We start from the raw sequence: 230,686 nt of genomic DNA on the forward strand, positions 1-230,686 counted from the left end.
CCTTCGGCGACGAATCGTTCGCTGGCGTCCTTGAGTTCCTGGCGGACTTGGGCGGGCATGTGGGTCTTGAAGACGTCCATGGTCCAGCCGAGGTTGTAGCGTTGATTGGCCCAGGAGACGAGGTGTTGTGCGCCCTCCTGCGGGTTCTGGCGCATCTGCATCGCCGTGATCTCCATCGCGAAGTCCACGGGATACTCGATCTCACGCTTGTTGTAGAGTTCCTCGGCCTTCTGGAGGATGACGTCGACGGGGGACTTCTCCGGGTTCTCGATGCTCGCCTTCTGAGCCGCAAGGATCTCGTCGGGCGTGATCTTAATCATAAACTTGCGATCGGCCCACTCGGCGAGCTGGCTCGCGCCATAGTTCGGCTCGAGGTACTTGCGGATGCCCGAGAGATCGGCGGTCTCAATCTTCTGGTATGCGGCGTTGACGAGAGTCTCGCGGACGCGCTTGCGTTCCTCCATGCCGCCTTCGCGGAGTTCCTGGGGGTGGATCTCGACACCGAAGCGTGACTTAGCCCAGTTGACGAGGCCCTGGGAGTCGAAATCGACGGCGACCTCGGACCCGGCCATGGGCATGTACTCGCCCAGCGTCACATCGATGGACTGGCGCGCGTCGTACTTAGCCTCGGCGACGATCGTCTTCTCGATCTCGTCGGGCTCCTTGTTGCGGAACTTCTCGGGCGGGATGCTGCACTCGAGAACGCTCTTTGCGTGCTCGGCGATGCTCTGACGCGGGAAGTCGCGGTCGAGATACTCGTCTACCGCATCGGCTGTGGTCTTCTTGATGAAGTCGAAGAGCAGGCCACGCACGTCGCGACCCTCGAGGACTCGCTGGCGCAGGCCATAGAACGTCTGACGCTGGTGCTCCATGACCTCGTCGTACTCGAGGATCATCTTGCGTCGCTCGAAGTTCATCTGCTCGACCTTGCGCTGGGCGCGCTCGACGTTCTTGCTGACCATCGGGTGCTCGATGGCGTCGCCCTCTTTCATGCCCAGGCGCGCGAGGATTGCCTGGACGCGCTCGCCTGCGAACAACTTCATGAGGTCGTCCTCGAAGGAGACGAAGAAGCGTGACGAGCCCTTGTCACCCTGGCGGCCCGAGCGCCCTCGCAACTGGTTGTCGATGCGGCGGGACTCGTGGCGTTCGGTGCCGACGACGTGCAGGCCGCCCATGTCCTCGATGGACTCGAACCAGCGGATGCGGTGGAGTAGGAATCGACCGTGGGTGTCGAGGGACTCGCGCAGGGCTTCGGCGGGCATGCGCTCGATCTCGCGATCGGTGAGCCACGTGTGGTTCATCGCCCAGCGGCGGAGGAGCCGCAGTTCGAGGTCGGCGAAGTCGGCTTCCTCGGCTTCCTTCTTCTGGATGTCGAGGACCTTGGGGGCGAGCCGGCGATAGGCCGCCTCGCGGAGTTGCTCGTCGGTGGAGTCGACGGTGATGGTCCGTGGGATGATGCCACGCTTGAGCCAGTGCTCGAGGAGCGTCTCTCGGGAGATGGCGCCGAGTTTGATGTCGGTGCCTCGCCCGGCCATGTTGGTGGCGATCATGACCGCGCCGAGGTAGCCGGCGTTCTCGACGATGTGGGCCTCGCGCTCGTGCTGCTTCGCGTTGAGCACCTCGTGCTGGATGGCGTGCTTGCTCATGAGCATCGAGCTGAGTTTCTCGCTCTTCTCGACGCTGGTCGTGCCGACGAGGACGGGGCGACCGACGTCGTGGAAGGCCTTGATCTCCTCAACGATGAAGGACCACTTGTCCTTGCCGGTCATGAAGACGAGGTCGTCGAAGTCGCGGCGGACGACCTCCTTGTTGGTCGGGATCGAGACGACGTCGAGTTTGTAGATGTCGTGGAACTCCTGGGCCTCGGTGTCGGCGGTGCCGGTCATGCCCGCGAGGCGCTTATACATCTTGAAGAAGTTCTGGATCGTGATCGTCGCGACGGTCTGCGTCTCCTGCTTGATCGGGACGCGCTCCTTGCACTCGACTGCCTGGTGCAGCCCGTCGGACCATTGGCGACCGATCATCGGGCGGCCCGTGTTCACGTCCACGATCACGACCGACGGCTGGGGGCGGCCCGTCATCGGGTCGGGGACCGTCATGATGACATAGTCCTTGTCACGCTCGTAGACCGCGTGGGCGCGCAGCGACTGCTCGAGCAGGTGGGGCATGTCGATGTTCTGATCGACGTAGAACGAGCCGATCTGGGCGGCGCGCTGGGCCTCGGCGACGCCGTCGTGCGTCAGGTGGACCTGCTTGCGCTCCATCTTCGTCTCGAAATACTGGATGTGCCTGGTGCGGGCCTCTTCGAGGGCGGGGAGTTCGGCCTTGGCGGCTTTCAACTGCTCCTGGATCGCGGGGATCTTGTCCTTCTCACGGGCCTGGCGGATGTCGCCCTCGTATCCCTTGATCTTGAGTTTGCAGCGCTCCACGAGGTCGTCGGCCTGGGAGAAGGGGCGGTTCTTCTCGACGAGGTGGCGTGCGAGGCGGTCGGCGAGTTCGTAGCGGGGCTGGTCCTCGTGGGCCGGCCCGGAGATGATGAGCGGCGTGCGGGCCTCGTCGATCAGGATCGAGTCCACTTCGTCCACGATCGCAAACTGGCGGCGTCGCTGGACCTGCTCCTCCTCGCGACGCTTCATGTTGTCGCGGAGATAGTCGAAGCCGAACTCGGCCGTCGTGCCATAGACCACGTCGCAGTGGTACATGCGGCGTTTCTCGGCCTCGTCCTGCATGTGCTGGGGATGGATCGCGCCGACGGTGAGGCCGAGCGCATGGAAGTAGGGGAAAGTCCAATCGCGATCGCGCTGGACGAGATAGTCGTTGACGGTGACGACGTGGATGCGGAGTCGCTCGATGCAGGCGAGATAACACGCGAGCGGGCCGACGATGGTCTTGCCTTCGCCGGTCTTCATCTCGGCGATCTTGCCCTGCGTGAGGACCATGCCACCGATCAACTGGACGTCGAAGGGGCGAGCACGGAAGGGCGGGCGGCTCTCGGGGTACAACTCACGCACCGCCGCGTAGATCTCGTTGGGAACATCGACCTGCATCCAACCCGGGACCGGGGCGGCACAGCCGAGGAACTCGCCTGTGGGCATGGCCGGCTCGCGCGCGTCCATCTGGGCTTTGGTTTCTGCATACAACTCTCGCGCTGGCGAGGGGAGACGCGAAGGATCGAAGCCCTTCTGGGAGTTGAAGATCTGGCGGATGCCGACGGCGCGATCCATTGCCTCGCGGGCGACGGCGAAGGCCTCGACCATGAGGTCCTCGGCGTTGGCGCCCTTGTCGAAGCGCTCGCGGAACTCGGCGAGTTTGCCTCGGATCTGGGCGTCGGTGAGTTCGCTCGTCTGCGATTCGAGAGCGGTGATCGCGTTGACGCGCTGGGTGTACTTCTTGACGAATCGATCGTTGCGGGTGCCGATGATGCGGTGCAGGATTGGGCCCAGGATCGGAATATCGCGTTCGGCCATGGTTCGTTCGCTTTCGTGAGTCGACCGTTCTCGGCGAACCGAGAACGGGTATCGGTCATGCCGTTGAGTCGGTCTGACGTGGGAGATTCCAACGGCGACCGGCAAGACGGCGAGTTTGTGTTTCGTGACGTGTGGTGACGGCAACATCACCGAAAAGGAAGCGGCAAGCCCGATGAGGATCGCCGCGAGTGGCATCGACTGACTGGAAGCCGTCGAGCGGCCGGCGTCATGTGAGAAGAGGCCAAGGCCGCGTGGTATGCTCAGCACCAAGGCGGAGGGAGCGCGAGGAGCGACTCGCGGACGAGGCAAATCGCCATCGGCTCGGCATCGATCGACACACCGAGCGAAGCATCAAGTTCGGCCACCTTGAACCCGGTGGGCGACGTGTGTGCGACGGGAACCGACGGACGCGTGGCGTGGAAGGCGTCTTCGCCAAGGACCGATCGGATGTGGGCGACGCCCTGGGTGAACGCCTGGCTCGAAGGCTCGGCCAAGGCCGCGACACCGCCCATGAACGCCACGAGCAGGACGATCGAGAGACCGGCGAGGTTGACTCGGGGCATGGAACGAGCCGCACCCTTGGGGGCGGTGGGCTGCTCAGGAGTTGTGGCTGATCGATAATCCATACAAGTCCCGGCCAAGGCACCGGTGTTGTCAGCAATTATCGATCGACAACCTTGCCAAGACAAGCCCCAGACTCCAAGGAGATTCAATCGAACCACTGCACACCGATCAGCCCGTCAGTGAAGCGATCTCCCGTCGGTTTGGACGGGGTCCGATAGGGTTATTCGGTTTTCTGGCCTCGGGATTGCGGAGTCGCCGATACGCACTGGCCCAAAGGGCTGCTCGCGGGCACGGCTGCCTCCGATACAGTCCCGGCCCATGGCCGACCACACGGGCTCACGTCAGGACGACGACATGATCGCCACGCGACAAGCACTCCCAGTCACTCGCGAGTCCGTCACGCACAAGTTCTCGATCGCCAGCCATGAGGGGTACCTCACGATCGGGCTGTATCCGGATGGTCGGGCGGGCGAGATCTTCATCAAGATGGCGAAGGAAGGCTCGACCTTGTCGGGGATGTGCCAGGCGTTCTGCCGGGCGTTCTCGCTGTGCCTGCAGCATGGGCTTCCCATCCGCGAGGCGGTGTCGCGATTTGCCGGGATGCGATTCGAGCCGATGGGGATGACCTCCAACCCGGACATTCCCGAGGCGAACTCGATTATTGATTATGTGGCACGGTATCTCGAGTTGCACTACGCCGAGCCGCCGACGCGCTGAGCCAAACTCCGCCCACGTCCCCACCCACCCGACTTGGACCAGAGATTGAGGCCACGTCACGAGACCGGTTACTTGGTCTCGATGTCGGCGTTGTTCTGCGACGCACGCTTTGCCATCTCGGCGTCGAGCCACACGCGGAACTGGTCCTGGTCCTCGGGCCTTGGAAATATGTCTTCAACCGTGCGCGCCTTGAGCCCTTTGGCGGTCTCGGCCTTGGCGGTCTGCTCGATCTCCTGGCCGAAGATCTGCGGGATCGCGACGTAGGCATAGTGGCGAAGTTCGTCCGGCGCCCGAGCATAGACGCTCTCGGCATCGTCCAGCGGGATCGACGAGAGGAACTGGGCGAAGAGCGTCCCGGCGAGGAAGCCGAAGTCGCGGTCCATGAGTTCCATGCGCCACACGCCTCCGTTCGCGTTGGCGCGGCGGACCTGTTCTTCGAGGTAATAGCGATGGGCCTGCTTGGCGAACTCCATCTGGGATCGGAAGCGATTGCCATCCCCGGAGAGCAGGCCCTTCACGTATGCCCCGAAGATCGAGGCCGTGACCTGCTGGATCGCGACCGCGGGAGAATCGAAGCGTGTCTCGGTCTCCTTCTGGACGAACTCGGCGATGGGGATGGAGAGTTCCTCCTTTCGCCCGAAGGTATCGTTGAGGTTCCACCACGGGTCGGTGCGGAGGCGTGTGTACCACTCGTCGGCCTGGGCGCGGTCGCCGAGCCGGTAGAGGTAGCAGACGGCGTCTCGCAGGAAGTTCTCGTAGCCAGCGGAGAGCGGGGAATAGCCGCGCGAGAGTTGGTCCACGCGGGAGCGGTCGCGCATTTCCTGAAGGACGTCGCCATAACTGCGGATGAAATACTCGTTGGGGGCGACGATGTACATGGGCACGGGCTGCTCGAGGGAGGAGAGGAAGGAGAAGTAGACATCGCCCGTGCGGAAGAGGTCCTGGAGCGACTGGGCGACCTGGCGATCGGTGTTGATGAAGTCGAAGTCCTTGGCGTTGAGGAAGGTCGCGCGATCGTACGCGTTTTCGACGCCACGCTGGGCCCAGTAGAGGGCGTGGGCCGCGGGGTGCCGCCAGTCGATGGGCCCGTGCTTTCGCGTGTAGCGGACCATGACGTACGGGTCCATGTGGTAGTGGTCGATGAGGATCCGCTTGCGTGTGTGAGCGAGCAGTGTCCGCCAGGCTGTGGCGTATTCTGGCCTGTCGGCGAGCATGAAGAAGGCCCGCTCCCTATCACCGAGGGATGAGCGGAGCAGGTCATTGCGGCCCGACCTGGTGATCGCGGTGTAGATCTGGAACGGACGGAGCAGGCGCTGATCGGGCTTGAAGTCCGTGAAGAGCCGGGTCAGTTCATTGACGAGGTCCTGGATCTTTGGCTCTTTGGCGATGGCGTCCTCGAGCGTGTCGGGAGCGTCGGCGACCTCATTCAGCCATGTGGCGTACTGCTCGATGACCTGTTCACGCGTGGTGTTGAGGAAGGCCTTTGCTGGCGGCTCACCCAGGACAACGGTCCACTCGATGGCGAGGCGACGCTTGTAGTAGCCATTGGAATCGTCGGTGTATCCCTGGATTTTGTGGAGGAAGATCCAGGAGAGCTCCTTGTGGAGGAGCATGTCGTTGGGGTTCGCGGGGATGCCGCGATCGCGGAGGAGAGCGATCCCGGCGTTGACCCATTGCCAACGTTCCTCGGGGGTCTGCGTGGCGACGGAGATGTTGTACGCCATGTTCCAGGCGTGGAAGGCCCACACGCGCGGGAAGCGGGGTTGGAGTTTGGTGATGGCGTCGGAGAGTTGGATGGCCTCGTAAAACTTGCCGTCTTCCTTGAGTTGGTTGGCGCGGATCCAGAGGTAGTTGACGAAGAGTCCTCGGAAGGCGCCCATCGCGATCCCCGCGGAGACTTCCCAACTCTGGGCGTCCTCGGCACGATCGGTGTAGACGAGTTTGTAGCGGCCGGCGACGCCCGAGAGTCGAGCCGAAAGGAAGACGGAACAGACCATCGCGCCGATCATGACGGCGGTGGCGATGGTCTGGATGAGCGAGTCGCGTTTCATGAATGGAGCATGGGATCAGGCATCGGGCATCCGGCAACAGGCTTAGTGGCCTGAATAGGTGGCGAGTTCGCGGCGGCTGAGGGCGAAGGATCCGATGGCAAAGAGAAGGAATGTCCACACCAGGAGCACACCCGAGCCCCACGCGAGCGACGACCAGGAGAGTTCGATCCCATCGACCAGTCTTCGCGTGGGCGAGAGATCGGCATAGGTCCGTACCGCCCATTCGACGGCCTGGGCGATCTTGGCCACGATTGTGTTGAAGACCAGCGTCTTGCCCTCGTTCGTGGTCGTGGAGAAGTTGTCGAGAGACTGTCGGAGATACTGCCCGGACTGCGCGGTGAGGAACGTGCCGAAGGAGATCAGGCTGGCCACGGGGAAGGAGAGGAACGTCGCCGTCGCGATCCCGAGCATCGCGAGGAATCCGATCTTGATCCACAGCACGAGCATCACACGGACGAAGTTCGCCTGGAACGTGCCGACGGAATAGGTGATCTCAAGTCCGTCTTTCGGGAACGTGATGGCCTCGGGGTTCGCGACGCCGGTCTCGGTGTTGCCGTTGACGATCTGTATGGTGAGCGAGCCATCGTCGTCGATGGCGGTTGGATACAGCTGGAGGACCTGGGTCTGGGCGAGGGCGGCCTGCTTGGTGACCAGGGCCGGGCCCTTGAGAACGAACGTGACGTTGTAAAGAGCATCCGGCGAGTTCGCACCCGAGTTGATCTTGTAGCGAAGCGTGATGAGTTTGTGCCTCGCCTTGGCGTCGGCGAGCCCCTCAAAGCGATAGGTCTGGACGCCGGTCGGAGGGATGTAACGGAAGGCCGAGTTGATGCTCTTCTGGGCCTCGTCCTTGAACGCGTCGTACATCGCCTGCCTGTCGGTATCGGAGATGCTGTCAACGGCAAGGGCGGCGGTACTCGCCTGGATTTCTTCCTGCACGCGGCGTTGGATATTGTCCTCGAGTTGCTTCGGGTCGATCTCGGGCACAACCGGCTCGATGCTGCGACGCGCGGTCAGGATCTGGTTCTCGAGGACGAGTCGATCGGCGGTCGCCCGGTCGCCGTTGAGCGGGACGTACGGCGCATCGGCTCGCTCGCCCCACGCCGGCTGGGCCCGCAGGTACTCGGTAAAGAGAAACACGGCCGACCCCGAGACCGCGAGAAGGACCGCCGCGAGGGTCATCACGCCGACCCACTTGCCCAGGACATACTTCCACGCGGCAACGGGCTTGGTCATCGTCTGCCAGATGGTCTTGTCGCGCTGCTCGAAGGCGACCGACGCCACGCAGAACACAAGGACGAGCAGGGCGATGAGCCAGAACGAGGACCCGATGGCGTACTGGATGAAGGCCTGGACTCGGTATCGCAGCGGTTGATCGGCCTCAAGGAGCCAGGGGAGCAGAGCGAGGCCGACGATGAGAAGGAACATCGCGACGAGCGAGAGTTTGAGACGAACCGACTCGGCGAGGACGTTCCGCGCGATGGCGCGAACGGGGCCTGTCCCCGAAAGCAGGAGACGGGCCGCCTGCATGAGTGCGGTGAACATCGCCGTCAGGAAGACGATCCCACCGACGATGGGCGCGGCGCCCTTGGTCGCGGGTATGACTCGTAGCAGAAGAGCCAGCCCTCCCCCCACCACCACAAGCGCGAGGTAGGTGAGTCCCAGGCCGATCCAGATCACGACCAGCGATACGCCCGTGAGAACGAGCACGAGCGCAGCAAAGCCGACGCTTGAAGTCCGCTGTGAAGTAATGCCTTCCCAGACTGCGGCAATCTCGGCGTCGGCGCGATGGTCGGACTCGCGAGCGTGCCGGGCCTCTTCGGTTTCGTTGGCCGGTGCGGTCGTGTCGGCGGGCGAAGACGGGGCGATGGCAGCGGGCGCATCTGGGCCACCTTCACCCGACACTGGCGCGTTGTTCTGTACGGCGTACCACACGATGGCGACCACGGCGAGAATGACCACCACAGCCGAGGCCGCGATCTTGAATCGCGTGCCCGATTGGATGCGGTTGATCGTGCTCGCCACGTCGCCCAGTCTCACCCGTCACGCCTCCTGCCGCGGCTCTCGTCTTCTCCGGAGTCGAGAAGCGAATCGATCACGGAGCGATCGATGTCGTCCTTGGGCTTTGGCGTGGGCTTGGACGAGTGGGGCGTGGGCGATGGAGTCGGGGCGGCTTTGGACGCGGACGGTTCCTCGTAGGCGTCGAGGAGCGCGTCGATCGCCTTGTCCATCTCGGCCTCGGGCGCAACTGGTGCCGGCGCGTCGACGACAGTCCTGACTGGTTCCGTCGGCTCCTCGCTGACGAGTTTCTCGATGAGACTCTCGCCCTCGGGCGCGTCGCCCTTGAGGAACGCCGCGGTCTGACCGCCGGATTGGGCGCCGGAAGTTGAGAGTTGCTCCTGGCGGGCGCGTTCGACGATGTCGAGGAAGAGTTCCTCGAGGCGTTGGCGTGGGCGTGAGACGCGGAGGATCGATCGCTCGCCGTGTGAGCGATTGCGGACGACACGGTCGATCTCCGAGACGGTGTCATCATCGAGTGGCTCGGTCTCGATGGACATCCGCGTGCGGCTGGCGAGAAGATCTTCGCACGTGCCCTCGGCACGCTTCTGCCCGCCATACAGGATGCTCATGCGATCGACGCAATCCTCGACATCCGCGAGGAGGTGGCTGCAGAGGAGAATCGTCTTGCCGCGGCGCCCGAGGTCGACGATTAGATCCTTCACCTGCTTCGTGCCCAAGGGATCCAGCCCGGTCGTCGGCTCGTCGAGGATGAGGAACTCGGGATCGTTGATGAGCGCCTGGGCGATGCCGATGCGGCGCTGCATGCCCTTGGAGTACTCACGAACGGCTCGGAACTGGGCGCCCGCCAGCCCGATCATGTCGAGGAGTTCGTCGATGCGTCGCCGACGCGTCGCGTGGTCGAGTTCGAAGAGTTTGCCGTAGTAATCGAGCGTCTCGCGGGCGTTGAGGAAGCCGTAGAGATACGACTCTTCGGGGAGGTACCCGATGCGGCGCTTGATGGAGACCTCGGTGGGCGGCTTGCCGAAGACCGCAACGCGGCCCGAGGTTGGGCGGAGCAGCCCGAGGATCATTTTGATCGTGGTGCTCTTGCCCGAGCCGTTGGGCCCGAGCAGGCCGAAGATCTCGCCGCGTCGGATCTCGAAGGTGAGCGAGTCCACCGCCCGGGCACGATCACGAAGCCAGAAGTCCTTGAAGACCTTGGTGAGTCGCTGGCACACGACGACCGGCTCCCCCGAACGGGTCGGCTCAGACTTGGCGTCGTGCGCGGCGTGTGGCTGGCTCTCGGGCATGGGTGTAGTCCGTCGTGTGGATCGCGTGTCGTTCCTGGCTTGGCTACTGCGGCGCGGTGAGGGCGGACGTGTCCGTCTTGAAGCGGGCGTCGTTCAGCTCGCGGAGGCGTTCCTTCTCTGAATCGGCATTCTGACGCTGGTTCCGGGCGATCTCGGCGGCTCGCGTGATCTGCGGATCGCGATTGAGACGCAAGACCATCGTGTCGGTCGATGGCGGGAGCATGAACATCTGCACGGTGTCGCGTGCGAGGAACTCGCGTAGGCCCGACGACCACTCTCGCTGGATCATGAGCGACGGGTTGGCCTTGAACTGCTCGACCTTCGCATTGAAGAGTTCGAGATCGGCGCGGCGCTTCGAGGTGATCTCGGTCCGATACTGCTCGGCATCGACGAGCGTCTTGGAGACCTCGCCGCCGATCGAGGCGTTCACGGTGCTGCCGTTGAGTTCCACGGGCGTGCCATCGAAGATCGAGAAGATGGTCGCGAGGGCGGCGTCGGCGACTTTGTCACCCTTGGGAAGGGCCTGCTCATAGTTCTCGATAGCGGCGATGATGGGCGAGTTGGTCGTCGTGCCGTTCTCGTTGATGCGCGGGAGCGCGATCTCGCCCGCGACCGCAGAGAGCGTGCGTGTCGCCTCACCCCGCGCGGTGACAATCGCCCGCTCGGAATCGGCTTCGGCCTTGAGCGACTTCGCGAAGTCGTCTTTCAGCGTTGCAGGAGCGGCCGGATCGATCACTTGCACCGCATCGATGGTGATGCCCGTCTCCATGTCGCGGAGCATGTCGTTGGCGAGTTCGCGCGCGCGGAGCGCGACCGTCCCGACGGAACCATCACCCGGGCGGAGCAGGTCATCGATCGTGACCTCGGCCACCGCGTGGACCGCGCCGCGTCGGATCGCGAGTTCCACCAGGTTCGTCGCTTCGCTGTCGCTGAGCACCGTTCGAGAGTACTCGGCCGCGCCCACGCGGCGATACGTCGCATTGAGTTTCGCGTGCACGATGCTCCCATCGCCCGTCAGCAGGAACCCCGACTCGTTTGTCGGCTTGATCATTCCCGAGGAGGCACCGTTGGCATCAGGCCAAAAGACCCTGTCCACCGAAACGGACTCGGATTTTCCCGAAGGAACCGTGACCATCTCGCCGAAGGGGAAGGGGTAGTTCGCATAGAACCCTGGCCCAAGATTCGCGTCGCTGATTTTGCCGAAGACGAGTCGCACGGCCTGCTGCCCCTCGCTCACGGTCTTGAAGCCGCTCGCGAGGTACAGCACAAAGAGCACAACCATCGCGACCTGGAGTAGGACGTACGTGATGTTGAGGGCCTCGGCGAGCGACTTGTTCGCCGGGTCCAGGAGAGATGCGTCGGTCGCCGCAGTTTCGACAGGCTGACCGTCGCGAAGCGTGACCGAGGCGGCGCGGCGGGCGGGCACGCCACCCCCACCACTGTCATCAGCGTCCGCCTGACGAATCGGGCCGAGCAACCAGAAACTCATCGGCTGCTCTCCGTGTTCAAGGGTTGCGACTCCGGCGAGGCGGACGCGACGCGGCCTGGATCGCGGCCAAAGACCTCCTCACGCAACCAGCGGCCGGTCGAAGAGTCGGACGACTTCCCACCGTTGCGAATGCGCGACATAGCGTCAGGTGCGATGAGTTCCAACCCGGGCATGGACGAGGGGAGCACGAGCGTGGTGCGGGCGCTCACCATCTCACGCATGATGCGGATGTTCTCCAGAAAGGCCGCGAGATCGGCATTCTCATTCATCCGCGCGAGGAAGGGTGCGGACTCCTCGTCGCCACGCTTGCGGATCGTCTGGGCGTACAACTCGGCGAAGTCGCGGATGCGCTTGGCATCGCTCTCGGCCCGAGAGCGGATCGCCTGGGCCTGGGCCTCGCCCCGGCTCTGGATCTCCTGAGCACGACGCGCCCGCTCGGCCTTCATCGCCTCGAGCACGCCCGGCGTCACGCTCTCGGGGAGCACGATGCGGCTGATGCCCACGGCGACGGCCTCGATGCCGTAGTCATCCATGGAGAGGTCGCTTTTGTCCGACGCCGCGCGGAAGGCCTGCAGGATTTCCGCCTCGAGTTCGGGGAGTTTCGATGCGCCGGGGGTCGCGGCGAAGAGTTCATTCATGCGATACTTCGAGACCCGAGCCATCGCGGCCCGGAGGCTTGACTCGAGCACACGCTGGGCCGCGGCGTACTGCTCGGCCGCGATGCCGCCCGCATTGCTGAAGCGCTGGAAGAACTTGAGCGGATCGGCGACGCGCCAGGTGCAGAATCCCTCGACGGTGATCTGGCGGCTGTCGGCGGTCTGCTGTGTCTCGAGTTTCACCGAGAGCGGGCGCAGTCGCGTGTCGTACGTCGTCACCGCCTGGATCGGGTAGGGCCACTTCAGGTGAAGTCCCGCATCGCGCTTGACGGCATGGTCCCCGGCCTTGCCGAACGTTGTCAGCACCGCGGCCTCGGTGAAGCGCACCTGGTACGTGGTCGTGAAGAGCAGAAGCGCCCCGAGGAAGACCAGGGCCACAATCATCATGAGCAGTCGTCGCACCGATTCGTCTCCTGCAATTCCGGCGTCTGTGGGCCGGTCCAAAGTCATTCGTTTCGTGTTCCGTGTGTTCGTTCGAGAGTGACGAGGCGTCATTCCTTCTTGGGTTTGAAGATCTCGGCTCCGGTGTCGATGTCCTCGAGTCCGACATCGATGCGAAGGTCCGAAACCCGATCGTCCACGATGTAGAGCCTCACATTCTTGAGCGAGTCGCGGAGCGTGTCGGCGTACATCGAGGCGCGGAAGACGGTGGGCGAGGCGTTGTACGCGAGCAACTGCCCGGCGTATCGCTCGGCCCGGCCACGAAGGTCCATGTAGCGCGTCCAACGCGTGGCCTTCGCCTCGGCGATCGTCACCGCGGCGTTCCCCCCCGCGGCGTCGAGAAGGCGGTTCATCTCCGATTCGAGTTCCATGGTCCGAGCGTTGGGCTTATCGGCGCTCGCCGAAGATCGAAGGCCCTTGAGCTGGTCGGCGATCTTCACGATCGACTCGGCCTGCTCCACCGAACCCGCGGCATCGGTGAGTTCCTTCACATGGTCCGCCCGAGCCGTCGTGAGCAACGCCTGGGTCTTCTGGTCCGCTTCGACGACCTTCTCGAAACTGGCGGCCACGTCGGACTGCTTGGGCGGGTGCACACCGGTGATCGAGCACATGACGACTTTCACGCCGGCGCCGCGGGGTTTGCCCGTGGAATCGGGATTGAGTTGATCGAAGGCGGCCGAGATCCGCGACTTGAGCTCGTTGGAGATCGTGGCCCGTCCATCGCCGAGCACCTCGTCGAGCGTGGCGGTGTGGAGATACTGGAGCACCTCGCGCTGGGCGACATACCGGAGGAGTTGCTCGCGCTGCTCGGGCGGAGCGAGTTCATCAAAGAGCGAGACGTTTTCGACGACATATTTGAGCGGGATCTCGACGGAGACGAGGGACATGCCTGCCATGCCGTCGCGTCCGAACGTGACCTCACCGGAAGAACGGACGATCTGGAGCACCTCGACGCCGAGATGGTCGTTGGTCCAGAGGATCGGCTCTCCCTTGTTCGCCGGCGGGTCCGATCCAAGTTGCGTCTGGCGGATTCCCGTGACGGTCCGGTCTCGGAGGAGCATCGCGTCTGAGGACGAGGATTTCTCGAAGAACTCGGGGACGTAGACACGATCGATCGGCCAGGGCATCTTGACGTGCAGGCCGGGCGTGACGTTCTCCTGCACCACGCGTCCGAACCTCAGGATCGTGGCTCGCTGGTGAGGCTGGATGACCACGAGCGAGGAGAGCAGCCACATCGTGAGCAAGCCCACTACCACGAGCGGCGCGAGCGACTTCACCAGCAACTGGTAGAACCACCCCGACGTGACGTCGAAACCGAGTTGATAGTTGATCGCGTCGCTGATGGACTGGGCGATGCGATCCGGGGCCGCGACGAATCCGAGCACGCGCGACCCGAAGGCGGGCATCGCGACATCGCCGACCTTCCGCGGGCGATACACATCCAGGAGGACATTGAGGAAGACCTCGATGCCCAGGATTCCCACGACGACGGCGAAACCCACGACCACAATCTTCAGCCATGCGTCCTCGGTCGACGTGATCAGATCGATGAACTGCGAGATGGCAAGGACCAGCGCGAGAACCGACGCCCCGGCAGTGAACGCCGCACCGGCACGAAGGTTCGCCCAGAACTCCTGCTTGGCCATCCCGGAGGCGTATCGAGCGAAGACGAATCCGATGCCCGAGACCGCAAGCCCAAGACCAAGCCCCCACTCCTTGTGACGAGATGTTGTGAACGTGATCGTGCCCGTCTCCGAGAAGACGCCGAGCGACGAGAGCCGCCACCAGGCGACCCCGAGCAAGGCCACGCCAATAACGACGCTGATCGTGGGCGAGAACACTTTGTAGAGGCTCTTCAGCCGCTTCTGGGCCACCCTGAACTCGGACGCCCCGCCAAAGATCGTTGACGATTCCTCGGCGGCGGCGAGGGCGTCGGCCTCGATCGACTCGATCCGCTCGCGCCGGTGCTGGTCATACAGGATCGTGAGGGCCAGCCAGCCAACGGCACCCAGGAGCATGTACAGGGCGAGCGTCATCGCCGCGTGGTCGGCGCTCAGACGCGCATAGATCAACATCGCGCCGCCCATCACGACATGGAGCACCAGGCCCATGACGCTGACGTTGGCGGCACGCTTGTATGTGAGATAGTCTGCCCGCATCAGGAATCCTGTTGATTGAGACCGTGAGGCCGCATTGGGCGCCACGGGCCGAGCGCCCGCGAGAAGTGGTTGAACTCACCGGTCGCGCGACCGAGTGAGGCGCCCGAACGGTTGGGTGGTTCTGGACTCCACCGAAGATTCCGCTTCGGACGCACGAGAGACGCCTCCATCGGCCCGGAACGGTCCCAAGCCGTACTTGTGGTGTTGCTCACCCCGAGCATCACCCGATCGACAGGGTAAACCACCGCGCGGGAGCCGCTCTCGCGTCCTGCTCGCCGGTTCACCATCCCTCCCCATGATCCCGCGCCCCACGAGAACCGTGGGCTGGTATTGTGCCGGGTTCATCCCCGGCTTTCCACACCTGACCCGTACTACTCGAATCAACCGTATTCAGGACAATCACGACACAAGCCAGCATCCCCATGTCAACACCAGCCCGAATGGGCGTGGAAATCGTTGATGTGCGCGCACATTCCGCGCGATTTCCCCCGAAGGGCCCTTGGTGTACGGTCGAGCCAGTCCCGGGTTCGCATCCCCGTACAATTTTTTGACCACGCTCCAGAGTGCCGCCCCCTGTCGCCAGCCGCATCGTGCTGTGATCAGCGCTGGACATTGCTACCCTTGGCCTTCACATGCTCCTCCAACCCCTCACGATCGCCCGCAACACGATGATCGAGAGCCTCCGCCAGCCGGTGGTGCTCCTCATCGTCCTCGCCTCGGGCATCCTCCAACTCTTCAACACCTGGAACACCGGCTACACCATGGGTCTAGAACAAACCGGCGAGGTCAAGGGGGACGACAAACTCCTCTTTGACCTCGGGCTGGCCACGGTCTTTGTGTGCGGGACGCTCCTCGCGGGGTTCATCGCGACCGCCGTCATGAGCCGAGAGATTGAGAACAAGACTGTTCTCACCATCGTCTCCAAGCCCGTCTCGCGCGTCTCCCTCATCCTGGGCAAGTTCCTGGGCGTCGCCGGGTCGCTCCTGCTCTCGTCGGTCGTCATGATCCTCTTCATGCTCTTCGCCATTCGCCACGGTGTCATGAGCACGGCGGCGGACGAGATCGACGGGCCTGTCGTCACCTTCGTCTTCGGGGCCGTGCTGCTTTCCCTCGCGATCGCCGCGTGGTGCAACTTCTACTACTCGTGGAGTTTCCCGCAGACGGCCGTCCTGCTCATGCTTCCCCTGGTGCTGATCGGCTACATCCTCACGCTCTCACTGAGCAAGCACTGGGAATGGCAGTCGCTCCTGAAGGACCTCAAGCCCCAGGTCACGCTCGCGAGCGCGACTCTTCTCCTCGCGCTCATCGTGCTGGCGGCCGTGGCGACGGCGGCCTCAACACGCCTGAACCAGGTGGCCACGATCGTGGCGTGCATGCTCGTCTTCGTCGCCGCGATGATGAGTAACTCCATCGTCGGCTCGCGCGTCTTTCACAACACCATCGCCGGAACCGTCGGTGACTATGTCCCCGTGGATCTCAACACGCCCGAACTGGCGACCCTGGGCACGCAGGGGAAACTCGAACTGGCCGGGCCTCCCGAGAGCCCCATCCGCGTGGGTGATTCGCTCTTCGTCTCGCCGACGCCGAATGGCTTTCCCATGCTCTGGGCTGGATTCGATCGGTTCACGGGATCACTCGACGACGCGAACCAGATGCTGGGACCCGGCACGCCGCCCGCGGTCGTGGTGACGGGGGTCTCGGCAAAGACGATCACCATCCGGCATATCGGCGGCAAGCCGTTGTCGATCGTGCGGAACCCGTTTCCCGGCGACTACGTCTTCACCAAGCCCACAGAAATTCGGCTGCACTGGATGGTCGTCTGGGGCGTCGTGCCGAATCTACAGTTCTACTGGCTCCTCGACGCGGTCTCGCAGAGCCGGCCGATTCCGCCCTCGTATCTCATCACGATCTTCGTGTACACTCTGGTGCAGGTGGTCTTCTTCCTCTCCCTCGCCGTCGTGCTCTTCCAGAAGCGCGACGTGGGGTGAGTCGAACCCGGGGCTAGCCAATCGCGGAGTTTCACATGCCGACGAAGCGTTCCAGCCTGAGCGATTTGGCCCACGAGGGCAAGCCCTCGAAGGGCGCCGCCAGGGACCCGAAGATGATGGTCCTCGTCGCGGTGCTCGTCGCCATCGTCGCGGGTGTCTGGGTCTGGGCGGCCTCCTTCATGGGGTGGATCGGGAACACCCAGCGTGGCAACGCCAACGCTCCGGCACCGACGTCGTACATGACGGACGCGGAGCGGAAGGAAGCCGAGCGGAACACGCCGATTATCGCCGACCCCAACAACCCCAAACAAGTGCCGGGCACGACCATCGACGGACGTCCGGTCGTCGCGCCCGAGGAAGTCTCGGGGTCTTGATCCGGTTTTGAACAGGTCGCGCGAACCCGATACTCAACTACGGATCACGACGCTGCCACGCTCGGTCCGGTCGTTCCCATCGCCTTGGAATATGACGCGACACACCGCTCGGCGGCCCCATCCCACGTCAGGCGGTGCAACTCGAACGAGCCGTGCTGGCGCAGCGTCTGCGACAGGGGCGGGTGACGCAGCACGGCGAGGATCTTGTTCGCCATCTCGTCGATGTCCCAGAAATCGACCTTGAGGACGTGCGTGAGGACCTCGCTCGCGCCGCTGGTCTTGGAGAGGATGACGGGCACGTCGTGCTTGATCGCCTCGAGGGCCGCGATCCCGAACGGCTCGCTCACGCTGGGCATGACATAGCAGTCGGCCATCTGGTACACGCGATCAACGTCGCGCCCGCGGAGAAACCCCGTGAAGAGCACCTTGTGCCCGATGCCCATGCTCGCGGCGAGTTCGATCATGCGGACGGCCATGTCGCCGCTCCCCGCGAGCACGAACTTGACGTTGGACATTTTCTCCAGCACGCGCTTGGCGGCGGCGATGAAGTACTCCGGCCCTTTCTGCATCGTGATGCGACCGACAAAGAGCACGATGCGATCCCCGGACTCGATGCGATCGCCCTCGCGCGGCTGAACGTGGTCGCGCTCGATGCCGTTGTACACGACATCCACCTTTGCGGGAGAGACGCCGTAGCGTCGGACGCAGATCGCCTTGGTGAACTGGCTGACGGCGATGACGCGTGAGGCGTGGTGCATCCCGGCGCGCTCGATCTCATACACACGCTGGTTCACGTTGGTCCCGGCGCGGTCGAACTCGGTCGAGTGGACGTGGACAATGAGGGGCTTGCGTGAGAGGCTGGAGAGGGCCACCCCCGCGGGAAAGGTCAGCCAGTCGTGGGCGTGGACGACATCGAACGACTCGCCCCGCGCGAGGGCGACGACGAGTCGGGCGTACCGCTCGGAATCGCCCACGAGGTCTGACCCATACCCAACGCCGGGTCCGCCGGCGGCGAGGCCGGCCGAAGTCGATCCACCGCCAAGCCCACCACCGAAACTCTGGGCGAGCAAGGCCGCGGTCTCGTCGCTGGCCTGGATGGCACTGAGGTCCACGCCACCGATGCCCGCGGTAGCCCCAACGCCCGCGATCTTCGCGGGATCAAAGCCTGGGTACGAGTGGCTGAATGAGGCCTGGACACCCCGGAATATGGCATTCTGGAACCCGTGGAGGGGCATCCCCTCGACATCCATCACATTGGTGCGCGTAGTTCCGGCCGCGGGAGCGGGGGAGTCGGAGCCGAGCATCTTGACGTGGGAGGCGTTGCCGGCGCGATCGACGGGCTTGGGAAGGATGAACAGAATCTTGTGTCCATGGCGATCCAGGGCCTTGGTCAGCCCATAGCACGCCACTCCCAGCCCTCCGGCGATGAATGGCGGAAACTCCCAGCCCAGCATGAGGATGCGCATTCCTTGCTCCGTCGCGCCGTGGCGCTCGTTAGTCGTCCTGTCCCGCTTCCATGTCCCCGAGCCTTCGGAAGCAGGCCTCATACGCCAGCATCCATCGGGCGCATTCCTCGGGCGTCGCCGAGTCACGGAGCGGCGTGCGGAAGGTGAAGAGTTTGTCCTCGGACCGGAAGTGCTCGACGCGGATGGTGCCGGCCCGGTCACTGGCCCCGAGTTCGGCGAGTTCCTCTTCCAGAAGTTCGTTCAGCTTGTCGCCGGTGTGGACGAGGTCCTGTTCGATGGACTGGCTCAGCCAGCGGTCCGGGGTGACCAAGGCCACCCAGGTCACGCCCCCATCGCGTTCCAAGCGATACCACGCAGGCGCGGCCGACGACCGGGCCTGGCAATCCAGGCGGTCCGATTCCGAGGCGATCTCGGCAAAGACCCCGGCCTCCTCGGCTGACTGGGCGACTTTCGAGAGGTATTGCGACCACGTCGCGTCGGACAACGCCATTTCCACGTCCACTCCTTTGGATCTTGCGGAGGCGACCCCTCCGTCTGTGAGTTTAGGCTGTCGTTCCCAGACCTTGGCTCGACGTTTGGGCCTGTGGTGCTATATTTGTTCCCTTCACATCGTCCGGGGCCGGAAGGTCTCGCGATGGATAACTAGCCCAGGTGGCGAAATTGGCAGACGCACTACCTTGAGGTGGTAGCGCCCGCAAGGGCATGGAGGTTCAAGTCCTCTCCTGGGCATTTCTGAGACGCGGGTCGATTCCGATTCGCCAGCACACCCAAATTTCTGGATTTCCCGGCAAAGCCCGGCCCCCAAGGCGGATGCCCTGGCCTCAAGTCGTGATGAACTCGCGCTCGGATCTGGCCGATAGGCGAATGGATGTCTCCAGCGCCAAACCAGATCACTGTGCTCATCGTTGACGACTCCGTGGTAATGCGGAAGATGCTCTCGCAGATCGCGTCGAGCGATCCCGAGATTTGCGTCGTGGGCACCGCCAGGGACGGCGAGGACGGGCTCAAGCAGATCGAGGCCCTCAAGCCCGACGTCGTCACCATGGACATCGAGATGCCCAACCTCGATGGGCTGGGTGCGCTCTCGAAACTCAAGGCCGATCCCCAGGCTCACAAGCCGGCGGTGATCGTCTGTTCCACGCTCTCGAGCGCTGGAAGCCACGCGGCGCTCAAGGCGATGCGGCTCGGGGCGGCGGACGTGATCGGGAAGGATCCCTCGGCCCTGATCAACGGCGTCGAGGACGTTCGCACCGAGTTGATCGCGAAGATCAAGGCCGTCGCGAAGCGCCCCGGACGGCAGACGAACACGAAGGCCGAGTCATCGATACGAGTCCCGTCGAAGCCGGTCGCCCTGGGTGATCGGTCGATCGACGGCGTGTTCATCGGGTCGTCGACGGGCGGGCCACCGGTGCTGGAACTGATCCTCACGGCACTCCCGGCGGAGTTTCCGTGTCCGGTCTTCATCGCGCAGCACATGCCTCGGCTCTTCACGACGAGCATGGCGGAGCGGTTGAACGAGTTGTGCAGGGTCAAGGTGGTGCACGCAGAAGACGGGATGACCGTTGAACGTGGAACGGTGTATCTGTGCCCGGGCGGGATGCACCTTCGCGTGAGGCCTTCGGCGTCTCGTGCGGGAACATGGCAGACCTCGGTGACGCTTGAGCCGGCGTCGGCGCTCTACAAGCCGAGCGTGAACGAGTTGCTCGCGTCGGCGGCACAGACCATGGGCCCGCGCGCACTCGGCGTGGTGCTCACGGGAATGGGTGACGACGGGCTTGTGGGCGCGAAGGCGCTGCACGGCGCAGGCGGGGTCATTCTGACGCAGGACGAGGCCTCGTGCGTGGTGTATGGCATGCCGCGGGCGGTGGCGGAGGCGGGGTTGTCGGCGTCGGCGCTCCCCCCGGTGGGCCTGATCCAGACCTTGCGATCGATCCGTGGCCGTGGAATCTCGAGCGCATCGACGGCGGCGTAATGAGCGACGGTCGGGGGATACGCCGTTCGAGCCGGCGCTGAGGGGCATATCGACGGACTTCGCGTCAAGGAGAGGCCTGTACCAGCCGATGCAATCCGGTGCCGTCCGCCACGCCTTGGGCCTGGTGGTGATCGCACGGGCAATGCTGAGCAAAGACAGGAGCGACCATGAGCACGAGCCTGAAGACCAACGGTACCGCCGGCACGACCAAGGGCGCCGTCGGTGTAGAACTCCAGTTGGTGACGTTCGACGTGGCGGGCGAGGAGTATGCCGTCAACATCCTGTCGGTGCAAGAGATCAACCGGATGATGGAGTTGACCCGCGTTCCCCAAAGCCCACCCGAGGTCGAGGGCGTGATCAACCTCCGCGGTCAGATTATCCCGGTGGTGGACCTTCGCAAGACGTTCAACCTGCCGCAAGCGGCCCACAGCGAGTCGTCGCGGATCGTGGTCGTCGAGGTCCACTCCAAGATGGTGGGCCTGATCGTGGACCGCGTGCACGAGGTGCGCCGGATCGACCAGAGCATCGTCGAGCCGCCGCCGGCGATGGTGTGCTCGCTCCGCTCGGAGTTCATCGACGGCGTGGGCAAGTTGGAGGATCGCCTCATCATCCTGCTCAACCTTTCGAAACTCTTCCCCGAGTCGTCGATGACCAAGATGTCGAACGCGGCCTGATCCCACGAGAGTCGCGGCGTTCTATGGGCCGCAGCAAGGAAGACGTCCATGTCGATCGCCGGCACCATTTCCATGAATGACAAGCAGTTCGGCGAACTGCGAAAGATCATCTACGACCGTGCCGGGATCCACTTCCCCGACACGAAGAAGTACATTCTGGAATCACGTCTCTCGCACCGACTGCACGAGTTGGAGATGGAGTCGTTCAGCGACTACATCGCGTTCCTCTCGATCGGGCCGTACCAGAACGACGAGTTCCAGGAGATGTTCAACCGCATCACCATCAACGAGACGTCGTTCTTCCGCAACGAGCCGCAGTTGGACGTCTTCGAGAAGAAGGTCCTCCCTGAGATCCTCGACGCACGCCGAGGGACCAAGCGGCTGCGGATCTGGTCGGCGGCCTGCTCGACAGGCGACGAGCCGTACACGATCGCGATCATGCTGCACCGCTCGCTCGGGGCGCGCCTGAGTGACTGGCGGATCGAGATCCTGGGGACGGACATCTCGGAGAAGGCGCTGGAGACAGCGAACTCGGGAGTCTTCCACGACTACTCGGTGCGCTCGACGCCCACGCTCGTGAAGCAGCGGTACTTCCGCCAGCAGGGGAGCCAGTGGACGATCGACCCGTTGATCAAGCAGATGGTCTCGTTCGACCTGCACAACCTGAAGGACCGGTTCGCGGCCCGTCGGTACGGGACGTGGGACGTGATTTTCTGCCGCAACGTGCTGATCTATTTCGACGACGCGATGAAGGGGCAGGTCTTCAAGACGTTCGCGGATCAGTTGGCCGACGACGGGACACTCTTCATCGGGCACTCGGAGACGATCCGGCCCGGGGAAGCGCCCTTCGAGGCGTTGCAGATCCCGCAGGGATTCTGCTACCGAAAAACCAAGGGGACGCGCGCCGGCTCGGCCGCCGCCTGATCGACTCACCAGAAGGAAAGACTCGTGTCCACCAACGGCTTTGATCCCGAGATTCTGCAGGACTTCCTCACCGAATCGGGCGAGTTGCTCGAGCAACTCGAGTCCGACCTCGTGGAACTGGAGGACCACGCGCAGGACACCGACCTCCTCAACAAGGTCTTCCGCGCGCTGCACACGATCAAGGGGAGTGCATCGTTCCTGGCGCTGACGAACCTGGTCACGATCGCCCACGCCGCCGAGAGCGCGCTCAACGCCGCTCGCAACGGGACCGTCATTGTTGATCGCCCCGTCATGGATCGGCTACTGCAGGCCGTCGACCTCATCAAACGCCAGATGGGTCAGATCCAGCGCGGACAACAGACCCTCGAGATCCCGCCCGCCAAACTCGTCGCCGACCTCGCTGGGATCGGCGAGGGTAAGCCGATCTCGGCGTCGAAGCCGACGACCGCAAAGTCAACCACAGCCGCCAAATCCATGACAGGCGTGAAGTCCACGTCGAGCGCCAAGGTAGGGATCACGAAGGCCACATCAAAGTCCGCGACGAAGACCGCTTCGAAGGCGCCCTCAAAGGCAGCCCTCAAGCAAAGGAAGTCGAGATCGTCCAAGGCCGGCACAACGGACGAAGTCGCGGTCGCGACGATTGAACTCACCTCCCCCACCACCGGTGAAAGCACTCGCGATGTTTCCGGCATCACATCGGAGCTCCCGGCCGACCTTTCCTGGTCCGTCTCGCCTTTGGAGTTGGACTCGGGAAAGGCGGACCTCTTGGAGTATCTCGTTGCGGACATCGAGGAAACGCTCACGAAACTCGACACGCTCGTGAGCGAGTTGGGGGCAAGAAGCAAGGCCGACGAGTGCGGCGAGCACCTTGGAGAGTTGGCGCTGGGCCTGGCCAAGGCCGTCGATTTCTTCAACTTCGAGTCGATGCAACACGTCGCGTACCAGTTGAACGAACTGGGGCGGACGATGGCAACCACGCACGAAGTCGAGGAGAACACGCCTCGCGCGAGGCTGATGTCGGAGATCCTCCGTCATCAGTGCCGTGGCCTGAAGGACAAGGAGATGCGTGTGTGCGACCCGGCGTCGTATGCAAACGCAGGAATCGAGACGATCGATGAGATCGCAGACGAGTCGGTGACGGGCCCGATCGATGAGTCGGCCTCGACCCCAGAGGCCGCGAGTGTGGCCCCAACGGCGGCCCGTTCCGATGAGGAACGAAAGATCGTGATTCAGGAGAGCACGATCCGCGTCGAGGTCGGGCGGCTCGAGTCCCTGATGAATCTCGTGGGCGAGTTGGTGCTGCAGAAAAATCGCCTATCGTCGCTCTCGCGCCGCCTCGCTGGCGAGACCCTGCAGGACGCGGAACTTGCCGAGTCGATCTCGCTGGCGTCGGGGAACCTCGATCGTGTGACGGGCGACATCCAGATGGCGGTGATGCGCACGCGCATGCAGCCGCTCGACAAACTCTTTGGAAAATATCCACGGCTTATCCGCGACCTCGCGTCGAAGACCGGAAAGAAGATGCGCCTGGTGATCGAGGGCGGCGAGACCGAGGTGGACAAGTCCGTCATCGAAGAACTCGGCGATCCCCTGATCCACTTGCTTCGCAACTCGGCCGACCACGGGATCGAGATGCCGCTGGATCGTGTGAAGGCTGGCAAGAGCGATGAAGGCACGATCACCATCCGCGCCTCGCACGAGGGCGGGCACGTACGCCTTCAGATCCTCGACGACGGGCGCGGGCTTCACCGTGATCGAATCGGCAAGAAGGCCATCGAGCGAGGGCTGTGCACCGAGGCGGAACTCGCCTCGCTCCCAGACCGCGAGGTGTACAAGTTCATCTTTGGCGCGGGATTTTCCACGGCCGAGCAGGTCAGCGACCTCTCGGGGCGCGGCGTGGGGATGGACGTCGTCCGGACCAACATCGAGAAAATCAAGGGGTCGATCGACCTGGCAAGCGAGCCTGGACAGGGGACGACGCTCACGATCACGATCCCGCTGACGGTGGCGATCATGCCCGCCATGATGGTTGCTGTCTCGAACGAGATCTACGCGGTGCCGCTGGGCAACATCCTGGAGATCGTGAAGCCCGAGGCGTCGTCAATCTCGAGCATCGGGGAACACCCAGTGATCAGGATGCGGGACGGGGTGCTGCCGCTGCTGAGCGCGGTGGACGCGTTCAACGTGCCGATGGAAGCGGACGGGAGCCGTCCGAAAACGCCGTTCGTCGTGGTGCTCGCGCTCAACGATCGCCGGATCGGCCTGACGGTGTCGCGATTGATCGGTCAGCAGGAGATTGTGGTCAAGCCGCTGGATTCGGTGGTCGATCACAAGGGAGGCCCCGTCTCCGGCGCGACGGTTCGCGACGACGGCGGGGTCAGCCTGATCGTGGACGTGACGCAACTGATGGCGATGTCGCAGTCGCTCGCGGTCCGTGCCGCCTGAGTCGTGGAGAAGTATCAATGGATCCGACGGTCATTAAACCATTCATCGCGAGTATCCAGAACGTCTTCTCGACCATGATGCAGTTGCAGGTCAGCATCGGCGAGCCGCGCATCAAATCGTCCAACACGGGCGAGCACGACGTGTCGGGCATCATCGGGTTGTCCGGTGATGTCGTCGGGTCGGTGGTCCTGAGTTTCCCGACGGAGACGGCGACGAATGTCGTGGCGCTCTTCTGCGGGATGAAAGTCGATCCGACATCCCCCGACTTTGCAGACGCAATCGGCGAACTGGGGAATATGGTCTCGGGAGGCGCCAAGGCCATGTTCCATGGTCGCAAGGCGTCGATCTCCTGCCCCAGCGTGGTCCTGGGCAAAAACCACGTCATCGCGCGACCCAGCGGCGTGCCCTGCATCGTGATCCCCTGCATGACCGATTGCGGCGACTTCGTGATCGAGGTCGCGATCAAGAACAACGACAGCACCGTGGCTGAATCAAAGACCGCCACCGCGAAGGCCTGAGACGACTCACACCCCTTGAATCCCACACGAGACGCGACATGAAAATCCTCCTGGTCGATGACAGCAAGACGATGCGGAATATCCAGAAGTCAGTGCTCTCCCAACTCGGACACACCGAGGTGATCGAGGCGTGCGACGGCGTGGACGCGCTCTCGAAAGTGCAGGGGTTCAAGCCCGAGCTGCTCCTCGTGGACTGGAACATGCCCAACATGGACGGGCTGACGTTCGTGAAGACGTATCGCGCCAAGATCTCCAAGTCCACGCCGATCATCATGGTGACGACCGAGGCCGAGAAGGCCCGCGTCATCGAGGCGATCAAGGCCGGCGTGAACAACTACGTCGTCAAGCCCTTCACCCCGGACCTGCTCAGCCAGCGGATCAACGAGACGATGGCGAAGGCATCGGCGGCGGCGTAACACCGGGCGGGATGCGGCTGTGTCACAAGCAGGTTTCTGGCGACCGGGAGGGGTGGATTCCCTTCTCCGGCTTGCCACAATTCATGGATGAAACCACTCACCTGGCTGTGGACGCTGGCGGGCGGGCTTGGCGCCGCGGGAACATTGACCGCGCCGGCATCGCCTCGCTCTGAATCGCCCGTACCTCCCACGACCGCCGCACCGGGCTCACCGGAAAAGACCACACCCGCCGATCTCAGCCCCACCGACGAGCCTGTCCGGGTGCAGTTGGTGCTCAGTGATGGACGCCTGGTCGAGGGGCGATTGATCGGACAGGACGATCGCTCGGTGACCGTCGAGGTGAACGGGATCGCCACGCCGTTCCAGCGCGGGTTGGTCGATCGACTGCGGACGCTCCCGAGCGTGTCGTCGGAGTACGCGAGGTTGAAGGCGGCGATCGACCCGCGTGACATCGAGGCGCGGCTGCGACTGGCGGAGTGGCTGCGGGCGAACGAGCGGTATGACCTCGCGCTCGTGGAGATCAGCGAGGCGATGAGGATCGACCCGCTGCATCCCGAGGCGCTGGAAATGAAGACGCTGGTCGAGCAGCAGAAAATGCTGGCCGACGCGACCAAGGCCCGCGACGACGAACCCGGAACGGACACGTCGAAGCCCCACCGCGTGGTGAGGCGGCCGGAGAAACCGAAGTTTCCGGTGCTCTCGCCAGAACAGGTCAACGTGATGCGGGTGTACGAGGTGGACCTGCGTCGCCCGCCTCGCATGATGATCGATCGCTCGACGGTTGTTGAGTTGATGAAGACCTACTCGAGCAACGAGTTGATCCCGCAGACGCCCGAGGGCCGCGACGCGTTCCTGAGGAAGGACGCGGTGGAGATCCTTGAAGTGATGTTTCGGCTGCGCGCGCGCGAGTTCTATGGCGATGTGCGTGTCATCGAGAACCCTCTTCCGTTCCGCCTCTTCCGCGAGGAGGTGCATCGCGGGTGGTTGATGAACAGTTGCGCCACGTCGCGCTGCCACGGCGGAGAGGACGCGGGGGCGTTGTACCTCAACCGCAACATGGCGAACTCGGACGCGGCGGTGTACACGAACTTTCTGATTCTGGATCGTTTCAAGTCCAGCGACGATCTCCCATTGATCGATTACGTGGAGCCGGCAAACTCGCTGCTGCTCCAGTATGGCTTGCCCCGGGCCCTCGCGAAGCGGAAGCACCCGGAGATCGGGCAGTTGCGTGGTCGTCAGGCGTGGAAGCCGGTCTTTGAATCGGATCGCGACCCCAAGTTCAAGGCTGCGGTGGAATGGATCAACACCCTGTATCGACCGAGACCGAAGTATCCGGTGGAGTACACGCCACCGTTGGCTCGGCCCGAGCACGGGGACGAGGATCGCACGCCGAGATAGGCCGTTCCTTTGTCCGGTTCGCAGAGATCAGATCCCCAACAGGCCCCCAATGGATGGGCATGCTGGCTCGCGTCGGCGGGGGCGATCGGCTAAAGTCTCAACCACACGCCGATGCGGGGCGTATGGGGACAGCGCCGATGGGCGTGCCGAGGGTGTGGACGCGCTTTGTTCGTGTCCAGAGCCGACTGGCTTTGTCCCCACCGCCGCCAAAGTTGGCCCAACCTTGATGGGATCACCATGACTCGACGCCTGAGTGGAACGACCATGACAACCGGCCTGTTGACGGCGGCCTCGCTGCTGCTGGTGGCGGGCGGGTGCAAGAAGGAAGACGCGAACGCGCGGACGTTCGAGGACTCGGCGCGAAACGTTCACGCGGCGGCGTCGGCAGGCCCGGCAAGCGCAGACCACAGCGCGATGGTCTATAAGAAAGCCATCACCGATCTCGCCCCGATCGTGGCGGAAGGCGGCGGGACGGGCGCCGCTGCGGCGTCGCTCGCGGCACAGTCGGGGCTGGGCGTCGCCGAGCGGGCTGTGGCGAAAGTGCACGAGGCCTCGGCAGAGGTCCGCACGTCGCTGGCGTCGGCGCGGTTGAACCTGAACTCATGGATCACGAGGAGCACGGCGGCGTCGGTGACGGGCGCGTTCGATCCGGCGCCACAGATCGCGGAGTTGGAGCAGAGCCGGGGGGAGATCGAGAATCGCATCCGCACGCTCACCGACGAGAAGCGGAATGTGTCGGGGCAGATCGAGTCACTCCGCCAGCAGGCGCGGGCGAAAACGGACGAGGCGACACGATACTTCGCGCAGGCCGCGGATCTGCAGTCGCACGCGAGCACGATGTCGGCCTCGTCCGGGCTGACGCTCGTCGAGCAGGCGCGGGAAGCCAAGCGGCGCGGGGACGCCGAGGCGATGGCAGCGACGACGCTGAACTCCCAGGCCGACGTGCTCCAGCCCAAGTTGCAGAACGCGACGCTGGAGTTGGACCTGGCGCAGAATCGACTGACCAACCTGAACGACAGCGCCGCGGACCTCGAGGCACAGCGTTCGGCGGCCCAGCGGGCGGCGAGCGAGGCGAGGAACAATGCCGTCCAGTACTCGCAACAGGTTGACTTTTTCGTGGAGGGGGCGAGGAAGGCGATGACCGAGTCGTTCGAGTCGTCGGTCGCGGAGGCGGAGCGGCTGGTGAACTCGGCGATGAAGGACGCGTCGAGCGCGGCCTCGACCCTGCCGTTGCAGGGGAAACTGGTGCAGGCCTCGGGCCGCATGACGCTGGCGGACGTGAAGGCGATGGCGGCGGCGCTCACGAACGACTACGCGAGGCTGCTGGAGGCCGTGGCGGCGGCGGCGCCCGCGGTCCCGAACCAGTCGGAGTATGGAGCGAAGGCGCGCGAGGCGCGGTCACAGGCGGAGGCGGCGTATGCCGCGAGCGTCGAGGCGATCGAGTCGGCGCGGGCGGCCGTGTCGAGCGTCCCGGCGAAAGGTCCGGCGAAGGAGAAACTCGACGCGCTGGCGGCCATGCTGGAACGAAGGGCCTCGGGCGCGGCGGGGAATGCGGCGGATTCCGGCGCGGCGTCCGCGGCGGCGCCCGGCGATCCCTCACCGGCAAACGGAACCGCGGACGACGAGCGGGCGATCCGGGAGGTGCTCTCGCGTCTGAAGTCGCTGGCGGAAGCGGGGAAATCGGCCGAGGTGCTGGCGATGCTGAACGCCAGGACCGACGCCGAGCGGACGCTGCTCGGGAACGTCCGCTCGCTGGTCGAGGCGCAGGGTCGCCTGGACGCGGCGTGCACGTTGAAACTCGGGACTTCGTTCACGGACCTCATGAAGAACGCCGGGCCGGCGGGCGCGATGCTGGGCGCGACGGACTTCACAAAGTCCCTGGCGGAGTTCGACCCCCAGTCGATGTCGATCCTCGTGAACGGGAACGACGCGATGGTGACGGACCCCTCGGACCAGACGACGACGCCGTTCTTCAAGGATGGGGGCGAGTGGAAGATGGGATTGCCCTCGGCCCAGGGGATGGAGGCGATGACCCCGATGCTGGGCGCGCTCGCGACGGCCTTCGGCGACATGGCGAAGGACGTTGAGGACGGAAAACTCACCGACGCCCAGTCCTTGCTCATGGCGCTCGGGCAGAAGATGCAGGGGGTGATGGGCGGCATGGGTGGCATGTCGCCGGGGATGGGCGGCGGGAACTAGGGATCACGGGTCGGCCTCCAAGCGTGCGGCCTGTAGTAGTGTCATGGCTGCAGGCATCACGCTCTTTCGTGTAGCGTGGCAATGTGCACACTCGCCCCACGCGGATCGTGGGGGTACCCAAGGCGAGGGTTTGATGGCGCGAACGGAATCGAGCGGAGAGTCGGCGGGCGCCGGGCCGGTGCTGGCCGAGGCGGTGATGCACCTGCACCTTCCCGCTTCGGCGGCGACGGCGGTGGTCGTCGAGAATCGCCTGTGCACCAAGGGCCCCAAGGCGACGGGGTTCGTGCGGCACGTCGTGCTCGACGTCTCCAACTCGAAACTCCCGGGGAACTTCATCGCGGGCCAGTCGTTCGGCGTCCTCCCGCCCGGCGAGACGACGCTGGGCCAGCCCCACAAGTTGCGCCTCTACTCGATCTCGTCGGCCTCCTTCGGCGAGGGCGGCAACCCCAACCACCTCGCGACGACCGTGAAGCGACTGCTCGACGAGCACCACGAGACCAAAAAACTATTCGTGGGCGTGGCGTCGAACTACTTGTGCGACCTCTCGCCCGGGGACACGGTTCGCGTCACAGGCCCCAGCGGGAAGCGGTTCGTGCTCCCCGCGGACCCGTCGGCCCACGACTATGTGTTCGTCGCGACGGGGACGGGGATCGCGCCGTTCCGCGGGATGCTGCACGAGTTGCTGTCGCACCCGACGCGGCGGGCCCACGGGTCGAAGGTGGCGCTGGTGATGGGCGTGCCGTACGCGCCGGATCTCTTGTACCACGACGAGTTGATGGCCTTGGCGGCGTCGCACCCGGAGTTTCTGTACGTGCCGGTCCTGAGCCGCCAGGCCCAGGTGGACGGGTCGTCGCTCGGGCCGATGTACGTCGACGCGCGCCTGTCGTCGCACCCCGGGCTGCAGGAGATTTTGCGAGCCCCTCGGACGCTGGTATATGTCTGCGGGATCGCGGGGATGGAGTTGGGCGTGCTGCGGTCGTTGGCGACGAGCCTGCCGGATGAGGCGGCGGCGCAATACGTCTTCGTCGACGCCACGGCCGGCTCGCCGGGAACGTGGACGCGGGCGATGGTGCACAAGGCGGTGAAGCCGACGCGTCGGGTGTTCTTGGAGGTGTACTAACGCCTCGGGCGTGTTTCCCTGATCGATTTCAATGACCATTGGGAGATGTCGCCTTGGTCCATGAGTTCCGGCCCAAATTCCGTGTGTATGTCAATGAGACGTGGCCCATTTCGATAGTCCTTGTCTTGATTTGTTGCGTTGCAGGTTACTTCAGGTATGGCTGGTCCAGGATGCCGCTCGTGGTCGTGGTCGCCATAGGTCTGACGCTCCTGCTCGATTGTTTCTATCTGTGGAGGTTCCGCCGGACGGCACCCGTTGTCGCCCAACTCTCCGACGAGGGCATTGGACTTGTGTATCGCACGGGCGAGGAGTGGATCGCGTGGGACGAAGTGACCATGGCGCGTCACGAGTATTCCGGCGGGCTCCGATGGCGCGTTCGTCACGATCACGGCGAGTTTCTCCTCCGGGACGACGGATTCACGACGATCCAATGGGAAAGAATCTGTGCGACCATGCGAAGGCTGCTCGAACAACACGAGGTACCGTTCGTCGAGGGTGCCTTTGCGAAGTTTGCGAGCAGTTGAATCTCACCGGGTGCCACCAGTCGGTCTCACCTGCGGTGGGCGGTTAGGACCGAGGGTGCCCGGCGCGGTGACGTGCGGCACATGTCTCCAAGCCCGCAGGGCTTGAATGAAGTAGCCGGGGGCAACGCCCCGGTCGCGTGGAATGAGTGAACACGACCATCCCATCGGGATGGCACACGATTGTCGCGCGTCACGCCTTGCCCTTTGCGACCATTGCGTTGCTCCTGGTTCGATCCCTGCGGGATCGTGCGTCGTGTCGTGGGGTTGTGTCCGGGGGCGTTGCCCCCGACTACTGGCTTGCACCCCTTCGGGGTGTCTTCCTCACCGCACCGCAGCCGTGGCTCGATACACTTCTTCACGATTGGCGTGCCCTCGTCGAAGTATCTTGCGGCTCGCGATCCTATCTAATACATCGAAGTGCGATATGGCGGTGGCGGCAGCCTTGGCGGAGGCGGCGTCACTGGGTCGTCTTCACCGTATCGCGCGCCACGTGACTGGAGATACTCGTAGAACTCCGATTGCAGCCGTTTCGCGCGTTCCTCGTTCGACTCCCACCGCGGCGGTGCCTCGTCGCCGAGTTTCGCACGGCAGTTCCGATCCACCATCCACGGCTGCAAGTGCGTCAAGCGTACAAGATCGTTGCGCGTGCGAATCGCATCGAGCACGGGCACGAACACCTTGTACCAGCGATGCTCAAGCGCACGCCACACCGCGTCGAAATTGTCATCGCCGAGATCGAATCCGTCGCGGTCGTCGGGGTGGAGTTCGCCGGAACGGAAGCGGACATCGCCGTATGACGCTCGGAGTTTGGACGCTTTGGGAATGTGGTACCACGGCTTGGTTCCATCGTCGTCCTCGGAGGCAGGCCGTGCAGGGTCAAAGGGGAGATACGCGCTGAGGTTGATGTAGAACGAGAGCAGGTGATCGCGTTGGACGCTCCACATGCTCTTCTGAAAGTTGACGACCTGCCAGACTTCGCCGCAGTCACGGGTGTAGTTCTGACCGGATCCCTTGAACCCATGAGCCCGCAGGATCGCCGCCGATCGCTTCAGGAGTTCCTTGAACGCCACGTCCGGGTGATTGATCTCACCGGGTCGAAAGTCTGCGGCTGGGTCGGGACTGGTAGGCATCCGTGGGACCGATGTTGGAATGGTAACCACGATGCGTTTCGGTCGGATGCGTCCCTCGGCCACACCTCACACTTCGTCGCGTGTTCGATCCCTGCGGGATCGTGCGGCGTGTCGTGGGGTTGTGTCCGGGGGCGTTGCCCCCGGCTACTGCCTTGCACCCCTGCGGGGTGCGTACTTCACCGCGCCGCCGCCGTCACGCGGTCGACCTCTTCGAGGCTTGACGTGCCCTCGGCCACGAGCCTCCACCCCGACTGCACCAGCGTCGTGAAGAGGCCGGTCTCGATGGTCTTCTTCATCGCCGCGATCGAGGGCGTGGAGAGGACGATGTCGCGGAGTTCGTCGGTGAAGTCGAGCAACTCGAAGAGCGCCCGCCTTCCGACATAGCCCGTGCGGAGGCATCGCAGGCATCCCGTGGGGACGAAAACCTCGGTTTTCCCCTGCAAATACCGGCCCATCCGCGTCGCCTGCCCCGGCGTCACCGGGATCAGCCGCTTGCAGTTGTCGCACAGCACGCGCACCAGCCGCTGCGCCAGCACGAGATCCAACGCGTTGGCGACGAGATACGGCTCCACGCGCAGGTCCAGCAGCCGGAAAACCGCCGAGATCGAGTCCTTCGCGTGGATCGTGCTGAAGACGACGTGCCCGGTCATCGCGGCCTGCATCGCCGTGCGGGCCGTCTCCTCGTCGCGGATCTCGCCGACGAGGATCACGTCGGGGTCCTGACGCAGGACCGATCGCAGGAGGCTCCCGAAGGTGTTGCCGCGATTCTCGTCGATGGGGATCTGCGTCACGCCATCGAGTTGGTACTCGACGGGGTCCTCGATGGTGACGACGTTGCGTGCCGTGCGGTCGATGACGCGGAGGCAGTTGTAGAGCGTCGTGGTCTTGCCGCTCCCCGTCGGCCCGCACACGAGCAAGAGCCCCGCGTCCTGCTCGCACGTCCTCTTGATGCGATCGACCATGTACGACTGCATCCCGATCTCGGCGATGGACTGCGGGACGCCGCGCTCGTCGAGGACGCGCACCACGAGTTTCTGTCCGTGCACGCTGGGCGTGAACGAGACGCGATACTCCACGCGCCGGTCGGGGAAGACGGCGGAGAAGTGCCCCTCCTGCACGGCGTCGCGCCCCACGATGGGCATGTTGCACGCGTTCTTGATGAGCCCGTATGACAACTCGCCCACGCGCTTGGGGACGTCCTGGATCGGGACCATGTCCCCATCGACGCGCATGCGGATGTGGTACAGGTCGTGCCTGGGCTCGACGTGGATGTCGGTCGCGCGACCCTTCGACGCGAGTTGCAGGAGCAGCCGCACCGCGTTCGGGCCGTCGGCCTTCCCCGCGAGGACGTCCGTCGGGCGCCCGGCGCTGTCGATGACGCTGACCTCCTCCGTGGGCATCCCCTTGGGCGGGACGTTCTCGACGAGCGCGCCCAGATCCAGCAGCCAGTTCACGCCGCTGAGCGACGCCGAGAGTTCCTCCGCCTCGGGGAGGGCGTCGTCGACGTGGAACGACATCGAGGGGAGATCGGTCGAGAGGCTTTCGACGCCGGGAAGCGGACGCTCGCGCTCGAAGATCCACTCGTGCTTCCCGACGCGGAGGACGTCGCCGGGCCTGAGGATGGCCCGCTGGATCTTCACCTCGTTGACGCGCGTGCCGTTGCGCGAGCCGAGATCCTCGACGATCCACCCTTCCGACGACGGGCTGACCGTGCAGTGCTGTCGGCTGGCGACCTCGTCGAGGAGCGGGATCGTGTTGTCCGTGCCGCGCCCGATGCTGACGCTCGACACGAGGTCGATCGGCTTGGTCTGCCCGCGGATGGGAGTGAGTTTGAACTCGGCCACGGGGGGGGGTCCTTGTGGTGGGATGGGGCTCGACTCGAGCGAAGGTTGGGATCAACGTGGAGTGTACGGGGAGGACGCGGGGGGGTTGCGGGGGGGCGGGGGGGCGGGGGGGTGACGAGGTGAGCAGGTGAGCAGGTGACGAAGATCGCAGACCGGCGATTGGTGCCGAGCACACAGCGGTGCCCGACACCCGAATCACGAATGCCGAACCACGATTCACGAATGCCGAATGCCGATGGCCCCCGTCCGCCCAGCCCACAGCGGCCGCCTCTCTCGAGGCGGGTTCGGACTTCTCTCACGTCATCACTGGGAATGGGCGCAACAGGGCTCGAACCTGTGACCTCGGCTATGTGACAGCCGCGCTCTAGCCAACTGAGCTATGCGCCCTATGGGAAGCGACTATAGCCCGAATGGCTCGGAGGTCATGGACTCCCCCCCCACCCTCCCCCACCCTCCCCCACCACTCCCCCCACCACCCTCACGCCACCGCGAGCACCTGATACGCCCCCCCACCCCGCTGGCCGTCGCCGGCGGGGAACAGACCGTGGCCGTCCACCGTCGATCCGAGATTCACCGCCAGCACGCTCGACTCTGGCCCCTGCTCTCCGCCCGTGCGGGCCGTCACGCGATACTGCGCGACGCGCGTCCCCTGCGGCACGGTCGCGTCGGTGTACGACCTGCCCCCACGATTCCCGCCCAGGCCGAGGATGTCCCACTCGCTCCAGCCGAGTTCACCCTGCACGCGGCGCTCGACGATCCACGTCACGCTCCGCACGCCGCGCGGCTGGCGTGACTTCCAGGAAATCGTGATCGCGCCGGTCGCGGCGTGGAGGCGGGCCGAGAGCGAGTGCGCGGCGTTGGGCGCGCCCGCGCTGCGGCGGGCCGGGAGTCGCCCGGGGATCTGCGCGGTGGTGAGAATCTCGCCGTCGCCGGTGAGCGTCGCGTGGGCGCGGATCATGAAGATCGTCGCGCCGAGGATGTCGGCGAGGTCCTGCCGCGCCGACTCCATGGCGTTGGTCGCGGCGCGATAGGTCTCCATCGCGGCGTACTGCTCGTTGCGCTTGGCGATGAGTTCCGCCGTCGCGTCGGCGACGCGGGCGGCCTGCTCGGGGCTGAGCCCGATCGCGCCGGCATGCTGTGTGAACGTCTCGCTGTGGACCTTCGCGAAGGAGATGAGACCGTTGATCGTCTTGGGGAGGGTTCGTGCCATGGTAGAAGGAAGGATCGGCCGCCCAACCCGGCATCTTTATCGGAAGGACCGAGAAATCAGTTGTCCCGGGCCCACGAACGCCCAATCCATCAATCCCGTCACTCCGCCGCGTCCTGTGCACCATACATAAGGCTTCGGTGCCGCAGCATCCGGCCAATCCTGCGCGTCAATCCGTCCCTGCGACGCCCCACGCGGGCTTTCAAACGCTTCGAACTGGTCCTCAAGCGCTCCGAACTGGCCCTCAATCGCTCCGCTCGGTTGGCCGAGCGCTCCGCTCCATCGACCGAGCGCTCCGCTCGGTCGACCGAGCGCTCCGCTCCAGGTCTGCGGCGCTCCGAAACATTGCCCGAGCGCTCCGCTCCGTGCGCCCGCCCGCCGACGGACAACCGCCGGACCCGATCGTCCAACCGCCCGCCCGCGCGCGGCGGCTGCCCGACGCGACCGGACACGCGCCGTGCCACATCCGGCCGCCGCCGGAATCACCCACACCTCCGCCCGCCAAACCCCACCCGCCGCCAACCCACGGGCGAGCGCAGGAAAAATGGCGTCCCATCCCCCGGTGGCACCGCTCTCTTTTAGCGTGTTGTCTGTCTATCCCCCGGTGGCACCGCTCTCCAGAGCGGTGTCCTTTGCGCGACGATCCGCCATAGCGCCCGCTCGAGTGGTCATGACGACCGGCCAACGGTGCGCGTCCTCGGCTGGACGGAGCGTTCGTCTGAGTCGGGCGGCTCCATCACCGCTCTGGAGAGCGGTGCCACCAAAGGCACGGCGCGCGATCGTGACGCGGAAACATGGGGTCACCCGTCTCACCGATATGGGCCTCTCTCGCCCCAACGGGGCGACGGGCTGTAGCCACGGGTGGAGCGAGGCCGCTCTGGGCCCTCGCGGAACCCGTGGACGCCCCCCACCCCCCTCCCACCCCCCTCCCACCCCCCCCGGCCGAAGGCCGGAGTGCCTCACCGCCCCTTTCCGAAGGAAATGGCCGCTAGGTGGTTCCGTACATCCGGTCGCCCGCGTCGCCCAGGCCCGGGATGATGAAGCCGCGGGCGTTGAGTTCGCGGTCCAGGGCGGCGGCGTACACCACGACGTCCGGGTGGTCATCGAGCAGGCGCTTCACGCCCTCGCGCGCCGCGACGAGGCACAGCAGGCGCAGGTCGCTCGCGCCGGCCTCCTTCAGCATCGCGATCGCGGCGCTCGCGCTCCCGCCGGTGGCGAGCATGGGATCGACGAGGACGACGGGGCCGTCGCCGAGGGCGCGCGGGAGTTTGCGCAAGTAGGTCTTGGGGCGGAGGGTCTCTTCATCGCGCGCGAGGCCGAGGTGCCCCACGCGGGCCTCGGGCATGACGCCGAGGACGCCCTCGGCCATGCCAAGCCCCGAGCGCAGGACGGGGACGACGGTGATGGTGCCTTTCAAGACCTTGCCGACGGTCGGCTCCATCGGCGTCTGCACGGTGATGTCCTGTGTCGGGAAGTTTCGCGTCGCCTCGAAGACCATGAGGCCGGCGATCTCGGCGAGCAGGGCGCGGAAGGACTGGTAGCCGGTGCGCTCGTCGCGGATCTGCGTGAGTTTGTGCTGGATGAGCGGGTGATCGAAGAGGCGGAGATTGGGAAGGCCGGCGATGGTGCGCGTGTCTGGGGGGGCGGGGGCGGGGGAAGAGGATTGTGGGGGGTAAGTCGTGTCCGACATAGCCGAGCGTAGGCCGAACGTTGCGTGTGATGTCCGCGAGCGTGTGTTCCTCGTGTGGTTGGATTCGAGCCACTACGATCGGGCCGCGAACTGGGTTTTCCTCGTGTGTTTCCCGCTTTCCACCATCGAAAGGACCGCCATGGCTTCTCGTCACTGTGCTCGCACGCTCGTTCTTGCCGCCGCCGGTGTTGGCGTGGGGCTTGGTGGACTTCTGGTGGGGGCGTCGATGCTGGGGCTGGCGCCGAGGGCCACGATCACGGCCCAGGCCGAGTCGTCCATGGCCGTCGTGGACACGCTGGCCGTCGTCGAGGCGATCGTCCTGAGCACGCCCTACCAGACCGCGCGCGACGCGCGGAGCAAGGCCGCGGGCGATGTCATCACGGCGCTGCAGGTCCAGATGCAGGAGATCGAGCAGCGCGCCCAGAACGCCACCCCGCCCATCACGCAGGGTTCCCCCGAGTACGACGCGATGGCCAAGGACTACAACGACAAGCGCACCGCCGCCAACAAGGAGGCCCAGGCCCTCGAGGACTTCCAGACGAACCAGATCAAGGAGGCGTACGCCCTCGCCGTCGGCGCGATCAACACCCTCGCCGAGGATCGCGGGATCGCCTTCGTGATGACCTCGCGCCTCGACACGACGAAGTTCCGCTCGATGGACTCCAACGGCGTGGGGCAGGAGGTCCTGGCGCGGACCGTCGTCCGCTGGCCCAAGGCCCTCGATCTCACCGACGACGTGCTCAAGGCGCTGAGCGTCACGCGGGCGCCCGAGGAGTTGCCCAACGCGGAGCCGGTGTACCCGCCGAACTCGGGTCTTGCGCCTCAACCCGCACCCACCACGCCGTAAGCGGCGGTCGACTATGACAGCACGGGCCACAGAAGCATGGCGGCGGCCATGAGCGCCATGCCCACGTCCTCGACGATGGTGACCGTCGTCATGGGCAGGTTGAGCGCCGTCCCCAGGCACGCGCAGCGGATGCGGCTCCGGTTCAGAACCGCGCGCCCGACGCCGAGCGTCCCCACCACCATCACCACGAGCGTGACCGCGTTGGTGATGGCGAGTTGGAAGCGCGTGAGGTACGCGACGCCGAGGGCCAACTCGAGGAAGGGATAGACGAAGGCGTACCCCCGGCTCCTCGCCGCGATGAGGTCGTACATCCGGTAGGCAAAGACGAACCCGCGGAGGTCGAGGAACTTGAAGAAGGAGAAGACGACGAAGAACCCGGCCATGAAGTCGAGCATGGACTCGTGCCACGACCACGCGAGGCGGCGAAGGCCCACGATCGCGACGACGCCGACGATGAACGAGACGATGAGGAAAAGGGGATAGAGGGACTCGTTGTCCGGCTCGCCGTCGGTGGCGGTTTGAGCGGCCGTGGGTGCCGTGTGAGGCTCGATGACGCCGTACGACCTTCCCTGGTCGCTTGCGGAACGCACGGCGTGACGCAGCGACTCGAGGGAGATCTCACGATCGGAGACGACGGTCGCGTGCGGTCCTGCGGCGTCCGTTGAGGCCGTGCGTGAGACGTGGACATTGGTCACGCCGGGGATCGTCTTGATGGCGGCGGCGACGCGCCCCTCGCACGCGGCACAGTGCATCCCCGTGATCGCGATCGTCACTCGTGCTGGCGTCTGCATACCCCTTTGGATTCACTTCGTGACGGCGGCGCACACTTTTTTCGCCGCGTCCGTCAGGTCGGTCGCCGCCTGCAGCGTGGGGAGTTTCGTGCTCGCGTCCGCGAGGAGTCTGCGCCCTGCCTCGACGTTGGTCCCCTCGAGGCGGACGACGAGCGGGACCTTGAAACCCACACTGCCGTCGGCGTTCTTGTGCTTGGTCGCGGCGTTGACGATCCCCTGCGCGATGACATCGCAGCGCATGATCCCGCCGAAGATGTTGACGAGCACGCCCTGCACCTTGGCGTCCGACAGGATAATGGAGAACGCCTCGGTGACGGCCTCCTCGGTCGCGCCGCCGCCCACGTCGAGGAAGTTAGCGGGCTCGCCGCCGTGCAGTTTGATGATGTCCATGGTCGCCATCGCCAGCCCCGCGCCGTTGACGAGGCAGCCGATGGTGCCGTCGAGGGCGATGTACGTCAGGCCGAACTTCTGGGCGCGGGCCTCGGCCGGGTTTTCCTCCGAGGCGTCGTGGAGTTGGGTGATCTCCTTGTGGCGGAAGAGGGCGTTGTCGTCGAAGTTGAACTTGGCGTCGATGGCGAGGACCATCGGGTCGGCGCCCTTCGACGGGTCCGTCGCGACGACCAGCGGATTGATCTCGGCGAGAGTGCAGTCTTTCTCCACATACAACCTCGCGAGATTCAGCATGATGCCCGCGGCCTGGTTGGCGAGTTTGCCGGTGAGGCCGATGGCAAAGGCTGCCTGGCGCGCCTGGAACGCCTGCAGCCCGAGCACGGGGTGGAGCGGGAACTTGTGGATCGCGCCGGGGTTCTTCTTGGCGACCTCTTCGATCTCAACGCCGCCCTCGCGCGAGGCGATGAGCACGTTGCGTCGCGTCTTGCGGTCGGTGGTGATGGCGAGGTAGAACTCCTCCTTGCCGCCGCCCCCCACTCCGCCCTTCCGATCGGCAATGTCCACGCCCGCCGCGATCAACAGTCGCTTCACGTCGAGACCTTCCGGCGGCGTCTGCGGCGACTTCATCCTCGTCGTCAGCATGAACCGCGCGGCCTTCTCGGCGTCCTCAGCGGTCTTGACGAGTTGCACAAAGCCCGCCTTACCGCGGCCGCCGGCGTGAACCTGGGCCTTCACGACCGCGAGCGGCGTGGGCTGCCCGGCCGTCGCCGCCTTGAACGCGCCCGACGCCTGGTCGATGCTGGTGATCATCTGCCCCGACGGCACAGGAATGCCGAACGACTTCAGGAGGTCCCTCGCCTGATACTCGTGGATTTTCATGCCTCCATTCTACGAAGCGAGAGGGGATGTTTCCGCCCTGAGGCGACGCACACTTCGTGGCCCAACCACCTACAATGCACCCGCATGCCCACTCGACGGACGAAGGACCAGACCGCCGACGCCGAGCCGCGCCAGGCGGAGACATCGGCCCGCGCCGAGGCCACCCAACTCGCGCCCTCGGCGACCGCCCCCATCGTGGCTTCAGACCCCGCCGTCGCCCGGGAGTTTGCGATCGAGGCCGCCCGCATGGTGAAGGACGACAAGTGCGACGACGTCGTGCTCCTCGACGTCCGCGCCCTGAGCCAAGTGACGGATTACATCGTGGTGGCCTCGGGCACCAGCGCCCGCCAGATGAAGTCGATCCTCGAGCACGTCGAGGAACTCGGGCAGAAGTACGGCTATCGCGCCTTCGCTTCCAGCGTGGACGAGAACGCGTCGTGGATCCTCGTCGATTTCATCGACCTGGTCGTCCACCTCTTCGAGCCGAATACCCGGGCCCACTACGACCTGGAGATGCTGTGGGGCGACGCCGACCGAGTCGAATGGGAACGCCCCGACCAGCAGACCCGCGATCGCGCCGGGTTGGGCGCCGACAAGAAATCCCGGTGATACGACATGCCCGAGGCCCGCACGATCCGTGTCGAACACCCATCGACGCTCGCGGGCGAGGTCGTCGCCTACGACGTCGTGGTCGGCACCGATCTTTACGACTCCATCGCGCGGCGTGTGGGCGCGTCCGCGCACGCCGTCCTCGTCGCCGATCGCGCCGTCGAGCCGTTTGCCCGCGAGATCGCCCGATCGCTCGGCCTCGACGCCGACACCCGCCTCCTCTCCCTCGACGCGGGCGAATCGTGCAAGACTCCCGACTCACTGACGACACTCCTGACATCACTGGCTTCGCTTGACCCGTCTCTGACTCGCGACGGGCGCGTGATTGCCGTTGGCGGCGGCGCGCTCCTCGACCTCGCCGGGCTTGCCGCCTCGCTCCATAAGCGAGGCGTCGCGTGGGTGGCGATCCCAACCACGCTCCTCGGCATGGTCGATGCCAGCGTCGGCGGGAAGACCGGCGTCAATCTTCGGCACGCGAGCGATGGCGCCCTCCTCAAGAACGCAATCGGCACCTTCCATCAGCCGACGCTCGTGCTCGCCGACGTGGCGGCGCTACGCACGCTGCCAGCGCGTGAGTTCCGCTCCGGCCTTGCCGAGTGTATCAAGCACGCCATGATCGCCGCTCCGGACACGCGACTCAATCGCCTCCTCAGCGGATCGATCCCCGACGATCCCCTCGATTGGCTCGAGTCCAACGCCAAGGGAATCCTCTCGCTCGATTCTCCAACTCTGATCGAACTCATTGCGTGGAACGTCTCGATCAAGGCCGCTGTCGTCGCGCGCGATCCCCAGGAGCGGCTCGACACATCGCGACCAAAACTCGAATCACACGCCGCGCCCAGCCGCATGTGGCTCAACCTCGGGCACACCTTTGCTCATGTCCTTGAGGCGTCCGGGGAGTTGCTCCATGGCGAGGCCGTCGGTTTGGGATTGATCGCGGCGTGTTCCACTCGCAACGAGACAGTCGAACTTGCCGAGCGTGTCCGGTCGCTCCTCCAACAGTTTCGGCTTCCGACACGGCATGCCACCGTGCCCGAGGCGATCGAGTTCGTCCGGATCATGGCCAGGGACAAGAAGAACACCTCTGCGGCCCACGAGCGGCTCGTCCTTCCGTCGTGCGGCGGAGGCGTCGAGGTCTGTGACCACGTCGACGTTGCGGCCATCGCCCGTGGATTGGACGCCATTCGCGCCTCGTACGCCCACGGTTGATACGAGACTCAGCGAACGATATCAACCGCGCGTGAGATTCTCGCGCTCGATCATGACTTCCAGGGTCTGGGCCACGAGGTCGATCTCTCGAGACGTGAGCGAGTTGTAGAACGGCAGCGCCAGCGTCCGCTGGCTCACGCTCTCGGCGATTGGGAACATCCCGGGGCGGAACCCGAACCGCTCGCGATAGAACTGCTGCAAATGGATGCACGGGAAGTAGTCCGCCGCACCCACGTCGTGGTTCCGCAGGCCCCGCACGATCCGGTTCCGCTCTTCGCTCGTGTACGTTGGCGCGAGCCGAACGACAAACACGAACCAACTCATCACCGATCCCTCTTCGATCGTCGGCATCACCAGGTGCGGGTGCCCGCAGAGGCGGTCGATATAGGCGCGAGCCACGGCGCTGCGCTTCTCCAGGATCGAGTCCAGACGCTGCATCTGCGCCACGCCGATCGCCGCGTTGATCTCGCTGAGGCGATAGTTGTACCCCAGGCGCTCGTGACGCAGCCATGATCCCGCGGGCACGCCCCCGAACGACCCTTCGGTTCCGTGCGAAGGACTCTGCGGGCCAAGCCCCGTCGTCGCCATCGGGCGGCCCTGATTCCGCAACGAGCGGCACATCTCCGCGAGTCGCTCGTCGTCGGTCACAACCATCCCGCCTTCACCCGTGGTGATCTGCTTGTTGGGATAGAAACCGAAGACACCGATTCGCCCAAAGTGCCCCGCGGGGCGACCCTTGTGCTGCGTCCCCAGCGCCTCGCAGCAGTCTTCGATCAATGGGATCTCGTGCTTCGCCGCGATCTGCGCATAGGCGTCCATGTGCGCGGGGTTCCCGAACGTTTCCACCGCGAGAATCGCCTTCGTCCTGGGCGTGATCGCCGCCTCAACCAGCGATGGATCCATGTTCAGGGTTTTCGGACAGATGTCCACAAACACCGGCTTCGCCCCGACGAACAGGATGCAGTTGGACGATGCGATGAACGAAAACGGCGTCGTGATCACCTCATCCCCGGGACCGATGCCCAGCGCCAGGAGCGCCATGTGAAGGCCCGCCGTCCCCGACGAGCACGACACCCCATACCGGCACCCCGCCCGGTCCGCCACCAACGCCTCGAACTGTTCCGATACAGGCCCAAGCGCGAGCCGCCCGGACCGCAACACCTGCAACACCGCACGCTCTTCGAGTTCCGAGATGTCGGGTTTGGAGAGGGGAATTTCCTGATCGACGCGTCGGGCCATGCTGGATTATCGGCCTCCCAACCCCGCGACATAAACCCCACCACCCGGAAATGAAACAGGCCCCGCCATCGCGACGGGGCCCGCACGAATCCTGACCGTGGAAACGCTCAGACCTTGAACTTGCCGACGATGGCCCGGAGTTGCTCGGCGTTCTGGGAGAGGTTCTGGGCCGCCTGCGCCGCCTGGTTCGCCCCCTGGTTGCTCTCACGCGTCACCGCCGAGATCTGCTGCACCGAGCGGGCGATCTCCTCCGTCGCCGCCGACTGCTCCGTCGCCGCTGCCGCGATCGAGGACACCATCTCCACCACATTCCTTGACCCATCCAGGATCTTCGCCAGGGCTCCACCGGCGGAGTTCACGAGGTCCACGCCCTTGGAGACGCGGCCGCTCCCCGCCTGGATCTGCTGGACCGCCTCGCCCGTCCCATTCTGGATCTCCTTGATGCTCTGCGCCACTTCCTCGGTCGCCTTGGTCGTCCGCTCGGCGAGTTTGCGGACCTCATCGGCGACGACCGCGAACCCGCGTCCGTGCTCGCCCGCCCGCGCCGCCTCGATCGCCGCGTTGAGCGCGAGAAGGTTCGTCTGGTCGGCGATCTCGTTGATGACGCCGATGATCGCGCCGATCTGCTCGCTCTTCTTCCCCAGGTCCAGCACGCTGTCGGCCGACGACGTGACCTCGCCCGAGATCATCTTCATCTCTTCCACCGTGTCCTGCACGATGCGTCCGCCCTCCTCGGCCTGGTGGCGGGAGTCCCCCGCCGCCTTCGACGTGGCCTCGGACTTCTGCGCGACCTCCGTCGCCGACGCCGCCATCTCCTCGACGGCCGCCGAGACCTGCGACGTCTGACGCTCCTGCTCGGTCAACCCAGCCGCCATCTCCTCCGCCGACGCGGCGATCTCCGTCGCCGCCGCCGCCACGGAGTTCGACGAGTCCACCACGGTTCGGATAAGACCCTGGAAAGTCTCAACAAAGCCATCGAAGGTCTTCGCCACGACGCCGATCTCGTCCGTGCTACTCAGATTCACCCGCTGCGTCAGGTCACCCGTTGCGACGGTCTTGATGCGCTCCACCAGCATGGAGAGCGGCTTGGTCACCATATTCCGGATTGCCAGGATGAACCCAAACGCCACAACGCTGATGGTCGGCATGCTGACAAACAAGCCGTTCTTGACGAACCCCGCGACCTGCGCGTCGGCCCGCTCCAGCGGCATCGAGACCTCGTACGCCCCGTGCATGTCCCCGGGCTTCCACCCTTCCATGGCAAAGCCGAGCGGGTCCTTGCCATCGAACTTTCCACTCGCATCACGCTCGTCGTACCGCGCCGGATCGCCGTGGCACAGCATGCACGACTCATCCAACTTGATCGCCCGCATGTAGTGCAGCGTGTTCGTCTTCTCGTCGATGCGTCCCAGCGACATCTCCCCCCCGCTCTTGGCCTGAGCCTCGAGATCCCGCAGCATCTCGGCCCGGAAGGTCCCGCTCGCCGGCTCGTTCTTGGGGTTGCGGGCCTCGAACGCCGCCACCTTGAAGTCGATGTGCTCGCGTTCCGCGGCCTTCCCCGCCGCCGTCCAACCGACGACCACGGGGATCGTCTCATAGAACCGCGTCTGGTCATACCCCTTGCCGTGCGAGACCTCCTCGAGCGCCTCAGCCAGGAGCGACTCGCCATCGAAGGCCTTTTCGCTCTGCAGACGCGACGCGTGATTCTTCGTCTCGTCAGCCACTGCCGTGAACGCCGCCGCCTTCTCCATCAGCGACGCCCGGGCGTCCTTCGCGTACCCGCGAACGAACACCACATAGTTCACCGCCACCGCGGCCACGATCGCCAGGACCGCCGGCACAACAATCTTGGCCGAGAGTCCGAGAACACGACGAGGGGTTCCATCCGTAGTTGCCATGCGAGTCTCCGAGTAAATGGGGCGATGTGCTCGATCGCCTGCAATCTCGGACGGATACTCGTGTCGCTTTCCCAACCACCCGACCGACTCGATCACAATACCCCCTTCGGAGGGGCACAGACGGTACAAACCGACTCTTCGAGCATCTCCCACGCAACAAAACCACGCCACGCTCTCGAAGAGCATGACGTGGCGCGTGGCACACGGTGCCGAACGGGTCCTATACCTTGAACTTGCCGACGATGGCCCGGAGTTGCTCGGCGTTCTGGGAGAGGTTCTGGGCCGCCTGCGCCGCCTGGTTCGCCCCCTGGTTGCTCTCACGCGTCACCGCCGAGATCTGCTGCACCGAGCGGGCGATCTCCTCCGTCGCCGCCGACTGCTCCGTCGCCGCCGCCGCGATCGAGGACACCATCTCCACCACGTTCCTTGATCCGTCCAGGATCTTCGCGAGGGCTCCGCCCGCCGAGTTCACGAGGTCCACGCCCTTGGAGACGCGGCCGCTCCCCGCCTGGATCTGCTGCACCGCCTCGCCCGTGCCGTTCTGGATCTCCTTGATGCTCTGAGCGACCTCCTCGGTCGCCTTGGTCGTCCGCTCGGCGAGTTTGCGGACCTCATCGGCGACGACCGCAAACCCGCGACCGTGCTCGCCCGCCCGCGCCGCCTCGATCGCCGCGTTGAGCGCGAGAAGGTTCGTCTGGTCGGCGATCTCGTTGATGACCCCGATGATCGCGCCGATCTGCTCGCTCTTCTTCCCCAGGTCCAGCACGCTGTCGGCCGACGACGTGACCTCGCCCGAGATCATCTTCATCTCCTCCACCGTGTCCTGCACGATGCGCCCGCCCTCCTCGGCCTGGTGGCGGGAGTCCCCCGCCGCCTTCGACGTGGCCTCGGACTTCTGCGCGACCTCCGTCGCCGACGCCGCCATCTCCTCGACGGCCGCCGACACCTGCGACGTCTGACGCTCCTGCTCGGTCAACCCAGCCGCCATCTCCTCCGCCGACGCGGCAATCTCCGTCGCCGCCGCCGCCACGGAGTTGGTTGAGTCGGCGACGGATCGGATTAGGCCGTGGAGTGTGCCCACGAACGTGTCGAACCAGTGGGCGAGTCGTCCGATCTCGTCGCCGCGATTCAGATTGATGCGTTGCGTGAGATCGCCATCACCCGTCGCGACATCCTTGATGCGCTCGATCAATCCATTGAGCGGGCGCGTCACCATGCGACGCAGCGCGAACACGAACCCGAACGCCGCCACCGCGATCGTGGGGACCGTCACCCACAACCCGTTGGTGATGAACCCGGCGACATGCGCGTCCGCCGTCGCGAGCGGCATCGAGACCTCGTACGCCCCGTGCGTGTCTCCGGGCTTCCACCCTTCCATAGCGAACCCCAACGGATCCTTCCCATCGAACTTCCCATTGGCGTCACGTTCGTCGTATCGCGCGGGATCGCCGTGGCACAGCATGCACGACTCGTCCAGCTTGATCGCCCGCATGTAGTGCAGCGTGTTCGTCTTTTCATCAATTCGGCCCAGCGACATCTCCCCCCCGCTCCTGGCCTGAGCCTCGAGATCCCGCAGCATCTCGGCCCGGAAGGTCCCGCTCGCCGGCTCGTTCTTGGGGTTGCGGGCCTCGAACGCCGCCACCTTGAAGTCGATGTGCTCGCGTTCCGCGGCCTTCCCCGCCGCCGTCCAACCGACGACCACGGGGATCGTCTCATAGAACCGCGTCTGGTCATACCCCTTGCCGTGCGAGACCTCCTCGAGCGCCTCAGCCAGGAGCGACTCGCCATCGAAGGCCTTTTCGCTCTGCAGACGCGACGCGTGATTCTTCGTCTCGTCAGCCACTGCCGTGAACGCCGCCGCCTTCTCCATCAGCGACGCCCGGGCGTCCTTCGCGTACCCGCGAACGAACACCACATAGTTCACCGCCACCGCGGCCACGATCGCCAGGACCGCCGGCGCCACGATCTTGATCGAGAGACCCATCGCCTTTTTTTCGTTGCTCTTTGAGATCGACATGGACCATCTCCAGGATTCGAGAGGAAGAGATCAGGATGCTCCCATTTCGACGAGACGCCGTCGGCTCTGAGCAGGAAGGATGGACAAGGCGGTGGTGGTGCCGAACGGACCCGCGGCCGGGGGATCGTGTCCGGCTCGAGAGACCACCCCCCACTCCTACTGTGGTCCGTGGCGACCAAGACCTTGCACACCAGATCGAAAGCGGCGCGCCCCGGGGATGAGAACGACTCAAGCGTGCCGCACGCCGGCGACGACGCGTCGTCCGCCATCCCCCGGCTTGTTGAGAGCCACGGCCCGCGCCTCTACGCGCTCGCCACACGCCTCTGCGGCCACGCCGCCGACGCCGAGGACATGGTCCAGGATGTCTTCCTCCAGGCCTACCGAAAGTGGCACACCTTCAAGGGCAACTCCAGCCCGGGGACATGGCTCTACGCGATCGCCGCACGCTCGTGCAAGGCCAGAATGCGTCGCAAAGGCGGCATCGATCGTCGCGTCCCGGCCATGTCGCAACTCTTGCCCTGGGGCGAGTCGCAGAATCTGACCTTCCCATCGAGCGACTCCGGCCAACCCGTCGAGGCCGCCATCGGGCGCGAGTCCGAAACCGCCGTCCATCAGGCGATCGTCTCCCTCCCCGAGCACTTCCGCGTGCCGCTGGTCCTCAAGGAGATGCTCGAACTCTCGATCGACGAGGTCGCCGAGGCACTTCGTGTCAAGCCCGAAACGATCAAGACCCGCGTGCACCGCGCGCGGCTGCTTCTTCGCAAGGCAATCATGAATCGCCAGCGGGTCCCCAAGCACGAGGCCGTCGAGCCGGTCTATGAGCGACAGGTCTGCCTCGATCTCCTCAAAGCAAAACTAGAGGCAATGGACCAGGGCCGCGGCTTTCCCATAGGCCAGTCGGTCGTTTGCGAACGCTGCCGATCGGTCTTTGCAGAACTGGACCTCGCCCAGAACACCTGCGCCCACCTCGCAGAAGGAACAATGCCCGCACGTGTGCGTGAGTCGATCCTTCGTGCCATCCACGATTCAGGCTCCAACTCGAAGAAATCGCACGAGACCAAAGCACGCTCGACTCGTACACCGCCGCGGCGGACGAACACGCGATCAGCATCCAATGGACGCTCCAAGAACCCGGCATCCACAGCCAAACGTGCCGCCCACTAACGTGTTGGACTACTTGGCCGCCGACTCTTTCGTGCGGCACGTATTGATCTTGAACGGGATGTATGCTGGGCAGATGGACAAGGCCGCCGTCAGTAGCATGACCACGCCCACGACGATCGCCACAATCCCGGCAATGCCGCCGCTCATGGCGTCGAAGTAAGTGAACGCGAGGACGAGGGCCACGATCCCCACGCCGAGACGCATCCCACGATCCATCGCCCCGACATTCTTGCACAGCGCCATATCGGCTCCTTTCGGGCGTAGGCCTTCGCCTCGCTCCCAAGATTGCATCGGCCAGAGGTGCTTGACGCCTCCACTCGCGGCCGTACACAATGCACCAACGCAGACAGGACTTTGAGTCTCCCCGGGGTCGTTCCGTTCCAGTCTTCTCGTGAATTTACCACGGGAGATCCAAGGTCCGCAATCATCGGAACCCCCCGGTTCCTTCCAGCCTCAAACACCCGAGCACCACCCCAATCACGGAGCACTCCTTGCCGATACCACCCCGTACGAAACGCTCATCTCGATGGCTGGTCCTGGGCTGCACCTCGCTGGCCTTCATCGCCGGCGTCGCCTTGCTCATGCTCTGGCTGATGGGCGCTTTCAAGCCAAAGGTGCCCAGCGACGGGCACGCCGGAGCCCGCGACCGATCTGTTCCCAAGGATGCCCAAATCGTCCAGATTGCCCGGGTCACAAGGCCACTCCTCGAGAGCGCTTCCGGCACGATCCAGCCCGTGCATCGTGTCGAGGTCGCCTCCCGAATCCTCGCACGCACCACGGCTGTGGACGCGATCGCTGGCATGAAAGTCAGCGTTGGACAGGTCCTTGTCCGCCTCGACGACGCCGACCTGAAACTCCGCCTCGCGCAAGCACAGTCCGCTGTGGAACAGGCCCGCACCACGCTCGACATGGCCACGTCGGAAGAGTCCAGACTCCAGGCGGCCTTCGACCGCGGTGCGATCGCCGACCTCGACATGGAACGCGCGCGCAACGCGAAGAAGTCCGCCGAGGCCTCCCTCGCTCGCGCCTCAGACGCCGAGCATGAAGCCACCACCGTGCTCGGCTACGCCACCATTACCAGCCCCATCGACGGCGTCATCGTGGACAAACGCGTCAACCTCGGCGACACGGTCGCGCCAGGCCAGGTCGTCGTCACCCTCCTCGACCCGACCCGCATGCAACTCGTCGCCAGCGTCCGTGAGTCGCTCACGAGCAACCTGAGCGTCGGCGGGAGCGTGACCGTCGCGCTCGACGCCCTTGGACACTCGTGCTCGGGACTGGTCAGCGAGATCGTCCCCGAATCCGACGAGACCAGCCGCACCTTCCAGGTGAAAGTAACTGGGCCTTGCCCCGAGGGGATCCGCGCGGGGATGTTCGGGCGATTGCTCATACCCGTTGGCGAAGAGTCGGTACTCCTGATTCCAAGGAGCGCTGTGCGATCCGTGGGACAACTCGATCTGGTGGACGCCATTGTGAGCGAGCGAGTGGAACGCCGGGCCGTCCGGCTCGGCCGCGTGTTCGAGGAGAGCGTGGAAGTCCTCGCCGGGCTTCGCGAGGGCGACGCGGTGCTCGCGCACTCCACGGAAGGAAAATAGGCCGCCATGACGACCACTCCGACGAGCACCACAACCGATGAACCCTCGCCCGCGCCCTCCGGCTGGATCAACGGCATCGTCCACGCCTTTCTCCACTCCAATCTCTCTCTGATCCTGCTGGTGATCTCGGTGGCGGTCGGGGCGGCGGCCCTGGTTATCACGCCTCGTGAGGAAGACCCGCAGATCGTCGTCCCGCTAGCGGATGTCTACGTAAGCGCCCCTGGCCTCTCCGCCCAGGAGGTTGAGCGGCTCGTCACAACACCCCTCGAACGGGTCCTCTACCAGATCGATGGCGTCGAGTACGTCTATTCAATGTCGCGAACGGACTCGGCGATCGTGACGGTGCGGTTTTACGTCGGACAGGACCGCGAGCGATCGCTCGTGCGACTCTTCAAGACACTGGAAGAGAGCAAGGACCTCGTCCCCCCCGGCGTAGCGGGCTGGGTGATGAAGCCCGTCGAGATCGACGACGTGCCTATCGTCACGCTCACCCTCCGCGCCCGCGATGGTGCCTCCGCCGACAGTTCGACGAGAGCCGATGAGCACACGCTGCGCCGCGTCGCCGAGGAGTTTGCGGCCAGACTCGCCTCGGTCGAGAACACCTCGCGTGTCACGATCGTCGGCGGACAGCCCCGGGTGATGACAGCATACATTGATCGCGAGGCTATCGCATCACGCGGCCTCTCGCTGCTCGAGGTCCAGGACGCACTCCGACTGTCGAACGCCTCGGTCCCTTCGGGCGATATCCAGCGTGACGACCTCGCGCTCACGATCCGCGCTGGACGAGTGATCCAGAATCGGACCGAACTGGAGAGCCTCGTCGTCGGCGTCGCGAACGACGCCCCGATCCTCCTCCGCGATGTCGCAAGGATCGAGGACGGCCCCGCCGAGCGATCGACATACGTCCGCCACGCCTGGGGACCGGCTCGTGGATTCGAAAGCCACTCCAGACACGCCGGCACAATCGTGGGCGAGTCGCACGAGAATGCCACCACCCCCGCCACATCACCGCACACCACGAGCGCCTCCGAATCCGTCCCCGCGGTCACCATTGCGATTGCCAAGAAGAAAGGGACCAACGCCGTCCATGTCGCCGACGCCGTGCTCAAAGAGGCCGAGCGTCTCCGCGCCGAGATCGTCCCCGACGTGATCGATCTGGTCGTCACTCGCAATAGCGGACAAACGGCGAACGAGAAGGTCTCCGAACTCGTCGAAGGACTCTGGGTCGCGATCCTGATCGTCGTCGCGCTCCTCACGCTGGGCCTGGGATGGCGAGAGTCGCTCGTCGTCGCCGTCGCCGTCCCCGTGGTCTTTGGTCTGACCCTCGCCGTGAACCTGCTCGCGGGATACACGATCAATCGCGTCACGCTCTTCGCGCTCATCCTGTCGCTCGGCCTGCTCGTGGACGATCCGATCGTGGACGTTGAGAATATCGCTCGCCACTTCGCGCTTCGTAAGAAAGCGACACGAGCCATCACGCTCGAGGCCGTCAGCGAGATCCGCCCGCCCCTGATCTCCGCGACGCTCGCCGTCATCGCCAGTTTCCTCCCGCTCTTCTTCATCACGGGGATGATGGGCCCCTACATGCGCCCGATGGCGCTCAACGTGCCCGTGACGATGCTGATGTCGATGGTCGTCGCCTTCACGATCACACCATGGCTCGCCTTCCATCTGCTCCGCAAGCGCCGCTGGGACCACGGCGCCCACGGCGCCAACCACGCCGACGAGTTCGCCATGGCGCGGGAGAGCACGGCGTATCGCCTCCTCTCGGCACTCCTTCGCCCGCTCCTCGAGTCCCGCCGACTGGGCTGGACGTTCCTCGCTGCGGTCGCTGTGCTCACCGCGGCTGCCGCCATGCTCGCTGCCTTCCGCCAGGTCCCGCTCAAAATGCTCCCCTTCGATAACAAGGCCGAGATCCTCGTGCAGATCGACGCGGACGAGGGCACACCGCTCGAAACTACCGACGCCGCCACGCGCCGCATCGAGTCCTTGCTCACCGCGCTCCCCGAGGTCACCGACACCACCGCCTACGTCGGCACGGCATCACCCATGGACTTCAACGGACTCGTACGACACTACTACCTGCGCTCCATGCCCCATCAGGCCGAGATCCGCGTCAACCTCGTCGGCAAGAAGTCACGCTCGACCGCCAGCCACACGCTGGGCTTGCGCGAGCGCGACGCGATCACCGCGATCGCCCACGACGCCGGCGTCAGCGTCAAGATCGTCGAACTCCCTCCGGGTCCGCCCGTCATCGACACCATCGCCGCCGAGGTCTATGGACGCGACGGCATGGACTACGCCTCGCTCTGCGATGCGGCCCTGCTCGTGCGCGATCGCCTCGCCCTGGAGCCCGGAGTCGTCGAACCGGATAGCACCGTCGAGGCGGCCAGCCAGGAACTCACCTTCATCCCGGACCAGGAAAAGGCCGCGCTCAGCGGGGTCTCTGTCATGGACATCGCGCAGACCGTTCGCGGCGCGATCTCGGGCCTCGAAGTCGGCGTCGTGCACGACCAAAGCGAGCGCCAGCCCTTCGCGATCCTGGCGCGATTACCGATGCACGAGCGCTCCAGCATCGAGGATCTCTCGCGGATCCAGGTTCGTTCGAGCGCAAACCCCAAGGCACCACTCGTCCCGCTCGCCGAGATCGGGCGCTGGGAGCGACGCCCCGCCGAGCAGACGATCTACCACAAGAACCTCCAGCGTGTGGCGTACGTGTTCGCCGAGACCGCCGGGCGTCCGCCCGCGGATGTCATCGTCGATGTGATGGCCGATCATGCCAAGACAGCCGCGCCAACCAAGGCCGCGTTGCAAACCGGAGGCTGGCTCGACAGCACACAGCCACGCTCGCTCACCGGTCGATCGCACCTGATTCGTGGCGGCGGGATCCCGTGGAGCACGACCTCTGGCACACATGTCGTCTGGTCCGGCGAGGGCGAGTGGAAGATCACGCTCGATGTCTTCCGCGACCTTGGCCTCGCCTTCGCCGCCGCCCTCGTCATGATCTACGTCATCCTCGTCGCCCAGACGAAGTCCTTCGTCATCCCTGTCGTCGTCATGCTTTCCATCCCTCTCACGATGGTCGGCATCATGCCTGGGTTCTGGCTGCTCGGCCTGCTCACGGGCAAGACCGTCGGCGGATTCGCCGATCCCGTCTTCTTCACCGCCACCGCCATGATCGGCATGATCGCCCTCTCGGGGATCGTCACGCGACAGTCCATCATCCTCGTGGACTTCATCCATCTCTCGATCCGGCGCGGCAGGCCGTTCCTCGATGCCGTCCTCGAGGCCGGAGCCGTGCGCCTTCGCCCCATCCTCCTCGTCGTGGCGGCGGCGATGCTCTCGGCGATCCCGATCACGATCGATCCGATCTTCTCGGGTCTCGCGTGGTCGCTCATCTTCGGCCTCATCGCTTCCACAATCTTCACGCTCTTTGTGATACCACTGGTCTACTGGATGCTCTACAAGAACGTCCAGGGGCATGGTGCAGGCGTCGAGGCCGATTGATATTGAGACACGTGCCCAGTACACAGATCGAACGACTTCATCGGGAACCACGCGGACGCCCTTCGCCTCCAAGAGTGTGACACCACACAGGAGAACCCAGATGAAGTCCACGCTCATGACCATCGTGTCCGTCCCCCTCGTTCTCGCGGCATGCGCCAGCCACAAGCCGGCCCCCACCGCGACGATGACCGAGACTCGCGGTTGCTGCATGGTCGCCATGCCCGCGGGTGAATCCAGCGCGGTCAGCCCCGCCATCGCCGACGCCCTGCGTGCCGCTCTCGAGGACGAACGACGCTCCGAGGCGTTCTACACCGCGGTGATGGAAGTCCACGGCCAAGTCCGCCCCTTCTCGAACATCGTCCGCGCCGAACGCCAGCACCAGAGCGTTGTCGTCGCACTCATGGAACGCCATGGCGTGCCCGTGCCCCAGGCCGGTGCGCTTGACATCCCCGATGTCGCCTCGACGCTCCGCGAGTGCAAGCGAGCCGCGGCCCAGGCCGAGCGCGACAACATCGCCCTCTATGACACACTCATCCCCACGATCAAGGAGCCCGACATCCGCCAGGCGTTCCTGGGTCTCCAGGCCGCGTCACGCGACCACCACCTCCCGGCCTTTGAACGTGGCCTGTAACTCACGCCACGCACACCGATCCACGGAGACGAACATGAATACCACAGACCACGCCATCCTCACACCGACTCCAGATACCTTTGAGCAGGACGTCTTGAACTCCAGCGTGCCCGTGCTCGTGGACTTCTGGGCCGAGTGGTGCCCGCCCTGCAAGATGCTCAAGCCAGAGTTGCAGCGTCTCGCGCCCGAACTCGCCGGGAAAGCGCGGATCGCCATGGTGAACGTGGACGAGCACCCAAGCCTCGCCGCTGCCTTCCGGGTCTCGAGCATCCCCGCCCTGGCGATCGTCTCGGGCGGACGAGTCGTGGACGCGTGGGCCGGGTTCGTCCCCAAGGCAGTCATCCTGCAACGACTCCAGCCGCACTTTGCCGCGTGAGAATGCGGCCGAGTCACGCGATGTTCCGCACCGGGAACCCCGCGGGCACTGACCGCCTCTCACTCTTAGGGCGCATCTGTTTCAGACCGCCGTACGCATGGAGAATCAAGACATGTCCACCGTCACGTCCCGTCCGTCCGCCTTGGAAACCCCGAACAAGCCCAAGCCAGCCACCGTTAGCCACTCTGCCGGCGTGATGCGACAGACCCAAGCCTTCATCGGCGTCGTCGTGCTAGTCGGGCTCGCGCTTGGATACCTCGTCCACGAAGCCTTCTTGGTCCTTCCCGCCATCATCGGCGCGGGCTTGGTCTTCGCCGGGTCTAGCGGCATGTGCCCCATGGCGTCTCTCATCGGCACGATGCCCTGGAACCGTGGCGCGTCCGCGTCGTGCAACGGCGCCAGCGAGTGCTGCGGCTCGTGCCACAACTGACCGCACCGAGTCTTCTCGTCGCCACTCACCATCACACCATCACGGAGACGCCATGATCCCCGACCCCGCCCACTTCTACGAGAACTGGCCCAAGGCCAACGGAGCGTTGAAGACCCGCGCCCCGGACATCAGTAAATCGTTCGCGCCGCTCTTCATAGGGCTCATGAAGGAGGGGACGCTCAGCGTGAAGCACAAGGAACTGATCGCCGTGGCCATCGGAGTCGCCGTCCGCTGCGAGCCGTGCATCTATCTGCACGTCGAGAAGTCGCTGCACGCGGGGGCATCCCCCGAGGAAATCATGGAAGCCGTCGGCGTCGCCGTGATGATGGGCGGCGGCCCGGCCTCGGTCTATGCCCCCGTGGCCTCGGCGGCGCTTGACTATCTCCAGTCGAAGTCGAGCACCTGATCGCAGACCTCAGACGGTGACGGCACGCGCTCCGCTCGCCACACCATTCGATGGCGCCTCGGGATGCGCATTGGCTGACTCAAACGTATTCGCCGCGTGCTTGTGCGAGCCCGCAAGAATTGTGTAGATGCAGGGCACGACAAAGAGCGTGAAGAGCGTCGAGATCGTCATGCCCGTCACGAGCACCGTGCCGATGCTGTTCCTCGCCTCGGCGCCCGCGCCCGAGACGATCACCAGCGGGAAGTGCCCGAAGACCGTCGCCGCCGAGGTCATCAGGATCGGGCGGAGTCGCGTCGCGGCTGCCTGCTTGACGGCGGCGTACTTGTCGAGACCCATCGATTGCAGGTGATTCGCGAACTCGACGATGAGGATGCCGTTCTTCGCGACCAGCCCCACGAGCGTGATCAGCCCGACCTGCGAATAGATGTTGATTGTGGTGAGGCCCATGTAGGTGAAGATGAGCGCCCCCGTGATCGCGAGCGGCACCGAGCCGAGAAGCACGATCAACGGATCGCGGAAACTCCCGAACTGGGCCGCGAGAACAAGGTAGATAAGGGCGAGCGCCAGCCCCAGCGTCCCAACGAGCGAGGACGATTCCTTGCGGATCTGCCGGCTCTCACCGGCGTAGTCGATCGAGTAACCTGCCGGAAGAATGCCCCTCGCGGCGTTCTCGAGCGCGGTGAGTGCTTCGGCTTTGGTGACGCCCGGGGCGGCTCCGCCGAAGACCTTGAAACTGTTTCGCTGCTGGAACCGAGTGAGCGCTCGAGGCGCGGCCACCGTCTCCAGCGTGACGAACGACGACGCGCGGACCAAGCCGCCGTCGGGCGTGCGAATCTTGAGGTCGAGAATCTGATCAGGTGTCGCGCGGGCGGCATCCTCAACCTGCGGAATCACCTTGTAACTGCGCCCCTGGTAGTTGAACCGATTCGTGTATCCACCGGAGAGCAGGACCGCGAGATCACGCCCCACACTCGCGAGGTCAAGCCCCGCGTCGGCGACCTTCTCGCGATCGATGATGATGCGTGTCTGCGGCAGATCAATCTTCAGATCGCTGTCCGCGTACTGGAACTTCCCCGAGCCGAACGCCGCCCCGACCAGTTGCCCCGCGTACGCCGCCATCTCTTCGGCCGAACTCGTGCTCGTCACGACCAACTCGACGTCGAACTGGCCCGCCCCCGGGAGCGGCGGCGGGCGTTGAGGGAACGCCTGAATCCCCGCAACACTGAAGACTTTCGCGAAAAGACCGTCGCCGCCATGCATAGCCGGGTCGCCGTTGATGATCTCCTCGGTCGTGCGATCGCGATTCTCCCAGTCCTGCACCTGGATACCGGCGAAGCCCATCGAGGGATTCATGAGCACCTGGAACGAGAACTTCTTCTCGGGAACGGTGTCGAATGCGTCGGCGACCTGCTTGATCCCCTTCAACGAGTACTTCAGCGAGGCATCAGGAGCCGACTGGATGAAACAGAAGATCACTCCCTCGTCCTCGGTCGGCGCGAGTTCGGTCTTGGAGCCCGCGTACAGCACCGGGGCCGCAGCCGTCACAAGCACGGCACTCGCGACCACGAACCAGCGGAACGTCATCACGAACTCGAGCACGTGCCCATAGAATCGCCGGATTCCGTCGAACTGCCCGTTGATGAACCGTTGGAAGCGACTCTGCCGACCTTCCGCCGGGACCATCCAAGCGCTCATCACCGGCGAGAGCGTGACCGCGACGATCCCCGAGATGATCACGGCGGCCGCGAGCGTGAACGCGAACTCGCGAAAGAGCATCCCGGTGAGCCCGCCCTGGAACCCGATCGGGGCGTACACCGTCGCGAGCGTGATCGTCATGGAGACAATCGGCGCGAAGAGTTCCCGCGCCCCGATGAGCGCCGACTCCATCGCCGACTTGCCCTCGTGCATGTGACGCTCGACGTTCTCCACGACGACGATCGCGTCGTCCACCACCAGCCCCACGGCCAGCACGATCGCGAGGATCGTCAGGAGGTTTAGCGAGAACCCCATGAGCATCATCGCGAGGCACGCGCCGATGAGCGAAACGGGCATCGCGACCATCGGCACGAGCACCGTCCGTACCGAGCCCATGAACAGGAAGACCACCAGCCCCACGATCGCCACCGTCTCGATCAGCGTCTGGATGATCCCATCGATCGCGTGGTCCATGTAGTACGTGCCGTCGAACGCGAGCGTCATGTTCACGCCCTTGGCGAGCGTGGGCTTGATCTGCGCGATCTTCTCCTTGAGCGCTGCTGCGACGTCGAGTTCGTTCGCGCTGGGGAGCGGCCACACACTGAACCAGATCGCGGGCGAGCCATTGAACCCGGCTTGTCCTGTAGCCTCTTCGCTCCCCAGTTCCACGCGTGCCACGTCACCCAGACGGACGAACGTGCCCTCTCGCTCGCGAACGATCAGATCGCGGAAGGCCTGCTCGCCGCGAAGATCGGTATCGGTCATCAGGTCGATCTGCGTCTCGGGGCCCTTGCTTCGCCCGACCGTGGCGACAAAGTTGTTCCGCTGCAGGGCGAGCGCGACCTCCGACGGCGTCACGTCGAAGGCGTCGAGTTTGTTCGAGTCCAGCCAGATGCGCATCGCGAGCGTGCGCGGGCCCTCGATCCCCACGCGCTGCACGCCGGGAATCGACTGCAACTCGGGCTGCAACTCGCGCACCATGTAGTCGTTCATCTGCGACAGCGTCAGCGTGTCGGTCGTCATGCTGATGTAGAACGTCGCGTAGGGCTTGTCCGTCCTCTGGATCTGGATCGCGGGCGACTCGGACTCCGCGGGGAGTTCGCTCCGCACCTGATTGAGCCGGGCCGAGATCTCCGCGAGCGCGTCGGTGCTCGAGTGGTTGAGGCGAAGGTGCACCGTGATCATGCTGATCCCCGCGGTGCTGCTCGACTCGATGTAGTCGATCCCGTCGATCGCCGAGACGGCATTCTCGATTGGGGTCGTGAGGAATCCGCGGACCGTCTCGGCGCTCGCGCCGATGTACGCCGTCGTGATGATGATGGCGCTGGATTCGAGGCGTGGATACTGACGGACCGGAAGGCTCGAGATCGCTCGCCACCCCATCCCCAGGATGATCAGGTTCACGACGATCGCGAGCACCGGCTTCTTGATGAAAATGTCGGTGAATGACTTCATGGTGTGCTGCGTGGCCTGGCCACTCAAGATTGCGGGTGTTCGTACGATCGACGCGTGTCTGGATTAGCCCGCGTTTGCGTCGGACTCATCCTTCTTTGGTGCGGGAGTCTCGACCGGTCCATCGGATGTTCCTGGTGCGCCATGGTCTGGTGCCTCGCCGGATGTGCCGCCATCTGGTCCGCCACTAGGACCTCCACCGGGTGCTGGTGGCATGGCGGACATGTCCAAGGCTGTGGCCCCGTCGTACAACTTGAACGACCCCTCCGCCGCGATCCTTTCCCCGGCCTTCAATCCCGATTCGATAATGTAACGATCGCCGAGATTCGTCCCCACCTTCACCATCCGCATGGTCGCCTTCATGCTTATGGGCATGCCCGGCGGCGCGTCCCCACCAGGACCGCCCACAGGCGGCGGCGACTCGAGCACGAACACATGATCGCCGAACGCCCCATGTCGCAACGCCGTCGCGGGGATCGTCACGCTAGGCTGCGCCGGCCCAATGGGCACCTCGACATCAACCGCCATGCCCGGCTTGAGCACAAAGCCCGGGTTGGGCACACTCGTGCGCACTCGCACGTTCCGCGTCGTCGGGTTCACGGTCGCGTTCATCGCGAGGACCTCGATCTGGGCCGTGTTCCTGTCGCCGGCACCGATGATGTTCGATCGAGCCGTCACCGTCGTCCCCGGCTTCACCAGCCCGACATACTCCTGGGGCACGGCGAAATCGATATAGATCGTGTCCGACAGTTCCGTGAGGTCCACGATCTGCGTCCCCTCGGCGAGATACTGCCCCTCGTCCATCGAGCGCATGCCCACGCGAGCCTTGAACGGCGCCCGGATCGTCTTCTTCGCAATGATCGTCTCAATCTGGTGCACTCGGGCCTGCGCCTGATCGCTCTCGGCACGCGCCTGCTCCACCACCGAGCGCTGCCTCGCCAGCGTGGCGAGAGCACGCTCCAGATCCGTTCGGGCACGATCGACATCCGTCTGCGGCACCGAATCCGCCTTCGCGTCCCGATACCGGTCATAGTTGGACTGCGCGAACTCCACGTCGGCCTGGGCAACGACGACGTTCGCCTGAGCGACCTCGATCGCCGCGTCAGAGAGCCGCTTCGCCGCCACCGCTGCCGCCAGGTCTGCTCGCTCGGTCGTGTCGTCGAGCGTCAGCAGCACCTGCCCGGCGTCAACACTCTCCCCCGACTCATATCCAACGTGGGTGATCACGCCGACGACCTCGTTGGCGAGCATGACCGTCCGCTTGCCGACGACCGTGCCCACCAGGCGTCCCTGGGGCTGGTACATCTCTTCCCTGGATTCCTCCACCCCCACCGCGACCGGTGGCGGGCCCGAGGCCTCGGCCTTCGGCGTCCGCGCCTGCTTCACCAGGTACAACACGCCGCCGACCAGGAGGACGGCGCAGACCAACGCGACGCCCGCAATGACGGATTTCGCTTTCATGGACACTCCTTCGAACCTTCGCCGCAGGCCGCACTCGCCGCCGGGCGCGGCAAGCGTACACCGAATAGTTGATGCAATCAAGTATCTCGCCTACGCTCGCCCGTGCGTGTTTCAAACACACCATCCCGCCGCACCAACACACGCCCCGCGCCACAACGCGAACGTGTCGTCACGCTCCTCTTTGAGTATCTGGAACGACTAAGGATTCACTTTTTCACGGCCGCCGAACGCCACGAACTCACCGCCGTGCAGGCCAAGGCGATCATGTCCCTCGAGGTCCCGACACCGATGCGAGGCATGGCCCAGTGCCTCTCCTGCGATCCGTCCAACATCACGGGCGTCGTCAATCGACTCGAAGAGCGGGGCCTCGTCGCCCGCGTCGAGGGGACCACCGATCGTAGGGTAAAGCATCTCACGCTCACCCACGAGGGCGCCCGAATCCGTCGGTCGCTCCTCAAATCCTTGCGTGTGCATGTCCCAGGCATCAATGAGTTGAACGCCGAGGAACTCTCGTGCCTGGAGCGAGCCTTGGCGGCGCTCTGCAAGGCCCAAGAGTCGAGGTCAGGCCACGAGTAACGGCCGTCTCAATATGTCGAGGATGCCTCCACCGGCAAGGAAACCGCCATGCTGAAAGAAATCCTGCTCGCTGCACATCTCGTCCTCTTCGTTATCGCGGCCTTCGAAATCCTGACTTCATCAAAGCCCCTCGGCTCGAAGTTCCTTTGGCTTCTCCTCATCCTCCTCTTGCCCGTGGCTGGACTTGTCATCTACTTCTTTCTTGGCCGAAAGTGAGTCTCGTTCGAACTACGATCGAGTCTCGGTCATTCGGTCTAACCTTCTCCAGCCACGACCCACCCCCGGAGAGCCAACGGAATGGCCCGCAAACCTGCAAAAACTCCAACAACAAAGAACACCCGTTCAGGACAGATCAAGGACCGGGACGCCAAGACCCTCTCGAAGATCGTCTCTTTCGCTGACGACGTCGCCGGCCGCACGTTCAAGGGCAAAGACCCTACGCTCGAGATCCCCCTGCGAACTCGCTCGAACACCAACTGGAACCGGAAGAAGCGAATCCTGGAGATGGGCGACGCCACCGCCCAGCGTGAACTCTTCAACCTCAACCAGGCCAAGCAGTTCATGCAGACCCTGCTCCACGCGAGCAATATCAAGGACCTCATCGAGACCGACAAGACCTCCAGCCTTCGATCGCTCTTCTATGCCGCCAAGCACACCGTGGCCGGCACCAGAGAGAACACCTTCGACACCCAGGAGGAGAGCGACCCGATCCTCGAAGATCTCGAGGTCTCACTCGGCGCCTTGCGCGAAGAACTCCACATCTTCGCCGAGAATCGCGGCGTCATGGCGGGAAACATCACCATCATCGACGGCGGCGATCGCATCGACTGCCGCGCTTCCGGCCGAGGCGGCCACGGCATCCCCAGCATCGTCGAGCCAGACGTCTTCGAGTTCCAAAAGTGCGAAGCCAAGTTCGTCCTCCACGTCGAGAAGGGCACAGTCTGGAATCGTTTCAACGAAGATCGCTTCTGGGAGAAGAACAACTGCATCCTGACCCATGGCGGCGGGCAACCACCTCGAGGCGTCCGTCGGCTCCTCCAGAGGTTCAATCAGGAACTCAAACTTCCCATCATCTGCGTCCTCGATTGCGACCCCTGGGGGCACTACATCTACTCGGTTATCAAGCAAGGCTCCATCTCCCTCGCCTTCGAGTCCACGCGCCTCGCCATCCCCGACGCCAAGTTCCTGGGCATCCGCGCCAAGGACTACAAAGAGTGCAACCTCCCCGACGCCGTCAAGATCGACCTCTCCGACAACGACATCAAGAGGGCGAAAGAAATCGCCGCCTATCCCTGGTTCCAGGAGCACAAGGGATGGCAGAAAGAAATCGACCTCATGCTCCGAAACGGGTTCAAGATGGAAGTCGAATCCCTCGTGCAGCGGGGCATCTCCTTCGTCACTGAGGAATATGTCCCCCAGCGCCTCAAGGCCAAGGACTGGCTCGAATAGGCGTCGCGCGAGGACTCCCTGAACCCGGCACGCCCTTCTACGCGAACAATGTCCGCGGCACGCCCGCCTATCGAGTGCGAGGCGTCGACCGGAGTGCCCCGTGCGAACCACACACCGCCCAGGTCTTGCGATCCCCGTCGCCCGGCGGTATCTCCCCAGACCCGCCGGCGTCCTCTACGTCGGCATCACGTTCCTCCTCCTCCTCGGCGCCATTAACTCTCAGAATAACCTCCTCTTCTGGGCATTCGGCATCGCCGTCGCCGGCATCCTTGTTTCAGGGATCGTGAGCGGCGGCGGGCTCATGGGCCTCGAACTCTCCGTTGAGCCGATCGATCCCGTCCACGCCGGCCAGCCGCTCCACGTTCGCGCCTCGCTCACCAATCGGAGCCGACTCTTCCCTTGTTTCGCCCTCGTTGTCGAGGCCGAAGGCTCAACGCCGACGAACCTGATCGCCCCAAAGCCCACGCTCGTCGAACACCTCGGCCCGAGACGATCGGCTCGCGTCACCGTCCTCGCCGACACGTGGATCGCCGGCTCCTCCACGCTCCATCGCGTTCGAGTCGCCTCCACCTTCCCCTTCGGCCTGATGCGCAAGAGCATCGTCTTCGAGCAGCACGTCGGCATCGTCATCCGCCCCTGGATCGCGCCCGTCCGTGCCGACATTCTCGACGATGCAGGCGCCCCAAGGCCCATCGGCCAACAACCCATGCGACGCCGAGGACAGGGCGACGAGTTCTTCTCCCTCCGAGACCTCCGCCCCGGCGAGGGCACACGCCGCATCGCCTGGCGCGCCACCGCACGACTCGATCGCCCCGTCGTCCGCGAGACTCTCGCCGACCGCACGCCGATCCTCTGGATAGGTCTTGACCCCACCGGCGAATCGCCCGACACACAACGCTCGCTCAGCCTCGCCGCAGGCGTCATCGATCGCGCCTCGAAACAAGGCTACCGCGTGGGACTGACCGTCCCCGTTGGCCCACACGGCGCGATCGTTCCGCCCAACACCGGTGTGCCCCACGCCGAACGCCTCTACGACGTCCTCGCCCGATACGAGTCACTCAAAGACAATCAAACCGTAACCCGAATCCACCCCGCGCCAACCGATCACGTCCTCTGGATCTCACCAACGCGCCACACGAGATTCCCGACCATCGACCCCACCTCGAACGACGCCCTCGAGGTGCCTGGTTGGGCCAACGCCCCATCGCCTCCACCCACGCATCCCGTGCGATCAATGCGTTCATTCCCCGCGTGGCTCCGAGGCATCACGCGCCGATTCCGATTCGGGAGGTCCGCGTGATGGCAACCGCCGCGCACTCCATGACCGCCCGATTCAAGTTCGCCGTGCTCGCGGTGGTAATCCTCAGCCTCCTCACCTACGCCGCCGCCGAGGCCTCGATGGTCCGCGGGTTTCTCGCCGTGACCCTCGCCGTTGCCGGATGGTTCTTCACCGAATCCCGTCCAGGTCGCGGCCTCCCACGATGGGCCGTCGGCGTCATCCTCTCGCTCATCGTCCTCTGGGCCGCCTTCAGCATGTGGCAGTTGCAGGCGATCCGAGTCTCTCCCTTCTCCGGCTTCCTCGCCGCCATCATCGTCCTCAAGTGCTGGGACCGACGCCAGCCCGTGGACTTCGCCCAGATCCTCAGCATCTCCCTCTTCCTCGACATCGGCTCGATGGTCAACAGCGTCGCGTTCGCCGTCTGGGGCCTCATGGTCCTCTCCGTCCCCGCATTCGTGTACTCCGTCATCCTGCTCCAGGTCTACACCGCGACCGTGCAGTGCCGCCTCACCGAGACACACCCAACGGCACACACCACAACCGGCACGCCCCGTCGAGACCTCCACGCCATCGCCTGGACCATCATCCTCGCCAGCCTTCTCATCAGTCTCGCGGTCTTTGTCACGCTCCCTCGAGGACTGGGCATGAGCGGCCTCGGCGCCCTCTCACGCGGACGAGTCTCACGATTCACCGACACCGTGAAACTCGGCCAGGCGGGGCTCATCTCCCAGAGCCAGAGCATCGTCATGGAGGCCAACGTCCGCGCCGACGGCATCATCGAGGACCTCAGCGGCGCACTGGGAGAGATCTACCTCCGCGGGGCCGTCCTCGACACGTACTCCTGCGGAGCCTGGCGCGCCTCCAACCAGCCCTCACTCCCCGTCCCGCTCATTCCCAACGTCGTCTCGCGACTCCGCGATGCGTCATTTCTCGGCGAGCACGAGCCGCCACCCTTCGCTCGACACGCGACCGTCGAGATCCTCGCGCGCGCCTCCACCCAGGAGTCCCGCGCGGCCTTCTCTCTCTGGCGTCCCCTGAGCCTCAGCACGCCTCAGCCCGGCCTCAATGCCCACCTCGACGCACGCACCGGCGCCCTCACCATCGCCGGCGACGCCGGGAGCATCCGCTACAGCGTCGAGTGCGAGATCGCCCAGCCATTCTCGTCAGGCGATTGGAGCCGCCGCGTCCTTCCCGACCAGTTCGCTCGTCTTTATGACACGGCAAGTAGCATGCTCGCTCGCGCCGCCCTCGACCCGAACCCGCTCACCCGCCACGTCGATCAGGATCTGGCAGCCGCCCGCGCCATCGAATCCGAACTCAAGGCCTCTGGCTCATACACCCTCAACATTCTCGCCCCGCCCTCGGGCGTTGACCCGATCGAGTGGTTCGTGCTCGGCGATCGCACAGGCCATTGCGAGTACTTCGCCTCCGCCCTCGCGGCACTCTGCCGGAGCGCCGGGATCGAATCACGCGTCATCGCGGGCTATCTCGTCTCCGAGCGCAACCCCGCGAACAACGCCTTCGTCGTCCGCGAGTCCAACGCCCACGCCTGGGTCGAGGTCCGCATTGGTCAGGACACCTGGGCCACCCTCGACGCCACGCCCACAACCACCCTCGCCGACATCCTCCAACCCAAGGGACGCGTCCTCGCCGCCTTCGATCGCTGGCTCGACGGGCTCAACACCTGGTGGGCCACAGGATTCGTCGGCTTCGACCAGACCACACGCCAGCGCCTCCTCACCCGCGGCGGCTTCCTCGGCCGATGGCTCACGTCGATCTCCGATTATCTCTCCAGCCTGGGCTCATGGGGCCTCGGCATCGTTCTTGGTGTTGCCACGCTCCTCGCCGGCGTGATCGCATGGTGGCTCTGGCGCACAATGGTCCGGCGGCTCCAAGGCCGGCGCCGCCGCCTCGCCCCTGCTGGCCATGGTCCCGAAGCACGCCTCTACACCCGCCTCCTGCGACTGCTCGAACGCCGAGGATTCATGAAGGAATCCTGGGACTCCGCCTGGAGTCTCACACGACGACTCGGGACCACCGACCAGACACTCGCCCTCGAGGCCGGGCGAGTCCTCGACGTCTGTGCCAAAGCCTGGTTCGGCCATGGCGCCACGCGCGACGACCACGCGCTCGCCGAGCAAGCCCTTATCCGCATCGACGCCATGACCTCGTCGCCTCGCGGCTCGTGACGCCGGTTATCGGCCACAGAACCTCGATTTCCAACCATGCCCCCTGAAGGGGACTTCACGATCCGTCGATACCTCCCCTCGGCTCACGCACACTTTCTAGAGCCGGAGGAGGCTCCATGCCCGCGAATCGATCGCGCACCGAACGTTGGCGCGACTGTCTCGACCAGATCAAGGAACGAGGCGGTGGCATCGAGATCTCCGTCGACCGCACCGCCGAGTCCTCGCGCAAAGGCTCAGACCTCGTCCTGCGCGTCCGCATCTTCGACGTCACCACCAACAGCATCATCGTCGAGCGCCCCACCGCCGCCGGCCAGCCACTCTCCTTCGCCGCGGGCACGCCGCTCATCGGCGTCATGTCCATCGGGCAGAACCGCTGGATGTTCCGGACCAAGATCGTCAACGACAACCTCCGCCTCCCGCAGGCCGCGATGGCGCTCCAGATGCCCGAGACCGTCGAGCGATGCCGACGACGCGACTTCTACCGCGTCTCCACCGTCGAACTCAGCCTCCCCAAGGTCACCTGCTGGCCTCTGCTCGATCCCACAAGCATCGTCGCCGCCGAGGTCGCCAACAAGGCCATGATCCTCGACATGGAGTCGGGCCGAGTCTCCCCCGAGACCCAGCCGCGCGAACTCGTCCTCCCCGAGGTCGCCCCGCCCTATACCGCGCACCTCATCAACCTCGGTGGCGGCGGCGTCGGTCTCCTCGTCGACAAGTCCGAGACCTCCGCCGTCGACCGCAGCAAACTCATCTGGATGCGCGTCGATCTCACCCCGACGATCCCCGCGCCCCTGGGTATCACCGTTCGCATCGCCCACACCCACCTCGACAGCGAGCAGAACGTCTACATCGGCGGAGCCTTCGACTTCAGTTTCCACACCGCCCACCGCGACTTCGTCGTCAGCCAGATCATGCGATACGCCATGCTCATCCAGCACGGCGACTCGCTCGCGGCCTAAACAACTCCTTCATCGCAGCATCGGCTGTGGCATTCGAACCTCGCGCAGGAGCGAGACCCGCGCCTCGCCACGCGTCGTCCGGATCAGCGCGTTCGCCTCACCCAGATGCGTCACGCCGTGCCACGAGTTGCCCGTCGAGACCACGCGCGAAGGTTTTATCTCCGAGTTGACCTCGACCCGCCCCTCGAGCGTCTCGACATCAAACGCCAGCGAAGACGACGACGGAAGCGTCAGGCTCACGTCGCCCACGCCGTTCAAGATCGAGATGTCACCGACGACGCCGCGCGTGAGATACACCCGCACGTCGCCCCCGGTCCCACCCGATCCATCCGCCCGGATCGTGCCATAGACATCATTCGTCACGGCGATCGGTCCAGCCCCGCCATAGACATACACGCTCCCACCGGAGTTCACCACGCGGACGCCCTGGACCTTGGGAATCTCGACGAGAATCTGCGTCGGCGTGGGGTCAAGCGGCGAGCCCCGTGCCTCGATGTTCAGAGTGGGCCGCCCCTCGCGCAGTAGGATCACCGCCTCGCCAGGCCTGGACTCGCCCGTCCGACCATACCCTCGCACCCGCACCAGAGCCTCGACCGACCCAGGAACTTCAACCACCTGCACGATCCCGCGCAGGTTCCGGACTTCCACATCCAGCCCGATCCGAGCGTCGATCCCCTCGGTGAGTGGAACGATCCGTAGCAGCGTCGGATCCACTCGAGGTTGCGACTGGCACGCGCCCAGGGTGCTCGCCAAGACCACCATGGCGATCAACAGCAGCGTCCGAATGTTTGGTGTATGCAAGGTGAAGTCCTCGGGCTGCGGGGCACCAGCATCGGCGAACCCCGGCAATCTGGGGCGTGTACCATAGCCTGCGAATCGCGGTTCGCAAGCCGTGGATCTTCCTCGGCCTGCGAAACGCATTCGTCGCAAGGAAGGTCCCCGGCACGACTCGCACGCACGAGCAGGCCGGACAAGGACAGAACCGTTCGAACGTGACGCACGTCTCGGCAAGGCCATGAAAGGCCGACAGTCGAGGCATGAGCCACGAGTCTTCGTCTCAGGAGTTCCGCATGGCCCGCGAAACGGCGCCTCCGCCGCGCCACACGCTTGCCACAGCCGGTCCGGATCCGACGGACGTTCGCCTCACACGCGATCACGTCCGCCGTGGAGGCGTTGCGCGCACGGTCTAGTCCCCAGGTCCTCCCCTTGCGGCCGTTCCTTCCCGCTCGCGGCGGCTCATGCCACGCGTCGGGACATCACGCCGTTTGACCCCGGGAGCCTGGCATGCCCTACACCACCCTTGCCGTCGCCGACATCGTGATCGCCATTGTCGCGCTGGTCTGTCTCGTGATCGGCGTCCTCGCCGGCAGCGTCTTCGCCAAGAAGGCCGCCGCCGGGAAACTCGCCAAGGCCGAGCAGGACGCCAAGTCCATCGTCGAGAAGGCCGAGTCCGAGGCCAAGGTCCAGGCCGAACGCATCCGCGTCGACGCCGAGCGTGACGCCCTGGACCGCAAGGAAAAACTCGACGCCGAGGCCGAGACAAAGAGGGCCGAGATCCGCGAGAACGAGAAGCGTCTCGCCAAACGCGAGGACCTCCTCGACCGGCGCGACGACCAACTCGCCTCGCGCGAGCAGGCCAACACCAAGGCCGCCGACGCCCTCAAGGCCAGGGAAACACGCCTCGCCGAACGCGACGAGGAACTCGACGCCATCATCAAGCAGCAGACCCAGAAACTCCACGAGGTCAGCGGCCTCTCCCGCGACCAGGCCCGCGAGCAACTCATGGCCCGCGTCGAGGAAGAAAACCGCCACGAGGTCGCCAAGGTCGTCCGCAAGATCACCGAGGACGCCGAGCACGAGGCCAAGGACAAGGCCCGCGAGATCACCCTCATGGCGATCCAGCGCTTCGCCACCGAGCACACAAGCGAGAGCACCGTCCGCAGCGTCGCCATCCCCAGCGACGACATGAAGGGCCGAATCATCGGGCGCGAGGGCCGAAACATCCGCGCCATCGAGAAGGCCACAGGCGTCGACATCATCGTCGACGACACCCCCGGCGTCATCGTCGTCTCCTGCTTCGACAAGGTCCGCCAGGCCATCGCCGTCGAGTCCCTCGAGAAACTCATCGCCGACGGCCGCATGCACCCGGCCCGCATCGAGGAGGTCGTCGAGAAGACCAGGAGCGAGATCAACGACCGCATCCTGAAAGCCGGCAAGGACGCCGCCCTCGAGGTCAACCTCCGCGGCCTCCACCCCAAGGTCATCGAGGCCATGGGCAAACTCCACTTCCGCACCAGTTACGCCCAGAATGTCCTCCGCCACTCCATCGAGGTCGCCTTCCTCAGCCAGATCATCGCCGACCAACTCGGGCTCGACGGCACCATCGCCCGCCGCGCCGGATTCCTCCACGACATCGGCAAGGCCATGGACCACGAGATGGAGGGGGGCCACCCCAAGATCGGCATGGACTTCGCCCGCCAGTACGGCGAGAAGGAACCCATCCTCAACGTCATCGGCGGGCACCACGCCGACATCCCCTCCACCAGTTTCTACACCCCCATCATCATGGCCGCCGACGCCATCAGTTCCGCCCGCCCCGGAGCCCGCCGCGAGAGCATGGAGAAGTACGTCCAACGCCTCAACGAACTCCAGGACATCGCCCTCTCCCACAAGGGCGTCACCGAGGCCTATGCGATCCAGGCCGGCCGAGAAGTCCGCGTCATGGTCGACGCCGCGAAAGTCCCCGACGACGAGGCCTTCCTCATCGCCCACTCCATCGCCAAGCGCGTCAGCGAGGAACTCACCTTCCCCGGCGAGATCCGCGTCACCGTCCTCCGCGAGACAAGGGCCATCGAGTACGCCCGCTAAAGCGGGAAATGGCCAAATGGCCAAATGACCAAAGAGAACGAGGCCCCGGTTCCTCCGGAGCGCCATGCACTCAGTTCTCAACTTGGCCTTTTGGACATGTGTCCATCTGGCCATTGTTCACCCCGCGTGCTCCTCCTCGATCGTGTACATCATCGAGTTGAAGTCGAGGTCCTCGATCCGCACCCCCGGCACGTTGAGCAGTCGCACCATCGCCATCACCTGCGCCCGGTGATGGACCTCGTGTAGAACCAGTTGCGACGCGATGTCCCCCGCCGTGGCCGTGACACGCTTCCGCACGCCCTTCTCGTCGGGGACCGTGACATACGACACCACGCCCGTCCAGTCGCGCGGCGCGGCCAGCGCCGTCCTCGTCGTTTCCGCCCGCCGCCCCCACTCCGTCTCAATCACGTCCAATCCCGGCGGCGTCTCGTCCTGGATCGGCCACGCCGAGTACGGCGGCGTCTCCCGCCCCTCGAGCCGCTCGATGTAGTACCACTCCGAGTTCATCATGTGCGCCAGCGTCGTCCCAATCGTCCCCAGCCCGATCGGATGCACGCGTCCATACTGCTCGGGCGTGAGCCGATGCAGCATCTCAAACATGCGCCCTCGCGACTTCGTGAGATACTCATAGATCCGTGACGGTTTCATGCCGTGATGATACCAAGAGTTGCCGAAACTCCGTCGCGGTCACCCCCCGCTCACCAGCCCAATCAACGCCACCTCATCTCCTTCGTCAGGACGGGTCATCCCTTCGTCCACGATAAACGCATGATTCAAGGCGAATCGGCACGCAGCCAGCAACGACGCCAACTCGGGCCGGGCCTGGGTCAACCTCGCCCGCGCCTCGGCGAGCGAAGCCCCCTTCGCCACGTCAACCAGGATGCTCGATGCCCCCGCCGCTCTCGCCAAGGGTCCAAAGACCAGTATCCGCATCTCCCAAGGTATGGCCAAATCCTCGCGCCAACCACGAACCCGAACCCCGCCCGCCTACCCTCCTCCATGCCCCAGAACGCCGTCTCCTCCTACCTCCCGGTCATCATCATCGTCATGATGGCCGTCGGCTTCGCCGTCATGAATCTCGTCCTCACCAACGTCCTTGGCCCCAAGCGCCCCGGCGCCCTCAAGGGCCAGACCTACGAGAGCGGCATGAACCCCGTCGGCACCGCCCGCAAGCGCTTCAACGTCCGCTTCTACCTGATCGCCATGGTCTTCCTCGTCTTCGACGTCGAGATCATCTTCCTCTATCCCTGGGCCACCACCTTCCCCAACCTCGCCCCCCACACCACCGAGGGCCTCACCTGGCTCGTCCGCATCTTCTTCTTCCTCTTCACCACCGTCGTCGCCTACCTCTATGGCTATCGCAAGGGCGTCTTCAAGTTCGACTAGGGGCCGGGCGAACGCTAGATCAGAACACAGAGGACACGGAGGGATCACAGAGGCCCGAGTGTGGGCGTGTGTGGCCTGCACCTCGCGGACGGGTAAGACGGGCTCTTTGACACTGTTCTCAGTCCTCGTGCCCCGACCGCACGCCCAGATTTCCGCGTCATCCCACCGCCACCCACCAAAGCACCCTCTCCATCTCATCCTCCGTCTTCCTCTGTGATCCCTCCGTTTCCTCTGTGTTCGTTTCCATGACGGACCCCACCCACACCAAGCCCGACGCAAAGACGAGAGCGATCTGCGCCCTCGTCGCCCTCGCCTTCCTCGCCCCCCTCGTCGTCGCGGCCTTCCTCCCTCCTGACCCCGCCGGCCACGGCACCCACCGTGCCCTGGGCCTCTCCCAATGCTCGTGGGCCGCGGCCTTTGACGCGCCGTGCGCCACCTGCGGCATGACCACCGCCTTCAGCGAGGCTACCCACGGGCACCTCTGGCGGTCCTTCGTCGTCCAGCCATTTGGGGCCGTCCTCGCCATCCTCGCCTGCAGCGGTTTCTGGGTCTGCGCCTACTCGGCCGCCGCTGGGTCGCGCGTCTACCGCGTCGGGCGTACACTCGTCACGACCCGGGTGCTGACGCTCGGGCTGGTGATGCTGCTCGCCGCGTGGGGATACAAGTGGGCGACGTGGCCCTAGGGCGCGCAAGCGCCCATCACCCACACGCCCCCAATGCCAGACCGAGGCGAGCCCAAGCCGGGCCGCCCAACGAGGCCCAGATGAACCACACTCTCCGTGCCCAAGGCGTTCGCGTGCACCACGCTCGATGGACACGATCGCTCGCCCTTACCGCCCTCGTGACACTATGCCTCTCTCTTCCCGGGTGCGGCGCGGGGGCACTCTTTGGCGGGATGCTCAGCAACTGGGAACGCACCGGCTCGCACACCGTTGAGCCCAAGTACAGCGGACTCGAGGGCAAGTCCTTCGCCATCCTCGCCTCGGCCCCACGCATGGTCGAGGCCGAGTACCCCGACCTCGCCAACGAACTCCTCGGCCGAGTCGCCGAGCGACTCTATCACGACGCGGGCGCCTCGGGCTTCATCCCGCCGCCCCAGAGCCTCAAGTACATGTACGACAACCCCAACTGGATCGCCGCCGCCTATGGCCAGACCGCCCAGGACCTCGGCGGCGTCCAACGCCTCATCGTCATCGAGATCATCGACTACCGCCTCCGCGAGCCGGGGAACAACTACGAGTGGTCGGGCATGGCCTCGGCCAACGTCTCGGTCGTCGAGGCCGACTCTGTCGCCCCCGACGCCGTCGCCTGGCAGCAACTCGTCCAGATCCGCTTCCCCACCAAGCCCGGCTATGGCCCCGACCAGTTCGACGCCCGATTCGTCAGCAGCGCCCTCCTCGCCCGCCTCACCGATCGCTGCGCCTGGCTCTTCTACAAGCACAAGGAACCCAACGTGATCGACTACTAGCCCATGGCTCAAAGGAGTCGCCCGTAACGACGCCGCCGACGCGAAAACCCCATGATCCACCCCCCCGCAACATCCAAAGCACGCACGGCCCGAGCCCTCGCCGCCGCCCTCGCCGGCTCGGTGCTCGCCCTCTCGGGGTGCAACATCGTCGCGCCCATCGCGATGATCGTCTCGCCTCCACCAACCTATCCCGCCCAGCACACCCTCGACGCCAACCTCCCCACGCTCATCTTCGTCGATGATCGTTCCAGCCGCCTCCCGCGCGCCGCCCTGCGCCAGGCGATCGCCGAGGAGGCCCAGAACCTCCTCCTCAAGGAGGCCAATCTCAAGAATGTCATCGACTGCCGGGCGGCCTACGTCGTCACCTCGCGCGACCGCGTCGACGACGTCACACCGCTCGTCGATCTCGGCAAGGCCGTCCAGGCCCGCATCATCGTCTATGTCAGCATCGACCGGTTCACCCTCTCCGAGGACGGGCAACAACTCGCCCCCATCGTCGCCATGCGCGCCAAAGTGCTCGACGTCGAGAAGGAGTCCGACCCGCGCGTCTGGCCGCCCGACCAGAGGGGCGTGCCCGTGACCGCGACCATCAAGGTCTCCACGCGCGAGGTCCCCAAGGCCGGCGCCGACCTGTACGCCGCCCAGAACGCCGCCGCCAAGCAGGCCGGCAAGGCCATCGCCCAACTCTTCTTCACGCACCGCGTCGACCAGTCCGCCGCCGAGGGGCGATAATCCCCCGTGCGAGTCCTGCACGTCGTCCATCCCGAGCCGTCGCTCCCCGTCGATCGCGGCGTCCTCGCGCCACGAGCGCGCGACGACGACACCACCGCCGAGATCACCCTCACCCTCGTCGAGAACATCATCCGTACCGTCCCCGCCGATCACGAGTGCCTCGTCCTCGGCGGCAGCTCGAGTGTCGAGACCGCCCAACGCTGCGGCCTGAGCATCACGGCGTGCATTCCCACGCCCGCCGGATCCACGGCCATGGCGCGACGAGCCCTCGCCCGCTGGCTGCGAGCGCAGGATACATACGACATCATCCAGTTCTACGGGCGTTCCAGCGCGCGCGTCCTCACCGGCTGGTCGATCCCTCCGATCGATCTCCGAGGCGCGCTCGTCACGCTCTACGACGAGGAGAACGCCGAGATCCACGCGCTCGTCACGGGCCCCAGAACCCACAACACCGAGACGATCACCGCCGTCCTCGCCGATACGACCGCCCTCGACCTCACACGCCACCACGCGATCCGCCGTCCGCGCGATCACACACGTGCGAACCACGCCAACGACCCCATCCGGATCGGTATCCTCGCCGGGCGTCAGGACCGCCTCCATGGCGTGAGTTTCCTGTTTCTGGGCGCGGTTCTCTCCAGTTCGGGCGTTCGCGCGACGCTCGTCATGCCCAAGGCCGCCCCCGATCTCGACCGAGCGCTCTCCCTCCGCGAGAACAGCCCCGTGATCGAGAGTGGGCTGCACCTCACCGATGGTCTCGTCGAGACCATCGGTGAGAGCGACATCCTCGTCCACGCCCTGGGATCTCGATTCCGTGCCGGCACGATCGAAGACGACGCGATAGCCGGGCTGTGTGTCCGCGCCGCGCTCGCCTGCGGCAAACCCGTTCTCTCTGCCAACCCCGACGGCCTCCCCCAGCCGCTCCGCGAGTCGCTCCACATCACCAGCACGCACCCCTCGGCCTTCGCCCGCCGCATCGCCTCGCTGATTGCCGATCGTTCCGCGATTCAGACGCTCGCCGAGTCGTGCGCACAACACACACGACCAGACGCCGCGGGGCTTGATCGCGTCATCCGCCTCTTCTGGCACGCCGCCCGCGTCGCCACGCTCGAGCCAGGCCTCGCTGCCGGGGGTACTCACGCAGAAAGAACCACGCCATGAGCATGTCTGGAACACACCCATCGAAGGAGCCCGTCGGCGTGCTCTTCGTCTGCCTGGGAAATATCTGCCGCTCCCCACTCGCCAAGGCTCTCTTCATCCACCACGCCAACGAGGAGGGCACGATCGACCGCTTCGACATCGACTCCTGCGGCACGGGCGACTGGCACGTCGGGCAAGACGCCGACCCACGCACCATCTCCGTCGCGATCAAGAACGCGCTCCCTTTCTCGCACATCGCGCGAACGCTCGATCACGCCGACTTTGATCGCTTCCATCTCATCCTCGCGATGGACCACGCCAACCGGCGAACGCTCCTCTCACGCGGCGCCCCCAAGGATCGCGTCCACCTCATGCGTTCCTTCGATCCCAGACTCAAGGATGTGACCGGCCCGGAACTCGACGTCCCCGACCCGTACTACGGCGGCGAGAGCGGCTTCGACCTCATGTACGACATGCTCCGCGCCGCGACGCGTGGGCTCCACGCCCATCTCATGCGCTAGAACGATTTCCAGTTCGCGTGACCTGTACGAGAGGCTCAGATCTCGAGCAAGAGCCGCTGCGGATCCTCGATCGCCTGCTTCACGCGCACCAGGAACTGCACGGCCTGCGCCCCGTCGATGATTCTGTGGTCATACGACAACGCGAGGTACATCATCGGGCGGATCGCCACCTGACCCGATCCGGCCGGGTGCTCGACCGCCCGGTTCTTGATCGCGTGCATGCCCAGGATGCCCGACTGCGGCGGATTGAGGATTGGCGTGCTCATGAGCGAGCCGAAGATCCCGCCATTGGTGATCGTGAATGTTCCGCCCTGCATCTCGTCGATGCCCAGTTTGCCGTCCTTCGCTCGCGTCGCCAGGTCCTTGATCGCGAGTTCGATCTCGGCAAGCGACTTGCGCTCGCAGTTGCGGATCACGGGCACGACCAGGCCCTTGGGCGTCGAGACGGCGACCGCGATGTCGCAGTAGTTTCGCGTCTCGACCGCCGGGGCGCCGCTCTCGTCGGTCACGATCGACGCGTTCACGAGCGGGAACGCCTTCAGCCCGGCGACGCACGCCCGCACGAAGAAGCCCATGAACCCAAGGCCGATCGAGTGCTTCTTCTCGAACTCTTCCTTGTACGACTTGCGGAGGTCCATCACCGCGGTCATGTCGCACTCGTTGAAGGTCGTGAGCATCGCCGCGGTGTGCTGCGCCTCGACGAGTCGCTGCGCGATGCGCTGACGCAGGGGCGACATCCGCTCGCGGCTCGTGGCCCGATCGCCGGTCATACCCGCGAGTGATCCGGCCGCAGAAGCCGTCGCCTGCTTCGCGTGCCCATTCGTCGTCGCCGACGATCGTTTCGCTTCCACAAAGGCGAGCACGTCCTGCTCGCGAACGCGATGCCCCGCCCCCGTGCCGATGACTCGGGCGAGATCGACGCCATGCTCCTGCGCCAGCTTCTTCGCGAGCGGCGTCGCGCGGATGTCGTCGTCACCGGCGGGTGCGCCAACAGCCGTCGCGCCCGATGATCCACCACGCGCCGCGGCGCCCCCGCCCGCGGCCTTGGACTCTGCCGCCGCGCTCTTCGCCGGGGCCTTCGATTCCGCCTGGACCTCGGCCTTCGCTGGTGCCGCTGCCTTTTCGGGCTTCACCGCCGACTCGTCCACCTTCCCCACCACTTCGCCGACCTTCACCGTCTGCCCGACCTTGGCGACCTGGGTGATCGCGCCTGCCGCGGGGGCAGGGATCTCCATCATCACTTTGTCGGTCTCGAGTTCGATGACGGTCTCGTCGCGATCGGCATACTCGCCGTCCTTCTTGGTCCAGCGCGCGATCACGCCCGTGGTCACGGAGTCGGCGATTGTGGGGATGACGATGTCCATGTCTTTCCTCGTGTGCTCACACTGTCAATGTTCAACACCTAGCGCTGCTTCACAGGCTGGGCCGCGGGCTTCGCGGGCGCCTGCCCGTTCGCAGGCGCCTTGGCGTCTGCCTTGCCACCCGGGGCCGCGCCAACCGCGGACCGCAGGATGTCCTCCTGCTGATACTTGTGCGCCCGCTTCGATCCAACCGCCGGCGTCGAACTCGCCTCACGACCAATGTACTTGAGTTCCACGCCAAAGAGCGTCCGGAATCGATCCGCGATGTGCAGGTACGCCCCGGCGTTCCGCGGCTCTTCCTGCACCCACACGCGTTCAGCGGTATTCGGATACAGCGCCAGGATGGACTCGATCGCCTTCGCGTGCAGCGGGTACAACTGCTCGACCCGCACGAACGCGATGTCCTTGCGCCCCGTGGCCTCGCGCCGCGCCACCAGTTCGTGATAGATCTTGCCCGAGCAGAAGACGAGACGCTTCACGCCGCGCCGCGAGTCCGCCGCGCCGAAAGTCGCATCATCGATCACGTCGCGGAAGGAGCCTTTGGTGAACTCCTCGATCGTGCTCGTCGGCTCACGCAGCATGCTCTTGGGCGTCATCACCACGAGCGGCTTGCGGAAGGCCCGACGCACCTGCCGACGCAGGAGGTGGAACATCTGCGCCCCCGTCGACGGGTACACCACCTGGATGTTGTCGTTCGCGCACAACTCCAGGAACCGCTCCATCCGCGCCGACGAGTGCTCCGGCCCGGCGCCCTCGTAGCCATGCGGCAGCAGCAGCGTGAACCCGCTCCAACGCTCCCACTTGATCTCCGCGGACGCTATGTACTGATCGATGATGACCTGCGCCCCGTTGGCGAAGTCGCCAAACTGCGCCTCCCACATCACCAGCATGTTCGGGTCCGCCAGGCTATAGCCATAGTCGAACCCCATCACGCTAACCTCGCTCAGAGGGCTATCCCACACGCAGAACTGCGCCTGACGCGCACGCCCGTCGCTCCCGGTCGTGCCAGGCTCCTTCCCCACGCCATACTCGCCCAACTCCCGCATCGCGTTCAGCGAGACATGCGGCCTGGCGTTCACAAAGTCCCGGATCACCGCGTGACGCTGCGTGAACGTCCCGCGACGACTGTCCTGCCCGGACAACCGCACCGGCGTCCCCTCGAGCAGCAGCGACCCGATCGCGATCAACTCCGCGTCGGCGTGCGAGACCCGGCCCGTCTCGATCAGCGACTTGCGATCGGCCAGCAACTTCTCCAGCCGCGGGTGGACTGTGAACCCCTCGGGCACGCTCCCCATCGCGGTGCAGATCTCGCGCAGCGTCTCCAGAGGAATACCCGTCTCCACCGGCTCATGCGAGTACTCCGAGTTCATCCCCACCCAGCGGAAACTCCCGGGGTCAATCGTCGGATCCTTGGCCTTCTTCTTCGCCGCCTCCTGCGCCGAATCGAGCGCCGCGTTGATCTTCGCGTCAATCGACGCGCTCTTCTCCTGATCGATCACACCCTCGGCGAGCAGCCGCTCCTTGTAGAGCGTCAGCGTGGTAGGGCGTTCTTTGATGATGGCCGCGAGCAGCGGCTGCGTGAACGCCTGCTCATCCTGCTCGTTGTGCCCGTACTTGCGATAGCAATACAGATCGATGAAGACATCCTTGCGGAATCGCTGGCGATAATCGATCGCCAGCCGCGCGACGGCCACACACGCCTCGGGGTCCTCCCCGCTCACGTGGAAGATCGGCGCGTCGATCATCTTCGCCACGTCCGTGCAATACGTCGTGCTCCGCGCGTCCTCGGGGACGGTCGTGAACCCGATCATGTTGTTGACCACGATGTGCACGCACCCGCCAGCCGTGTACCCCTCGAGCCGCGAGAAGTTCAGGCACTCGGCGACCGCGCCCTGTCCCGCAACCGCAGCATCGCCATGGATGAGCAGCGGCACAACGCGACGACGCTCGTGATCGCCACGCACGCGCTGCTTCGCCCGGCAACGCCCCAGCACCACCGCGTTCACCGATTCAAGGTGGCTCGGGTTGCTCGCCATCGCCAGACGCATCTCGCGCCCGTTGCGCAGCGATCGAGTCCCCGAATAGCCGCGGTGGTACTTCACGTCACCACCACCGTCGGCAAACCCTTCCTCCCAGTTGTCCTCGAACTCCGTGAAGATCTGCTCCCACGACTTGCCCAGCGTGTTGTTGAGCACGTTGAGCCGCCCACGGTGCGGCATGCCCAGCACCATCTCGTCCACGCCCAGGTCGCTCGCCCGCTCGATCACGCGGTCCAGCATGGGAATCAACGAAATTCCGCCCTCAAGGCTGAATCGCTTCTCGCCCGCGTACCGCTTCTGGCAGAACGCCTCGAACGTCTCCGCGCGCGCCAACTGCTCCAGCACGTGCGTTCGGTCGTTCGCCGACAACGGCATCATCCCGCCGTGACGCTCGTACTGGTCCAGGAACCAGTCACGCTCCTCCTGGTTGCGGATGTGCATGAACTCCAGAGCGATCGAGCCGCAGTACGTTTTCTCGAGATGGTCGACAATCTCACGGAGCGTGCGGCTCTCTGGCTTATTCACCACCGTCACCGACGCCCGACGATCCAGGTCCGCCTCGGTCAACCCCCAGTACGAGATCGACAGCATCTCCGGGCGATCACGCTCGCGCCCGAACGGATCGACCTTCGCACACAGGTGCCCCGACTCGCGATACGCGTTGATCAGTTTGTTGACCGACGACTGGAACGGCGAGGCCTCGCCCGTGGCCGGCGCCGTCCCCCCGCTCGCGAGCGCCAGATCGAAACCCTGGAAGAACCGTCGCGAGTCCTCGGGCACCGAGTTCGGATCGGCCTTGAATCGCGCGTACTCCCCGTCGAGAAACTCGGCGCTCCACGAGTTCACCGCAGCGCCAACGCTCCACGTCGCTCCACCATCGGACGATCGTTTCGCCGACGGCTGTGGATTGTCCTTCGAGTGGCCCGCCCCTGCTTGTGCATCGCCAGACATAACGGTTTCCGTCGCTGACTCTCGATGCATCCATATCGACGCACCGAACGTAGACCAATCAACGCCCCGACCAAAGGGACATCCTAGTCTCACTATCGGGCCATCCGCGATACATCAATGGTGAATGTCAGAAAACTAGACCGACCATTCTACACGCAGTGCCGTGCCATCCAAACATCAACCAAAACGACCTCGCACATAGTCCTCGGTTTCGGGCAGAGTGGGACGCTGAAACACCTCACTCGTGGGGCCAAACTCCACAAGTCGCCCCAGATACATGAACGCCGTGAAGTCGCTCACGCGGGCCGCCTGCTGCATGTTGTGCGTCACGATGAGCACCGTGTACCGGCTGCTGATCTCATGAATCAACTCCTCGATCCGGAGCGTCGCGATCGGATCAAGAGCCGAACATGGCTCATCGAGCAGCAGCACCTCCGGCTCGGCGACCACGGCCCGCGCGATGCACAGCCGCTGCTGCTGCCCGCCCGACATGCCCAGCGCCGACTCACCGAGCCGATCCTTCACCTCGTCCCAGATCGCCGCCGACCGCAACGCCCGCTCGCACGCCTCCTCGAGCACGCGCTTGCGATTCTCGCCATCGATCCGCAGCGGATAGACCACGTTCTCGAAGATCGACATCGGGAAAGGATTGGGCTTCTGAAAGACCATGCCCAGGCGTTTTCGCAGATCGATGACGTCCACCGCCGGGTCATAGACCGACGAGCCATTGAGCGACATTGTCCCGGTGATCCGCACGCCATCGATCAGATCATTCAGCCGATTGACCGATCGCAGCAGCGTGGACTTGCCACACCCCGAGGGCCCGATGAGTGCCGTGACTTTGCCCCGAGGCACGGGCATCGTCACCGAGTGAAGCGCCTGCGACTTTGTGTACCAGAGACTAAAAGACGCGATCTCGAGCACCGGCTCCTGCTTGTGGATCGACGCGTGGACCGCCGGCTGGAACTCTCGCCCGTCCTTGATCGCCTCGATGACCCGATACCGCTTCACCCCCGAGCCACTCCGAGTGACGTCCACCGCCTGCATGGGCACGTCATTCGTTGATGCTGTCGAGATCGGCTTCGTCATTGGCGAAAGAGTCTCCATCACACACTAGCCCCTCGCGCCCCGGCGCGGAGCCGCGCCCGAAGCAGGATCGCCGACAGATTCAGGATCATCACGATGACCAGCAGCACCAGCGTCGTCGTCCACACCATCGGCCGCGCTGCCTCGGAGTCCGGGCTCTGGAACCCAAGGTCATAGATGTGGAACCCCAGGTGCATGAAACTCCGCTCCATGTGCACGTACGGAAACTCCGCGTTGATCGGCGGCTCGGGTGCCAACTTCATCGCCCCCACCAGCATCAGCGGCGCCACCTCGCCCGCACCGCGCGCCATCGCCAGGATAGCTCCCGTCAGAATCCCCGGCATCGCCTGCGGCAGCACCACGCGATGGATCGTCTGCCACTTGCTCGCCCCGCATCCGTAACTCCCCTCGCGCACACTCCGGGGCACCGCCGCAATGGCCTCTTCCGTCGCCACGATCACCACCGGAAGCGTCAGGAGCGCCAGCGTCAGCGCCGCCCACAACAGACCCTTGCTCCCGAACGTCGGTGCGGGCAGTCGCTCGGCGAACAACCCCGTGAAATACGGCGTCCGCGCCACGAGCAACACCACCCCCACCGCTGCCGCCGTCCATGCTCCTCCCGCCACCAGTCGCATGACACGCTTGCTCTTCGCATCGCCTCCCGAGAGCACCGAAGCCCGGGCGGCATTCAACAGCCACGTCCCCACGCCCAGTATCGCCACGATCGCCACCACCAGCACCCACCACGGCGCCCGGGGCATCGCCGTCAATCCGCTCCCCGCGGGCCCCGCGTCCACATATCCGCCAACCAGATAGCAGAAGAATCCAAGCCCGAAGACGCCATACACGATGCTCGGCACGCCCGCAAGGTTGTTGATCCCGATCCGCACCAGGCTCACGAGCGGCCCCTGTTTCGCATACTCCCGAAGATACAACGCCGCGATCACTCCCAGCGGCACCACCACAATGCACAACAGCACCGTCAGCAGCACCGTCCCGACGATCACCGGAAAGATGCCCCCCTCCTGATTCGCAAACCGCGGCTCCGACGACACATACTCCCACCACCGCGACACATACAAACCCAATCGCTCACCCAGAGTCATCGAGTTCGCCGGGACAATCCGCACGACCTGCGACAGGAGCATCGGCTCGGTCGAACCCTGTCTCATGGGCGCGATCTGCCCCGACGCGACATCGCGGATCGAGATCCGGACCTTCGCGTCCTCGCCGCGGATCGTCTCGATCTCGCCGAGAACTCTCGAATACTCCGCGTTCAGCCGCTCCATATCCCTCGTGGACTCCTGTCGGATCTCGTCAAGCCGAGTCAAGGACATCGCCGTACCAGACCACGGACTCTCCAGCAACACCGCAAGCCCAAGCCCAACAGCCGCGAGCACGACAACGACATGCCCCGCGCGAGCCACGGCTCCCGACACAGGCCGTCGCACCGCCCTCCACGCGATCACACCCGCACTCAACGCCGCGACAACAAGCGCGATCCAGACCGGCAACGCCAGCCCGACCGCACCTCCCGATCGCGATCGTTCGAGATCGAGTTCCGCCCGTCGCACACGCAGACGCTCCCGCTCGATCCCGCGATTCACGCGCGAGAGTTCTTCTTTCTCCAGTCGCTTGATCGCCTCGCGACGCCCCTGCGCCTCGCGGAGAAGCGATGGCGATTTCTCCAGCAGAGACGCCCCAGACGCCAACGTCTCTGACTCAGACGTGATCGACTCGGGCGTCCCGATGAAGACGCCCCAGTCCATCCGCTCGACCAGCACCGCGTCCGCGGGCCGAGACACCTTCGCCACGTCCCCATCATCAATCCAGCGGAAGGGCGTCCCGCTCACATCCCGATTCCCCACGCGATAGAGCGTGCGCGTGCGAGCCTCGCCCTCGCGCCCAGGGACCGATTCGCGCGCCGTCTCGATCCCCAGAAACGCCGAGCCGTTCGTGAGTTCCACGCGGTCGATCCGATCGGGCCAGAATGTCCGCGTCCCCTGCACCACGACCAGCGCCACAAGCCCCACGATCATCACGAGGCACAGCACCTGCGCCCCGCCCATGAGCCACATCACCGGCTCACCATGCGCGCTCAGCGGCGTCGAGGCACGTCGATGCACCGATCGCGCCCCCGCGATTCCCTTCTCAACCGTGCTCGTCGATGCCACGCTCACTCGATTCATCCACTCCATAATGTCACGATCACTCGATTCTCACGCTACAACGCCGCCAATCGCTTGCGAACCCGCTGGCGCACCACCTCCGCCGACGTGTTGATGATGAACGTCATCGCGAAGAGCACCAGCCCGCACGCCACGAGCACTCGATAGTGCGTGCTCCCCGGCGGCGCCTCGGGCAACTCCACCGCAATGTTCGCCGCCAGCGTCCGAAGCCCCGAGAAGATGTTCATGGACATCTCGGGCGTGTTCCCCGTCGCCATCAGCACGATCATCGTCTCCCCCACCGCGCGCCCAAGCCCGATCATGCACGCCGAAAAGACGCCCGACCCCGCCGCGGGAAGGATCACGCGAACCGCCGTCTGCCACGGCGTCGCCCCCGCGCCCAGTGACGCTGTCCGGAGTTGCGACGGCACGCTCCGAAGCGAATCCTCGCTGATGGTGTAGATGATCGGCACCACCGCGAATCCCATGATCACGCCGACCACCAGCGTGTTGCGCTGTGTGAACGTCCCCAGGATCGACTCACGAGGATCCAGACCGAGCACCTGCAGCACATACGCCACGCCAAAGGCACTCACGAGTCCCGCCCCCACGACCGCGAGGAATCGAACAAGTTCACGCGCGGCCGTTGAGGGCGTCGTTCCGGCTCGCCCTGATCGACGCCGTTGCATCTCATGGCGATGCATCCCATACCACACCGCGACGATCATCGGCAGCGCGAGCAGCACCCACCACCCAGGCCACGCCGTCCCGCGCTGCCCGTCCAGCCACAACCGCATGTCCCCACCGAAGAGCGCTCGCTCCAACGCCGGCCCAAGCCCCCACGCCAGCGCCACCCCGAGCACGATCACCAGCGCCATCGCCGCCATCTTCCGCGTCGGCCCGATCAATCCGGTCGATGAACGCGGGATCAACTGCCACACGTGCCCCCCGACCACCACCAACACCGGCACCGTCACCATCGCCACCAGCACGCGCACCAGATGTTCCGAAACCCACGGCGAGACCACCATCGCCGCGATGAATCCCAACACCACGGACGGCAGCGACGCCATCATCTCCAGCGTTGGCTTCACCACGCGACGCGTCGATGGATGCATGAACTCGCTCGTATACACGGCACACAACACCGCGAGCGGGATCGCGATCAGCATCGCGACGACCGTCGCCTTCAGCGTGCCATAGATCAGCGGCACCATGCTGTACTTCGGCTCGACCTCGTCCCCAGCCGCCGAAGACTGATACACCCACTCGGGATTGGCCTGCCCCTCATACTGCACCTTGCCGAAGAGCGTGCCCAGGCTCACCTCGGGGTGCTTGAGATCCGTGCGCCAGAGCGCCGAGTCGTAGGCCGCGTCCATCGCCCAAATGGCATCGCTCTTCGGTGTAAGAATCGCCGCCGTGATGCCCGTTGGTGCAACTCCTTCATTCCCGCTCGGAATCTCGAGATCCGCGAGGCGCTTGTCGCTTGTCATGTGATGGACCACCACCCGACCCGCCGCCGTCCCCACCACCACCGCCCGCACGCGACGGCTCGTCGAAAGCGTCCGCACCTCGCTCCCCACGTCAAACGTCGCCGTTCGAACGAGATGAACGCCATCCGCACTTGGCGCCGGCGTGAACGCCTGAACAACACCCGTCGAATCCCCCACGACCAGCGATTGACCACCCAGCAGCATGATCGCGGCCGTCACCGAACGCCTCCCGTCACCCACGAATAGCGGCACACGTTCCACGCTCTCGATCGTCCTGGCGTCGCCCGATTCACTCTTCGTCCTCGCGAACCGCTCGCATGTCCCGTCCTTCCACACCGCGACCACGTTCACGCCGTCGGTCGTCACGAACAACCAGTCCGGTGCCGCGCTCCTCGTCGAGTCCGGCACAAACACACGGAACGACTCGCTGCTCAGCGTCGTTCTATGCGTTCCACCGCCGAGCGGCCTGATTGTCCGTGCTGTGCTCAATGTCGCCAACCCGTCCGCCGCAAGCGCCAGGACAAACTTTTCCCCCGTCGGCAGCGACCGCACGTCAACACGGATCACCGCGCGGTCGCTCGCGCCCTCCGGCAACGTCGGCGGCGACAACTCCACCACCGGCTCGATGAACCGCACCTGAGCCTCGCCCGATCGCTCGACAACGCCCGCAACCGAAACCGTCTCGCCATCGTCATTCTCGCGAATGACCTTCGCGGGCGCCGCATCCCCGATCGCCAGCCCATTCGCCTCCACAGGTGCCTGCTCGAGCGTCAGCACCGTCGTTGTGAACCCGATCGTCCCGACACGCACGCGCCCGTCCGAAAGGCCCACGCCCACGTTGCCCACAAAGTCCACGCCGCTGATCGAGGTCACGTTCGGTGCGATCTCACCTTCATCGGCCTCGGGTGCAAGGCCCACACGGAAGAACTCTGGGGAGAGTGATGCGTTTCCGTCGTCCTCGCTCGATCGCCCGGCACTCGCCATCACCCCACGAACCACGGACTCCCCACCCACACCCGGCGTCGGCAGCAGCAACACCGCTCGCGCGTACTCATCGCCCACGGCATGCGAGACGCCGATTTTCCCATCTGCTCCCGCATCGCGAGCCGAGAGGCCCGACCACACACGCTCCGTCGTCGCCCCACGCACCAACGGCAACGCCGCCGCGAAGAGGTACACACAGATGCCCAACGCCGCCGCCAGCACGGCAAACCCGCCCACCATGATCACCGCACGGGCCGTCGTGTCGGCCACATACACCGATCGACGTGTCGCCGGTCGCCCGCGCCGCCCCGCATCGCCCTTGTTCGGCGTTGGACGTACCGACGAACTGTCCATCTCTGGCTTGGTCACGCGTGCGGTCCTTGCGTGGAAACCTGGTTCGAGTCCGGCCCGTTCGGCCAACGACAGGGTCCAACCCAACCGCCGGCACCAATTGTGCCCGATCACGCCCCACCAAGCACCGACCCTTTGTCAAGGTTGCGCTAAGTTGGCCCACTCGGGTGTCATGCAGGTCCGCGCCAGAACTGCCGTGATTCACGCCGCCACCTCGGCTTGCGCCAGAAGCCCCAGCCACGCTCCATGATCTGGTGACCGAAAAATTGGATCGTCAACAACAACGGAAACAACGCTGCAAAGGTCAACCCCACCAGCCAGGATGGCTGCAACACAGAATGCCCTTGACTCGCCAGCCACGACGCCACAAATGTTGCGGCAACCCCTCCAAGCACGCTGTAGATCCCGCATCGGACGAGCGCGTTTCTGTATTGGGCTTGGTCTCGCGCCTCGCCATTGATGTCGAGATGTTCCCGAGCAACTCGAATCGCCATGCGCACACGACCCGTGCCGCCAACCGGCACTTTGTGGCCACGCGCATCCTTGAACACGAACCCTTCCCTCGCGGATTCCGTCCACGATTGCGAGATCCGTCCGCCGCCTTTGAGTTCAAGCGTGATGATCTCCGAGGTGCATTCGATGAGCACACATTGGGCTCGTCGCGATTGGATCCAGTATCCGAGAGCACCCACGGCAATGCCAGCACCCATGGAAATCACCATGGCTCGATTGGGATCGACACCAAGCACCGCCAGTGTGGGAGTCCCGATCAGCAAACATGCCAAAGCACAAACCACACATGTCATGCCCGCGCGGAGATCCCGATGTGGGCCCGCAACATGGAGTGATCCCTCACGCCATGCCCGCCGAACCTGACGCACGATAAGCCGCCGAGCCATCGAGATCTGACGGCTGTCCCGCAAGAGTGTCGCAAGCCGTTTCTTCGGAAAGATCCGAGTCCCCGTCAGGTCGCACGCGAACGTATGGCTCCCCTCAAACCCCACCCGCTCCCAAGGCACCACCCCGTCCGCATACACCGACAGGACCTCAGCCGGCGGCTCCTCAAACCACACCCCACGAATGGACACATGGGCTTTCATCGCGATCACCCCGCCCTGATATCCATTCTTCCGCCTTCCCCTACGGCAGTTTCTCCAACCGCTCCACGATCGCCTTCGCGTGATCGTCCCCCAGCATCATCGCCCGCTTGGCAAACGCGATCGCCCCGTCGTTGCCCTTGATCTTCCCGGCCTTCTCCAGCCACACCGCCGCCTCGAGCGCCAGGGGCGCGTTCGTCGGGTCGGCCAGCGAGTGCTTCGAGTACAACCCCGCCGCCTCCACAGGCCGGCGCAATAGCCCATAGCACTGCCCCATCAGGTCCAGGACCCCGGGCTCGCGCTGCTGCGCCTCCGAGAGCGCCGTCAGCAGCGACAACGCCTCCTCGGCCTTGTTCTGACGCACTCCGATCCGCGCCTCGAGGATCCGCCACACCAGGCTCTGCGGGTCCAGCGTCCGCGCCCGCGCCACGTGCTGGCTCGCCAGCCCGAACTGCCCGCCCCGATACTCCAGTTCCGCGAGCGTTCCCCATGCGATCGCGTTGTCCGGATCAAGATTCAGCACGATGAGCAGGTTGGTCTTCGCGTCGTCGATCTTGTTCTGCTTGATGAGCGTCTGCGCGAGATACAGCGGATACCGCGCATCGGTCTTGTCCTGCGACTGCGCCGCCGCATAATGCATCGTCGCTCGCTCGGCGTTGCCCATCATGCTCGCGACGTTCCCCGCCGTGAACTCGATCGACGCCTCATGCGTCGCCGGCGGCGGGCACGCGATCGCTTTCTCCAACTGGTCGTACGCGTCCTGGAGCCGATGCTGCCCGATCAGAACCTCCGCCAGCATCACGTACATCCGTTGATCCTCGGGATACGTCTCCAGAGCCTTCCGCAGAATCACCTCGGCCTTCCCCGGCTCGCCCTGCTTGATGTACGTGTCCGCGGCATTCAGCGCCTGATCCGCCACATTCCCGCTCGCCGAACCGTTCGCCCCCGCGGCGTTCGCGTCCCCGGGCTTGAGCGCCTCGCGCAACACCAGCGTCAGCACCACCCCCGCCGCGATCGCCAGACCCGCGACCACGATCGCCGACATCGATCGCCGACCCGACCCCGCCGATCCCGAACTGCCTTCAGACTTGCCCATGTTGCTCGCTTCCATGCCCAAGAGTGCGGCGGACGATTCGACCGCCCATTTGTTCCGCACCGCATCTGTTCCATCGGCAAGGCCCTCGCCCCGCCATCGCTTACACTAGCACTCCACACACTCTCTGACAGAACAGATCCAGAACCACACCCCCCCAACGCCCTCCACCATGTCCAACGAATCCACTCCAACCACCGAACTCCCCAAGCAGTACCGCCCCATCGACCACGAGGACCGCATCTGGTCAAAGTGGGAGTCAGCCAACGCCTTCCACGCCGACCCCGCGCGCGTCCTTCGCGGCGAGGCCAGGCCCTACGCCATCGTCATCCCGCCGCCCAACGTCACCGCCGCCCTCCACCTCGGGCACGCCCTCAACAACTCCCTCCAGGACATCCTCGTCCGCGCCAAGCGCATGCAGGGCTTCGAGACCCTCTGGATGCCCGGCACCGACCACGCCGGCATCGCCACCCAGGCCGTCGTCGAGAAGCGCCTCCGCAAAGAGGGCGCCCTCAAAGGCCCCCTTCGCGACGCCTTCACGCGCGACCAGTTCGTCGAAAAGATCCAGGCCTTCAAGGACGAGTACGAGGCCATCATCACCTCGCAACTCAAGAAGATGGGCTGCTCCTGCGACTGGGCCCGCCAGCGCTTCACCATGGACGACCAGTGCGCCCGCGCCGTGCGCGAGGCCTTCTTCCGCCTCTTCCGTGACGGCCTCATCTACCGCGGCAAGCGCCTCGTCAACTGGGACCCCGCCCTCCAGACCGCCGTCGCCGACGACGAGTGCTACGACGAGGAGATCGACGGCGCGTTCTACTACCTCCGCTACCCGCTCGTGCATCTGGGCAACTTCGAACGCACCATCGAGGAGGGAAACCGCCGCGCCGACGCCCAGCCCATGACCTGGGGCGAACTCGCCCGCCGCGGCTACGAGGGCGCGAGCGCTCATCCTCCAGAGTCCCAGGCCTGGATCACCGTCGCCACGACTCGCCCCGAGACCTACCTCGGCGACACCGCCGTCGCCGTGAATCCGCACGACCCGCGTGCCGGCGCGCTCAAGGGGTTGCACGTCGAACTCCCCCTCGTGGGCCGCCTGATCCCGATCGTCGAGGATTCCTACGTCGTCCTCCCCGAGCGCTTCGCGCGCACCGACGAGGAGAAGAACGATCCCAAGGCCAGGATGGCCACCGGCTTCCTCAAGGTCACGCCCGCGCACGACCCCAACGACTACGAGATCGGCCAGCGCCACAAGCAGGCGATCGAGGCGCTCGGCAACCCCATCCTCATCAACGTCATGGCCCCCGACGCCACCATCAGCGACAAGCATGGATGGGAAGACACCGGCGACGCCAGACTCTTCCTCGGCCTCTCGCGCGAGCAGGCCCGCAAGAAGACCATCGAAGAGTTCAAGGCCAGAACCGTCGGCTACGAACCCCTCTTCGAAGGCAGCAAGCCCCACCGCCACAGCGTCAAGCACAGCGACCGCAGCAAGGCCATCGTCGAGCCATACCTCAGCGACCAGTGGTACGTGAAGGTCACCGACCCCCGAATGGCCAAGGCGGCCAACGACGCGCTGCAAGAGCACTCACAAGGTGGCCCTGCCTTAGGTGGCACCGCTCTCCAGAGCGGTGTCCGGGCCATAGGTGGCACCGCTCTCCAGAGCGGTGTCCGAACTCAAACCACACCCCACCCCTCTCCCTCCATCTCCACCCTCCTCCACCACCTCAACTCCCTCAACTTCGCCCACCTCCGCAGCGCCGGCTTCACCTCGATGGATCCCTACCCCCCGGGCAAGCCCTCGCCCGACTTCATGAATCACATCCGAAACCTCCCGCACATCGAGATGCGCGGAGCAACCTACTTCGTGACGTGGCGGGTCGCCTCGGACGACTTCAAACTCACGCCCAAGGACCAGAGCGTCATCCTCGAATCGCTCTTCCACGATTCCCAGCGGGCAACCGTCTTCGCCGCGACCGTGATGCCCGACCATGTCCACTGCATCGTCAAACCCACCGAAGCACTCGGCGATTGGGTCGGATCCATCAAGAAGTACACGGCCCGGCGGATCAACGCCGACCACAACCGCACCGGCCACCTCTGGCAGGACGAGCGATTCGACCACATCGTCCGAGACGAGGCCTGGTTCCGGAGTTTCCTGGAATACATGCTCCTGAACCCCGTCGAAGAGGGGTTGTGCGCGCGGGGCGATGTCTATCCGGGGTTGAGGGTTGGAGATGAGGTACTGGGGGCGATGGGTGTTCAGGACACCGCTCTGGAGAGCGGTGCCACCAGGAGCGGTGCCACCAGAGACAACACCCTCACCTTCCACCCCGACCGCTACGCCAAAACCTACGAGCAGTGGCACGACAACATCCGAGACTGGTGCATCAGCCGCCAACTCTGGTGGGGGCATCGGATCCCGGTGTGGAGCAAGACCTGTCAAGCAGGAACTGTTGATGAATCATTTCTCGAACTCGATCAGCTTCTGCCAGACACCCTCGAAGATGTGCTCGAGGACAAAGGGGCCGAATGTTCCGTTCAGTTCATTGATCCCGCAAGCGGTCAACGCATCCGACCAAGTGTTTTAGAATTCAATCATGGCTTTACGCACCCAGTGCATGTCTATGTCGCTCTGCTCGCAGATGTATTATCAACAAACAAGAAACTTGATATTGCGGCCGCACTAGAACGAAATGGCTGGAACAGAGACCCCGACGTCCTCGACACCTGGTTCTCCTCCGCCCTCTGGCCCATGTCCACCATGGGCTGGCCCGACGCCACCGATCTCTTGAGAGCCTTCAACCCCACCTCCACCCTCTGCACCGCCCGCGAGATCATCACTCTTTGGGTCAGCCGCATGGTGATGTTCAACCGCTACCTCATGCCCGAGGGCTGGCCGAACGCCACCGACAACACCAACACCGAGATCGCCACCGGCGGCCACGGCCTCGGCCCCGTCCCCTTCTTCGACGTCTTCATCCACGCCGTCATCCAGGACGGCGACGGCCGCAAGATGTCCAAGTCCCTGGGCAACGGCGTCGATCCCCTCGACATCATCGCCACCCACGGCGCCGACGCCATGCGCTTCACCCTCTGCCAGATGACCACCCAGACCCAGGACGTCCGCATGCCCGTCGCCAGGGACCCGGCCACGGGCAAGAACACCAGCCCCAAGTTCGACCTCGGGCGAAACTTCGCCACCAAACTCTGGAACGCGACCCGCTTCGCCCTCACCTTCCTCTCCACCACCGACACGAGCACCGCCGCGCTCACGCCCGCCTCTCTCTCCCTCACCGACCGCTGGATGCTCTCGCGCCTCGCCCGCGCGACCGCCGAGATCGACCGCGCGCTCGACGCCTACGAGTTCAGCACCTACGCCCAGTCCTGCTACGCCCTCCTCTGGAACGACCTCTGCGACTGGTACCTCGAAGCGATCAAGCCCACGATCGCCGACAGCCCATCGCAAAGGGCCGTCCTCGCCCACGCCCTCGAGACCATCGTGCGCCTCCTCCACCCCATCATGCCCTTCGTCACCGAGACGATCTGGGAGAAACTCAAGGACGTCACCACCGCGCCGATCGAGGGCGTCATGCTCGGTCCTTCCCGCACGGGCCTCCTCGTTACCGCCGGCTGGCCGATCCTCGATATGTCCCTCATCGACGACGCCGCCGAGGCACGGTTCGCGCGCGTGCAGTCGCTCATCACCCTCGTCCGCGAGGTCCGCGCCCAGCACAAGGTCCCGCCGAAGCAGCCGCTCACGCTCCACGCTCCAACCGCCGCCGCGCTCCACGACCTCACCGACGAGGAGCAGCGCCTGGTGATGAACCTCACGAACATGGAGCGCATCTCATCCGACCCCGCGCCCGCCGGCGTCCCATCATTCAACTTTGAAGGGGCGGCGTGGTGCCTCACCGGCATCGCCACCGCCGCCGACGATCCCGCCCTCGCCGCCGCCGAGGCCGAGCGCCACGCCAAGCGCCTCGCCGATCTCACCAAGACCATCGCCACCCTCGAGGGCCGCCTCGCCAACCCCGGCTACGCCCAGAAGGCCCCGCCCCACATGGTCCAGCAGACGAAGGACCAACTCGCCGCCGCCCTCGCGGAGCGCGCGTCTCTCGGAGGGTGAGTCGTGAGCGCCGAGTGGTCCGTGGAGCGCGGCCTTGAAGAGGTGAAGAGGTGAGCAGGTGAAGAGGTGAGGCGATGATGGTCTTGGGTGCCACCCGTCGGCGGCTCTGCGACGACTGGTGCCGATCACACGTTGACGCCCATCGCGCCGACGAATGCCGAATCACGAATCACGAAGGCCGATCCGTCCGTCCCGCCCTTCGGCCTCGGTCTCACGTGTTTCGTGATTCGGCATTCGTGACTCGGCATTCGTGGGGGCACGCGTGAGGTTTTCGGACCCGCGATCGTGTCCATCCCGCCCGCGAGCGCACTTCTTGCGGGCACGGCGAGCGTCTTCCTCGGCACGAATACGACGTTCCTCGGCAGGAAGAGAGTTTTCCACGGCAGGAAAACTCCAATCCTGCCCACGAAGATCGTTTTCCTTGGCACGACGAGAGTGTTCCTCGCGAGGAAAATCGTTTTCCTGCCGACGAAGACTCCAATCTTGCCACGTTTGGAGTTTTCCTCGCGACAATTATCATAATTGTCGCGACAAAGACTCCGATTCTGCCACAACGACGATCAATGTCGGCACATCGACGATCATTCTGACGACATCGGCCGCCATTCATGCCCCATCGATCACCGATGTGGCCCCATCCAACGGCAACAGGCCCACCTTCTCCCTCACCTCCCCACCCCCCACCCCGTCCCCCCCACCCCCCACCCCGTCCCGCCCGTACCCTCTCCCCATGCCCCGCCTCACCACCCTCGCCGCCCTCCTCCTCGCGTGCACCGGGCTCGCCCTCGCCGCCTGCACATCGTCCCCTTCCTCATCTCCCTCTCCCCCCGCCCCCGGCGTCGTCGCGACGACTCCAACCTCCGACGCCTCATCCAGTACCGATCCCACCGAGGGCACCTGGACCTTCGAGGACGGCACCACCGGTCGCCTCATCGCCACGCCCAGTTACCGAATCTTCACCACCATGGACCACGGGCCCACCACCGATCGCGTCCCGCGATTCCTGGAGCAGGCCCTCGAGTGGTACACGACGGCGCTGGGCGAACTCCCCAGGCCCTCGCGCCGCATGGACACCTTCCTCATGGAGACGCGCTCCCAGTGGGAACGACTCACGCGCCGCTCCATGGGCGACGACGCCGAGATCTACCTCCGCATCCAGCGCGGCGGGTTCGCCGCCGGCGGCCGCGCCATGTACTTCTACATCGGGCAGCGCGACACCCTCGTCATCGCCGCCCACGAGGGGTGGCACCAGTACACCCAGTCCACCTTCCGCAGCCCCCTTCCCATCTGGCTCGAAGAGGGCATCGCGACCTACATGGAGGGCTTCCGCTGGGGCCGCCGCGGCGACTCGCTCCCGAGATTCTCGCCCTGGTCCAACCCCGAACGCTTCGACACGCTGCGCGCCGCCGCACGCGCAGGAAGGCTCATGTCCTTGGAGCAACTCCTCCACACCGCGCCCCAGGATCTCATGACTGGGGGGGGCGGGGGGGCGGGGGGGGAGGGGGGGCCGACGGCGCGCTCGACTACTACGCCCAGGTCTGGGCCCTCATCCACTTCCTCAACGAGGCCGAGGATGGGACGTACCAGGTCGCGCTCACGAACATGGTCCGCGATGCCGCCAACGGCACACTCATGAAACACTTCAAGGACGCGTACGGCTCGCGCGCCCTCTCGATCTACGCCTCGCGCCGCCGGGGGCCCGAACTCCTGCTGCTATACACCAAGAAGCCCCTCCCCGTCCTCGAGCGCGAGTACGCCGACTTCGTCGCCAAGGCCACGTCGCTCGGCGCACGAACCAGGATCATCGCCGGCGAATCGCCCCTGACGCCCGTCGCCCCAGCGCCCTGAGTGTGCATCCGGCATGCGATCAGATCCATCGCCGAGTTCGATGTTCACCAGGCTCATCCTGGCTCATCACTGAAACAAACACGCCCGGAGCCGTGAGACTCCGGGCGTGTGCTGTGTGTGGTGAAAACTCGAACAAAGACGCGAGTCGTCACTCGGCCTTAGCGCCGGCGACGAACACCCGCGAGCAGCCCGCCGACACCCACGAGCGCCAGAGCGCCCGGCGTGGGAATCGAGTTTGCCTGCCAGCGACCGTTGGGAAGGTCCAGGTACAACTCCAGGGCGTTGTCACCGGGGTTCACCGTGCCGTACGCGTTCGCGCCGTTGTTCTCAAACGTGCGACCGATCGCATAGCCCCAGTCGTTCTCCTTGCGGAACTTGAAGTCATAACTCCCCGGAGCCGCCGAGACGATCGCCTTGTAGAGCCCGTTGCCCAGATCCGTCATGACCGCCTGGGGATTCGTCCAGCCATCGAAACTCCCCATGATGTCCCAGCCGTGCGCGTGGGGATCTTCGAAGCCCATGCGGAGCGTGGCGCTCGGGCTCCACCCGTCGGACCACGACGTCTGCGGGAAGAAGTTGATCGTCATCGATCCCGAAGCGCCAACCTGCTGCAGGAAGTTGTTGCCAACTGAGCCCGCGGGAAGATCAAACTCATTGCTCGGCCCGGCGAACGACCAGTCGTCCACCGTCGCCTTCACCTCAAAGCCGCTCCCGACCGTCAGGCCACCGACCGTCGCCGAGAACTTGCCCCCGCCCTGATCGATCAGTTGCGTTCCAGTTCCAGACCAGCCATTGAACGGCCCGCGCAGGTAATACGGCTGCGCAACTACCGTCCCCGCAAGCGTGCACACCGCAACCACACCAATGGAAACACCCAGTTTCATGGACTCTCTCCTATGTGTCTCCCCACGCCGATGGACCAATCAGTTCCACCGGGTCAGGGCTTGTCTCTACCTGAAGAATACACGAATATGCCCCCTGCGCCAAGGGCATACACCGGGTCTACGACATAATTCCTGGCGGTCTAGGGAACTTCAGGCTGCACAGGCGACGGGGGAATCCCCAGATACGTCAGCGTCCGGTCCATCATCCGCCGGACCACCGGCCCCGCCACCGCCGAGCCATAGTGTTCCTTCCTCGCAACTCGTTTGGGTCCAGGATCATCGATCACGCACACCATGACCACTCGCGGCTGCTCGCTCGGCCCCCCGGCGATGAACGACGAGTTGTACTGCCCGTCGAAATACCCCGCCGTCCCCGCCGGCGCCCGCATCCCCTCGGGGGCCTTCCCCAGCGGGATCTCAGCCGTCCCCGACTTCCCGAACATCCGGTAACGCCACCCCTCCTCGGCGACGCCCCCGAGCGGCTTCGTTTTCATCTTCTTCTCGACACCGTCGACGACCCGCCCCATCGTCTCGCGGGCCAGTCTCGCGACCGGCGCCGGGAGCACACGGTACACCACCCCGGACTGCAGTTCCGTCGCCCCGATCTCGCGATGTCCCGCCGTCGGCACCGATGCCGTCAACCGAATCTGGGGCAGCGTCCCCGCGAGTTCGCCAGGCCGGCAAAAAACACTAAACGCGCGCACCATCTGCACCGGCGTCACCGCCACCTCATGCCCATAGGCGTACGACGTCTGCGAGTATTTCGTCCACTTGAGCAGCGGCGTCACGATCCCGCTCGCCTCCCCCGGCAACCCGATGTTCGTCGGCTTCCCAAACCCGAATCGCACGGGAACCTCGTGGAGTTGCCCCCACGACAGGCGCTCGGCCGCCTTGATCATCCCGATGTTCGACGAGTTGACGAGCACGTCACACCACGTCATCTCGTCACGCTGGGTCACATCCTCGATGTACCGCCCATACGACGTGTGCCACGTCCCGCCCTCGGTGTCGAAGACCTCGTCGGGACGCGCCAGCCCAAGTTCTGTGATCACCGACCACACGAACGGCTTGAACGTTGAGCCCGGCTCGTACACGTCCTCGACGCAGCGATTCCGACCCATCGCCGGGTGTGTGTGCCGTCCGTCGTCGGCTTTCAGCGTGCGATAGCGCACGCCTGCGGGCTTATGGTGCTCTGTTCGATCGGTTTTGGGAATCCACGGAAACTCCGTCAGCCCGGGCAAATCGCGGATGATGTCCACCATCGCGAGAACCTCGCCGCTGATCGGATCGACCACGACCAGCCGCCCGCCCGCGGCGTCGGCCTCCTCGATCCCCCGCGTCAGTTCCTCGTGCGCCATCCGCTGGATCTCGAGATCGATCGACAGCCGCACGTCGCCCCCGACCTCGCCATGCGCCACCTGCCCGGGCTCGATCCACAAGGGACGCCCGAACTTGTCACGCACGTACGAGATCTTCCCCGGCTCTCCCGAGAGTTCGTCGTCCAAACGCAACTCGGCGCCCATCAGCCCCTTGTCCTCGAAGCCCACCAGCCCGACGATCGACGCCGCCGCATCACCCGCGGCATACTCACGCACCGGACGCTGCTCCAGCATCACGCCCAGTACACGCTGGGCGCGAACCCGCTCCACGATCGCCCCGGGAAGCACATCGGACATCACGAGATAGCGGATCGGCTTCTTCGCGTCGTCGGGCGTCGCCTCCCCCTCGGCCCCTGCCGCGCCAGCAAGGATCGCCGAGAGCAAACCCGCCGCCCGTGGTTTCGCGGCCGGTCCCGACGCGGCGGCCGCCTTTGCCTTCGATTCGAATCGCTCGGCGTTGATCGCCAGCACCCGATGCACGCGCTCCGCAATCGCCTCGGGGTCCTCGCCGAGTGTCTGCGCCATCCACGCGATCGCCACGTTCGGATCCTTCAGCAGCGTCGGATCGATCACCAGGCGATACCCATACCGCGTCCCCGCGATCAATCGACCGCGGCGATCGAGCATGTCGCCCCGCAGCGGCGTCTCACGCACGCTCGACACCCGCGACTTGTTCTGCGCATCAAGACGCTCGCTCGGCCTCAACTGCAACTGCGCCACACGCCCCAGAAGCGCGACAAGCACGACCGACATCGCGATCAAGGTCGCGCGCGCGGGCCAGCGTGGTGATACCGGTGTCGCCATCGTCCCCCCTACCGTGCCGCCGTCCTCGTCGTTTCTTCCGGCTGGTCCGGGATCATCGGCGTCAGCCCGGCCTGCAGCGACGAATCATCACGCAAGGACGCCGGCGAGACCCGCCCCGCGATCTCCGTGCGGATCAGCCAGAGCCGCTCGTCGAGTTGCCCGATCCGCAACTGCGCCTGCGTCAACTCGCTCCCCGCCTGAAGCCGAGACTGACGCTGCGCCAGCAGCCCGCACGCGATCAGCCCCAGCCCCGCGATCAGCACGATCCCCTTGGCAAAGACCGACCGCGCCTGCGCCCGCCGCGCTCGATCCACCCGCCGAGTGACGTGTGTTCCCATGGCACCCACTCCAACGCGAGTCCCGCCGAAAACCTTCCGCACGCTACTTCACCGACGGAATCTTCAGGACCGTGCCGACCGCCATGGTCTCGGCATCCACGCTCGGATTCGCGTCGAGAATCGCGTCGGTGTACCGCACACTCCCGAGCACCGCCTTGGCGATCCCCGAGATCGTGTCCCCAGCCTTCACCGTGTACCGATCGGGAGACGCAGCCTTCACAAGTGCCGTGGGCGCAGTCTTCGCCACGGCCTCCTTCGCGCGGGGCGTCGCACCCGGCGTCGACGCGCTCTTCACGCCCGACTCCGCAGCCTTCGCCGGAATCCGCAACTTCTGCCCGGGCCTGATCGGCGACTCCTCCGTCAACCCGGGATTCGCCGCGATGATTTTTCGGAACTCGTTCCCGTTCCCCAAATACTGCTTCGCGATCTTGTACAGGCTGTCGCCCTCGGCCACCGTGTGGAACACCAACGCCTCGGGCACGATCTTCGGCTCGGGCATGACCACTGGCTTCGGCTCCGGCAGAATCACAACCTCCGGTTTCGAAGGTTGCGGCGTGGGCAACGGGTCGATCCCCGATCCCTCGCCGGAGCCGTTCTGCTTTCGCCCCACAGCCTCAGGTTCGACGCCTCCCATGCCCATCTTGTGAGTGTCCGCGAGCGGGAGCCCGATCACTCCATCCCTGATCGTTCCCCCAAGATCACGAACCACATCCTCGATACTCGACCCCTCGCCTTGGGTCAACCGCATGACCCGAGGCGCGTTCTGATCACCAGGCTCGACTCGAGCAATCGTCGGCTCGGGCGTCGGCGCCGGCGTCTCCATCAAAGGTCCCGGCGACGGCGGCACACGCCCGGCGAACACGGGGTCGGGCCTCGTCTCTGCGGGCTGGATCAACGCCGGAGCCTGCACGTCGTTGGCCGCGAGTTTCGTCGTGTTCGCCTGCGACAGGTGATCGCTGATGAGCACCGTCACCAGGATCACGACCACGAAGCCCACGATGAGCGCCAGTTTCAGTTCTCTCGTCACGCTGTGCCATCCATCCCTGGACGGGCCGAGACTCGGCCGGATCCAAAAGTGACCACGAACACGCCGGCAGGTGTCCATACCCACAGGTCGCGCCCTGAAATCCGGCATGCGAGCCTTTCGACCCGCCGCCCACTCTACCCCCACTCTACACCGCCAACCGCACCGACCGGAGTTTCGCCGATCGCGAGCGTGGATTCCGTTCAACCTCGGCCTCGCCCGGCGTCACGACCGCCGGATCATGCACTTCCCACAACCCGGCCGCCTCTCCCTCCTGGAACGCCCGCTTCACCATCCGATCCTCCAACGAGTGGAACGTGATGATCGCGATTCTCGCACCCGGTTTGAGCCACGCTCCTTCTGAACCCGCCTTCCTCGCCCCACGCGTCACCGCGCTGAGCAACGCGTCGAGCACACCCAACTCGTCGTTGACCGCGATGCGGAGCGCCTGGAACGTCCTGGTCGCCGGATGGATCCTGCATCCAAATCCGCCGCCACGATGTCCCACCGCCGCACGCACGATCTCCGCCAGTTGAGTGGTCTTTTCTATCGGCCCGCGGGCCCGTTCCACGGCCAGTTTTCGCGCGATCCCTCGGGCGAGCGGCTCCTCGCCATACTCGCGCAGAATTCGCTCCAGTTCCCGCTCCGGAAGGCTCGCCACAAGGTCCTTCGCGGTTATCGACAGCGTCGGGTCCATCCGCATGTCCAATGGCCCATCTCGCATGAAACTAAACCCCCGCGAGCCATCGTCCATCTGGTCCGACGAGAAACCCAGATCCGCGAGCACGCCATCCGCCAAGAGCCCCCTCGCCGCGATCGACTCGCCGCCCCGCGCAAAGTTCCCCTGGATCGTCACGACGCTGATACCTTCAACTTCACGCCGCACCCTCGCCTCGGCCTGACCCAGCGTGGTCGAATCCACGTCATTGAGGATCACCGTCCCGCCCGGAGCGACCGCGCGGGCCGCCCTCGACGCGTGCCCGCCAAGCCCCGCCGTCAGATCCGCAAAGACCTCGCCCGGCTTCAAGTCCAGCGCCGCAAGGGTCTCCTCAATCAACACCGGCACATGCCGCGGCGTCCTCTCCCCCGCATCACTCGGCCCATGCTCCTCGTTCACGCCGTACCCTCTCGCATGAGCCGAAATCTCCCGTGCATCGCCCACGCCACGCTCGCCAACGCCGTCCTCATCCTCACGGTATCGGCCACCCTCGCCGCCTGCTATCCCAAAGTCAGCGTCAACGTCGGACTCGGCCAGAGCCGCCAACTCCAGGAGGCCCGAGTCCTCCCCGGCGGCGGCCCCGACAAGGTCGCCATCATCGAACTCCGGGGCACCATCATCGACTCGCCCCAGTCCGGCCTCCTCGGCCCAGGCCCCAATCCCATCGACCAGTTCGTCGCCGCCCTCACCCTCGCCGAGAAGGATCCGCGCGTCAAGGCCGTCATCATCCGCATCAACTCCCCCGGCGGGAGCGTCACCGCCAGCGACACGCTCTACAGCGAGATCACCCGCTTCCGCGAAGAGACGCACAAGCCCGTCATCGCCTCCATGGGCGAGATCGCCGCCAGCGGCGGGTACTACACCGCCCTCGCCGCCGACACCATCTTCGCCCAGCCCACCACCATCACCGGCTCCATCGGCGTCATCTTCCCCACCGTCAATGTCTACGACGCCCTCACCTCCATAGGCGTCTCCGCCCACGCCTACACCTCGGGCGAGAACAAGGACCTCGCCAATCCCCTCACGCCGCCGCGACAATCTCACGCCCAGATCATCCAGTCCACCGTCGATGAGTACTTCGCCAAGTTCAAGGCCCTCGTGATCGAACGCCGACCCACACTCGCCAAAGAGAACATCGCCACCGCCACCGATGGACGCGTTTTCTCAGGCGACTCCGCGTTCGCCCTTGGCCTTGTCGATCGCGTCGGCACCCTCCGCGACGCCTTCGCCGTCGCCAAACTCGCCGCCAACACGCCCAACGCCCAACTCGTCAAATACGTCGCAGAAGGAACCCCAGTCCAAAGCCCCTATGCCGGAGCCTCCACATCCCCCGGCACAGGCGTCGCCCTCCTCGACCTCCCCCACGCCATAGGCCTCCCCGACCTCGCCAAACCCATGGCCTACTACCTCTGGACCCCAGGCTGGTAGCCAATGGTCGGATGCCCACTGTGGCACGCCTCTTCGAGGCGTGTCTCAATCATCTCGCACCAACACCTACCAACCCTCGTGGCACAGGCGTCCCGCCTGTGTCTACTGCTTCTACACCTCTCACATGTACACCATGTCCGTGAATCCGTCTGAAATCACTCCAACACTCTCCAATCCATGCCCACCCCCACCACCATCCTCGTCCTAGGCCTCGGCCGCGTCGGCTCACTCCTCGCCGCCGAACTCGCACGCGGTTGCCCCCACACCACACGTATCCACGCCGTCGACGCCAGCGAGCACGCCGGCACACGAACCCTCGCCCTCGCCAAAAGCCTCGGCCACAGCGTCGAATCCCGACTCACTGTCGCCACCGACAACCTCGCCGACCCCGCCCGCGTCCGAGCGCTCGCCTCGAAGGCCGACTTCGTCGTCGGCGCCCTCCCCAGCACGCTCGGCCTCGCCGCGATGCACGCCGTCATGGACGCCGGCAAGAACGCCGTGGACATCTCCTTCGCCCCCGAGGACCCCATCGCTCTCCACGAGCACGCGAAGTCCAAAGGCGTCACGCTCGTCCCCGACATGGGCGTCGCCCCGGGCATGTCGCACCTCCTAAGCGCCCACCTCGCCTCGAGACTCGACCGCTGCGACGAGATCACCATCATGGTCGGTGGCTTGCCCATCGTCCGATCGCTCCCCTTCGAGTACAAGGCCGCCTTCTCGCCCCTCGACGTCATCGAGGAATACACCCGACCCGCACGCCTCCGCCGCCTCGCCCACGACACCACTCTCGAGGCCCTCACCGACGTCGAACTCGTCGACTTCCACGACGTCGGCACACTCGAAGCCTTCAACACCGATGGCCTGCGCACCCTCCTCCGCACCAACACCACACCAACCATGGTCGAAAAGACCCTGCGCTACCCGGGCCACGCCGATCAGATGCGCCTCCTCCGATCCCTCGGCCTCTTCTCCAAGTCCCCCATCCGCGTCCGCGACACATCAGGCGTCGAGCGCGACATCGCCCCCATCGAGATCGCCGCGAAACTCCTTCTCCCGCACTGGGCCTATCCCCATGAGCACGCGACCTGCGCCGATCGCGAGATCACCAGCGACCTCGACCTCACCGTCATGCGCATCGAGGCCAAAGGCGTATTGAACGACAAGCCCGCAACGTTCCGCGCCGATCTCAGCGACCGCGCCATCGCCGTGGACGTCGGCCACACTCGCGTCGTCCACACCAGCATGGCGCGCACCACCGCCTATCCCGCCGCCGTCGTCGCCCGCGCCATAATGCAGGGACTCATCACCAAGACAGGCGTTGTCGAGCCAGAACGCCTCGCCGAGATTCCCGGCCTCGTCGATCGCGTCCTCGCCGAACTCGCCAACCTCGGCGTGCGCTACACGATTTCCCAGTCATGACGCTCCTCTGCGCGTCCATCCCCGTTGAGAGCGCCGAGGCCGCCCTCCGCCACGCCCACGCTGCGAAGAGACGCGGCGCCGACCTCGTCGAGTTCCGCTTCGACGCGTGGCACCTCCTCTCTGAGGTCCTCGCGACCGATTCCGCCAAGGCCGCCACGCTCGCCCGAAATCTCATCTCCGATTCGCCCCTCCCAGTCATCGCCACCTTCCGCAGCCAGGACGAGGGTGGCATCTCCCTCGCCGAATATAGCGAGCCGGTCTACGACGAGGACGCCCGGATCGAGTTTCTCGCCAACCTCGCCTTCGCCGACTATCCCCGCGGCACACACCCGCCCCGATTCGTGGACATCGAGCACGCCGCCATGCCACGCGTGCTCGCCCTGGCTCCGAGCCGGAACAACTCGGAGGCGCAACACGAGACGACCCGCCCGGGCCTGATCCTTTCGCACCACAATCTTGCCCATCCCCCCAGGAATATCTCGCGTCTGCTCCTCGAAATGCGTGACCAATCGGTCACCTGTTCGCCACACTTCTCGAGCGTCATGCTCAAGTTCGCCTTCCGCGCGCGCAACCTGCACGACGCGCTCGAGGCCCTCGCGATTCCCGCCTCGCTCGACCTCCCCACCACCGCTCTGGCCATGGGCGATCTGGGCACCCTCTCCCGAGTCCTTGCCCCGAAGTTCGGCGTCGCCATCGCCTACGCCGGCCTCACCGACCAGACCCTGACCGCCCACGGGCAACTCGCTCTCGACGCCCTCATCCACACCCACGCCTTCCGAACCATCGACGCGCGCACACGCGTCTTCGGCATCGTCGGCGATCCCGTCGCCCACTCTCGCTCACCGGCCTTCCACAACGACGCGTTCGCGCGCGCAAACCTGAACGCACGACTCGTCCCCATCCGCATCGCCGGCGACGCCGATGCCGATGCCGAAACGTCGTACATCAGTTTCAAGGCCGGCACTCTGGAACTCCTCGCGCATCCAACCCTCGACTTCCGGGGCATGGCCGTCACCGCGCCGCACAAGGAGAATTTGGTTCGCCTGGCGATCGAGGAGGGATGGACGATCGACGATTCTGCGCGCGCGATCGGGGCCGCCAACACGATGTGGCGGCACTCGAACGATGGGTGCCCATCGGTCACGAACACCGACGCGCGCGCGATCGTGTCGTTGCTCGGGCTTGAGCCGGGCACCTGGCAGGGCCGGCGGATCGGCGTGATCGGAGCCGGGGGGTTCGCCCGGGCGGCGGTCTGGGCTGGAACGGCGGCCGAGGCGGAGGTGCTTGTCGTCAACCGCAGCCGCACACGAGCCGAGCGGTTGGTCGGCGAGGTCGGCAATGGGTTGGCACGGGTCGGCACGATTGCCGATCTTGCCGGAGTTTCGGCGTTGGTTCAGGCCACATCGGCCGACTCGCTCAACCTCCCCGGGCTTGGAAGTGCTGGCGTAGCCGAGATCGTCAGCCGGCTCGGGCCCGAGACTGTGATGCTGGAGTCGATCTATGACCCGGAGCGGACAGAGTTTGTGCTCGCGGGCGAATCCCGGGGCTTGCAGGTGATCACCGGTTCAATGTTGTTCGAGGCCCAGGCGCGCGTGCAGTTTTCTGAGTGTTTCCGACCCTCGGCGGGGTGATCGCGGGAATGTTCCGCCCAGTCTGCCAAACGATGCTGGAATCGGGACTTGCGGCCACCAAACCATGGGCCTTGGAGAGGGCGGCGCGGCTACGCTTGGGGGCATGGATTTGTGATCCTGGATTGTCCGGCCCGCCGGAGGCGGGTGAGGAGTTGCCGTGTTCCTAGTCGATCGCTTGATGGGATTGTTCAGTGTCGACATGGGCATCGACCTTGGCACGTGCAACACGCTCGTGTCGGTCCGTGGCCAGGGGATCGTGCTCAACGAGCCGAGCGTCGTGGCGGTCCGCAAGGGAACGAACGAGGTGCTCAAGGGCGGCGAGGCCGTCGGCTGGGTCGCGAAGGAGATGCTCGGAAAAACTCCCGGCACGATCACGGCGATCCGCCCTTTGAAGGACGGCGTGATCTCGGACTTCGTCATCACCGAGGCGATGCTGAACTACTTCATCCGGAAGGTGAACGGCAAGAGCCGCATGTTCCCGCCGCGCGTCGTCATCAGCGTCCCGAGCGGGATCACGGCGGTGGAGAAGCACGCGGTCTATGAGTCGGCGGCGAAGGCCGGGGCTCGTCAGACGTTCCTGATCGCCGAGCCTGTGGCGGCGGCGATCGGCGCGGGGCTTCCCTTCACCGAGGCGACGGCGTCGATGATCGTGGATATCGGCGGCGGGACGACCGAGGTCGCGATCATGTCGCTGGGTGACATCGCCACGTGCGAGTCCATCCGCGTCGCGGGCGACGACATGGACGAGGCGATCATCAATCACATGAAGCGCACGTACAACATGATGATCGGCGAGCAGACCGCTGAGCGCGTGAAGATCGAGATCGGCTCGGCCTCGCCCCTGGAGCGTGAGGCGACGATGGAGGTTCGCGGGCGCGACATGATCTCGGGCCTGCCCCGCAAGACGAGCGTGACGAGCGACGAGATCCGCGAGGCGCTGATGGAGCCGGTGCAGGCGATCATCGAGGCGATCACGCGGACCCTCGAGCGGGCCGAGCCAGAACTCGCGGCGGACCTTGTGGACAATGGCATCGTGATGGCGGGCGGCGGGTCGCTGCTCCGGGGCCTTCCCGAGATGGTGCAGAAAGCGACGGGTCTCGCGACGGGTCTGGCCGACGATCCGCTCACGTGCGTCGCGCGGGGGACGTCCACGTTTCTCGAGAACTTCGACGAGTGGAAGGACACGCTGGAGAGCGGCCTGACCACGTAACGGTTGATTTCAATAGAGGCGGCGGCGTATCCGCCCATGAACATCTCTTGAACGTGTAGCGCGGATCCGCATGACGCGATGACGCCGGCACAAGACCAGCACGACGCAACGAGCCGCCTGATCTGGCCTGTGGTGGGTCTGCTCGTGATTCTGGCGCTCCTGCCGATCCGATGGACGGCGTGGGCGGCCTCGACGCGGGCGATCCTGGAGCCGATGGTGGCCCCGGCGATGTGGCCCTTTACAAAGATCGCGCACGTCCTCCGTCCGCCGCCGGGGCGCGAGACGAGCGAGCAGTTGCGGCAGGCGGAGGAAGAGGCCGCCCGCTGGCAGGCGCGGGCGCTGCAACTCGAACTGGAACGAGACAACTTGCTGAAGGTTCTGGAGGACGCGAAGTTCTTCTCCGGGCTTGACGCCGGGCTGAACGTCCGGAGCATCCGCGCGTCGGTGTATGGGTCAGCGTTGGACGTGCCCGGAGGCGGGCTTCGCGTGCGCGCGGGGACGACGCTTGGCGTCGACCGTGACACGGTGGCCGTGGGCCCGAGGCTGCAGATCATCGGGCGCGTCGTCGAGTTGCAGGCGCGAACGTGCGTCGTTCGACCGATCACGGCGAAATCAAGCGAGAAGATCGGGGGCGAGGTTATCGTCGAGATCGATGGCACCAAGACCGAGAGCCTCCGGTGCGCGCTCGTTGCGGTTGGGAACAACCGCCTCCGCGGCGACATCGTGGACACCAAGGCCGACGCCTCGGGGAAGACGCTCGAGCCGAAGGTTGGGCAGACGGTTCGACTGATGGACTTTGGCTGGCCCCGGAGCGCCCAGCGGCTGGTGCTGGGGACGATCGTGTCAGTGGAGCCCTCGCCGAACCAGTTGGGTCGGGTGAGCGTGGTGGTCGAGCCGTTGGTCGTGCCGCTGGATCGCGTGAGCGAGGTGACGCTGCGCGTGATCCCTCGTGAGTCAGACAACGCGGGGATCGGCGGAAGGCGGGGGACTGAGTGAAGATCCTTCCCTTCCTCGTGCTGGCGTGGTTGTTCCTTGGGGCTCAGGGCGGGCTTGCCGAAGCGTTCTCGATTTCCGTGGGCCGGATGGCGGTCGTTCCGGGATTGGTGTTCGCGCTGGTCGCGTGGATCGGCGTGTGGGCGACGGTGCCGGCGGCACTGTGGAGCGCGATCCTGCTTGGGCTGGCGTGCGACCTTCTGTGGGGCTATCCGAAAGTCGGCGGCGTCGGCGGGACGGCGTACATCGTCGGGCCGAACGCGCTCGGGTTCTTCCTGGCCATGCAGTTGATCCTGTCGCTCCGGGGCGTCATGAACCGCAAGAACCCGATGGCGTACGGCGTGCTGGCGATCCTCGGCAGCGTCACGGCCCAGGCGATCGTGATCGCGGTCCTCAGCGTGCACAGAATCTACGGCGACGCGATCGACTGGCAGGCGTCGCACGAGGTGGGCACGCGGCTCGCGGGATCGGTCTACACGGGCGTGGTGGCCCTGGTCGTGTCGTATCTCCTCCTGCCACTGCACGGCGTGATGGGGTTCCCGGCGATGGCGTACCGACCCGGGTCGCGCCGGTTCTAGCGGATTGCGACAAAGTGGGTCCGCGGCGGCCCGTACACTGTGGGCCTCATGACCGCCACGATCGTGTATGACGACGCCCGGGGACTGCTCGCACCGCTCACGGACCTCCGCGCGGCGTTCGACGTGCGCACTGGCGCGCTCACCACGCTCGAGCGCTTCTCGCGGATGCACGATATCGACGTGGTGGGTGTGCGCGTGGGCACGCGGCTGGAGGCGATCACGAGGGAGCGGCATGGGGACCTGGTGAACGCGCCGGCTCGCGGTGCTGGTGATTCCGCGAGCGGTGTGGTGCGCGTGATCAACGGGCGGTGCCCGGTGCCGCCGGGGACGCTCGCGGCTCTTTCCCCTGGGCAAGCACTCGTGGAAGAGATCGACGGCGTGGAGGGGGATCTGATCGGGGCGCTCGTGCCTTGGGATCGCGTGGAGCGTGTGATCGAGGGGCTGATGAGACCTCGGGATGAGGATGAATCGGCGCGGGGCGTGCTGGAGGGGCTGGAGATCGTGCGTGAGCCGGGGCGGTGGCTGATGTCGCGCCCGTGGCATGTGCGGACGTTTCGGGATCGGGCGCTGGCGATGGACATCGACCTGCTGCTCCAGGGTCGGACGATGGAGCCGCCGTTCGGGACGCTGGGCCTGGGCGAGGCGCCGATGTGGGTGGAATCCACGGGGATTGTGTATCCGGGCGTGACGCTGGACATGGAGCACGGGCCGATCGTGATCCGCGATCACGCGGTGGTGAGGCCGGGGGCGATGCTGATCGGGCCGTGCGTCGTGGGCGAGCACTCGACGGTGCTCGAGCGGGCGACGATCCGCGCGGGGACGGCGATCGGGCCGTGGTGCAAGGTGAACGGCGAGGTCGGCGGGACGATCTTCCAGGGGTTCGCGAACAAGGCCCACGATGGGTATCTTGGTGATTCGCATGTCGGCGAGTGGGTGAACCTGGGCGCGGGGACGACCAACAGCAACCTGCTCAACACGTATGGCGAGGTGATCGGCCGGGCGACGCCCGATGGGCGCAACGAGCGGACGGGGGAGCAGTTTCTGGGAGCGATCCTGGGCGATCACGTGAAGACGGCGATCTGCTCGCGGCTGATGACGGGGTGCATCGTCGGGACGGGGTCGATGCTCGCGACAACAAGCCCAACGAGCGGGTGTGTGCCGGAGTTCACGTGGGCAACCGATGCCGCGGGAACGACGCAGGCGCAGCACCGCCCGTACCGGTTCGAGAAGTTCCTGGAGGTCGCGCGGGCGGCGATGGCGCGGCGGAAGGTGGAGCCGAGCGCGGCGTACATCGAGGCGATGCGCGGGCTTGCGGATCGTGGGTGACCGCGAGAGCGCCTTGAACTGTTGATCATGTGCTGCGGAAGCATGTCGTTGAGGAAGCCCCATGCGGAGTGTGGGGGTACCCGGAGGGGCAATGCCGAGGCCAATTATAAAAACCGGCGGACCCTGTGGGGCCCGCCGGTTGAAGAGTCATGTTGTCATCGCCGAGTGATCGGCGAGATGGTGTTGATTACTGGGGGACGGCGTTGAACTGCTCGTCGTTGCGGACGGTCCGCTTGAACTCGTTGCAGCTCGTGGTGGTCTCGATGCCGTGCTCACCGGCGGCGGTGGCCTTGACGAAGATGTCGAAGGACTTCTCTTCGCCGACGGCGAGGGTGCCGATGTTCCAGGTGATGGAGTTGCCGGCGGCCTGCTGCCCGCCCGCCCAGGTGGAGCGGATGAACTGCGAGCCCTCGTCGAGGTTGCCGACGACCTTGATGTTGGTGAGGTTGGTCTGGCCCTGGTTCTTGATGACGAAGGTGTACTTGTGCTCCTCGCCGATGTTGCGGACGCCGTCGAAGTCCTGGATGCCGGTGCCGATGTCCGGGACGCCCTGGAGGGTCGTCACGCAGTTGGCGGTGGCGCGATCGGAGCAGCCGCACTCGGCCATAGCGTCGACGGCGAGTGTGCCGGCGGTCGCTTGGCGGAGGACGAGGGTGACGGACTTGGTTTCCGCCGGGGCGAAGTTGGCGAAGGTCCACTCGGCGCGGTTGCCGGAAACGCGGGCGCCGTCGCTGCTGCCGACGACCTGGGCGCCGGCGGGAACGTTGGCGACGAGGCGGGTCTGGCCGCAGGCGCCGTCACCGGTGTTGCTCAGGGTGAGCTTGTAGGTGGAGTCACGCCCGATGAAGTTGGCCTTGGGGCAGTCCATGGCGAGGGCGAGGGTGGGCTTCTTGGCGACGGTGGCGACGGTCTCGCTGGCGGCGGAGAGGCTGCCATCGGCCGAAGCGGTGGCGCTGTTCGAGCAGGCGCCGGCCTTGGTGGGCTTGACGGTGAAGGTCATCTCGCGGGACTCGCCGGCGCGGAGGTCGCCGATGGCGAAGTTGGGGGCCTTGCCGTCGCACCAGTCGAGGCACTCGGGCTTGTTGTAGTTGACCTTGACGTTGCTGGCGGTGCCCGTGCCGGGGTTGGTCACGACGATCTTGACCGGGTAGCAGTCACAGGCGGACGTGACCGGGGGCGCGGAGATCGCGACCTTGAGGTCGGGGGAGACAACGTTGGTGGCGAGGCAGAGGGAGGAGTTGTAGGAGACGGTGGCGCAGCTGGTGAGCTGGCCCTGGCCGGTGGCCTTGCCGTCGACGGTGATGGTCTTGACCTCGCCGGGGCCGAAGGAGCCGAGGGCCCAGGTCATCTGCTCCGGGGGCTTGCCGACGGCGCCGGGGTTGGAGCCGGTCATCTGGAAGTTGGAGGCGCACTGATCGCGAACGACGACGTCGTTGAGCGAGTTGCGGGTGAGGTTGGTGACCTTCATCGTGTAGGAGAAGGGCTGGTTGAGGCGGACTTCATTGGGGAAGTCGCGCTCGAGGAGGAGAACGCTGGTGGTTCGATCGCCGGTGGGGAAGGCCATGGCGCTGGTGACCATGCCGCGACCGCCGAGGCTCGAGGCCGTGGTGGTGCTGGTGTTGGTCGCGGCCGGGGGCTTCGCCGTGGTGGTCGTGGTGGTCGACGATGTCGACGCCGTGGTGATGGCGGCGGGCTTGGTCGAGGCGGTGCTCGTGGTCGCCGGCTTGGCGGCGGTCGAGGTACTCGCCGTGGCGGGCTTCGCGGCGCTGGTCGAGGCGCTGCTCGACGAGACGGCGGTCGACGTCGCGTATTTGTTGTGGTTGAAGGTCTTGGTCGTGCTGGACGCCGTTGACCCCGTGTCAGTACATCCCGCGGCGGCGGCGATCACAATCGCCGTCAACCCCAGGCCGATAGAACGCAGACTCCTCATGTCGGACTCCTTGAAAAACGTTGAAACGTGTAACAAACGCACTTTTTTTGACCCCGCCACGATGGCTATTCGCAGCCTCTCTCGACGACCAATCAGCGATTCCGACTGGGCGAGCGGGTCCATCCGCTGGAATACGGACCAAAAGGTTAGTCATTCCCCCAAGAGGTTGCCACTTCTCGGGCATCAGAAAATTCACATTCCTGTGTCAAATTCTACAGAGATAAGGTTCTCGGACGGGTTTGTCCTAAGTTGTCGCGCAGATCTCGCGCGAACATCGGGGCACGGTGCGGGTGTCCGTTACTCCCACTCGATGGTCGCGGGTGGCTTGCTGGAGATGTCGTAGACGACGCGGTTCACGCCGTTGACCTCGTTGATGATCCGCGTGCTGACCCTGGCGAGGAGTTCGTGGGGAAGTCGCGACCAATCCGCCGTCATGAAGTCCTGGGTCTCGACGGCTCGCAAGGCGACGACGCTGTCGTAACTCCGACCATCGCCCATCACGCCGACGCTTCGCACCGGGAGCAGGACGGCGAAGGCCTGGCTGATGGACTGGTAGAGTCGATCCGCGACGATCTCCTCGATGAAGATCTCATCGACCTCGCGGAGGATGTCGAGTCGCTCGCGGGTGACCTCGCCGAGGACGCGAACGGCGAGGCCGGGACCCGGGAAAGGGTGCCTCCAGACGATTGTTGAGGGAAGGCCCAGCACCTCACCGAGACGGCGTGCCTCATCCTTGAAGAGTTCGCGGAGCGGCTCGACGAGTGTGAAGCCGAGATCGGCGGGGAGGCCGCCGACGTTGTGGTGGAGTTTGATGCCAGCGGCCTGTCCCGAGTGCCCGTGACCGGATTCGATCACGTCGGGGTAGAGCGTGCCCTGGGCGAGGCAGGTCGCGTTGGGGATCTCTCGCGCGGCGTGCTTGAAGACCTTGACGAATCGCGCGCCGATGCGGCGGCGTTTTTCCTGTGGATCGGTGACGCCGGCGAGATCGCCGAGAAAATCGTCGGCGGCGTCGGCGACATGCAGATCGATCTTGAAGTGATCGCGGAAGGTCGTCTCGACGGACTCGCGTTCGGCCTTGCGGAGAAGGCCTGTGTCCACAAAGACGCAGTGGAGTTGCTCGCCGATGGCCTTGTGGAGGAGGGCGGCGGTGACGGCGGAATCCACGCCGCCGGAGAGCCCGCAGACGACGTGGCTGTCGCCGACGGTCTCGCGAATGCGCTGGGCGGCGGACTCGGCGAAGTCGGCCATGCGCCAGGTGGCCTGGCACTGGCAGACGTCGTGGAGGAAGGCTCGGATCATGTCCGTGCCGTGGGGCGTGTGGGTGACCTCGGGGTGGAACTGCACGCCGAGGAACCTGGTCGTGGGCGTGGTGAGACGGACGGCGGCGTTGGGACAGTTGTGGGTGGTCGCGAGGACATCGACCTTTCCATCGCCGATGGATTCGACGATGTCGCCATGCGACATCCAGACGGTGGTCTTATCTGGGACGGCGACGAAGAGATCGGAGCGATCGTGGATCGTGATCGCGGCGCGGCCGAACTCTCGGGCGTGTCCCTTGCGGACCTTGCCTCCCAGGAGGTGGCAGGCGAGTTGCATGCCGTAGCAGATGCCCAGAACGGGAATGCCGAGTTTGAAGATCTGCGGGTCGCACGTGGGCGCACCGGGGTCGTAGACACTGGAGGGCCCGCCTGAGAGGATGATGCCCTTGGGCTTCATGGCCTTGAGTTCGGCGGCGGAGATAGAGGGGGCGACGAGCCAACTAAAGACGCCGGCCTCGCGAACGCGGCGCGCGATGAGTTGGGCGGTCTGTCCGCCGAAATCGAGGATGGGGACCACTTCGGAATGTGCGGCCTGGGCTGGGGTCATGCGGAAGGGTGTCCGATAGAGGAAGGGAGAAGATTAGAGGGGAGACGGCCCAAAGGCGCGGGGTAGCATTGATCGTGTCGCAGACTTTCACAGTTTCATGGCGCCGCATCGTGTTGGGCGCCGGTTTCGGAGCGATGTCGATCGCGTTGGGATCGTGCCGACCGACGGCGGAGGCGAGCTTTGATTCGGCCGAGCCAGCCGCACGGAACGCGGCAATCGTGGAGGCGGCGGCGAAGCAGGATCGGAGCGCGATCCCCGATCTTGTGCGGATGCTCGAGAGCGACGACCCGGCGACTCGGTTGCTGGCGATCCAGACACTGACGCGACTGACGGGAAATGATCTCGGATACGATGCTCGTGATTCTCGCGTCGTCCGTTCCGAGGCCGTGGAACGTTGGCGGGCGTGGGTCGAGGCGGAGGGTCTGGGAAAGTCTCGATAGTGTGGCCATGAGTCTCAACCCACTCATTCCGACGTCACGAAGCGCCACGCCCGAGGTGCGGCTTGAGGTGACGAGCAATCCGATCTTCCTGAGCGGAATCCGTGAGTTGGTGCATGGCGTCTGCCGGCGTTTGGGATTTCATGAGGCGAACTGCTCGCAGGTGGCGCTCGCGGTGGACGAGGCGCTGTGCAACGTGATCCGCCACGGGTACGACAAACGGACCGACGGGCATATCTGGATGTCGCTGTATCCGTATCAAGTAACCGCGGCGGGGCAGAGTGAGCCGGATCTACACCTCCAGATCGTGCTCGAGGACGAGGCGAGGCAGGTCGATCCGGCGACGATCAAGAGCCGGGATCTGAGCGACATCCGCCCGGGGGGGCTGGGCGTGCACATCATCAAGGAAGTGATGGACGAGGTGCGGTATCAGCAGCGCTCGCCGGCGGGGATGCGGCTGGAGATGCTGAAGAAGCAGGGGCCGACGGCGAAGCGACTCGAATGCTGCCCCGATCCGGAGTGTGGCGACAAGTCGAGCGGCTCACCGGCAACGAAGAACCAATCGATGAAGTCTGGAGGGTGCCATGGCGAGCGGTGATGCATTGTCGGTGAAGGTGTTCAATCGCGATGGCGCCGCCGTGCTCGCCCCGACGGGGGAGATCGGGTACCAGGAGGCGCCGGCCTTCAAGAACCACATCAAGCAGGCGTACGAGACCAAGCCCTCGAAGATGGTCGTGGACCTGACGGGGGTGAGTTACATGGGCACGCCGGGTGTGGCGACGCTGGTCGAGGCGTTGCAGGTCTCGCGGAAGACTCGGACACCTTTGATCCTGTGCTCGTTGAATGAACGCGTGCGGGCGATCTTCGACATTGCGCGGCTGACGACCGTCTTCACGATCACGGACACGCTGGACGAGGCGATGGCGCAGTAGGCGGGCCTTGGGTCGTCAACAGGCGTCGTGTCTCGTGAGAATCGGTCGCGGCATCGTGCAGAAACAACGCCGGTATCGTCGATGAACTCGGGCAGGTATGCCGAGCGATTCGCCACATCCTGAGCACGACAGGGCCATTAGGGCCGCGTTGATTGTTCGACCAGTCGAGCGGGTCGGGGGTTTGTTCCTGCGCTTGCTCGATCACATTGGCCGGGTCGTGATGCTCGTGCTCGAGGCGGCCCGGTGGCTGTGGCGGGGGCTGGTCCGCAAGCGCGTCCGTATGGGGCGCGACGCGATCGTTGCCCAGATTGTGCGCGTCGGTGTCCGGTCGATCTTCATCGTGGCGCTCGTGTCGGGGTGCGTGGGGCTGATCCTGGCATTCCAACTCGCCCCGCCGCTCGATGAGTTCGGGCAGCGCGATGCGGTGGCGAACATCATCGCGGTCGCGGTGCTGCGAGAACTAGGTCCGTTGATCGGGGCGATCGTGCTGACGGGGTTCGCCGGGGCGTCGATCGCGGCGGAGATCGGGACGATGGTCGTCTCGGAGGAGATCGAGGCGCTCGAGGCGCACGCGCTCAACCCGGTGCGATTCCTCGTGGTGCCGCGCGTGGTCGCGACGATCCTGAGCATGACGGCGCTGGGCGTGGTGGCGAGCTTTGTCGCGATTGTCGCCTCGCTCTTCATCTCGGTGACCGTGCTGGACATCCCGCTCACGACGTATATCGACAACACGCTGCGCCAGGCGAAACTCGTGGACTTCTACACGGGCGTGGGGAAGGCGACGGTCTTCGGGCTGCTCATCGGCGCGATCGCGTGCGCGAACGGGCTGAAGGTCTCGGGCGGGGCCGCGGGCGTGGGCAAGGCGACGACGGGGACGGTCGTACAGAGCGTCGTGTCGATCGTGATCGCCGACCTGCTCTTCACGGCGATCTTCTACGCCCTCAAGTTGACGTGATCACATGGTGGGCTCGTCGCGGTGAGCGATGGCGTCGGCGTACACCCGCTCGATTTCCGGGGCGTGATCGCTCATGCTCTTTGGAGGTGTCACGTTTGCTCGGAGCGTGGCGAGCGTTGAGGGATTGGCCACGAGATCTCGGAGCGTTTCGGCGAGGGCGGCCACGTCGTTCGCCCGGAAGAGCAGGCCATTGTGGTTGTGGGTGATCACGTCGGGGATGCCGCCGGCGTTGGAGGCGAGGACGGGGACGCCGCAGGCGAGGAACTCGAGGACGGTCTGCGGGCCGTTGTCCCACCAGGCGCTGGGAACGACGCCGAGGTCGATGTCCTTGACGAGGATCGGGATGTCCGTGTGGGCGTATTCCCCTTCGACGACGACCCGCGCGAGTTTCGAGGCCAAGCGGCGGAGTCGCGGTGTGATGCTCGCGACATCTTTGGCGTGCACGCTGAGGTCGAAGGCCCGGGCGATAGAAGGCTCGAGCGACTCGAGCGCGGCGACGAGCACGGGGAGGCCCTTGGCGACGTTGTGGTAGCCAAGGAACGCGAGACGGATCGGACGGGAGAAGCCCGTGTTCGAGGCTTCGGGTGGTTTGTAGATCTTCCCGCGAGAATCGAGCATGGCGGTGGCATGGCCGGTCATGGTCGTGCCGATGGCGAGCGTCTCGATTCGATCTGAGGCAACGCCCAGGCTCTCGAACTTGTCGGCGACGAATCGGGAGACGGCATGGACCCGATCGCAGGCATTCAAGGCACGGACCATCGCGAAGCGGCGTCTGGCGTACTCGTTGGGCTCACGCGTCGACTTTGGTTCGGGATGGATGGTGTTGTCGAAAGGTGTGCCGACAGATTCGTCGATGGCGTTGCTCGACGCGGGTGCCTCGAATCGCTCTGGAACGGGGCGAGCGGCCTCTGGAGTTGACGCAAACCCCGCGAGCCATTTCCTGGCCCCGGTCTCGAGCACGGGGAGCGCGATGTCCTGGCCCTCCACCTTCGGATCGGCGAAGACGACTCGCGCGAGGGAGCGATCGACTCGGGTCCTGATCTCGGCGACGTGGCTCGGGGCGTTGACGCATGCGACACAGGCGTGCCCATTCTCGAAGTTCTCGCAGACGCGTGCGGCGTTCTGGATGAGATAGATCTGGGGGCACACGGTGTGGTAGTTGTGGAGGCTGTAGACGATCGCGGGGCGTTTGCCCGCGGCGCCCATGGCCTTGATCGCGGGGATGACCCCGGCCGTCAGCCCCTCGATGTTGTGCAGATGGACGACATCGAGATACAGCGAGCGGAGAAGGTCAAGGATCTTGGATTCGAGTTCGAGGTTGGCGACCTCGCCCAAAGGATTTCTGAACTGGAACCACGACGGCGCGACGACGGGGGAGTTCACGACGTCGTAGGTCTCGATGCCCTCGACGCTTTCGAGTCGGCGGATGTGGGTGGGCCCGGGGCGTCTGAGCCAGGCGTCGGGGGAGTAGGTGAGCCCTGAGGAAAGCGCAAAGAGCGTGTGCCCACGGCCCATGAGTTCATGGGCGAGGGCGTAGGCATAGCCGTTGACGCCGCCTCCCATCGAGGCGCCGAGGGCGATGGGGGCCCAGTTCACCATGAGGACGCGCATAGCGGAAGCAGCGTAGTCGATCTTGAGGGGCGCACGCGGGTGGCACGCCCGATTCAGCCACGGATGATGCCATGCAACAGCGACGGCGAGCCTCCCAACAATCACCGGGACGTCACCGGATTCGAAAGGACCCATGGGAGCGACGCGTGCTTGCTGTTCGATGCGACAACTGCGATGTTCTCTTTGAGGTCGAGGGCGACAAGGCGGGGCAGAAGGTCTCGTGCCCGGAGTGTGGCGATGTGACCTTTGCGCCCCTGTCAGGCCGACCCGACACACCCAAGGCACACTCGGCTGGATCGAAGTCTCGTCATCGTGGGAGCGACAACGAGACGCGAGAGTCGGTGGATGAGCGTGCATCGGCCGAGGACCGGGCGGTGAAGGCCGGCTTGCCGCCAGCACGCGGGCCCGAGGTCGAGGTATGCGTGATCCGTCCCTCGATCATCCGATCCAAGCCCGGGACGTTTGCCGCGTTGTGCGCGACGCTTGTGATCGGGCTGATCGGCGGCGTGATGGCTCTCTCGGCCGGCCTGATTCCCCTCGGCGCGATCGCGATCACGCTCGCCGGTCTGGCCGGCGCGTGGATGGCGGTCTGGCGATTCTCCATCATCGGGTCGTATCTCCAGATCACGACGAAGCGCACGGTCGAGCATGTCGGGATCTTCAGCAAGCGCACCACCGAGGTCCTGCACCGCGACATCCGCAACTTTCGCACGAGCCAGACCTTCTGGCAGCGTGTCTTCGGTGTGGGGACGGTCGAGATCGACTCGGCCGCCGACGCGAACACCGAGATCGTGATGGAGAACGTCCCCAACCCCCGGCGGATCCACCAGATGATCGATGTCTATCGCCCGCTTTGAGTCGCGTTTGATGTTCGACGCAAGGAGGTAGAGGTGGGAAGCAACAGGCGGGACGCCTGTTCCACGAGATTGGGTAGGCCGCGGGGGCGGGCAGTGGCATGGGTCGCTACGCCCGGCTCTGTTGATTCTAGTTTTGGTGAATTCCTCGCCTGGGCTTGATCCGAGATTGGCAGCGGACCGATATCAGGCCTACAACCCGAGGCAGTGGGCCGACGCGTGGGCGTTCGACCCCTTGACGAGGATCGCCGATGACCTGGTTCTCCAAGACACGCCTGAAGGTGCTGACGTATGTCGTGGGGATTCTTTTGGCCGCGCTCGGCGTGCTGTCCATGACGGCGCTCCCGGCGTGGGTCGTGCTGGCGCCGATTGTGGCCGCGGTGGCGATGGTGATCAACACGACGGCGTCTCGGCTGGCCAGCCCCACGTGCCTGCACTGCGGGCATGACGTGAAGGACACGCCGCACGGGCACTATGGCGCGATCTGCCCGGAGTGCGGCTCGTTGGCGTTCTCGGGACGAAACGACGATGCGGCTCGGGCTGGGACGAGTGACATTCTTGAGGATGCCGGCGACGACGTGAGCGACGACACGGTCGCCTGACTCTGCTCGAAGGTCTACACAGTGCAAGTCCTGGTCACCTCGGCCTCGACATTCGGCGTAACCGAACTTTCAAAGAAACATGGCCTGTCCGCTGGGGAACAGGCCATGTCGTTATGGCTTGATGTCTGACGCGAGCGTCAGGACTTCTTCTTGGACTTGGCGCCCTTGGCCTCGGCGTCGCCTTCTTTGTCGCTGAACTTCTTGTTGAACTCGTCGAGGGAGACGTCCTTGGTCTTGGCCTTGGTGAGGATCGCGTCCATGGTCTTGTGGTCGCGAATCTGCTGGAAGACGGCCCCGACCTGATTGGTCTGGATGAGTTCCTGGCGGAGCTTCTCCGGGCGGACGCCACGCTCGCGGGCCATCATGAAGATGCGGTGGTTGACCTCGGCGTCGTCCACACGGACCTTGAGGTCCTCGGCGGCCTTGGAGAGCACGAAGAAGAGTTTCAGATCGCGGACGGCGACGGCGGCGGAGGCGTTGCGCAACTCCGCCATGTGCTCCTCGATCTCCGCGGGCTTCACGCCGCGATACATGAGTTCCATGCGCCGGCGCTCGAGCGTGCGGACGGCCTGCTGGGCGGTGAGGCGCTGGGGGAGGTCCATCTTGATTTCTTCGACGAGGTGCTTGGCGACCTGCTGCCGCATGAGCGACTGCTGCTCGACCGTGGCACGCTCGCTGAGGCGCTCACGGATGGCATCACGCAGGGCCTTTTCGTCGGCGACGCCGAACAACTCGGCCATCTTCTCGGGGGCCGCCTGCACGATGCGGTCCACTCGATCGACCTTGAAGGTGATGGTGAGGTCGTTGTTGCGGATCCCCTCGACCTCGTGGTTCTCAGGGCCTTTGACCTTGACGGTGAGGTCGGCGCCGGGCTTGGGCGAGCCGATCTGCTTGGTGAAATCGTCCACGACGACGCCCAGGATCATGCCCTTGCCGTTCTTGTCCTTGGGCGGGACCTGGATGACAGCGCCGGGGATGTTGTAGAACTCGGTCCCGTCCTTGCCCTTCATGATGGCGTGCCCGGTGCAGTAGTCGCCGGCCTCGGCGGACTCGCGCGACTCGAGTTCGCCCTCGTTGATGCAGAGATTCGTGAGTTCCTTCTGCACCATCTCGTCGGTGACCTCGATCGCGGGCTTCAAGATCTCCAGCCCGTCGAACGCGGGCATCTCGAACTCGGGCATCACCTCGACCTCGAGTTCGAAAGAGAGCGCTTTGCCCGGCTGGAGATCGATCTTCGCGAGCGACTCGCTCGTCGGGTCCCCCACCACCGCGAGTTTGTGGTCCTCGACGGCCTTGGAGAAGGCGGCGGCGACGAGTTGGTTCTTGGCCTCACCACGCACGCTCTGCCCGAAGCGCTTCTCGACGAGCGCCCGGGGGGCCTTGCCGGGGCGGAAACCGGGGAGGGCGGCGGCGGCGACGAGCGTGCCCATCGAATCCTCGAGTTTCTCATCCACCGTGGCGGCGGGGATCTCGATGTGGATCTTCTTGCGGCTTGGGCCGGCGTCAGAGATCTTGACGGTGTTGGGACGCTCCTGGGTCGCGCTGCTCGACATGACTATTCGCTCCGTGTCGCACGTTGGGCATGGCGGACGCCGGAGCGTCAAGCCATGGGTCGGGGCCATGGTTCAGGTACATGTGGAGGGACCGGCGTCGGGCCCGACTTTGCCCGGAACCGTCCCATTCACAAGGGGGTTAGTCTAGCCTTCACACACCACGATCGCCGCCCGTTTGGTACACTCCGCCATGGCGAAACCGTGGCCGTCGCCATGGCCCGGGCCTGTCCACTGCCAAGGGCCGTCTTCGCCGACTCGACTCCCCGTTTTCGCCATACTCGTCCAGGAGCCAACATGCGTCAGGGAACTTTGATCGTTGGTGCGAGGTTGTGCTCGGCCGCCCTTGCGATCGTCAGCATGTCGTTTTCTGCCGTCGCCGGCGGGGACGCGGCGTCGTGGGCCCCGGTCATCGAGGGCAAGCCCGCCGGCATGCCCGACATCGGCCACTCCATGGGCGACGCGGCGATCGTCGAGGCCATCCTCGACGAGGGTCTCCACCGCAACCAGGTCATGGACCACCTGTCGTATCTCTGCGAGCACATCGGCCCGCGGTTGACGGGATCGCCGAATGCGCTCGCCGCCAACCGGTGGACACACGACAAGTACGTCGAGTGGGGCCTTTCCAACGTGCACCTCGAGGAATGGGGGACGATCGGCGCATCGTTCGAGCGCGTCGCCAACACGGGGAAGGTGCTCCTCGTCAAGCCGCCGCGGCGTGAGTCGAAAGAGGGCGATCTGCCGGCCGAGGATTCCGTCGAGGCTGTGCGCGATCTCACCATCACCACGCTCGCGTGGACCGCGGGCACGCCGGGGAGCGTTCGTGGCCCGATTGTCAAGGAACCGAAGGACGAGGCCGAGTTCGAGAAGGTGAAGGACTCGCTCGCCGGGGCGTGGGTGCTCATCCAGGCGCCGCCCTCGGTCGGGCAACGCGGCATTCGCAACATGGTGCGCACGCGATACGAGATGCGTGCGGCGGCACGGAAGACGGTCGCCGAGGGAAAGACGATCGAGGAACTCGCCATCCCCGATCGCGTGGCGTTCGCGGGTGTCGCCGGGTGGATCTCGACGAGCCGTGATGAACGCATCTGGACGGGGGCGCCGAGCAACTGGCGTGATGTGGACGCGAGTGCTGTTGTTCCCGAGCCGCACGCCATCATCAGCGGCGAGGACTACGACTTCATCAACTCGCGACTCGCGGACGGCGAGGTCCTCCAGGCCGAGATCACGCTCGACAACCGGTTCCTCCCCGGTCCCGCTCCGGTATACAACACGATCGCGGAGATCCCCGGGACGGACCTTGCCGACGAGGTCGTGATTATCTCGGCCCATCTCGATTCCTGGGACACGACCGGTTCGCAGGGGTGCACGGACAACGGCACAGGCTCGGCTGTCACGCTCGAGGCCGCCCGCATCCTCGCGACCGTCGGCGCCAAGCCGCGGCGCACGATCCGGTTCATCAACTGGACGGGCGAGGAGCAGGGCCTTCTCGGATCGCTCGCCTACGCGGAGAAGCACGCCGACGAACTGGATCGTGTCTCCGCGGTCTTTGTCGACGACGGCGGGACCAACAGCGAGGGCGGGTTGCAATGCCTGCCGGAGATGGTCGAGACGCTCGCCGCGGCGACCGCGCCGGTCAACAACCTTTTCTATGACGACGTCTCGGGCGAGGCGTTGAACGTGAACATCAAGAGCGTCGAGACGATGCGCAGCGGCGGGAGCGACCACGCCTCATTCCTCAAGCGAGGCGTTCCCGGATTCTTCTGGGAAGAGGTCGGGCGCGCCGACTACGCCTTCGGCTGGCACACCCAGCACGACCGGTTCGAACTGGCGATTCCCGTCTACCTCCGCCAATCCGCGACATGCGCCGCGGTGACGGCGTACCGCCTCGCGTGCGCGCCGGCGCTGCTCCCGCGCGTTCCACTGAAGGAAGAGACCAAGGACGAGACGAAGGACGGTTCGAAGACCGACGCCAAGCCCGACGTGAAATCCGATGCCGCCACTCGAGACGCTGCAACGTCCGATGAGCCGAAGACGGCCGTGCCGAATGCCGACGCCCCCAAGTCCGACACTCCCGTCGCGCCCGACACGTCATCCTCAACCTGATCGCCTGACCCGCGTCGAAGTTCCTTCGCGACGACCACTCACTCCATGCCGCCGCCAACCACGAGATTCCTGGGTCGATCCGATCGCGTGGTGGGTCTGGACCTCTTCCGTGGCTTGACGATCGCGGCGATGATCCTGGTGAACAACCCGGGCGATGTCGATCGGGCATTCCTGCCCCTCAAACACGCCGTCTGGCATGGGTGCACCTTTGCCGACATCATCTTTCCGTTCTTCCTCTTCATCGTCGGCGTCTCGATGAATCTCTCCTTCGCGTCGCGCCGCGAGAAGCGGACGCCGAACGCCGTGATCGCGATGGGCGTGCTGAAGCGTGCGACCATCCTGATCCTCATCGGCATGCTCCTGGAACTTCTCCCGGGGTTCCACTTCTCGACGTGGCGTCTGCCCGGTGTGCTCCAACGCATCGGCCTCGCCTACGCCCTCGCGGGCGTCTTCGGCGTGTATCTTCCGCGAAGCCCGCAGATCTTCTGGATCGCGGTCTCGCTCCTGGGTTGGTGGGCACTCTTGCGGTTCGTCCCCGTGCCCGGCTTCGAGAGTCAGGGCCCGCCGTGGTGGAACGAGCCGGCGGCGACGATCGCGGGACACATCGATCGCCTCCTCCTCGGACGGAACCACCTCCTCATGCCCCACGACGGATTCGATCCCGAGGGACTCCTTGCCACCATCCCCGCGGCGGCGGGCGTCACAATCGGTTCCGTGCTGGGCGACATCGTGCGTCGTGAGCGTGACCGGTTTCGTGCCGCGGTTGTCTTGCTCGTTGTGGGCGTGACCATGGTGCTCGCGGGGCGATTCCTCGGGCCGATCATGCCTCGCAACAAGCAACTCTGGACCTCGACCTTTGTGCTCTACACCTCGGGCCTCGGCTCGTGCGTGCTGGGCCTGTGCCTTGTGGCGGGCGAGCGGGTCCGCGCGGGATTCGGCGCGTGGACCAGACCCTGGACCGCGCTCGGGAGGAACGCGATCCTGCTCTATATCGCAAGCGTGTTGCTGGGCAAGGTCGTGAACCACATCCATCTCGGTGATGCGACTCTGCCCGTCAGTGCCTCTGATGTATTGCAATCCTTGGTCCAATCGCCCGGCATGGCTTCGCTCCTGGTCTCATCGATCCACGTCGCGATCTGGGTCATTGTGGCGATGGCCCTCGACAAACGCCGCCTCTACTGGAAGATCTAACCTCCATGCACCATTCCTTGAACGAATCACGACTCATCTTGCTTCGTGGCTCGTGTATCGCGACAGCCATTGTCTCAGCGATCGTGATCACGCTCACCCTTGGGGCCTGCGCCCGCACGCGATCGACTCTCGCCACCGAACTCCCGCGCACCGGCGACGAGATCGTCATCGCCGGGCGATACTTCCACACCGGCGCCCCCGTCGTCCTCTGGACCGATCCAGGCGGCTACGACGCCTATCGGGTCGAACGTCGATTCGTCCCGATCGACGCCGCAGACTACTCGCCAGACGCGAAGTTCACGCCCAATCGATATGGACTACGCAAGGCCGGACTCGATGCCGGCACGCTCGAACGCGTTCGCGGCGGCGGATGGGATCTCCCCACGCTCCAGAACACCATCGACCAGTTCGTGATCCACTACGACGTCTGTGGCACAAGCCGACAATGCTTCCGCGTCCTCCACGACGTCCGCGGCCTCTCCGTCCACTTCATGCTCGACCTCGACGGCACGATCTATCAGACACTCGACGTCAAGGAGCGCGCCTGGCACGCGACGACCTCGAACGATCGCAGCGTCGGCATCGAGATCGCGAATATCGGCGCGTATCCACCCGCAAAGGCCGAGATCCTCGAGAAGTGGTACGCGCCGGTCGAGTCGAAGAACGGCTCCCCGCCATCGTCGACACCTCGTTCATCCACGCCGGAGGATCCCGCCGTCTGCCGCGTCACGCTCCCCGCGTCGTACGGCGATGGCGGCATCCGCACGCCAAACTTCGTGGCCATCACCGCACGCTCCGGCCCGATTCAGGGCGAGATCCAAGGCTCGTCGTACGTCATGCACGACCTGACCGAGGCCCAGTACGAGTCACTCTCCCGTCTCACGGCGGCGCTCTGTGCCGTGCTTCCGCAAATCGTGTGCGACTATCCACGCGACGAGAGCGGCCGCCTCATCACCCACGCGCTCAACGCCGAAGCCCTCGCGTCGTATCGCGGCCTCATCGGGCACTTCCACATCCAATCCAACAAGATCGACCCCGGCCCGGCCTTCGACTGGGACCGCGTCATCAATAGGGCACGACAACTCAACCCCGCGCTCGATCACGCTCGCAACTCGAGTTCCGCGGGCAAAGTCCGGCCGCAGTCCCGATAACCGCGGCTCTTCGCCCCAATCGTGTCCAAATCCGCTCACCTATGCCGCGAGGCATGAACCACGCTTGCGTTGTCGCCATCCAATGGATTATCATGCCTTGTTCCTGTTCGCCGCAACGCCCGTGTCGATCGCCGCGAATGGGATGGGTGTGCCGAGTCGCGTGTGGAACCTGTCGTGGTCTGGACCATTCCGCGTGACGCCAACGCTTGAGGTGCCGGCCTGATGTCACAGCCCGAGCCAACTACATCACCAACCGAGAGCCACTCCCGCTGGCTCGCCGCGGCCCGCGCACTGGGCATGATCGCCCTGACGATCCTCGCGTTCGTGCTGTGGACCGCCAAGGCCGAGGCCGGATTCTGATCGCCTTCGCTCTTGGGCGATCGCACCATCTCCACACCAGCATCGCTCGCATACGCTGAGCCATGAGCACCACCGTGCGACCGATCGCTGCGGGGCTTGTCCCGCCGACGTGGCCAGACTCCATCCCTGCCGCGCGCTTTGCGGCGGCCATCGAGCACCGATCACCCACCGGGTGCGACGTTGCGCTCATCGGTCTCCCCGACGATCTGGGCGTGCGACTCAATAGCGGACGGCCCGGCGCGAGCGAAGGCCCGCGAGAGTTTCGGGCCGCCCTTTCTCGCTACGGCGTCGCGGACCCGCCCGACATCACCTGGCCCAAGGTCTTCGACGCGGGCGACATCGAGCCAGACAAGGGCACCGACGCCGACGCCCTCGCGAGGATCCACGACAAAGTCACCGCGGTCGTCACCGAGATCCTCAACCTTGGCCTCTTCCCCATCGCTATCGGCGGTGGGCACGACCTCACCTTTCCCTTCGTTCGTGCCGTAGCCCAGAAGCACGGCACGCTCGACGGCGTGTATCTCGACGCCCACCTCGACGTCCGCCCCGAGCCAGGCTCGGGCATGCCCTTCCGAAAACTCATCGAGGACGGGCACGCGCGACGCCTCCAGGTCTTCGGCCTCAACCGCGTCGTCACCACCGAGGCCCACGCGAGATGGTTCACCGATCACGACGGCGTCATCCACACACCCGAGTCTCGCCCGCGCTCGCCCGAGGACTTCCCCGTCTGGCCCTGCTTCGTGAGCCTCGATCTCGACGTGATCGATTCGGCCCATGCGCCGGGTGTGAGCGCGATCAACCCAGCGGGCTGGAGCGCCGCCGATGCCCAGGCCGCCGCCGTCGCCGCGGGTCGCACGCCCTCGGTCCGCTGCTTCGATCTCATGGAACTCTCGCCGCAGCACGACCAGGACGGACGGACCGCGCGTCTCGCGGCCCATCTCTTCCTCTCGTTCCTCCACGGCTTTGCCCAGCGCCCCCGCTAGAGTCGCCCGATGTCGATCCTCATCACGAACGCGCGCGTCCTCACGATGGGCCAGGGCCCAAACCCACGCACGCGCGAGCGCCTCGCGGACGTGGGGGCGATTCCGCGTGCCGACGTGCTCATCGATCAGGGTGTGATCGTGCGCATCACGCCGCATACGCCGCACAATCCTGCACCCGCACCGCCCGCCGGTGCCACCATCATCGACGCGAAGGGCCGCGTCCTTATGCCGGCGTTCATCGATCCCCACACTCACCTCTGCTGGGCGGGCGACCGCCTCGACGAGTGGCAGATGAAGCTCGCGGGCACGCCCTATCTCGACATCCTAAAGGCCGGCGGCGGGATCATGTCCACCGTCCGGGCCGTGCGCGAGGCGAGCGAGAGCGCCCTACTCGATCTGCTCCTCGAACGCCTCGATCGCGTCCTCCGCGCGGGCACCACCACGATCGAGATCAAGTCCGGCTACGGACTCTCGACGCGCGATGAACTCAAGATGCTCCGCGTGATCCATGAGGCCCGATCCCGCTGGCCGGGCACGGTCGTCGCGACGGCCTTGCTCGGGCACGCGATCGACCCCGACGTTCCCGACTTTGTCCAGCGCACGATCGATGAGACGCTCCCCGCTGTTCATGCCGAGTTCCCCGGCGTCGCGATCGACGCGTTTTGTGAGAAGGGCGCATGGTCGCGTGAGCAGTGCGTGCAACTCTTCGCCCAGGCGCGGTCGCTCGGGCACCCCATCCGCGTCCACGCCGACCAGTTCAACAGCCTTGGCATAATCGACGACGCTATTCGCCTCGGTGCTGCCAGCGTCGATCACCTCGAGGCCAGCACGCGCGACGATCTCCAGCAACTCTCTGAGTCGTCCACCTTCGGTGTCGGCCTCCCCTGCACCGGCCTGCACATGGCGACCCGCGCCGGCGGCGACTTCGCCGATCTCCGCGCCCTCGCCGACCTCGGCGGACGCGTCGCCATCGCCACCAACAGCAACCCCGGCTCGGCCACCACGTTCGCCATGCCCATCGCGATGGCCGCCGCCGTGCGGTTCTGCGGGCTGACTCCCCAGGAATCGATCGTCGCCTCGACGGCCAACGCCGGCGCACTGCTGACAAACGTCGATCCAACCCTTGCCGATCGCGGCCGCCTCGAGCCGGGCCTTCGCGCCGATCTGGTCCTGCTCCGTCACACCGACGAGCGCTCCCTTGCCTACGAATGGGCCTCGGACCATATCGCCTTGACCATCTGCCACGGTCGCGTCGTCTTCTCCGCATGATCGGGGAGCATGCCCGCGACACTGGCCCGACCGGAGGACGCCTCCCTGGACGCCGACACGCTACGCCGCGTTGAAGACGCCGTGATACGCCTGCTCACCCTCTCGCCGAGCGAGCGTGAGTCGGCCCTCGTCGCGCTCGGGCGCGACGAACCCGATGTCGAGCGCGAGGCCCGTTCGCTCCTGAAGCACGCCGCAAACGTGACTCAGTTTCTCGCGACGCCCGCCCTGGGCACCAATCTCGATTCACTCGGCTTCGACACGCCGCAACTCGCCGAGGATCTCTCCGGCCTCGTCATCGGCGCGTACAAACTCACCTCCAAGATCGCCACCGGCGGCATGGGCGCCGTCTATCGCGCCTCACGAATCGACGGGCAGTTCGAGCAGGACGTCGCCGTCAAGATCGTGAAACGCGGCATGGACTCCGACGAGATCCTCCGCCGATTCGTCCACGAGCGCCAGACCCTTGCCAATCTCAATCACCCCAACATCGCCCGCCTGATCGACGGCGGTGTCACCGGCTCCGGCCGCCCGTACCTCGTCATGGAACTCATCGCGGGCGAGCCGATCGATGAGTACGTCTCCACACGCGCGCTCGACATCCCCTCACGGCTCACGCTCTTCCGCACTGTCTGCGACGCCGTCCGTTTCGCCCACCAGAACCTCGTCATCCACCGCGATCTCAAACCCAGCAACATCCTCGTCACCGCCGACGGCGTGCCGAAACTTCTCGACTTCGGCATCGCCAAGGTGCTCAAGGAAGGCCCTCGCCTGGACCAGACCTACACCTCGCCCGCCGACCGACTGCTCACCCCCGAGTACGCCAGCCCCGAGCAGATCCGGGGCGAGATCGTCACGACCGCGAGCGATGTCTACGCCCTTGGCGTCATCCTCTACGAACTCCTGACGAGTGCTCGCCCGTACACCTTCGCCTCGCGCACGACGGCGGACCTCGAGCGTGTGGTCTGCGAGCAGAATCCGCCCCTTCCCAGCGTCGCCTCGCCCGCCCATACTCGCGCCCTCCGCGGCGATCTCGACACGATCACGTTGACCGCCATGCGCAAGGAGCCGTTCCGCCGGTACGCCTCGGTCGAGGCCCTCATCGCCGACCTCGATCGCTACAGCCGCGGCCTGCCCATCCTCGCGCGCCCCGACACGCTCTCGTATCGCGCCTCGAAGTTCATCCGACGCAACACGCTCGCCTGCGTCCTCGCGTCCATCGCGGTCGTGCTCGGCGCGGTCGGCGTTGGGATCTACATCGCCCAGTCTATCCGCGTGACGCACCAGCGTGATGAGGCCTATTCCGCGCGCGACCAGTCCGAGGCGATCACGGCATTCCTCTCCCAGATGCTCCGCCCACCCGCGCCCATCGCCCGCGGTCGCGAGACGCGCGTCGCCGACGTCCTCGACCACGCGCTCATCCAGGCCGATGCCGAGTTGAGCGACCGCCCGCTCGTTCATGCCGCGGTCGGGAGCAGCATCGGGCGAACCTGGCTCGAACTCGGAGAGATCACCCAGGCCGAGGCCTCCGTCCGCGACGCGCTCGCACGCCGCGAGGCGATCCTCCCGCCCGGGCACCACGACATCGCCGAGAGCAAACTCGACCTCGCCGAGGTCCTCTTCCGCAAGGAGGACTACGACGGCGCCGCTCGACTCGCGAACGAGGCGCTCGAGGCCCATCGCCGACTCCGCGGCGACGCCAACCTCGACACCGCGCGCTGCTACAACACCCTCGGCGCGATCCATCGCGCCACGGCCCAACTCGACGAGGCCGAGAGCGACCACCGGACCGCACTTCAGATCCGTCAGGAGATCATGAAACGATCGAGGGGCGCCGAGCACGCCCAGGCCGAACTCGACGCCGCCGAGAGTCTCAACAACCTCGCGGTTGTGCGCCGACTCAAGGGCGACGCGCTCGAGGCCATCGAACGCTTCGAGCAGGCCCTCGAACTCCGTCTGAAGAACCTTCCCGCCGACCATCCGCTCGTCATCCAGAGCGAGACGAACCTCGGGCTGATGTACCTCCAACGCGACCGATTCGAGGAGGCCAAGCGGCTCTACGCTCAGGCCATGCCCGGAGCCGAGCGCGTCTATGGCTCCACCTCGGCGTTCTTCGGCACGACGCTCCGCAACTACGCCCAACTCCAACTCGAGACCGGCGACCCCGAAAACGCCATCCCCAATCTCAACCGCGCCATCACCATCCTCTCGCCTCAACTCGGCGATGACTCCATGGGCGTCGTCCTCGCCAAAGCGCACCTCCTTCGCGCGTTTCGAATGACCCGCGAGTTCTCACAGGGAGAATCGACGGCCGCGTCGCTCGACGCCCTTCTCTCGACCGTCGCGTCGCTCCAGGGCCAACTCCGCGCCGTCGCGACGCACCTCTATGAGTTCTACGATGCCGCGGGCCGCCCCGCGGATGCGGATCGCTGGCGTCAGAGGCTTGCCGACTCGCCTCCCTAGGCGATCGCGGGTTCTTCCTTGGTCGCCAGGCGCAGGATGTTCGTCTGCGTCATCGCGTCGCCCGTCAACTCGCCCGTGATGCGCCCGCTCGCCATCACGAGCACGCGATCCGAGAGCGCCAGCAACTCGGGCATCTCGCTCGACACGAGCAAAACCGCCGTCCCTCGGTTGGCCTCCTCGCGAACAAGACGATAGATCTCGGCCTTGGTCCCCACGTCGATGCCGCGCGTCGGCTCATCGAGCAGCAGCACCCGCGTGCGTGCGCCCATCCAGCGCGCGATGAGCACCTTCTGCTGGTTGCCGCCCGAGAGCGTCCCGGGGACGTTCGTCGCCGCCGCGGTCTTCACGTGGAACCCGAGGATCTTCTCGCGAACGACGCCCCGCTCGCTCGATGAACGCCGAACGAGTCGCCCGCGAGCCAACCGTGGCATCTCCGGCATCACGATGTTCTCGTCGATCCCCAGGAGAAAGAACAACCCGAGATTCCGCCGATCTTCGGGGACATAGCCGACCCCAGCCGCGATCGCTGCCCTCGGGTTCCCGAGCGCGACGGGCGTCCCATCGATCCGCACCGTTCCCGTCGCCCGAGAATCCAACCCGAAGATCGCGTCCAGCACCTCCGACCGCCCCGCGCCGACCAAGCCGCCGATCCCCACGATCTCCCCCGCGCGGACCTCGAGCGAGACATCCGACAACTTGCCGGGCGACGACACTCCACGAACCTCGAGCAACACGCTTCCCGGCGGCGCGTGCCCCACATCACCATCAGCCATCGCCCGGAGCGCCCCGGCCTCGCTCGCCGCGCCGTTCGTGCCGACTGATCCGGCGCTCGATGTGCGTGAACCAAACTCCCCTGCTCTCGCCGTCTCGATCCGCCGCCCGATCATCTGCTCCACTAGCGTCGGCTCATCGATCGCCTTGATGTCGTTGGTCGCGACGAATCGGCCATCTCGAAGAACCGTGACCCGGTCGCACACCTGGAAGATCTCGCCCATGCGATGGCTGACATACAGGATCGTCAGCCCTTCGCCCGCGAGCGAGCGCACGATCTCCATCAGCCGATCCGCCTCGCCCATCGAGAGCGAACTCGTCGGCTCATCGAAGACGATGACCCGCGCACGAGACGAGTGCCCGGCGCTCGCCGAATCGCCTCCATCATCGAGCGCGCTGGCGATCTGCACGATCTGCCTTCGCCCGGGACTGAGCACGCCCAGCGGCGCCTCGACATCGATCGTGGGATCGAGCCGTGCGAGCAGCCGCGACGCCCGCTCCCGCATCCGACGCCGGTCTACAAGCCCGAATCGCGATGGCATCGCGTGCAGGCTCAGATTCTCCGCCACACTCAGGTTGGGGCACTGCGCCAGTTCCTGGTGCACGATCCGCACGCCCGCCCCGAACGCGTCCTCGATCGAACCTGGCGAGAGTTCCCGCCCATCGATCACGACCGCACCCGAATCCTGCTTATACAGCCCGGCGATCGTCTTCCCGAGCGTGCTCTTGCCCGCGCCGTTCTCCCCCATGAGCGCGTGCACCTCGCCCGCCTCGAACGACACGCTCACGTCGTCCAACGCCTGCGTGATGCCGAACCGCTTCGAAATGTGCCGTGCCTCAAGAAACATGCACCATCACCTAAAGCCCGGCACACCCCTTCGAGTGCGCCGGTGATTGATCACTTCTGCTCCAACCACTTATCCCAGATCCCCTCAAACTCCTTCACATTGTCCTTCGTGACGATCTGGAGATCAAAGTGGACGACCGGGCTCGCCGGGTCCTTTCCCTCGAGCAACTTCTCGACAGCGATTCGCACCGACTCATGCCCCCAGCCATAGCAGTCCTGCCCGATGAGCGCCTGCACCTCGCCCTTGGCCACATACGCGAGTTCCTCACGCAGCGTGTCCACCGACACCACCTTCGCCCGTCCCGCAACACCCGTCAGCGCGTCCTTGGTGAACAGCGGCCACCCCCCCACCATCGCCCAACCGGCGATGTCCGGATTCGCCGTCTGCACCTGCTGCACCGTCGCCGCCGCATCCGGCGCGGTCTCCTTGTGGTAGTACACGTCCTTGAGCGTGAACCCTTTGGCCTTGAGCGAGTCCAGTTCCTGCTTCACGCCGCGGATGCGAGCCTGGAGGTTCGGCGCCGTCTGATTCCCGCCAAGGATCGCGATCGGCCCGCCCGTGTCGCCCATCGCCTTGGCGAGTTGCTTCATGACCTCGCGTCCGCACGCCTCGTCGTCGATGCCGTAGTACGCGAACCGCTTGGACTTGGGGCTGTCCGAATCGAAGGTCACCACGAGCACGCCGCGATCCACAGCGCTGTCGATCGGCAGTTTCAGCACATCGCCATCGGTGCACGAGACCGAGATCGCGTCGACACCCTGCCCGACGAGTTGCTCGATGTACTGCCCCTGCTTCTGCGCATCCTCATTCGTCGGCGTCTGCCAGATCACATCGATCTTCACGCCATACTTCTTCGAGAGTTCCGCGCCCGCGGCCAGCGCCCCCGTCCGCGCCGCCTGGAAGACCGGATTCGACTGCGACTTCGCGATCACGCCGATCCGCAAGGGACGAACCTTTGGCGCGTCGCCCTTCACCGAGTCCGCCGTCACGGCAGGCTTCGCCTCGCCCGGATTCGTCGCGGCGCCATGGCTCGGCGCCGACTCGCTCGTCTTGGGCGCAGAATCCACAGGCGGGTTCTTCTGCTCGCACCCCTGCATTCCCAAAGACGCGAGCACGCCAAACGCCATCGCCGCGCCCACGCGCAACCAAGAGCCCACGCCACCCGATCGATTCACATGATGCTTCATGACTTGCTCCTTGTTCTGGTTTCTCTGAGTAGTCTTCCCGATCTCAGTTTCGTTCGAACACTCAACGTCGGACATTCTCGCACAACCAGCCCGAATCACAACGCTCTCTCGCGGCTACCGCCCCGTGGGCATCAGCCGCGTCTTCAACTGATCCAGCACCACCGCGATCACGATCGCCGCACCCATCACCACCTGCGTGTAGTTCGTGTCAATACTCAGTATGATCATCGCGTTGGTGATGAGTTGGATGAGCACCGCGCCCAGCACCGCCCCGAGCGCGCTCCCGCGCCCGCCCGAGAGCGACGCCCCGCCGATCACGCTCGCCGCGATGACCGTCAACTCGTCCCCCGTCCCCGCGGCCGAGGTCGCCGCCCCGTAATACCCGATGTACACCGCCGCCGACAGACCCGCGAGCGCCCCCATCACCGCGAAGACCAGGACCTTGACATACCCCACGCCGATCCCGGCATACTTCGCCGCCGTCTCGTTCCCGCCGATCGCGAACGTCTGCCGCCCGGGAACCGTCCGCGTCAGCACAAAGTGTCCCGCCATCGCGACTAATCCCATGATCACCACCGGCACGGGATACACCGCGAGCGATCCCTTCGCTCCGATCGTCAGCGGCAACTTCATGAACCCCGCAACAAACGACGTGGGCAGCCCGCTCACCGACTGCCCCTTGGTCATGATGAACGCCACGCCGCGCAACGCCGCCATCGTCCCCAGCGTGATGATGAACGGATGCACGCGCAGCCCCACCACCATCGCCCCGTTCGCCACGCCGCACGCCATCCCCGTCAGCACGCACACGCCAAGTCCCACGGCGATCGACACCGCCGCACCGGCCCCGGCGTCACCAGCCCCCTGTTCCAACGCTCGCAACGCGATCGCCCCCACGATCGCGCTCACGGCATAGATCGACCCCACCGACAGATCGATCCCGCCCAGCACGATGATCGCCGTCATGCCCACGGCCATGATCGCCGTGTAACTCGCCTGCGTCGCCACCAGCACCAGATTCTGCGTGTTGAAGAACGCGTTGACGGTCGTCGTCACCCATTGCCCCGTCTCGGGATCCAGATGACGCGAGGGAATCGGGTGCGAGAAGATCGAGAGCGCAATCATCATCAGAACGATCACGAGGATCAGACCCGACTCCTGGGCCAGAAGCAGGCGACGCCACACTGGGTGCCCCCCGCTCTCAATCGCTCGTGTACCGCCGCCGCTCGATGACACGCCTACCTCCCAAAGTCACACGAAAGGTCCAAAGAATCCCACAGGTTCGGCGACTGCACCTCACAAGGCGCAGCAACCACCAATCCCCATGAAAACCTTGGGATTGACGGACCGTAGGTTAGTCGCTGTATTCGGTTCGTGCGACCCGGCCTGGCCTGCCGGTCAGCCGCCGACCTCGTGCTCGACCCGCCCCGATTCCTTGAAGATCCGAACGATTCGCACCACCTCGAGGGCGACCGCCATCTGGGCCTGGTCCGTGCTCGCCCCGCAGTGATGCGTCGAAACCACCCCCGGCAGTTTCACCGTCGCGTTCGACCACGCCCCTTCCGTCGCCGAGGGCTGGTCCTCGTACACATCCAGCCCCGCCCGGATCCCCTTCGATTGGATCGCCGACCGGAGTGCGGCCTCATCCACGATCGGCCCGCGGCTCGTGTTCACAAAGATCGCCCCGGGCTTCATGCACCCGAAGAACTCCGTGCCGAACAGGTGCTTCGTCGAATCCGCCAGCGGCAGATGCACACTCACCACGTCCGCCTGCTTCGCCAGCGCGTGCAGCGCCGGCGTGTCCGTCCCGCCAAACTCACACCCCAGCGCCCGCGCGTGCTGCTCGGTGATGCTCCGGCTCCACGCGATCACGCGCATGCCGAACGCCACGCCGCGCGTGATGACCTCCTGCCCGATCGCGCCCACGCCGACGACCGCGAGCGTCGTCCCCTTGAGCCCCCGCGCCTTGGAGAACTCCTTCTTGTTCCATTTCCCCTCGCGGGCCGCCACGCACTGGTCCGGAATCCGCCGATCGCACGCGAGAATCAGCCCGAACGCCAACTCGGCGACGGCGACCGCGTTCATCCCCGGGCAGTTGCAGACCTTGATCCCGCGAGACCGGGCCGCGGCGACATCGATGTTGTCCACGCCGCTCCCCGCGCGGACGATGACCCTCAGCCCCTTCGCCTCGGCCGTTACCCCCGCGGGGACTTTGGTCGAGCGGACCACGAGGATCTCGGGCGCGTGCTCGGTGATCGCTCCGGGGAGTTTCTCCGTCCCAAGGCCCGGGTGGTACTCGACCGTGGCGCCCAGCGCCTTGAGCCCCTCCAATCCCGCCGCCTCGAACTTGTCCGCTACCAAGACCTTCATGCGCACGCTCCTTGTGCCCACGCGCCATCTCCAGATCGCGAGGCACACAGAGCGTACGAACGCCCGAGGACGTTCTCAAACCTCTGAAGTCATGAGAGACGCATGGAGACACAACGATTCGGGGGATCGCGCCGGCGTTACCAGTTCGACGTGTTGATCTCCGCCGCCTGCACGTCGATGCCCTTCAGCCCGCCGCGCGTCCAGCGGAGATAGCCAATGACGGACTCCCCGCCCACGCGAGTGCCATTGCGGAGTGGCGGCTCCCAGGCCTGCGGTTGATACGAGTAGACCGTCGGAGCCGTGCTCCGTGGCGATCGCACATTGAACCCGGGATTGATCGAGTTGCCGACGCGATCGCCCGCGGGGCCCGTTGGAGTTCCCGTCTGGAAGATCGCCACGTGCCCGTCGAAGAAAAGCAGGGGCTGCTTCGCCTCGGGATACTCCATCGCCCACTCGCGCTTCCCGAAGTGCCGTGCCACAGCGTCGTACAGCACGACCTTCTGCGACGGATAGGCGACATCGCCCAGCCGGCGCCGCCCGAGCGTGTTCTGCCGATTCGGATCCGGCTGCGTGAGTTGGTACTGATAGTGTGTCGCCGCCTGAGCGAACGTGTTGCTCGTGCCGTCGCCTCGATCCGGCGACATCGCCGCGGGCACAAACTGATACGACGAGGAATACGGCCATCGCCAGTTCTGAGAGTTTGTCCCTGCCGGCTGTGGTTGCGCCGTGTTCGTCCGAAACGCCGGCACGTTCCACCATCGCATCCGAGTCGAATCCTCCGGACACACCACCCACGGCGAGGGTAGATTGAAGTCCATGAAGTCCTGGAGCGCCAGGTGGTTGTACAGAATGTACGGGATCCAGTTCGTCGGCCACGGAATGTCGCTCCGTCCCGAGCGCCGACGCATGATGTCCGTCGCTTGCGCCGCCGCCGCGCGAAGGTCCTCGGCAAACAACCCCCCAGCAGGCCTCAGGTCGGCATACTGGCTCGTCGCATAGACCTTGCGGGTCCAACTGAACGACACGATCTTGTCCAGATACGTCGCCGCGTATCCCGATATGCCCGTCCCCAACTGATTCAAGTTGTTCTGGCACTTGAGCAATCGCGCCGACCGCTTCGCCTGCGCGAGCGCGGGCAACAGCAGCCCGATCAAAAGCGCGATAATCGCGATCACCACCAGCAACTCAATGAGCGTAAAGCCCCGACCGTGTCGTGCTCGCATACAACCCCTGTTTCCGCGCCCCGACAGGCCATGAAAGCCCGTCGATAGAATCACCCCGGCGCATAGTCCAAACACACGATGACTCAATCGTACCAGACCGTTTCCGACACCGCAACCCCAATCCAGACATGAACCACTTTCCGATCCAGAACCTCAGTCTGCCTCGATCTCGACTCCTTCTTTCCCTCGCGGCTTTGTGCTCGCTTCTCTTGCTCGCCTCGTGTGCAACCCAGCGCCCTATTCCCGGAACAGCACACGAAGCCATCCGCGGCACACAACCCGAATCGACACTCAACGCTCAAGGCCCGCGAATCCAGCCTTCGGTCACTTCCAGCAAGACCCCACTCGCCACCACGTCAAGCGGCGGCGTCATCACCCTCGCCGATATCCAGACCCAACTCCTCGAAGCCCAGGGCCGGGCCATCGCCGAAGAAGTCGCCCTCGATCGCGCCCTCGCCCGTGAACTCAAGGCCAAATCACTCACTATCCACGACCAGGACCTCGACCGCGAGGAGCAGGAACTCCTCCAGAACGTCGCGAGGGGCGCCCGCACCGACGCCGACGAGGCCCAGCGCCTCATCCTCCAGATCCGGCGCGAGAGAGGCCTCGGCCCCGCACGCTACCGCGCGCTCCTCCTCCGAAACGCCGCCCTCCGCGCCCTCGTCGCCCCCGAGATCGACATCACTCCCGCGGAAATCGAGCGAGAACAATCGCTCCGGGCCTCCCCACGTGTCCGTGCGCGCGTCATCATCACCCGGACCCGTGAGCAGGCGAGTGACCTCCGTCGCCGTCTCGAATCCACGCCCACCGAGGAACGCGCAACTCGCTTTGCCGAACTCGCCGCCGCCTACTCCACCGACGCCTCGGCCACCAACGCCGGGCAACTCGAGCCCTTCGCCCTCGAAGACCCTGCCGTCCCTGCCGTGCTCCGCAATCTTCTCCAAGGCCTGAACCCGGGCGATCTGACACCTCTTTTCATCCTCGACTCGACCGTGGGATTTGCCCTCTTCGAGGGAACCAACCCCGCTCCAGCGGCCGCCCCTTCAACTGAGGACATCATCCGTGAGTTACGTACTAAATACGAACGGATCGCTATGGATCGATTGGCAAAGGATCTCTTGGCGGGCGAATACCTAAAATTTACCGATCTATCTATCCGGTGGTAGTCGGTCGGGGGAGACAGGGAATTCCTGATCAATACACAACTTGCCCCTGACGTAATCCTTGTAGTTTCGGCAACCTGCTTCTCTCGAACGTTCTTCACTGTGATGAGCCCCAACGAAGTGGGGACATGAGGCCCACTCCTCGGCGTCGCGGGCGGAATCACCGGACGCCGTAGCCGACAAGTCCTGCGGCATAAACACATGGCTCCTATGCCTTCCGCCTCGCACGACGCGGGTTATATCTATTCGAGCTTTGGCGATGCAAGAACCCCCGGTCACGCGGTCGTATTCACGCGGCCCGTTGTGCCGTCGATCTTCGGAATCGTCAACGCGACGATGAATCCCACGACCGACAACGCCGACCCAACGAAGAACGGCGCACCGGGGACCATGACATTACGTCCCGGGGTCGTGAAGTGCGCAAAAACCAGCCCGCCCAGGATCGGACCAAAGACCGAGGCCAGTCCGATGACGCTGACAAACGCGCCCTGCACGCGTCCTTGTTCGCGCGGCCCAACCTGCCGGGTGATGAGCGCCTGCGAGGCCGGTTGCGAGACCGCCCCGATCGACGCGATCGCCACGAGGATGTAGATCATCCATCCTTGCGGCGCGAGGCCATAGCACAAGTACGCGAGGCTGGCGATCGCGACGCCCAGGAGCAGACTCCGCCGCTCGCCAAGGGCCGGGATGATCTTCCGGGCGAGCCCACCCTGCACCACCACGGCCCCGATCCCGACGACAAAGAGCGACAGCCCCACCTGCGTCGTGCTCCAGCCATACCGGAACTTGGTGTAGAGCACCCACGTCGCGTGCAGCCCGAACTGTGCGAGGTTGAGCAGCAGCGAGACCAAGGCGATCCGTCGCACGCCGGGAAAGTCACGCAGATTCCGGATCGCCCCAAAGGGGTTGAGCCGCGAGAACGTGAGCGGGTGTTTGGCGCGATGCTCGGTCGCCAGCGACTCGGGGAGCACGAAGACGCCATAGACCACGCTCGCGAGCGTGACGATGCCCGCGACGACAAACGGAAGACGGATGCTGATATCGCCCAGTAAGCCGCCCGCGACCGGCCCGATCACGAATCCCAGGCCGAACGCCGCCCCGATCATCCCAAACGCCGCCGGGCGCTTCTCAATCGGCGTGACATCGGCGATATAGGCGTTGGCCACGGTGATGTTGGCCCCCGAGATCCCATTGAGCGTCCGCGCGATGAACAGGAACCACAGCGAAGGCGAGAGCGCCTGGACGAAGAAATCGATCGCCGAGCCGGCCAGCGAGAGCAGGATCACCGGCCGGCGACCGAACCGATCCGACAACGTCCCGAGCAACGGCCCAAAGATCAACTGCATTGCCGCATACGACGCGCCGAGAAGCCCGACATACGGCGCGGCCCTGGACTCACGCGAGATCGCCTTGGGATCTCGCTCGTTCGAAGTCTCGGACGCGGCGGCCGTGGCAGGCTCGGACGATGGCTTGGAGTTCGCGCCCGAGCCAGGCGCGGCCGCCTCGACCCGCGACTTCACGTCGTCCTGGAGCATCGCGGCCTCGGCGATGAACGCGAGATCCTTCTCGGGCAGGAGCGCTTCCACAAGCCGCGGGGCCACGGGGATAATCAGCCCGATGCCGAGAGCGTCCAGCAGGATCGTCACAAAGATAAAGATGGCCGCCGCTCGCCGATTCCGACCGGTCGGCGCGGACGCGCCACTCGCCGGCGTCTCCCCGGACGATGTCTCCGATGTTGGCTCCTGGCTCGACACGCACGCAGAAGGTAGGACGCCGAATCTCGATTCGTCCTGCGTGCATCCCCCGCGCATGGGCATTCGTCGCTATGCCGACGCCCCGTCCTTGAGTTCCGGACGGTTCTTGAGTTCCCGCCGCATGATCTTCCCCGTCGGGTTCTTGGGGAGTTCATCGAGTCTGATGACTCGGTCGGGCACCTTGTACCCCGCGAGCGACTGGCGGCACCACGATTGCAACTCACGCTCGTCGAACTCGCCCCCCTCGCGGATCTCGACAAAGGCGACGGGCAACTCGCCCCGCACGGGATCGTGCACACCGATCACGCCCGACGCGGCGACCGAGGCGTGCCTGTTGAGGACCTCCTCGATCTCGCGAGGGAAGACGTTCTCGCCGCCAACGATCATCATCTCCTTGAGGCGCCCGGTGATGTACAGGTGCCCGTCGAGATCGAATCGTCCGATGTCCCCCGTGCGGAAGAACCCATCGCTCGTGAAGGCGCCCGCCGATTCCGTCGGGAGTTTGTAATACCCCCGCATCACGTTCGGACCCATGATCTGCACCTCGCCGTCCTCGTTGGGGCCCAGCGGCTTCCCGGTGTTCACATCGACGATCCGTTCCGTCACGCCCGGCAGCGCCATCCCCACGCTCCCGCGCTTGAAATCCTGGGGCCTGCACCAGTTCGAGACCGGGGCCGTTTCCGTCAACCCATACCCCTCGTTGAGCGTCACGCCGAACCGATCGCGCAGCCGTTCGAAGACACTCTGCGGGAGCGGCTCGCCACCCGAGACCACAAACCGCAGAGAGGCCCAGTCCTCGGGCGTGGCGTCCTTGGCGTTGGCGAGTGCCGCGTACATCGATGGGATCGCGATCAGCAGCGTGGGGCGATGCTCCCGTAGCGCCTTCACGATCTTCCCGGGCATGAACCGCGCGAGGTACACCACCTTGAACCCCAGCGAGAGGGGCAGGATCGTCAGCGCGGTCAGCCCGAACGTGTGGAACTGCGGCAGCACGCCGAGAAAGACATGGTCGTCGCCATGCTTGATTCCGACCCATTCCACGATCTGGCGGACGTTGGCGACGATGTTCCCGTGCGTGAGCATCACGCCCTTGGGCTTCCCGCTGGTTCCGGATGTGTACAACAGAAGTGCGAGGTCGTCATCGTCCACCATCGCCGGCCAGCGCGCCTCGGGCACGCCCTCGAACTTCTGCTCGTCCAGACGCACGAGATTCGCAACCCTCGGCGTGAACTTCATGAAGTCCAGCATCGCCCCGACCGTCAGCACGACCTCCGTGCCGCAGTCGTCGATGACATACTGCAACTCCTCGGGCTTGAGGAGATAGTTCAGCGGCACGACGGTTCGCCCGAGGATCCACGACGCGAGGGCCGCCATCGCGAACCCGGCGCCCGTGGGCATCAGCACGCCGACCGGGGCCCGCGGCTCGCCCGGATTCCCACCGCCTGTTGGCGACCCGCTCGTGCTCTCGATGAGCGCCGCGATGTGCAACGCCCCGCCCAGGACCTTCCCCGCCGAGTGCTCACCGCGATCGTCCACGATCGCCACCCGCCCGGGCGAGGAGAGCAGAGACTTCACGATGGGCCAATGGACGCTCATAGGTGTGTGTCGCCAACTTGGAATGGGTCGCCGTCGGATCGATCGTATCGCCCAGAGTGCCCCATGCGAGTGAAACACGAACAGCACCGGATCCGCTTCACGGAGCCGCGCGGGCGTGTCCTCCATCACTCTCGGCCCAGCCATTCGAGCACGCCGATATAGTTTCCCCAAAGGAGATCCATCCATGAACGCTCGTCCGTCGTCGCCGTTCCGCCGTCCGCTTCGCCTCGCCCTTGCGGCCTGTGCCGTCGGGCTGGCGCTGACCTCGCCACTTTTGGCCGCCCCTCCGACCGACGACCAGGTCGAGAACGCCGTCAAAGTCTTCCGCGCGGCCGAGCGCGGCGAGAAGACCAGCGACGTCGTCGCCCGCGCCCTTGAAGGCATCGACCTCTCCGAGGCGAGCGGCGTTCAACTCGAGAAACTCGCCTTCGCGAACTCGGGCGCCGAGGACATGGCCCAGAAGTTCCGCGAGCGCGTCGTGCAACTCGCCGCCGAGCCGACCGCCGATGGCGCTATCGCCGCGAGCCTCGCCCCGCGCCTCATCAAACGCCCAGGTCGTGGCGAGTCGCGCGACGCCTACCTCGCCTCCATGGCCGAGGCCATCACCACCGCCGCGAAGCACCCGGGCCTCTCCGCCGCGCTCGCCGCCGGCCAGGGTGGACAGGTCTTCGTCGATGCCGCCAACTTCTCCGACAAGAGCGTCCTCGCCGAGAAGGGCGTCTTCTCTACGCTCACGGGCCTCGTCAAGAACGACTGGGATCCCAAGAACTACCGCGCGCTGACGACACTCGCCGAGGCCGTCCTCGATGACGACGCCAAGGTCCCCGCCGCCGAGCGCACCCGCATCCGCCAAGCCGCGGTCGCCACGCTCAACAAGGCCAAGGACGACGAGACCCGTCCCGAGGCGGAACGCAAGTTCCTCGCCCGCCAGGTCCAGTTCTTCGACGGAGCCTGGGCCAAGGGCGAACTCCTGGACCACGCCGCCCCGCCCATCACCTTCACCTGGAACAACCAGGGCAAGACGCTCCACTCCTTCGGCGACCTCCGCGGCAAGATCGTCGTCGTCGACTTCTGGGCTACCTGGTGCGGGCCGTGCATCGCCTCATTCCCCCACCTCCGCGAGATGGTGGAACGCTACAAGGACAGCCCCGTCGTCGTCCTGGGCGTCACAAGCCTGCAGGGCCGCGTCTCGTATCCCAAGAACTTCACCGGTGAGAAGACCCTCGAAGGAAAGCGTGATATCACCGCCCAGGATGAGATCGACGCCCTCGCCCCCTGGACCAAGGCGATGGACATGACCTGGCTCGTCGCCGTCAGCGAGGAGTCCTGCTTCAACCCGCAGTTCGGCGTCCGCGGCATCCCCAGCATGGCGATCATCGACGCCAGCGGGACCGTCCGCCACGCCGGCATGCACCCCTCCAACCCCGGCATCACCGACAAGATCGACGCCCTCCTCAAGGACATGGGCGAGAAGGTTCCAACGGCCCCCGCAAAGGACGAGAAGGACGACAAGGCCGAGGGCCACTCGAACTGATCGCCCTCAACACTCGACACGCTGCCGGATCTCCATGATCGTCTCACGCCCCGCCACTCGCTGGCGGGGCGTTGTCATTCTGCGTCCTCTCGATGGACCATCACTAAGAAGGGCGTGCGGCCTGCCGGGGGGGGGGCCCTTTGGCGACGGCTGCTTTAAGCCATCGCCTCGGGCGGAACGATGCATCGTGGAGCGGGCGGTCGTGCGAACGACGGGCCTGTCCCTCGCCGCCCGTCCAACGCCTGTTTCCCCTGGGGAAGTCCCCAGGCAGACGCAGATTCCCAAGAAAATCTCTCCACTTTGGTTGGCATTCTGGAAAACCTGGTGCACATTCTCCATAGTGGGGCGATCGGAGGCGGCCAGATGCGAAGCGGTCATCGAAATCGGACGGGCCTGTCGGCGAACCGGGCGAAGTCGTCCACCAGGGTTTGGGCAGCGGCTGGGGGATTGGGCGGACTGGCCGTGCTCTGTGGCCCGGCCCTCGCCCAGACGCCTTCCTTCGAGATCATCCCCCCTCAGGCCGGGTTCGACTTCTTCAAGCCCAGCGACATCTCGGATCAGGGGATCGTCGTCGGGTCGAGCTACCTCAATATCGGGAACCCGATCGGGGCGCTCGCCGGTCGCTATGTCCCCGGCGTAGGAGGGACACAGTACACGTTCTATCCCTCGAATGTCTCACCGGGTCTGCTCATCTCCGGCGATGGATCGGCGGTCGCCGGTCGACGGCTTAGCAGCGGAGCGGGCGATCCCGGCGGGCCCACGGTGTGGTACCCCGACGGCTCGTTCCACATCATCCCGCGACCCATCGTGCAGGGACTGACGACGAACGTCGTCTTCCAATCCCTCAACCACGACGGCACCTCGGCGGCGTTGACCTACCACCCGTTTCCCAACAACCCCACGGCCCAGGGAAGCGCGGTCTATCGCTGGACGCTGCAGGACAACATCGCGCAACTCCCGCCCTCGCCGCTCCTGGGGACCACCTACTCGTTCGTGAACGGCATGAGCGATGACGGACGGTACATCGTCGGACGGATGGCGCCGAACACAAACTTTCCCGATGCTCCCTTCGCCTGGGACACGCAGCAGAACACGCTCGTGCCCCTCCTCGACGAGAACGGGCAAGTGATGACGACAGGTGTCGCCACCACGATTAGCGGCGATGGGCACACCATCTTTGCCAACGCCCGCATCATTGTGGATGGTGTTTCTACATTCTGGACGGACGGCCAACCGTTCACAGGAGTCTTCCCGAGCGACGCGTCGTACGACGCCAGCGTGCTCGTGGGTTTGCTCGGCACACCCGATGGCCTCGGGGCCTGGGTCTGGACCGAGTCCACGGGCGCGGTGCGTGCCAACGACTACTTCCGCTCCTTTGGCCTTAACTTCCCCGCGACAGCACGGATCCGCGATCTCATGGTCTCCGGCGACGGACGGCACTTTGCGGGATGGATCGAGTCGGGCTCCGCCGGATTCGTCGTCACCATCCCCGCCCCCGGCGCGGCGGTTTCATTGACTCTTGGCGGAATCCTCGCCACCACGAGACGCCGCCGGCGGTAGATTGATCAGCGTCGTCGGTGATTCCCCAAATGCCCCCCAGGCTCACGGTGTTGTCCGGAGCCAGAACCACAAAGGAGTGTGCGTATGCGCCCGAGATCCGTTCAGAGGTCATCGTTGCGTTGGTCCCTCATCGCGCTCGCGGGGCTGGCGGCCCCGGCCCTTGCCCAGGAGGCCTTCTACCCCAGAGTCGTCCTCAGCGGATGGCCCCACATGGATGCCATTGCCGACACGGAAGAGTCCGATTACACCGACCCGACGACCCCCTTCTGGCCCGGTGAGGAGCGGATAGGGATGCTGCCATGGTCGTCTGGCGAGTCACAGGCCCGGTCGATTCCCTGAATCTCCAGAATTCTGACCACTTTCCTTGACAAATCAGAAACATGGTGCAGATTCCCCAATGTGACGGGGTCCAACCTGACGGGGTCTGGAGGCGGCACGATGCGAACTCGGGCACAGACTGTGGCGACGAGTGCGGCGACGAAGGCGGTCGTCTGGGGCGTGGTCGGTATGGCGGCCGGGGTCGCGGGTCCGGCCTTCGCCCAGTCGTCCTCGTGGCAATACATCCCGCCTCTAACGGGCGAGACGTATTTCTTCCCGACCGACATCTCGCACTCGGGCATCGTCATCGGCGGGAGCGGCTCCATCGGCAACCTGCCGAGCCTTGTTCGATCGATCGAGAGATTCGATCCCTCCTCGGGCGCAACGCAGACGACGATCCTCGGCATCAGTGGGAGCGATCGAGGTCACATCTCGGGCGACGGCCTCGTCGTGGGCGGCTACTGGCCTGGCGATGGCTCTCCTGGCTCGGCCGGTCCGTCGCTGCTCTATCCCGACGGCACACGCCGCCTCCTCCCGAGCCCGATGATCCAGGGCGAACTGAAAATGGGGAGTGTGCAGCGGCTGAGTTACGACGGATCATCGGCGGCGCTGCGATACAACCCGCTCCCCAATGGCTCGACGGCCGAGGCCAACTCGGTGTATCGCTGGACGCTGCAGGACAACATCGCGCAACTCCCGCCCTCGCCGCTCCTGGGGACCACCTACTCGTTCGTGAACGGCATGAGCGATGACGGACGGTACATCGTCGGACGGATGGCGCCGAACACAAACTTTCCCGATGCTCCCTTCGCCTGGGACACGCAGCAGAACACGCTCGTGCCCCTCCTCGACGAGAACGGGCAAGTGATGACGACAGGTGTCGCCACCACGATTAGCGGCGATGGGCACACCATCTTTGCCAACGCCCGCATCATTGTGGATGGTGTTTCTACATTCTGGACGGACGGCCAACCGTTCACAGGAGTCTTCCCGAGCGACGCGTCGTACGACGCCAGCGTGCTCGTGGGTTTGCTCGGCACACCCGATGGCCTCGGGGCCTGGGTCTGGACCGAGTCCACGGGCGCGGTGCGTGCCAACGACTACTTCCGCTCCTTTGGCCTTAACTTCCCCGCGACAGCACGGATCCGCGATCTCATGGTCTCCGGCGACGGACGGCACTTTGCGGGATGGATCGAGTCGGGCTCCGCCGGATTCGTCGTCACCATCCCCGCCCCCGGCGCGGCGGTTTCATTGACTCTTGGCGGAATCCTCGCCACCACGAGACGCCGCCGGCGGTAGATTGATCAGCGTCGTCGGTGATTCCCCAAATGGCGGGTGGCGTGGTTTGATTCTGCCTTGGGTGCCATCAGTCGTCCGCTTTGGGACGACTGATGCAAGAGGCTCACAACCGGCGGTGAAGGGCGTTTGAGGAAGGCGAGGAGGGAGTGGCCGGGTGCCCCTTTGACGAGGGCTGCTCTGAGCCGTCGCCTCGGGCCGAGCGTTCATTCGTGTCGCGAGTGGTCTTGAGAACGGCGGACCGGTCCCCCGACACTCGGCGCTCCGACTTTGGTCTGTGGCGCTCCGACATTGGTCTGTGGCGCTCCAACTTTGGTCTGCGGCGCTCCAACTTTGGTCTGTGGCGCTCCGACTTTGGTCTGCGGCGCTCCAACTTTGGTCTGCGGCGCTCCAACTTTGGTCTGCGGCGCTCCAACTTTGGTCTGCGGCGCTCCAACTTTGGTCTGTGGCGCTCCGACTTTGGTCTGTGGCGCTCCGACTTTGGTCTGCGGCGCTCCAACTTTGGTCTGTGGCGGAACAAAAGTTGGGGTTATGCGACGTTCATTCCATTCAAAGGACGGACATTGGGCACACAGCGACCAAACATGTCGGCGAGTATGCGAGTAGAGACCGAACGTCGACGGCGAGCAGGTGGCAGGTGAGCAGGTGATAGCGCTCACCGCGCAAGGATTGCCCTCTTCACACCCCCACCCTCCACCCCCCGGGCCCTCCCTCACGGTCGGGCTCCGTGCTCCTTTGATCCCCATTCCCCTCCCAGACAATTTTTCCGGATTCTTCCACTTTCACTGAATCACCCTCCCAAACGGCACGATCGACACTCCCGGCGGCAATGAACATGTGTATGAGGCCGCCGGGTGCACGCGAAACGGTGGCCGCGATGAGCCCTTGCCTCCATCACGTGGGCGCTCGCGTGTACGCTCCTTCCGTGCCGACGCCGCATCCCACATCTTCGCCCCCCGCCCCCCTCGCCCCCACCATCGCCCCCCCTATCGCCGATCGAGATCCGGATCGTCGAGGGTCCGGTGACACTCACGCCCAATGTCGACGCCACGAGCGAGACCGCACAGACCACCACAAGCACCACGGGCACGACGAGCACCACGGGCACACAGAGCACGACCCGCAACGAGACCGGCGCCATCCTCACCTTTGTCGGCACCGTCCGCGGGACCGAGGGCGAGACCCAGGTGCCAATCGCCGCCCTCCACTATGAGGCCTACGAGCCGATGGCCCAGCGGGAACTCCACGCCATCGCCGCCGCCGCGATCGAAAGGCACGGCCTCCAGAGTGTCCGAATCATCCACAGCACGGGCCGCGTCGCCGTCGGCGAGGCGTCAATCCTCATCGAGGTCCGCTCCCGACACCGGGCCGAGGGGCTCAGAGCGATGGCCGAGATGCTCGACGGGCTGAAGGAACGCGTCCCGATCTGGAAATCGCCGGTCTCGTCATAGCACAGCGCGCCAAAGCCACAACCCGGCCGTCGCCACGACCACACGCCGGCGATCGCCACTCAAAACGACAACGCCGGGCCGATCTCGTGGTGCCTCGGCCCGGCGTGAGGGAGCATGTCCTTGGGGCGCGTGCCACGCCCCAATCCTTTGATCCGTGATCAGCAGCCCGCGTTGAAGCGGATGAGGTAGTAGAGCAGGTCGTCGATCGTCACGCCGCCGTCGGGCGTCCCCGTCCCGCTGCCGTCGTCGACATCCGCGGACACCGAGCCCGCGTTGAAGATGCCCAGGTAATAGAGCAGGTCGTCGATCGTCACGCCGCCGTCGGGCGTGCCCGTGCCCGTGCCGTCGTCCACGTCGGCGACGCAGCCCGGCGTGCTCACCGGCAACTCGGTGTACGTGAAGTTGTCCCAGTAGATCGTCCCGGTCGTGATCGTGCTGTCGCCGACGTATCGGCTGGGCGTGATCTTGATGTGGCTGGGGAGCGGCGACGCGGGGACGCAGTTGCAGCCGCAGTCGGGCTGGATCCCGCGGTTGCACTCGTACTGATTCACGATCGCCTCACGCGGGATGTTCAGCGTGAACGTCTGCCACACCCCGTTGGTCGTGCCGCTGATCCCCGCGGGGTACATCACGCCCTCGGCGGCCCCGGGCATCTGCGCGGGAGCGCCCGAGAAGTTCTCGAACGTCGCCACGTCCTGGTTCTGCACCTTGATGTTCACCTTGATGCACGAGAAGTCGCCGCTGACCGGATCGTTCGTGGGAATCATGTACCGCCCGGTGATCACCACGTCGCCGCCCGAGTAGTCGTAGACCGGGTCGTAGTACCCCAGGTTCGGATCGAAGAAGTTGATCTTGTCGGTGCTGATCCCGACGAAGCCGCCAAAGCCGTCGGTCGTGAGCGCGACCATCCAATCACCCGTGTCCGGCGTGATCGCATTCGGCGTGCCCACGGCCGCCACCGGGGGCGAGATCGAGTCGCCCACCTCACGCAGTTTCGCCTGCGGGCCCGAGGTCCACCAGCCGACCGGTTGATTCAAGGCAAACGGATCGAACCCCTGCTCAAAGCCGGGATTCGTCAGGCAGTTCGCGTTCCCAAGCAGCGGGTTCATGTCCGGGCACGCCGTCTGCCCGAAGGCCGTTGTGCACGCCAATCCCGCCAACGCCGCCACACACAAGGCTCGCTTCATCATGGTCCTGATCTCCCACGCCGGATCACCCGGCGATGAGGTGCGTCTCTGGAATCGGCGGCACTCCCGCCCTTCCATCATCCCACGGAAAACGTTTACATTGTCGCCGAAACTTGGGGGTTCTGTCAAGCCCTTCACACACAATTTTCACTAGAAACTCTCGGACTAGAAGCCTCGTACCGAACTCCGGCAAGACCACCCAGGTTGACACCCAGGAAGGCAAGACGAGTGCCGTCGAGCCGTCGCCCAACGGTCACTCCTTCACCGCACCCGTCGAGATCCCCTCCACAAACGCCCGCCTGGCCAGGATGAATAGCAGCATGAGCGGCGCCACCACCATCGTGCTCGCCGCCATCAGGAGGTTCCAGGGCGTGTTCCCCGCCTTGCTCTGGTACAACTGCAACCCCAGCGCCAGCGTGTACTGGTCGCGATGCGTCAGGAACACGAGCGGCCCGAGGAAATCGTTCCACACATAACTGAAGTGGAAGAGCGCCACCACCGCCAACGCCGGGAGCGAGAGCGGCAGGATGATCCTCGTGAACGTTCCCCAGTGCGAGCACCCGTCGATCCTCGCGGCCTCATCGAGTTCTCGCGGGATCCCCATGTAGAACTGCCGCAAGAGAAAAATATTGAACGCGTTGCCGAACCACGCCGGCACCCACAGCGGCTTGAGCGTCCCGATCCACCCCATCTTCGAGAACATGATGTACATCGGGCCCATGATGACCGGGAAGGGGATCATCATCGTCGCGAGCATCACCGCAAAGACCACGCCGCGCCCACGCCAGCGGATCCGTGCGAAGCCATACGCCGCGATCGCGCTCGAGATCACCATTCCCGTGACGCTCAGGAGCGCGATGATGATGGTGTTGCGCAGGTACAGCGGGAACGTCACGCTCGGGTCGTTCCAGACCTGCCGATAGTTCTCGACCGTCTGACCCGGCATGCTGGCGATCGCGTGCGGATCCGCCGGCGTCACTGCGGGGAGCAGGCTCGCGCCGCCCTCGGCCGCCTGCGCCGGCGTCTTCATCGACGTGACGACCATCCAGAGGATCGGCGTGAGATACAGCAGCGCGATCACCACAAGCGACGCGAAGACGAACGCGCGCGACCACGGCCCGCCCATCGCCGCGCCCCCGCCCCCCATCCCGCTGCTCGCTCGTCGCGTTCCCGCCAAAGTCGCTCCTTGCCGCGTCACGCGGCCCGATAGTGGACCATCCTCTTGCTCGCCGAGATCATGACGCCTGTGAGGATGAGCGTGAAGATCAACTGGACCCAGGCCATCGCGCTTGCGAGGCCCATCTTGTCATACGTGAACGCGTTGTCGTACATCGACGTGGTGTAGAACTGGAACGAACTCGGGTCGCCGCCGGGCGTCGCCTTCATGAAGATGTAGGGAATCGCGAAGATCTGGAGCGCCGCGATCGAGAGCGTGATGACGTTGAACAGGATCGCCGGCGAGATCATGGGAATCGTGATGCTCAGGAATCGTCGCGTGGGCCCCATGCCGTCGATCGCCGCCGCCTCGTACAACTGCTCGGGAACCTCGCGCATCGCGGCGATGTACACCACGACCATCTGCCCCACGCCCCACAAACTCACGACGACGAGAACCGCCATCGCCGTTCCCTTGCTCGCCAGCCACGTCGGCGTCAGCCACGCCGGGTGCAGGTCCGCGCCGACCAGTTTCCCAACCCAGTCCAACGACCCGCCGACGACGGCGTTCATCAGCCCGCGATCACCGTTGAAGATCCACAACCAGATCATCCCCGACGCCGCCATCGGCACGAGCGTGGGCAAGTACACCGCCGTCTGGAAGAACCCCGCCCCGCGCACCTTCGAGTTCAGCATCGCGGCGATCACCAGCGCCACGATCGTCGTCACGGGGATCGAGACCGCCGCATAGACCAGCGTCCGCCCCAGCACACTCCAGTACTTCGCGTCGCTCGCCATCGCAATGTAGTTGTCAAGGCCGACCCACAGGCGGTTCTCAAGGAGCGGAAAGTCGCTGAACGAGTACAGCAGGCTCGCCGCGATCGGCAGGAACAGAAACGCGAGGAACCCGATCACCCAGGGCGAGACCCACAGCCACCCGGCGAGGTTCTCCACCTTGCCGCCCTTCATGCCGTACCGCCCCGCATGCTGTAGCCGCGGCGTCGACGGCGCTCTTCCGCACCATCCAACAGGAACTGGAGCCGAGACTGCACGCTGGGCAACGCCTCCTCCGCGACCAACTCGTGCTTCCAGATCTGCTGGAAGGTCGTGTCGAGGATGTCCTTGAGTTCGGGCCAGATCCGAGTGCGCGGCGCGAGGTACGCGCGCGAACTCTGAGCGATCGCGTTGTGCGTGCGGATCCCACGATTCGGATGGTTCCGCACGAACTCCTCGCTCGGGGAGACCATGGGCGAGTTCTTCATGTGCTGCGTCGCCATGTACTCGACGTTGTCCTGACGCTGGGTGTAGGCGACGAACTCCATGCTCGCCTCGGGGTGTTGCACGCCGCGCGGAATGACGAGGATATCAGAATCGACCAGCCCGATCGGCCGCGAATCGTCCACAAGATCCTCGGCGACGGGAAACGTCCCCACGCCGTAATCCAGATCGGGCCTGTACGCGTTGATCACGTTCGCCAGCCACGGCCCCTGCACCACCATCGCGACCTGCCCCGTCAGGAACGCGTTCATCGGCGAGTCGTACGAGTTCGCAAAGCCGCTCTTGAACTTCTCCGCCGGACCCACGCCCAGGGACTTCGAGTACGACGCCGCCCACTCATACGCCGCGACCGCCTCTGGGGCGCCGATCGTCGCCGTGTCCGACGCCTGGTCATAGATCGTCTGCCCGCGGTGGTATGGCCAGAACCACGACCACCACCCAGGCTCCGTCGGCAGAAACCCGACCCGCTCGATCGTGCCGTCCTTGCCCACCTTCGTCAGTCTCGCGTGGAACTCGTCCATCTCCGCAAACGTCCGCGGCGGACGATCGGGATCAAGCCCCGCCTCCTTGAATCGCGCGCGGTTGTAGTACAGGCCCAGCGTGCCGCCCGTGTTGATCGTCGCCCACATCCGCACGCGCCCCGTGTGGTCCGGGTGCTGCATGATGGGCTGGAACCCCTTCGCGTAGTTCTCGATCCGCACGCCGAAGGGCTCGCCGAGTTCATCGAGCGGCAGGATCCCCTCGCTCTCGGCAAAGAGCGGCACGTCGTAGTTCCACAACCCGATCACATCCGGCGGCCGACCGCCGGCGATCGCGACCAATGCCTTCTGGTTGATCCCCGCCGTGACCAAGTATCGAACGAAGATGCGGTTCTGCGACGCATTGAAACGGTCCACGACCGTCTGCATCGCCTTGCCCTCGTGCCCAGTCCACTTTTCCCAGTAATCGAGGACGATCCGACCGTCGTGGCGCTCTCTGACCCCTTTCGGGCCAAAGGCCACGAACCCCGCGCCCGCCGCAGCGATCGCGCCCAGCGCCGCCCGACGCGTCAGCGTGACACCACGCCTCCTCGGCGACGACCCGGACGATGAATCAGAAGAGCGCTCGCTCACGCGGGATTCTCGCCGGCCCAAGGGTCTGGAGCAAGTGCTTTGTCAGCGATTGCACCAGGCCATTATTCGGGCTTGGGTGCGGGCGGAGCCGACGACGCATTCGATGGCGAGGACGGTGCGCTGCTCGGCAGCGGCGGGAGCGTCTTCCCACGGGCCGCCGCAGCGGCCTCTTTCTCGGCATTCATCCGCTTGACCGTCTCTTCCCACTCGCTCTTGCTGACGAGGAATCCCGTGGGCTGATTCGTCTTGGGATTAATGATCCCCTTCGACGGATCGATCCGCCCGACGGTCTCGGCGAGCATCTTCTCGAACCGACCCCGCGGCATGCTGACCTCCTCGTTCGTGTCCGTGTACCGGATCGTCACGATCTCGGTCGTGTTCGAGGGGCTATAGGGATCGGAGTCCTTGAAACTCCGGACAGCCAGTACCACACTGACCACGAGCAGGACACCCGCGATCGCGTATCCGATCCAGGGCTTGTTCTGAAGTGTCTCACGCAACCCCATCGACAGTTCCTCCGCGTGTGGCTGATCCTACAACCGGCAACCCGACTCTGCCCGACACTCACCCACCGTTGGGATAGAAGTGTCCCCAGTTATAGAACGATCCCGGAGCGCCGTACGGATCTTCCTGATAGCGGTACTCGCGAATATCAATCAGACGAATGCTGAAGTCGCCGAACGAAAAGTTGTTCTTTCCCGAGCCCGAGGGCGTGTTCGAGGCCGATCCTCGCGCCCGCCCCACGTGCCGGGGGAACTCGTCGAGCGCGTCGGTCACGAAGACCGTCCAGTCGAGGTGTCGAATCGCCGTGATCCGCTGCCCCGAGACGCCGACGGGTCGGCCCTGGTACGTCCCCGCGAGCGAGTCGTTGAACCAGTACTCGGTGTACTTGTCGACCTGTCCGCCAGTCGTGGGCGGGAACGGGCGAGTGAAGACACGACCACCCGAGAGCAGGTACGCGATGTTGCTCGGGTCCTTCACGCTCGTGAGACCCTTCGCCGAAGGACAAATGAACGGTGCCTGTCCGGCGTCTCCCAGATACGGCTGCAGGATGTCCACCATGTTCACCTGCATCCGAACATTCGTGGCGATCGGATTCCCCGCGGCATCAACGTTGTACAGCAACGGGTAGATCGCCCGGCCTTCCTTCTGCTCGTCGATGTAGTACTGCAAACCGAGGGTGAGTTGACGCATCCCGCTCTGGCAGATCACCGTCTGCGCCGATCTTCGCGCATTCGCCAGCGAAGGCAGCAGCAGACTAATCAACAGCGCGATGATCGCGATCACCACCAGCAACTCAATCAGCGTGAACGCCCGACGCACGCCACGTATCATCACCGGAACACGATTCGACTTCATGGCACGTTCCTTCCCGCGCCCAACGGCGCGACGGTCCGTTTCACTTCCGCCTGCCCGTGCCCGAAATCCTTCCCGGGCCACGTCACGCGGATCTCAAGATCTCCCTTCGCCGACGACAGATCCTTCGCCGACAGCACGCCCCCCTCGAGCACCTTCCCATTCAGTTCAACGCGCGGCTCGACCAGCGGGTTGCACTCCGCGGCCTGGAACGCCACGCGAATCGCGCGCCCACGCCACGTCCTTTGCACCCGAACCTCGCCGAACGACGCCGGCACGCAGGGCCTGATCCGCAACCCCGCCCACTCCGGACGCAGACCCAGCATCCATTCCATGCTCACGCGGTTCAACCACGCCGCAGAACCCGTGTACCACGTCCACCCGGCCCGCCCAGGCTTGTCCGAGAGCGGCCCATCGACGTTCCCCGGCGTGACGTACGGCTCGGCCCAATACGCGTCCGCATCCACGCCACGCACCGGCGGCGAGATCGAGTCCCAGATGCTCGCCACCGCCTCGCGATCGCCTCGCGCACACGCTGCCATCAGCGCCCACGTCGCCGCGTGCATGTACACCCCGCCGTTCTCCCGGCTTCCGGGGCTGTACCGCGTCACATACCCAAGATCGAGTTGCGGCGTCGTGTACGCGGGCGCAAGCAGCAGCGGGCCATACGCCGACAGCAACTTCTCACGCACGCTCGCCCACGCGGCATCGGCCCGATCACTCGGCGCCACGCCCGTAAGAATGGCCCACGTCTGCGCGTTCAGGTGGATCTGCCCTTCCTTGCACGAACTCGCGCCGACCCACTCGCCGCTGTCCTTCGTGCCATAGCGATACCACGAGCCGTCCCACGCGTGGTCGTTGATCGCCTTGACCATCGCCGCGCGACGCTCGCGATACTCTGCGGCCTTCTCGGCGTCGTCGAGCATCTCATGGATGTGCGAGAAATCCGCGAGGATCGAGGCGAGGAACATCCCCAGCCACACGCTCTCGCCCTTCTCGTCCACACCCATCGCCGAGAGCCCGTCGTTCCAGTCGCACGAGCCAATATGCGGCAATCCTCGCGGCGAGAGGCGCGACAGCGCCCGCGCGATCGACCGCGTGCAGTGATCGAAAAGCGACCGCTCGCCCGCGACATCGCGGAAGGGCGCACGCCGATTCAGAATGTCGAGATCGCCCGTCTCCTTGATGTACGACGCGGTGACGAACGCGAGCCACAGGTAGTCATCGCTGCACGCCGTGTGATTGCCAAAGTCGGCGAGCGCGTGCCACCAGTGGTTGACGCTCCCATCCTCAAACTGGCGCCCCGCATGGAGCACGATCTGCTTCACCGTCTGCGCCGGCTCCAAGGGCAGCCACACCTGCGAGTCCTGCAACTGGTCGCGGAACCCGAACGCCCCCGACTGCTGGTAGTACCCCGTGCGACCCCACAGCCGCCCGCTGATCGCCTGATACGGCAGCCAGTGATTGTTGAGCAAGTCAAAGTCCGCACGCTGCGTCTGGATCGACGTCGGCGAGAGCCGACGCGTCCACCCCTGCTCGGCCTGACGCACCGCCACATCGGCCTGCGTGAACGACGCGTGCCGATCGAGCGCCGAGAGCAGTTCATCCTTCTCGCGCGCAATCCCGATGAGGAACGCGCCCTTCACCGTCGCCCCCGCCTCGAGCGTCAGGTCGCCGCCAAGGGCCGCGCACGCGTCACCAAAGCGACCAAACCCGCCGTTCGTGGGGATCTCCCCCACCATCGCCGCGGGACGCGAGATCGGCATGTATCGCCCCAGAAACCGCGACTTGTCCGCGATCGCCAGTTCCTTCTCGAAGGGGAATCCGCAGACACGATGCCCGGCGACATAAGGCCACGGAACATTCCAGTGCTCCCGCTCCGACTTGGGCGGGATGTCCCACATGTTCTTGGTCGCGAGGATCTCGTGCCGGGACGCGTCGTGCGTCGTCGTGAAGAAGAGCCGATGGAACTCACGCTTCGCGTCGGGCGCCACGCCGCACGTCCACTCGAAGTACGACGCGACGCGAAGGCGGCGCTTCCGCGACGAGACGTTCTCGATCTCGACCGCCCACACCTCGACCGCATCACTCTCGGCCACGCCCAGCGTCCACCGCACGCGGATCCCGTCGTGCTGCGTCTGAAAGGTCGTCCTACCCAGCGTGTGCGTGCACGAGTACGAGTCGTAGTGGACAAAGCACGGCGCGGGCGCCGCCGTCCACACCTTGCCCGAGTCGAGATCGCTCAGGAAGAGGAACTTCCCGTGGGTGTCGCGCACCAGGTCCATCTCCCAGCGCGTGAGCACGTTGTGCTGCGCGTCATCGAACCACGAGAACCCGCCGCCGTTCTGGCTGACGATGAGCCCGTAGCGCCCGTTGCAGATCACATTGGTCCAGGGCATCGGCGTCTTGCTGTTCGTGATGACGAACGACCGTCCCGACGCGTCGAACTGCCCATAGGTGTTGCCGAGCATGCATCCTCTTTCCATCACGGCATCTCGGAGCGAATCTTCGACCGCCCGCGACGCGTCCCCCCGAAACTACCGACTACGGCCCATTCAAGATAGGCTTGAAGAACCGATGTGTAAACGCTTACACATCCTCCCACATTTTCGCTCGGGTGTCAACCGTGGTTGCACCCGACACCGACAAGAAAAAAACGCCCGCCCCGGAGATCCGAGACGGGCGCAACTTATGCACGAGCCATACCGAGGTCGCGATTAGCGGCGACGACGAGCCGCGGCCAGGCCGCCAAGCCCGATCAGCGCGAGCGCCCCGGGAGCCGGGACGAGCGTGATGTTGGTGTACTGCGCGTCGGACATGTCGTTAATGACCGGGTTGCGCTGGTTCTGGATCTGGAAGGCGATCTTGGTGCCGAAGTTGAAACCAACGGTGCCATCCGGCTCAGCGTTGCCCCAGAGCTTCACGCCCGAGGAACGGAAACCGTTGACGCCCTGGTAGGTGAGTTCATAGCCGCCAAGGACCGCGTCAACCTCGCCGGGGGCGTAGTAGCGGAACGTGATTCGGGCGTTCTCGCCGGGGGCGTACCAGTCGCTGCCATCGACGCCGACCGCGCCGATGCCGGCGCTGCCGGGGACGCGGCAGGAGAAGAAGGGCATCACGCCGCCGAAGATCGCGATCTCACCCTCGCTGCCGATGAGGACGTGACCTTCATCGGTGAAGCCGAGGCCCGGACGCGGGTTCTCGATCTGGAGGACGCCTTCCTTACGGGGCGCGACGCCGGGGGCGGCAATGCGGGCATCGAATCCGAGGGTGAAGCCCTGCCCGGGGTAGTGCTGATACGCCGAGGCGCCGCCGTCGTTAGAGAGGTACGCGAGGTGCTTGTTGGCGAAGTTGCCCACAGTGCCCGCGGGGAACTCTTCGTGCCACGAGACTTCCGCCGGGAAGTTCGCGACGTTGGTCAAAGTGCTGGTGGGGAAGTCGTTGAACACGCGGTTCACGACCTGGACGCTATTGACGCTATTGATATCAATCGCCATCGCCGAACCGGCGAAGGTGGCCACGGCAGCCAACGCAAAACGAGTTCCCATGATGCCTTCTCCTCCTCTGAATGTGCGCCTTCGGGCGCTCGAACAAGGTCTTGTCTCGTGTCTGTCTCTCACAGTGAGGGCAGCCGACGCCTGAACGAGCACGCGGGACCCTGCATGACAACGCTTTCATCATCCACGAACGTGCAGATCCTGTCAAGCCCAAATGAGATCGTTTTCATGAACGAATTTTGTGAGTTTCAAGATGGCAATCCGGGCAAATATTCACGATCCGACTAATACCGAGAACCCATCGGAAACTCGAGTCCAAGACGGGACATCCCCGCCTGTACGAACGGGTGAGAGTGGAACAACTTCCAAACAAACCCAGTCCGGGCATTCTCAATCGCCAGCATGAGTGGCCCCTGATCGATCGCCAGATAGTCAGGCCCGACCCACGCCGCCTCGCCGACCTTGCCGAGATTGAACGCGTCGCGGAAGCCATAGCCGCCGGTCGCGGGATCCTTCCAGACGAGCGTTGATCCATCCGGCGCGCGCAGCGAGCGGTAGTACCGGAGCGCCGCGATCGCGGGCTTTGGGTCGAACATGATCGTGGATCCGGCGCCGTATGGGGCGATCGTGCCGTCGCCGTAGTTGTCGTGCCCCGGTTCTTCCGGGTAATCGACGCCCTCGCGCGCGCCGGGCATGTCGATCGGAGTCGGATAGAGACCGGGGACCTGGTAACCCTTGTGATAGTCGGACGCGGTGAGTCCCCACGCGTGCTCGGCGAGGGTGGGCACCTGGAGTGGATTCTCGATCGCCTTGCGTCGGTGCATCGCGGCATGACGGCGCGCATTCTCCCACCAGTCCACGCGCGATCGGCGACGCACGCCGTTAGTGAGAGGATCGTCGGGGCCCATGCCGGCATAGTCCATCCAGCAGTGGGCGAAGAAGTCGGTGAAGAGCGCACCGGACCATGGGAAGTAGACCATCGGGCCTTGCCCATCGTCGCCGAGTTTTCGCCGGAGGCGGTAGTAACTGTCGAGCGGCACTCGGTGGGACTCGGTCGGCGCGCACACGCCGAGGAACGTGACGAGGCGGTGCTCGTCGCCGGCGTCAACCCAGCAGTATTTTAGGACATTTCCCGCTCCCGTGGGATCGCTGACGTCGTTGGGCTTCCAGCCGAGGCTGACGAAGCCGTAATCGGTCGGGTTGGCCTTGGACGTCGAAACAAAGAACGACCAGTCCGCGTCGGTGAAGAGGCGATCGCCGATCTCCTTGACCTCGCCCCCGAAATACTCAGACGCGGTGAGCACGCCCGCGAAGAGGAGGGCCGAGTCGATGGTGCTGACGACATGCTCCCAGGTCTTCTCGGGCTGCCCGCCGGTCGTGCCGTCGATGAAGTGGAAGAACAGCCCGGCCTTCTTGTTGTCCTGTGGCGCGTCGAGGGTCCTGAGGATCTTGAGCACACGCTCCTGGGCCTCGTCGCGAGTGACCCACTTGCGTTCGACACCGATGCAGATCGCCGAGAGTTGGAAGCCGACACCGGCGACGCTCACCGTCGTGATGCTCGATCGGTCGGGGACCATGCCCGAGGGATTCGCACCTAGAGGCGTCATGGCATCCCAGAAGTACTTGAAGCAGGAGTACTGGATCTCATCGAGGAACTGCTGATCCTCCTTGGAAAAGACAAAGGGCGGTCGCGGCGTGCCCGGGTCGGCCTCGATGACCACGCGCTCCACCGAGGGCGCAACGTCGGGATTCATCGTGGCGCACGAGGCCGCGAGACATGGCATGAGTCCCGAAGCGGCGACGAAAATGGTTGACTTGAGCATGAACGTCTCCCCAACGACCGAAAACGTTTACAGTCTGGCAGTATAGTGGCTGGTTCGATTCCCGCAACACAATCTGTATGGACACCTCACGTCGGATTGTTGCCACCTGTTCGCCGGTTGTTGGTACCATGGTGGCGTGATCCGGAGAGGGAGAAGCACGGCGAACGGCAGGAGCAGCGTCTCGATCGAGGACGTGGCGGCGGATGCCGGTGTCTCCATCGCGACCGTCAGCCGCGTCATCAACAACCCTTCACTTGTCGCGGCGGAGACGACCGAGCGTGTTCAGAACGCGATCCGGCGGCTTGGCTATGTGCCCAATCCGTTCGCGCAGGGTCTCATCACCCGGGCGAGCCGTGTGCTGGGCATCGCCCTCCCGGATATCCATGGCGAGTTCTACTCGGAGTTGTTGCGTGGCGCCGACGCCGAAGCGCGGCGACTTGACTATCACCTGCTCGTGAGTTCGGAACATCTTCGCAACGCCAGCGAGAGCCCGCGGCGGAATCTCGCCTTCGGGCTGGTCGATGGGCTGGCGCTCATGATCACCGAGCCGAACGAGACGCTGGCACGCGAGGCCAGTTCGCTCTCGATCCCGATCGTGCTGATGGATGATGCCTCGTGCGGACCGACGACGGACTGCGTGCTCGTGGACAACACGCCCGGTACGGCCGAGGCGGTGACGCATCTGCTCGATGCCGTGGCGGGACGCCGGCTCTACTTCATCGGCGGGCCGAAGGAGAACTTCGACACGCGGCGTCGCGCGGAGGTCTTCCGCTCGCGCCTGGCCTCGACCGGGATCGCCGTGCGCGACGAGCAGGTCCGATTCGGCGAGTACAGCGTCGAGTGGGGGCGCGAGTGGGCACGAACACGCGGACGCGAGGGTCTCACCGGGTGCGGCGTGCTGGCCGGCAACGACGAGATCGCGCTGGGCGTCTTGCAAGCGGTGATGGACCTGGGGCTGAGCGTGCCGGGAGACACTCGGATCGTGGGCTTCGACGACACGCGGTTGGCGTCCCTGGTTCGCCCGACGCTCTCGACGGTGCGCGTGCCACTCGCGGAGGTCGGGGCGGCGGCGATCCGACTGCTGGTATCCCGAATCGAGGACGGCAAGCGCCCGGCAGAAAAGATCGTGCTGCCCTCGAGCCTGGTGGTTCGCCAGAGCAGCGGCGGGGCGTAATACCGTTCGCGCACGAAAAACCCCTCGTTTCGAGGGGCTTTGGGTCATGCGTCGATCGAGTCGAATCGATGCTTGGTTCAGCGATCGTTCTGGACGATCGGCTTCATCACGGGCGCTGGGGCCGCGGGGGTGCTAGGCGTGATATCGATGATGGTGGCCTTGGGAGCGATGGCCTTGAAGCCCTCGACCTTGCCGGTCTCGTAGGTGCGCTTGGCGTCGATCTCGAACTTCGCGCGGTCCTCATAGTTGGTGGTTGTCGTGGCCGAAGAGAGCGCCTCAAGGCGTGACTCCTGGCGGGCGCGGATGTCGGCGAGTCGAGTGTTCACCTGGTCGAGGCTGCTCGCGGAGTAGCGGCTCTGATTGGTGAGCGTCGCCTCGCGCTTCTCCATCATCGCGATCATGCGATCGTTGCGGGCGATGGAATCCACCTGGCGATCCAGTTGCCACATCTGGGTCTGGAACTCGGCGTGCTCGGCCTGGAGTTGGTCGGCAAGGGCCGAGAGCCGCGACCGCTGCTGGGTGAGGTAGCCCAAATCACGCTGGATGTCCTCGGCGCGGGCCGCGTAGGTGTTGTGGACCTGGCGGATCTTGTTGGCCTTGGTGTACGCGCCATTGAGATCGACCGGCTCGTTGTTGAAGACCACGCGGACGATCTGGTTGCCCGTGGAGCCGGCCTTGGCCTCCTCGGCGCGGGCGATCAGGTCCTGCATCTGCTCGGCGTCGTTGCGAGAGAGTTCGACGACGCGGGAACTGACCTCGAGTTCGCGGTTGAGTTGCGCGACCTGGGCGTCGAGTTCGGCGAGGTCGCCCTGAACCTCGGCGATGCGCTGCGGGTACTGGCCCTCGAGGCTCTTGAGTTGGGCGCGGAGCGCGACCGGGTCCTCGATGTGCTTGTCGATCCCGGCGTTGATGTGCTGGCGGGTCTGGGTGACCAGGGCGCCGACGCGCTCGGGCCCGGCGATGAGAAGGCCCGTCCCGCCGACGAGGCCCGCGATGATGGTGTACCGAACGAGTGTCTTTCCGAATGCCATGACCTGTGCCTCCTGAAACGAATGAACGATCGGCGAGCCGTCGTGGAACGCGTCCTTGGGGTGGGCGGTTCCCTGCCCCACGGCGTGGCTTGGAGCCTGTGCCGAAGCGGCCTCAAGGCGTCGGTCACACGCCGGCAATGCCTCCAAGGTCGCTCGGAGTGGGTGATTGGGGAACGGCGGGCGCGGATTTCGCGCTTCGGCGATATTTCCAGGTCCGATCATCGCGGGGATGTGTCGACGGCGGGTGTGATCGCCAGGAAGGCGCGGCACGGAACCGGCGGGGCGTGTTATGCTGTAGGCACGCATGCTCAGTTCCCTCACGACCAACTTCATCGGGAGACTCCGCGCCAATGACCAGGCGGCGTGGTTCGAGTTGTGGGAAACCTTCGGACCCGTGGTGCGCGCGCAACTCATGAAATGGGGCAAGGGACGCATCGGGGCCGAGACCGTGCGGGACCTCTCGCAGGAAACTCTGGCCGCCCTCAGCGAGTCGATCGATCGATACGACCCGACGCGCGGCGCCCGGTTTTCCACCTGGCTCCTGGCGATTGCGAAGCACGTGCTGGGCGATGAACTCGACAAGCGGAGCGCCCTCAAACGCGGCGGCTCTCAGAAGAACGCCGAGTTCGACGAGTCGTGGATGAGTTCGTCCAAGATGGTCCCCGCGGACGAGGCCTATGAGGCCGCCGTCTTCCGGGCCAAGGTCGAGGCGGCGCTGCGGATGGTGGAGAAGGCCACGGACTTCATGGACTTCTCGATCTACCGCATGCGCGTCCTGGAAGGCCAGCCCGGAAAAGACGTGGCCAAAGGGCTGGGCATCTCCGAGCCGACGGTCTCGAGGAGATTGGCGAAGGTGCGGACGGCGGTCCGGGAACGCCTGGTGGAGGTCATCGCAACGTACAGCTTCACGGCCGAGGAGCGCGAGGAGGCGACGCGAAATGGGGTGGCCCTGAACCCCAAGAAGGCATCGAGCGCCACCGACAACGGAACGGGAGGCCTGGCCGAGCCCGACGACGTGGCGTTCGATGAGGCCATCTGCGAGATCTATCACCGGCAGATGGACCTTCGGCGTGAGGATCAGGCGCAGCGGCTTCGGTAGGCCTCGGGTCGGTTGTTCGCCGAACGCCCGGTCCGAACCGGGGCGATCCGGCGACGACACGAGGGCGTACGGAGGTGCAGGATGGGACCACTCAGTGGATTTCTAGGACTCGTGCTCGGCGTGCTCGCCATCGTGCTGTGCATCGTCGTGCTCGTGATGATCTTCGTGCCGCTGATCAAAGGGATCGGGTGGCTGATCGCGCACCTGTGGCGGTTTGTGTCGGGGGTGGTGACTGACGCGTTCCGCGTCGTGGGTGCCGTCCTCGCGGTGGTGGTCTTCTCGGTGCTGGTGGTCCTGAACATCGTCATCGGGCGGTGGTCGGGGGCGTCGCACTTTGGGACCAACGTGGCGCACGAGTTCAAGACCATGGGCCTGGCGCTCTATCGAATCCTCCTCGGACATCCCGCTCGCCTGCTCGGGTTGTCATCGCTGACCGAGGGAATCGAGAAGCGCGTGCCCGCGGCGATCGCCCAGGCGCCAATCGCCGACGTCACCGGAAAGCGCACGGCCCAGTTCGAGGGATACACGATCATCGGGACGCTGCCCGTGGGCGGATCGGGGGCGCGGCTGTACATCGCCGATCCGGACCCGATCAAGCGGGCGGCGTTCGAGCGTCAGGGACACACGGGCGTCGATCGCGTGGTGATCAAGTCGTTCTCACTCAGCGACGGCAGCCAGTTGCCACAGATCGTGCGTGAGAGCCGCTCACTCGAGGCGGCCAAGCGGATGGGCCTGATCCTCGACCACGACTTGTCTGCGGCGAAGTTCTTCTATGTGATGCGGTACGTCCCCGGCGAATCGCTGGCCGCGGTCACGCGGCAACTGCACGCCGAATCCGGGCCCGAGGGGTTGAATGCGAGAAGCCTGAAGCGGGTGCTGGGATACTCCCGCGACCTCGTCCAGACCCTCGACGGGTACCACCGCGGCGGGTTGTGGCACAAGGACGTGAAGCCCGACAACATCATTGTCGAGCGCGAGGTCGCCCAACTCGTGGACTTCGGGCTCGTGACCTCGCTCCACTCGGCGATGACGCTGACGACGCACGGGACCGAATACTTCCGCGACCCGGACCTGGTGCGGATGGCGCTCAAGGGCGTGAAAGTCTCGGAAGTGGACGGCACACGGTTCGATGTCTTCGCCGCGGGCGCCGTGCTGTACTCCATGCTCGAGGACTCGTTCCCGGCGCACGGCGTGATGTCCACGTTCTCCAAACGCTCGCCCGAGGCGGTACGTTGGATCGTGCGGCGGGCGATGACGGACTATGACAAGCGGTACACGAACGCGAGGGTGATGCTGGAAGACCTGGACGTGGTGCTCCGTGCAGCAGACCCGTTCGCGGTTCGGCCTGTGGACCTTCCCTCGATGCGAGGCGGGCAGGAGGCGGAGTTCGCGCACGCGCCGGCGGGGGCTTCGATCGGGAGCCTCGCGGACGAGCCTCGTGCTGCGGCAGCGGTTGGAATGGGTGTGGGATCGGCCGTGGAATCACCGGCGAAGGTGGCGCCGAAGGTCCGCCTGAAGAACTGGTGGACGGGCGCGTCAGAGATGGTTGTGGGCGAGGCTCCCGCCGGGCCGCGTCGTGGGAATGCCGCGGCGACGGTGGTGCCGCCTCCGATTCCCGCGGGCGCGCCTTCGCCTTTACCCTTTACACCCCCACCACCGCCTGTTCCTGGCCCTGGTGATCGCTACGGTCGACGGATCACGCCGGTGGGCGAGCGAGCGCCCGCGAGCGAGCAACTCCGCCGCGCAAGGGAGCGCGCCGAGGCAGCCCAGGCGCGTATCGCGGGACGTCGGGTCTCCATGGGTCATACCGCGGGACGCGGATCGAGCACGGTCGGCGTGGCGGCTGGAGTCGGTGTGGGGTTGGGCGTCATCGGACTGCTGGGAACAGGCGTGTACTCGCTTCTTGCGTCGTATGAAGGAGGCACACGCCTCATTCCACACGCGACGGCCACGCGCGAGATCATCCCCACACCAGCGGCGATTGCCGGTTCCGCCGGGCGGGCGTTGGTGGTGAGCGACGTGATGCCCCCGCTCGCGCCGAAGGTCGAGGCTCGGATCGTCGCCGCCGAGACGGGGCTCCTCGACGCGGGGTTCGAACTCGTGGGCAACACGATCGTGCCGGGACGCGGGCCTTCATCGATCGACGAGAAGGCGACGCTCGAACTCCTCGCCCAGGCACGCACGCAGCGTGGAACGACAGCACTCGATGATGATTCGCTGGCGAACCAGTTCGCCGAGTGGCTCGAGTCGCACCCGGATATTCGCCTCGTCGTCTGGGTCCAGCATGACACGGAGAAGCCCGAGGCGATGCAGTTCCACGTCTATTCCGCTTCGGGCGTGGAGGCACAGACGGCGTCGGCGCTCGCCCACGACGCGATCGTGCACGCGACCCGGGAGGCCGGGCGATAACTCGTCACGGCTGAGGGCACGAATGCAGCCTCGAAAAACGGCCCTCGAATCGCGACGAACTCCGATGTCGGGCGCATCCGTACGATAGAGAGACGCATGGACCGGCGCGTGATGCAACTCGTGCCCGAGACATGGCGTGTGGCGATGGCCGCACGCCGACGGTTGTTCTTTGCTGATTTGCTACGACGATCCGCCCCGCTCCTCGCGGGCGCGGCGGGCGCGGCGGTGCTGGCGGCCGTGGCGTCGAAGGTGTGGCCCGGTCTTCTCCCCGACGACGAACGAGGACTCGTCTGGCTGGGCGGGCTTACTGGTGGGCTGGTGGGCCTCGCGTTGGGCATGGCGTGGCATCAATCGGCACGACGATGGCGTTCGACGAAGGCGATCTCGATGGCGGCAGCACGGGTCGACGGCGCGCTGGGGCTCCGTGACACGCTGAGCGCCGCCCTGGACGTCGCCTCGCGAGGCTCGACCCAGAAGGGTTCAACGAATCTCTCATCGTTCGAGGCGCTTGCCGTGGAGCGTGCCGAGTCGATGGCCCCGCGTGTCTCGGCCAAGGTAGCGACGCCGGTGCGATGCCCGGGGCTGTTGGCGCTCGGGCCGGTGCTCCTCTCGTTGGCCGCGGGCGTGTGGTTGTGGGCGCCGGCTCGTGCGCTGGCGATCGACCCGATGGTCGCGGCGAAGGAGCAGGCCAAGGCCGAGACGTCCCGGGCCGCAACGCAGATCACGCAGTCCGCAGCGTCCCTCGCCGATTCGGTCGCGACGCCTGAGGCAAAGCAGATCGTCGAGCGCGAGTCGCAGCGCGCGGCCGAGATCGAGCGCGAACTCCGCGAGGGAACGCACGACGCGACCGAGGCACGATCCCAGGCGGCGCGATCGCTGACCCAGGCTGCGGACTCGCTCGAGCAGCGTGCGACCGAGCAAGCCAAAGCCGCCGACGAGGTCGCGGCACGCCTCGCGGAAGCGGCGCAGGATTCGTCCACGGACGCGGACCGCTCGGCGTTGAGCGAGGCCCTCTCCCGGGGCGATCTGGAGCACGCGGCAGAGATTCTGGATCGAGTGCGTGACGGCGTCGATCGGATGAGCCCCGCTGAGCGGGAGCAACTATCTCGGGATCTCGAGTCGCTCTCCGAGCGATTGCGAGACCATACGACCGATGAATCACCCGGCGACACCACGGGAAACACCCCAGTTCGACATGAGACCACGCCAACGGAGTCACCAGAGCCAGGATCGAAAGACGCGGCCGAGCGCGACCAGCCCAACGCCCAAGGAGCACCGAACGAGACGAGATCGCCCAATAAATCCGAGACACCGAACGCCAAGCGTGACCGTGAGGCGATCGCGGACGCGGCGGAGCGTGCGGCCGAGTCCCTGAGGCGTGATACCACGACGACGCCGCGGACTGAAGAACCAAATGAGAACCCCGCGGCCGGTGAGACGAGTTCGAGCGAGAAGCCCCGAGCGAGCGAGAACTCAACACCGACGGAATCCCCCAAGCCCGGCACGAGCACGGACGCCGCACAGAAACGCGAGCCATCGGATCAATCGAAGGATGATGGTTCGAAAGGTGAGAGCGTCGCACCAAAGAATCGCGAGACCCCATCGAACGGACAGCGCCCATTGGATCAGAAGACGACGGGCCAGAAATCCAACGACACCAACGCTGAGGGTGGGCAGACCCAACGCACAAACTCCGACAACCCGAACGCCAACGGGACGATGGCTGATGGCGCAAAGTCTGACGGCACGAGTTCCCAAAGCACGAATTCTGACGACGCGAGGACCGATGGAGAGAAGCCGGAGAACTCCAACCCCAGCGAGGCGAATGCCACGTCATCGAAGGGCGATTCGGACCACGCCAAGCAGGGTGAGACCGGAACCTCCGAGAAGCCATCATCGAGTGGAACCGCGACGCCTCGCGAGCCGGGGACTGGGAAGAACTCGGAGTCGGGGAAGAACGACGCCACATCCACGCCGGACACGAATCGAGATTCAAAGTCCACGCCTCCGGAAATAGACAAGAACTCACAATCCGGCGAGAACGGTTCGACTCGGGACAAACCAACCGAAAACGGTTCCACTCCGAAGACCCAGCCAGGCAACAACTCGAAGACCGACTCGAACAACCCCGGCACTGAGAAACCCACGGGTTCGCAAACGGATCGGCAATCGTCCCCAGGGCAGACTCAACCGGGAACCAAACCCGGCGCCACGCCTGAAAAAGAACCGACCAACAAAGCCGGAGACAAGCCGAACGAACCATCTGGAGAACGGCCGACAGCCAAACCCGGGGCCTCGCCTGATGCGCCATCTGGAGAGAGTCCAACTTCGCCGCAGCCTGGCGATTCGAAGGACGCTCCAACAGAGACGGGCTCATCATCATCGAACAAGCGAGACACGAACGCAACGGGCAAGGACTCACCCTCGGACACGCCGGGGTCGGATCGCAAGCCAGGGGAAAGCCCGCGTGCATCAGACGATTCCTCGGCCACGCCCGGCGGGTCGCCAAGTGAGTCGTCCGAGCCGCGTGCACCAACGTCGCTCGAGGAGTTGAGCGAGTCGCTTCGGCGCGTGGCGCGGCGATCGTCGGATCAGACCATGGCCCGCGAGGACGCCGAGAAGATGCGAGAGGCGGCGAGAGAACTCCTCCGCGACGCGACCCCCGAGCAGCGCAAGCAGATGGAGGACCTCGCGCGACAGATCGCGAAATCACAGGGCAAAGAAGCCCAGGACCCCGCGTCAATTCCATCAGATGATGGCTCGAATCCATCCGCACAGGACAACTCGGCCAGCACTGGAAACTCGAACGCGTCGCGCAACTCGCGTGACGCCCGGGGCACAAGTCCACTCCCTTCGCCAACCCAAAAGCCAGGCAATGGCAACGCCCCGATCCGCATGACGGCGAACAACGATCGCCCCGGCGAGGCGACGCAGGATGTGGACGCCCGTCGCCCAGGCGATGGCGCAGGCAACGAACGCGTGCTGGCCGAGTGGTTCGACAAGAACCCGAAGAACTCCGGCAATGCGCCGGGTGGCGCGCCCCCGGTCGCACAGATGAAGCGAGCCGCGGAGGGCGCGGAGAAATCCATCGAGTCCAAATCCGTCCCGCCGAGGTACGCCGACCTGGTTCGACGCGTCTTCCAGAGGTACGTCGAACGCGGTCAGTCTGGTACGGGCGACTCAAGCGGCGGCACCCGGCCTGACGGATCCTCCGAGGGTGCGCCCAAGGGCGGCGCGAGCACGCCGTGACGCTTCGACTCGAGCAACCCGCGTGGCTGTGGATTCTCGCGCTGGCGATCCCGATGATCGCCGCCGGAGCGTGGTGGTTCGCGACGCTCACACCGGTGCGGCGTGTGCTGAGCGTGATCCTGCGAACGATCCTCGTCACGGTGCTCGCGCTCGCGATGGCGGGGTTGTCATCGTCGCGCGAGGCCGATCGCTTCGCCGCGATTGCCGTGGTCGATGTTTCGGATTCGGTCCGCGCGTTCGATTCCAGCGGCGACAGCGCGAACGCCGACACCTCGGTCGAAACCGTCAACGCGATCGAGCGGGCGAGACGATTCCTGCGTGAGGCCTCGACCGGACGCAAGGCCGATGACCTGCTGGGCGTGGTCGTTTTCGACGGCTCGGCGATCGCGGCGTCGGCGCCGACACGGGGCGACGCGCTCGATCGCTCTCTCGACATTCGGCTGCATGAGGGCACGGACATCGAGGGCGCGCTCAGGCTCGCCGCGAGCCTGGTGCCGCGCGATGCCGTTGGTCGTTTAATCCTCATCACCGACGGAAACCAAACGGCCGGAGACGCGGTCCGCGCGGCGGACGCCATCGCCTCGAACTCCACAGCACAGTTTCCGATCGATGTCATCCCCGTGCGATACTCGATCGCGCACGAGGTCCGTGTGGTCTCGCTCGACGTCCCCAGCGCCTCGCCCGCGGACACCATCGTGACCGCGCGCGTCGTCCTCGAGAGCGCGGCACCGGTGACGGGAGTCTTACGGCTGACAGACAACTCCCAACCGCTCGTGCTCGGAAACGATGCCGAGGGCAACCCAGCGACCGCACGACGCCTGCGGCTTTCGGCGGGGCGACACGTCGAGACGATCGAGATTCGTCTGCCAGCGGATCGCGTGCATCGGATGCGTGCCGAGTTCACGCCGGAGCCTGATCCTTCAGGCGCTCCGGTAGACACGCTCGCCGAGAACAACGCGGCAGAAGCCGTGACGACAACGCCCGGCGTCTCGTCCGTGCTCATCGTGGATGGATCGCGTGCCGGTTCCGGCGGTGGCCCGCTCGCGCAAGTGCTCGAACGCCGCGGCCTGCGCGTCACCAGCGTCACGCCCGAGTCCATGCCGACGGATCTGCTCACGCTCCAGGGCTACGACCTCGTCATCCTCGACAACTGCCCCGCCGACGACTTCGACCAAGCCGCCCAGCGAAACCTGAGCACCTTCGTGCGCGAACTCGGCGGCGGACTCATCATGACCGGCGGGAAACAGGCCTTCATCAGCGGCGGCTGGCGCGGCAGCCTCCTCGAGCCGATCCTGCCCGTGCGTCTCGATTCGCCCAACAAGATCCTCGAGCCGATGGTCGCGACGGTCCTCGTCACCGATTCCTCGGGCTCGATGGCGTGGCCCGTCTTCGGGAGCAACAAGAGCAAACAGCAACTCGCCAACGAGGCGGCAGCACTCGCGATCCGCAGCATCGACCCCCTCGACATGGTCGGCCTCATCGCCTTCAACAACCAGCCCGAGGTCGTCATCCCGCTCGCCCCCAACGCCGATCCAGCAGCGAACTCGGACAAGGCGATGCGTGTGCACCCCGATGGTGGCACGAACATCCCGCCCGCGCTCGATCTCGCGGCGTCACAACTGGGCACGACCAAGGCCGCCGTGAAACACATCATCGTGCTCACCGATGGCCGATCTCAGGGACGCGACTTTCTCCCCGAGCAGTGCGCGCGTCTGAGCAAGAAGGGCATCCGCGTCTCGACGATCGCCGTGGGCGCCGACGCCGACACCGAAATGATGGAGCAGATGGCCTCTCGCGGCGGCGGGGAATACTTCTTCGTCTCCAGCGCGTCCGCCCTCCCGCGGATCTTCCTCAAGGCGATCCGAGTCGCCCGGGCGCCCGCCTATCGCGAGGAGGTCTTCCAACCGCTGCTCATGCCCACGGGCGCGCCCGCAACCGTCGGGCTGTCGGCCCTCCCGCCGCTGAACGGGCTATGCCTCACCGAGTTTCGCAGGGACGCGACCGTCTCGAACGACATCGTCTCCGAGCAGGGCGAACCCTTGCTCAGCACCTGGGCCGTCGAACTGGGGCGCGTGGCGGCATTCACATCAGACACCGGCACGCCGAGCGGCGATTCGAGTCACGCCTGGGCCGATACATGGCTGGACTGGCCCGGATACGAGACGATGTGGTCCCAACTCGCGCGGGCGATCGCGCGACCGGCGACCAGCGTCTCGTTCACACCCACCACAACCAACGAGGGCGGTCGCACCCGGATCCGCCTTGAATCGATCGATGATTCCTTGCTCGCGCCCGACGCCGGCCCGCTCACCATGAAGGGCTCGGTATACGCGGGCAACTCAACGATGGCGGATCTTTCGTTCACGCCTGTGGGGCCAGGAGTCTTCGAGGCCACGATTCCAACGCCAAACTCCAGCGATGGACCGGCGATCATCATCGCAAGGCCGACGCGCATGCCCAACGCGAACTCGAGCAACACAGACCGCGCCTCAGCGTTATCGCCGGTCATCGTGGGCGTCTCGCCCCCGGCCTCCGCAGAGTTGGCGTCGCTCACCTCGAACAACACACTCCTGGAGCAGATCGCGAATCGCTCGGGCGGACGCGTTCTCGACCTCAACGACCCCGCAGCACGACTCTTTGTCCGAGCCGGAGTGCCGCCGCGCTTCGCGGTTACGCCGCTCACCATGCCGCTGCTCGCGTGGGCGATCGTGCTGCTGATGCTGGACATCGCCAACCGCCGCGTCGCCTGGGATCGGCTCTTCTCGACGGACGAGATCAGGGAGACCCAGCGAGCACTCGAAGAGAAATCACGCAAGGCGGCGGCGGGCGTCGGCGCCGCGCTCGGCAGCGTTCGCGGCACACGCACCGACGCCCACGACCCGCTCGTGAGCACCTCGCTCACGCTCAGCGAGGAAGACGCGAGAAGACTCCGAGACCAGGCCCGCGAGAATCGCCGCGCCGCCCGCATGGCCCAACAGTCCCAGTCAACTCCGAACGCGACACCACCCATTGAAACCGCAACACGCACATCTACCACCACTCCAGTTGAATCGTCACCGTCTCCTATGGACAGCACGCAAGAGAAACGCGAGGAATCAAGCGACCTCCTGGCCGCCAAACGTCGCGCCTCAAAGCGATTCGAGGAGAACTGACCCGAATTCCCCTTGGATTCACGACCCGTTCGACCGGAATCACTCGCCCAAAGCCCATCAGGCCGCGGCAGTCTCGAAATCGTTGGTGGTTCCGCTCTGGGAATGTCCACAATCACATCGCCCGATGTGTGTGCACGCTCCGCCACGAGTCGTGAAGCCATCCGCCAGGATCGGAATCACGCCCAGAGCAACCTCCACTACTCCTCAGGCTTGTACGTCTCCCCAAACTCACCCGACTCCAGCGCCTCATCAAAGCCGACATCCACCTCGCTCGACCCGTCGTCGCTCATCAGGTCGTCCCCGAACTCCTTGAGCAACTGCTCGTCGGTCATCGACTCGACCTCCGCCGCTCGCTGACGCGCCCGCGAGTCCGTCCCCTTCATCCCGCGCGTGATCCGCACAGGCCCCTCGCCCCCGTCCGCCCTCGCCAGATCGTCCTCACGCTGACGCCGCGCACGGATCACCAGCCGGATCGGCACCTCCGGGAACGGGAACTCCTCGCGGAAGCGGTTCAGCAAAAACCGCAGATAGTTCGGCCGGAACAACTCCGGCTTGTTCACCACCATCGTGATCGTCGGCGGCGCCACCCCCGTCTGCGCCACATAGAACACCTTAGCCCGAGTCCCCACCGTGTCCGTCGGCCCGCGCGTCTCCATGATCCGTCGCACCAGCCGATTCAAATGCCCCGTCGTCACCCGCGTCTCCGCCTGCTCACGCAACTCCATCGCGAGTTTCATCGTCTTCTGCACGTTCCGACCCGTCGCCGCCGTCATGAACGCGATCGGCGCAAACCACAACCCCTTCAACTCCTTGCGGATGTACTCCTCATACCGCTCCGTCGTCGCCGGCCTCCCCCGATCGTCCGCCCCGCCCTCAGCGAGGTCCCACTTGTTCACCACGATCACCACCGGCTTGTACGACTTCTGCGCCAAGGCCGCCAGCTGCTCATCCACCTGGCTGATCCGCTCCGTCGCGTCCAGCATCATGAAGATCACGTCCGCCCGCTCGATCGCCCGCTGCACGCGATCGAACGCGAAGTGCTCCACCATGTTCTGGAAACTGCGCTTCCGCCGCAGCCCCGCCGTGTCGATCACCACCACGCTCTTGCCGTCCCACTCCAGGCGCACATCCACCGCGTCGCGCGTCGTCCCCGCGATCTCCGACACAATCATCCGCGGCTCGCCCGCCAGCGTGTTCACCAGCGTGCTCTTCCCCGCATTCCGCTTCCCGATCACCGCCAGCATCAGATCCGCCGGTGGCCGATCATCCACCCCCGAGTCCTCGGGCAGCATCCCAAAGACACGATCCATGAACTCACGCCGGAAATAGTTCGTCCGCGCCGACGTCATCCACGCCTCGCCAAACCCCAAAGACGAAAGATCCAGCGCGTGCATCTCCCACTTGGGCCCATCCACCTTCGTCGCGATCACCACCACCGGCGCCTTCGTCTTCGCCCCCGCCTCGCCCTTCCCGCCGCCCTTGCCGCCCTTCCCCAATCGACGCTCGCGAAGCAGCCGCGCAATCTCCTCATCCTGAGGCGTCACCCCCTGCTGCACATCGATCGCAAACAGGATCAGATCCGCACCCTCCACCGCTTGCGCGATCTGGAACTCGATCGACTCCGTCAACCGCGCCAGATCCGCCCCCACCTCGTCGAATCGCTCACCCTCCGCCACATACACGCCAAACCCACCCGTGTCCATGAACTCCACCGTCTTTGACGCCCGATTGTCCGGCGACGGCACATCCACAATCGCCGTCACACGATCGCGCGTCACCCCGGGCGTCGGGTCCACAATCGACACCTTCGCCCCCGCGATCATGTTCATCAGCGAACTCTTGCCCACGTTCGGGCGTCCCACAATGGCCACACGCGGAATCGGCATCGATCGTCCCCATCAAAATCTCAATCACAAAACGCCAAGCCCCAATCATAGGTCGCACGCCAACCTACCCCGCCGATACACACCCGCCAAACACTCATATCCTTCCCCGTGCCAGAAAATCAGGCCCATTCCTCGCCCAACCCACACGATCAACCACACGATCAATCCCCCGATCCAACCCTCCCCTCGTGGGGCACAGAATCCACGGAAACCCGACTCGCCCGCCTCGCCAAGGACGCCCGCGCTCTGCCCCCAATCCCAGGCGTCTACCTCCTGAAGGACCACACCGGCGTCGTCCTCTACGTCGGCAAGGCCGCACGACTCCCCGACCGCGTCTCGTCCTACTTCGTCCCCAGCGCCGACCTCGGCCCGCGCAAAGAGCCCCTCCGCGATCTCGTCCACGCCATCGATCACATCCCCTGCGAGACCGAGTGGGAGGCACTCCTCGCCGAGAACCGCCTCATCAAGGACATCAAGCCGCGCTTCAACACGCGCCTCCTCGACGATAAAACCTTCCCCTACCTCGCCATCACCACGCGCGAGGACTTCGCCCGCGTCGTCGTCACCCGCGACCTCACCGCCCCCGAACTCAAAGGCGCCCGATTCCTCGGCCCCTTCGCCCACGCCGGCGCCCTCCGCGAAGCGGTCCAGGTCCTCCAGCGCATCTTCAAGTTCCGCACCTGCTCCCTCGACATCATCGAGAACCACCCGAGCAACAAACACTTCCGCCCCTGCATCCTCCACGCCATCGGCCAGTGCACCGCCCCCTGCGCCGACAAGATCACCAAAGACGCCTACAAGGCCGACATCGACCGCTTCCTCCGCTTCCTCGACACCAAGCGCAGCGTCGTTCTCAAGGAACTCACCGCCGAGATGGCCGCCGCCTCCGAGTCACAGAACTACGAGCGCGCCGCCGTCCTCCGCGACCAGATCCGCGCCATCGAGAAACTCGAAGCCCGCGCCAGCCGAAGCGACGGCTGGCAGCCCGAGACCGAAGCCTCCATCATCGAGCCGCAGAAGTCCCTCAAATCCCTCCAGCGCATCCTCGGCCTTCACGACCCCATCCGCTGCATCGAGGCCATCGACATCGCCCATCTCCAGGGCAGCGAAACCGTCGCCTCCAAGGTCTGCTTCGTCGACGCACGCCCCCTCAAAAGTGAATACCGCCGCTACAAAATCCAGACCGCCCAGAGCGGCGACGGCGGCCCTGACAGCATCATGGTCGGCACCGCCGGAAAAAACGACGACTACGCCTCCATCCGAGAGGTCGTTGAACGCCGCTACAAAGAAGCCGGCGCCGGCCACGAGTTGTACCCCGACGTCATCCTCATCGACGGCGGCCTCGGCCAACTCCACGCCGCCCTCGAAGCCTTCGAATCCCTCGACGTCAAACCCCCCATGGTCATCTCTCTCGCCAAGAAGGAAGAACTCATCTACGTCCAACGCCGCTCCACGCCCATCCGCCTCTCCAGAACCAACCCAGGCCTCCGCCTCTGCCAGGCCATCCGAGACGAGGCCCATCGCTTCGCCCAGCACTACCACCACGTGCTGCGAAGAAAGGCGACGCTGGAAGAAGACTAACACGCACGCTCAGATACGTCTCCGTTCCTGGGTACCCCCACGCTCCGCGTGGGCTACTTCCTCTACTCCATGCTCCATTCCCCTCACGAACAACTCAACCCGCTGAACTCCCTTCTCTTTCCACATCTTGCTTCGCTTCTGACGCATCCCACACCACGGTCCAACACCGTTCAAATGCCGGGATCATCACCTGTCTGTACCACTCCTTGTTATGGTCTGGGAACCGCCTCTGAAACTCCAGCATGAACTCGCAGAATCCCTCGAACTCTTCGTCAGCACGAAACGCCAAACACTCATCTTGTGTGACGAACGCCACATTGATAATGTCGTACGCCCACACATCATCCTTGTACGCGACGATTTGGCGGACTTCATCCCATCGACAGCGTTGAACAACCTCGCCGTTCAAACGGACCCACACGCTCACATTGTCCCACATGACCACCCACGAGGCCTTCGTCGTATCTCGCTCTCGTCGCGATTGAAGCCATTCGATGATGCGTCGTCCTAGGCTCATGCGGCGTCTCAGAGTCGAGTTGGTATCGGTGGCTACGCTCCGTCCAAACCACCCACCCCAATTCCTTCCCGATCCAGAAGTGTGGCCTCACAACCTCTCACCAAACACTCCAAACACGTAGTAGCACCCCGGCTTATCCGGCGTGCTCACCGCGAACGCCGCCGCCGCGACGCACGCGTCCTCCCACGTGTCGAGAAGGCAGTACTCATTCGCAGGATAGTTCCGCGCCTCCATCCCGCAGAACAACGGGCTGCACCCAAATCCACCCGCAAGCGCAGGCGTGGACGCGTCGTTCTCAACGCTGTCCGCCCAACGCTCCACCACGTCGAAGCCCAGAAACACCAACCCATCCGCGGATCTCGCCCCGGGGAGCAATGGGTCACTCGTCCCAAAGATCTCCTCAACACGCACCTCGCGAATCGATCCTTGATGGTCAAATCTCAGCGGGTAGAACTCATACGCAAACAGATGGAACTCATCGGGATCGCCCGACTCCTCCAGCGCCACCCGCGCGGCCGCCGGCGTCTCGTACAACCCCGCACAATTGAAGTCCCACCGATCAACCCACCCCTCTGGCCGTGGTAGGTTGCACTCCGTCACGCTCGCCACACGCCGCACACGCTCCGCCCCAACCCACGCCGGGCATGCCTCAAACACCTTGAAGCAGTACCCAAGGAACTGTGGCATCGGCCGAGTAATAGACACTCGCTCGGCGTTCATAGCACCCGCCCCTCATCTTTCCCGATCCCCAGCGCCGGCCTCACATCCACCTGCACCAGCGTCTCCCCAACACGCTCCCGCTGCAGACGCTTCGCCGTCTCCGGATCCACATAATCACTGTGGCACGACAGCGCAGCCTCCTTCTCCTCTTTGGCAACTTGGCCATGTGTCGATTTGGCCATTTCCCGCTTCGTCTTCGATGCAAGCCGGTGAATCTCCTCCGGGCTGAGCACCCCGCGCTTCTCCAATATCTCCCGCTGCTCCGCCGTGAGCGCCGCGCTCTTCACCGGCGCCCCCAACTTCCCACTCGCCCCCACACGCTCAAAGCCCTCGGCCTTCCCGCTCGCGAACTCCTGGATCTCCTTGCTGATCCGCACACTGCACCAGTCGTGCCCGCACATCGCGCAGAAATCCGTATCAACGTCCAGATCCTCATCGTGATACGCCCGTGCCGTGTCCGGATCGAACGACAACTCGAAGTGCCGCTCCCAGTTCAGCGCGGCCCGAGCCTTGGTCAACTCATCGTCCCGATCCCGCGACCCCGGAATCCCCAGCGCCACGTCCGCCGCGTGCGCCGCGATCTTGTACGCGATGCACCCCTGCTTCACATCGTCCTTCTTCGGCAAACCCAGGTGCTCCTTCGGCGTCACATAGCACAGCATCGACGCCCCGTGGTACGCGATCGCCGTCGCCCCGATGCACGATGTAATATGATCGTACCCCGGGAAAATATCCGTCACCAGCGGTCCCAGCACATAGAATGGCGCCCCATGGCAGAGCGCCCGCTGCACCTTCGCGTTCCACTCGATCTGATCGAACGGCACATGCCCGGGACCCTCGATCATCACCTGCACGCCGTGCCGCCACGCCCGCTCGGTGAGTTCGCCTAGCGTCTCGAGTTCCGCGATCTGCGCCGCGTCCGTCGCGTCCGCCAGTCCCCCAGGCCGCAGCCCGTCGCCGATCGAGAATGTCACATCACTCTCGCGCAGGATCTCGCAGATCTCCTCCCACCGCTCATACATGATGTTCTCTTGGTTGTGCACGAGCATCCACTTCGCCAGAAGCGACCCGCCCCGCGACACGATACCGATCAGCCGGTTCTTCACCAGTTTCAGGTGCCCCCGCCGGACCCCCGCGTGGATCGTGAAATAGTCCACACCCTGCGCCGCCTGATGCCGAAGGCTCGCCTCGATCGTCGCCCAATCCAGATCCTCGATTCTCTTCCCGATGATCATCGAATAAATCGGCACCGTCCCGATCGGCACCGTCGCGTTCCGCACAATCGCCTCCCTGCACGCATCAAGATCGCCCCCCGTGGACAGGTCCATCACCGTGTCCGCCCCCCACTTCTCCGCCCACTTCAGTTTCTCGACCTCCTCCGCCGTCCCGCTCGACACGGGGCTCGCCCCCATGTTCGCGTTCACCTTCGTCAGGCTCGCCCGCCCGATCGCCATCGGATCGAGTTTGTAACCAAGGTGATTCACATTCGCCGGAATCACCATCCGCCCCGCCGCCACCTCATCGCGCACAGCCTCCGCCCCCTGCCCCGGGAACATCACCCCAAAGTGCCCCTCGCGCTCCGCCACCCGCCGCATCTGTGGCGTCACAATCCCCAGCCGCGCAAACTCCAACTGCGTCACAGGCCGGAACCCTTTGGGATACACAACCCGAACTCGCACCGAGTTCGCCTCCCCACTTTTCACGGCCCGCGAGAACTCCACAAACTCCCGAGTGTCCCCAAGACAGTTCGTGCACGCCTCGCCCTTCATCTTCGGGAACGCCCGCGACGACGCGTCCGGCACATGCACATTCCCACTCTGCACATCCCCCGACCACGCCCCACGCTCCTGCACACCCAACTCAGAAACACCCCACATCTCCGGCAGAAAATCCCAAGCCGTCTTCCCGCTCACCCCTGGCATCCCCGGCGTGTCCGGACTGCTGAACGCCAACGCCCCACCAACATCCGGCGCATTCGCAAACGACCCAGGCGTCGTCATGCCCTCCGACGACGACGGACTCATCGCCCCGCGCACCGGCGGCACAAACCGAGAAAGTCCCGAACCCTGCTCATGTGTGGAATTGAATGACATCGTCGCGTTCCCTCCGCCGGTCCAAACCGGATCAGGTTCAACGGGTACCTCTCAGCGGCCATAGGTGGCACGGCTCTCCAGAGCCGTGCAGGCCGCGCCCCGAGCGTCAACAACACTGTAGGAGTTCCCCACTATCCCAGAATCCGCGTCGACCGACCAGAATCCGCGTTGCTCGCGTGAATCCACACACATCACTCTCGCGAAACAAGCCCGGATTCGATCAATCTCACCACCCACCAACCAAGGAGACCACCATGAAGCCCATCGACCTCATCGCCCTCCTCCTCGTCATCGTCGGTGCCCTCAACTGGGGCCTCTGGGCCGCCTTCAAGTTCGACCTCGTCGCCACCATCTTCGGCGACTACTCCGCACTCTCCCGAATCGTCTACGGCCTCGTCGGCCTCTCCGCCATCGTCATCCTCGCCCGAACGCCTGGCCTACTCAAACTCAGGGCGGCGTAACGAGTCAAATCAGGTATTCAACTGCGGCGCGGCGACGCCTCGAGGTCTACCGAATATCGTGCCCCGAGCCTTGCACGATTGCTAGTAAGGTCTACTAGCTTGGTTTCCACACGATCTTCGACGACGATGGACTCTATTTCGAACCCGCAACGTTACGCGTCTGTATCTTGATGAATCACCGGGACCGAAGCACAAGCACCACGACAACGATCACCACAACAATCACAACCCCAACCACAGCTCGTGCCACGAATTGACGAATAACTTGCTCGGGACGCTCCACCGCAACATTCGGCATCTCAGGCGCCTTCGGCTCGTCTCCCCAACCATCCCAGAACGTGGAACTCGAGTCCGGATGTTCAAGTTGTGCAAATCGAGCCTCCATGTACGAATCTCTGCCCGCAGTCCATTCCGCTGCTGCCGCGCGTGCGCGTGCAAAGTACGCATCGATTTCTGAGGTATACGTCTCCATAAGCTCGCCACCAAATCCGATCGACGAGTGCATCGGCAGATCAGGATCGAAGTCGAGGTGGAACGATGATTTCCCGTCCGCGATCAGATCTCGGACTCGTAGTTTGGCGAGATACGCCAGCGAAGCATCTCCGTGTGCATCCAAGCACGCTCCTAGAGCCCAAGTCATATCCACACTCTCCCACGCATTCCCCAGGACCATGAGGCCAGAGATTCCCCGAATCGCATCCTCGATTTGATCTTTCGTCCATCGCCCGCGAACGAGAAATGCGTCTGTACCGTCCGCCTCCGTGAGAGACTGGAGAAACACCGGCTGAGGAAACTCCCCAGGTGCCGGCAACTCCATCAACCACCGAATAGCCGCCAACTGATACTTCTCCCGCCCAAAGTGCGCCTCCGGATTGATCTCAATCGCCCGACTGATCTCACGTTCCCCAGCCTTCAGATCCCCAAGATCATCCCGCCTCGCTCCCGCCCGCAACCATCGGTGCGCGTGAAACGTACCCAGATTCGCGTGATACCGATACTCATGCTCGCGAACATCCTCCCGATTCGCGTCAAGCCCATCAAGCACCTCCCGCTTCTTGGCCATCCACTCGATCGCTTCGTCCGACCGCCCAATCCGATCGCACGCCACGCCCGCATCGTCGTACAGGTCGAGCCGTGAGGTGTCCGCCGCGATCTCGCGTTCCACCCGCTCGAGCCGCATCTCGTAATACCGTGGCGGATTCCGCTCGATCCTTCCCGTCAGAATCTCCGCGATCCCAGGCAGCCCCTTCGCCTCCATCTGCAGCGTGTCGTAATCCCACAAACACGCCAGTGTCGCCGACGCTCCACACACCCTCGGCGCCAAGACGCCACACAGCATCATGACCATGAATACCGCGAGGCTCACACGCTCTCGATAACCACGTACTCGACTCGCACCTCGATCAGTCATGAGTCACCTCGATCTGCTTCGCGTGCCCTTCGTTCATCACACTATTCGACAACCAAAGCCACGTGATCCGTCAGAACTCACTCACTCCACCACGCTCGCCGCCAGAACCTCCATCGGGTGCATCCCCCGCACCACCCCATCCGTCCCGTCATGCACCTGGTGACGGCACGACGTCCCCGACATCACCATCACATCCCCAGCCTGCAGCGCCCGCGCCGCCGGCAACACCGCCAACTCCCCAATCCGCATCGAGAGTTCATACCGCTCCTCCCCAAACCCGAACGCCCCCGCCATCCCGCAGCACCCCGAATCGAGAACCTCCACCCGCGCGTCCTCGATCCGCCGCAGCGCCCGCGCCGACGTCTCCGCCCCCCACAGCGCCTTCTGATGGCAGTGCCCATGCAGCACCACGCGCGTCGTCGCACCCGAGCCCTCACGCCCAAGCCGCAGCCGCGCCCGCTTCGGGTGCTGTGCCCACTCGCGATCCAAAAAGTCCTCGGGCATCCAGCACTTCGCCGCGATCGCCTCCAGATCCTTCCGATCCACACCCGTCTTGAGCGCCCGCCAGTCGTCCTTGATCGCCGACAAGCACGAAGGCTCCGCCACCACAATCGCCCGCACCGCCGGATCGCGTGCAAACTCCACCAGCCGCGCCGCCGTCCCCTCGATCTCCGCCCGCGCCCCCTCCAAAACGCCCAGCGAGATCTTCGCCCGTGCGCAACACCCCGCGTCCGCCAGCACCACCTCATACCCAAACGCCTCGAACACCCGCCGCGTCGCCAGCCCGATCCCCGGCTCGTTGTACATCGAAAAGCAATCACCAAACAGCACGACCCGCGCCCGCGATCCGCCACCCTCCAGCCCCACCCTCTTCGAACTCGTCTCGCTTCGCCGCGACCCACCCCACAGTGAAGCAAGCGATCGCTCATACACCGGCATCGACCGCTTCGCATGAATCCCAAGCACCCGGTTCACGACCGCCCGCCCCAACGCCGACCGATTCACCGCGTTCGCCACGCCCGGCATCAACGACGCCAACCGCCCGAGCAACCTCGCCTCTCCCATGATCCGTGCCGCCATCGGCACACCGTTCACCCGATACCGCTGCGCCGTGTACTCCGCCTTCAGCCGCGCAATATCCACATTGCTCGGGCACTCCGTCTTGCACGCCTTGCAACTCAAGCACAGATCCAGCGTCTCCATCGTCGCCGCATCATCCCACGCGGCACCACTTCCATCGTCACTCTGCCCAGTGATCGCCAGCCGCAGCGCGTTCCCCCGCCCGCGCGTCGAGTGCCGCTCGTCCAGCGTCGCCATGTACGAGGGGCACATCGTTCCCCCCTGCTTCTTCCGGCACACCCCCGCCCCATTGCACAACTCCACCGCGTGATCAAACCCGGACTCCGCGCTGTAGTCGAAGTACGTCTCAATCTCGGGCACCACGACCGCCCGCTCGTGTGGCGAGATCCGCAGCCGCTCCGTCATCGTCTCAACTCCCCGAGCCTCCACGATGTTCCCAGGATTGAGGAGCCCCATCGGATCAAAGATCGCCTTCACCTCCCGCATCGCCCTCATGATCCGCTCGCCATAGAACCGCTCGAGCAAAGGCGTGCGTACCCGCCCATCACCATGCTCCCCAGACATCACGCCGCCAAGCGACTTCGCCAGGTCCGCCACCTCCATCGCGATCGAACGCATCCGAGCCCGATCACCCTCTTCATGCAGATCAATCAATGGCCGGACATGCAACACACCCACCGACGCGTGCGCATAAAACGCCGCCCGAGTCCCATGCCGCTCCACGATCGAACGAAACTCCCGCACAAACCGCGACAACTGCTCCACAGGTACGGCATTGTCCTCCACAAACGTGATCGGCTTGCGATTCCCCGGAATCCCATGCAGCAAAGGCTCCCCGGCCTTCCGCAACTTCCACGCCCCAAGCATCGCCCCCGCGTCCGTGTGCTCCGCGATCGCCGCACTCGAATCACTCCTCGAGATCACCCCGCGCAGCGCCGCAAACCGCTCCCGAATCTCCCCCTCGCTCTCGCCAAAGTACTCCACATACAACACCGCCCGCAGCGCTCCCTCGCGAGGCGAAGGGCACACCTCCACATACCGCGAGCACTCCACGTTCGCCCGCGCCAGATCAATCACCGTGTCGTCCAGCAACTCCACCGCCGAGGGCGAAGTCCCCAGAATCGCCACGACCGAATCAATCGCAGATTCCAAAGACGAGAACCCCACCACCGCCAACCCCTTCGCCCTGGGCCTCGGATGTAACCTCAGTTCCGCCCCCAGCGTGAGCGCCAGCGTCCCCTCGCTCCCGCACACGAGATGCGCGAGGTTCACCCGATCCAGCATCTCCTCCGTGATCGCCATCTCCCGCACATCCGCGGGCAACGCCGTCGCATCATTCCCATTCCCACCCAGCGCCTGATCCAGCACCATGTCCAGCGCATACCCCGCGTTCCGCCGAACCGTCCGAGGAAAACGCTCCCGAATCTCCGGCCCGATCGCCAGCACCACCTCCAGCACCCGCCGAGTCAACTCCCGCACCATCGGATCGCGCGACGCCTCGCCCCTCGCCAACCGCACCCGATGCCCCGACGCCAGCAGCACATCCACCGCCAACAAATTCTCGCTCGTCCGCCCATACAGAATCGAACGCGACCCCGCCGCGTTGTTCCCGATGCACCCCCCCACATTCGCCTGACGGCTCGTCGCCGGATCCGGCGCAAAGAACAACCCCATCCCCGCCACCCCCCCCAACCGATCATTCAGATCATCTACCGTGATCCCAGGCTCCACTACACACCGCCGCCCCGACACATCCTCTTCCAATATCGCCGTGCAACGCGCCGAAAAATCAATCACCACCGCCTCGTTCGTGCACTGCCCCGCCAGGCTCGTCCCCCCGCCCCGCGGCAAAACCGCCACACCCGCCTCAAAGCACGCCCGCGCCGCCCGCACCGCATCCCCCACCGACGCCGGCACCACCACCCCCAGCGCCTCCACCTGATAGAGCGAAGCATCCGTCGCGTACAACTGCCGATGGTGCCGATCGAACCACACCTCGCCGAGCACCACCTCGCGCAGCCGCGCCTCCAGCCGCGCCAGCGCCGCCTCTCCCACGCGCGCACGAGACCTCTCCGCCACGCCCGCACCATCCCGCGCCGCCGTTCCAAGCACATCAAGTCGGATCATCGCCCCGACTGTACGCCCAAACGCCGAACACTCCGCATCCTGTCACGCGCGTGTCACCACCACGACGGAAACACACACCCACCGGGATCCAGACCAGCACCCCACGCGTCCAACCCCACGCCTTTCTCCCGACATCCAGAACTCCACGCCGATGATCCCAGTACCCTTCCGTGCCCGCGATCACACACTCAGCAGTGCGCCCGGCCTTTCTCGATCACCCACGACACTCCCCACCACGACCACACCAGCCACAAGGAAACGCCATGACCACTCAAACACAACGCCTCGCCCCAAATCGCACCGCAGCACTCGCCCTCCTCGCCCTCACCGCCGGCACAACCCTCGCCCTCCTCCCCATACCCACCACCCTCGCCCAGAACACATCCGACGCCAACCAACTCGCCGCCGACAACCTCCCCATCCGAAAAATCACCCTCTACCGCTCCGGCGTCGCCTCCTTCGAACGCGGCGGCCTCATCGACGGCACCGCCCAGATCCAACTCCGGTTCAACGCCGACCAGGTCAACGACATCCTCAAATCCATGGTCGTCCTCGACCTCTCCGGCAAAGGCCGCATCGACGGCATCAGTTACGCCTCCAAAGAGCCCCTCTCCCGCCGACTCGCCAGTTTCGGCGTCGACATCGCCGACGAACCAACCCTCGCCACCCTCCTCTCCCGGCTCCGCGGTGCCGTCGCCTCCATCGACGTCGGCGATCGCAAACTCCGAGGCACCATCCTCGGCGGCGAAAAACGCGAAGAAGCACCCGCCAACGCCCAGCAAAAAGTCTCCAAGCCCTACCTCAACCTCGTCACCGACTCCGGCATCGAGTCCGTCGACCTGACCGCCATCTCCCGCGTCCGCATCGAAGACCCCGAACTCAACGCCGAACTCATGAAGGCCCTCGCCGCACTCGCCGAGCACCGCGCCGACCGCTCGCGCACCGTCGATGTCAACGTCACGGGCGAAGGCGCCCGCAACATCGTTGTCGCCTATGTCCAGGAAGCCCCCGTCTGGAAGACCAGTTACCGACTCGTCCTCCCCGACGCCCCGACCTCGCGATCTTCCAAGCCAGGCTCCATGACCGTCCAGGGCTGGGCCATCGTCGAGAACACCACCGACGAAGACTGGCGCGATGTCCGACTCTCCCTCGTCTCAGGCCGCCCCGTCAGTTTCACCATGGACCTCTACGAACCCCTCTACCTCCCACGCCCCGAGATCCCCGTCCCCACTATCCCTGGCGTCATGCCCAGAACCTACGCCGGCGGCGTCGATCAATACAAAGACTCAGCAGATGCCGCCAACGCTTCGATCCGTGATCGATCCGCCGCCCGAAGTAAACTCGCCACCGGGGGCTTCGCAGGGGCCGCACCCGCTGCTCCGGCCGCAGAAGCAGCGCCGGCGTTCGACCTTGCATACGCCATCTCCGCCGACGACATGGCCGGCTACGGCGCCGCCGCCCAGGCCCGAGGTGTCGAGGCCGGCGAGATCTTCCAGTTCGAACTCACAACCCCCGTCAACGTCGAGCGCCAACGCTCCGCCATGCTCCCCATCCTCAACTCCAGCATCTCCGGACGCCGCGTCAGCATCTTCTCACCAAACGACAACTCCCAACACCCCATGCGAGGCGTTGAGATCACCAACACCAGCGACGTCCAGCTCATGCCCGGCCCCATCAGCGTCTACGACTCAGGCGTCTACGCCGGCGACGCCCAGATCGGCCACGTCCCCGTCGGCGACAAGCGACTCCTCGCCTACTCCGTCGATCTCGACATCACCGCCACACTCGAAAACTCCTACACCAGCCGCCTCCAGAAGGTCCGCTTCGTCAAAGGCGTCTGCGAGATCACCAACCAGCGCGAGCAGACCGTCAAGTACTCCTTCACCAGCAAGGACAAATCCCACCCGCGCACCATCATCGTCGAGCACCCGCGCGCCACGAACTGGGACCTCATCGAGCCAAAGTCCCCCCTCGAGCGCACCGACACGCTCTACCGCTTCGAGGTCCCCCTCGACGCCGGCGCCGCCGCCCCGCTCGCCGTCATCCAGCGCATCACCGACGCCTCCACCATCGCCATCACGAGCATCGACTCCGAAACGATGCTCTCCTACGCCAAGCAAACCAACGTCTCCAAGGCCGTCCTCGACGCCTTCCGAGAGGTCCAGGCCCGCCAGGCCCGGGTCCTCGACAACCGCCGAGCCGTCGCCGCCCTCGAACAGGAACGCCAGACCATCACCAACGACCAGTCCCGAATCCGCCAGAACATGAACGGCATCGACCGCACCACCGACCTCTACAAACGCTACGTCACCACCCTCGGCACCCAGGAAAACCGCCTCGAAGAAATCTCTACCCAAGTCTCCATCCTCAACCAGCAACACACCCAACTCCAAAACGACCTCGAGCAATACGTCGCCAACCTCAACGTCGAGTAAGTCAGCACACCGAGCCGACATTTCCCTCCTTGGTGGCACCGCTCTCCAGAGCGGTGCTTTCTTTTCTACCCAATCTCGTGGAGCAGGCGGCCCGCCTGCCCCTACTCCTCCTACCTCTCCTCGTGACACAGGGAGGGGGGAGGGGGGAGGGGGGGCGTCCCGCCTGTGTCTACCTTCGTCTACTTGCTTTGCCTCACTCACATCCTCACCAAACTACTCAACCCGCGCGCCATCTCCCGCGCAATGCCCACTCCTGCGCAAAGACGCGCTGATACCCCCCACACCCCCTTGCATTCAACCAAAGAGCATGTATGTTCCTTTCATGCTCCCCACCGCCGACATCATCCGCAAACTCCTCGACCACGAAACAACCCTCGACGACCTCGTCCACGAGATCACCACCACCAAGGACGCCCTCGCCGAGTGGACCCGCCTTCCCGAACTCGAGCACCTCTTCGAGAAACTCAAACACCTCTTCGAACTCCGCGCCGACATGCTCCTGATGCAAGCGAAGGTCCACGCCATCGCCTGCCTCTCGCGCATCATCCTCCGAGGCGAAGACAACGAACTCACCCGAAGAGCCGCCACCACCATCCTCAAACTCAAGATGGCCTCAGCCGGCACCAATCCCGGTGGCACCGCTCCCGGTGGCCCCGCCCCTGGTGGCACCGCTCTCCTGAGCGGTGCTCCGACCGAACCCCCCACACCTCGTAGGGCAGGCGGCCCGCCTGCCTCTACTCCTTCTACCTCTTCTCATGCCTCAATGAGGAAGAGCATCCCGCCTGTGGCTACTCCTCATGCTCCATCTGAGAGCACAGAAAATGAAGGCCTCTCGCCACTGCCCACTCTTCTCACTCCGCCCTCTCCCCCACATCCACAATCGCGCACGCCTGAATCACAGGCACTCCAGCCTCCTCCACCATCGCCACCAACGCCTCACTCTCTGACCCAGGATTCAGCCACACCTCTCCCACATCACCCCGTCCGAGAACGTGAGGCATCACCTCCTCCCCAACCTCCGCCGGCACATAAAACAGCACCCGGTCAAACGGCCCAACCGCATCCTCAACCCGCCGCACCACCGCCAAACCCTCAATCAAGCCGCCCCTCGGGTTCACGGGCACCACCTCGTGCCCCTGCCTTTGGTACGCCCGCACCGCCTTGTTCCCAAACTTCTCACGATCCCCCGACGCCCCGACGATCATCACTCTCATGGATTGCTCCTCGTGCCTGCCCGCCAGGCTCTGAGATGCCTCTCCAGACCTCCAGTGGCTCCATCCGTTTATCCGGATGAACGGATATAGTCACCGCACCCGGGCACCCCGGGCACCACGATCGTTCACGTCAGGGACCGGCGATGCACCTTCGAGACATCTTCAAATCCCACCACTCGACCTTCTCCTTCGAGTTCTTTCCACCCAAGACCGCCGAGGGCGCCAACGACCTCTTCGAGTCCATCCGTGAACTCGAGTCCCTCCGACCCACCTTCGTCTCCGCCACCTACGGCGCCGGCGGCAGCACCCGCGACCTCACCCACAACCTCGTCGTCCGGCTCAAGTCCGACACCTCCCTCGATCCCGTCCCCCATCTCACCTGCGTCGGCCACGACGAACGCGAGGTCGGAGCCATCCTCGAGCGCTACGCCGCCGCCGGCATCAGCAACATCCTCGCCCTCCGAGGCGACGTTCCCAAGTCCATCGAAGGCTCTCCCTGGAAGTCCTTCCACTACGCCGGCGATCTCGTCCGCTTCATCAAGAAGTTCGCCGACAAGGGCATCCATCCCGACTCGCGAGGCTTCGGCATCGCCGTCGCCGGGTTCCCCGAAGGCCACCCCGAGACCCCCAACCGCCTCGTCGAGATCGACCGTCTCAAGGCCAAAGTGGACGAGGGCGCCGACGCCATCATCACCCAACTCTTCTTCGACAACCGTGACTTCTACGACTTCCGCGCCCGCTGCGAGATGGCCGGCATCAAGGTCCCCATCGTCGCCGGCATCATGCCCATCACCTCCACCGCCGGCATGAAACGAATGGCCGAGCTCGCCCTCGGTGCCCGATACCCCGCCTCCCTCCTCCGCGCCCTCAACCGCGCCGGTGGCGACGAGGACGGCGTCCGACGCGTCGGCATCCACTGGGCCACCGAGCAATCCCGAGACCTCCTCGACCACGACGTCGCCGGAATCCACTTCTACACCCTCAACCGCTCCACCGCCACCCGCGAGATCTACGCCACCCTCGGCGTCAAAGACTCCTCGGGCCTCCGCCGATAGTCCGCTACAGTCCACCATGCGCGCGACACGCCACGCCTTCACCCTCATCGAACTCCTTGTCGTCGTCGCCATCATCGCGCTCCTCATCGGCATCCTCCTCCCAGCGATCGCCAAGGCACGACAGGCCGCTCGCACCGTCGCCTGCGGCAGCCAACTCCACCAGATCGGCATCGGAACCATCCAATACCTCGTTGATTTCAAGGACCACCTCCCGCAGGCGCTCGGCCCGCTCCCCGGCGGCGGCGAGGCCGTCATCGGAGCCCTCTTCGCCGGGAAAAAAGGCCAACTCCCGTTCTACGGCATCGACACCATCGGTCCCGAACGCCGCCCGCTGAATCGATACGTCCTCGACTTCACGCCGCCACCCGACAAAAGCCCCGCCAACATCGGACTCCCCGTCTTCCACTCACCCGTCGACAAGGGCGCCCAGAACACCGGCGTTCCCATCCCCGGCTTCGATCGCACCGATTCCATGTACGAACTCCTCGGCTCGAGTTACACGCTCAACGACCACGCCCTCGAGGGCGACAGTGTTCCGACGCTCGTCCCACGACAACCCGACGGCGGCGGCGGCCGGATGCCGCCCGTCACCAACACCGCCAAAACCTGGGTCGTCGCCACGCACACCATCTACAATTACGAGCAGGACGGCGATCGCGGCATGGACTGGCTGACGCGCACCACTAACGCCGGAACCCGGGCAAATCTCCTGTACGTCGATGCCCACGTGCGCACCGGCGTCACCGTCCCGCGCGGCATCGTGAACACGACCGCCGATTACACGTTTTTGCCCTGATCCAAATCACCGGCGGCGCTCGCGGGCACGGAACTCGGCACGGCCGCGAACTCGACCTCGACGATGAGCGTGTCGTCCATCGGGCCGCCGTCGCGGTGGGCGACGACCGCGCGCATGACCAGGTCGGCGACGGAAGCCTCGCCCGCCGCCCAGCCGGCGCGGGCCAGTTTCGCGATGCCGGGCATGGAGAGTTCCTTGCCCCACGCGTCGCGGGCCTCCATGGCGCCGTCGGTGTACGCGAGGAGCCGATCGCCGGGCGAGAACGCGAGCGACTTCGGCGACGGGTCATACTCGCTCGCGTCGAGGATGCCGAGCATGGTGGCGGTGGAGGCGAGTTCGTGCATCTCGCCATCGGTGGAGCGGACGAAGGCGGTGGGATGGCCGGCGCTGGCCCAGGTGAGTGCGCGCGCGTCGGCGTCGAATCGGACGCACATCGCGGTGGCGAATACACCCTGTGCGCCCAACGCGGCGAGGGCGTAGGTGTTGATGTCCTTGAGCAGGGCGTCGGGTCCAACTTCGGGCTGCACGGCGACGAGTCGTTGGAGTTCGCCATGGATCCGATTGACGGCGAGGGCGGCGGGGATGCCATGGCCTGAGACATCGATGAGTACGACGCTTAGAGTTCCGGATGGTGCCGTGTGCACGAAGAGAAAATCGCCGCCGATGTCTCGCATGGGCTCGTAGCGATAGGCGAGTCGGATCGGCCCGTCGGAGATCTGCGGCGGGAAGAGGGCCTCGTGCAGGCGTCTCGCCTGCACGAGTTCGGCGGAGAGTTCCTGGACCTCGCCCGTGAGATTCTCGAATCGTTCCTTGATGCGTGCGGCCTGGAATCTCGCGTCGAACTCGCGGTATCGCCACCAGCTCCAGGCCATGCCGGGCGCGGCGCTGGCGACGAAGCCGAGCATGAGCCACAGGGCGAGATTCGCGGGAGATTTCACGAGAAGGACGATGACGGCGACGAAGATGGTGAAGCAGGCGAGGGCGATGCGGGCGGACTCGCGGATGGTCATGGGAACGAGGACGCAGGCGAGGGTGAACATCATGGCGAAGGCCATGATGGCGATGACGCCGGCCCAGGCCTGGGCGTTTCGCACGTCCTCGGCGGTGGCGTAGGCGTCTCGATTCGCCTGGTACTTCAGGACCTCGAAGGACATGGCAATGGCGAGAGCGGTGATCGTCAGCCAGGTGAGGACCCAGACGAGACGGCTTCGGGGCGGGCGGCGGATGAGCAGGTAGGCGAGCACGCCGGAGAAGAGGAGGCCGATGGAGAGATTCTCGGCGGCGCCGACGACGCTGGTCACGCTGTCGGAGTTGGAGGTAGACAATGTGTCGCGAGAGCCGAGGAGATCGGGCAGGTAGGCGGTCAGGCCGACGAGCATCAAGGTGATAGCAAGGATGCAGTACCACTGGATGCGTTTGCGCAGGACGCGGCCGCGCTCGCGATCGAAGGCCTCGACGTGGTCCATGTGGAGCGTGGATGAGGAGTCTCGTCGGGGCATGGGCTGGCGATTGGACGAGATGGCCGTGGATGGAGTGTCTGCACGATCGAAGCGGCGAGGCAGGCGGAATCAGTATAGGAAATGCGGGGTGTCGCTTTCGTGACAGAATGTGGGCGTGGGGCGAATCGTCGAGGAAGTTGTAGTAGAAGTAGACACAGGCGGGACGCCCCCCCTCTCTGTGCCACGAGATTGGGTAGGAGGTTCGGTGCGAGACAATTGGGCCGCTACCCTTCCAGAACCATGGCCAAACGCATCACCACAGGCGGCTCGGGATCTGGAGATCGGGGTGGTCGGAACAAGCGGGCGCGTGTGCACACGCCGGCGAAAGGCCGCGGGAAGGGAACGTCGAAAGGCTCGGGTGGTTCTGCGCGTCGGCCTGCGCCGATCAAGGTCGCGGCGGTTCGTGGCGCGGGGCGGGCGCAGGCGTTGGGGAAGCGCGGGCCGACGCCCGACTTTGCGGCGCGGATCGCGCGGCTGTTGAGTGAGACGCGCAAGCGCGGCGTGGAGCACGCGGTGATCAGCCACTCGACGGACGTTGGATATCTCACGGGATTTCTGGGTGGGGACAGCGTGCTGTGCGTGGGGCCTGAACTCGGTTCCAAGGGCGCGGTGATCGTGAGCGATGGGCGGTATGCCGAGGAACTCGAGCCGCAGCACACGCTCGCGGATGTGGTGCTGCGGACGAAGGGGATGTGGGAAACGGTGGGCGATGTGTTGAAGCGGCAGCGCGTCGCGCGGTTCGCGGTGCAGGCGGAGCACCTGAGCGTCGCGGAGTATGAGACGATCCAGCGGGCGATGGCGAGCGGCGACGGGATGGAGGCGGTGGCGATCTCGGGGCTTGTGGGCGCGCTGAGGCTCGTGAAGGACGAGGCGGAGATCGAACTGATCCAAACGGCGATCCGGATCCAGGAGGCGGCGCTGCTGGCGGTGCTGCCGACGATCCGTGCGGGTCAGACGGAACTGGAGATCGCGGCGAACCTCGAGGCGGAGATGAAGAAGCGCGGGAGCAGCCGCTGCTGGTTTGATTCGATCGTGGGCGCGAGGGCGAATGGATCGCTGCCGCACTATCGGCCGGCGCGGACGAAGACGGCGGCGGGTGCTCCGCTTCTGATCGACTGGGGGGCGACGTTCGAGGGGTACTGCGGCGACATGACGCGGACGTTCTCCTTGGGCAAGTGGTCGAAGACGATGCGTGAGATCTATGAGATCGTGCGCGAGGCGCAGGAGATGTCGGCGGCGGCGCTGGCGCCGGGGCGGATGGCGCACTCGATCGATCGGATCGCGCGCGAGCACATCGAGAAGCACGGGTATGAGTTGCCCCACGGGCTTGGGCATGGGCTGGGGATGACGAAGGAGCCGCCGTATTTGAATCCGCTGATGGCGGACATGGAGTTGAGGCCCGGGCACGTGGTGACGGTGGAGCCTGGGATTTACCTGCCGGGGATCGGGGGCGTGCGGATCGAGGACTTGTACGTGATCACGGAGACGGGGGCGCGGAACTTCTGCAGGTTGCCGAAGATGCTGGAGTGGTCGACGCTTCGGTGATGGTGTGGATGGTGAGGTGCGAGCGGGGTTGCGGCGTGCGTTTCCGTCCTACCCTTCGCCCCAATGGGTTCGCCAGTTCGCGCCGGGCATGGCGTGGGTGGCGGACCGTCGGATGCCTGATCTAGACCGTTGGATACCCAGAAAGGGTGTGCGATGCTCGACAAACTGAAGGACATCGTGAAGTTGATGGTGGACAACGATTTGTCTGAGGTTGATCTGAAGATCAAGGAGGACACGATCAAGGTTCGGCGCGGGCCCGCGGCGGGAACGACCGTGAATCACCAGCCGGTGATGTATGGGGGTATGGGCGGCTCGATGCCGATGGCGGCGCCCGCGTTCGCGGCGCCTGCGTCCGCGGCTCATGCACCGGTCGCGGCGGCGAGCGCGGCCCCGACGCCCTCGGCTGGCGGCGGAACGCCCGCGGGGCTTGTGGCGATCGAGAGCCCGATGGTCGGAACGTTCTATTCGGCGCCGAATCCGGACACGCCGGCGTTTGTGAAACCCGGGGCGAGCATCGGGCCCGATTCGGTCGTGTGCCTGATCGAGGCGATGAAGGTCTTCAACGAGATCAAGGCGGAGAAGTCGGGCGTGATCGAGCAGATTCTCGTGAAGAACGGCGAGGCGGTGGAGTTCGGTCAGAAGTTGTTCCTGATTCGGCCGGCGTGACCGAACGCAGAGGAAGACGGAGGGGCGAGGAGGAAGACAAAGGGAAGTATGGGGTTCTTCTCGTTACTCTGACTGTTCTGCCGTTTACCCACCTGGCTCTGCTCTCTGTTTTCCTCTGAATGACCTCTGTGTCCTTTGCGTTCTGATTTCTTCGAGCGACCAGCATGTTCAAACGCATCCTCATCGCGAATCGTGGCGAGATCGCCCTTCGGATCATGCGGGCCTGTCAGGAGATGGGCATCGAGACGGTGTGCGTGTATTCGACCGCCGATCGGGACGCGCCGTATCTGCGGCTGGCGGATCGGGCGATCTGCATCGGGCCCGGGCCGGCGCGCCAGTCGTACATCGACATCACGCGGATCATCGCCGCCGCCGAGATCGCCGACGTGGACGCGATCCATCCCGGGTATGGGTTCCTGTCGGAACGTGCGGACTTCTCGCAGGCGTGCCGGGATTGCAAGATCGAGTTCATCGGGCCGACGCCCGAGGCGATGGCGAAACTGGGGGACAAGGTCGCGTGCAAGAAGACGGCGAAGGAGGCGAAGGTTCCGATCTTCCCCGGCTCCGACGGCGCGATCGAGGAGGAGGACGAGGCCGTCGCGGTGGCGACGAAGATCGGGTATCCGGTGATCATCAAGGCGGCGGCGGGCGGGGGCGGGCGCGGGATGCGCGTGTGTCGAAACGAGGCGACGCTGCGCTCGTCGATCAAGGCGGCGCAGCAGGAGGCGCAGGCGGCGTTCGGGAACGGGGCCGTGTTCATCGAGAAGTTCCTCGAGCACGCGCGGCACGTCGAGGTCCAGGTGCTTGGGGACAAGCACGGGCACGCCGTGCACCTGTACGAGCGGGACTGCTCGCTCCAGCGTCGGCACCAGAAGGTGATCGAGGAGGCGCCGGGGCCAAACATCGATCGCAAGAAGCGCGAGAACGTCTGCGAGGCGGCGGCGCGGCTGATCAAGGCCGCCAACTACCACGGGGCCGCCACCGTCGAGTTCCTGATGGACGACAAGCAGAACTTCTACATGCTCGAGGTGAACACGCGGGTGCAGGTGGAGCACCCGGTGACGGAGATGATCACGGGGATCGACATCGTGAAGACGACGATCCGGGTGGCGGCGGGGGAGAAACTGGCGTTCCGGCAGGGGGACATCTCGATCCGCGGGCACGCGATGGAGTGCCGCATCAACGCGGAGGACCCGGAGCACAACTTTCGGCCGAGCGCGGGGAGGATCACGACGTTCGAGCCGCCGGGCGGGCTGGGCGTTCGCCTGGACAGCCACGTCGTCACGGGGTATGCCGTGCCGCCGAACTATGACAGCATGATCGGGAAACTGATCTGCTGGGCGGACGACCGCGAGCAGTGCATGGACCGGATGGCTCGGGCGCTGCGCGAGTTCCGCGTGGAGGGGATCAAGACGACGATCCCGCTGCACCAGCGGCTGATGGAAGATCGCGCGTTCCGGCAGGGGGGCGTGGATATTCACTATCTGGAGCGGCTGCTGAAGTAAACCGTCTCGCGGAACAGGAGGACGCCCATGGCGGGTACTACGCGTGCCGTTCTCATCGCTGTTGGAGTACTCGCCCTCGCGATTGGTTCATTTTACAACTTTGGTGGACGACAGAGTCGTCAACTGGCACCCGCACCATCCGAGGACCTTCCCCCACTCACACGGGCTGAACTCAAGGGACTCTTTGACTATCTTGATAGCCAACCTTGTGCACACGATCTTCGTGCAGCTACACGGTATCTGAAGGATCACAACCTCCCCGTCGATAAGACTCTCGCTTGGCTGCAAGAGAATGGCGCGGGCTGCGATTGTGAAGTGATCCTCAATACTGACGGCGTGTGGGGAGAGTGGGCAGGCCGCAAGCATATCAGTGAGGACTGACGCTTAGGTGTTCGTTCCCGCCGCTCTCGATCTGCAAAGCAGAGAGTTCTGGTTGCTGCCGATTAGCATCCCAACTGGAACCTCTCGATGTAATAGAGGAGGTCGTCGATGGTGACGGCCTGGTCGGGGGCGCCCGTGGCGGTGCCGTCGTCGATGTCGGCGTCGATATGGCCGGCCTGGAAGATGGTGAGGTAGTAGAGCAGATCGTCGATGGTGACGGCGCCGTCGGGCGTGCCTGTGTTGCTGCCATCGTCGAGGTCGGCGGGGCAGAAGGGTATGAGCGAGCTCGTGATACCGATCATCTCGATCGGGGCACCTCGCCCCGTACTTGACCATAACGAGTACAGTGTTTGCCCCCATGTGTCCGTGTGGTTGTGATCCCGCAGATGTTCGATGTACTCTTTCGGCGTCTGCTGGTAGAGCAGTCGCACCGCCGCGGAGACGGCACGCAGAGGAATCCTGAATTCCACGTCCGACCAGTACTGTCCATCGGCGTACGTGGCGTCCACGACCGGTGCGCCCGCGTTGGCGTAGGTGGCGTTGTTGAATCCTCGTGGTGGTATGCGATTGTCTTTGACGATACTGTCCGCCAACGCCATGTGGGTCGTGCGTCCAGCGGGGAGTCCGGTCGCCTGGGCGGCAAACGTGCTCAACCCCACAAGCATCTCGTACACCGTGGTCGTGTCTTCGTCCAGCGTTGAGGTGGTCTCGTCGTATCGGCCGTTCTCGCGGACGATCGTGCCCGTCGAGTCTCGGAACTGAACATTCACCCACACTCGGCGTCCCTCGATGTGCCCAGTTGGCAACTTATGCCCGGATTCGTTTGTGACACGGACTTTGAGCATCCCACCCGATTGTCTCACCTCCAGCGATGCGGCACGCCGTAGCATTGAAACCGCGGACGCCCGACCACGTGCAATCGCGTTCTGGTCCACCGCCGGATCACCGAGCGTGTGTTTCGCGATGATGTCCAGCACCTGGGCTGACGCGCCCGCGAACTCGTGGGATGCCATCTGCGTCCGATTCGGACCGACGATGCACGCGAGTCCCTCGGACTTAGGCATGTGGCAGTCCTGGCACGTACGGATCACGCTGGGGCCGTTGCCGTTGAATCGCCCACCCATGTCCACACCGCTACTCGCGAACTCGCTGAGTCGCCACTCCGTATACGTCCGTTCGAGCGGGAACTGATGCGCCGGATCGAGTGATGGTGTCGGCTCGTTCAACGCGTTATACCGGTACGTCCCGTCCGCCTGCTTTGTGACCGCCACGTTTCCCACATCGTGGCAGGTCCCACAGAAGTTCCCTGTGGAGTGGAATGGGGAGTGGATAAACTCGTGCAATGGCTCACTGTCCGAGCGAGGGCCACGACGACGCCCCGCGGGATCGAGCACGAACATCGCATCGCCGTAATACCCCGGAACCTCCGGCATGCCCGCGAGAATCGCGGCGTCCTCTACCGGGCTGACCCCGGGCCGGTACACCGGATCCACCATCGAATGACAGAAATGGCACGACACACCCTCTCGGTCCGACGCGTCAAGCGTCGATCCGTCGGCCTGCAACGCGTGACCCGACACAAACGATGAGGGCACATGGCAACGCATGCAGTAGTACCCAACGTTGCTCACGTCCTGGTTCGCCAGCGTCATCTGCGCAAAGAACAACGGGTCCCGCCCCGCCTGACCCATCAACGACCCGGACCACGTCGACATCGGATCATTCGTGTCGTCCAATCCACCATGACACGCGGCACACACCTCCGACGAGGTCATCACTGACGGATCCACATCTCCTATTTGTGTTCCTGGGAGATGAAAATCCCGAATCGTCATCTGGAAGATCGTGCCCAGCACCACGCTTGCCACCGACATCGAAATGACCGCGAACACCAAACTCCGTCGCTGCGGATTTGGCGCCGTAGTCTCGATCGAAGGCAGGCCTTGATCAGAGATTATTTTGGACATGATTATCAATATATCCAGATATTGGTTACGGGCAAGTACTTTTGTGGAAACTCCACCCGAGATCGCGGAGAAACCACTTTTTATTTGCATTTTGTTAGCAGTTGTGCGGTTTTCACCGTCTTGGACCTTTAGCACCCACCTTGGAATCGTTGAATGAAGTACAGCAAGTCGTCGATGGTGACGGCCTGGTCGGGGGCGCCCGTGGCGGTGCCGTCGTCGATGTCGGCGTCGATATGGCCGGCCTGGAAGATGGTGAGGTAGTAGAGCAGGTCGTCGATGGTGACGGCGCCGTCTGTGGCGCCCGTGGCGCTGCCGTCGTCGACGTCGGCGACGCAGGTGGGGGTGGACTGGCCGACGAGGAGGTAGACGCTGGCGGTGTTGGCGTTGACGACGATGGAGGACTGTCCGGGAACGGTGATGGTGGCGCTGGCGCGGTAGGCGAAGGTGTCGAGGCCGGTGAAGCCCGGGGTTGGGGTGTACTCGAAAGAGCCGTCTGGGTGGAGCGTGACGGAGCCGTGGGTCGGGAAGGTCATGATCGCCGCGGCGCGGGAGATATCCGGGCCCTGGACCGCGTCGTTTGTTAGCAGTCCGGAGGTAGCCGGGACGACGAGCGTCTGGTTGGGGGTGACGCTGTAGCGATCGGGGACGGTGAGGCGCGTGGGAAGGGTGCGGAGATCGCGCAGGCCGGCGATGGACCAGGTCATGTAGTCGTGGGATTCTGGGGTTGTGTTCTCCATCATCGCGTCGACCTCGGCGCGCAAGGCGTCGGAACGTTGCCTCATCGCGGCCTGGATGTCGGCGGAGGAAGCGAAGTTGACGTTGGAGTCGGCGAGGATGAGTTCGCGGAGGGTGCCGTCGCCGAGCCCGCCGTAACCACTCCCCCCACCGCCCCCACCACCCCGAATCCCCGCGCGGAGGATGTCGCTGGAGACGAAGGACTCGGGGGCGCCGAGGGAGAGGTAGGCGTCGAGCATGGAGACAGGGACCTGGGCGGCGTCGATGGCGTCGCGGAGGGCGCCGGCCTGGTCGAGCCCGGCGTAGAGGACGCCGGCGGCGGTGGTGCGTCGCGAGGCGAGTGCGTCGTGGGCGGCGGCGATGATGTCGTCGATGTGGCCGCGGTAGTCGACCGAGCCGCTGATCTTGCTCAGGACGCGAGCGCCGCCGGTGTAGTTGTAGTTTGTTCCCGGGGGATCGAACCAGGTCTGGGCGATCTGGCCGTTCCATGCATCGAGGGCGTAGTACTCGGCGCACTGGAGGCAGGCATCGCTGTGGTACATGCGGACGACGTTGCGGACGATGGCGACGAGTTGGCCGCGCCTGGAGGTGCTGTAGGTGTAGTGGAGGTCGAACTGGGTGTTCGAGCCGTTCACGGGATCGACGAAGACCTGGCAGGAGTGGGTGAAGCCGGAGCCGGCGAGGGTGGTCACGGTGGGGTGGAGCAGGTCGGGGACGTTGAGCCTGAGTTTGGTGGCGATGCCGATGGCGGGATGGATGAGGCCCCAGTATCGGGCGCCGCCGGGCGGGCGGAGTTGGTATTGGTTGCTTCCGCCGCTGGGGTCGTAGACCGTCGCCCAGGTGCTGGAGAGCAGGCCGACGGGTGGGCTTGTGAACTGGACGATGGGTTGGGTTTCGTCGAGCCAGACGTTGAGGGGCGCGAGTTCGGGGAAGAGGGTGGCGACGTTGGCGGTGTGGCGCTGGGCGAGGAGGTCGGCCATGGCGGGGACGCGAGCGTCGAAGTCGTCGAGGAGGCGGTTGTAGAGGGCGGCGCTCCTGGCGTTCCGCATGGCGTCGCGGGCGGTCTCGCCCTTGGCGATGATGTCGTTGAGGCGCTGGGGCGAGGTGGCGTTGATGGCGGCGAAGTACCAGGGGTTCTCGCGGCCGAGTTGGGCGTAGGCGTCGGCGACGAAGGACCAGGTGGTGGGATCGACGAGGCGCTGGGAACTGAGCGTGGAGAGGCCGAGTTGGGCGGGGAAGGCGCGGAGGTTGTTGATGTTGAAGCCGAGGGGGAAGTCGGCGAGTTGGTCGATGGCGGTTGGGCCATAGGTGAGATTGGGGGAGGTCGGGCCGGCGTGGCCGCTGTCGGCGGCGATGGTGGTGGCCCAGGTGTAGAAGGTGCTCTCGAGGCCCGTGTAGGTTGAGTTTCCGGCGCCGGAGTAGGCGAGGTCGAAGCCGGTGCGGGCGCGGTGACCCAGGCCGAAGTCCATGTCGATGAGGAGGTCCTGCTGGAAGCCGTCGGCGAGGACGCCGTAGAGATTGGCCTCGAGCCGGTTGATGGCGGAGCGCACGCCGTAGAGCGAGACCTGGATCTCGCTGAGGCTTCCCTCGACGCGTCGGAGGGTCTCGTTGATGAGGTTGAAGGAGTCGGACATGGTGGCGTAGATCACTTCCAGTTGGCGATCGATGGCGTCGAAGCGGGCGTGCATCTCGAGGCGGACCTGCTCGACCTGCTGGCGGAGTTCCATGATCTGGTCGAAGATCTGCTGCTCGGGGGGCGGCGGGCCGGTCTCGTCGCCGACGAGGTCGGTGATGGCGCTGGCGACGCCGAGGAGGAGTCCGACGCCGCCGACGATGGCGCCGGGGCCTTCGGCGGCGAAGGCGACGCCCGCGCCGATGAGGCCGCCGGCGATGTTGAGGCCGGCGGAGACGCGGCCTGTGGTCTCTTCGGTCTGGAGGGTGATGGCGGCGAGGTCCTCGAGTTGGTTGGCGCCGATGTGCACGGCGGGGTCGAGGGCCTGGGCCTGGAGGAAGTTGTTCATGGTGAGGCGGGCGCGGCTGACGGCTCGTGCGCGGGCCTCATTCTGGAGTTGCTGGGCGAGTTGGGCCATGAGGGCGGGGTCGGGGGTGGGCGTGTATCGCGCCCACATGCCGGTATCGCCATCGGTGGCGAGTTCGGCGGCGACGTATTGGAGATGGGTGTCGATCGTGCCGCGGACGGTGGCGAGTTCGGCGAGGCTGAGGGCCTTGGCGTCGGCGAAGTTCGTGGAGCGCGCGGTGAGGTAGTCGGCATAGGTGGCGGGCATCGTGGCGCGGGCGCCGGCGATCTCGGGATAGGCGCCGGCGAGAACGGCGGGCGTGGGGAATGGCTCGATGTTCTGGGAGCGCAGGAACGCGGCGATCGCGGGGGAGACTCGTGCGTCCATGAAGGCCGCGACGAGGGTTCTGGTGGTGGCGGCGTTCTGGGCGACATCGACGACCTGGGAACGCTGGTGCTGGACGGAGCGTTGGCGGTAGGAGGCGCTGCCGAGGTCGAGGCCGAGGGCTTCGAGAGTGGACTCGCCGATATTCAAATCGAGGCCGGCGAGGGTCTCGGTGGTGGGCGTGACGCGCGCGACGAAGCGGACGGCGGCGATGAAGTTGCCGCGGCGGGTGAGATCGGGATCGTCGGCGAAGGAGGTGGCGAGGGCGGTGTTGAAGGTTGTGGCGAAGGCTTCGAGTTGATCGGTGGCAGCGCTCGGGTTGAGTCGAGCGAGTTCGGCGGTCGCGGCGAGAACGGCGAGGAGGCGCGGGTTGGGCGCGAGGGAGTTTTCGAGGAGGACGATCTGGGAGGCGGTGAGGGCGTCCTTGAACTCGGCGTAGCGGGCGTCGCTCGTGATGTCGAAGGTGGTCTGCGCGCGTGCCGAGGGCGGGAGCGCGAGGAGGAGCGTGGCGAGGGCGACGAAGGCGTATGTGACGAGCGATCGCCTGGCGATTCGTGTCATGGCATTGAGGACGCTGTTCAGGCCGCTCTTCAGACTGATCATCTTCATGGAACACCTCCACCCAACCCCGTATGTGGTTAGGCGACAAGGAGGTGCGTCGCGCCCGGATTTGGGTGGGATTGATCAGAGAAAAAACTGGTCAGGCGTGTGACGCCAGCCGAACAAGCACCTGATCGAGAGTGTGGTTCAAGGCCCCGCGGGTCATGACCTCGTCGGCTCCGTGGGACTTTGCGGCGTCGAGAAGGTCTTTGGCAACATGGGGGCCCCAGGCGAGGATCTGGAGTCGACGGGGAGAGTTTGGCGTCGGGTGCGGGGAGTTGGAGTCTGGACTTGTCGACGTGTGCGTGGCGTTGAACTCTCGGGCCCGGTTGATGAGCGAGAGGGCGAGTTCGGGCGGAGAATCGAGATCGACGAGCAGGGCGACGGGGTGTGGCGGATTGGGGTCGGTGAGTCGGGCCTCGAGCATGTCGAGGGTTCGGACGGGGCGCGCGGCGAGGCCGAGGGATTCGGCGGTGGCCTTGATTTTGGAGGCCCACATGAGGTCGGCGGCGTTGTAGAGGATGAGCGTGTTGGTCATGCGAGGGATCTTCCCGGCCTTGGACCCGAACGGCGACCTTGAAAATCGCGAAAGTGAAAGAAGTTTTGGCGTGGAGGATTCACGGGATGGGGAGGGACCGCTACGCTTCTCTCCCACTTTCAGTTTCCTTGCGTGGATCCCTGGCGAGTTCGCCTTTGGGACGGGGCGCGAGGGTGGCCGTTGCATACGGAACCGTTTCCCATGACACCCGCGACACTTGAGAGGCCTCAGGCCGCCGAAGGATCGGCCGGCTTTGCGCACCCGGTCTTTGATGAGTTGGCGTTCCCCGCGGACGCGAACAACCTGTACCGCCAGACGGTCGGCTGCATGCTCCACGCGGCGGATGTCATGGACCTGCCGCAATACTTGAAGTTGGTTCTGGCGCAGCCGAAGAACGAGATCATGGTTCACTTCCCGGTGCTGATGGACAATGGGAAGTGGAGCCTGTTCAAGGGGTACCGGGTTCAGCACAACAACGCGCTGGGGCCGTACAAGGGCGGATTGCGGTTCCATCACGACGTGCACCTGGACGACGTGAAGAGTCTGGCGTTTTTGATGACGATGAAGTGTTCGCTCGTGGGCGTGCCGTATGGCGGGGGCAAGGGCGGGATCAAGGTGAACCCGCGCGACCACTCGACAGCGGAGATGCAGCGGATCGTGCGCCGGTTCACGTCGGCGATCGCGCACAACATCGGGCCGGACTATGACATCCCCGCGCCCGACGTCGGCTCGAACGCGCAGCACATGGCGTGGATCGCGGACACGTACTCGTTCCTGTCGGAGGTCGCGGGACAGAATCCGTCGGCGGTGATCACCGGGAAGCCGATCGAGTATGGCGGGTCCTTGGGTCGTGAGAAAGCGACGGGGCAGGGCGTGGTGGACACGCTGGTGGAGATGCTCCCGGAGTTGAACCTGAAGCCCGCGCAGTGCACGTTCAGCACGCTGGGCTATGGCAACGTGGGCTCGTGGTCGTCGCGGATCTTCCAGGACAAGGGCGCGAAGATGATCGCGGCCGCCGACCACACGGGGTTCATCCGCAACGATCAGGGGATCGACGCGCACGACCTCGCGATGCACTGCGAGACCAAGGGGAGCGTCTCGTCGTATCCCAAGGCGACGAAGTGCTCGAAGGAAGAGTTCTACAAGGCGAAGGTGGACGTGTTCATCCCGGCGGCGCTGGAGCAGATGATCCAGGAGCCCGAGGCGAGCATGCTGAACTGCAAGGTCGTGGCGGAGGGCGCCAACGCCCCCACCACGCCCGCAGGGGAGCGCGTGCTGCAGTCGCGGGGCGTGGAGATCCTTCCGGCGATCCTGTGCAACGCGGGCGGCGTCACGGTCAGTTACTTCGAGTGGCTGCAGAACAAGACGTTCCAGTCGTGGGACCTGGAGAAGGTGGACCAGACGCTGAACAAGCACATGGTCCGGGCGGCCCAGCGGGTGCGCGTGGCGCGGAAGAAGTACAACGTCGATCTCCGGACGGCGGCGTACATCGCGGCGCTCGAGCGGCTGGCCAAGGCCTATGAGGTGCGCGGGATCTTCCCATAAATCGGGGGATCCGGACGCGACGCACGGCGGCTTGTGGATCCGGCGATGGATATCGAGGTTTTTGTGCTGATTTTCGTGCCTGTCCTTTGGACAGGCCGATGGTTCCGTTCAAGGATGGTGCGCCGCGTTCGGCTTGCCCTCGTCGGTCCTGGTTTGTTCGGGACCTGATCGAGTGGGGATCTGGACGCGAGGAGAAAGGACATGGACGAGATGGGTGCCTGGGGCTTTGGCCACTTTGAGAATGACGACGCTGCCGACTGGGCGGCGGATCTTGTGGAGATGGACGACGCCGCCTTGATCGAGGAGGCGTTCGAGCGTGTGCTGAACGCAAAGGAGGCATACGCGGAGGCTCCCGAGGCGTGCTGTGCGCTCGCCGCGGCGGAGGTTGTGGCCGCGCTGAAGGGCGCACGCGGGTCGGACCTTCCCGAGGAGATCCACGGATGGGTGGAGGGGAAGCCCTCGCCGGCGGCGTCGCTGGTTCAGCGTGCGGCCCAGGCGGTCAAGGCGATCCGCGAGTCGTCGGAGTTGCGCGATCTCTTCGACGAGCAGGACGATCTCGCCGAGTGGGAGCCGCGTGTTGCGGATCTGGAGCGTCGCCTGGCGGCGTGAGCGTCGAGGCCCGGCCTTGATCGACATCGAGTGGACCACATCGCCCGCGGGAGACTCGCGGGCGTTTTCGCTTTGGGCCTGCACGTCGCCAGGCCGTGAGTGACGGCCCGCCATCGGTGTCACGAGCGCGGCGAGGCCCTCCCTCACGGTCGGGCTTCATGTTTCAGAATACCAGCCCGTGCAATGAATCTCCGCCACGTCCCTCCCGCTCGGCGTCATCGCCGCGTGTACCCTTGGGGCACATGGCACACGATCACGAACGCTCGCGTCGGCCCTTTGTCGGCGGCAACTGGAAGATGAACACCGACCGCACGGCGGCGTCCGACCTGACGCGCGGCGTGGTGGACGGGCTGATGAACATCGACGGCGTGGACGTCGCGGTCTTCCCGCCGTATCCGTATCTCCTGCTCGTCCGCTCGATCCTGCGCGACCGCAGCAGCGCCATCAAACTCGGCGCCCAGGACGCCTACTTCAAGGAGGACGGCGCGTTCACCGGCGAGGTCTCGATCAACATGCTCAAGGACTGCGGCGTGCAGGTCGTTTTGTGCGGGCACTCCGAGCGTCGGCACGTCATCGGCGAGAGCGACGAGATGGTGAACGCGAAGGTGCGTGCCGTGCTCGACGCGGGGCTCGAGTGCATCCTGTGTGTTGGTGAGACGCTCGACGAGCGTACGGCGGGGCACCAGGACATCGTGACGAGCCGGCAGATCAAGACGGGCCTGGCCGAGGTTCCGGGGGACTGGCTCGAGCGTCTGACGATCGCGTACGAGCCGGTGTGGGCGATCGGCACGGGCAAGACGGCGACGCCCGACGACGCGCAATCGGCGCACGCGCACATCCGCGAGTTGGTGGCCCATTTGTATGGCCCGGAGCGGGCGGCGCGATTGCGGATCCAGTACGGCGGGTCGCTGAAGGCGGGGAACGCCGCGGAACTCTTCGCCCAGGGTGACGTGGACGGCGGCCTGGTCGGCGGCGCGTCGCTCAAGGCGGTGGAGTTCGTGGGCATCGTGAAGGCGGCGGCGATTGCTCGCGCCTGAGCCGCGGCTCAGTGGGACGCAGTGTTGCTCGCACTCACACCAAGGGTCAATATCGCGCGCTGTTGGCTCTGTGTGCGTCCCATTTGGTCATTTGGCAATTTATTGATTTGACCATCTAGCCCCCCCGGGCCACGTCCCCACGCCTTATTCACGCGAGAACGCGGCCCAGGCGGGGTTTCACGTCGCCAGAACCACCGCCAACGCTCCGTCGAAGGCCGACGACGGAGTGCTTTGGGCGTTCGAAACAGTGTTCGCGGCGTGCGACGGAGTTCTTTGGGCCGTCGACAGAGTCTTTGGGGCGTGCGAGAGAGTCCTTGCGGCCAACAACAGAGACATCGCGTCCGCAAAGTGCGTCCTTGTGGCTGTCAACCGAGTTACGTCGGCTTTCTGTGCGGTTCTTTCGATCGCCATCGGAGTCTCTGCAGCCGAAGGTGCCACGTTCGCGGAGTGTTGGCAAGGGAGATGCGGTTGGTTGGGATGGCTCATCTGGCCAGCAAACTCCGAGGTCGCCGGGTTGACTCCCAACCGGACGCGTGATACTGCGTCCTAACTGCGTTTTCTTACCAATGGCACATGGCACATTTATGTGTGCACTTGATTCATAAGTACTCAATGTTGTGCGTTCGCGACCGGAGCCTGAGCCGACAATCGAATGGACCAGAATGCACGCTTCGCGAGTGGAGACGCGGAGCATTCCTACGGTCGCCCAAGACCCCGAGGGCGTTGACGGTCGATACGGCCATCTCGCGCGGGGGAGGTGGCGATGGTGCTGGGCGTGATAGGGCCATCGCGGCCGAGCCATTCCAGGACAATCCGTGCCATGTCTTCCGTGGTGGTGTCATCGCCAAAGTCGGCCCCGTATCGGTCGAGGAGATTCCACGAACTGATGACGCGTTCACCAAGGGCGGCAACGGCCATCTTCAAGAATCCGTCGCACATTGGACCGCCGCACTCCCCCATCGAGACCGGCCCGATCATGGCCACGAATCGCTGAACTCGGCTTCCTTCTCGAATCCCGCAGACCGAGACGCACTCCGGCCCCGGGCTCTTGATCAACCGACGATCCAGAGACTTCACGACCACGCGCGAGACTCGGAATCCGGGGTGAGACTGGGCGTGGGTGTGTGTTCGGAGCGCCGAATCACCGTGTTCGACGATCCAGCTCCAGAGCGGATCGTCGGCATTCAAGAGCGCCGTGGTGATCGCGTGGTGCCACTCCATGAGCGCCGTGTCACGGGAGCTCCGACGTCTCTCGATGAATTCGACAAGGTCTTGGGGCCCGGTGAGGTGCTTCTCATCGCCATCCCGCGTGCTCACACCCACGGACATCACGCGGGCGGCGTGCGTGGTGTGAGAAGCCTGTATCAAGCCGATGCCAAGCCAATCCGCGTCGAAGGCTAGCCGAAACTCGCGTGCGGCGTTCGTGGCCCACCGACGTGGCAGCGTCTCCGGAATGGCGTGGAGCGCGCCGATGATCTTCCAGCGACGCTCCGACGCCAAGTCCGGCAATGTGGGTTGCATGGGTTTCGAGCGCCTGTTCGGCACACCTTCTCCTGATTGCCCTTCGCGCAACGGTGCCTGATCGGTGCAACTACTGCCTACCGAAGAGGTCGCTCCGGGCGTTGGAGACCGCCTTGACGAAGTCCCCCTCGAGCGGATTCGAGAAGTAGCCGGGGTGGTTCGCGATCCACGCGAGCGCGTCCTTGCACGTATCGATAGCGCTGCTGATGTCGGCTGGGGTCAGGTTCTGACGAATACCGCTCGTGTTGTAGGTGTCCACGAACAACTGCGCCTCGTCGGTGTTTGGGTTCAACGCCACCGGCCGGATCTCGTACAGATTCAGGAACTGGAGCAGCGACTCGACGATCAACCCGAACTCGTCATCCATGGCGTCGCGGGCGACGGGAACAACCTCGGCGGGGCTTGTCGCGGTCGTCGTGGCGAAGATGGTCATGTCCACCGCCAACGATGCGGCCGAACGCGACCCAAAGCCCATCGCGATGGTGACAAGGCCGAGCATTAGAATGTTCGTTCCGCTGACTCGAATCGCGTGCATATCGTGCCTCCTGGCATCGCCAAACGGGCGTCTTGTTCAGGACGCGTTCGGAGATTTAAATGGGACTCACACCGTCGTGAATCCGCCTCTCCAAAGGGCGGCGCAAACAGGGCTGGTGTGAAGGCACTTGGGAAAATTCTTTGGAGTGGCACAATGGGGGAGATCACGCCCCGGAGCGAAACCTCGGCTCCGGAATCCACAAGATCGAGCGTCCCGCAATTGGAAGAGAAGGGACAGAAGGGGTCCAGCACCTACCACTCCCTTCGTCAGATCGACGCTGACGCCCCACACCGGATGCCCTTCGTTCAGGAGTCGGCCTTTGATCCGGCGAGCGCAACGCCACCCGCGATCGAGTCGCCGATGTCAGTTGCTCAACTTTTGGGGCGGATGCGGAATGGCGACCGAGTCGCTGCGGCAGAGTTCGTTCATCGCTTCGAGCCGATGATCCGGCGGCGGATCCGCTCTCGGCTTAACTCCTCGATGCGACGGCTCTTCGACAGTAGCGAGATCTTCTCAACGGTCTGCCGGCGTCTCGACGAGTACGTCATGAAGCGATCGATCGAGGCCGAGGGCGTGCCGCAACTTCTGTCGCTTATGCAGACGATCACCCAGCACTCCATCGCGGACAAAGAGCGCGTGATATTGCGCCTCCGTGCCGTCGAGGAAGAGGACACGCCCATCGCGCGAAGGCTTGGTCTGCGCGCGCAGACAAAATGGTCGACCGAGAGGGGCTCGTACGCCGATGTCGAACGGATCTTCGGGATGCTCGACTCAGAGAACGACCGCTCCATCCTCATGCACTGGCTCTGGGGCATGCCCCACAACGTGACGGCCGAGCAACTCGGGATGACCCACGCGGCGGTCCGCAAGCGATGGCAACTCATCCGCGAGCGTCTTGCCGAACGTCTCTCAGATGATGAGCGTGCGTAAATCGAGCATCTCCATTGGATCGGAGGACAACGCAAATGAGGCATACCACCGAGCACGACCTTCTCGAGAGTTACCACGCCTCGGGTCGGATGGACACCGAGGGCTTCTTCTCGTTCCTCTCGAGCGTCCGAGCGGCGGCCGACGAGCAGATCGCCCATCTCATCGACTGGCGTTCCCGATCGGGGCTCGATGGCCCCTATGAGATCGACGCCTTCCTCACGAGCATCCCCAACCTGCGGAACCGCCCAGTGGTGCTCGACGCGGTGATCGACGTGGTGCTTCGCTCGCACGCTCGTGGCGTCGGAGACTCCGAGCGAGCGATCACCGACCTGCGGACGAAACATCCAGATCTCTGCGACGCGATCGATGCTGCCGTGGTCCTCGGCTCGCTTGTTGGAACCACGAGGATGTCGTCCAGTGAGATCCCGGAGCGGACTCTCCCCGAAGAAATCGGTCTGCCGACTCCCGAGGGGCGGAGTCGATATGTTCTCCGCGAAAGGATGGGCGCGGGCGCCAATGGAAGGGTCTACCTTGCCGAGGATCGACTCCTGTCGAGCGAGGGCAAGCCTGTGTTCGTGGCGGTCAAGTTTCTCTCTCGCCTTGGAGGCTCAACTCTGGCCGATCGCGTCGCCGCCGCGGAGGCGATCAAGGCCCGTCGTGTGCGTCACACCAACGTCGCCTCCGCGCTCGATCGCGGAGTCACGAGCGACGGAGCCTCCTACGTCGTCTTCGAGCACGTCGCGGGCGGCAATCTTCACGGCCACATTCGCGGCGCGGATCATCGCCTGTCACCACGGGCCGCCGCCACGCTCGTGCGTGATATTGCACGAGGCACCCAGGCCATCCACTCGGCGGGTCTGCTCCATTGCGACCTCAAGCCGTCGAACGTCCTGATGGAGATCGACGGCACGCCGCGCATCACCGATTTCGGCCTTGCGCAGTGGGAGGGCGAGGTCAGGGATCTTCCCTCGATGGTGGAACTGGGAGGAACGCTCGGCTTCGGAGCCCCCGAGCAGTTCGCACCCGGCTCGGTTCTCAACACCGCGACCGATACCTACGCGTTGGGCGGCTTGCTCTTGTGGTGCCTGAGGGGCGTCGCCCCCAACGGATCGTCTGCCGAGGAGGCGAGACGAAACCTCGACTCGGCCAACGTGCGCACGATTCGAACACGCGCTGCAGCAGGGGGCGCGTGGGCAGGTGCCGAGAGTGAACGAGACCGTTCCGGAGCCACTACCACCACCAACACGCTCTCACCGAGTGCCATTGCCGAGATCGACAACGCACTTCTCGCGGCCATCTGTGCACGCGCACTCTCGTGCGACCCGACACGGCGGTATCAATCCGCCGAAGCCCTGGCCAACGATCTGGAGCGTGTGCTCCGCGATGAGGGGCTCGTGTGGGCGAAGGAAGATCCGGCCGCCCGCCTGACACGGTGGGTGCGTCGCGAACGTGCCGCGGCCGCTCTCGCCGCGGCGCTCATTCTCGTGGCCTCCGCGGGAACGGCACTGGTCCTTACGCAATCGAAGAAGGCCCTGATTGCGGAACACCAGCGCGAAGTAGCCGACCTTCGCGCCGAACGGGTCAACGCGACCATCTCGCAGGCGAGATCGACGCTCGCCGACTCACTCTTGATGACGCGAGCCAGCTACGGCAATGGGCTCTCGAGCGAGTGGCTGACTCAGGTCACGATCCTGCAGACACTCACGGGTCCAACCTTCGATCTGTCGACGCCCGAGGGGAAGGAAGTCTGGAGCAACCGAATCGACGCGGCACTCCAGAGCGCCGAGGCCGCACGATCCGCCGGAGCAACCGGGGGAGAAGGACGCCCGACCGTGACCTCGTGCCAATGGCGCCTCATCGCGGGGTTCTGGCTCCTGACGTCGCACCGATACACCGAGTCACGCGCCACCCTCGCCCAGGCCGAGGCCGAATGGCTCACCGTGGTCGACGAGCACGACGGCCTGGTGGACCTCACGAGAAAACTCCTCGCGAGCGCCATCGTTCTTGGCCCCTCGGATCCGGTGGATGTGGTGATTGCCACGAACTCAGACGCGAGCGTCGCTTCCGGTTCTGCGGCGGCGCCTCCATCCCCACCCGGCCCCGCCCTGCCTCGCCGCGACTTCGGCTGGGCGCGCGACTGCCTCTCGCACCCTGATGCGTCCGAACTCGCGACTGCCGGAGAGGGCGTGCGGACCCTCCTCCGCAACGCGCGCGGTCGCCTTGGCTTGACCATGACGCCAGCGGGTTGATGGCCCCCGGCCCACGTCCGCGCGGCTTATTCACGCGAGAACGCGGCCCAGGCGGGGCTCCACGTCGCCATAACCGCGTGATGGATCGTCCAACACCTCGATTGGATCGTCCAGCACGCCTGCTGGAGCGTTCAGCACGCGTGTTGAGTTGTTCATCACGCCGATTGGATCGTCCATCACGCGTGCTGGAGAGTTCCACACGCCGATTGGACGCTCCATCACGCCGATCGGAGAGCCCAACACGTCGATGGAAGCGTCCATCACGCGTGCGGGATCGTTCGTGACGCCGATGGGACTCTTCCACGCGGCGATGGGGTCGTCCATCACAACAACGGTGGATTCAGTCACGGGTTCCGAATTCTCCTCAAGTCACCTGCCCAGACCACCCACAACTCGCCCGACGGTGCGGGACTGCCCGCGCCAAAGTCCTCCATGCAACTGAGTTCGCAGTGTTCCGCGGATTGCCTTACGCACCGCCTGTGGCGACGTACACCCTCGTGAGTGGGAACTTGTGCCGCCACTGCGGTTCCAACTCCTCGTAGTGGGCGAGGAAGATATCGATGAACCGGTCGGCGTCGATAAGCACGAGATCGGCGTCGTTTTGCTGCACGTGTCGCGCGTCGTTGCTGAATCCGCCGAGTGAGACGAGCACGCCTTTCTCCGGGCCGTTGAGCAGTCCCCGCAACTGCTTGACCACCGGCCCGCCAACAGTGCTCGTGCCGCTCTTGCACTGGATCTTCAGGAGCGGCGGCTGCACGCCCAAAGGGTCCGGGTGCGCCACGACGTCGACGCCCAGATCGTGCGTCCCCTGCTGAGTGGTCGCGGTGTAGCCCATGGCACGGAAGACCGCGGCAACGACCTCCTCGAACTCGGTCCCCGTACGCACCCACTGCCGCAGGAGGTAGTCCTTGGTCTCCTCGATCGCACGCTCGGCCAGGTTGAAGGCGTCGGCCGCCGACTCCAGTTCAACGAGATCGGCAGAACCACCTTCGTCGTCATCGCCCGGTAGTTCCGTGCCCACACACGAGCCAAGCCCCCCGTCCATTGCCTCCGCTCCGTCTCTCGCACCCAGAACGGTCCCGCTCTTGGGCACCAATCGTCTCCGTCGCCGCTCGCCGAGTCCGGTCACATTCGGTCCCTCGATAGACGCATCGCTCGCGAGCACGCGCTGGACCTCCTCGAGATGCTCGTCGGACGTCGAGACCGACGAGAATGCCCCGAAACTGTGGAGCGCGGCCTCGGAGAAGACGATCCTCGGCACGGTCTTGAGCCATCGCACCGGCCGGATATTCGAGTAGTCGTGGCCCATCAGATCGGCATCGTCCGAGGCCCACCGGTAGGGCCCTGTGATCTCGCCGATCATGATCTCACGCGATCCTTTCACCGGATACACGACAATCTCTCCAACACTCATCTCGTGAGCGAAACGAAAGACCTGTCCGTATGACGCGTTGACACGCCCGGGTGACCAATCCGGATACGCCCGGTGCATCGCGATCTTCATCTTCTCTCGTGTATCGTGCGGCGAAAGGTCGCCGATCCGCGTCCATCCGATGCAGATGAACCCCTCCCGCCGCGCACGGGCCGCGATCTTTGCCTGATTCGAGATGTGCACAACCCAGAGCCGCGTGTTGGTGTTGCTCATGACGAATGAGTGTACACTAAGCCGGATCCGGAGTCGCCGTCCGCCAAGTCACCGCACCAGTTACCAATATATATCGGTGGACACATAAGGGGCAGAAAGTACTTGAGGGAGGGTCTCTCTCTTGTGGTTGCACACATCTCGCGCCTCAACGACGCTTGCGGCGTTTCCGTCGCCCCTTGGGTTGGCCAAGGCCAACCTGGAGCCATCCCGAAATGAGGGCCCACATGACTTGTTCTAGCATTTTGAATAGATCGATTCCACGTCGCGCCATGACTGGCTCCCAAACGAATATCATCGCATCATTCAACGATTCGTGAGGTGCTGCTACACAGGTGAACTCCTCGCTTTCATCGCTGGCGACGGCCCCTGCTGCGACCGATCAGTCGTGAACTCGGATGCCGACGCGTCGCTTCCGTCTCACGATGCCGGCTCCATGGACGGGCTGTCGGATCAACGACCTTCCCACAAGCAGCCCGACCGTGAGGGAGGGCCCATCTCGCCCCGTACTGCCTGTCGATTTCGATATTGGTCATCGAACGTTCCCCGTGCGGGAATCATTCGCTTGGGTTATGCTTCGCACACATGGCACCCTCACGCAAGACACGTGCGTCCGGCGGCACAGCCGCGCAATTGTGTGCGGGCGTTTGCCAGTCGGCTCTTCTGACACATGGGCTGCGTCGATTGCACAACGTATCAACTGTCATCGCATGTGAGTGGGTGAGATGAGCAATCCTTCCTTTTTTGAACAACCGATCCTCAACTCGCCGTATCAATACCCGGCACGTCACTGGGAACTCGACGAGGACGGCCAGCCCACGAATCAGGTGAACGAGACGCGCCGTACGGCGAAGTTCATCACGCCTGTCCCCAGGCCCAAGAAGCGACGGAAGGGCACGGGGCAATCGGAGATCGTCTATAATGAGGGCGCCGGCCTCTCCTCCTCCTCGCAGCACTACGACCCCACGCCGATCATCAACCAGGTCCGCCGCAAGGTCGATGTGTGGCGTGGGATCGCGAGCAGCGACGGCTGGGGCGTCACCCCCGAGACCGCCCGCCTTCTCAAGCACTGGCGACATCACCCGTACAACAGCATCCGCCCCTTCTTCTGCCAGGTCGAGGCCGTGGAGACCGCGATCTGGCTGACCGAGGTCGCCCCGCAGTCCGGCAAGGAGGACCGGGCCATACTCGACTACCTGTCGCTGGCGAACAACGCCTCGAATCCCGGCCTCTCCCGGCTCGCCCTCAAACTGGCCACCGGCGCGGGGAAGACGACGGTCATGGCCATGCTGATCGCGTGGCAGACCATCAACGCCGTGCGACGTCCGGGGAGCAAGAAGTACACGCGTGGCTTTCTCGTCGTGACGCCCGGTCTGACGATCCGCGACCGGCTGCGTGTGCTCCAGCCCAACGACCCCGACAGTTACTACAAGAATCGCGAGCTCGTGCCCACGGACATGCTCGGCGACCTCGATCGCGCCAAGATTGTGATCACCAACTACCACGCGTTTAAACTCCGCGAGACCATGGAACTCTCGGCTGGCGGACGCGCCCTGCTCCAGGGGCGCGGCGAGGAGCTCAACACCCGCGAGACCGAGGGACAGATGCTCCAGCGGGTCATGCCCGGGCTCATGGGCCTCAAGGGCGTGATGGTGCTCAACGACGAGGCCCACCACTGCTACCGAGAGAAGCCCGCCGACGATGAGGGCGCAGGGGATGATGATACCGACGAATCGCTTACCGGCGACGAGAAGAGCGAGGTCGAGAAGAGCAGGAAGGCCGCCCGACTCTGGCTCTCGGGCCTCGAGGCCGTCCAGCGCACGCTCACCACGAATCGCGTGCTGGATTTGTCCGCGACTCCATTCTTCCTGCGCGGCTCGGGCTACGCCGAGGGCACGCTCTTTCCGTGGACAATGAGCGACTTCTCACTCATGGACGCCATCGAGTGCGGCATCGTGAAACTCCCGCGCGTCCCGGTGGCGGACAACCTCCCCGACCAGTCCGAGATGCCCAGATTCCGCGCCCTGTGGGAGAACATCCGCAGTGTGATGCCCAGGAAGGGGCGGAGCAAGGCCGCGTCGCTCGACCCGCTCTCGCTGCCGACGCTGCTCGTGTCCGCGCTCGACGCGCTCTATGGGCACTACGAGAAGACCTTCGGGTTGTGGCAGGCGGAGGGCCTCATGGTCCCGCCCTGCTTCATCATCGTCTGCAACAACACCGCCGCCTCGAAACTGGTGTACGACTACGTCTCGGGGTTCCATCGCACGATGGACGACGGCACGACGCGCCTCGAGAACGGGCGTCTCGCGCTCTTTCGCAACTTCGACGACGACGGCAGACCGCTCGCCCGCCCGCGCACGCTTCTTATCGACAGCGAGCAACTCGACTCCGGCGACGCCCTCGACGACCAGTTCCGCACGATGGCGGGGGACGAGATCGAGCGGTTCCGCCGCGAGATCATCGAGCGGACCGGCGACACGCGGCAGGCCGAGAACCTCTCCGACGAGGACCTGCTCCGCGAGGTGATGCAGACCGTCGGGAAGCGCGGGCGCCTCGGCGAGTCGATCCGCTGCGTCGTCTCGGTCTCCATGCTCACGGAGGGGTGGGACGCGAACACCGTGACCCACGTCCTGGGCGTGCGTGCATTCGGAACGCAACTGCTCTGCGAGCAGGTCATCGGCCGGGCCCTGCGCCGCCAGTCGTACGACCTGAACGAAGACGGGCTCTTCAACGTCGAGTACGCGGACGTGCTGGGCATCCCGTTCGACTTCACGGCCAAGCCCGTCGTGGCCCCACCCCAGCCGCCGCGAGAGACCGTCCACGTGAGGGCCGTTCGCCCGGATCGCGACCATCTGGAGATCCGCTTCCCGCGCGTCGAGGGATATAGGGTCGAGCTCCCCTCCGAGCGTCTCACCGCCGCGTTCACCGAGGACTCCACGCTCGAACTCACGCCCGACCTGGTCGGGCCCGCGATCACGCGCAACGAGGGGATCATCGGCGAGGGCGTCGACCTGGATCTCAAGCACCTCGATGCGGTTCGTCCCGCGACCATCCTCTTCCATCTCACCAGGCGCCTCATCGAGACCAAGTGGCGTGACCCGGGCGAGGAGCCCAAACTCCATCTGTTCGGCCAACTCAAGGCCATCACCCGCGAGTGGCTCGACGGGCATCTGGTCTGTCGTGGGGACACCTTCCCCGCCCAACTGCTGCACCAGCAACTCGCCGACATGGCCTGCGAGCGCATCACCGCGGGCATCACCCGGAAGATGGTGGGTGACAATCCGATCAAGGCGATCCTCGATCCGTACAACCCCGAGGGCTCGACGAATTTCGTCTCCTTCAACACCTCCAAGAAACTCCGCTGGGAGACCTCGGGGGATCGGTGCCACGTCAACTGGGTCGTTCTCGACAGCGACTGGGAGGCCGAGTTCTGCCGCGTGGCCGAGGCCCACCCGAGGGTCCGCGCCTATGTCAAGAACCAGGGGCTGGGCCTCGAGATCCCCTACCGGTTCGGCACCGAGTCGCGTCGGTACCTCCCCGACTTCATCGTCGAGATCGACGACGGCCGCCCGCCGCTCGCCGACGGCACGCCGGACCTCCTGCACCTGATCGTCGAGATCAAGGGCTACCGCCGCGAGGACGCCAAGGACAAGAAGCAGACGATGGATGCCTACTGGGTGCCCGGCATCAACCACCTGGGGCGCTTCGGGCGGTGGGCCTTCGCCGAGTTCACCGATGTCTACGAGATGCGGGCCGACTTCGAGGCCAAAGTCCAGGAACACTTCGATTCCATGATCGATCGAGCAATCACTTCCGGCGCTCCGGCCCGGGCTTCCATTTAGAGATGCACATGGCCAAGAAACCGACCACCAAGCCGAAATCTTCTTCCAAGACGGCACGCCCGAAGAAGAAGACCGTCGTCGCCCTGACACACGACGAGGCCACGCGGAGGAACATCCCCACGGCCGAGTACCAGCCCGTGCTCGACGAGAAACTCCAGTCGCCCATCCGCGTCGCCTACGAGCGGCGCAACCGCGACCTGGACCCGCAACTGGTCTGGCGCGGCAAGGACGACCAGGACTGGTCCGACCTTGTCGTCCCCGCGCCGCCCCTCTTTATCCAGGAGAAGGTCCACCCCAAGGCCCTGATCGACGACCTGCGACGCCAGACCGAGGCCGCCGAGATCGCCCGCAAGATCATCGAGCGTCAGCACCAGCCCGTCGAGGAGCAGTTCGACCTGTTCGCCGACTTCAACGGCGTGCCCGAGGGCGACGCCCGGACCGAGTTCTATCAGCACGATGCCCACTGGTCCAACCGCATGATCCTCGGCGATTCGCTCCAGGTGATGGCCAGCCTCGCCGAGCGCGAGGGGTTGCGCGGGCGGGTGCAGTGCATCTACCTCGACCCGCCGTACGGCATCAAGTTCAACAGCAACTTCCAGTGGTCCACCACCAGCCGCGACGTGAAGGACGGCAACGCCGCCCACATCACCCGCGAGCCCGAGCAGGTGAAGGCCTTCCGCGACACCTGGCGCGACGGCATCCACTCCTACCTCACCTACCTCCGCGACCGCCTCACCGTCGCCCGCGACCTGCTCACCGAGTCGGGGTCGATCTTTGTGCAGATCGGGGATGAAAATGTGCATCGAATTCGAGCATTGATGGATGAAGTGTTTGGCGTCGGCAACTTCATCTTGGAAATCGTGGTTCAGAAAACGGGGAGCGTTGCAGGGGCGTTCATCCAGTCGAATTTTGACCGCGTTCTATGGTACGCACGAAATCGAGAATCGGCAGAAGGGAAGTTTCGTCCGTTGCTCGTCGACCGCGTATTGGGCGGCGAGGGTGGAAGCGGCTATACGAAGATAATGACTTCTGCGGTGGATAGCCGCCCACTCACTACGGAAGAAAGAGAACGACCGAATCTCATTGAAGGCATAAGCAAAGTGTGGCGTTCATACCCGCTGACGTCGGACGGGTTCCGTCCATCAACTACCATCGACTTTGATTTTTGCGGCCGAACATTTCACCCCGGGAAAACCAGCCATTGGAAGGTGACGGTCGATGGTCTAGCACGATCTGCTCGTGCCAATCGTGTGGTGATAGATGGACGGCAAATCAGTTTGCGACGTCTTTTCGGAGATGATCCTACCGTCTCGCTCGGACCGCTTTGGTCTGACGTTGGAGGTGCGTCTGACAAGGTGTACGTCGTTCAAACTAACGAAAAGGTTGTCCAGCGTTGCCTCCTCATGACCACCGACCCCGGCGATCTCGTGCTCGATCCGACGTGCGGGTCGGGGACGACGGCGTATGTGGCCGAGCAGTGGGGGCGGCGGTGGATCACGATCGACACCTCGCGCGTCGCGCTGGCCTTGGCGCGGGCGCGGATCATGGGGGCGCGGTATCCCTTCTACCTGCTGGCCGACTCGAAGGAGGGGCAGGCGAAGGAATCGGAGGTGACCCGCACCGCCCCCAGCACCCAGCCGACGCACGGCAACATCCGCCACGGGTTCGTCTACGAGCGCGTGCCGCACATCACGCTCAAATCGATCGCCAACAACGCCGAGATCGACGTGATCTGGGAGAAGTTCCAGCAGCGCCTGGAGCCGCTCCGCGCGACGCTCAACAAGGCCCTCGGCACGACATGGGAGGAGTGGGAGATTCCCCGCGAGGCGCCCACCGACGATCAGGCCAAGTGGCCCAGGGAGGCCAGGGACGCCCACGCCCGCTGGTGGGAGCAGCGCATCCTGCGTCAGAAGGAGATCGACGCCTCCATCGCCGCCAAGGCCGAGTTCGAGTATCTGTACGACAAGCCGTTTGAGGACAAGAAGAAGGTGCGCGTGGCCGGGCCGTTCACCGTCGAGAGCCTCTCGCCGCATCGCACGATTGGCGTGGATGAAGACGACGAACTGATCGACCCCATCGCCCCCAAGGGCGACGACGCGGATCCGATCGGGCAGGACTTTGCGACGATCGTCCTGGAGAACCTCAGGGCGGCGGGCGTGCAGCAGGCCCACAAGGAGGACCGGATCCAGTTCTCAACGCTGACGCCCTGGCCGGGCGACTACATCGGCGCCGAGGGACGGTATGTCGAGGGTGAGGGAGGGGGCGGGAAGGAGAAGCGCGCGGGAATCTTCATCGGACCGGAGTTCGGCACGGTCACACGGCAGGACCTGGTGCTGGCCGCTCGCGAGGCGGCGGATGCCAACTTCGACGTTCTGATCGCGTGCGCCTTCAACTATGAGGCGCACGCGAGCGAGTTCAGCAAACTCGGGCGGATCCCGGTGCTCAAGGCCCGCATGAACGCGGAACTGCACATGGGCAGCGAACTCAAGGCCACGGGCAAAGGCAACCTGTTCGTGATCTTCGGCGAGCCGGACATCCAGGTGCTTCCGCCGTTGGACGCGCCCGAGGGAGCCGAGCTGAAGGACTACGACGCCATCCGCGTCAAGATCAACGGCGTGGATGTCTTCCACCCCCAGACGGGCGAGATCCGCAGCGACGGCGCCGAGGGCATCGCCTGTTGGTTCATCGATACAGACTACAACAACGAGTCCTTCTTCGTCCGCCAGGCGTACTTCCTCGGGGCGAACGATCCCTATAAGGCCCTCAAGACCACGCTCAAAGCCGAGGTCAACGAGGAGGCCTGGAAGTCACTCCACAGCAGCACGTCGCGCGAGTTCGCCAAGCCCGCCAGCGGGAAGATCGCGGTCAAGGTCATCAACCACCTGGGCGACGAGGTGATGAAGGTCTTTGCAGTGCCATAAGGCCGAAGTCGGCTACCGATCAATCCGTGTGGAATGGTTTCCCTGGGGACAATCTCCAGGTATTAAGGATTTCACGCAGAGACCACGATCGGTCCCCTTGAATACTGGTGTGATTTAGGAGGACTGTGTGCCCTGGCGGTGGTAGACTGGTCCAGCAGACATGATGCTCCGTAAGTATATGAGTGACCCAAGATTGAATAGCCGACAATTTCTTTGAACTCTACCTGAAGTCCTCCCACCGATCGGCCGATCGAATCCGCCACAGGTGGGGTGGGTGGCCGGTCCGGGTCTTTCATCGGCGTCAGTGTGGCGTCTGCCCGGGGGTGGGCGCCACTTCCATCAGGCCCAGGCGTCGCGGTCGGTCGTGCTTCTTTCATAGATCTATGGAAGGCGTGCGGCACGGCGGGCGGCGCGACACGGAGTCCAGAGACATGGCCGTTCTCCCTTCTTCCATCGTGGACCGTCTGGAGTGGTTCGAGCAGCGCTACCAGGATTGGATCGATAACTCGGCGTCCGTGGGCCTGAGCCCCGCCCAATCCGACGCTGTAAAACAAGCCACCGTCGCGGCGCGGGCCGCCTACAACGCGGCGCAAGCGGCTCGCATCGCGGCCAAGAACGCCACCATCGGGCAGGCCGCCGCCATGAGGACATTGTCGGATCTTGGGGCCGACGCCATTCGTTATATCCGAGCCTTTGCCGAGAGCCAGCCCACCCAGCAGCAGCAGGATACCGTCTACCAGTTGGCCTCGGTCCCGCCCCCGGCCCCCCCGACCCCCGCCGGGCCGCCCGAGGCGCCGACGGATCTGGTTGGCGACCCCAACGCCGACGGCACCGTCACCCTCAACTGGAAGGGATCCACCGCGAACCAGACGTTCTTTACCATCTGGCGGCGGATCGGCACCTCGACGACGTGGACCCAGGTCGGCGCCGTCGCGAGCAAGACCTTTATTGACGCCACCGCCCCCGCGGGCGTCGCGAGCGTCCGCTACACCGTCCGTGCCCAACGCAACAACCAGGTCAGCGCCCAGAGCGTCGAGGCCGTGGTGAACTTTGGGATCAGCCAGGCGGCGTGAGAAGGGAAGAGAAGGGAATGGGGAGTGAGCCATGGGCAATGGCAGAGATGCCGGTGCCCGAGTGTGATGTCCGCACCCCCCCACCCCCTCCCCCCTTCTCCACCCACCTCTCTACTCCTTCCACCACAACCAGTGTGACGTGCACTCCACGCGGGCGTCGGGAACCAATCCCGGCGCCCGCGTTGTCGCTGGAGGGAAGAGGCAATAGGGAATGGGGAATAGGCAATGGCACACGTGAGACGAATGCCGAATCACGAGACATTGAAGGAGTCCGTAGAAGCCGGCTCTGGAGAGCCGGCCCACCACGGCCCCGATCCCGAATCCCCGTTGTCTTCTGCCATGGCCTATTGCCCATCCCTATTCTCTTCCCCAAAAACCACGCCGCCCCGCGAGAGTCTCGCGGGGCGGGTGAAGTGACCCCAATGGGATTCGAACCCATGTTTCCAGGATGAGAACCTGGCGTCCTGGACCAGGCTAGACGATGGGGCCACAAGGGGCGAATCGACCGTGGTTGGCCCCAAAGGGCCGGGCACGGGCGATCGTTTGGGATCGTCCAGGACCGAGCGGGACAATAGGCGGGCACGCCCGAAGAGTGAATCTCGCGGGACGTGGGTTGGGCGTAGGGATGCGAGACGGGACGCCGACTGAATCGTGGGCGTTCCGGCGACACGGACGTGGCAGGCACGGTCGCGGCAGATCGGATAGAGAGCCAAGGAGTGGTCAGGAGACCGGCTGCATCTGGCGGCGGAGTTGGGCGAGGGCGAAGACGGCGGCCTCGTTGTGGGTCTGGCCGACGACGGCGCCGATGGGCGAGCCGGAGGCGTCACGCCATTCGGCACGGCTGCAGTCGAAGAGTTGGATGCGGCGGATGGAGAGTTCAAACCCGGCGTGGCTGAAGGCCTCGTGGATCGATTGCTCGGTGGGGAAGGGCCGGCCGTCGGTGTGGTGGGTGCAGGCGGAGGAATCCAGAGCCTGCCAACCGGTCGCGTACAACTCGTCGATCGCGTACTCGAGCGCCATCGCTGCCTCCAGTTCGCTTGTCGATCCGCCCACTGGGCCGCATCACGCGGAGAACCCGCGTGGTGTTGGGGCGACAACGTGAGCATAGCGGGGTGGGAGGACGACGTCTCGTGATGTGTCAGGCTAAGAACGTCTGAGAACCTGATACTGAGCAACACGCCGCGTGAGAGCGGGAGGGCCTTCAAGGTCCTCGCGTGTGCAGGAATATCCGAGGGTCGTCTGTTCGTAGGGCGTTTATGGGTTCTGGCGCGTGAGAAGGACGATCGTCACGACGTCGTAGAGGGCGTGGACGGCGACGACGACGCCGAAGCCACGGACGAGGAAGATCGAGCCGAAGTAGAGCCCGGCGAGGGTGTAGAACGTGAGCATGCGCACGTCCACGGCGCCCCACCCCCCCCCGCCTCCCCCGCCCCCCCCGCCCACAAAGATCTCGTGGTAGAAGGCGAAGGCGAGGGCGCTGACGATGACGGCGATGACGTTTCCGGTGGAATCAGAGAGACGGGCGAGATCGACGGCGAGGAAGTGGACACCGGTGATGAGGAGGAGTCGGAAGAGGAGTTCCTCGTAGATCCCAGCGCCGACGGCGATGGTGACGCCCTGGTTCCAGGGGAGCGATCGAAGCGTGGCGACGGTGGAGGACTCTTGGAGGAGCGCGGCCGCGGGAGGCGGGATGGTTGTGGAGTCGGCTCCGTGCGATCCCCCGATGGAGCCGATGACGAGCGCGAGAACGAGGAGCGGGAGCGTCCAGAGGGCGGCCTCGAGGGTCATGCCCAAGAGGACGCTCGGCCTGACACGCACGGGGTCCTTGGACATGACGTGCCATGCGATGAGGGTGGCGAGGAGGGCGACTCCTGGGATGTAGAGGCTGGCGCTCCCGAAGATGGAGAAGAAGCGCCAGAGGAGGTGGTGGGCGGCGATGGTGTCGACGATGCCGGCGTCGCGGAGATGGATGGCGGTGGAGATCTCGTAGAAGAGGACGAGGGGGAGGAGGAAGAGGAGCACGTGGAGGGGGCGCGTGGAGAGCGTGGTGTAGGTTGGTGGAGCGTTGAGTTCGGGCTTTGGCGCGCGGCGTGATGGGCCGCCGGTTGAAGGCGGGCGTCGGCGCTTGGGGGATCTGGCGCTCGGCGGCATAGTGGAGCGTACCGAAGGGGAACGCGCGTCGTGAAGGGGAGCGGCGCGATTGAGGCGAAACGTGGGAAGAAAAAACGCCGCGGTGTCGCGGCGTTGGTGGATCGCGGAGATCGCGGATTTACTTTGCGGCGGCCTTGGTCTTCAGGCGAGCGCTCAGGCGGCTCTTGCGGCGTGCGGCCTGGTTCTTGTGGATCACGCCCTTGGCGGCAGTGCGATCGATGACCTTGGAGGTCGAGCGGAAGGCCTCGGTCGCCTGGTCCTTGGAGCCGTGGAGCATCTGCTCGTTGAAGTTCTTCATGGCGTCGCGCAGGGTCTTGAGGCGCCAGCGATTGCGGGCGTTGGAGGTCTCATTCTGGCGGATGCGCTTCTGGGCGGACTTCGAGTGGGCCATTCGTCGATCGATCCTTTCGTGCCCACCGCCGGTTCGGCGTGGGGAGTCGGAATGGTTGCCTGCAAATGCCGGGAATCAAGCGCCTGGGGGAGGAGTTGGCGTGAAGATCGGATGCTGGGCCTTGCCCGGGGTGTTCGGACGCCGTAATCTTGCGGTCCCGAATCGTGCCGAGAGGCCCGGTCTGGGTTGTGTGCGGGCGTAGCTCAATTGGATAGAGCACCTGACTACGGATCAGGAGGTTACAGGTTCGACTCCTGTCGCCCGTGCTTCGAATCCCTGGCGATCGGCTTGGGATACATCAGATTCGGCCCCCGTCAATGGGCACGACCGGTCTTCGCTATCGCGAGGAGCCGGTTTTTTTTGTGGCTCGGAACGGAATTTAGACTGGCAGTCTGTGTTGGGTGTTGACAAACAGTTGATTGAAACTATTGTTTGCCCATGCTCTCCCAGCGTTCGAGCAGCACTGATCCACTGGCCTCGCGTTCGTTCGCGGGTGATGAGGCCTTGGATGCCCATGGTTCGACTCGGTCACGCCTGATCGAGGCCGCCGGGACAGTCTTTGCCGAACGGGGCTTCAAAGACGCAACGATCCGGCAGATCTGCTCGATTGCCGGGGCGAACATCGCCGCGGTCAACTATCACTTTGGTGACAAGGAGCACCTGTACGCGTCGGCGCTGCACCACGCGCATACGACGGCTCGTCATCGGCATCCGATGGACTTTGAGGGGTGTGGGACGGCCGAGGAGCGGCTAGGCGTCTTTGTGCGAACGTTCGTGACGAGACTCACAGATCCGGCCAAGCCGGAGTGGCACGGGAAGTTGTGCGCTCGGGAGATGGCCGACCCCACGGGCGCGCTCGATGGGCTGGTCGAGCGATCGATCCGCCCGGACTGGCTGGCGCTCAGCGAGACCTGCGGCGACCTGCTGGGCGAGCACGCTCCGAAGGACCTGATCCAGCGGTGCGCGGTGGGCGTGATCGGGCAGTGCCTGGTCTATCACCACGCTCGACCGGTGATGGAACGGCTCGGCGGGCCGGTCTCGTTCACGCGCGAGCGCATCGACGCGATCGTGGAGCAGATCTGCGCGTACTCGATCTCGGGGATGCGTGAACTCGGAAGGCGGAGCGACGCGGCGCCCTCGCGGAGGACCCCGGCATGATCCGCGTGGCGATGCGCATGCTGGTGGGCGACCCGGCGAAGTTCTTCGGGATCTTGCTAGGGGTGACGCTGGCGTCGATGGTGATCACACAGCAGGGGTCGATCTTCGTCGGATTGATGTCTCGCACGTTCGCGACGATCAAGGACATGGCGCAGCCGGACATCTGGGTGATGGATCCGAAGGTGCAGTTCATCGACGACGTGAAACCTCTGCAATCGACGGCATTGCAGCGGGTGCGGGGTGTGGAGGGCGTGGACTGGGCGGTGCCTTTGTACAAGGGCATGATCCGCGTTCGCCTTCCGAGCGGGCAGTTTGTGAACTGCAACCTGTATGGGCTGGACGACGCGTCGTTGATTGGCGCGCCGGCGGACCTTTTGGAGGGGCGTGTCGAGGACTTGCGTCAGGATGGCGCTGTGATCGTGGACGAGGCGGGGGCCGTCGGGCGATTGGCGCGGCGATCGGCCGACGGGACGACCAGGCCGCTCGCGATGGGTGACGAGTTGGAGTTGAACGATCACCGGGGTCGCGTGGTGGGCGTGGCGCGGGTGTCGAGGACGTTCCAGTCGCAGCCGAATCTGTACACGCTGTACTCGCGGGCGACGCGATTTGTGCCGGGCGAGCGGAAACTGATGTCGTTCGTGCTGGTGAGGGCGAAGGCTGGTGTTGATGTGGATCGGGTCTGTGCCGCGATCGAGCGGGAGACGGGGTTGGCGGCGTACACCAAGCCCGAGTTCCAGAGCCTGACGGTGACGTACTTCCTGAAGAACACGGGTATCCCGATCAACTTCGGGATCGCGGTAGCGCTGGGGTTCCTCGTCGGCGCGATCATCACGGGATTCATGTTCTACAGTTTCACCCTCGACAATCTTCGATACTTTGGGACACTCAAGGCGATGGGGACGAGCGATGGCACCTTGCTTGGCATGATCCTGCTTCAGGCGGGGTATGTCGCCGTGACGGGCTTCGGGCTGGGTGTGGGGCTGGCGGCGCTCTTTGGGAACTCGATGGGCAAGACGCAACTGGCGTTCCGGCTGACGTGGCAACTCTCGCTGGTGGCGGCGTGTGCGGTGGCGATGATCTGCGCGTTGGCGGCGCTGATCAGCGTGCGACGGGTGATCTCACTCGAGCCGGGGGTGGTGTTCAAATGACGACGTCCGGGCAGCCCACGATGTCGATGACCGATTCGGCGGTTTCGTTCGGCGATGGACGGGCTGTGGCTGTGCGCTGCGCGGGGGTGACAAAGACGTATGGCACGGGGAACGCGGCGGTGCGGGCGCTGCGAGGGATCGATCTCAATGTGCATCGCGGCGAGTTGCTCATGCTCGTCGGGCCTTCGGGGTGCGGCAAGACGACGTTGATCTCGGTGGTGGCGGGCGTTCTTGATCGCGACGAGGGCGAGTGCGAGGTGTTGGGATCGGATCTGGATCGGCTGGGGTCTGGGGAGCGTTCTCGGTTTCGGGCGCGGAACATCGGGTTTGTGTTCCAGTCGTTCAATCTGATCCCGACGCTGTCGATCGCGGAGAATGTGGCCGTGCCTCTGCTCATCCAGGGCGAGGCGAGAAAGCAGGCCGTCGACCGGGCGAGAGAGATTCTGTCGAAGGTCGGTCTTGGGGAGCGGACGAACAGCCCTCCGACGAAACTGTCGGGGGGGCAGCAGCAGCGTGTGGCGATCGCGCGGGCGCTGGTGCATCGGCCGAAACTGATCGTGTGCGACGAGCCGACGAGCGCGCTCGACCACGTGACGGGGCAGAAGGTGATGGAACTGTTGCGTGAGGTCGCGGCGGGCGAGGAACTGTCGCTGGTGGTCGTCACCCACGACCAGCGCATTTTCGAGTTCGCGGACAGAATCGCGGAGATGGACGACGGCAGGATCGTGACGATCCGCCGCGGAAAGGGCCACTCGCACTCGACCGATCCCAAGGCGCACACGGCTCAGAACTCTCACTCATCGGAGACGACGGCATGATCCGGGTCTACATCGTTCCAGTGCTGGCGATCGTGGGGATGGGGCTTGCGGCGTACACGATCGTGCAGGGTTCCAAGCCCGTGGTGCCCCAGCCGCCGGTGGTCCAGCCGCCCTCGGCACCGTTCTCGACATTCGTGGCGGCGTCGGGGATTGTGGAGTCGAGCACGCTGAACATCGATGTGGGGACGCCGGTGGGCGGGGTGGTGGGCGAGGTGATGGTGACTGTCGGTCAGGACGTGAAGAAGGGGGAGGCTCTCTTCCGGATCGATGCGAGGGAACTCGAGGCCGAACGCGCGTCACGCGAGGCGGCCTTGCGTGTCGTGGAGGCGCAGTATCGGCGTTTGGAAGCCTCGCCTCGACCGGAGGAGGTCCCGCCGGCGGAAGCGCGTGTTCTGGAGGCCGAGGCGTCCTTGGCGGACGCACAGGAGAAACTCGCGCTGCGACAGGCCGTGACGGATCCGCGGGCGATCACGGCGGACACGCTGAGCGAGGCGCGATTCCTGGTTGCTGGTGCTGAGGCGCGGCTGGCGCAGGCCCGGGCGGATTTGGCGCTCTTGAAGGCCGGGACATGGGGCGTGGATTTGGATGTGTCTCGGGCGCAGGTGGAATCGGCGCGTGCGCAACTGCAGTCGGTGGTCACCGATCTCGGGCGTCGGACGATCCGGGCCCTGGTGGATGGGCGCGTGCTTCAGGTCAACATCCGCCCTGGCGAGTTCGCGCCCGCGGGCGTGACGTCGCAGGCGCTCCTGGTGCTCGGCGGTGTCTCGACGCTGCACGTGCGGGCGGACGTGGACGAGAACGACGCGTGGCGTGTGCGCGAGGGTTCGAAGGCCGTGGCGTATGTCCGCGGGAACGCGAGTCTTTCGACGGCGTTGACGTTCGTGCGGTTCGAGCCGCTGGTGGTGCCCAAGAGGTCGTTAACTGGGGAGAGCACCGAGCGCGTGGACACGCGCGTGTTGCAGATCATCTTTGCGTTTGATCCGAAGTCGCTGCCGGTCTTTGTGGGACAGCAGGTCGATGTGTACATCGAGAGCGCCCCGGTCTCGGAGTCGTCGGGAACGTCCGGAAGAACGGAGACTCCAAAGAGCACGTGAGCGTCCTTGCCCCTTTGTCCGCGCACCAGCACTCCAACACCACGATTCCTGAAGGACTCAGCCCTTATGCACTACGCAACCAGCATCTCGTTCCGCATGATCCGTGTCGCCGGCCTGTCTCTGGGCATTGGCGCGATCGCTCTGATTGGCGGCTGCAAGGTCGGGCCGACGTATTCCGCGCCTCGGGCGCCGACGCCGGCGGAGTCGTGGCATGGGCTTGAGGGAACGCCGGGCGTCGCGAGCGCGCCCGTGGCCAAGGCGCCGAGCCTCGATGGGTATTGGGAGTCGTTCGGCGATGAGACGCTGACGATGCTCGTTGACCGGGCGATCGCGGGGAGCCCGTCGATCAAGATCGCGCTGGCGCGTGTCGCCGAGGCGCGGGCGATCCGGGGCGTGAGCAAGGCGGATCTCTGGCCGAGCGTGGATGCGGCGGCGAGTGCCGAGCGGATGCGTTCGAGCGAGAATGTGAACAACGGCGCGATGTTCGGGTCCGATGAGACCTCGCAGTTTTCGGTGGGCGTGGACGCGTCGTGGGAGATCGATCTCTTCGGGCGGGTTCGGCACGCGATCGATGCCGCTGACGCGGAGATGCTTGCGAGCGAGGCGGACTTCCGTGACGTCATCACGATCCTGACTGCAGAGGTTGCGACGCGGTACATCGAGTTGCGCGGGCTGCAGCACCGGCAAGCGGTCGTGGAGCGGACGATCGAGAGCCAGCAGCAGTCGGTGCAGATCGCGCAGGCGCGGCTGGACGCGGGGCTTTCGAGCGAGTTGGATCTGGCGCAGGCTCGGGCGCTCCTGGAGTCGCGCCGGGCTCAGTTGCCGCCGATTCTCGCGGGGCAGCGGCGGGCGATGCATCGGTTGAGCGTGCTTGTGGGCGAGGAACCGGGCGCGCTGTATCCGGAACTCTCGACGCCGGGGCCGATTCCCGCGATGCCCGCGGAGGTCGCGGTGGGTCTGCCGAGCGACGCGATCCGCAATCGTCCGGACATTCGGCGTGCCGAGCGTCAGGTGGCGGCGGCGACGGCGCGCGTCGGGGTCTCGACGGCCGATCTGTATCCGCGAGTGAGCCTCTCGGGCGCGTTCGCGCTCGTGAGCGATTCGACCAAGGGCTTGACAGACATCAACAGCCGCTCGTGGAGCATCGGGCCGGCGGTGCGCCTGCCGCTCTTTGATCGGCGCCGGCTCTATCGGGCGAAGGACGCGGCCGACGCGCGCACGCAGCAGGCGATCGGGGCGTTCGAGTCCACCGTGCTCAACGCATACGAGGAGGTCGAGAACCGGCTCGTGGACTTCGTGCGTGAGCAGGAGCGGGTGGCGCTCTTGCGGAGCGCGACGGAGTCGAACCGGAGGGCCGTGGAACTCTCGAATGACGTGTACAAGGCGGGGATTCGTGATTTCCTGAACGTGCTGGATAGTCAGCGGGCGCTGTATGACAGCGAGGACCAGTTGGTGCAGAGCGAGATCACGATGTCGACGAATCTCGTGGCGTTGTACAAGGCGCTGGGGGGCGGCTTGCCGAAGGTGAAGAACGACTCGGGCGCCTCGAGCGGGCCGAGCGAGGATCGTGCGGAGAAGTAGCGATCAACGGTGATGGGACTCGGGGAGTTGATCGAGAATGAAAAGAGAAAAAGACCTCACGCGGAGCGTGGGGGTACCCGGGGCACGCGTCACGCGTCGATGACGTCTTTGAGTTCTTCGAGGCCGGCGGTCAGGACCTTGGGTCCGTCGTCGGTCATGAGGACGTCGTGCTCGTGGTGGACGGACATGGAGGCGTCGTCGGTGAAGACGGGCCAGGTGCCTTTCTTGCTGTTCACGATCGGCGTGCCGGCCGCGATCATGGGCTCGAGCGCCATGAGGATCCCCGGCTCGAGAACGATCTGCGCGTCGGGCCATTCGCCCGCGTAGGTCGGCATGGTGTTGGAGACGTAGGGTGGGCCGTGGAGGCGTCGGCCGTAGCCGTGTCCGCCGAGGCCTCGGACGAGGTGGAACCCGGCCTCGCCTTCGACAAATCCCTGCACGGCCTTCGCCCACTCGAGGAGCGTCCCGCCGAGTTTCAGCGCGGTGATGCCCCGGCGGAGTGATTCCTTGCCGGTGTCCATGAGGCGACGAACCTCGGGCGTGGGCGTGCCGATGGAATAGGTCCACGCGGCGTCGCCGATCCAGCCGCGATAGGTCACGCCGATGTCGATCTTGAGGACGTCGCCGGGCGCAAGGGGGCGCGTGAGATAACCGGCGGTCCCGTGGACGACGCACTCATTCACCGAGAGGCACGCGTGCGACGGGAATGGCGGCGTGCGAGGCACGCGATAGCCAAGGAAGCACGAGCGGCAATCGAGTGACTCGAGCGTCTTTGCGACGAAGGCGTCGATCTGGGCGAGCGTCTGACCCGCACGAAGGAACCCGGCGAGGGCGCGATGGGTCTCGACGACCTTGCGCGCGGATTCCTCGGCGGCGGCGGCCTCGGCGGGGGTGAGCCTGGGTACATGACGCGTGGCGGTCGGCATCGGGGCAATCGTACGGGCGCGGATTGGTGGGCGATCGGGTGGGGTTCGTTGCTCGCCCTGTCGTGGCGGGTATCCTCCCCTCGCATGATCTGGCTCTACTCGGGATTTGTCGCGCTCGTGCTGGTGTTCCTCGCGCTGGATCTGGGCGTGCTGAATCGCAAGGCCCATGCGGTCTCCATGCGCGGGGCGCTGGCGATGACGGGCGTGTGCGTGGTCCTCGCTCTCGCGACGATGGTCTTTGTCTACTGGGCCTACGACACGCACCTCTTCGGGCTGGGCGTGGCGCTCGACCCCGAGAAGACCGTGGGCATGGACCCCAACGACGAGCGCGTCACCGGCCTCACTGGCAAGGCCGCGGCGGCGAAGTTCCTCACCGGGTGGATCCTCGAATACTCCCTCAGCGTGGACAACATCTTCGTGATCTCGCTGATCTTCGCGTACTTCAAGATTCCGACGGCCTATCAGCACCGCGTGCTCTTCTGGGGGATCATGGGGGCACTCGTGATGCGCGGCATCATGATCGCTGCGGGCACGGAACTCGTGAAGCAGTACGCCTGGCTTGAGGTCGTGATGGGCGGGTTCCTGGTGTGGACGGCGTGGAAGATGTATCGGGCGGAGGACGGCGGGTTTGATGCGGAATCGAGCCGGGTGCTGCGGTGGGCGCGGAAGCACCTGCCCCTGACGCCGAACTATCACGGGCAGAGGTTCTTCGCGATGGAGAATGGCTCGCGCGTGGTGACGCCGCTCTTTCCGGCCCTCTTGGTTGTGGAGACGACGGACGTGGTCTTCGCGGTGGACTCGATTCCCGCGATTCTGGGGGTGACGCAGGAACGATTCATCGTGTTCACGTCGAACATGATGGCGATCCTGGGCCTGCGCTCGCTGTACTTCGTGCTCGCGGGGCTGCTTGATCGGTTCCGATACCTCAAGTACTCGCTGATCGTGATCCTGTCGTACATCGGCGTGAAGATGCTCGTGTCGTACTTCAAGCACGAGTGGAAGCCGAGTGAGTATGTGAGTCTGGCGATCGTGGGCGGGATGCTGCTCGCGGGGGTGGTGGCGTCGCTGGCGATCAAGCCCAAGGCGGGTGCCGATTCGGATACGTCCGCGGGCGACGAGGGCGAGGGCCACTAGAGTCATCGCATGAGCGCGGCATCGAACACGCCACGGCAGGAGAAGGCCCGCATCCTCGAACTACGCACGCTCCTCTCGCGGGCGAACGCGGCGTATTACGAGGACGATTCGCCGGTCATGTCGGACCCGGAGTTCGACCGGCTGCTCGCCGAACTCGCCGCGCTCGAGGCGCGGCATCCGGACCTCGACGACCCCGACAGCCCGACGCGGCGCGTGGGCGGAGCGCCGATCGAGTCGTTCGTGGCACGGGCGCACGCGAGGCCGATGCTTTCGATCGATAACACGTACGACGAGGGCGAGGTTCGCGAGTGGCACGCGCGGGTGGTGAAGGGGTTGGGTGGCGAGGGGCTCTTTGATTCGGGCGAACCGATCGTGCTGGTGTGCGACCCGAAGATCGATGGGCTGGCCGTCTCGCTGCGGTACGAGAAGGGCGAACTGGCGTATGCCCTCACGCGGGGCGATGGGACCAAAGGTGACGACGTCACGCACTCGGTGCGGACTATCCGGTCGATCCCGACGCGACTGAAAGCTGCCCGGGCGCGCGACATTCCCGAGGTGCTCGAGATTCGGGGCGAGGTGTACCTCCCGCTGAGCGAGTTTGCCCGCCTCAACGCCGAGCGAGAGGCGGAGGGCGAAGAACTCCTGATGAACCCGCGGAACGCGGCGTCGGGGGCGATGAAGCAGCTCGACCCACAACAGGTGGCGAAACGGCGCCTTGCATTCTGTGCGCATGGACGCGGCGAGGTCTCGGAGGAGTCGTTTGCGAGCGGATTCGGCGAGTTCATCGAGAAGGTGAGGGCGATGGGCGTGCCCACGTCGCCCCACGTACGTTCGTGCTCGACGATTGAGGAGGTTCTCGAACGGATCGAGGCGTTCGCGAGCACGCGGCACACGCTCGACTATGCGACCGATGGCATGGTCGTCCGTGTGGATCGGTTCGATCAGCAGGAGCGCCTGGGTACGACGGCGAAGAGTCCGCGTTGGATCGTCGCGTACAAGTATCCGGCGGAGCGCACGACGACGACGCTGATCCGCGTGGAGCATCAGGTGGGAAAGACAGGCAAGATCACGCCACGCGCGGTGATGGAGCCGGTGGTGCTCGCGGGGACGACGGTGCGGCACGCGACGCTGCACAACTATGGTCGCGTGCGCGACGCCTCGACCGAGCACGAGGGAAAGCGGACGGACATCCGCCTTGGCGACACGGTCTATGTCGAGAAGGCCGGCGAGATCATCCCGCAGGTCGTCGGCGTCGTGCTAGAGAAGCGCCCGCGCGGGGCGAAGCGGATCGAGGCGCCTGACGCGTGTCCGGTGTGCGGCGGGAGCGTGGAGATCGAGCCGCCCGAAGGAGTCGAGACGCCCACGCTGGAGACGGCGCGGCGGTGCGTGAACCCCGAGTGCCCGGCGCAGGTCCGCGAGAAACTCGTGTGGTTCGTCGGCCGAAAACAGATGGACATCGACGGGCTGGGCGAGAAGACGATCGACCAGATCCGCGAGTCGTCGATTCCGCTGAACTCGTTCGCCGACATTTTTCGTTTGCACGAGCATCGCGCGGCGCTTCTTGAGATTGATCGGATGGGCGAGAAGAAGGCCGACAAGATGCTGGCGGGGATCGAGGCGGCGAAGTCGCGCGGGCTGGCGCGCGTGCTCGCGGGAATGGGGATCCGGCACGTGGGCGACACGACCGCGAAGATGCTAGCGCGGCGCTTCGAGTCGCTCGAGGCGCTGCTCGCGGCGAGCGAGATGGAACTGCGGCCTAAGTCGCTCACCAAGAGCGAGGCCCGTGAGTTGGGATTCGACGAGGACACGGCGAATCGACCTGAGACGGGATTGGGCAAGGACACGGCCCCGGTGGTGCACGCGTATCTGCACAGTGCCGCGGCAAGGCGCACGTTCCGTGATCTTGCGACGGAGGGCGTGGACCTCTCGAGCAAGGACTATCGGGCGGCATCGCGCGCAAGCGACAGCACATCGGGGCCATTCGCGGGCAAGACGATCGTGCTCACGGGGACGTTGGAGTCCTTCGATCGCACGACGCTGACGGAGCGGCTGGAATCGCTGGGAGCGAAGGTCTCGGGGAGCGTCTCGAGCAAGACCTCGCTTGTCGTCGCGGGCGAGTCGGCGGGGTCGAAACTCGACAAGGCGCGGGAACTGGGGATCGAGGTGTGGGACGAGGTACGGCTGCTCAGGGCGCTTGGCGAGATGGAGTAGGTTGTGATTCAACTGTTCGCGTCGGTGTTGTCCTCGCGATGCTATCAAGGCGGAACTCCATGAGGATTGGGAGGTGATCGGAGTTGATCGGCCCCAGGACGCGGCTCGATTCGCACGTGAGTTCTCGCGTCAGTGCCTGGTCGATGCGCACGCCCGGGATCGGCCTCATCCACCAGCGGAGTTTCGGCCAGGTGGCCAACCGGCCGAAGCCCGCGTTCGCGTCGCTCAGTTTCCCTTCGGCAAGGAGCGTTTGCATCTGGGGCGTGCGCGTAGGCGAGTTGAAATCGCCCATGAGCAGAACCGGACCTTCAATCATTGCGGCGTGGTCCGCGAGGGCGCGGAACTGGCGGCGTTCGGCATCGAAGAGCGTCAGCCCCACAGGCGGAAACGTGTGAACGCAGACGATGTGGACGTTGACGCCATCGAACTCAAGGTCGACGAAGAGTTGCGGGTTGGTGGCCGCTCGATCGTCACGGGCAAAGGGCACGCCCGCAGTGAAGATGTGCCCGGTTCTCGCAAACGGGATGCGAGAGAAGATCGCCTGACCCGTGGATGTCTCGCTGGAACTCTCGATGAAGTATGGATATTCGTGAGAGAGCGCCGGGATGAGCACCTTGGAGGCGGTGCTGGTGTATTCCTCAAAGAGGATGAGATCGGGATCGGCGGCTTGAATCTCCGGTTGCACTCGATGGGGTGCCGCGCTCCAGACGAGGAGATTGGACGACAGGACACGCAGGGTGTGTCGTGTGGCGGTCTCGCGTGACGGTGCAGTCGATTGTGACGAGGGGTATCCCACCCACGCGCTCCAGAGCGCCGGCATTCCCCAGGCGCCCGCGATCGCGAGAGCCACGACGGCCGTCCGTCGTCGTTGGCCTATCACCAGCACACCACACGCGGCCGCACAGGCGATCGCGATGTGCAGTTCAAAGGTGCGGAGCATGAACGCGAGATAACTCCACGCGAGAAACCACCGGGAGGCCGGGCCGAGGTCATCCGTGAAGAGCATCGCGAACGGAAAGCACATCAACGCGATCACGACGACGAGCGTGGCCCAGGGAGATGCCCGGCGAACTGCGGCGCGGATCAAACCTCGAAAACGGCGTTGAGACTGGTGCGATTGCCTAAGGGTCATGTGCAAGCGTCGGATACGCCGGTGATTGGAGCGTGGTTCATGGAACGATGGCTAATCAGCGAACGACCGCGTGTTGGTAGTTTGGGAAAACCCCGAGCCTATCAATCAGAAAAGCCCAGGCTGATGGCCAACGGCAAAGGGCCGGCTTGAAGGCACTCCGCGGTCGACGCGTTGGTGCCCCGTGTGTGTCGAGGCGCGGGCGATCTCGATCCACGGCGTCGGGACGCTCGGCGTCGCGATCGTCACGCGATACGCCCGCCCATCGTGGTACGACGCGGCGAGTTCCGGGACGTTGCACTGACGCGAGAGGTGGAGCAGGATGAGTTGCTCGGGCGCGATGGACGCGGCGGCCTCGGCGCACTCGAGGTTCGAGAGATGCCCGAAGCCGCCCATCACGCGTCGTTTCACGATTTCGGGCCTGGGGGACGATTGCTCGAGGTTCGGGCAGTAGTTCGACTCCATCGCGAGGACGCGGACGCCAGAGAGGTGCGTGGTGATCGCGGTCGTGGCGCGTCCGATGTCGGTGGCGTAGCCGAGGTCGCCGTCGAGCCCATCGAAAGAGAGTCGCAGGACGGCCGTGCCGTGCTCGTCGTGGTTGCCGAGGACGCTCGACAGTGTGATGCCATTGGGCAGGTCGCATCGAGCATCGAAGACGCCGCCGCGACGAGAGAAGAATCCGCGGCGTTCGGCGGCCCTTGCGTGGCGCTTGTGGACGTGGACTGCGACCGATTCCGGGAGTGACCTTCCGCCCCACGAGGGACAGGCATGGTCGTCGTCGAGATGCGTCGTGACGACGGCATCGAGATCGTCGAGGGTATGCCCCAAGGTTTCGAGGATTCGCTTCGTTCTTCTGGGCGAAAGCCCGCAGTCGATGAGGGTGAGTCGTGCGACGCCGTGTCGGGTGACGCGCACGACCGAGCAGTTGCCCGAGGAGGAGGACGCGAGGACGCAGAGTTCGGCATAGTCGTGCGCCGGCTCGCGGGGTTGCGTCTCGTCCTCGCGTGTCACGCTCGTCGCTCCTTCGGTTCGATTCGGAATTGCCGATCCGTCAGCGGTGTGTTTGACGCTCAGGCGAGTTCGGAGACGCTCTCGCCCAGGTCACGATAAATGGCCACGGGCTTCTTGCTCGTTTCGATGAAATCCGCGAGTTCGCCCACGAGTGAGCATCCCGCGGCCTGATCGCGGAGGATCGCGATCATCTCCTGCTTGGGGAGGCGTACCTGGAAGGCGTCACGGAAGGCGGCTCGGAGGGCGGAGATGTCGTCGCGCGGAATGCCCGCGCGGCGGAGACCGACCACGTTCAGCCCGCTCACAGTGTTGCGGGAGCCGCTGATGCAAAATGGTGGGAGATCGACGGCCATCGCCACGCCGCCGGAGAGGAAGGCCATGCGACCGATGCGGCAGAACTGCTGGAGCATCGTGCCGCCGCTCATCGTGACGTTGTTCTGGAGCGTGGTGTGCCCGGCGAGGAGAGCGCCGTTGACGAGGATGCAGTTGTCGCCGACGAGGGCGTCGTGCCCGGCGTGGCTGTTGGCCATCATGAAGACGCGATTGCCGATGGTGGTTGGGCGTTCGGGCTTGCTCGCCGAGTGGACGGTGACGCCCTCGCGGATGATGCAGTCGCTGCCGATCGAGACGCCGGCGGTCGCGTCGCCTGGCTTGAACTTGTAGTCCTGGGGCGGGAGGCCGAGGGTCGCGTAGGGATAGACGATCGTGTTCTCGCCGATGGTGAGAGGGCCATGGAACGTGCAGGAGTTGACGAGTTGCACGTTCTTCTTGAGGTGGACCTTGCCGACGATGACGCACATGGGGCCGACGCGGACGCCCTCCTCGAGGATCGCCTCGCGATCAACGAAGGCCGAGGGATGGATGAAGGGGGCGGAGGTGGGAGAAGTCGAAGAGGCCGTGGTCATGGAGCAATCGTACGCTTTGTGTATCGTGACTCTCCCCGAGGCCCAAGGGCCGAAAACCACGCACGCCGCACACGGATCCGCTGGCGCCTCGGCCACAAAGGCCAAGGGCGATCACCAGCCTTCGGTCCTCCCGCCGATCCCTTTTCCCCCACTCCCCGTGACGGACTTTGGCGTCATGGACTACGACGAGGCGTACGCCCGCCAACTCGAGGCCCACGAGCGCGTCCTCGCGGGTCGTGCCAAGCATGAATCGGCGCCTTCCTCGTCGACGATATTCCCGCGATCGCCCGGCGAGATCCTCACCGTCGTCCATCCTCCCGTCATCACCGTCTCGCGCCGGGCCGGGGCGATGGCCCACGTCCTCGCGTCGAGCGACGAACTCGCCCGCCGGGGCGTGCAACTCCGCCAGACCGATCGCGGCGGCGACGTCACCTACCACGGCCCAGGCCAGGTCGTCATCTACCCCATCCTCGATCTCAATCTCCTGACCCTCCGAATCCATGCCTACATGCGCCTGCTCGAGCAGGCCGTCATCGACACGTGCACCGGCCTTGGACTTCGTGCCGACCGTGACGAATCAGCCACGGGTGTCTGGATCGCCGAGCAAGTAGGGTCCACAGAATCCACGGCCAAGATCGCCGCCATGGGCGTCCGCGTGAAACGCTGGATCACGCTTCATGGCCTGTCGTTCAACGTCGAACCCGACCTTTCCCATTTCAACCTCATCGTGCCGTGTGGGCTGACGGGCCGTCCCGTCACGAGTCTCGCGCGCCTCCACGACCTCGGCGTACTCCGAATAGATCGCACACCCACACTCGAGACTGTCCG

At 65.0% G+C, this 230,686-nt stretch carries 176 protein-coding genes, 4 tRNA genes and 1 riboswitch (2 of these 181 only partly in view); of the genes, 98 read left to right on the forward strand and 82 right to left on the reverse strand.

Annotation, left to right across the window (positions count from 1 at the left end; genetic code table 11):
• Together secA and IPK69_02690 are read right to left on the reverse strand one after the other, a co-directional pair.
• Positions 1 to 3,467: the 5' portion of a preprotein translocase subunit SecA gene (gene secA / locus IPK69_02685; GenBank protein QQS09546.1), read on the reverse strand. The gene continues 538 nt to the left of window position 1, outside the view; the window shows 3,467 of its 4,005 coding nt (coding positions 1-3,467); it begins with the start codon at positions 3,465 to 3,467; its stop codon lies beyond the left edge, outside the window.
• A gap of 260 nt (positions 3,468 to 3,727) precedes the next feature.
• On the reverse strand, positions 3,728 to 4,030 hold the full coding sequence (locus tag IPK69_02690) for a hypothetical protein (protein QQS09547.1): 303 nt from the start codon (positions 4,028 to 4,030) through the stop codon (positions 3,728 to 3,730).
• A gap of 319 nt (positions 4,031 to 4,349) precedes the next feature.
• On the opposite strand from IPK69_02690, the gene IPK69_02695 reads away from it, so the two are divergent.
• Positions 4,350 to 4,748, forward strand: a complete 399-nt coding sequence (locus IPK69_02695; GenBank protein ID QQS09548.1) for a hypothetical protein — start codon at positions 4,350 to 4,352, stop codon at positions 4,746 to 4,748.
• 68 nt (positions 4,749 to 4,816) lie between these two features.
• Here IPK69_02695 and IPK69_02700 read toward each other — a convergent pair whose 3' ends face one another.
• The 6 genes from IPK69_02700 to IPK69_02725 all read right to left on the reverse strand — a co-directional run bounded on the left by IPK69_02700 (position 4,817) and on the right by IPK69_02725 (position 14,852).
• The gene (locus tag IPK69_02700; protein QQS09549.1) at positions 4,817 to 6,799 is read right to left on the reverse strand and encodes a hypothetical protein; all 1,983 of its coding nucleotides are present in this window, start codon (positions 6,797 to 6,799) and stop codon (positions 4,817 to 4,819) included.
• 42 nt (positions 6,800 to 6,841) lie between these two features.
• A complete protein-coding gene (locus IPK69_02705; protein ID QQS09550.1) occupies positions 6,842 to 8,836 on the reverse strand; it encodes a hypothetical protein in 1,995 nt (664 codons plus the stop codon).
• On the reverse strand, positions 8,833 to 10,107 hold the full coding sequence (locus IPK69_02710; GenBank protein ID QQS09551.1) for an ATP-binding cassette domain-containing protein: 1,275 nt from the start codon (positions 10,105 to 10,107) through the stop codon (positions 8,833 to 8,835). The genes IPK69_02705 and IPK69_02710 overlap by 4 nt, the downstream gene beginning before the upstream one ends.
• Before the next feature lie 43 nt (positions 10,108 to 10,150).
• A complete protein-coding gene (locus tag IPK69_02715) occupies positions 10,151 to 11,596 on the reverse strand; it encodes a hypothetical protein (GenBank protein QQS09552.1) in 1,446 nt (481 codons plus the stop codon).
• Positions 11,593 to 12,654, reverse strand: coding sequence for a hypothetical protein (locus IPK69_02720; protein ID QQS09553.1), 1,062 nt, complete (start codon positions 12,652 to 12,654; stop codon positions 11,593 to 11,595). Before IPK69_02720 ends, IPK69_02715 begins: the two co-directional genes overlap by 4 nt.
• Before the next feature lie 89 nt (positions 12,655 to 12,743).
• The gene (locus IPK69_02725; protein ID QQS09554.1) at positions 12,744 to 14,852 is read right to left on the reverse strand and encodes a hypothetical protein; all 2,109 of its coding nucleotides are present in this window, start codon (positions 14,850 to 14,852) and stop codon (positions 12,744 to 12,746) included.
• Positions 14,853 to 15,484: 632 nt separating this feature from the next.
• On the opposite strand from IPK69_02725, the gene IPK69_02730 reads away from it, so the two are divergent.
• The gene (locus IPK69_02730; GenBank protein QQS09555.1) at positions 15,485 to 16,840 is read left to right on the forward strand and encodes an ABC transporter permease; all 1,356 of its coding nucleotides are present in this window, start codon (positions 15,485 to 15,487) and stop codon (positions 16,838 to 16,840) included.
• A gap of 35 nt (positions 16,841 to 16,875) precedes the next feature.
• Positions 16,876 to 17,214, forward strand: a complete 339-nt coding sequence (locus tag IPK69_02735; protein QQS09556.1) for a hypothetical protein — start codon at positions 16,876 to 16,878, stop codon at positions 17,212 to 17,214.
• 44 nt (positions 17,215 to 17,258) lie between these two features.
• On the opposite strand, the gene IPK69_02740 is transcribed toward IPK69_02735, so the two are convergent.
• Positions 17,259 to 18,680, reverse strand: coding sequence for a glycosyltransferase (locus IPK69_02740; GenBank protein QQS09557.1), 1,422 nt, complete (start codon positions 18,678 to 18,680; stop codon positions 17,259 to 17,261).
• Between the two features lie 28 nt (positions 18,681 to 18,708).
• Positions 18,709 to 19,176 (reverse strand): hypothetical protein, encoded by a 468-nt coding sequence (locus tag IPK69_02745; GenBank protein ID QQS09558.1) that lies wholly within the window; start codon positions 19,174 to 19,176, stop codon positions 18,709 to 18,711.
• A 149-nt stretch (positions 19,177 to 19,325) separates the two neighbouring features.
• Here IPK69_02745 and IPK69_02750 point away from each other — a divergent pair.
• From IPK69_02750 to IPK69_02800, 11 genes are all read left to right on the forward strand, one after another.
• Positions 19,326 to 19,409, forward strand: a tRNA-Leu gene (locus IPK69_02750).
• A 139-nt stretch (positions 19,410 to 19,548) separates the two neighbouring features.
• Positions 19,549 to 20,652, forward strand: coding sequence for a chemotaxis-specific protein-glutamate methyltransferase CheB (gene cheB / locus IPK69_02755; protein QQS09559.1), 1,104 nt, complete (start codon positions 19,549 to 19,551; stop codon positions 20,650 to 20,652).
• Positions 20,653 to 20,819: 167 nt separating this feature from the next.
• A complete protein-coding gene (locus IPK69_02760; protein QQS09560.1) occupies positions 20,820 to 21,326 on the forward strand; it encodes a chemotaxis protein CheW in 507 nt (168 codons plus the stop codon).
• Between the two features lie 48 nt (positions 21,327 to 21,374).
• Entirely contained in the window at positions 21,375 to 22,250 is an 876-nt protein-coding gene (locus IPK69_02765; GenBank protein ID QQS09561.1) for a protein-glutamate O-methyltransferase CheR, read from the forward strand.
• Between the two features lie 24 nt (positions 22,251 to 22,274).
• The gene (locus IPK69_02770) at positions 22,275 to 24,695 is read left to right on the forward strand and encodes a chemotaxis protein CheA (protein ID QQS09562.1); all 2,421 of its coding nucleotides are present in this window, start codon (positions 22,275 to 22,277) and stop codon (positions 24,693 to 24,695) included.
• Between the two features lie 17 nt (positions 24,696 to 24,712).
• Positions 24,713 to 25,213 carry a chemotaxis protein CheX gene (locus IPK69_02775; protein QQS09563.1) on the forward strand — a complete coding sequence of 167 codons (501 nt, stop codon included), beginning with the start codon at positions 24,713 to 24,715 and terminating at the stop codon, positions 25,211 to 25,213.
• Positions 25,214 to 25,251: 38 nt separating this feature from the next.
• A complete protein-coding gene (locus tag IPK69_02780; GenBank protein ID QQS09564.1) occupies positions 25,252 to 25,629 on the forward strand; it encodes a response regulator in 378 nt (125 codons plus the stop codon).
• Between the two features lie 87 nt (positions 25,630 to 25,716).
• Positions 25,717 to 27,027, forward strand: a complete 1,311-nt coding sequence (locus IPK69_02785) for a hypothetical protein (protein QQS09565.1) — start codon at positions 25,717 to 25,719, stop codon at positions 27,025 to 27,027.
• A 264-nt stretch (positions 27,028 to 27,291) separates the two neighbouring features.
• A complete protein-coding gene (locus IPK69_02790; GenBank protein QQS09566.1) occupies positions 27,292 to 29,226 on the forward strand; it encodes a hypothetical protein in 1,935 nt (644 codons plus the stop codon).
• Positions 29,227 to 29,359: 133 nt separating this feature from the next.
• Entirely contained in the window at positions 29,360 to 30,346 is a 987-nt protein-coding gene (locus IPK69_02795; protein QQS09567.1) for a hypothetical protein, read from the forward strand.
• Between the two features lie 170 nt (positions 30,347 to 30,516).
• The gene (locus IPK69_02800) at positions 30,517 to 30,870 is read left to right on the forward strand and encodes a hypothetical protein (protein QQS09568.1); all 354 of its coding nucleotides are present in this window, start codon (positions 30,517 to 30,519) and stop codon (positions 30,868 to 30,870) included.
• A gap of 404 nt (positions 30,871 to 31,274) precedes the next feature.
• On the opposite strand, the gene IPK69_02805 is transcribed toward IPK69_02800, so the two are convergent.
• The 5 genes from IPK69_02805 to upp form a co-directional block, all read right to left on the reverse strand.
• Positions 31,275 to 32,000: a DUF4304 domain-containing protein gene (locus IPK69_02805; protein ID QQS09569.1), complete on the reverse strand. Its 726-nt coding sequence runs from the start codon at positions 31,998 to 32,000 to the stop codon at positions 31,275 to 31,277.
• 176 nt (positions 32,001 to 32,176) lie between these two features.
• Positions 32,177 to 33,844 carry a Flp pilus assembly complex ATPase component TadA gene (gene tadA / locus IPK69_02810; protein ID QQS09570.1) on the reverse strand — a complete coding sequence of 556 codons (1,668 nt, stop codon included), beginning with the start codon at positions 33,842 to 33,844 and terminating at the stop codon, positions 32,177 to 32,179.
• Between the two features lie 313 nt (positions 33,845 to 34,157).
• Positions 34,158 to 34,231 (reverse strand) — tRNA-Val (locus tag IPK69_02815).
• A 91-nt stretch (positions 34,232 to 34,322) separates the two neighbouring features.
• Positions 34,323 to 35,054 carry a hypothetical protein gene (locus IPK69_02820; protein ID QQS09571.1) on the reverse strand — a complete coding sequence of 244 codons (732 nt, stop codon included), beginning with the start codon at positions 35,052 to 35,054 and terminating at the stop codon, positions 34,323 to 34,325.
• 985 nt (positions 35,055 to 36,039) lie between these two features.
• Positions 36,040 to 36,741 (reverse strand): uracil phosphoribosyltransferase, encoded by a 702-nt coding sequence (gene upp, locus IPK69_02825; GenBank protein QQS09572.1) that lies wholly within the window; start codon positions 36,739 to 36,741, stop codon positions 36,040 to 36,042.
• Between the two features lie 139 nt (positions 36,742 to 36,880).
• Between upp and IPK69_02830 the strand changes: the two genes are divergently transcribed.
• Entirely contained in the window at positions 36,881 to 37,588 is a 708-nt protein-coding gene (locus IPK69_02830) for an OmpH family outer membrane protein (protein QQS09573.1), read from the forward strand.
• Between the two features lie 11 nt (positions 37,589 to 37,599).
• On the opposite strand, the gene IPK69_02835 is transcribed toward IPK69_02830, so the two are convergent.
• Together IPK69_02835 and sucC are read right to left on the reverse strand one after the other, a co-directional pair.
• The gene (locus IPK69_02835) at positions 37,600 to 38,379 is read right to left on the reverse strand and encodes a heavy-metal-associated domain-containing protein (protein ID QQS09574.1); all 780 of its coding nucleotides are present in this window, start codon (positions 38,377 to 38,379) and stop codon (positions 37,600 to 37,602) included.
• Between the two features lie 12 nt (positions 38,380 to 38,391).
• A complete protein-coding gene (gene sucC / locus IPK69_02840) occupies positions 38,392 to 39,648 on the reverse strand; it encodes an ADP-forming succinate--CoA ligase subunit beta (protein ID QQS09575.1) in 1,257 nt (418 codons plus the stop codon).
• A gap of 84 nt (positions 39,649 to 39,732) precedes the next feature.
• Between sucC and rsfS the strand changes: the two genes are divergently transcribed.
• Positions 39,733 to 40,257 carry a ribosome silencing factor gene (gene rsfS, locus IPK69_02845; GenBank protein ID QQS09576.1) on the forward strand — a complete coding sequence of 175 codons (525 nt, stop codon included), beginning with the start codon at positions 39,733 to 39,735 and terminating at the stop codon, positions 40,255 to 40,257.
• A gap of 6 nt (positions 40,258 to 40,263) precedes the next feature.
• Positions 40,264 to 41,466 (forward strand): 3-dehydroquinate synthase, encoded by a 1,203-nt coding sequence (locus IPK69_02850; protein ID QQS09577.1) that lies wholly within the window; start codon positions 40,264 to 40,266, stop codon positions 41,464 to 41,466.
• Between the two features lie 21 nt (positions 41,467 to 41,487).
• On the opposite strand, the gene IPK69_02855 is transcribed toward IPK69_02850, so the two are convergent.
• The 3 genes from IPK69_02855 to IPK69_02865 all read right to left on the reverse strand — a co-directional run bounded on the left by IPK69_02855 (position 41,488) and on the right by IPK69_02865 (position 46,620).
• A complete protein-coding gene (locus IPK69_02855; protein QQS09578.1) occupies positions 41,488 to 42,705 on the reverse strand; it encodes a DegT/DnrJ/EryC1/StrS family aminotransferase in 1,218 nt (405 codons plus the stop codon).
• Positions 42,706 to 42,812: 107 nt separating this feature from the next.
• Positions 42,813 to 44,603 carry a methyl-accepting chemotaxis protein gene (locus tag IPK69_02860; GenBank protein QQS09579.1) on the reverse strand — a complete coding sequence of 597 codons (1,791 nt, stop codon included), beginning with the start codon at positions 44,601 to 44,603 and terminating at the stop codon, positions 42,813 to 42,815.
• Positions 44,604 to 44,823: 220 nt separating this feature from the next.
• The gene (locus tag IPK69_02865; GenBank protein QQS09580.1) at positions 44,824 to 46,620 is read right to left on the reverse strand and encodes a methyl-accepting chemotaxis protein; all 1,797 of its coding nucleotides are present in this window, start codon (positions 46,618 to 46,620) and stop codon (positions 44,824 to 44,826) included.
• A gap of 234 nt (positions 46,621 to 46,854) precedes the next feature.
• Between IPK69_02865 and IPK69_02870 the strand changes: the two genes are divergently transcribed.
• Entirely contained in the window at positions 46,855 to 47,784 is a 930-nt protein-coding gene (locus IPK69_02870; GenBank protein ID QQS09581.1) for an RNA polymerase sigma factor, read from the forward strand.
• 9 nt (positions 47,785 to 47,793) lie between these two features.
• On the opposite strand, the gene IPK69_02875 is transcribed toward IPK69_02870, so the two are convergent.
• On the reverse strand, positions 47,794 to 48,027 hold the full coding sequence (locus tag IPK69_02875; protein ID QQS09582.1) for a DUF2892 domain-containing protein: 234 nt from the start codon (positions 48,025 to 48,027) through the stop codon (positions 47,794 to 47,796).
• A gap of 248 nt (positions 48,028 to 48,275) precedes the next feature.
• Between IPK69_02875 and IPK69_02880 the strand changes: the two genes are divergently transcribed.
• From IPK69_02880 to IPK69_02905, 6 genes are all read left to right on the forward strand, one after another.
• Positions 48,276 to 49,379 (forward strand): efflux RND transporter periplasmic adaptor subunit, encoded by a 1,104-nt coding sequence (locus IPK69_02880; GenBank protein ID QQS09583.1) that lies wholly within the window; start codon positions 48,276 to 48,278, stop codon positions 49,377 to 49,379.
• Between the two features lie 6 nt (positions 49,380 to 49,385).
• On the forward strand, positions 49,386 to 52,886 hold the full coding sequence (locus IPK69_02885) for an efflux RND transporter permease subunit (protein QQS09584.1): 3,501 nt from the start codon (positions 49,386 to 49,388) through the stop codon (positions 52,884 to 52,886).
• A gap of 217 nt (positions 52,887 to 53,103) precedes the next feature.
• On the forward strand, positions 53,104 to 53,517 hold the full coding sequence (locus tag IPK69_02890) for a DUF2202 domain-containing protein (protein ID QQS10402.1): 414 nt from the start codon (positions 53,104 to 53,106) through the stop codon (positions 53,515 to 53,517).
• Positions 53,518 to 53,551: 34 nt separating this feature from the next.
• A complete protein-coding gene (gene trxA / locus IPK69_02895) occupies positions 53,552 to 53,893 on the forward strand; it encodes a thioredoxin (protein ID QQS09585.1) in 342 nt (113 codons plus the stop codon).
• Between the two features lie 112 nt (positions 53,894 to 54,005).
• A complete protein-coding gene (locus IPK69_02900) occupies positions 54,006 to 54,323 on the forward strand; it encodes a DUF2892 domain-containing protein (GenBank protein QQS09586.1) in 318 nt (105 codons plus the stop codon).
• A gap of 52 nt (positions 54,324 to 54,375) precedes the next feature.
• Complete coding sequence (locus IPK69_02905; protein ID QQS09587.1) at positions 54,376 to 54,729, forward strand: carboxymuconolactone decarboxylase family protein; 354 nt, start codon at positions 54,376 to 54,378, stop codon at positions 54,727 to 54,729.
• A 9-nt stretch (positions 54,730 to 54,738) separates the two neighbouring features.
• On the opposite strand, the gene IPK69_02910 is transcribed toward IPK69_02905, so the two are convergent.
• Both IPK69_02910 and IPK69_02915 read right to left on the reverse strand, forming a co-directional pair.
• Positions 54,739 to 57,879, reverse strand: a complete 3,141-nt coding sequence (locus IPK69_02910) for an efflux RND transporter permease subunit (protein ID QQS09588.1) — start codon at positions 57,877 to 57,879, stop codon at positions 54,739 to 54,741.
• 63 nt (positions 57,880 to 57,942) lie between these two features.
• Positions 57,943 to 59,337, reverse strand: a complete 1,395-nt coding sequence (locus IPK69_02915; GenBank protein QQS09589.1) for an efflux RND transporter periplasmic adaptor subunit — start codon at positions 59,335 to 59,337, stop codon at positions 57,943 to 57,945.
• Between the two features lie 102 nt (positions 59,338 to 59,439).
• Between IPK69_02915 and IPK69_02920 the strand changes: the two genes are divergently transcribed.
• The 6 genes from IPK69_02920 (at position 59,440) to IPK69_02945 (ending at position 65,789) form a co-directional block, all read left to right on the forward strand.
• Entirely contained in the window at positions 59,440 to 59,913 is a 474-nt protein-coding gene (locus IPK69_02920) for a MarR family transcriptional regulator (protein QQS09590.1), read from the forward strand.
• A 48-nt stretch (positions 59,914 to 59,961) separates the two neighbouring features.
• On the forward strand, positions 59,962 to 60,129 hold the full coding sequence (locus IPK69_02925; GenBank protein ID QQS09591.1) for a PLDc N-terminal domain-containing protein: 168 nt from the start codon (positions 59,962 to 59,964) through the stop codon (positions 60,127 to 60,129).
• An 81-nt stretch (positions 60,130 to 60,210) separates the two neighbouring features.
• Positions 60,211 to 61,362 carry a DNA topoisomerase IV subunit A gene (locus IPK69_02930; GenBank protein QQS09592.1) on the forward strand — a complete coding sequence of 384 codons (1,152 nt, stop codon included), beginning with the start codon at positions 60,211 to 60,213 and terminating at the stop codon, positions 61,360 to 61,362.
• Positions 61,363 to 61,462: 100 nt separating this feature from the next.
• Positions 61,463 to 62,662, forward strand: coding sequence for a DUF58 domain-containing protein (locus IPK69_02935; GenBank protein QQS09593.1), 1,200 nt, complete (start codon positions 61,463 to 61,465; stop codon positions 62,660 to 62,662).
• Entirely contained in the window at positions 62,662 to 64,830 is a 2,169-nt protein-coding gene (locus IPK69_02940) for a DUF3488 domain-containing protein (protein ID QQS09594.1), read from the forward strand. The genes IPK69_02935 and IPK69_02940 overlap by 1 nt, the downstream gene beginning before the upstream one ends.
• A gap of 116 nt (positions 64,831 to 64,946) precedes the next feature.
• Positions 64,947 to 65,789 (forward strand): flagellar brake domain-containing protein, encoded by an 843-nt coding sequence (locus tag IPK69_02945; protein ID QQS09595.1) that lies wholly within the window; start codon positions 64,947 to 64,949, stop codon positions 65,787 to 65,789.
• A 9-nt stretch (positions 65,790 to 65,798) separates the two neighbouring features.
• Here the strand turns inward: IPK69_02945 and IPK69_02950 are convergent, their stop codons facing one another.
• Positions 65,799 to 66,590, reverse strand: a complete 792-nt coding sequence (locus IPK69_02950) for a hypothetical protein (GenBank protein QQS09596.1) — start codon at positions 66,588 to 66,590, stop codon at positions 65,799 to 65,801.
• A gap of 483 nt (positions 66,591 to 67,073) precedes the next feature.
• Between IPK69_02950 and rny the strand changes: the two genes are divergently transcribed.
• Positions 67,074 to 68,657, forward strand: coding sequence for a ribonuclease Y (rny, locus tag IPK69_02955; GenBank protein QQS09597.1), 1,584 nt, complete (start codon positions 67,074 to 67,076; stop codon positions 68,655 to 68,657).
• A 117-nt stretch (positions 68,658 to 68,774) separates the two neighbouring features.
• Here rny and IPK69_02960 read toward each other — a convergent pair whose 3' ends face one another.
• Positions 68,775 to 69,305, reverse strand: a complete 531-nt coding sequence (locus IPK69_02960; protein QQS09598.1) for a DinB family protein — start codon at positions 69,303 to 69,305, stop codon at positions 68,775 to 68,777.
• A 39-nt stretch (positions 69,306 to 69,344) separates the two neighbouring features.
• Complete coding sequence (locus IPK69_02965) at positions 69,345 to 69,566, reverse strand: MoaD/ThiS family protein (GenBank protein QQS09599.1); 222 nt, start codon at positions 69,564 to 69,566, stop codon at positions 69,345 to 69,347.
• Between the two features lie 90 nt (positions 69,567 to 69,656).
• Here IPK69_02965 and IPK69_02970 point away from each other — a divergent pair, with 90 nt between their 5' ends.
• The 6 genes from IPK69_02970 (at position 69,657) to IPK69_02995 (ending at position 73,904) form a co-directional block, all read left to right on the forward strand.
• Positions 69,657 to 70,043 (forward strand): NADH-quinone oxidoreductase subunit A, encoded by a 387-nt coding sequence (locus tag IPK69_02970; GenBank protein ID QQS09600.1) that lies wholly within the window; start codon positions 69,657 to 69,659, stop codon positions 70,041 to 70,043.
• 245 nt (positions 70,044 to 70,288) lie between these two features.
• The gene (locus IPK69_02975; protein QQS09601.1) at positions 70,289 to 70,726 is read left to right on the forward strand and encodes a DUF2752 domain-containing protein; all 438 of its coding nucleotides are present in this window, start codon (positions 70,289 to 70,291) and stop codon (positions 70,724 to 70,726) included.
• Positions 70,727 to 70,806: 80 nt separating this feature from the next.
• Positions 70,807 to 71,511, forward strand: a complete 705-nt coding sequence (locus IPK69_02980; GenBank protein ID QQS09602.1) for a hypothetical protein — start codon at positions 70,807 to 70,809, stop codon at positions 71,509 to 71,511.
• Positions 71,512 to 71,562: 51 nt separating this feature from the next.
• Positions 71,563 to 72,243, forward strand: coding sequence for a hypothetical protein (locus tag IPK69_02985; GenBank protein ID QQS09603.1), 681 nt, complete (start codon positions 71,563 to 71,565; stop codon positions 72,241 to 72,243).
• A gap of 6 nt (positions 72,244 to 72,249) precedes the next feature.
• Complete coding sequence (locus IPK69_02990; protein QQS09604.1) at positions 72,250 to 73,404, forward strand: hypothetical protein; 1,155 nt, start codon at positions 72,250 to 72,252, stop codon at positions 73,402 to 73,404.
• A 2-nt stretch (positions 73,405 to 73,406) separates the two neighbouring features.
• Positions 73,407 to 73,904: a low molecular weight phosphotyrosine protein phosphatase gene (locus IPK69_02995; GenBank protein ID QQS10403.1), complete on the forward strand. Its 498-nt coding sequence runs from the start codon at positions 73,407 to 73,409 to the stop codon at positions 73,902 to 73,904.
• Between the two features lie 35 nt (positions 73,905 to 73,939).
• On the opposite strand, the gene odhB is transcribed toward IPK69_02995, so the two are convergent.
• From odhB to IPK69_03030, 7 genes are all read right to left on the reverse strand, one after another.
• A complete protein-coding gene (gene odhB, locus IPK69_03000) occupies positions 73,940 to 75,268 on the reverse strand; it encodes a 2-oxoglutarate dehydrogenase complex dihydrolipoyllysine-residue succinyltransferase (protein ID QQS09605.1) in 1,329 nt (442 codons plus the stop codon).
• 38 nt (positions 75,269 to 75,306) lie between these two features.
• On the reverse strand, positions 75,307 to 78,255 hold the full coding sequence (locus IPK69_03005) for a 2-oxoglutarate dehydrogenase E1 component (protein QQS09606.1): 2,949 nt from the start codon (positions 78,253 to 78,255) through the stop codon (positions 75,307 to 75,309).
• Positions 78,256 to 78,432: 177 nt separating this feature from the next.
• Positions 78,433 to 79,302 (reverse strand): phosphate ABC transporter ATP-binding protein, encoded by an 870-nt coding sequence (pstB, locus tag IPK69_03010; protein QQS10404.1) that lies wholly within the window; start codon positions 79,300 to 79,302, stop codon positions 78,433 to 78,435.
• Between the two features lie 59 nt (positions 79,303 to 79,361).
• Positions 79,362 to 80,678: an ABC transporter permease subunit gene (locus IPK69_03015; protein ID QQS10405.1), complete on the reverse strand. Its 1,317-nt coding sequence runs from the start codon at positions 80,676 to 80,678 to the stop codon at positions 79,362 to 79,364.
• An 887-nt stretch (positions 80,679 to 81,565) separates the two neighbouring features.
• The gene (locus tag IPK69_03020) at positions 81,566 to 82,396 is read right to left on the reverse strand and encodes an ABC transporter permease subunit (GenBank protein ID QQS10406.1); all 831 of its coding nucleotides are present in this window, start codon (positions 82,394 to 82,396) and stop codon (positions 81,566 to 81,568) included.
• 2,111 nt (positions 82,397 to 84,507) lie between these two features.
• Positions 84,508 to 85,446, reverse strand: coding sequence for a hypothetical protein (locus IPK69_03025; protein QQS09607.1), 939 nt, complete (start codon positions 85,444 to 85,446; stop codon positions 84,508 to 84,510).
• 31 nt (positions 85,447 to 85,477) lie between these two features.
• A complete protein-coding gene (locus IPK69_03030) occupies positions 85,478 to 86,590 on the reverse strand; it encodes a tetratricopeptide repeat protein (GenBank protein ID QQS09608.1) in 1,113 nt (370 codons plus the stop codon).
• 109 nt (positions 86,591 to 86,699) lie between these two features.
• On the opposite strand from IPK69_03030, the gene IPK69_03035 reads away from it, so the two are divergent.
• The 3 genes from IPK69_03035 to IPK69_03045 all read left to right on the forward strand — a co-directional run bounded on the left by IPK69_03035 (position 86,700) and on the right by IPK69_03045 (position 92,501).
• Entirely contained in the window at positions 86,700 to 90,653 is a 3,954-nt protein-coding gene (locus IPK69_03035; protein QQS09609.1) for a class I tRNA ligase family protein, read from the forward strand.
• Between the two features lie 730 nt (positions 90,654 to 91,383).
• Positions 91,384 to 92,289 (forward strand): hypothetical protein, encoded by a 906-nt coding sequence (locus IPK69_03040; GenBank protein QQS09610.1) that lies wholly within the window; start codon positions 91,384 to 91,386, stop codon positions 92,287 to 92,289.
• Positions 92,286 to 92,501, forward strand: a complete 216-nt coding sequence (locus tag IPK69_03045; protein QQS09611.1) for a hypothetical protein — start codon at positions 92,286 to 92,288, stop codon at positions 92,499 to 92,501. The genes IPK69_03040 and IPK69_03045 overlap by 4 nt, the downstream gene beginning before the upstream one ends.
• A gap of 158 nt (positions 92,502 to 92,659) precedes the next feature.
• Here the strand turns inward: IPK69_03045 and IPK69_03050 are convergent, their stop codons facing one another.
• The 5 genes from IPK69_03050 to rsmH form a co-directional block, all read right to left on the reverse strand.
• Complete coding sequence (locus IPK69_03050; GenBank protein QQS09612.1) at positions 92,660 to 93,385, reverse strand: glycogen-binding domain-containing protein; 726 nt, start codon at positions 93,383 to 93,385, stop codon at positions 92,660 to 92,662.
• 140 nt (positions 93,386 to 93,525) lie between these two features.
• Complete coding sequence (locus IPK69_03055) at positions 93,526 to 95,568, reverse strand: penicillin-binding protein 2 (GenBank protein ID QQS09613.1); 2,043 nt, start codon at positions 95,566 to 95,568, stop codon at positions 93,526 to 93,528.
• Positions 95,569 to 95,576: 8 nt separating this feature from the next.
• Positions 95,577 to 95,906: a hypothetical protein gene (locus tag IPK69_03060; GenBank protein ID QQS09614.1), complete on the reverse strand. Its 330-nt coding sequence runs from the start codon at positions 95,904 to 95,906 to the stop codon at positions 95,577 to 95,579.
• A 43-nt stretch (positions 95,907 to 95,949) separates the two neighbouring features.
• Positions 95,950 to 96,933 (reverse strand): LysM peptidoglycan-binding domain-containing protein, encoded by a 984-nt coding sequence (locus IPK69_03065; GenBank protein QQS09615.1) that lies wholly within the window; start codon positions 96,931 to 96,933, stop codon positions 95,950 to 95,952.
• 145 nt (positions 96,934 to 97,078) lie between these two features.
• A complete protein-coding gene (gene rsmH / locus IPK69_03070; GenBank protein QQS09616.1) occupies positions 97,079 to 98,047 on the reverse strand; it encodes a 16S rRNA (cytosine(1402)-N(4))-methyltransferase RsmH in 969 nt (322 codons plus the stop codon).
• 15 nt (positions 98,048 to 98,062) lie between these two features.
• Between rsmH and sppA the strand changes: the two genes are divergently transcribed.
• The 7 genes from sppA (at position 98,063) to IPK69_03105 (ending at position 106,233) form a co-directional block, all read left to right on the forward strand.
• Entirely contained in the window at positions 98,063 to 99,076 is a 1,014-nt protein-coding gene (gene sppA, locus IPK69_03075; protein QQS09617.1) for a signal peptide peptidase SppA, read from the forward strand.
• A gap of 177 nt (positions 99,077 to 99,253) precedes the next feature.
• Positions 99,254 to 100,495, forward strand: coding sequence for a saccharopine dehydrogenase NADP-binding domain-containing protein (locus tag IPK69_03080; GenBank protein ID QQS09618.1), 1,242 nt, complete (start codon positions 99,254 to 99,256; stop codon positions 100,493 to 100,495).
• Positions 100,492 to 102,126, forward strand: coding sequence for a type I 3-dehydroquinate dehydratase (locus IPK69_03085; GenBank protein QQS09619.1), 1,635 nt, complete (start codon positions 100,492 to 100,494; stop codon positions 102,124 to 102,126). Before IPK69_03080 ends, IPK69_03085 begins: the two co-directional genes overlap by 4 nt.
• 178 nt (positions 102,127 to 102,304) lie before the next feature.
• Positions 102,305 to 103,336, forward strand: a complete 1,032-nt coding sequence (locus tag IPK69_03090; GenBank protein ID QQS09620.1) for a rod shape-determining protein — start codon at positions 102,305 to 102,307, stop codon at positions 103,334 to 103,336.
• A 78-nt stretch (positions 103,337 to 103,414) separates the two neighbouring features.
• Complete coding sequence (locus tag IPK69_03095) at positions 103,415 to 104,332, forward strand: hypothetical protein (protein ID QQS09621.1); 918 nt, start codon at positions 103,415 to 103,417, stop codon at positions 104,330 to 104,332.
• The gene (locus tag IPK69_03100; GenBank protein QQS09622.1) at positions 104,329 to 104,907 is read left to right on the forward strand and encodes a hypothetical protein; all 579 of its coding nucleotides are present in this window, start codon (positions 104,329 to 104,331) and stop codon (positions 104,905 to 104,907) included. The genes IPK69_03095 and IPK69_03100 overlap by 4 nt, the downstream gene beginning before the upstream one ends.
• 48 nt (positions 104,908 to 104,955) lie before the next feature.
• Entirely contained in the window at positions 104,956 to 106,233 is a 1,278-nt protein-coding gene (locus tag IPK69_03105; GenBank protein QQS09623.1) for a hypothetical protein, read from the forward strand.
• A gap of 187 nt (positions 106,234 to 106,420) precedes the next feature.
• Here the strand turns inward: IPK69_03105 and IPK69_03110 are convergent, their stop codons facing one another.
• Positions 106,421 to 108,163, reverse strand: a complete 1,743-nt coding sequence (locus tag IPK69_03110; protein QQS09624.1) for a DUF11 domain-containing protein — start codon at positions 108,161 to 108,163, stop codon at positions 106,421 to 106,423.
• A 297-nt stretch (positions 108,164 to 108,460) separates the two neighbouring features.
• A complete protein-coding gene (gene guaA / locus IPK69_03115) occupies positions 108,461 to 110,029 on the reverse strand; it encodes a glutamine-hydrolyzing GMP synthase (GenBank protein ID QQS09625.1) in 1,569 nt (522 codons plus the stop codon).
• A 134-nt stretch (positions 110,030 to 110,163) separates the two neighbouring features.
• Between guaA and IPK69_03120 the strand changes: the two genes are divergently transcribed.
• The 4 genes from IPK69_03120 (at position 110,164) to IPK69_03135 (ending at position 112,353) form a co-directional block, all read left to right on the forward strand.
• Entirely contained in the window at positions 110,164 to 110,469 is a 306-nt protein-coding gene (locus IPK69_03120; GenBank protein ID QQS09626.1) for a HEAT repeat domain-containing protein, read from the forward strand.
• Between the two features lie 7 nt (positions 110,470 to 110,476).
• Complete coding sequence (locus tag IPK69_03125; protein QQS09627.1) at positions 110,477 to 111,064, forward strand: ATP-binding protein; 588 nt, start codon at positions 110,477 to 110,479, stop codon at positions 111,062 to 111,064.
• Positions 111,051 to 111,398 carry an STAS domain-containing protein gene (locus IPK69_03130; GenBank protein QQS09628.1) on the forward strand — a complete coding sequence of 116 codons (348 nt, stop codon included), beginning with the start codon at positions 111,051 to 111,053 and terminating at the stop codon, positions 111,396 to 111,398. The genes IPK69_03125 and IPK69_03130 overlap by 14 nt, the downstream gene beginning before the upstream one ends.
• A 193-nt stretch (positions 111,399 to 111,591) precedes the next feature.
• The gene (locus IPK69_03135; protein QQS09629.1) at positions 111,592 to 112,353 is read left to right on the forward strand and encodes an ABC transporter permease; all 762 of its coding nucleotides are present in this window, start codon (positions 111,592 to 111,594) and stop codon (positions 112,351 to 112,353) included.
• Here IPK69_03135 and IPK69_03140 read toward each other — a convergent pair whose 3' ends face one another.
• A complete protein-coding gene (locus tag IPK69_03140) occupies positions 112,354 to 113,964 on the reverse strand; it encodes a glycosyltransferase (GenBank protein ID QQS09630.1) in 1,611 nt (536 codons plus the stop codon). It lies immediately after the preceding gene.
• 146 nt (positions 113,965 to 114,110) lie between these two features.
• Between IPK69_03140 and IPK69_03145 the strand changes: the two genes are divergently transcribed.
• Both IPK69_03145 and IPK69_03150 read left to right on the forward strand, forming a co-directional pair.
• Positions 114,111 to 114,821 (forward strand): PH domain-containing protein, encoded by a 711-nt coding sequence (locus IPK69_03145; protein ID QQS09631.1) that lies wholly within the window; start codon positions 114,111 to 114,113, stop codon positions 114,819 to 114,821.
• Positions 114,822 to 115,069: 248 nt separating this feature from the next.
• Entirely contained in the window at positions 115,070 to 115,420 is a 351-nt protein-coding gene (locus tag IPK69_03150; GenBank protein QQS09632.1) for a hypothetical protein, read from the forward strand.
• 137 nt (positions 115,421 to 115,557) lie between these two features.
• Here the strand turns inward: IPK69_03150 and tig are convergent, their stop codons facing one another.
• Positions 115,558 to 116,973, reverse strand: a complete 1,416-nt coding sequence (tig, locus tag IPK69_03155; protein QQS09633.1) for a trigger factor — start codon at positions 116,971 to 116,973, stop codon at positions 115,558 to 115,560.
• A 294-nt stretch (positions 116,974 to 117,267) separates the two neighbouring features.
• On the opposite strand from tig, the gene IPK69_03160 reads away from it, so the two are divergent.
• The 7 genes from IPK69_03160 (at position 117,268) to IPK69_03190 (ending at position 126,490) form a co-directional block, all read left to right on the forward strand.
• A complete protein-coding gene (locus IPK69_03160) occupies positions 117,268 to 119,076 on the forward strand; it encodes a M20/M25/M40 family metallo-hydrolase (GenBank protein ID QQS09634.1) in 1,809 nt (602 codons plus the stop codon).
• Positions 119,077 to 119,121: 45 nt separating this feature from the next.
• Positions 119,122 to 120,267: a DUF1624 domain-containing protein gene (locus IPK69_03165; protein ID QQS09635.1), complete on the forward strand. Its 1,146-nt coding sequence runs from the start codon at positions 119,122 to 119,124 to the stop codon at positions 120,265 to 120,267.
• An 83-nt stretch (positions 120,268 to 120,350) separates the two neighbouring features.
• Positions 120,351 to 121,418 carry an N-acetylmuramoyl-L-alanine amidase gene (locus IPK69_03170; GenBank protein QQS09636.1) on the forward strand — a complete coding sequence of 356 codons (1,068 nt, stop codon included), beginning with the start codon at positions 120,351 to 120,353 and terminating at the stop codon, positions 121,416 to 121,418.
• 222 nt (positions 121,419 to 121,640) lie between these two features.
• Positions 121,641 to 121,778, forward strand: coding sequence for a hypothetical protein (locus IPK69_03175; GenBank protein ID QQS09637.1), 138 nt, complete (start codon positions 121,641 to 121,643; stop codon positions 121,776 to 121,778).
• Between the two features lie 62 nt (positions 121,779 to 121,840).
• Positions 121,841 to 122,761, forward strand: coding sequence for a formimidoylglutamase (locus IPK69_03180; protein ID QQS09638.1), 921 nt, complete (start codon positions 121,841 to 121,843; stop codon positions 122,759 to 122,761).
• A gap of 9 nt (positions 122,762 to 122,770) precedes the next feature.
• A complete protein-coding gene (gene hutI, locus IPK69_03185; protein ID QQS09639.1) occupies positions 122,771 to 124,030 on the forward strand; it encodes an imidazolonepropionase in 1,260 nt (419 codons plus the stop codon).
• A 9-nt stretch (positions 124,031 to 124,039) separates the two neighbouring features.
• Positions 124,040 to 126,490 carry a serine/threonine protein kinase gene (locus IPK69_03190; protein QQS09640.1) on the forward strand — a complete coding sequence of 817 codons (2,451 nt, stop codon included), beginning with the start codon at positions 124,040 to 124,042 and terminating at the stop codon, positions 126,488 to 126,490.
• Here IPK69_03190 and IPK69_03195 read toward each other — a convergent pair.
• From IPK69_03195 to IPK69_03215, 5 genes are all read right to left on the reverse strand, one after another.
• Positions 126,487 to 128,109, reverse strand: coding sequence for a sugar ABC transporter ATP-binding protein (locus IPK69_03195; GenBank protein ID QQS09641.1), 1,623 nt, complete (start codon positions 128,107 to 128,109; stop codon positions 126,487 to 126,489). The genes IPK69_03190 and IPK69_03195 overlap by 4 nt on opposite strands.
• Before the next feature lie 50 nt (positions 128,110 to 128,159).
• Positions 128,160 to 129,296: a substrate-binding domain-containing protein gene (locus IPK69_03200; protein ID QQS09642.1), complete on the reverse strand. Its 1,137-nt coding sequence runs from the start codon at positions 129,294 to 129,296 to the stop codon at positions 128,160 to 128,162.
• Between the two features lie 114 nt (positions 129,297 to 129,410).
• On the reverse strand, positions 129,411 to 130,532 hold the full coding sequence (locus IPK69_03205; protein QQS09643.1) for an ABC transporter permease: 1,122 nt from the start codon (positions 130,530 to 130,532) through the stop codon (positions 129,411 to 129,413).
• A gap of 162 nt (positions 130,533 to 130,694) precedes the next feature.
• Complete coding sequence (locus tag IPK69_03210; protein QQS09644.1) at positions 130,695 to 131,666, reverse strand: phosphoglycerate dehydrogenase; 972 nt, start codon at positions 131,664 to 131,666, stop codon at positions 130,695 to 130,697.
• 137 nt (positions 131,667 to 131,803) lie between these two features.
• Positions 131,804 to 132,889, reverse strand: coding sequence for a prepilin-type N-terminal cleavage/methylation domain-containing protein (locus tag IPK69_03215; GenBank protein ID QQS09645.1), 1,086 nt, complete (start codon positions 132,887 to 132,889; stop codon positions 131,804 to 131,806).
• Positions 132,890 to 133,017: 128 nt separating this feature from the next.
• Here IPK69_03215 and IPK69_03220 point away from each other — a divergent pair, with 128 nt between their 5' ends.
• Positions 133,018 to 134,055 (forward strand): peptidylprolyl isomerase, encoded by a 1,038-nt coding sequence (locus tag IPK69_03220; protein QQS09646.1) that lies wholly within the window; start codon positions 133,018 to 133,020, stop codon positions 134,053 to 134,055.
• Positions 134,056 to 134,327: 272 nt separating this feature from the next.
• Here the strand turns inward: IPK69_03220 and IPK69_03225 are convergent, their stop codons facing one another.
• The gene (locus tag IPK69_03225; protein ID QQS09647.1) at positions 134,328 to 135,806 is read right to left on the reverse strand and encodes a TCR/Tet family MFS transporter; all 1,479 of its coding nucleotides are present in this window, start codon (positions 135,804 to 135,806) and stop codon (positions 134,328 to 134,330) included.
• Between the two features lie 69 nt (positions 135,807 to 135,875).
• On the reverse strand, positions 135,876 to 137,402 hold the full coding sequence (locus IPK69_03230) for an AMP-binding protein (protein ID QQS09648.1): 1,527 nt from the start codon (positions 137,400 to 137,402) through the stop codon (positions 135,876 to 135,878).
• A gap of 184 nt (positions 137,403 to 137,586) precedes the next feature.
• Here IPK69_03230 and IPK69_03235 point away from each other — a divergent pair, with 184 nt between their 5' ends.
• The 5 genes from IPK69_03235 to IPK69_03255 all read left to right on the forward strand — a co-directional run bounded on the left by IPK69_03235 (position 137,587) and on the right by IPK69_03255 (position 143,561).
• The gene (locus IPK69_03235) at positions 137,587 to 138,936 is read left to right on the forward strand and encodes a TlpA family protein disulfide reductase (protein ID QQS09649.1); all 1,350 of its coding nucleotides are present in this window, start codon (positions 137,587 to 137,589) and stop codon (positions 138,934 to 138,936) included.
• Between the two features lie 363 nt (positions 138,937 to 139,299).
• Positions 139,300 to 140,496: a hypothetical protein gene (locus tag IPK69_03240; GenBank protein ID QQS09650.1), complete on the forward strand. Its 1,197-nt coding sequence runs from the start codon at positions 139,300 to 139,302 to the stop codon at positions 140,494 to 140,496.
• Between the two features lie 114 nt (positions 140,497 to 140,610).
• The gene (locus IPK69_03245; GenBank protein ID QQS09651.1) at positions 140,611 to 140,835 is read left to right on the forward strand and encodes a hypothetical protein; all 225 of its coding nucleotides are present in this window, start codon (positions 140,611 to 140,613) and stop codon (positions 140,833 to 140,835) included.
• Positions 140,836 to 140,934: 99 nt separating this feature from the next.
• Positions 140,935 to 142,113 (forward strand): hypothetical protein, encoded by a 1,179-nt coding sequence (locus IPK69_03250; GenBank protein ID QQS09652.1) that lies wholly within the window; start codon positions 140,935 to 140,937, stop codon positions 142,111 to 142,113.
• A 1,019-nt stretch (positions 142,114 to 143,132) separates the two neighbouring features.
• Positions 143,133 to 143,561, forward strand: coding sequence for a molybdenum cofactor biosynthesis protein MoaE (locus IPK69_03255; GenBank protein ID QQS09653.1), 429 nt, complete (start codon positions 143,133 to 143,135; stop codon positions 143,559 to 143,561).
• A gap of 158 nt (positions 143,562 to 143,719) precedes the next feature.
• Here IPK69_03255 and IPK69_03260 read toward each other — a convergent pair whose 3' ends face one another.
• From IPK69_03260 to IPK69_03300, 9 genes are all read right to left on the reverse strand, one after another.
• Positions 143,720 to 144,751, reverse strand: a complete 1,032-nt coding sequence (locus IPK69_03260) for a hypothetical protein (GenBank protein ID QQS09654.1) — start codon at positions 144,749 to 144,751, stop codon at positions 143,720 to 143,722.
• A gap of 250 nt (positions 144,752 to 145,001) precedes the next feature.
• The gene (locus IPK69_03265; GenBank protein ID QQS10407.1) at positions 145,002 to 145,874 is read right to left on the reverse strand and encodes a carbohydrate ABC transporter permease; all 873 of its coding nucleotides are present in this window, start codon (positions 145,872 to 145,874) and stop codon (positions 145,002 to 145,004) included.
• 68 nt (positions 145,875 to 145,942) lie between these two features.
• Positions 145,943 to 146,872 carry a sugar ABC transporter permease gene (locus IPK69_03270; protein QQS09655.1) on the reverse strand — a complete coding sequence of 310 codons (930 nt, stop codon included), beginning with the start codon at positions 146,870 to 146,872 and terminating at the stop codon, positions 145,943 to 145,945.
• Positions 146,869 to 148,293, reverse strand: a complete 1,425-nt coding sequence (locus IPK69_03275) for an extracellular solute-binding protein (GenBank protein QQS09656.1) — start codon at positions 148,291 to 148,293, stop codon at positions 146,869 to 146,871. The genes IPK69_03270 and IPK69_03275 overlap by 4 nt, the downstream gene beginning before the upstream one ends.
• Before the next feature lie 62 nt (positions 148,294 to 148,355).
• Positions 148,356 to 148,799, reverse strand: coding sequence for a hypothetical protein (locus IPK69_03280; GenBank protein QQS09657.1), 444 nt, complete (start codon positions 148,797 to 148,799; stop codon positions 148,356 to 148,358).
• 58 nt (positions 148,800 to 148,857) lie between these two features.
• Positions 148,858 to 149,652, reverse strand: a complete 795-nt coding sequence (locus IPK69_03285) for a prepilin-type N-terminal cleavage/methylation domain-containing protein (protein QQS09658.1) — start codon at positions 149,650 to 149,652, stop codon at positions 148,858 to 148,860.
• The gene (locus IPK69_03290; protein QQS09659.1) at positions 149,649 to 152,120 is read right to left on the reverse strand and encodes a glycosyl transferase family 36; all 2,472 of its coding nucleotides are present in this window, start codon (positions 152,118 to 152,120) and stop codon (positions 149,649 to 149,651) included. Before IPK69_03290 ends, IPK69_03285 begins: the two co-directional genes overlap by 4 nt.
• Before the next feature lie 246 nt (positions 152,121 to 152,366).
• Complete coding sequence (locus IPK69_03295; GenBank protein ID QQS09660.1) at positions 152,367 to 153,197, reverse strand: PEP-CTERM sorting domain-containing protein; 831 nt, start codon at positions 153,195 to 153,197, stop codon at positions 152,367 to 152,369.
• A gap of 233 nt (positions 153,198 to 153,430) precedes the next feature.
• A complete protein-coding gene (locus IPK69_03300; protein QQS09661.1) occupies positions 153,431 to 154,969 on the reverse strand; it encodes a hypothetical protein in 1,539 nt (512 codons plus the stop codon).
• 136 nt (positions 154,970 to 155,105) lie between these two features.
• Between IPK69_03300 and IPK69_03305 the strand changes: the two genes are divergently transcribed.
• The gene (locus IPK69_03305) at positions 155,106 to 156,143 is read left to right on the forward strand and encodes a LacI family DNA-binding transcriptional regulator (GenBank protein ID QQS09662.1); all 1,038 of its coding nucleotides are present in this window, start codon (positions 155,106 to 155,108) and stop codon (positions 156,141 to 156,143) included.
• A gap of 77 nt (positions 156,144 to 156,220) precedes the next feature.
• Here IPK69_03305 and IPK69_03310 read toward each other — a convergent pair whose 3' ends face one another.
• On the reverse strand, positions 156,221 to 157,174 hold the full coding sequence (locus tag IPK69_03310) for a hypothetical protein (GenBank protein QQS09663.1): 954 nt from the start codon (positions 157,172 to 157,174) through the stop codon (positions 156,221 to 156,223).
• Between the two features lie 304 nt (positions 157,175 to 157,478).
• Here IPK69_03310 and IPK69_03315 point away from each other — a divergent pair, with 304 nt between their 5' ends.
• From IPK69_03315 to IPK69_03330, 4 genes are all read left to right on the forward strand, one after another.
• Complete coding sequence (locus IPK69_03315) at positions 157,479 to 158,273, forward strand: sigma-70 family RNA polymerase sigma factor (GenBank protein ID QQS09664.1); 795 nt, start codon at positions 157,479 to 157,481, stop codon at positions 158,271 to 158,273.
• An 81-nt stretch (positions 158,274 to 158,354) separates the two neighbouring features.
• Positions 158,355 to 160,682, forward strand: coding sequence for a hypothetical protein (locus IPK69_03320; GenBank protein ID QQS09665.1), 2,328 nt, complete (start codon positions 158,355 to 158,357; stop codon positions 160,680 to 160,682).
• A 96-nt stretch (positions 160,683 to 160,778) separates the two neighbouring features.
• The gene (locus IPK69_03325) at positions 160,779 to 163,931 is read left to right on the forward strand and encodes a hypothetical protein (GenBank protein QQS09666.1); all 3,153 of its coding nucleotides are present in this window, start codon (positions 160,779 to 160,781) and stop codon (positions 163,929 to 163,931) included.
• On the forward strand, positions 163,928 to 167,083 hold the full coding sequence (locus IPK69_03330) for a VWA domain-containing protein (protein QQS09667.1): 3,156 nt from the start codon (positions 163,928 to 163,930) through the stop codon (positions 167,081 to 167,083). Before IPK69_03325 ends, IPK69_03330 begins: the two co-directional genes overlap by 4 nt.
• A 197-nt stretch (positions 167,084 to 167,280) precedes the next feature.
• Here IPK69_03330 and der read toward each other — a convergent pair whose 3' ends face one another.
• A complete protein-coding gene (der, locus tag IPK69_03335) occupies positions 167,281 to 168,969 on the reverse strand; it encodes a ribosome biogenesis GTPase Der (protein ID QQS09668.1) in 1,689 nt (562 codons plus the stop codon).
• Between the two features lie 75 nt (positions 168,970 to 169,044).
• On the opposite strand from der, the gene IPK69_03340 reads away from it, so the two are divergent.
• Positions 169,045 to 170,550, forward strand: coding sequence for an excinuclease ABC subunit UvrC (locus IPK69_03340; protein ID QQS10408.1), 1,506 nt, complete (start codon positions 169,045 to 169,047; stop codon positions 170,548 to 170,550).
• 94 nt (positions 170,551 to 170,644) lie between these two features.
• Here the strand turns inward: IPK69_03340 and IPK69_03345 are convergent, their stop codons facing one another.
• From IPK69_03345 to thiC, 3 genes are all read right to left on the reverse strand, one after another.
• Positions 170,645 to 171,067: a hypothetical protein gene (locus IPK69_03345; protein QQS09669.1), complete on the reverse strand. Its 423-nt coding sequence runs from the start codon at positions 171,065 to 171,067 to the stop codon at positions 170,645 to 170,647.
• A gap of 87 nt (positions 171,068 to 171,154) precedes the next feature.
• Positions 171,155 to 171,754: a hypothetical protein gene (locus tag IPK69_03350; GenBank protein ID QQS09670.1), complete on the reverse strand. Its 600-nt coding sequence runs from the start codon at positions 171,752 to 171,754 to the stop codon at positions 171,155 to 171,157.
• Between the two features lie 29 nt (positions 171,755 to 171,783).
• On the reverse strand, positions 171,784 to 173,556 hold the full coding sequence (gene thiC, locus IPK69_03355; GenBank protein ID QQS10409.1) for a phosphomethylpyrimidine synthase: 1,773 nt from the start codon (positions 173,554 to 173,556) through the stop codon (positions 171,784 to 171,786).
• Between the two features lie 314 nt (positions 173,557 to 173,870).
• A riboswitch (TPP riboswitch) is annotated at positions 173,871 to 173,992 on the reverse strand.
• 142 nt (positions 173,993 to 174,134) lie between these two features.
• Between thiC and IPK69_03360 the strand changes: the two genes are divergently transcribed.
• Positions 174,135 to 174,341 carry a DUF378 domain-containing protein gene (locus IPK69_03360; GenBank protein ID QQS09671.1) on the forward strand — a complete coding sequence of 69 codons (207 nt, stop codon included), beginning with the start codon at positions 174,135 to 174,137 and terminating at the stop codon, positions 174,339 to 174,341.
• A gap of 175 nt (positions 174,342 to 174,516) precedes the next feature.
• On the opposite strand, the gene IPK69_03365 is transcribed toward IPK69_03360, so the two are convergent.
• Both IPK69_03365 and IPK69_03370 read right to left on the reverse strand, forming a co-directional pair.
• Complete coding sequence (locus IPK69_03365; protein QQS09672.1) at positions 174,517 to 175,599, reverse strand: hypothetical protein; 1,083 nt, start codon at positions 175,597 to 175,599, stop codon at positions 174,517 to 174,519.
• A gap of 234 nt (positions 175,600 to 175,833) precedes the next feature.
• Positions 175,834 to 178,959: an FAD-binding protein gene (locus tag IPK69_03370; GenBank protein QQS09673.1), complete on the reverse strand. Its 3,126-nt coding sequence runs from the start codon at positions 178,957 to 178,959 to the stop codon at positions 175,834 to 175,836.
• Positions 178,960 to 179,222: 263 nt separating this feature from the next.
• Between IPK69_03370 and IPK69_03375 the strand changes: the two genes are divergently transcribed.
• The gene (locus tag IPK69_03375) at positions 179,223 to 181,394 is read left to right on the forward strand and encodes a hypothetical protein (protein ID QQS09674.1); all 2,172 of its coding nucleotides are present in this window, start codon (positions 179,223 to 179,225) and stop codon (positions 181,392 to 181,394) included.
• A gap of 217 nt (positions 181,395 to 181,611) precedes the next feature.
• Here IPK69_03375 and IPK69_03380 read toward each other — a convergent pair whose 3' ends face one another.
• A complete protein-coding gene (locus tag IPK69_03380; GenBank protein QQS09675.1) occupies positions 181,612 to 181,902 on the reverse strand; it encodes a hypothetical protein in 291 nt (96 codons plus the stop codon).
• 343 nt (positions 181,903 to 182,245) lie between these two features.
• Positions 182,246 to 182,608, reverse strand: coding sequence for a CoA-binding protein (locus IPK69_03385; GenBank protein ID QQS09676.1), 363 nt, complete (start codon positions 182,606 to 182,608; stop codon positions 182,246 to 182,248).
• A 143-nt stretch (positions 182,609 to 182,751) separates the two neighbouring features.
• Between IPK69_03385 and metF the strand changes: the two genes are divergently transcribed.
• Positions 182,752 to 183,663, forward strand: a complete 912-nt coding sequence (gene metF / locus IPK69_03390) for a methylenetetrahydrofolate reductase [NAD(P)H] (protein QQS09677.1) — start codon at positions 182,752 to 182,754, stop codon at positions 183,661 to 183,663.
• A 16-nt stretch (positions 183,664 to 183,679) separates the two neighbouring features.
• The gene (locus IPK69_03395; GenBank protein QQS09678.1) at positions 183,680 to 184,459 is read left to right on the forward strand and encodes a prepilin-type N-terminal cleavage/methylation domain-containing protein; all 780 of its coding nucleotides are present in this window, start codon (positions 183,680 to 183,682) and stop codon (positions 184,457 to 184,459) included.
• Here the strand turns inward: IPK69_03395 and IPK69_03400 are convergent.
• Complete coding sequence (locus IPK69_03400) at positions 184,441 to 185,958, reverse strand: SpoIIE family protein phosphatase (protein QQS09679.1); 1,518 nt, start codon at positions 185,956 to 185,958, stop codon at positions 184,441 to 184,443. The two genes, IPK69_03395 and IPK69_03400, sit on opposite strands and share 19 nt — an antisense overlap.
• Before the next feature lie 240 nt (positions 185,959 to 186,198).
• On the opposite strand from IPK69_03400, the gene IPK69_03405 reads away from it, so the two are divergent.
• From IPK69_03405 to IPK69_03420, 4 genes are all read left to right on the forward strand, one after another.
• The gene (locus IPK69_03405; GenBank protein QQS09680.1) at positions 186,199 to 187,503 is read left to right on the forward strand and encodes an aminopeptidase P family protein; all 1,305 of its coding nucleotides are present in this window, start codon (positions 186,199 to 186,201) and stop codon (positions 187,501 to 187,503) included.
• A 153-nt stretch (positions 187,504 to 187,656) separates the two neighbouring features.
• Entirely contained in the window at positions 187,657 to 188,169 is a 513-nt protein-coding gene (accB, locus tag IPK69_03410; GenBank protein QQS09681.1) for an acetyl-CoA carboxylase biotin carboxyl carrier protein, read from the forward strand.
• 164 nt (positions 188,170 to 188,333) lie between these two features.
• The gene (gene accC, locus IPK69_03415; protein QQS09682.1) at positions 188,334 to 189,674 is read left to right on the forward strand and encodes an acetyl-CoA carboxylase biotin carboxylase subunit; all 1,341 of its coding nucleotides are present in this window, start codon (positions 188,334 to 188,336) and stop codon (positions 189,672 to 189,674) included.
• Between the two features lie 27 nt (positions 189,675 to 189,701).
• Positions 189,702 to 190,055 (forward strand): DUF2695 domain-containing protein, encoded by a 354-nt coding sequence (locus tag IPK69_03420; GenBank protein QQS09683.1) that lies wholly within the window; start codon positions 189,702 to 189,704, stop codon positions 190,053 to 190,055.
• Positions 190,056 to 190,117: 62 nt separating this feature from the next.
• On the opposite strand, the gene IPK69_03425 is transcribed toward IPK69_03420, so the two are convergent.
• The 3 genes from IPK69_03425 to IPK69_03435 all read right to left on the reverse strand — a co-directional run bounded on the left by IPK69_03425 (position 190,118) and on the right by IPK69_03435 (position 196,297).
• Positions 190,118 to 191,770, reverse strand: coding sequence for a hypothetical protein (locus IPK69_03425; protein ID QQS09684.1), 1,653 nt, complete (start codon positions 191,768 to 191,770; stop codon positions 190,118 to 190,120).
• A 380-nt stretch (positions 191,771 to 192,150) separates the two neighbouring features.
• On the reverse strand, positions 192,151 to 195,768 hold the full coding sequence (locus IPK69_03430) for a hypothetical protein (protein ID QQS09685.1): 3,618 nt from the start codon (positions 195,766 to 195,768) through the stop codon (positions 192,151 to 192,153).
• A 91-nt stretch (positions 195,769 to 195,859) separates the two neighbouring features.
• Entirely contained in the window at positions 195,860 to 196,297 is a 438-nt protein-coding gene (locus IPK69_03435) for a hypothetical protein (GenBank protein QQS09686.1), read from the reverse strand.
• Between the two features lie 327 nt (positions 196,298 to 196,624).
• Between IPK69_03435 and IPK69_03440 the strand changes: the two genes are divergently transcribed.
• The 4 genes from IPK69_03440 to IPK69_03455 all read left to right on the forward strand — a co-directional run bounded on the left by IPK69_03440 (position 196,625) and on the right by IPK69_03455 (position 200,889).
• Entirely contained in the window at positions 196,625 to 197,842 is a 1,218-nt protein-coding gene (locus IPK69_03440) for a Glu/Leu/Phe/Val dehydrogenase (GenBank protein ID QQS10410.1), read from the forward strand.
• Between the two features lie 201 nt (positions 197,843 to 198,043).
• Entirely contained in the window at positions 198,044 to 198,451 is a 408-nt protein-coding gene (locus IPK69_03445) for a DUF4259 domain-containing protein (GenBank protein ID QQS09687.1), read from the forward strand.
• Positions 198,452 to 198,693: 242 nt separating this feature from the next.
• Positions 198,694 to 199,488: a triose-phosphate isomerase gene (locus tag IPK69_03450; GenBank protein ID QQS09688.1), complete on the forward strand. Its 795-nt coding sequence runs from the start codon at positions 198,694 to 198,696 to the stop codon at positions 199,486 to 199,488.
• A gap of 723 nt (positions 199,489 to 200,211) precedes the next feature.
• The gene (locus IPK69_03455) at positions 200,212 to 200,889 is read left to right on the forward strand and encodes a hypothetical protein (GenBank protein ID QQS09689.1); all 678 of its coding nucleotides are present in this window, start codon (positions 200,212 to 200,214) and stop codon (positions 200,887 to 200,889) included.
• 190 nt (positions 200,890 to 201,079) lie between these two features.
• Here the strand turns inward: IPK69_03455 and IPK69_03460 are convergent, their stop codons facing one another.
• Positions 201,080 to 201,508 (reverse strand): hypothetical protein, encoded by a 429-nt coding sequence (locus IPK69_03460; GenBank protein ID QQS09690.1) that lies wholly within the window; start codon positions 201,506 to 201,508, stop codon positions 201,080 to 201,082.
• A gap of 396 nt (positions 201,509 to 201,904) precedes the next feature.
• On the opposite strand from IPK69_03460, the gene IPK69_03465 reads away from it, so the two are divergent.
• Positions 201,905 to 202,474, forward strand: a complete 570-nt coding sequence (locus tag IPK69_03465; protein ID QQS09691.1) for a sigma-70 family RNA polymerase sigma factor — start codon at positions 201,905 to 201,907, stop codon at positions 202,472 to 202,474.
• A gap of 35 nt (positions 202,475 to 202,509) precedes the next feature.
• A complete protein-coding gene (locus IPK69_03470; protein ID QQS09692.1) occupies positions 202,510 to 204,723 on the forward strand; it encodes a serine/threonine protein kinase in 2,214 nt (737 codons plus the stop codon).
• A gap of 30 nt (positions 204,724 to 204,753) precedes the next feature.
• Here the strand turns inward: IPK69_03470 and IPK69_03475 are convergent, their stop codons facing one another.
• Both IPK69_03475 and IPK69_03480 read right to left on the reverse strand, forming a co-directional pair.
• Positions 204,754 to 205,071, reverse strand: a complete 318-nt coding sequence (locus IPK69_03475) for a hypothetical protein (GenBank protein QQS09693.1) — start codon at positions 205,069 to 205,071, stop codon at positions 204,754 to 204,756.
• Between the two features lie 118 nt (positions 205,072 to 205,189).
• Positions 205,190 to 206,368 carry a restriction endonuclease gene (locus IPK69_03480; protein ID QQS09694.1) on the reverse strand — a complete coding sequence of 393 codons (1,179 nt, stop codon included), beginning with the start codon at positions 206,366 to 206,368 and terminating at the stop codon, positions 205,190 to 205,192.
• Positions 206,369 to 207,090: 722 nt separating this feature from the next.
• Between IPK69_03480 and IPK69_03485 the strand changes: the two genes are divergently transcribed.
• From IPK69_03485 to IPK69_03495, 3 genes are all read left to right on the forward strand, one after another.
• Entirely contained in the window at positions 207,091 to 210,207 is a 3,117-nt protein-coding gene (locus IPK69_03485; protein QQS09695.1) for a DEAD/DEAH box helicase family protein, read from the forward strand.
• Between the two features lie 8 nt (positions 210,208 to 210,215).
• On the forward strand, positions 210,216 to 213,128 hold the full coding sequence (locus IPK69_03490; protein ID QQS09696.1) for a site-specific DNA-methyltransferase: 2,913 nt from the start codon (positions 210,216 to 210,218) through the stop codon (positions 213,126 to 213,128).
• Between the two features lie 431 nt (positions 213,129 to 213,559).
• Positions 213,560 to 214,201, forward strand: coding sequence for a hypothetical protein (locus IPK69_03495; protein ID QQS09697.1), 642 nt, complete (start codon positions 213,560 to 213,562; stop codon positions 214,199 to 214,201).
• Between the two features lie 414 nt (positions 214,202 to 214,615).
• Here IPK69_03495 and IPK69_03500 read toward each other — a convergent pair.
• The 4 genes from IPK69_03500 to rpsT form a co-directional block, all read right to left on the reverse strand.
• Positions 214,616 to 214,690, reverse strand: a tRNA-Glu gene (locus tag IPK69_03500).
• Between the two features lie 231 nt (positions 214,691 to 214,921).
• On the reverse strand, positions 214,922 to 215,221 hold the full coding sequence (locus IPK69_03505; protein QQS09698.1) for a hypothetical protein: 300 nt from the start codon (positions 215,219 to 215,221) through the stop codon (positions 214,922 to 214,924).
• Positions 215,222 to 215,455: 234 nt separating this feature from the next.
• Positions 215,456 to 216,352, reverse strand: a complete 897-nt coding sequence (locus IPK69_03510) for a CPBP family intramembrane metalloprotease (protein QQS09699.1) — start codon at positions 216,350 to 216,352, stop codon at positions 215,456 to 215,458.
• 118 nt (positions 216,353 to 216,470) lie between these two features.
• Complete coding sequence (rpsT, locus tag IPK69_03515) at positions 216,471 to 216,743, reverse strand: 30S ribosomal protein S20 (GenBank protein ID QQS09700.1); 273 nt, start codon at positions 216,741 to 216,743, stop codon at positions 216,471 to 216,473.
• Between the two features lie 192 nt (positions 216,744 to 216,935).
• Here rpsT and IPK69_03520 point away from each other — a divergent pair.
• From IPK69_03520 to IPK69_03545, 6 genes are all read left to right on the forward strand, one after another.
• Positions 216,936 to 217,009: transfer RNA gene (locus tag IPK69_03520), tRNA-Arg, on the forward strand.
• 172 nt (positions 217,010 to 217,181) lie between these two features.
• Positions 217,182 to 217,901 (forward strand): CerR family C-terminal domain-containing protein, encoded by a 720-nt coding sequence (locus IPK69_03525; protein ID QQS09701.1) that lies wholly within the window; start codon positions 217,182 to 217,184, stop codon positions 217,899 to 217,901.
• Positions 217,898 to 219,049: an ABC transporter permease gene (locus IPK69_03530; GenBank protein ID QQS09702.1), complete on the forward strand. Its 1,152-nt coding sequence runs from the start codon at positions 217,898 to 217,900 to the stop codon at positions 219,047 to 219,049. Before IPK69_03525 ends, IPK69_03530 begins: the two co-directional genes overlap by 4 nt.
• Positions 219,050 to 219,075: 26 nt before the next feature.
• Positions 219,076 to 219,867 (forward strand): ABC transporter ATP-binding protein, encoded by a 792-nt coding sequence (locus IPK69_03535; GenBank protein ID QQS10411.1) that lies wholly within the window; start codon positions 219,076 to 219,078, stop codon positions 219,865 to 219,867.
• The gene (locus IPK69_03540) at positions 219,864 to 220,961 is read left to right on the forward strand and encodes a biotin/lipoyl-binding protein (GenBank protein QQS09703.1); all 1,098 of its coding nucleotides are present in this window, start codon (positions 219,864 to 219,866) and stop codon (positions 220,959 to 220,961) included. Before IPK69_03535 ends, IPK69_03540 begins: the two co-directional genes overlap by 4 nt.
• A gap of 66 nt (positions 220,962 to 221,027) precedes the next feature.
• The gene (locus tag IPK69_03545; protein QQS09704.1) at positions 221,028 to 222,542 is read left to right on the forward strand and encodes an efflux transporter outer membrane subunit; all 1,515 of its coding nucleotides are present in this window, start codon (positions 221,028 to 221,030) and stop codon (positions 222,540 to 222,542) included.
• Between the two features lie 89 nt (positions 222,543 to 222,631).
• On the opposite strand, the gene map is transcribed toward IPK69_03545, so the two are convergent.
• Positions 222,632 to 223,468 (reverse strand): type I methionyl aminopeptidase, encoded by an 837-nt coding sequence (gene map, locus IPK69_03550; GenBank protein QQS09705.1) that lies wholly within the window; start codon positions 223,466 to 223,468, stop codon positions 222,632 to 222,634.
• 84 nt (positions 223,469 to 223,552) lie between these two features.
• Between map and IPK69_03555 the strand changes: the two genes are divergently transcribed.
• Positions 223,553 to 224,602, forward strand: coding sequence for a TerC family protein (locus tag IPK69_03555; GenBank protein QQS09706.1), 1,050 nt, complete (start codon positions 223,553 to 223,555; stop codon positions 224,600 to 224,602).
• A gap of 9 nt (positions 224,603 to 224,611) precedes the next feature.
• The gene (ligA, locus tag IPK69_03560; protein QQS09707.1) at positions 224,612 to 226,813 is read left to right on the forward strand and encodes an NAD-dependent DNA ligase LigA; all 2,202 of its coding nucleotides are present in this window, start codon (positions 224,612 to 224,614) and stop codon (positions 226,811 to 226,813) included.
• Here the strand turns inward: ligA and IPK69_03565 are convergent.
• The 3 genes from IPK69_03565 to lpxA form a co-directional block, all read right to left on the reverse strand.
• Positions 226,788 to 227,900 carry an endonuclease/exonuclease/phosphatase family protein gene (locus IPK69_03565; GenBank protein ID QQS09708.1) on the reverse strand — a complete coding sequence of 371 codons (1,113 nt, stop codon included), beginning with the start codon at positions 227,898 to 227,900 and terminating at the stop codon, positions 226,788 to 226,790. The two genes, ligA and IPK69_03565, sit on opposite strands and share 26 nt — an antisense overlap.
• A gap of 150 nt (positions 227,901 to 228,050) precedes the next feature.
• A complete protein-coding gene (locus tag IPK69_03570) occupies positions 228,051 to 228,953 on the reverse strand; it encodes an MBL fold metallo-hydrolase (GenBank protein QQS09709.1) in 903 nt (300 codons plus the stop codon).
• Between the two features lie 59 nt (positions 228,954 to 229,012).
• Positions 229,013 to 229,858 (reverse strand): acyl-ACP--UDP-N-acetylglucosamine O-acyltransferase, encoded by an 846-nt coding sequence (gene lpxA, locus IPK69_03575; protein QQS09710.1) that lies wholly within the window; start codon positions 229,856 to 229,858, stop codon positions 229,013 to 229,015.
• Between the two features lie 25 nt (positions 229,859 to 229,883).
• Here lpxA and lipB point away from each other — a divergent pair, with 25 nt between their 5' ends.
• Positions 229,884 to 230,686 carry the 5' portion of a lipoyl(octanoyl) transferase LipB gene (gene lipB, locus IPK69_03580; protein QQS09711.1) on the forward strand. The gene runs 103 nt beyond the window's last position, so 803 of the gene's 906 nt are visible here — the first part of the coding sequence; it begins with the start codon at positions 229,884 to 229,886; the stop codon falls past the right edge of the window.

It is taken from the genome of Phycisphaerales bacterium, from assembly GCA_016699835.1.
Classification (GTDB): domain Bacteria; phylum Planctomycetota; class Phycisphaerae; order Phycisphaerales; family UBA1924.

Excerpts from the sequence above, each read along its gene's own strand:
- IPK69_02690 (QQS09547.1), bottom strand. The coding sequence starts at position 4,030 with ATGCCCCGAGTCAACCTCGCCGGTCTCTCGATCGTCCTGCTCGTGGCG.
- IPK69_02695 (QQS09548.1), top strand. The coding sequence starts at position 4,350 with ATGGCCGACCACACGGGCTCACGTCAGGACGACGACATGATCGCCACG.
- IPK69_02700 (QQS09549.1), bottom strand. The coding sequence starts at position 6,799 with ATGAAACGCGACTCGCTCATCCAGACCATCGCCACCGCCGTCATGATC.
- IPK69_02710 (QQS09551.1), bottom strand. The coding sequence starts at position 10,107 with ATGCCCGAGAGCCAGCCACACGCCGCGCACGACGCCAAGTCTGAGCCG.
- IPK69_02715 (QQS09552.1), bottom strand. The coding sequence starts at position 11,596 with ATGAGTTTCTGGTTGCTCGGCCCGATTCGTCAGGCGGACGCTGATGAC.
- IPK69_02725 (QQS09554.1), bottom strand. The coding sequence starts at position 14,852 with ATGCGGGCAGACTATCTCACATACAAGCGTGCCGCCAACGTCAGCGTC.
- IPK69_02730 (QQS09555.1), top strand. The coding sequence starts at position 15,485 with ATGCTCCTCCAACCCCTCACGATCGCCCGCAACACGATGATCGAGAGC.
- IPK69_02735 (QQS09556.1), top strand. The coding sequence starts at position 16,876 with ATGCCGACGAAGCGTTCCAGCCTGAGCGATTTGGCCCACGAGGGCAAG.
- IPK69_02740 (QQS09557.1), bottom strand. The coding sequence starts at position 18,680 with ATGCGCATCCTCATGCTGGGCTGGGAGTTTCCGCCATTCATCGCCGGA.
- cheB (QQS09559.1), top strand. The coding sequence starts at position 19,549 with ATGTCTCCAGCGCCAAACCAGATCACTGTGCTCATCGTTGACGACTCC.
- IPK69_02760 (QQS09560.1), top strand. The coding sequence starts at position 20,820 with ATGAGCACGAGCCTGAAGACCAACGGTACCGCCGGCACGACCAAGGGC.
- IPK69_02765 (QQS09561.1), top strand. The coding sequence starts at position 21,375 with ATGTCGATCGCCGGCACCATTTCCATGAATGACAAGCAGTTCGGCGAA.
- IPK69_02775 (QQS09563.1), top strand. The coding sequence starts at position 24,713 with ATGGATCCGACGGTCATTAAACCATTCATCGCGAGTATCCAGAACGTC.
- IPK69_02780 (QQS09564.1), top strand. The coding sequence starts at position 25,252 with ATGAAAATCCTCCTGGTCGATGACAGCAAGACGATGCGGAATATCCAG.
- IPK69_02785 (QQS09565.1), top strand. The coding sequence starts at position 25,717 with ATGAAACCACTCACCTGGCTGTGGACGCTGGCGGGCGGGCTTGGCGCC.
- IPK69_02790 (QQS09566.1), top strand. The coding sequence starts at position 27,292 with ATGACAACCGGCCTGTTGACGGCGGCCTCGCTGCTGCTGGTGGCGGGC.
- IPK69_02795 (QQS09567.1), top strand. The coding sequence starts at position 29,360 with ATGGCGCGAACGGAATCGAGCGGAGAGTCGGCGGGCGCCGGGCCGGTG.
- IPK69_02800 (QQS09568.1), top strand. The coding sequence starts at position 30,517 with ATGCCGCTCGTGGTCGTGGTCGCCATAGGTCTGACGCTCCTGCTCGAT.
- IPK69_02805 (QQS09569.1), bottom strand. The coding sequence starts at position 32,000 with ATGCCTACCAGTCCCGACCCAGCCGCAGACTTTCGACCCGGTGAGATC.
- IPK69_02820 (QQS09571.1), bottom strand. The coding sequence starts at position 35,054 with ATGGCACGAACCCTCCCCAAGACGATCAACGGTCTCATCTCCTTCGCG.
- upp (QQS09572.1), bottom strand. The coding sequence starts at position 36,741 with ATGTCGGACACGACTTACCCCCCACAATCCTCTTCCCCCGCCCCCGCC.
- IPK69_02830 (QQS09573.1), top strand. The coding sequence starts at position 36,881 with ATGGCTTCTCGTCACTGTGCTCGCACGCTCGTTCTTGCCGCCGCCGGT.
- IPK69_02835 (QQS09574.1), bottom strand. The coding sequence starts at position 38,379 with ATGCAGACGCCAGCACGAGTGACGATCGCGATCACGGGGATGCACTGT.
- sucC (QQS09575.1), bottom strand. The coding sequence starts at position 39,648 with ATGAAAATCCACGAGTATCAGGCGAGGGACCTCCTGAAGTCGTTCGGC.
- rsfS (QQS09576.1), top strand. The coding sequence starts at position 39,733 with ATGCCCACTCGACGGACGAAGGACCAGACCGCCGACGCCGAGCCGCGC.
- IPK69_02850 (QQS09577.1), top strand. The coding sequence starts at position 40,264 with ATGCCCGAGGCCCGCACGATCCGTGTCGAACACCCATCGACGCTCGCG.
- IPK69_02855 (QQS09578.1), bottom strand. The coding sequence starts at position 42,705 with ATGGCCCGACGCGTCGATCAGGAAATTCCCCTCTCCAAACCCGACATC.
- IPK69_02860 (QQS09579.1), bottom strand. The coding sequence starts at position 44,603 with ATGGCAACTACGGATGGAACCCCTCGTCGTGTTCTCGGACTCTCGGCC.
- IPK69_02865 (QQS09580.1), bottom strand. The coding sequence starts at position 46,620 with ATGTCGATCTCAAAGAGCAACGAAAAAAAGGCGATGGGTCTCTCGATC.
- IPK69_02875 (QQS09582.1), bottom strand. The coding sequence starts at position 48,027 with ATGGCGCTGTGCAAGAATGTCGGGGCGATGGATCGTGGGATGCGTCTC.
- IPK69_02885 (QQS09584.1), top strand. The coding sequence starts at position 49,386 with ATGACGACCACTCCGACGAGCACCACAACCGATGAACCCTCGCCCGCG.
- IPK69_02890 (QQS10402.1), top strand. The coding sequence starts at position 53,104 with ATGCCCGCGGGTGAATCCAGCGCGGTCAGCCCCGCCATCGCCGACGCC.
- trxA (QQS09585.1), top strand. The coding sequence starts at position 53,552 with ATGAATACCACAGACCACGCCATCCTCACACCGACTCCAGATACCTTT.
- IPK69_02900 (QQS09586.1), top strand. The coding sequence starts at position 54,006 with ATGTCCACCGTCACGTCCCGTCCGTCCGCCTTGGAAACCCCGAACAAG.
- IPK69_02905 (QQS09587.1), top strand. The coding sequence starts at position 54,376 with ATGATCCCCGACCCCGCCCACTTCTACGAGAACTGGCCCAAGGCCAAC.
- IPK69_02910 (QQS09588.1), bottom strand. The coding sequence starts at position 57,879 with ATGAAGTCATTCACCGACATTTTCATCAAGAAGCCGGTGCTCGCGATC.
- IPK69_02915 (QQS09589.1), bottom strand. The coding sequence starts at position 59,337 with ATGAAAGCGAAATCCGTCATTGCGGGCGTCGCGTTGGTCTGCGCCGTC.
- IPK69_02925 (QQS09591.1), top strand. The coding sequence starts at position 59,962 with ATGCTGAAAGAAATCCTGCTCGCTGCACATCTCGTCCTCTTCGTTATC.
- IPK69_02930 (QQS09592.1), top strand. The coding sequence starts at position 60,211 with ATGGCCCGCAAACCTGCAAAAACTCCAACAACAAAGAACACCCGTTCA.
- IPK69_02940 (QQS09594.1), top strand. The coding sequence starts at position 62,662 with ATGGCAACCGCCGCGCACTCCATGACCGCCCGATTCAAGTTCGCCGTG.
- IPK69_02945 (QQS09595.1), top strand. The coding sequence starts at position 64,947 with ATGCCCGCGAATCGATCGCGCACCGAACGTTGGCGCGACTGTCTCGAC.
- rny (QQS09597.1), top strand. The coding sequence starts at position 67,074 with ATGCCCTACACCACCCTTGCCGTCGCCGACATCGTGATCGCCATTGTC.
- IPK69_02960 (QQS09598.1), bottom strand. The coding sequence starts at position 69,305 with ATGAAACCGTCACGGATCTATGAGTATCTCACGAAGTCGCGAGGGCGC.
- IPK69_02970 (QQS09600.1), top strand. The coding sequence starts at position 69,657 with ATGCCCCAGAACGCCGTCTCCTCCTACCTCCCGGTCATCATCATCGTC.
- IPK69_02975 (QQS09601.1), top strand. The coding sequence starts at position 70,289 with ATGACGGACCCCACCCACACCAAGCCCGACGCAAAGACGAGAGCGATC.
- IPK69_02980 (QQS09602.1), top strand. The coding sequence starts at position 70,807 with ATGAACCACACTCTCCGTGCCCAAGGCGTTCGCGTGCACCACGCTCGA.
- IPK69_02985 (QQS09603.1), top strand. The coding sequence starts at position 71,563 with ATGATCCACCCCCCCGCAACATCCAAAGCACGCACGGCCCGAGCCCTC.
- IPK69_02995 (QQS10403.1), top strand. The coding sequence starts at position 73,407 with ATGTCTGGAACACACCCATCGAAGGAGCCCGTCGGCGTGCTCTTCGTC.
- odhB (QQS09605.1), bottom strand. The coding sequence starts at position 75,268 with ATGGACATCGTCATCCCCACAATCGCCGACTCCGTGACCACGGGCGTG.
- IPK69_03005 (QQS09606.1), bottom strand. The coding sequence starts at position 78,255 with ATGTCTGGCGATGCACAAGCAGGGGCGGGCCACTCGAAGGACAATCCA.
- pstB (QQS10404.1), bottom strand. The coding sequence starts at position 79,302 with ATGCAGGCGGTGGACGTCACTCGGAGTGGCTCGGGGGTGAAGCGGTAT.
- IPK69_03015 (QQS10405.1), bottom strand. The coding sequence starts at position 80,678 with ATGTCCTTGACTCGGCTTGACGAGATCCGACAGGAGTCCACGAGGGAT.
- IPK69_03020 (QQS10406.1), bottom strand. The coding sequence starts at position 82,396 with ATGGCGGCGATGGCGCTGGTGATCGTGCTCGGGGTGGCGCTGGCGTGG.
- IPK69_03035 (QQS09609.1), top strand. The coding sequence starts at position 86,700 with ATGTCCAACGAATCCACTCCAACCACCGAACTCCCCAAGCAGTACCGC.
- IPK69_03040 (QQS09610.1), top strand. The coding sequence starts at position 91,384 with ATGCCCCGCCTCACCACCCTCGCCGCCCTCCTCCTCGCGTGCACCGGG.
- IPK69_03045 (QQS09611.1), top strand. The coding sequence starts at position 92,286 with ATGAAACACTTCAAGGACGCGTACGGCTCGCGCGCCCTCTCGATCTAC.
- IPK69_03050 (QQS09612.1), bottom strand. The coding sequence starts at position 93,385 with ATGAAACTGGGTGTTTCCATTGGTGTGGTTGCGGTGTGCACGCTTGCG.
- IPK69_03055 (QQS09613.1), bottom strand. The coding sequence starts at position 95,568 with ATGGCGACACCGGTATCACCACGCTGGCCCGCGCGCGCGACCTTGATC.
- IPK69_03060 (QQS09614.1), bottom strand. The coding sequence starts at position 95,906 with ATGGGAACACACGTCACTCGGCGGGTGGATCGAGCGCGGCGGGCGCAG.
- sppA (QQS09617.1), top strand. The coding sequence starts at position 98,063 with ATGAGCCGAAATCTCCCGTGCATCGCCCACGCCACGCTCGCCAACGCC.
- IPK69_03080 (QQS09618.1), top strand. The coding sequence starts at position 99,254 with ATGCCCACCCCCACCACCATCCTCGTCCTAGGCCTCGGCCGCGTCGGC.
- IPK69_03085 (QQS09619.1), top strand. The coding sequence starts at position 100,492 with ATGACGCTCCTCTGCGCGTCCATCCCCGTTGAGAGCGCCGAGGCCGCC.
- IPK69_03090 (QQS09620.1), top strand. The coding sequence starts at position 102,305 with ATGGGATTGTTCAGTGTCGACATGGGCATCGACCTTGGCACGTGCAAC.
- IPK69_03095 (QQS09621.1), top strand. The coding sequence starts at position 103,415 with ATGACGCCGGCACAAGACCAGCACGACGCAACGAGCCGCCTGATCTGG.
- IPK69_03105 (QQS09623.1), top strand. The coding sequence starts at position 104,956 with ATGACCGCCACGATCGTGTATGACGACGCCCGGGGACTGCTCGCACCG.
- IPK69_03110 (QQS09624.1), bottom strand. The coding sequence starts at position 108,163 with ATGAGGAGTCTGCGTTCTATCGGCCTGGGGTTGACGGCGATTGTGATC.
- guaA (QQS09625.1), bottom strand. The coding sequence starts at position 110,029 with ATGACCCCAGCCCAGGCCGCACATTCCGAAGTGGTCCCCATCCTCGAT.
- IPK69_03120 (QQS09626.1), top strand. The coding sequence starts at position 110,164 with ATGTCGATCGCGTTGGGATCGTGCCGACCGACGGCGGAGGCGAGCTTT.
- IPK69_03125 (QQS09627.1), top strand. The coding sequence starts at position 110,477 with ATGAGTCTCAACCCACTCATTCCGACGTCACGAAGCGCCACGCCCGAG.
- IPK69_03130 (QQS09628.1), top strand. The coding sequence starts at position 111,051 with ATGGCGAGCGGTGATGCATTGTCGGTGAAGGTGTTCAATCGCGATGGC.
- IPK69_03140 (QQS09630.1), bottom strand. The coding sequence starts at position 113,964 with ATGCGCGTCCTCATGGTGAACTGGGCCCCCATCGCCCTCGGCGCCTCG.
- IPK69_03150 (QQS09632.1), top strand. The coding sequence starts at position 115,070 with ATGACCTGGTTCTCCAAGACACGCCTGAAGGTGCTGACGTATGTCGTG.
- tig (QQS09633.1), bottom strand. The coding sequence starts at position 116,973 with ATGTCGAGCAGCGCGACCCAGGAGCGTCCCAACACCGTCAAGATCTCT.
- IPK69_03160 (QQS09634.1), top strand. The coding sequence starts at position 117,268 with ATGCGTCAGGGAACTTTGATCGTTGGTGCGAGGTTGTGCTCGGCCGCC.
- IPK69_03165 (QQS09635.1), top strand. The coding sequence starts at position 119,122 with ATGCCGCCGCCAACCACGAGATTCCTGGGTCGATCCGATCGCGTGGTG.
- IPK69_03175 (QQS09637.1), top strand. The coding sequence starts at position 121,641 with ATGTCACAGCCCGAGCCAACTACATCACCAACCGAGAGCCACTCCCGC.
- IPK69_03180 (QQS09638.1), top strand. The coding sequence starts at position 121,841 with ATGAGCACCACCGTGCGACCGATCGCTGCGGGGCTTGTCCCGCCGACG.
- hutI (QQS09639.1), top strand. The coding sequence starts at position 122,771 with ATGTCGATCCTCATCACGAACGCGCGCGTCCTCACGATGGGCCAGGGC.
- IPK69_03190 (QQS09640.1), top strand. The coding sequence starts at position 124,040 with ATGCCCGCGACACTGGCCCGACCGGAGGACGCCTCCCTGGACGCCGAC.
- IPK69_03195 (QQS09641.1), bottom strand. The coding sequence starts at position 128,109 with ATGTTTCTTGAGGCACGGCACATTTCGAAGCGGTTCGGCATCACGCAG.
- IPK69_03200 (QQS09642.1), bottom strand. The coding sequence starts at position 129,296 with ATGAAGCATCATGTGAATCGATCGGGTGGCGTGGGCTCTTGGTTGCGC.
- IPK69_03210 (QQS09644.1), bottom strand. The coding sequence starts at position 131,666 with ATGAAGGTCTTGGTAGCGGACAAGTTCGAGGCGGCGGGATTGGAGGGG.
- IPK69_03215 (QQS09645.1), bottom strand. The coding sequence starts at position 132,889 with ATGCGAGCACGACACGGTCGGGGCTTTACGCTCATTGAGTTGCTGGTG.
- IPK69_03220 (QQS09646.1), top strand. The coding sequence starts at position 133,018 with ATGAACCACTTTCCGATCCAGAACCTCAGTCTGCCTCGATCTCGACTC.
- IPK69_03230 (QQS09648.1), bottom strand. The coding sequence starts at position 137,402 with ATGAGCGTCCATTGGCCCATCGTGAAGTCTCTGCTCTCCTCGCCCGGG.
- IPK69_03235 (QQS09649.1), top strand. The coding sequence starts at position 137,587 with ATGAACGCTCGTCCGTCGTCGCCGTTCCGCCGTCCGCTTCGCCTCGCC.
- IPK69_03240 (QQS09650.1), top strand. The coding sequence starts at position 139,300 with ATGCGAAGCGGTCATCGAAATCGGACGGGCCTGTCGGCGAACCGGGCG.
- IPK69_03250 (QQS09652.1), top strand. The coding sequence starts at position 140,935 with ATGCGAACTCGGGCACAGACTGTGGCGACGAGTGCGGCGACGAAGGCG.
- IPK69_03260 (QQS09654.1), bottom strand. The coding sequence starts at position 144,751 with ATGATGAAGCGAGCCTTGTGTGTGGCGGCGTTGGCGGGATTGGCGTGC.
- IPK69_03265 (QQS10407.1), bottom strand. The coding sequence starts at position 145,874 with ATGGGCGGGCCGTGGTCGCGCGCGTTCGTCTTCGCGTCGCTTGTGGTG.
- IPK69_03270 (QQS09655.1), bottom strand. The coding sequence starts at position 146,872 with ATGAAGGGCGGCAAGGTGGAGAACCTCGCCGGGTGGCTGTGGGTCTCG.
- IPK69_03280 (QQS09657.1), bottom strand. The coding sequence starts at position 148,799 with ATGGGGTTGCGTGAGACACTTCAGAACAAGCCCTGGATCGGATACGCG.
- IPK69_03285 (QQS09658.1), bottom strand. The coding sequence starts at position 149,652 with ATGAAGTCGAATCGTGTTCCGGTGATGATACGTGGCGTGCGTCGGGCG.
- IPK69_03290 (QQS09659.1), bottom strand. The coding sequence starts at position 152,120 with ATGCTCGGCAACACCTATGGGCAGTTCGACGCGTCGGGACGGTCGTTC.
- IPK69_03295 (QQS09660.1), bottom strand. The coding sequence starts at position 153,197 with ATGGGAACTCGTTTTGCGTTGGCTGCCGTGGCCACCTTCGCCGGTTCG.
- IPK69_03300 (QQS09661.1), bottom strand. The coding sequence starts at position 154,969 with ATGCTCAAGTCAACCATTTTCGTCGCCGCTTCGGGACTCATGCCATGT.
- IPK69_03310 (QQS09663.1), bottom strand. The coding sequence starts at position 157,174 with ATGGCATTCGGAAAGACACTCGTTCGGTACACCATCATCGCGGGCCTC.
- IPK69_03315 (QQS09664.1), top strand. The coding sequence starts at position 157,479 with ATGCTCAGTTCCCTCACGACCAACTTCATCGGGAGACTCCGCGCCAAT.
- IPK69_03320 (QQS09665.1), top strand. The coding sequence starts at position 158,355 with ATGGGACCACTCAGTGGATTTCTAGGACTCGTGCTCGGCGTGCTCGCC.
- IPK69_03325 (QQS09666.1), top strand. The coding sequence starts at position 160,779 with ATGGACCGGCGCGTGATGCAACTCGTGCCCGAGACATGGCGTGTGGCG.
- der (QQS09668.1), bottom strand. The coding sequence starts at position 168,969 with ATGCCGATTCCGCGTGTGGCCATTGTGGGACGCCCGAACGTGGGCAAG.
- IPK69_03345 (QQS09669.1), bottom strand. The coding sequence starts at position 171,067 with ATGAGCCTAGGACGACGCATCATCGAATGGCTTCAATCGCGACGAGAG.
- IPK69_03350 (QQS09670.1), bottom strand. The coding sequence starts at position 171,754 with ATGCCACAGTTCCTTGGGTACTGCTTCAAGGTGTTTGAGGCATGCCCG.
- thiC (QQS10409.1), bottom strand. The coding sequence starts at position 173,556 with ATGAAGGGCGAGGCGTGCACGAACTGTCTTGGGGACACTCGGGAGTTT.
- IPK69_03360 (QQS09671.1), top strand. The coding sequence starts at position 174,135 with ATGAAGCCCATCGACCTCATCGCCCTCCTCCTCGTCATCGTCGGTGCC.
- IPK69_03365 (QQS09672.1), bottom strand. The coding sequence starts at position 175,599 with ATGGAGGCGAAGGGGCTGCCTGGGATCGCGGAGATTCTGACGGGAAGG.
- IPK69_03370 (QQS09673.1), bottom strand. The coding sequence starts at position 178,959 with ATGATCCGACTTGATGTGCTTGGAACGGCGGCGCGGGATGGTGCGGGC.
- IPK69_03375 (QQS09674.1), top strand. The coding sequence starts at position 179,223 with ATGACCACTCAAACACAACGCCTCGCCCCAAATCGCACCGCAGCACTC.
- IPK69_03385 (QQS09676.1), bottom strand. The coding sequence starts at position 182,608 with ATGAGAGTGATGATCGTCGGGGCGTCGGGGGATCGTGAGAAGTTTGGG.
- metF (QQS09677.1), top strand. The coding sequence starts at position 182,752 with ATGCACCTTCGAGACATCTTCAAATCCCACCACTCGACCTTCTCCTTC.
- IPK69_03395 (QQS09678.1), top strand. The coding sequence starts at position 183,680 with ATGCGCGCGACACGCCACGCCTTCACCCTCATCGAACTCCTTGTCGTC.
- IPK69_03400 (QQS09679.1), bottom strand. The coding sequence starts at position 185,958 with ATGCCCCGACGAGACTCCTCATCCACGCTCCACATGGACCACGTCGAG.
- IPK69_03405 (QQS09680.1), top strand. The coding sequence starts at position 186,199 with ATGGCCAAACGCATCACCACAGGCGGCTCGGGATCTGGAGATCGGGGT.
- accB (QQS09681.1), top strand. The coding sequence starts at position 187,657 with ATGCTCGACAAACTGAAGGACATCGTGAAGTTGATGGTGGACAACGAT.
- accC (QQS09682.1), top strand. The coding sequence starts at position 188,334 with ATGTTCAAACGCATCCTCATCGCGAATCGTGGCGAGATCGCCCTTCGG.
- IPK69_03420 (QQS09683.1), top strand. The coding sequence starts at position 189,702 with ATGGCGGGTACTACGCGTGCCGTTCTCATCGCTGTTGGAGTACTCGCC.
- IPK69_03425 (QQS09684.1), bottom strand. The coding sequence starts at position 191,770 with ATGTCGACGTGGTCCGGGTCGTTGATGGGTCAGGCGGGGCGGGACCCG.
- IPK69_03430 (QQS09685.1), bottom strand. The coding sequence starts at position 195,768 with ATGAAGATGATCAGTCTGAAGAGCGGCCTGAACAGCGTCCTCAATGCC.
- IPK69_03435 (QQS09686.1), bottom strand. The coding sequence starts at position 196,297 with ATGACCAACACGCTCATCCTCTACAACGCCGCCGACCTCATGTGGGCC.
- IPK69_03440 (QQS10410.1), top strand. The coding sequence starts at position 196,625 with ATGCTCCACGCGGCGGATGTCATGGACCTGCCGCAATACTTGAAGTTG.
- IPK69_03445 (QQS09687.1), top strand. The coding sequence starts at position 198,044 with ATGGACGAGATGGGTGCCTGGGGCTTTGGCCACTTTGAGAATGACGAC.
- IPK69_03450 (QQS09688.1), top strand. The coding sequence starts at position 198,694 with ATGGCACACGATCACGAACGCTCGCGTCGGCCCTTTGTCGGCGGCAAC.
- IPK69_03460 (QQS09690.1), bottom strand. The coding sequence starts at position 201,508 with ATGCTCGGCCTTGTCACCATCGCGATGGGCTTTGGGTCGCGTTCGGCC.
- IPK69_03465 (QQS09691.1), top strand. The coding sequence starts at position 201,905 with ATGTCAGTTGCTCAACTTTTGGGGCGGATGCGGAATGGCGACCGAGTC.
- IPK69_03470 (QQS09692.1), top strand. The coding sequence starts at position 202,510 with ATGAGGCATACCACCGAGCACGACCTTCTCGAGAGTTACCACGCCTCG.
- IPK69_03480 (QQS09694.1), bottom strand. The coding sequence starts at position 206,368 with ATGAGCAACACCAACACGCGGCTCTGGGTTGTGCACATCTCGAATCAG.
- IPK69_03485 (QQS09695.1), top strand. The coding sequence starts at position 207,091 with ATGAGCAATCCTTCCTTTTTTGAACAACCGATCCTCAACTCGCCGTAT.
- IPK69_03490 (QQS09696.1), top strand. The coding sequence starts at position 210,216 with ATGGCCAAGAAACCGACCACCAAGCCGAAATCTTCTTCCAAGACGGCA.
- IPK69_03495 (QQS09697.1), top strand. The coding sequence starts at position 213,560 with ATGGCCGTTCTCCCTTCTTCCATCGTGGACCGTCTGGAGTGGTTCGAG.
- IPK69_03505 (QQS09698.1), bottom strand. The coding sequence starts at position 215,221 with ATGGCGCTCGAGTACGCGATCGACGAGTTGTACGCGACCGGTTGGCAG.
- IPK69_03510 (QQS09699.1), bottom strand. The coding sequence starts at position 216,352 with ATGCCGCCGAGCGCCAGATCCCCCAAGCGCCGACGCCCGCCTTCAACC.
- rpsT (QQS09700.1), bottom strand. The coding sequence starts at position 216,743 with ATGGCCCACTCGAAGTCCGCCCAGAAGCGCATCCGCCAGAATGAGACC.
- IPK69_03525 (QQS09701.1), top strand. The coding sequence starts at position 217,182 with ATGCTCTCCCAGCGTTCGAGCAGCACTGATCCACTGGCCTCGCGTTCG.
- IPK69_03530 (QQS09702.1), top strand. The coding sequence starts at position 217,898 with ATGATCCGCGTGGCGATGCGCATGCTGGTGGGCGACCCGGCGAAGTTC.
- IPK69_03535 (QQS10411.1), top strand. The coding sequence starts at position 219,076 with ATGACCGATTCGGCGGTTTCGTTCGGCGATGGACGGGCTGTGGCTGTG.
- IPK69_03540 (QQS09703.1), top strand. The coding sequence starts at position 219,864 with ATGATCCGGGTCTACATCGTTCCAGTGCTGGCGATCGTGGGGATGGGG.
- IPK69_03545 (QQS09704.1), top strand. The coding sequence starts at position 221,028 with ATGCACTACGCAACCAGCATCTCGTTCCGCATGATCCGTGTCGCCGGC.
- map (QQS09705.1), bottom strand. The coding sequence starts at position 223,468 with ATGCCGACCGCCACGCGTCATGTACCCAGGCTCACCCCCGCCGAGGCC.
- IPK69_03555 (QQS09706.1), top strand. The coding sequence starts at position 223,553 with ATGATCTGGCTCTACTCGGGATTTGTCGCGCTCGTGCTGGTGTTCCTC.
- ligA (QQS09707.1), top strand. The coding sequence starts at position 224,612 with ATGAGCGCGGCATCGAACACGCCACGGCAGGAGAAGGCCCGCATCCTC.
- lpxA (QQS09710.1), bottom strand. The coding sequence starts at position 229,858 with ATGACCACGGCCTCTTCGACTTCTCCCACCTCCGCCCCCTTCATCCAT.